A 230,686-nucleotide genomic window follows, 5' to 3' on the forward strand; every position below is an offset into this window, starting at 1 on the left:
AGCGCTGTAAAATAGTGCCCTTCAAGAAAGGAGGGTATTAACAATCTTCTGTTTCTTGATAAAATGAGGAAAGAAAATCAAGAAGTTTGACTTTTTTGTCATGGCTTAGATGTTCTAACATGTTTTGTATTTGTTCATCTAAGCTATTGGCTGTTTGTTCTGCAAACATTAATTGCTTAGGAGTTATAGCTAAGTGAGGTGCTAGGCGTATTGCCCATTCTTTTGTTAATTTTCTATGTCCGCTTTCCAGACGAGAAATTTGTGCTTGGCTAGTTTCTGCTAGCTCAGCTAATTTTTTAGTGCTTAAACCTATTTTTTTTCTGAAAAATTTTAAATTACTCATAATTTTTATCCTATTGGTATCTCTTTGTTTTGCAGGGATAGGCTTTACGGTGCTTCGGGTAACATTATTTTCATCTCCAAATTTTGATATAAGTTGAATGTTATAAATCAGTGTTATAATATAAGTACTATATTGGATGCTTGATTTATGTTGCTTTTTCATTCGTTATCAATTGCTGTCAAATATCATAATATTTGACATATTGTATGAAAAAACGAGTCTATTAACATTCTCCTTGCAATGAAAGGCAAGGCTTTGCAGAATTCTGGGTAAAAATCTCGCATTTTATGCTGATTTGGTAAAAATTAGCTTGCATTTTAATTTCCAATATGGTAAATTTAGTGCATGTTTAAGCTAAAATCATATTTAACAGAAAATAATATTACTTACGCGGAGTTTGCGATGTCTATAGGGGTCTCGCAAGCATCAATAGCACGATACATAAATAGAAAAAGATTTCCTCATCCTAAAATAGTAAAAAAGATAGCAAAGGTTACGGATAATCACATAAGTCCTAACGATTGGTATCAATAAAATCTCCTAACTATGATGTAATGTGCTCATAAGAGTTATACGAAATGTCTCTTAACGTAAATAATGTTTCAAAATACAGCAAATTAATTGAGTTGCTGAGAGCGCTGTAAAGCCTCGCTTTTCAGAGCGAGGAGGATATTAAATTTAATAAAGAAAGGGGGGGCAGTCATGTTAACTAAGTCGTTTTGGTATCGATTTTTCCCATCTGATTGGATTTCTGAGACTACCGGAATGAAATCGTATCAAATATCAACTTACATGATGTTGATGTTGCTCATGTATAAAAAGAGGCAGCCAATTTTTGATAATGCTTGTATATTAGCACGCATTTCTGGTTGTTCGGTAAAGACTTTTAATGAGGCATTAGATTTTTTACTAAGTGATGAGAAAATCATACGTTTAGAAGATGGTCGTTTATGGAGTCTAGAAGTTGAAGAAGAACTCAAAAACTCCGATGAGAACTTAAATAAGTTTTCGGAGAGAGCTTCCAAGGCAGCCAATGCAAGATGGCAAAATCATAAAAAAACAGAAAGTGATAATAAAAATAATGCACATGATGCGAAGCATAAAAATGCTAAGCATGCTAAAAATGCTAAGCATGTTATGCATACTAAAAACGCTCAAAGTGATGCTTGTGATGACAAGCAGAATGATGCTAAAAAACATTCGAATGATGATGCTAACAAGCATTCAGAGCGAGCATCTAGAGCAGCTAAGGAAAGATGGAAAAATCACGAAAAATCAGATAGTTGTATAAATTTATTAACAGGAAATGTTAGTAAAAATAATGCTAAAAATGCTAAACATGATGCTTGCGATGCTAATAACATAACAATACATAACATAACATATAATAAAAAAATAACTCTATCGAGTTATCAAAAAAAGATCAGGAAACGGATGCTAAATTGGACGTTTCTGAATTTTTAGAAAATCAGATTCAGGAGCTAGAACCTTCATCAGCAAGTAATCAATCAAAACTAGCAAAAAGCAAACGAGGATGTCGCTTGCCAGAAGACTATGAGCCTGATCGAGAAGCTGCTGTTACGCTTGGCTTACCGCCAGAATGCGTTACGTTAGAAATCGCAAAATTCAAAGATTATTGGCTTTCGAAAGCCGGAGCAAATGCTACGAAAGTGGATTGGCATCGGACATGGTGCAATTGGGTGAGAACTGCAATAGAGCAATTGGAAAGGAAGAGAAGCTATGGAAACTCAAATAACTCTCAAAGCGGAGGACAGCGTGGCTGGGGTCATAGCGTTGCACGATACATGTCCACTATCAAGAATTCGTCAGATCTCTACAGCATTTTACGCGATGAGGATGATAAAACCGCCGTTTCTTTGGGCTCGAGGCAAGAAGCCCTCCCTTTCAGAAGCGAAGGCAATTATCTCTTTGGGACATAAGGTTTTGAAAATCCTTGATGAAAAGGCTACGAAAGAAGAATTGAGTACGATGTTTCAGCTGCTTTCTGGTGCTTTGAAACATCAATCTACTGCAGACGCGAAAGCAACAGCAGCGGCTTATCTTCTTTCCCTTGATGGTATAAGTCATTGGGCGCTCAAGACTGCAACTAGGGACATCATGAGAGGGAAGGCAGAGGGTTTATCAAGAACGTTCATGCCTTCTGCTCCAGAGCTTTACGCCTATTGTGACAAACTTGAGAGAGATATTCGAGGGTGTGTTGAATATGTTTTCAAAGCACTGGAAAAACCTGAAGCGGTTTCTTGAGATAATTTTGCAATTTAGCAAAATATTGGGAAATGCTAATAGGTTTTGGATTGGATGATGTTTTAAATCGATATAAAAGCTAACTGAAAGAGATTTGAAAGTTTTTTGATGTTGGGGAGAAGAAATTTTAAAACGCGCTGTGTGAGTCAATTTAAGCCAAATAAAGGTATATGCTAAAAATAGCCTAAAAGCTGCAAATTAGAGAGAAAAAGAGCATGGAAATTGTTAAACGTTTGTTCTCAAAAAACAATAAACCACAAAAGCGGTTTGTTGCAACTGCAATTGGCCATGTTCCTTGGGGTCTTGGCTCTGCTGAATATTTCTATAATCTCTACGAATGTGAAGATGGTACGCGAGAGTTTGAAGCATTTGAAGGCTATCAGTTCTACGACGTACCAAAAAAAGCAGACTTTAGCACTAAAGCACAGGTGAAGGCACGGATGTACGGTGGTAGTATTCCAAAGACCATTCTCAACATTGAGCCACTCATAGAGGAAATCAATAAAGACATTAAAAGGTATTCAGCTGGATGAGGATATCAAATCACTTAGAAAAATTTCTTATTCAGAAATATAAATAATTATAATTATAGTTTTTAATAAAAGATAAAAAGTCACATTTTGTTATAAAAACTACACACAGAAGGCGGGTAGGATGTTAACGTACCATTTTACCGTAAGAGCTTTGTGGCAAAATAGCAAATATTTCCCCAATCCACATAATTTTCACGTTTTTAATAGGTGAGCTATTCCATGAAAGTAGGTCTATTTCTCCACTCATTCTTCTACTAATTTTCTTTATATATCTTTTATTATCATGTGTTAAAACGACGGCTTCTCTTCCAAAAAAAGATTCTATTGTTTTAATTTGACGCCGTCTAACAATAACCATGTCTCCATCTTTGTAAACAGGGAGCATAGAATCTCCTTTAACTTCAAAAGCGATCATGTCATCAGGAAGAGTGAAGGGGATTTCCACTTGTGCAAGGCCTTCTTCGGGAATTTGTTCAAAGCTTGGATCTATCTGTGTTCCTGCTCCGATATAGCCCATAAGAGGCACAAAAGTTATTATATGATTTTCTCCTTTTAGTTCTCTGTATAATTTCAAAATAGCATCACGATTCGAACCTCGTGGGTCTGAAACTTTAAGCCACTTAGATACCGAAGCTTGTGTTACATTCAGTCGTTTGGCTACATCTTCTTGAGTTAGATTAAATTCAGTCAAAATCTTTTTTAAAGTATTTATGATATTCGACTTGTTGCTCATGATTTTGCTTACCTTATTTTTTATCTTTGATAAGAGTAAATCTTTCTTGATTTATTATAACTATAATTATAGTATTTAGTAAAGGAAAGGTTACTATCTTTAAAGCTGAATATTAAAATTTAATACAGAAACTTAACGACTATTTTTACAACGCTAATTATAACATAATTAGCTCATCTATAAAAACAAAAACATGTATAACTTACTGAAAATAATAATTATTTATACATATTTATAAAATATTTTTGCTCGTTTCTGTTGTAAACTTTTATTCAATTTTTTGTTCATTGAGTTGTTGAATATCGAACTTTTTTGTGCGACACTAACTATCTAAAGACTTAGGGGAGTGAATGAAAAGAGAGGCACTGCTTAGAGAGAAGCCTTAGGTTTAGCACTGCGGAGCTATCTTATACGTAATTTACCTTTGCCTACACCACAAAAGTATAAAGGTCTCGTAGCGATAACGGTAGATGCATGGAACGCCCTTAAATTAGCAGTGATAGAAGCTTTTAATGAAGCTGATATCACAAAAACAGAATTGGCTAACCGTCTTGGAAAAAAAGAAACAGAAGCGCGACGTATCCTCGATCCAAACTATCCAACTAAACTTCAAACGCTAGAACAAGCATTAGCTATTCTCGGCAAACAAGTGATTATTTCAATTAAAACTGTATCTGCTTCTATGAGGAAGCCCATTTGAAGGATCTTATCTCCTATGAAATAAGGCAACACACACTCTACGTCACAATCGTCAACCAAATAATGTCGTTTTTATGTTCTAATTTTATATTTTTTAAAAAGCAATTGAATTCTACATTACTTTTTACGTATACTTAGCAAATATGTTTATAGTACAAAGGATTTTTCTATGCCTTCATTAACTGTTACAGCAAAAGGACAAGGCACACTGAAGCGGGATTTACTACAGCATCTTGGGATTAAACCAGGGGAACGGATCAACTTTGATAAGTTGCCTGGTGGTGAACTTCGCATAAAGGCAGCACAACCTGTTGGCACAATTGATAATTTCATCGGACGATTTGCTGGTAAGGTAAAAAAACCACTGACCCTTGAAGAAATGAATGAAATTGCTGCTTCTGGTTGGGCAGGTGAGAAATGAAGATTTCTGTAGATACAAACGTTCTAGTCCGTGCTGTTTTACAAGACGATAAAAAGCAGGGCAAGGTGGCAAGCAAGATCTTAAAAGAAGCTTCGCTAATAGCTATTTCTTTGCCTTGTCTATGTGAACTTGTTTGGATACTACGCCGAGGTGCAAAATTATCAAAAGAAGATGTAGCTGCGATGTTACGTGATCTGCTAACAACCAATAATATCGTAATGAATCGACCCGCTGTTGAAGCAGGAATTGCCATCCTTGAAGCGGGTGGAGATTTTGCTGATGGGATCATGGCCTATGAAGGTAATTGGCTAGGCGGTGAAACTTTTGTTTCATTTGATAAACAAGCGATCGACCTGTTAACGCAAAAAGGGCAGGTTGCAAAACTCCTGTCCTAACGAATAAGCTAAGGCCGCGGCGCTACCATTGGATGGCTTTTGTTTTTCCTTTATGCGGTCCTTAATCAATGGAGCGGCAACAATAGTCAAAAATTGAACTCTAATGATAGAATTAGTATAATAATCCTCTATCTTAATAAAGACAGTATAAGGATGTGTTTGCTATGAATAAAAAACCCCCAAAAAGCTATATGAGCGAGGAAGAACGCGAAAAATTGAGAGCAAGGGGTATCTCTCAAAATAACATTTATGTTTTTGAATCACGAGCAGCCGATAAAGCCAATGACGACAAGACCTCTTGGGAATGGCTAGCTATGGCGGAACTTCCAGCCCCTGCGCTTTTAGGTCTTAAAAAAAGATGTGGTGCACAATTCATTCGTGATATGGGCTTTCCAACCAGAAGGGCTGATGCTGAATATGGACAAGATTGGCTTGATAGAGATATAATTATAGCGAGCGTTCCCTTTTGATTGGAAAATTAGCTAAATTCATAGCCCAAGAATATATGTTAATGGAAGCAAATGCTGAGACTTTCGAAGTCAAAGCGTTACACGAGTTGCGGACTGATTTCTATAATCATGTTTTATCGATTGGGCAGAGTGGCGATTTGTCGTTAATTCTTGAAGCGGAATATAACATTGTTGTAGAGGATTTGAAGCGACATGCTAACAGTCCAGGAATGATTAGTAGCCTGGAAACGGCATTAATTGAGATAAACTCTATCAAAAAGCACATGAAAATTGTTGTAGACCCTGTAAAATATCAGATAATTAATGAAGCTTATGAGTTTTCGAAAAATCGAAAAAAAGGGCTACCTTATGACGAAGCGCGCCAAACACTAGCATCGCATTATACGCGATTAAACAATTTGGATAAGGCTCGTCTGACGATAGAAGAAAAATCTGTTATCGATGCACGCAAAAGAAATATGAAAATAGGTCGTCAGCTCTATGAGCAAATGCAAGCAAAAATTCTTGGTGTAGACCTTCCACATGAAAAAGATGTATCGCTGTAAGAGCGTTTTGAATTAGCAAATGAAATAACAGGCATTTAATTTCTCGTTATATATGGTACTAAAAGATACTATACTATATAGTACTATACTGTACTATTTGGTACTGCGTTCTTATATCATCCCAAGCACAAGAATTTATAAGATGGAGAAGTTTCTTCTGACCTTTTTACCAAAAAGAAGAGAGACCCATTATCTAGGTCAAACATGTCTCGATATGTTCAACAGAATTTTGAATATATTTTATATATGACAAATGAAGAGAATTCTTGCTGCCTTCAAGATAATAAGGCGTTTTAAGTCAGCAACGTTGATAGCTTTGCTAAAACTTCATCCATAATCACAGAGGAGACGGTTTCCATTCTTTTTCCGTTGCGTGTTCCTATATCCAAGGCCCGGGGTTGATCACAGCGTATAATACCCGTTGTACGCAATCCACTTCCCATTAATGAAACAGCAAAACCTGCTGTTCTAGCGAAGTTCCCTCCACTTGTAATCGGTAAAACAATTGGTGTCTTTGTGACATGATTAAACGCCTCAGGTGATACAATCAATACTGGACGCATTCCTTTTCGCTCATAACCAGACGTTGGATCAAGCGAAACAAACCAGATCTCACCTCGTTTCATTACAACAGCTCTCTACCAATAGGCTGAGAATTAAGCCATTGCATCTCTTCATCATCGAAATCCGCTAAAGGATCACATTGAGCTAATAGCTCATCAAGAGTATAATTTGGATGGGTTTGTGGCTGCACAATCAAACGGCCATTATCAATGGCTAAATCTACTTCGGTATTTTCAACCAGGTTGAGGACATCAAGCAATGCAGGCGGTATTGAAAGCATTACTGAGCCTCCAACTTTACGTAACTTTGTTGTATGCATCATCATCTTCCTTTAAATATTATATAATTATATAACATTTAAAATCCCTTAATCAATGTTTTTCAAAATGAGTGGGCTAAGGTCTTAGTATCGCCATTGGATGGCCTCGCCAAGCAGGCAGAAGAATATCTTTTGTGACCATCACATTGAAATTATAGCCTGGGCGAATGATAATCGTCGGCTGAATATTTAAATTGCGACGAGTCATTTCAATTCCAACATCGCCCCATTGTCTACCAAGCTCTGCAGCTAACATTTCTTTTGCTGTTGCTGCATTACTGTTGATATTGCCTGAGGTATTCGTATTCTGTGCTGGAGCTTGAAAAGATGTATTTGAATTGAGTGTCAGAGGAAAAAATGCTCGATCAAATAACAAAAAAATCCTCTAGGTTAACGCAAGCGCGTTTAGCACGTGGTTTTAGAAGTGCTAAAGAAGCTTGCAGAGTATTTTGGATGGAACTACTCCAGTTATATCCAGCATGAACAAGGAGTTAGAGGAATATCACGCGCATTTGCGAAATATGCAAAAGCATTTAAGGTTAGTGAAGGATGGTTATTAACTATAGCCCCTCCTTCCCAATTTCTACTGTTGAACAAACTATTGATGAGAAGATTATTGATCTTTTAAAAAAACAAATCGGCTAGATAAAGAAATAATTCTTCTTCTTTTAAATCACTTACATCTTGAAAATAAAAAATAAAATCTTTCTTCTGCTCATCGCTAAATGTAGAAATTAACCGCATTATTCTACTGTCTAATTCTGTATCGCTCTTATTTTTATGCATAACTATTTTTTTCTCCCCTCTGCTAAAAATAGCTAATTGATATTCCTTTCACTCTGAAGGATAAGGTTTTGCAGTGATCTGAATATAGCTGATCAAAATTCGGCTTAGCTTATCCGTTTCACAATAAATCTTGCTATTCAGACAAATAAAATGTCAATTCGTCTAATTTTAAAAATTTTCTCATTGATTCATTCAAAATTTCAATCAACGGCGCGTTTTTTCCTCTAAAAAAGAGTAACATAAAGGGTGGGGCTATCAGTATGTTTAATAAAGTCATTTTAATTGGTTACCTTGGTGCTGATCCAGAAAGTAGAAGAATGGCTTCTGGGGCCGAGGTGGTCAATTTTCGTATCGCTACCTCACAGAGTTATACCGATAAAACGACCAATCAGCGAGTAGATAAAACTGAATGGCATTCCGTTGTGATTTTCAATCCGCACCTTGCAAAAATTGCCCTTCAATATCTTATTAAAGGAAGTAAAGTTTACATCGAAGGACAACTCCAAACACGGAAATGGCAAGATAAAAATGGTGGGGAGCATTACACGACAGAGGTGATTTTGCCGCAGTTTAAGGGAGAGTTGTATCTCCTGGATTCAAAGAAGAATTTTGTCAGTGATGGTCCATCTTCACAGTCTAATACGCTGTCACAAAATTATGCCATAGCTTCAGGATCCGCTAATCTCGATGACAGTATTCCATTCTAATCAAAAATTGGGATATGGCGAAGTCAAAAAGAAAAAAGCGTACGAAACGTGCAAGATGCGGGCGTCCGCGGATTGAGGGATGTATGAGAGAACCCAATGGCCGTATTTCGCGAGCAAGGAAATCTCGTGAACCAATTGATCAGTTAGCTATTCAAATGCGTATGAAGCACCTGGAGCTCACATATGAAGAGGCAAAAAATCCACTGTCTGGTTCCTATATTGGACGGCTTTATTTGTTGGGAGGGAAAGACGGTCTCAGTCAAGAGCAATATGATGTTGCACAGCAGTATCTTCGAGTAAGAAATAATTACTTTTGTGCTAAAGGTTTTTCTAGCGGATGTTATGACGATGCGATGACTACTCCAGATCAAGAGGGTCTTGAAGAATGGGTTACAGCAGCAACAGAACAGTTTTTAGCAGTGAAAGAGATTATTGAGGACATGCAAGGTTTGTATCATCAACATAACCTTTATGCTGCATTGCAATATCTTGTTGTAGAAGATCAAAGCTTGCCGCATCTCGTTGGTTCATTGCGTATTGTTCTTAATGCGCTTCATCGATATTTTGAATGTTGCAGTATAAGATTTATCTCAAAGAGTAAAAATTAATAATGAACGAAACGCCACCACCACGTTTAAAACCACGATTAAAATCAGCTCCACGTATTCGGCAAATTTTTTGGTGTAACTTCCCAAAAGATGCTCAATTACCAGAATTTTGGAAACAACGTCCTGTGTTAGTCGTTTCTAAGACTTCTAAACTCAATGGGTGTGTAACGGTTTTACCTATAACATCCAAATCACAGCCTGATAACCACGCTGCCTATTTAATAAAATTGCTTCCAAGTATGCAAGCATCATGGGTTATATGTGATTATTTGACCACAATTGCAGTGAGCCGATTAAGTGCAACTGACCGCATTTGTAGGCTTTCACAAGAAGAGTTTAATAGGGTCATTAGCCTAATGTGGGAATATTTACCGCATCCCAATCATTGACAATTGTGGATAAAAAAAGTATACTTCTTCCTAATTACGGCGCTGAACTGGAAACGGTTGGTGACCGCTCCTCCGTTAGGGGGGTCAGGTGCGAGGGGGTGGTTTACTGCCTCTTTCGCTTTTTAAGCTTTGCTTAATCCTTTTTCTCTCTTTTAAATTTTCTGCATAAAAGCTTTCTTCTTTTCATTACTGCAAATCCAAATTTGACTCCACATTATTGAGTTAATACGCTCTGCTTTTAATTGGGAAAAGTTTACAGTACTTAGGATAAGAGATTTCTTCATTAACGTTTCCCAAAATTGGGAAGCGTTACAAAAACAAGATTTGCGGTTCCCAAATTGATCCTACATATGAATAGGCAAAAAATCCGTTGTCTGGTTTCTACATTGGACGGTTTTATGTCGGGAGGAAAAGATGGTCTCAGTCAAGAGCAATATGATGCTGCATTGCAATATCTTGTTGTAGAAGATCAAAGCTTGCCGCATCTTGTTGGTCCATTGCGTATTGTTCTTAACGCACTTCAAAAGCATTTTTATACAAAGCGGCAAAATATATAATATTAAAGATATTGAAATTAATATCGATTATGTAATATTATAATATTAGACAATTAATATTAATTGAAAGATCACAAAATGGCTGATGTGCTTTTTGTTCCAAACAAAAATGTTAAAAAATTAGCTGATGAGGTTAAAAACCTTTATGGCTATAATACCTATACTCAAACAGTTGAAGCAGCTCTGTTAATGTTAAAAGCAGCTAAAAAAAAGAAATTTCTTATCATGAAAAGGCTTTAGAATTTCAGCAGCGGACACGAAAATTTTTAGGAAGGGGCTATAAACCTCGTACAGAAGAAGAACGTAAGGCGTTTTTTGATGATTTGAGCGGAGGTTTTTAAATGTTTCTTGATGCCTCAGCTATCCTTGCCATTCTTTTAGGTGAGGAAGAAGCGCCTGTTTTTATTGAAAAAATGGAAAAAGCTAAAGAAAATTGCACGTCAGCAATTGCGGTTTGGGAGGCTGTAGCAGGTCTTTGTTTTGAAAAAACGACAAAAGGGAAAACAGTTGCACGATCAACAGTTGTAGAAGCTAAGGCTTTAGTTGATGATTTTATAGACTTTTATAGTGTTAAATTTGTTTCCATTGATAGTTGTGAATATCAAACTGCTCTTCATGCCTATATGCATTTTGGTAAAGGTACAGGCAGTAAGGCACGGCTTAATATGGGAGACTGTTTTGCTTATGCTTGTAGCCAGAATTATAAATTGTCACTATTATTTAAAGGAAATGATTTTATTTACACAGATATTGAACAAGCTTGATATTTTTTCTCTGAAGGGAAGAGGTTTACGGTACTCAGGATAAAGGATTCCCTTATTAATTAACGTTCGCCAATTTTGGCGAACGTTATAAGATTTGCGCTCCCCAAAATCGGGGAGCACAAAAGCTAGAAAAAAGTCAATCCAAATTTGGATGCATCTATTTATAAGCAGGACAAAGCTAAAAGCAGAATAGACCAAGGGCTTAAAAATGACAAAAGAGACGTTTCACCCTATCTACATAGATGATAGCCATATTCATATAAGCGCTATTTGTCAAAGGTGGTGGCGCGATGAATATTTTAAGGGTGGACACGCCCGGTTCGCCTGTGAAGTAAGAGATACAGTAATGTCGCCAGCAGTAGGAACTCACCGAAGCGATTTAGGGTTGGCTTAATGCTAAGCTTAAACGCAGTAGAAATCCTCGTTTTTCAAGGCGAGGAGAATGTTAATTTTCTCTAGTTATATGTAACAAAAAAGAGTCCTATGTTAGTGTATGAAAAAGGATACCAGTTATGGGATACCTCACTGTGGAAAATATAAATTTACAAGAGTTTCAACAGAATGAAGATGCTCTACGCAAAGTGGGGTTACATCCAGTGCAAATTTGAGTACAAGATACCCAACGCCCAGGCTTTGAAGAAGAATGTCGCCGCCAGTGCGAACTTATTAAGCAAGCAGATATGGAATACGGTGATTTGCAACAATTCATGGATGAGGCGCTAAAAGACATAGACAGTTGGACAGTATGAGGCGAAGAGATCTTGTGACTGTTTCTATGCTATTTAGACGTTTCTTGGCATTACCAAGTAATTTGATCCTGAGCACTGTAAAAACATGGTCTTTTAGGGCGGGGATGATGTTAAAGAGATCAGGATAATTGTTGAATAAAATCAACGCCTTATGAGTTTTACTAAAAATCTAGTAAAACCTAAGGGGGCACTTTCTCAAGTATAAAATGTCATTTCACTAAAAGCATCTAGAGAATATTTAACGACCTCAAATTTGAGGTGGTTAATTTTAGTGGTTATCCTAAGTTCTATAAAATCCTGTTCTTTAGGGGAGAGGATATTAATTTTATGGGTATGAAGCAATCGGTGAAGTTTAGAGTTTAGAAGAAATATATCTATTTAAGCTTACACCATTTTCAGCAGCCTGAATTGCTAATTGCCGGTGGAGTTCTGGCGGTATTCTTAGCTGAAATTTGCCACTATATTCTATATGTGACAAAGGAACAGGAATTTTTTCTCCATTACTCTCCATGTCTGCAACCGCTTCTGAAACGAGGTTCATGATGCCTTTTAATGCATTTTCTGCCTGAGCATCTAACCATGAAAGAGAAGGGAATTCAGTGCATAAGCCGACATATTCTTCATCTTCTTCTGACCACAAAACGCGATATGTGTAATGATTATTGTTCATTTTTCATCCTTTCTATCGCTTTTAAGACTTGTTTTACCTGATATGTTTTTGCTTTGTTTCCAAAATCTTTTTGAATATTCACGCGTGGATCACCTAGCCATGGTGTTTTAAAAACAAAATGACTTGAACCATTGTTTCGTGGCTCCCCAAAGAAATGTATACACATAGCCAATAAATCCGAAAACTTGATGTTTTTAGGTGATGATTCCATCAAGTTTATGATTTGTTCAATTTTCTTGCTCACGACCTTATAATAGTATCATTATTAATACTAGTCAATCTTTTAGATTCTTAGTTTAGATATTGCTTTTTTTGAGATTTTTCTTACCCTGAATAGTAAGAATTTACAGCGCTTAAGATAAGAGGTTTTCTCATTAACGTTCGCCAATTTTGGCGAACGTTAAAAACACAAGATTTGCGATCTCTAAAATTGGGGAGCACAAAATATAGAGCAGGAAAGGGTCTCCCCAAATTTGGGGGCACTTATTTTAAATTTCGTTTTAATGATTGAATTTTGGTCTGTAGTTGCCTACACGATACCTCCACAAGCCTGACAATGGACCTCTTAAGGTTTTCCAGCAGTACGTACATTCTCAAGAGAAGCGATATTTTCATCTAAGAAATCGAGAATGCGTCGTGCTTCTTTTTTATCGCATTTCTTTAAAAAACTGAGAGCCTGCTTTTCATATTTAATCGTTCAAGCCAAGCTCTTTCCTTACTTTCTCAGAGCTATAAAAAGTAGCGTCTTCTTTTTGGATACGCTCTCTGACTTGAGAAGCCAGATAATAATCCTCTGCTTCCTCGATCCCACGTTCGATGATTTCACGCAAATAAAAAGATTTTGTCCGTCCTGTTTTGTCTGCTAGATTTTTTAAACGTGTCTCAAGATCGCTTGGCAACCGAATGGATGTCGTCATAGTAAGCCTCTTGTAATTTGTATTCACTGTAATACAAGTATAATGCATTGTATAGAAAAATGTTTCACCCGACATTTGCTTTGTTTTTCAAGGCAAGAAGGATATTGAATAGTTTTCCCCCAAATTGGTGAAAACCTCCAAGATAAGAAATATCATCTTGTAGAGATATCTCCATATTTAGATACTCGAGATAGAATTCAAAACAATGTCTTAAATATCTGCTTGAAGGGCAAGGTTTTATAACGATTTGGGATAAGGAATAGGACTAATCAAATTTGATTGCACCTAATCTAAACAAGCAGAAGAAATGCCAGTCCAAATTTGGACCTACATATTGAGTTGATTGAAATTTAGATTTAATAAGTACTTATTTACAATAAAATCAAGACTTTATAGGTTTTACTCAAAAAAGAGTAACACCTAAAGGTGGTCGTTCAAGCATGGAGTTATCATTCGTTTCCATAAAAAATTGAAAGCAAATAATATCTTGTTTCATACTTTTCTCTTGACAATATTGTTTCAATATGAAACTCTCGAGTCAGGTGCTTGAAAAACACCTTAGATCCACAAGCGGATAGATTGCCCGAAACAATCGTTTCCCGCACATTAAAAACTTTGACTCGTGGTATGTTTGTAACATACAATAAGCGCGTCGGGTGTAGCTATGCTATACAATACTCTCACGGGGAAGGCGTAGCGACGGGCTTGTGGCCGTGTTTTTCAGCGCCCGATACCTTTTAGGTGTCAATCAAAAACATCATCAACAAGGAGTTCATCATGAACACTCTCATGGAAACTACAGAAAGCACTGTTAATAATAGTGCAACGGTTCAGACTATGTCTAGCCGTGAGATTGCTGAATTGTGCGGAAAAAGACATCACAATGTTATGCGTGACATTCGGCAAATGCTAGAAGAACTATACCCTGAAGGGGGACTAATCAAATTTGATTACACCTATTTAAATAGGCAAGGCAAACCTCAAAACTGCTATCATTTGCCTAAACGTGAATGTTTAATTCTTGTTTCAGGTTATAGCACCGCTTTACGTGCAAAGATCATTGACCGCTGGCAGGCACTGGAAGCGAAAATAGCCGTACCTCATATCGATTACTCCAATCCTGAGGTGATGCTTGGCTTTGTGACATACCTAAAAAATGAAAATGAACGCAAAGACAATGTCATTGCTGAATTACAACCAAAGGTAAAAGCCCTTGAAAGCTTAAAGCGGATTTCATACTTTTCTCTTGACAATATTGTTTCAATATGAAATTTTCAAGCCAGGTGCCTAGAAAACACCTTAAAACAACAAGCGGATGGATTGCCGAAACAATTTTTCCCCGCACATCAAAGGCTTTGACTCATTGTATACTTGTAACGTACAATGATCTTGTCGGGTGTGGTTGCGCTATACAATACTCTCATGGGGAAAGCGTAACGACGGGCTTGTTGCCGTGTTTTCTAGCACCCGATACTTTTCTAAGGTGTCAATAGAAAACATTTATCAACAAGGAGTTCATCATGAACACTTTCATGGAAACTACAGAATGCACTGTTAATAGTGCAAGGGTTCAGACTATGTCTAGCTATGAGATTGCTGAATTGTGTAGCAAAGAACATAAGAATGTTATGCGCGATATTCGGCAAATATTTAGCGAGCTCAAATTTGAGCCGGCTAATTTTGGCGGTCATTATACAGATAAACAAACTAAAAAACGATCCTGCTATCATCTTCCTAAACGTGAATGTTTAATTCTCGTTTCAGGTTATAGCACTGCTTTACGTGCAAAGATCATTGACCGCTGGCAGGCACTGGAAGCGCAAGTAGCAGCACCTTGTGTTGACTACTCCAGTCCAGAAGCTGTGCTTGGTGTCTTGACGTATCTAAAAAGCGAAAATGAACGCAAGGGTAATGTCATTGCTGAATTACAACCAAAAGCAAAAGCCCTTGAAAGCTTAAAGCGGAGTGATGGTCTATTCGGTATCATTGAAGCAGCAAAGGTATTGGAGATGAGACCAAAGGATTTCATTCACTATTTGTGGAGTCATAATTGGGTTTATAGACGTGTTCCAGGTGCTCCGTTATTACCGTATCAGGATAAAATCAAGAAAGGTCTGATGGACTGCTCAACTCTGACTATTCACAAACCTGATGGAACAGAAAAAATAGTTTCCTCAGCTAAAATCACAGCTGATGGATTGGCGAGCTTGAGAGAGCAATTCCATGGAGGTGTGCAATGAAGATAGATACCGACTTTTTGTGCGATTTGTGGATGAAGCTGTCTCAGCTTTCTAATCGTGAAGACATTGAAGATGAAGAATGCACAGCCTTGGTTGATCTTATGGATGAGGTAGAAATAGCTTTAATGTTAAAACTTCAGGATGAAGTTCCGAATGCTTTTAAGGTTTTGGCGATTCAGAATTGTCTCCGAGTTTTGATCCTTGGTTGAAGGCTTATAGCCCGGATTTAGACAAGGCACTTTGCCATTAATGAATAAGAAAGAACAAAGGCTGGAATTGAACACCAGCCTTTGTTCATATGAGAGTATAAGACTTATTTTTGACTCCATCCTCGCTCTTAAAAACGGGGTTTGACTGCACTCGAGACCAAAATATCATAAATTATCTGTTTTCAAAAATGGAAATAAATAAGGCCTGTCCATAAGGGAGAGGTTTTTTTTATGGGGAGAAGACATATGCGAAAAATATCCAAAGAAGGACTTGAACTCATTAAAAAATGGGAAGGCTTACGTTTGAATGCTTATCAAGATGTTATTGGGATATGGACAATAGGTTATGGCCATACAGCACAAGCAGGAGAGCCCATTGTACAAGAGGGTATGAAAATCACTGAAAGCCAAGCCGAAACCATTCTGAAACAAGATTTAAAACAATTTGAGAGCACTATTGAGCAGGCTGTTACTGTTCCTTTGACTGATGAGCAATTCGCTACACTTGTGTCGTTTTGCTATAATGTAGGAGCAGAAGCTTTTTGTACCTCTACACTTTTGAAAAAGCTGAACAAAGGTGATTATGAAGCCGTACCCTCTGAATTGCAAAAATGGATTAGGGCAGGTGGTAAACGTTTACGGGGGCTTGCCAATCGTCGGGCAGCAGAAGCTGGGCTCTGGGTTAAAGGGGCTTATGTTTGTTCAAATTATCAAAAAGTAGAAACAAAAGAGCCAACTCATTCTTTTAAAGCAGAAGTTCTAGCATCTATCATTGGTTCTTTATCAGGTTTAACAGGAATTTTGACAGGGCAAGGTCCTGTGCAATGGGCTTTAGCTTCGATTATGGTTTTAGCGGCCTGTATAGGGATTGTCTTTGTTGCCAAACGTTTTCAGGAAAAACGCTTATGACCTGGTTGAAAGAATATTTTCTGGTCATATTAGCAGCTTTGGCTGCTTTTTTTATGGCTTTCATGAAGGCTTTTTACACTGGAAAGGAGACTGAACAGCACAAGCAAACGGAGCATGCATTAAAGATGGCGGTAACACGGATTGAGGTAGAAAATGAGATTAACAGAAAAAGTGATGCTGATGTGCGTGCTGAGCTTTCTCAATGGTTGCGCAAGCAATGAACGGGCTTCTTGTGTTGGTTGGTTACCAATTTATTTAGAGCGCCAAGACCTAGATGTGATCAGTCAGAATTTGGCAAAAGATCTTTTAAAGCACAACAAGCAAGGTGAACGTATGTGTGGTTGGCAACATGGCAAGAAGACAAAGTAACAAAAATGTAGAGCTCACGGAATCAGAGAAAGAGCTTTTGCAAGAGATGATCAGTACTTACCAGGGTGTGAAAATGATGTCTCGTTTAACGAGGTGGATAGTGTTGATCATATTTTTGTTAGTGCTTGATCTTGAGCGTTTGATTAATGCACTTGATACGATCTTCACACATTTGAAGCAATGGCTTGCAAAGAGTTGAAAAGCAGTTATAGAAAAGGCAAATTGGAAAATCCTATTCCCTCACTTTGATTATATTATCCCTCACCTTAAAAAAATATCAATAAAATCAATACCTTAGATGCTGAAAAAAGCGACCTGGTGCCCAGAAGAGGATTCGAACCTCCACACCTTGCGGTACAGGTACCTGAAACCTGCGCGTCTACCTATTCCGCCATCTGGGCAGTAGCAGTCTATCTAAGCTTAGGGCGTACATCTGTCAATGATATTATAAAGAGTGTAAAAAAATTATAAGAGCATTGAAAATATGAAATTAAACAGTCTAGAATCCATGGTAATTTTGATAACCTAACCAGTGATGATTTTTTTGATGAAATTGTGGAGTCTTCGTTTAGTTCGTATACAATGGGAATGCCGGTTGCTAATTCGCGAGATATAATTTCCTCACTGTTCAGCCCCTCGAGTGCCATAATGAGAGCACGCAGGGAGTTGCCATGAGCCACAATCAGAACAGTATTTGAGCGTAGAACGTGTGGTTGGATATGGTAGAAATAGTAAGGCCAGACACGTGCTCCGGTATCGCGTAGGCTTTCTCCATTTGGAGGAGCGATAGTGTAAGAGCGACGCCAGGTTTGTACCTGTTCTTCGCCCCACTGTTGACGAGCGTAATCTTTATTCAATCCTGATAAATCACCATAATCACGCTCGTTTAACGCTGAGTTTTTTATTAGTTTTAGGGAAGATTGTCCCATTTGTTTTAAAATATGTTGGGCAGTTTTTTGTGCACGTTGTAAGGAAGATGTATAAGCTATGTTAAATTTCAATCCTTCTTTTTTAAGGTTTATTCCTGCTGCAATTGCTTCCATACGACCTTTTTCTGTCAAATCTGGATCTCTCCAACCTGTGAAAAGATTTTTGGTATTCCATTCACTTTGTCCATGACGGACCAGTACGAGTGTGCGTCCCATTTGTGCATTTCCTGTAATATTAAGCTTAATTATTGAGCCCTAAGACATCAAGCATTGAGTAAAGGCCATGTTTGTGATTCTTTGCCCATAACGCTGCTTTAAATGCACCGTTAGCAAAAATGGAACGTTCTTGCGCTGAGTGTGAAAAAACAATGCGTTCATTTAAGCCTGCGAAAATTACGCTATGGTCACCAATTACTGTTCCACCTCGGAGACATGCAAAACCGATACTTCCTTTTTTTCGTTTACCTGTATAATTATTGCGGTGAACACTTATTTCGTTGAGTACAGCATTTTGTCCTTTTGCCGCTGCATTGCCAAGAAGGAGGGCTGTTCCAGAAGGGGCATCAATTTTTTGAGAGTGATGCATTTCACAAATTTCAATGTCAAAATCATGGGATTTTAACACATAAGCCGCTTTTTTTATAAAGCTAGCCAAAATGTTAATACCAAGGCTCATATTTTCTGATTTGACAATAGTTGTATGTTGAGCAAAAGATTCAATTTGTGCTTCTTCTTCTTTGCTAAATCCAGTTGTTCCAATAATATGAACAAGGCCTTTTTGAGCGGCATAACGAGCATAAGTGATAGTGGCTTGTGGTTGGGAAAAATCTAAAATACCTTCGGCATTAGAGAAAGCTTCTTCAAGATTATCAGTAATATGTATTCCAAGGGGGGAAGAACCAGTGAGAATACTTGCGTCTTTTCCAACAAAATGGGATCTTTCACGTACGAGAACACCACTTAATTCTACTGCTTTTGTATGTTGAAAAGCCGTAATGAGTTCACGTCCCATTTTTCCATTGGCACCAACAACAGAAAGGCGCATGTCTTTACTCCTTATGAAATGTGCTTTTGCGTATAAGCAAAGTTTTTTCTTCTTTCCAATCAGCTTTTGAGCAATAAAATTAAGTTCTTCTCTTTGTTTAATTGTCTATTTCATAGGTTTTAGCCAGAAAATGCTGACTGCTATTGAAAAACAATAAGCTCTTATACAGGGATAATAAGTGTTTTCAAATCACTAGGTTGAGATATTGCAAAGTTCTTGTTCATATTATCTGTAATATCGAGCGATAGAATTTTACCAACGTAATTGAATTTCACTGGAGAGTATATACAATTCGTGAAATTATTTAGTGTCTAAAAAATCGAGAGTAAGATTTTTAAAATTTTTGATACAAGAAAAGATAGTTGTGTAATAATATCTGCAAATAGACTTTTTTAAAAATCAAGATCGGTATAGTGAGAACTTGGTGTAATGCCTCTAACACGGTCAGCTAGAAGAGAACGGAAAGAAGGACGTGATTTGATTCGTGTATACCACTCTCGAACAGCAGGGAACTTTTCCCAGTCGATTTCTCCTAGAAAATCAAGAACAGATATGGAGGCTGCGGCTGCTAGATCTGCATAGGACAGTCTGGAACCAGCTAGCCAATCACGGGAGACACAGAGCCAATTTAGATAGTTCATATGTGGTGGAATATTGGCTCGTGCAGTACGTAGAATTTGAGAGTTAGGTGCACCACCACCGATATCTATTGGCATCTCACGTTTGTGGATTCGTTCTCGGACAATATAACGCGTTGCTTCACTATCCAATTTGTTTAAAAACCAGCAATTGAGACGGCGTACTTCGGAACGCTCTAGAGGATTCTCAGGGAAAAAACGTTTTTCTCGCCTTAAACTACCATATATCTCATCCAGGTATTCATAAATAACAGTAGCACCTGATAATGGTACTTCTCGTTCGTCCAAGAGAACAGGCAAATCTCCGGCTGGATTAAGAGCAAGAAATTCAGGTCTTCTCGCCCATTCATATTCTTCAATAAGATGAGTGGCGATTCCGAATTCTTCTAAAATAAGACGAATAAAGCGAGATGGAACAGATAGAGGATGATGAAACAGTGTTAGCATGTTTATGAATATGAAAAAAATTCGTAAGCCGTTTAAGGTAAGAGAACCTTATACGAAAGTGCTGTTAAAAGAACAAGATTATTAAAAATAGCTCATAAGTTATACTTAACAATAGGTTAATAAAAAATATTCTACCACATAACTGCTTGTAAGATAGCAGAACGTAGTTCCTCTAGGCCGAGAGATTTTTCTGCAGAAGTTGCAAGCAATTCAGGGTAAGCTGCGGGACGCTTAAGAATACGTATTTTTGAAGTTATCATTAATTTTTCCAACATATTTGGTTTGATTTTATCACTTTTTGTGAGAACAACTTGATAGGAAACAGCTGCTTTATCAAGAAGGTCAAGAACATATTCATCATTCTTTTTAATTCCATGCCGTGAATCGATCAAAATATAAACGCGTTTCAGTGTTGTGCGACCTCGCAAATAACTAAAGGTCAAATTTGTCCAGCTATCAACTAGATTCTTAGGAGCTTTCGCAAAACCATATCCTGGCATGTCGACCAATGCCATAGGAGGGGTATCTCCTTCTTTCTGATTGAAACCATCCGGAACAAAATAATTCAGTTCTTGAGTTCTTCCTGGTGTATTTGAGGTACGTGCGAGGCCCTTTTTCTTGACGAGCGCGTTAATTAAAGAAGATTTCCCAACATTAGAGCGTCCTGCAAAAGCAATTTCTGGTGGTTTTTCAGGAGGTAGAAATTGTATTGCAGGTACACCACGAATAAAAATCCAGTTACGGGAAAAAATTCCAGAAAATGCAGAAGATTGTGTCATTGACGCATGTCTTCTTTAGTTTTTTTCTCAAAAGAATTTTAAGATTGTCAAAAAGCTCAATTTTTATTCCCTGACGTTTCATCATAATACTCTGCTGGATAATCGATAATACGTTGTTCCAGGCCCAATAAATTACAAGACCAGCTGGGAAAGATGCTAGCATAAAAGTAAAAATAACTGGCATCCACATAAAGAGCGCAGCTTGAATTGGATCTGGAGAGGTTGGATTCATGCGCATTTGCAAAAACATTGTTATACCCATGATTAGAGGCCATGCTCCAAGCATCAGGAATGATGGTACCGAGTAGGGCAGTAAACCAAATAAGTTGAAAATAGACGTCGGATCTGGTGCTGCCAAGTCCTTAATCCAACCAAAAAAGGGAGCATGCCTCATTTCAATGGTAATATAAAGGACCTTATAAAGCGCAAAAAATATTGGAAATTGAATAAAAAGCGGCAAACATCCCGCAAGAGGGTTAATTTTTCTAGTTTTGTACAATTCTATCATTTCTTGCTGTTGTCGAGCTTTATCATCGGCATATTTTTCTTTGATTTCTTGCATAATTGGCTGCAAAAGTTTTATTTTTGCCATAGACGTGTAAGACTTGTTTGCAAGGGGAAACATTACAACCTTTAGGAGAACTGTAATTAAAAGGATAGCCACTCCAAAGTTACCTGTTTGTTGGTAGAGCATGTGTATAAGAGAAAACATTGGTTTTGTAATGAAATCAAACCAACCCCAATCAATTAAGAGAGCAAACTTTTTAATACCTAATTCGTTTTGATAACGATTGATGATGCCAACTTCTTTAGCACCTGCAAAGAAACGATTCACAATTTTTTTTGTTTCATTTGGTTGAATAGTTAAGGGTGCACTTTGCAGATCTGATTGATAATGGGTGCTCAGTCGATCAAAATAGACAAAACGGCTTGTATATTCCTCATTTTGTGGGGGGATAACTGCTGCAGCCCAGTATTTGTCAGTTATACCAATCCATCCCCCTGTAATTTTAGAGAAGACAATACTTTTTTGGTTATTGTTAGGGTTAGGATTCAATTCTGATAAAGCTTTATATGTTTCTGTTTTTAGTGAATCACCTGCAATGGCAATCATACCTTCATGAAGCAAAAAAGTTGCATTGGTGTGTTCTGGCGGAGCTGCACGTGTAACTCGAGCATAAGACGAAAGCCTTACAGGATTACTGCTTTTATTACTAACAGAGTCCTCGATCGTGAACATGTAATGTTCATCAACAAAAAGGGTGCGACGAAAAATTTGTCCTCGTCCATTATCATAGACCAAAGTAACAGGTGTTGAAGGGGTTAAAACTGTATTATCACTTTCTATTTGCCATTGTGTATCTGATTGTGGCAAGGAATTTTGCGGTAAAGACGAACTTGTAAAACCAAATTCAGCAAGATAAGTTTCCGTAAATCCGTGAGGGTTAAGTAAGGTAACTTGCGGTGATGTTTCATAAACCGTGAGATAATATTTTTTCAGCAATAGATCGTCAAATTGTGCGCCAACGAGGTTAATAGAACCATCAAGTTTGTTGGTTTTAATCATAACACGATTTGTTTTTGCCAACTTCTTTTGACGATTTTCCGGTGTCATTGTATGGCTATGAGGAGATTCTGATTTATTCATCAGCGTATTATCAGAAGAATCTGTCTGAGAAGCTGGAATTTCTGAATTTTTCTGTGACAGTTGCTGAGCAACCATTCGCGCCTGTTGTATTTTTTGCTGTTGGGGAACGACGTATAAAAAATGCCATGCAATGAAAACAATAAAGGATAATCCAATGGCGATAAAGAAGTTACGATTATATTCCATTTGTACTACCTTCTGTCATCTTTTTTGCTTTTAATTTTACTAACCGGCCGAGTTCGCTGATCAGGAGCGTGAAAGGTGCATAAAGCACACCAGTGCGAGCTACAATAACATAGTCAGTTCCCGCTTCCATATTATCTGCCACTCCAATCCGAACCGCTTCGCGTAGACGCCTTTTAATACGATTGCGTTTAACAGCATTGCCATTTTTTCGTGTTACAGTAAACCCTACGCGCGCACCAAGAAAGTTAGGAACGTTTTTTTCTGTTTCACAGGATTTAACTTCAAGTTCGCGGGATTTAACTTCAAGCAAGAATAAAGGACTACGTCGTTTTTCTCCTGTACGAACGGCCAAAAAGTCAGCTCTTTTTCGAATTCTACAGGTTTTTTTCTTCATGAAAGATGCTTCATTGCTTCACCAAACTTGGGACAACAGATCGCAGATAACCAAAGCTTTGCAGCAAGGATCCTGTAGACAAGAAAATAGACAACATTAGATCTGTTGCTAAAACTCAAAAATTCAAGCAGACAGCCTTTTACGCCCACGAAGGCGTCTAGCTGCAATGATTTTACGACCGCTAGCCGTTGCCATACGGGCACGAAATCCATGGCGACGCTTACGGACAAGTCTGGAGGGTTGGTAAGTACGTTTCATTGTGCGGGCCCTTCTTGGTTCTACGGTACAAAATGCACCAGATGAACAATTCTCATTTAACTGAAGATCTAAGAATTCACCACTCTATCAAGAAAAACATAAAAAAGTCAATCTTAGATTAGCCGTTTGCTCTTCGAATGTGAATTGTTTTTAAATATCAAATTTTTAGTGATAGTAGACTAAATAATAAAAGCTTTTTAGCTGTGTTGCATTCTGAAACTCTCATTTTATGTTTGAGTAATTTGGAAAGAAGATTCTCAAATAGCAGTAAAATTTTAGGATAAATGTGCAAGAGTACTATAGAGCACTATTAAGTGGTTATTATATTGTCATTTCAATAATTAAATAAAAGCAATTATTGCAGGAATGTGTTAAGTATCTCAATAAAATTATAGTGCGGTGAGATTTGCGTAAACTTATGTTTTTGAAACTGACTTTTGAGAAAAGAAGAGAAGCATTAAGAATTATTGATCTCAGTTATTTCGGCTTGTATCGCTCTATTTTGGGAAATTTTTGTGTCAAAGAGAGGAAATGAGAGTGGGCTCTATCACAGCTGAGATCATCCGCGAAAGGCTGCGTCAAGTCAAAGGGCCAGATTGTGACAGCGATATTGTATCGCTGGGGCTTCTTTCAGATATATTTATTGCTGATGGCAAGGTTTTCTTTTCTATCACAATTCCTAATGGACGTGCGCAAGAATTTGAACCATTACGCTGTGCTGCTGAAAAAGCAGTTAATGACTTAGAGGGAATTAGAGCGGTTGTTGTAACGTTAACGGCAGAAAAGGAACCTAAAGTATCTTCTCAAGGGCATAAAGGTGCATTTGTCTCTAAGCCAGGGCGCAGAGGTGTCTTACCCACGAAAATGCCGATAGATGGCGTACGTCATGTGATCGCCGTTGCTTCTGGGAAAGGTGGTGTTGGTAAATCGACAACAGCAATTAACATTGCCTTAGCACTACAAGATGCTGGTTTTAGGACGGGGTTGATGGATGCAGATATTTATGGTCCGTCTTTGCCGCGTTTGACAGGGCTTGTTAATAGAAAAGTGCAACAAATTGAGGGTAAAAAAATTCAACCTCTTAACAAGTTTGGCCTCCAATTAATGTCTATGGGTTTTTTGGTTGATGAAGAAAAGCCAATGGTATGGCGTGGTCCTATGGTGATGGCAGCTGTTACTCAATTTTTGAGAGATGTTGTATGGGGTCCTCTTGATATTTTAGTGATCGATCTACCCCCAGGGACAGGAGATGTACAATTAACGCTTTCTCAACAAGTTCAATTAACAGGAGCCTTAATTGTTTCTACGCCACAAGATCTCTCTTTGGTTGATGTACGCAAAGCGGTGGAGATGTTTATGAAAGTCGATATTCCTATTTTAGGTTTTATTGAAAATATGAGCTATTTCATTGCACCTGATACAGGAAAACGCTACGACATTTTTGGTTATGGTGGTGTACGTATGGAAGCAGAAAATCGTGGAATCCCTCTTTTGGCAGAGATTCCACTTGATGCTTCTTTACGGACCTCTTCAGATGAAGGTTTGCCAATTTTTATTGCTGATTTTGAGGGGAAAAATGCTGGACTCTACCGCTCAATTGTTCATAAAATCAGGGATAAATTTTTTTAATACGCATTTTGTAAAGAGAAGTAGTCTTAAATTATTATGAGGTATTTAAATGGTACCGGCGATGAATGATCGTCTCATTGTTGGGTTGGATGTTACAAGTGTTCAACAAGCAGAAAGATTGGTTTTACAATTAGGTGATTGCGTTCATATTTACAAAATAGGCTATCAGTTTGTTTTTTCCGGAGGGATGGGGTTCGTTCAAGAACTTATCCAGGCACGAAAAAAAGTATTCTTTGATATGAAATTGTTGGATATTGATCATACCATTGCAAAAGCCGTAGAAAATATTGCAAAATTGGGTGTTTCAATGTTGACCATTCATGCTTATCCAACAGCAATGCAAGCGGCTGTTTCCGCTGCTAAGGGGAGTGATCTATGCTTGCTAGGTGTAACTGTGTTGACGTCTATGGATCAAGTTGATTTGTACAATGCTGGTTATAGAGAGAGTCCGAAAAATTTGGTTTTGAGAAGAGCTGAGCAAGCGCGTGAAATCGGAATGGGAGGTATCATTTCTTCTGCTCTTGAAGCGGAAGCCTTGAGGAAAATTATTGGGACAGATATGGCGTTGGTTACACCGGGAATTCGTCCTATTGGGAGTGATAGAGGGGACCAAAAACGGATTATGACTCCAAAAGAAGCACTAAGTGCAGGTGCGAGCCATCTTGTGGTGGCGCGTCCAATCATTCAAGCAGATGATCCATTAGCTGCGACGAAGGAAATTTTAAAAGATATGGCAAGTTTTTCTGAATAATGATAAGAGAAAAGTGAGTAAAAAGGGTGTTTTATATAAAGGAAATGCATGAGTGAGAAAGCGTATTTTATAGGTGCTCATGCTTACTCTACTCCGGTTGTAGAACCAGGGCTGTATCTGGTATCAACACCTATTGGTAATCTTTCTGATATCACAATCCGTGCTTTGCAAGTTCTTGCAGGGGCCGATATATTGGCTTGTGAAGATACACGAATAACACGTATTTTGTTGACACATTACGGAATTCAGAGAAGAATTTTTGTTTATCATGAATATAACGCTCAAAAGATGATTTCGAAGTTATTGGCGGCTTTAGCAAATCATCAATCCGTAGCTCTCGTGTCGGACGCAGGAACACCACTGATCTCAGATCCGGGGTTTCGATTGGTGGAGGAAGCGCGCAAAGAGGGGCATAGAGTTATTCCTATTCCTGGTGCTTCGGCTCTTTTAGCTTCCGTTGTTACCACAGGGCTTCCGACAGATAGTTTTTTCTTTGCAGGTTTTTTAAGTGCAAAGAAAAAGCAACGTCAAAAGCGATTGGAGCAATTGAAATCGATTCCTTCAACGTTGCTCTTCTATGAATCACCCCACCGTCTTGTAGAAAGTTTGCAGGATATGGTTGCTGTTTTCACAGCTAATCGGTCTGCTGCGGTTTGTCGCGAATTAACAAAGAAATTTGAGACAATAAATGTTTCTAATTTAGGAGATTTGCTTGAATATTATAGCAAACAGGAGCGCATACGTGGGGAGATTGTTGTTGTGATTGGAGGGGAAGCAACGGCTTCTTTGGATCCTATATGCTTTCAAGAAATTGATGATATGTTGCAGGAATTGGTTGCTAAGTATCCTGCAGCAAAAGCAGCTGCTTTAGCTGCAAAAAAAACAGATTTAAAAAAGCAGGAATTATTTCAAAGATTAATGTTTTTAAAAGGAAATAAAGTTTGATGAAGGAAGGGACGTGATACAAAAAAAAGATAAGCAAAAGTTTTTTTATCGAGGTATCCGTTCAGAAAAATGGGCAGCTTGGTGGTTACGTTTGAAGGGGTTTCACATTGTTGCAAGGCGTTTTAAAACAAAAAGTGGCGAAATTGATTTAATTGCTCGACGTGGCAATCTTGTTTTGATTGTTGAAGTTAAAGCACGTTCTACACTATCTGAAGCAATGATGGCCGTTAGCCGAATGAATGAGAGACGTATTAAGGCTGCGGCAGATGTTTGGTTAGCACAGCAAAAAGATTACGCTGCTTTATGTGTGCGCTTCGATTTCATTGCAATTTTGCCGTGGCGTTTACCATATCATGTTTCAGGTTTCTTTGAGTCTCGTTAAGTTAGAACTTTTATGTTTCTTGAAAAAGAGAGAGATCGGAGAGCATCTCAATTTTATTTGCTAATAGAAAAAAGAAGTTTTTTGTGGATCTGATAGCGTGAGTAATAGTCAAAAGTTCACAGCACATTACTGACCATTTAGGAAGTATTTATTAGAGTTAATGTTGTGGTAGCGGACTGTGTATTTGTGAGAAATTTACCACTTTAATCATGTAGACTTGTAATCAACTGTGCAGTCGTACAAGAGATGAGAATAGCATGATGATTGAGAGCAAAACCCGCATTATATCATGATATTTGGTTAATTTATTCCAGAAGATTTTGTCATTATCTGCGGCATTTTCAGATATTGGGACAGTATTCACAAAAGTAGTTTTTTGAAGAAAAATAGTAGCAGGAATTCTTTTTATTTGTAGAGTTTGTTATTTAGGACTTTTGAGTTTTAAGTACAGTTAGATTGAAGTCTTTTTGTTTAAAGTAATGCAAGCGAGGATTAAAAGTGAAAATTGGTTTTTTGGGAACAGGGACTATTAGTGCTGCTATGGTAGATGGTTTAATGGCAAGCACTTTTGATGTTTCTTCGATTATTATTTCACCACGCAATGCGGGTATAGCAGAGCGTCTTTCTCGTAATTACGATAAAGTTGTCATTGCTGAAAACAACCAAACGTTATTGGATGAAAGTGATTGTATTTTTATCTGTTTGCGCAATCAAAGTGCAGAAGATATCTTACGTTCATTGCAGTTTCGTTCACAGCATTTTGTGGTTTCTGTATTAGCAATGTCAAGGGCAGCAGAAGTTGAAGGATGGATAAATCATAAGGTCTATCGCGCTGTTCCGCTTCCTTTTGTTGCAGAAAGAAAAAATTTAACACCAATTTATCCAGATCACCCTTTTTTACGGGGCCTGTTTGATTCGTTAGGGGGCACAATAGTTTTGGAAAAGGAAGATGATTTTAATCTTTTTATGACAGCTGGTTCACTTATGGGGGTTTATTTTAATTTTATAGAAACAGCACACCAGTGGTTGATAATGCAAGGCTTAGACAAGCAGCAATCTGCTCATTTTCTTACTATGATGTTTAGTAATCTTACAGATACAATGCGCAAAATAGTGAAAGATAGATCTTCACCTGGTATTAATTTTGCACTTCTCGAGAAAGAATTCTCGACTAAAGGAGGAACGAATGAGCTTTTATCAGACTGTTTCTCTCAGCAAGGGGGATCAGCCGCTTTAACGGAAGCATTAAAGATTGTTTTACAAAAAATGAGCATTGCACGTACAACTCGAAAAGATAGTTGACATATTTTCTATTTTTGATACAAATGTGTCAATAATAGGTTATTATTTAACAGACATGACGTCGCTCTATTGTTAGCTGCAATCGCAGCATGTCCCTCTTTATTTTTTCGTTATAGGGACGAGATTATGGCTTCTAGTATATTAACTAACAGATCTGCTATGACTGCTTTGCAGACACTTCGTGGTATTGACAACAATTTAGACAGATCCAAAGATCGTATTTCAACAGGTTTACGTATTGGTAATGCTTCTGATAATGCTGCTTATTGGTCTATTTCATCAATGATGAAACATGACAGTAACACAATGAGTGCTGTTGTTGATGCTATGAATTTAGGGAAAGAACAGGTGAGCATTGCTGCTACAGCTGTTGATGTAACCAAACAATCACTCGATGATATTCAGAAATCAATGGTTTCTGCCCGTGAAAAATCGAATGATGATATTACAAAAATTCAGGATTCTATTAAGGGAAATATGCAAAATATTTCTAATGCAATTCAGTCTGCTGCTTTCGGAGGAAAGAATGTTCTTTCTAATGGTGGTCAGAAGGTTGGTATTGCTGCTGGTTACCGTCGTGAAGGTTCAGCTGTTTATGTTGACATGATCGAAGTTGGTGGAGCTGAATTAAATTTCGGTGTTATGAAACCTGATGGTACCATTGATCTTACTGGGGGAATTCTACAAAACGTTTTCGGTACATCTGAAAAAGGTCTTGAAGATGGTCTTAAGGTTTTCAATGAAGCTGCTGAAAAGCAAAAGGGTTTAGAAGATGCTCTGGCTAAAGCAGAAGCTGACTATGCTGCTAACGCTAGTGAAGAAAATAAAACGGCGCTTGATGAAGCAAAGAAAGCTGTAGAAGACAATAAGGAAGACTGGACGAAAGCACAGAGTGACTTTAAAGTAATCGCTGATGCAATTACTTTGGCAGATTTTGTTGGGTTAGAAGGCATTGCTGATCTTCCTTCAGTTGCTCAAGAAATGATCTTTAGTGGAGTTCAGAAAACAATACGTCGTGCGGTTGATTTAACATTAACTGCAGGATCTAAGATTGGTTCTGCCGTTAACATGGTAGACAACCAGTTGAACTTTGTTAAAAAATTGCTAGACAATATTGATGCAGGTGTTGGTGCGCTTATTGATGCTGATATGAATGCAGAATCTGCAAAATTGTCAGCCTTGCAAGTTCAGCAGCAGCTTGGTATTCAGGCTCTTTCTATCGCAAATCAGGGCAGCCAGAACATCTTGGCTCTTTTCCGTAACTAATACGGTTTTCTTCAGATCTAAGAAAGGCCACGCTTCGCGTGGCCTTGCCTTTCTTTTAGGTTTTGAAAAAAGCAATATGAAATAAGATAAGGCGTATTCAAAAGTTGTGATAATACACTTAGTTAAAAATTTCAGATATACAATTGGTATCGCAAACATCATGGAAGTCACGACAAAAGAGTATTCAGGAATTTCTCTTTGTTTTCAGTAGAATTTTTGTGAGATATCAATATTTAAAAAGTAGGGGCGGTAATCACATATTTGGGTAAAGAGGACCTCCATTCCCTTGTGGACAAACCCAGTTAATATTCTGATTAGGATCTTTAATGTCGCATGTTTTGCAGTGTATGCAGTTTGAGGCATTGATGACATAAGTTTTTTGATTATCTTTCTCAAGCCATTCATAAACACCTGCAGGGCAATAACGTGCAGAAGGCCCTCCATAGATTTCATATTCAGAATTTTTCTGCTTTTCTGACGAGATTATTTCTAAATGGCATGGTTGATTATTTTCATGATGGGTATTTGAAAGTGCAACGCTTGAAAGGCGGTCAAAAGTCACGATTCCGTCTGGTTTTGGGTATGTAATAGGTTGTGATTTTTCTATAGGGTCAAGACAAGCATAATCGGGTTTTCCATGGGAAAGCGTTCCAAATAAGGAAAAACCAAAGAGTTGTTGCCACCATAGATCAAAGCCGACAATCTTCATTCCATATTTTGTACCATATTTTGCCCAAAGTGGTTTACTATTACGTACTTTATAAAGATCTTTTCCAATAGGACTTTTACGCCACTGTTCTTCGATTTCTGTAACTTCATCATGGGCTCGACCGTTTTTAAGAGCTGAAGCAATGTAATTAGCAGCTAGCATACCGGACAATATAGCATTGTGCGAACCCTTAATACGTGGAACATTGACAAAACCTGCGGCACATCCAATGAGTGCACCACCAGGAAAAACAAGCTTAGGGACAGATTGCCATCCTCCTTCATTTATGGCGCGTGCACCATAGGCAAGACGCTTTGCTCCTTTAAAAATTTCATATAATTCGGGATGTGTTTTGAAGCGCTGAAATTCTTCAAAAGGAGATAGATAGGGATTTTTGTAATCCAGATGAACGACGAAACCAACAGAAAGCAAATTGTCTGCTTGATGATAAATAAATCCCCCACCGTTTGTTTTATCATCTAATGGCCATCCTGTGAAATGCTGAACAAGGCCGCGGCTATGTTTTTGAGGGTTAATTTCCCAAAGCTCTTTTAAGCCAAGACCAAATTTTTGTGGTTCGTGGTTTTGGCCAAGATTAAATTTTTGCATTAATTTTTTTGTAACAGAGCCACGAGCTCCTTCTGCAATTAAGGTGTATTTTGCCTGTAAAATCATGCCAGGGGTGTAATTTTTTCCATAAGTTCCATCTTTTTCAATACCAAGATCACCTGTAAGAACACCAGTAACAGTGCCGTTATCACCATAAAGAACATCTGATACGGCAAAACCAGGGTAAATTTCAACACCGAGCATTTCAGCTTTTTTACTTAACCAGCGGCAAATTTCTCCAAGAGAAATAATATAGCAACCATTATTAGATAATATTCTTGGAAGCAAAATATTGGGTAATACTGAGGCATATTGAGGTTTCAGGAGAAAAAATTGCTCCCTAGTGACAGGTGCTTGAAAGGGATGATCTTGCTCGGTACGCCACTCTGGCAAAAGTGCATCAATACCGATTGGATCCATAATTGCACCAGACAAGATATGTGCACCCACTTCAGCGCTTTTTTCAAGAATGATGACAGAAAGTGCTGGGTCAATTTGCTTGAGACGAATTGCCGCAGAAAGACCTGCGGGGCCAGCTCCTACGATGACTACATCACATTCTATGCTTTCACGTTCGTAACGTACATTAGCACTCATGGTTTATGAGTCTCCTCAAATTCATAGAGCCTTTTCTAATTCAGGGATAATCTGGTGCAAATCGCCGACGAGAGCATAGTCTGCAATACGCATGATGGGAGCTTCCTCATCTTTGTTAATAGCAACAATAACTTTCGCGTTCATTATACCAGCTAAATGCTGGGTAGCGCCGGAGATTCCGATAGCAATATATAGTTCAGGGGAAACAATTTTTCCTGTTTGTCCAATTTGCCAATCATTGGGAGCATAATCAGCGTCAACCGCTGCTCTGCTGGCACCTATAGCAGCATTTAGTTTATTTGCCAGTGGTAAAAGAAGTTTCATAAATTGTTCTTGTGAACCAAGTCCACGTCCACCTGATATAATGACCTGTGCTGAAGATAAGTTAGGGCGGTCGCTTTGGGTAGTTTCTTCTTTTACGAAAAAGGAAAGATTAGGGTTTGGAGCGGGTGTAATTGTGTTTATGGGAGCAGAATTTCCCCGGGGCGCTGGAGTAAAAGAGGCTGTACGTACTGTTATGATTTTTTGTCTGTCACTTGTGCGTACAGTTTCAATAACGTTACCTGCATAAGTCGGTCGTTTGAAAGTATCAGGTGCGACAATCTCGATAATATCTGAAATTTGCATAAGATCGAGAAGAGCGGCTACACGCGGCATAATATTTTTTCCAATGCTGGTAGAAGCTGCCATGATAACATCATAATTTTTGGCAAGTGCGATGATTGTTGCAGTTATAGGTTCAGCTAATTGGTGAGTTAAATAATCTGCTTCAGCAACAAGAATTTGTCGTATATTAGCCAATGAAGCAGCTTCTTCAGCAACGGCTCGAATCATTGTTCCACAGACCAATATGTCAATATCGTTACCGATCTGTTGAGCTGCAGTAAGTGCTTTTGCAGTTTCTATTAATAGGGAATGATTGTTATGTTCAGCCAATAGAAGAATTGCCATTGGTATTACCCTTTTCTGTACTGTTGCTTTTACCTGTTTTTGCGCTGTGTATCGAAGATAATTTATCTTTCAGGATATAGGCAAGTTCTGTAACACTATTTACAGTAATTCCAGCTTGGCGTGGTTGAGGTTCCTCAACCTGTAGAATTGCTAAACGTGCTTGTGTATTGATATTGAGATCAGCTATTTTCCTTCGCTCTATGGTTTTCTTTTTTGCCTTCATAATATTAGGGAGAGAAGTATAACGTGGCTCGTTTAAACGAAGGTCAGCAGTTACGACGATAGGAAGAGGAAGACGAATTGTTTGCGTTCCACCGTCTATTTCCCGGGTAACTGTTGCTTGTTTGTTATCTATGTCGACGTGTGAGGCGAAAGTTGCTTGCCCCCATCCAAGAAGTGCTGCAAGCATTTGGCCCGTCTGATTGCTATCATCGTCAATGGCTTGTTTCCCAAGAAACACAATATCAGGCTTCTCTTCAAGAACAAGGGCTTTAAGTGTTTTGGCTATTGCTAGGGGTTCAAGAGATTTTTCAGTTTCGACAAGGATAGCACGATCAGCGCCCATTGCAAGTCCTGTTCTTAAAATTTCTTGAGCTGCTTCTGAACTAATTGAGACAAGAATGATTTCTGAAATTTTTCCTGCTTCTTTTTGACGCACAGCTTCTTCTACAGCAATCTCATCAAAGGGATTCATAGACATTTTAACATGAGATAAATCAACACCCGTGCCATCAGCTTTAACACGTATTTTGATATTATGGTCCACGACACGTTTAACAGCGACAATCACCTTCATAACGATCCCTTTGATTTATATGATCATGGGTATAATGTACCAGTTCTAGAAAACCAAATCATCCAAAATTAAATTTCTACCATAATCCGTTTCTGGTTATACCATTGTTTGCTAAGCTATATGTTTCATATAGCTAGGTTGTATCTTAGCAAATTATTTATTTAATCTTTTTACAGATTTTAAAAATTTATTTACCAAAATAGATTAAACTTCCCCAGTCGATATGATTTTTGGAGCCGTGTAATTAGGGGACAGCATCCGTGAATACAGAGTATCGTGTTGCAAATTTAGCTACAGATGATAAATCTTCAACTGTTGGTCTTCAGCGTGGGCGGGATGTGCAGAGCCCTGCGGAGATGACAATATCGAATGTTTCTGCAAGATTGCGCTTCATTTATGCGCAGATGCAGAAAAAGCAGATGCAGAAAAAAAGGGAACGATTCGTGTAGCTGTGCGCAGTTTTTCAGATAGTGAAGTTAAGTCTTATTTGGATGATATTAGTCGTGCAATTCTAGCTGAGCATCGTGCGCGTGAGAAAGCACAGGAGCAAACTCTTGAATATTTAAATGCCATAAAAATTCTCATTCAATCGTTTCGTCACGAAAAAAATTTTTAAGAATTTAGATAATTTATGTACAGTGTGATAGTCTGCACTTTGTACACAATCTCCTGCTTCTATCGTAGAGTACTTCGTCTATAGTTGTGTCAGGAAGCGCAGGTATGGTCTTTATGTTGAGGAAAAAGATTTTAAATTCAATATAAATATGATCGATAATTATCGTAATACGTGAGGACTATTCCGCAACGGGTTCTGTGAATTTTGTAAGGGGTAGTTTTATGCAAGGGAGAAGTTCTAGAACATAATTACTTAATCATTGAAGCAAGGGCGTTTTTGTATGCAGAGGGGGTTATTTTGGGCGTCATTTTGGGGATGAAAAGTTAGGAAATTGATATCATTGCAGAGATATGTTTAATGCCACTTTAGATGCAGGGTATCGCAAATGCTTTCTTTTTAGGCTGAAAAAAAAGAAATATTAGAGGAGTTTTATCTTTTACGGAAGATACGCAAAAAGAAAAAAATAGGTACGACAATTACTGCACCTGTTGCAATTAGGTGAGCGATGTTTACAAAAGTTATTAAGCCCGCGTCCCACAAATCTTCAAAATATATGACTAGTTGTTCAATGAGGCTTGTAAATGTCCATCCAAAAAGATTCATTACGATTCCGACGAGTAATGAAATAATGAGAATTTTAACAAAAACGCGTCCTGGTGTTCCACCAAGAAATGAATGAAGAGAGTTAGACAAATTTTTTCTCCTGTATATCATAACGGGTTTTTAACATAATTCATTGCATGCTGTAGGGCAATGCTGTTTATTGTAACGTAAAAGAGTAGGAAATTTTTTACCGTCTGGCATGGGTATGGTAATCGTATCGCCTCAGCGTTTGATGAAGTTTTTGTAGGTAAGTTTAAGGCTCCTCCTGTTATTTTGAGCCATCAAGTGCTTTCCTATATACTTTGTCTCAAATTATGGTTTCAAAGGAATGTGTTTATGGATATCATTTATTTTAGTTAACGGTATTTTTGTTTGAAAATTTGGGCTAAATATTCTAATTTTTAAGCGAATTGGAAATATGGTAGATCTGTTTACTGAAAAAATAGTAGCAACGAACGTTGCAGAATTTAGTGTTTCTGAAATATCTGGTGCCTTAAAACGTGTTGTGGAAGGCAATTTTGGTTACGTGCGGGTGCGTGGGGAAATATCAGGTTATAGAGGCGCTCATGCTTCAGGACATGCTTACTTTGCTTTAAAAGATGATAAGGCTCGGTTAGAAGCTGTAATCTGGCTTAGCACTATGAAAAGGCTTTCTTTTCCTCCTGAAGAGGGAATGGAGGTGATCGCTGTTGGTAAACTTACCACTTATCCTGGATCATCAAAATATCAAATAGTAATTGATTCTCTTGAGCCAACAGGCATTGGTGCCTTGATGACTCTTTTAGAAAATCGCAAGAAAAAGCTTGCAGAAGAAGGATTATTTGATGAATCCAAAAAGAAGGTTTTGCCTTATATGCCTCAGATTATAGGGGTTGTAACATCACCAACAGGGGCTGTCATTCGTGATATTATTCACCGGATATTAGATCGTTTTCCATTGCATATTTTGGTTTGGCCTGTGCGGGTTCAAGGAGAGTCAAGTGGTCAAGAAGTTTCTTCTGCCATCAGAGGGTTTAATAATCTTGTGGGGGATGGGCCTGTGCCAAAGCCTGATATCATCATTGTTGCACGTGGAGGTGGAAGCTTAGAAGATTTATGGGGATTTAATGATGAGGAAGTTGTTCGTGCTGTTCATGATTCAGCCATTCCAGTCATTTCTGCGGTTGGACATGAAACGGATTGGACTCTCATCGATTATGTTGCCGATTGGCGAGCTCCAACTCCCACTGCCGCAGCGGAAAGGGCTGTTCCTGTTAAGATTGATCTTGAGGCACATTTAGCATCACTTAATGTGCGTTTCCGTGTCAGTTTTTCCCGTTATTTTGAATTTCATCGACAAAGATTACGTGCTCTTTCACGGGGGATGCTTACAGCTGATCAGTTATTTGCTTTACCGCGTCGTGGTGTCGACGAACTTTCGAGTCGGTTACAGCGTGTTCTTTGTGTGAGCCGTGAAAAAAGACAGTTTCACTACTATGCTCTTAGTTTGCGGTTTTCTTCACGTTTGCTCAACACAGAAAGAGCGCGGCGTGCTGTAGGAGAATATACTGGACGTTTTTACCGCGCATTTTTACGAAATGTTGAAAAACAACGCACTCAAGTAGAAGTAGCGTTCAGGATTTTGAGAAGCACCTCGTATCAAAATGTTTTGGAACGTGGTTTTGTTTTGGCTTTAGGAAAGGACGATAAGCCGATTAAACGTTTCGCCCATTTGCCTGAGGATGGCCGGATAAATTTGCGCTTTTTTGACGGGGATGTGAGTATTTTAACACAGCACCGTCCTTTTAGGAAAGCCTCTAAAAATGAACAAAAAAAGTTATCAGAAGATGAGCAGGGATCCCTTTTTTGAGATAGAAAAGCCAGTTGGTGATAATGGGCTTCTTATGGGAGTAGATGGGAAGCTGCGTTGTTCATGGGTAGGAAGTGACCCACTTTATTGTGCATATCACGATAATGAATGGGGAAAAGTTATCTTTGATGATCGCCTTTTGTTTGAAAAGATATGTCTTGAAGGTTTTCAAGCAGGGCTCTCTTGGTTAACTATTTTGAAAAAAATTCTTCATTTTCGTAATGCATTTGATCATTTCGATCTGGAAAAGATTGTTTGTTATGACGAGGAAAAAATCAAAAAGTTACTTCAGGATCGAGGGATTGTGCGTCACCAAGGAAAAATAAGATCGGTGATTAATAATGCTTTTAAAGCACAAACTATCATAGCAGAATGGGGCAGTCTTTTTCGTTATTTTTGGTCTTTTCAGGCACTGAAACATGGGTCTTTTGAAAAAGAAAGTCTCCAAATAAAGCAAGGAAATTCTGCAACATTCGCATCTATTCATCTTGCCAAAGATTTGAAAAAGCGTGGCTGGACGTTTGTCGGTCCAGAAATATGTCACTCTTTTATGCAGGCTGTTGGGATCATAAACGGTCATCTTGACGGATGTTTTTGTCGACAAGAGAGTAAAGGTTTTTGTTATGAAGTATTATCTTAAAGCATTTTTTATTCTTAAAAGTAAAAATTAAATGCTATAGGGGTTCATCTCCATTATTAATACTGTTATTTATTGTATATTTTTGATGTATTTAAAATATTAATAGTATGAATCATGAAAAATTATCTGTATTTATTTAATAAATATTATTTAATCTTTATTAAGATAAAAGTAATAATGTAAAAAAACTCATAATATTTGCATTCAGCATTTTTTAGTGTAAAGTTACTAGCTTTGTCGTGTGTGATGATCAAGTTTTTAGAGAATTTTTGGGGAGTGGTGTTACTATGAGTGTGAAAAAAAATATGTTTAAGATGAGTTCTTCTTTTGTATCCTTATTTGTTGCGATGGGGTTATTGTCACAACAAATCTTAGCGAAAACACCTGCAGATACACTTGTGATGGCTTGGAATATTGATGGAATCAATACATTTGATCCAGCTCAGCTAAATGATGTTTATAGCAATGAAATTATGATGAACATTTGTGATAGCTTGGTCGATTCTTCTCCAGATGACGCTACTAAAATGCTTCCTAGTTTGGCAAAAAATTGGGATATTTCAGGAGATGCTAATACGGTAATTACTTTTCATTTACGTGATGATCTCAAATTCTTTGATGGCCGGCCTGCTCGTGCTCATGACCTTGTTTGGAGTATGAAGCGAATTGTTAAGTTAAAGATGGCTGGTGCGGCGGCATTTAATGAGTATGGCATCACGGAGCAAACGGTTGATGATGCTATTCAGAAGATAGATGATACAACTATTGTCATGAAATTTGACAAGCATTATCCGGGAGAACTTATCTTGAGTAGTATTGCTGCTAGTCGTGCTGCAATGCTTCTTGATCGTGAAACAATCATGAAACACGAAAAAGATGGCGATATGGGAAACAAGTATTTGGCAACTCATGCGGCGTGTGTTGGAGATTATGATTTAGCTCGTTGGCTTCCTGGAGAATTAATTTTATTGCGTGCTAATTCCAATTACTGGGGGGAAGCTCCTAAGCTTAAACAAATTTTGATTCGCCATGTTCCTGAATCTGAGACACAGCGTTTATTGTTGCAAAAAGGTGATGTAGATGTAGCGCGCAATTTAACACCTGAGGCTTCAGAAAGCCTAAGGAAAGAAGGGCATGCTGATGTAAAAAAAATATTGCAACCAGCTATGTTTTATTGGGGTTTAAATATGACAAATCCCATTTTTGCTAATGAAAAAGTCCGTTTAGCTATGCGCTACCTCATTGATTATGACGGCTTAGGAGAAACTGTCCTTAAAGATGTAGGTATTCCTCGTTCTAGTTTTATTCCAATTGGCACTTTAGCTGCTTTGGATGAAAAAGAGGGAAATTACTTTGAGCTCAATTTGGAAAAAGCAAAGCAGCTTTTAAATGAAGCAGGTTATCCCGATGGATTTGAGGCAAATTTTCTTACTGGAAATACTGCATATTCCTTATTAATTGCCCAATCTATTCAGGACAATGCAGCGAAGGTAGGGGTCCGTATTAAGATTGAGCGTATAGGAGGAGCTCAATTATTTTCAAAAGTTGCATCGCGTTCTTTTGATACGGTTCTTTTAGGATGGAACAGTGAGTCTGTTGATCCTCATGCGATGTCTTCACGGGTTATTTATAATCCTGATAATAGATTTGAAGCTAAGAATACGGCGTACCCCAGTTGGCAACATGGATATTTTGATGAAGAAATGAACCGTAAAGTTGAGGACGCCTTATTCGAAGGTGATTTAGAGAAAAGGGTGCAGAAGTACGTTGATTTGCAACATGAATTTATGGAAAAAGGGCCATATGTTTTTATTTTTCAGAAATATAATATTGTTGCCACTGCGCCCTCCATTAAAAAGTGGTTCTGGAATGATATGTCACGCATTTATTACAATTTAATTGAAAAATAAGCATATTTCAGCGGTACCAAATACTAAAATAAGTTGGCAGTGCGGCTAGTGAAAAGGGGTATTGTGTTGCATTTATATTTCAGGGTGTAAGAGATTGAAGTGAGATCTCTTTTACCTTGGATAGTACTAGTGTGTGCATGAAATGCTGAATATGTGGTAAGTAGTGCATGAGATGCAGTTATTTTAGTATTATTGTTATTAGTTGATTACTGCAGTAGTAAATTAAGAATTTAAAATATTATTTACCCTCAATGAGATGTTGATGTTTGTCTTATGATCTTTTAAGGACAGTGGAGAGGGTTTAAAGGAGATTATGGAAAGATACATAAGGTCGTATGATGGGAGTATAAAAAATGTCTAAGTACCGTTATATTTTATCATGCTTGATGGTTTTTTGTAGTGGGTTATCGTCAACAGCACAGGGGGTATCATCTAAAGATACGTTGGTAATGGCATGGAATATTGATGCTATTAGTCATTTCGATCCTGCGCAGTCTGTTGAAGTTGTAACGAGTGAATTGTTGAGCAATATGTGTAGTTCATTGGTACAGTATGATCAGTATGATCCTATGAAGATTCGTCCTGCCATGGCTCGATCTTGGGATGTCTCAGATGATGGAAAGGTGATTACATTTCACCTTCGTGATGATTTAAAATTTTATGATGGAAGGGGTGCAACTGCACAAGATCTTGCCTGGTCTATGCACCGGCTGGTTAAACTAGGGGCTGGTTATGCCCAATCTTTGATGGACTATGGGTTTACGAAAAATAATGTTGAGAAGGATATTAGAGCTCTTGATGATAGAACTTTACAAATAACGTTTAATAAGTCATATCCCACGTATCTTGTGTTGAGCGCTATTGCGCAATCTTATGCTTCAGCATTACTTGATAGAAAAACACTTGAAGAAAATGCTATTGATGGTGATATGGGAAACAAGTATTTGGCGACACGTTCGGCTTGTGTTGGCCCTTATAGGTTAGAGCGTTGGTACCCAGGAGAACGGGTCGTTCTGAAGGCAACAGAGCATTATTGGGGGAGTGCCCCAAAAATTAAACAAATTGTCGTTGTGCATGTTGCAACGTCTGAGAGCCAAAGACTCCTCCTGGAAAAGGGTGATGTTGATGTGGCACGTGATCTTTCATCCGAAGATGTCTTAGGCTTGGAAAAACAGAATGGATTGGTTAAAATTAACCGTGTTTTGCGGCCACAAAGTATTTATTTGTCATTGAATAATAAGAAGACAGTTTTTTCTCACGAAAAGGTGCGTTTGGCTCTTCGTTATTTGATAGACTATGATGCTCTTGAAAAAACTATTTTGAAGGGAATTGCGATTTCCCGTGCAAGTTATATGCCATTAGGGGTAATGGGTGCTTTGAATAAGGAAGAAGGGGTACCATTTACATTAGATTTAAGAAAAGCAAAAGAGTTGATGAGCGATGCGGGGTATTCTGGTGGATTTAAGGCTGATCTTCTTGTTGGAAGTCTTTCTTACGCATCATATGTTGCTCAGTCTATACAAGAGAATGCAAAAAAAATTGGTATTGAGCTTAAAATTGAAAAGATGGCACAAGCCCAGTTGCTAAGTCGTGTTCGTAGTGGAAATTACGATATGGCAATTATGGGGTGGAATGTCGTTGATGTAGATGGGCATGTTGCATCTTTGCGTCACGTCTTTAATCCTGATCCGACATTTACGAAAAAGTATAGCATGTATCTGGCTTGGCGTTCTGGTTACTATGACGCAAAAGCAAATGAGATGGTAATGAATGCTCTGTTTGAAAAAGATCAAGAAAAACGCCTTAAGCAGTATCGCAATCTGCAGCGTCATATGCTCTATCATGGGCCTATGGTCTATCTATGTCAGACATACAACATTGTTGGGACAGGGCCTATGGTAAAAGAATGGGTTTGGAATAGCTTTTCAATTTACTACAGTAAAATAGAAAAATATGAGAATTCCTTATAAATATTGGTTATTTTAGGAAAAAATATTTAAATTTTTATGGGGGGAGAAGAAGGTATTGCCGTACGTACACTTTAGATCATGTAGGAAAAACTGTAATGACCTCATTGTTTTTACAAGCCAATGTAGCAACTTTTAAAAAGATGAGAGCATTGCGGATGTATGTGTTTTTTTTCAAATTACTTAAGCTGTGTACCTCCGTTTTTGTTACATTGCTTGGCTTGGTAACAATTACCTTTTTTATTGGGCGTTTTTTGCCCATAGATCCTGTTCTTTCCGTTCTTGGTGATAATATTAGTCAAGAAGCGTATGATGTGATGTTCCACAAGTTAGGCCTTGATCGACCATTAGCTGTTCAATATTGGTATTATCTGCAGAATGTTTTCTCATTTGATTTTGGAGATTCTTTAATTTCTGGGCGTGCTGTTTTATCTGATATTGCACGTGTATTTCCTGCAACATTAGAGCTTGCAACAGTCGCTATCATAATTAGTACAAGTTTTGGTATTCCACTTGGTGTTTTTGCAGCTATGTATCGCGATTCATGGATTGATTATTTTGTGCGTATTTTCTCATTAATTAGTTATTCAACACCGACTTTTTGGTTAGGATTGATGGCACTATTGGTGTTTTATGCTCATCTTGGCTGGATTGGTGGTCCAGGGCGTATTGATTTTTTGTATGAATATTCTTTTGAATCCAAAACAGGCTTTTTTCTCGTTGACACTGCTATGCAGGAACAGTGGGAAGCTTTCGGTAATGTTTTTAGCCATATCATTATGCCGGCTTTAATTTTAGCATCTAGTGGGATGGCTTATATTAGTCGTATGGTTCGTGGTTTTATGATTGAACAGCTCAATCAGGAGTATATTGTCACTGCACGTGTTAAAGGGTTATCGTGGGGACGAACAGTTTGGAGCCATGCATTTCGTAATGCAGCCGTTCAAATTATTACAGTTGTTGGCCTTTCTTATGCTTTTCTATTGGAGGGAGCTGTTTTAACGGAAACGGTTTTTGCTTGGCCTGGTTTTGGACGTTATTTAACAAACGCGCTTTTGGCGGGAGATATGAATGCAGTTTTAGGCTGCACACTGCTTGTAGGGTGTATTTTTATCGCAATTAATTTACTTTCTGATTTACTCTACCGAATTTTCGATCCAAGGACACGTTGAATATGAGAATAGCTAATGATAATGAACCGAGAGCGTCATCTTCTCCGGATTGGTTGGATGGAGCTGTTCCACAGTCAGTGATGCAAGCAAATACACAAAAATTGTATTATTTTCTGGTTCGATTTTTGGGCAACTTCTCGGCTGTATTTGGTTTAGTTATCCTTTTTGTTATAGTTATTTGTGCAATTTTTGCGCCTTTGATTTCTACTCATGATATTGTGGGAAGTAATCTTTCTGATCGATTGCAACCACCTTCTGTGCAACATTATTTTGGAACAGATGAATTGGGGCGGGATGTTTTTAGTAGACTGATTTTTGGTACGCGCATTACCCTTTATATTGTTTTTCTTACTACGGTTATTGTGGGCCCAATAGGTTTGATTGTAGGGACTGCCTCTGGTTATATAGGTGGGTGGGTTGATATGGTTTTTATGCGTGTTGTTGATATTTTTTTCGCTTTTCCAGGTTTAATGTTGGCTCTTGCTTTTGCTGCAGCTTTAGGTCCAGGTATTGAAAACGCTGCGATTGCAATATCAATTGTATCATGGCCATCGATAGCGCGTCTAGCGCGCGCAGAAACGCTGACCGTGCGTGCATCTGATTATGTTTCGGCAGTTGCTTTGCAGGGAGCATCTTCGTGGCGGATTATCTTGTTTCACATTGTACCAATGTGTCTTCCTTCGGTAATTGTGCGGTTAACATTAAATATGTCTGCGGTCATTTTGACTGCTGCAGGTCTTGGCTTTTTGGGATTAGGTGCTCAACCACCAATGCCTGAATGGGGAGTAATGCTATCAACTGGTCGTGAATTTATGATGACAAGTTGGTGGTTAGCGGCGGTTCCTGGTTGTGCGATACTTTTTGCAAGCCTTGCTTTTAACCTTTTAGGTGATGGGCTTCGTGATGTATTGGATCCACGCAATGGATAAAAAATTATTAGAGATAGAGGATCTACGCATTTCATTTCCTGTTGTGGGTGGTATTTCGGACGTTGTGCGTGGTGTTAGCTTTTCGTTGAGGAAAGAAAAAATAGGAATTGTTGGTGAATCTGGGTCTGGTAAGTCAATGACCGGGCGTGCAATTTTGAAGTTAAATCCGAAATCTGCAATTGTCACTGCGAAAAAGATGCATTTTAACGGTATAAATTTACTAAATGCACGTGAAAAGCAAATGCGAAGTATTCGTGGAAGACATATTTCAATGATTTTGCAAGATCCCAAATACTCGCTTAATCCATTGATCCGAATTGGAGATCAGATTATGGAGGCTTATTGTGTTCATTATCGTGTCTCGAAAATGGAGGCGCGAGAAAGGACAGCATCTATGTTAGAATCTGTCCATATCCGTAATCCTGAGCATGTTATGCGATTATTTCCTCATGAAATATCGGGTGGAATGGGACAGCGGGTTATGATTGCTATGATGCTGATTCCTAATCCTGATTTGATCATTGCAGATGAGCCGACATCTGCACTTGATGTTACGGTAAGATCTCAGATTTTAACAATATTGGATGAGCTTGTCACACAATCTGGAACTGGACTTATTTTTATCAGTCATGATTTGAATTTAATTGCTGATTTTTGTGATCGTGTTTTAGTGATGTATGCCGGTCGTGTATTAGAAGAATTGCGTGCATGTGATTTATCTCGGGCATGTCATCCTTATACAAGGGCTTTATTAGCGAGTTTACCACGGCTTGATAATCCGGTTGATATGCTGTCTGTTCCTGAACGAAATTCTGATTGGTTGTATGGTCCAACAATCATCAATGGTGTTGAGAAGGAGTCACCATGACCGATTGTAAAAATATCATTGATATTTCTAATTTGTCTGTAACGTTTAAGAATGGATATGAAGAAGTAGAAGTTGTTAAGGATGTTAGTTTTTACATCAAGAGTGGTGAGTCCTATGGATTAATCGGTGAGTCAGGGTGTGGAAAATCAACGATTTTAAATTCGTTAATTGGGCGTATTTCCCATTATAGTGGGCGCCTCGCTTTTAGCGGGAAAGAAATTCCTAAAAAAAGAAATAAAGCTTTTTTACGTCGTGTCCAAATGGTTTTTCAGGATCCGTATGCTTCGCTTCATCCAAGAAAAATGGTTCACACTGTTCTTTCAGAGTCTCTCGCGATTCATGATATGGATAATAGAAGGGAGCGAGTGCACGATATTTTAAATTCTGTGGGGTTAGCTCCTTCGTTTCTTTACCGTTATCCACATGAATTGTCAGGAGGGCAGCGTCAACGTGTTGCTCTTGCGCGTGCTTTGATCATTGAGCCAGAAATTTTGTTACTTGATGAACCTACATCTGCCTTGGACGTGTCTGTTCAGGCTGAAATTTTGAATTTGCTAAAGTCACTGCGAGAGGAAAGAAAGCTAACCTATTTGATGGTATCCCATGATCTTGCTGTTGTTTCTCACATATGTGAGCGTATTGGTATTATGCATAAAGGGAGTGTTCTCGAAGAACTAAGTAATGAAGATTTGCGTCGTTTATGTGCAAAAAACGATTACACAAAAATGTTTTTTAGAGCTAGTACTAAAGCTGTTTCCCGTGGGGAATAAGCGTTGAAAGCTAGTGAAAATAACGCGGCTTTTAAAAAAGCAAAAAACTTTTCAGAAATTGCCACGAAAAAATGGTAGCGGAGGAGGGATTTGAACCCCCGACACAAGGATTATGATTCCTCTGCTCTAACCTACTGAGCTACTCCGCCAACTAATGTAGCACAAGCACCATGAAGCGACTTCACTGTGATATAAGAGTTGGAATAGTGAGATGTCAAGCATCGTTTTAAAGCTTTTCTCTTGTCATTCCGTTCCATCCTCGATATGAAATGGGTTGAAAATGTCATTTTCGTATAATTTACAGGGTAAGGTGTAGGGTATGGCACCACGTATTGCAGTTTTGGGATGTGGTCATTGGGGGAAAAACCATATACGAACTCTCCATGGTCTCGGGCTTTTGAAGGCTGTTTCGGATATTGATTTTGATCGTGCTGTAGATTTGGCACGTATTTATGGTGTTGAGTCTGTTACACCTGATGATCTTTTTGCCAATGCTGATATTGATGCGCTAATTTTAGCATTGCCCCCGCAATTTCATACAGAGAATGTTGTACGAGCTGTTAAAAATGGTAAGGACGTTTTAGTTGAAAAGCCAATTGCCTTAAATATGGTTGATGCAGAATATCAAGTCCGGATTTCCCGTGAGTATGGACGCATTTTGATGGTTGGTCACATTTTGCGTTTTCATCCTGCTTTTGAGAAAATATGCGAACTAGTAGAGAGCGGGGAATTAGGGGATGTGCGTTATATTTATTCTCACCGACTGGGTTTTGGGAAATTTCATACGCATAGTGATGCTTTATGGGATCTTGCACCTCATGATCTTTCAATGATTCTAGCTTTAACGAAATGCGAGCCTTCTAAAGTTCGTGGAGAAGGGACGACTGTGGTTGGATGCCTTTCTGATTTCGCACATATTCACATGGAATTTTCCAATGGCATATGCAGTCACCTGTTTACTTCACGTCTTTCCCCTTATTGCGAGAGGCGTTTAACGGTCATTGGCACAAAGGCAATGCTTGTCTTTGATGATATGGAACCGTGGGATCGCAAGTTGGCATACCGCCATTTTTCTGTTTGGCAGGAGGGGGATAATTTTTGTTCAAATGCGAGTGAGCCTAACTACATTAATCTTAATGAGGATTTACCACTTACTCGTGAATTATTGCATTTTCGTCATTGTATAGAGACGCGTCAGTCGCCTCGTACGAGCGCTTATGATGCTCTCGTCATTTTGCGAATTTTGGCTACCGCTGGTGTTAGTTCGCGTGAGTAAAATAGGGCTTTCAAATTATTTTGACGATTATATGGAGTGAATATGCAATTTATCAATCTCAGAGTACAACGCGCACGGATTGAAGGCAAAATTAATGCTGCAATTGCGTGTGTAGTAGCTAGTGATAAGTATATTTTGGGAAAACAGGTAACAGAATTTGAGGAAAAGCTTGCGGACTATCTTGGTGTTAGGAATGTTATTGCATGTGCAAATGGGACAGATGCTTTGATGATGCCTCTTATGGCAAAGAATATTGGTCCAGGTGATGCTGTTTTTTGTCCTAGCTTTACATTTTGTGCGACGGCTGAGGTTATTGCTTTAGTAGGAGCGGAACCAGTTTTTGTAGATGTTATGCCTGATACATTTAACATGGATGTTAGTAAATTAAGCTCAGCTATTGAAATGATTAAACGAGAAGGGCGTTTTAAACCGAAGGCTGTCATTGCCGTTGATTTATTTGGACTTTCTGCAGACTATACTCAAATTTCTAAAGTAGCTGAAAAGGAAAATCTCTTTGTTATTGAAGATGCAGCTCAAGCGATAGGTGGTAAAGTTGGGAATATCATGTGTGGGGGATTTGGTGATGTTGCTGCAACCAGTTTTTATCCAGCAAAACCACTAGGTTGTTATGGTGATGGAGGAGCTATGATGACCAATGATGATGATCTTGCTAAGATTTTGCGTTCAATTTTGTTTCATGGTAAAGGAGAAACACAATACGATAATGTACGCATTGGTTTGAATTCACGTTTAGATACAATTCAGGCTGCGATCTTGCTAGAAAAGCTTGCTATTTTTGAAGATGAGATGGAAAGACGTACGGTAATTGCTCAACGTTATTTTCATGGTCTAAGAGATGTTGTGACTGTTCCACACATAGAGGCAGGTACCCGTTGTGCTTATGCACAATATACAATTAAGGCAGATCAGCGTGATGAGCTGCAATCTTACCTACGAAAAAATAATATTCCTACAATGATTTATTATAAAACTCCCTTGCATTTGCAGAAGGCTTATAAGGATTTTTCTTGGGTACATGCTTCACTTTCTATATCCGAATCTTTAGGGAACACCGTTCTTAGCTTACCTATGCATCCTTATTTATTGCAGAGTGATCAGGATATGATAATTCAGAAAATAAGGGATTTTTACAATTCTTAAAGAAGTTCCTCTGCAGAGAAGCTTCTTTTACAAGCTTCTTTTAACACATGAACAATCTTAGGGTATTTGTGTGTGGTTATTATGAGCTTTTAAACAAATTATAATCACTGTACGGGAAAGAATATCTAACAAAGATGATTTTGTTTTGGATAATTATAATTCTTTTGTACAAGACAATTTATTCAAAATCTTTTTTGTGTAGGAGCCATTTTTTTCGTATATGAGATGCAAGATCATCTTTACTCTTAGAGCTTTGAATAAGTAGATGCAAAGGTGAGTTGCAATCTTTTTGTAGGATTATTTGAGCAGCCAATGTTGCTGCAAGATCTTTAGTTTCTTCACGTAATTCATTGTAGAGTTGATTATTAGAGGTTGTATCTATATTCGTTTGGATTTCTTGTAGGCGTTGCTGATAGTGTGCTATTTTTTCGTGCATAGACTTCGTTTCCGTTACAAAGATATTATCTTCAAAAAGGCACACTTATACAATAGACTCTATTTTGGGAAAACAAATAAGACATTATATAACGTATCTTCGGTTATCTATATTACAAAGAATCTCTTTCTTATTTATTTGTAGTATACTGGATGCAAGAATCCACTGTACAGAGAAAAAATATTTCATTTAGTAGGAAGGCATGCAAGAACAAGCAGCCAAGGGGCCACAATTAAGAATGAAAAAGATTGATTAAACATTGATGTATCGTTTTTAGTAAGAATTTTTAGAATGGATTCCATGTTGGCATGGGTGTTAATTTTAAATAGCCCATATTTATGCCAATACGAGCTCCAATACCCGTACGTATTGGGATTAGGAGGATGTCGTTGTATTTTAAAACGTGGAAACCAACACCTGCAATTAAATAAGCTGAACCTGAGAGACCACCGTAGCGTCCCCACAAGTTTTTTATATCATCGAGATTATAGACCAAAATCATTAAGCGCGAACCTTGACCACCGAAGTCCCATCCTACAGATGGTCCTTGCCAAAATACTTTGCGCTTATCATAATTTTTAGAAAAAACGTATCCCTCACCATAAGTTAGTCCAGCGAAAAAAGCGCCAGAAGCTTCTTCTCCTAAAATATAAGCACTTGGAAGGCCATATTGTGAGAATATTTTTTCAACGACAGTTGCTATATTTCCAGTCATTTTGCCAAAAAAAACATGACCGGAAGTGATAATTTCATTCATCGAGTAATTTCGATCATCTTCTACTCCTTTATGTTGAGTATGTTGAGCGTTCGCAATACATAAAGTCGTTGACGAGTTTATAGTAACACAGAATATTAAAAGTACAATTTTGTACCAACGTGATAAAAAAGAGAGAGACATAGGATTTTTCTTTTGTTAATTGTGGGTGAAGTAGTGATTTTATCCAATTTTTGTAACCAAGTTATCAAAATCTTTAAATATTTTTAAAGTGGATTTCTAGCATAATTGTTAAATTTTTGTATATATATTTAGTATTAAGAGCTCTGTTTTAAAATGAATTTTGTTTTCAGAGTTGAGGAGTTTTGAGTTTATGATGTTAGCTGCTTCTTTGAAGTCTGTGGATTTTGCCAATCTGCTTTGTAGCCGTATTTGTCATGATTTAGTTTCGCCTATTAGTGCTATTCAGAACGCGATGGAGCTTTATGACGAGGGGGGAGTTAACGATGATGCTTTAGAATTAATACGATTTTCTGTAGCAAAGGCTTCTGCTCATTTACAATTTGCACGATTAGCTTTTGGTGCTGCAGGTTCTGTAGATTGCCAAATAGATACGAATTCTGTCCGGCATGTCGTTGAGCAATATATGGCTGAAGAGAAAGCTGTTTTGCGGTGGCAGGTTCCCTCTTTACTTCTACCAAAAGATGAAGTTAAACTTTTACTTAATTTATTATTGGTTGCAAATATGGTTATTCCCCGCGCTGGTGAGATAATTGTAACGGTAATACAAGATGCAGCCATACGCTCTCTTTTCTTTGAGATTCATGGGAAGATACTACGGGTTCCTTCCTATTTTGTTGATTTATATAGTGGCAGAGTTCCGAGAGAACCCGTTGATGCTCGTACGGTCCAATTTTACTACACAGTCCATCTGGCTGAGATATCAGCAATGAAGATAAGCACTTATGAATCAGGGGACCACATTATTTTGGAAAGTAGAAAAGAGTTGTAAAAATGAAACTCCTTTTGAACCACATAAACAAAACCCCGAACGAATGAAAGAAGACTCTTAAGCCTCTACTTTCGTTTACAAGTGATCTTCATTTTAAGCTGTTTTGCGTATATTTTCTGATACCGGATCACGCAACACGTAGCCACGTCCCCAAACTGTATCAATATAATTTACACCAGAAGAGATGGCATCTAGTTTTTTTCGCAATTTACAAATAAAAACATCAATAATCTTAAGTTCTGGTTCATCCATTCCACCATAGAGATGATTAAGGAACATCTCTTTTGTGAGAGTTGTCCCTTTACGAAGGGAAAGAAGTTCTAGCATTTGATACTCTTTACCAGTTAAATGAACAGGACGGCCTGCAATTTCAACTGTTTTAGCATCAAGATTTACAGTAAGATCGCCTGTAACAATCACTGATTGCGCGTGACCTTTAGAACGACGTACAACAGCATGAATACGCGCGATTAATTCATCTTTATGAAATGGCTTCGTCATGTAATCGTCAGCGCCAAACCCAAAACCACGTACCTTATCCTCAACACCTCCCATACCAGAAAGAATAAGAACAGGAGTTTTTATTTTAGCCAATCGTAGGTTTTTTAAGACATCATAACCTGACATATCAGGAAGATTTAGATCGAGAAGAATGATATCGTAATCATAAATCTTCCCTAAATCGACGCCCTCCTCACCTAAATCTGTAACGTAAACATTAAAGTTCCCTGATCTTAACATCAGCTCGATACTTTGGCTCGTCGTTTTATCATCTTCAATTAACAATACGCGCATCTCAATCCCTCATTTTGCCGTTCCCGAATCAAATTGCCGTTCCCGAATCAAATTGGGGAACTTAATTTACTAAACAAATGGTAAAACCATTTCACAAAGTAAAAATAAAATCAAACGGTTATCATTGAAGTGCCTGCAGATAGCCTATAACCACACACAATGAACCGTGACTGTCTCCCCCTACTATCACGGATAGTGGTTAACAAAAGGTTTTTATTTTGGGAAGAGGTTAACTAAATTATTTTGATGAGGAGCGATATTTTTCTGATTTTATGAGAAAATAAGTTGTGTATTTCGTTAATTTTTTGCTTTTATAACTTGGTACAGTAAAAACATGATAGAATTTTTTAAATTTGTTTACGGATATTTAAGTTCCTCTATCTTACAGATGTGAATAAATGGTTGGCACTTTGATTTTGCCATACTTTGTTTATATGAGCCTCAAAAAAGGCGTAAAATGGTTCTACTCCGCTTATGTAAGGTGAAGTAGGTGACTGCTGTGTTATGGGTATATATCCAGGATGTGTGCGGTGGTTGTGAATGTGAGTTTCTGTTGCGCGGTTAAGGAGTGATTAGTATGAAACCACGTGAAAGTGTAGTGCGGTTAAAAATGTTTCAGGTGCGTGAAAGACGTCGTGAGATTGCCCAGCTTGATATGGTGATTACAGAATTCGAGCGTATGATGTCAGAATTGGAAGCACAGATCGTTGATGAAGAGCGCCAGTCTGGAAATAGTGATGTTTGTCATTTTGCTTATTCAACTTTTGCTCACTCGGCTCGGAAAAGGTATGATAATCTTAAGAAATCGATCCGTGATTTGCAGCTTCAGAAGGAAAACGCTGAGGCTGTTTTGAAAGATATTGAAATGGAATTACAGCATGTGCAGGTTTCTGATCCACAGGAGGGGCAAGCTGCACTAGGTGGGGGCCGTGTTTCTGTTTAATTATGGTTTGGTAGTTCAGTTGCAAAATTTTAGATAGAGGAAGATCTCCTGCTTTGGGGATGGGCTGTGCTCAGTCTTAGTTGTGATGGCTTCAGATGTTTGAGTAAGCTGTTTGTGATAGTCAATTTCTATATTTTTGAATTCTAGTTGTACGTAACCCGGCGATACCATGTTCATCGATAGAGCTTTGCCACGAAAGGAATTCTTCAACGGTTAAACTGTAGCGCTGGCATGCCTCGTCAAGACTTAACAATCCACCCTTGACAGCCGCAACAACTTCAGCTTTGCGGCGTATAACCCAGCGTCTTGTTTTAGGTGAGGGCAAGTCGGTGATCGTGAGCGGACTTCCATCTGGTCCTACAACGTATTTTATTCGTGTTTTTACTAAGTCGTTCATTGTGCTTTCTACTTTGATATTTAGATTTCAAGTGCACCTATAAAGTATGAAATTTAAAAAAGAACTAAATTTATTGAAAAAAAAGGTTAATAATTTTTTTCAAATATGAGGGGAGGTGTTACAATATCTTTCGATGTGCTAGGTGATCTTTTAGACGATAACGTGTGAGAAGTATTCTTACTCTTCCAAAGTTGAATATCTTGAAGTGTAAGGAGAATGGAATAGTATAAAGTTACCGCAGGCGTAGCCATATGTGTAGGGGTAGTGACTGTGTTGTGCGGTTGAATTGATTAGTGATTTATGTCTGAATAGAGTGAGTATATGTCTTTGAATAGCCTTGATTTACCTGGATCACCCAAGGATTTTCGTGTTGTTGTTGCAATGTCTGGAGGAGTTGATTCATCGGTTGTTGCGGGTATTTTGAAGAAAGAGGGTTATGATGTAGTTGGTATTACGTTGCAACTCTATGATCATGGCGCTTCGGTGCATCATGTAGGGGCATGTTGTGCTGGACGGGACATTGAAGATGCACGTCGTGTAGCGGAGACCTTAGGAATCCCTCATTATGTTCTTGATTATGAAACTCGATTTCGTGAAGCTGTAATTAACCCTTTTGCAGAAAGTTATGTACGTGGAGAAACTCCTGTTCCTTGTATAGCGTGTAATCAGACCGTTAAATTCGCGGATTTGTTAGCAACTTCTCGTGAGTTAGGGGCAGATGCTTTGGCGACAGGTCACTATATTCGTAGTCGTGTTCATGGTATGCAGCGTGCGTTGTTTCGTTCTCTTGATGCACAACGCGATCAAAGCTATTTTCTTTTTGCTACGACACAGGAGCAGATTAATTATTTGCGTTTTCCGCTAGGTGATCTTCCTAAAGTGCGTGTGCGTGAAATAGCTGCAGAGATGGGCTTTTCTATTGCTGATAAACATGACAGTCAGGATATCTGTTTTGTTCCACAAGGAAAATATTCTGATATTATTACGAAGTTGCGTCCAGAAGCAGTTAAATCTGGTGATATTGTCCATGTTAATGGTAAAATTTTGGGAAGACATTCAGGAATTGTTAATTATACTGTTGGTCAACGTCGTGGAATTGGTGTTGCAACCGGTGAAGCGCTTTACGTTGTTTATCTTGATGTAGAAAATGCGCGTGTTATTGTTGGTCCCCGCGAAATGTTGCAAACGCGTAAGATTTTTTTGCGTGATGTCAATTGGCTAGGTGATGAGCCTCTCAATACTTTTTCTCCTGATGGAATTAATCTTGTTGCAAAAATTCGTTCGACACGTCCTCCATGCTCTGCTCGCTTGTACTACAAAGACGGAATTTTTTCTGTCGACTTACTGGAAGGTGAAAGCGGGGTTTCTCCTGGTCAGGCGTGTGTTTTTTATGACAATGACAGCAATGAAGCACGTGTTCTTGGAGGTGGGTTCATTACACATTCAGAGTATGCTTCCGATTCTGAAGAAATGTTAAAGCGAATCTTACATGTTTCATAGACGAGGAAAAAACTCCTTCATTGAGAGAATACTCTTCACACGAGTAGTGCGCCTATTGGGAATGTTTTTTTGTTTAATTAAGTTTGTCAAAATCAGCAAAATGTGCCAAGGCCAGGCTTGATGTTGTGGTGACGTCGAGGGTATCGAAATCGTAAGCTGTAGGGATACGCAAAGATTCCGATTTTTGTAAAATATGAGCTGAAAGATTATTGTCTTTTGCGCTAAAAATAAGAGCCATATGTTTCATTATCTTGGCTTCTTTGAGATAATATGGAGCAGAGGGAGAAAGCGTATAAAGATGAAAATTTGCATCGCTTAAAGTGTCAATGATGCTGTCAATACCATCACCTTGTGTGTAGGGTAATTTAAGAGTTTCGCCGGCAGAGCTCCTAATAGCTTTCCTATCAAGTGGATCAGATGAATCTTTATCAACAACAACGCCGTAACTCGCGAAAGCTGCGGCATTACGGAAAATTTCTCCGACAGCCTTATGACAAGAAATACCACACAAAACAGGAATCAAAACCTTTTCTGGGAGATCTTGTAAAAATTCTTGTAATGATGGCAGTGTTTTACGTTCACCAATACCGAGCATGCCATGATGGACATGAAATCCAGTAATATCATCCATAATTCTTTGTGGGACACAGTAAATAGGACATGTCGGTTTTGTCTCTTTTAAAATGGGCATAATCTCGAGGAGACGCGCTGCAACAATCAGCAATGACACAGTAGCAAAACTCTTCGAATGTAGCAAAGAGGATAGCACGACTTTACCTTCAGCAATAAACTGATGCTCTCGTCTAATGAGGTCATTCTCACGAATATTACGATAAGGCTCCAGACAAGGATTATCAGTATCGTGAACTGTGGTGATGTTAAAAGTCATGCTGAGATTCTAGCATTATTTTTTATAAATCACCAGATATTGAGTACTATATTTGTCATGTGAATAATAAAAATTATTTTTAAAATCTAAAGTAGAAAAAATATTGACAAAATACAACCTTTAGTTTACACAAGTTGCATCTAAACATGGTGCAATATAATGTTTCCGCGTTGGATACACGGTCTTAGGTCCCCGCTATTCCTAAGTCCGTATTTCCCTTTTCGTTAAGGGAGGAGAATCTGGGCCCCCAATTCCCAGATTCTTTTTTGCGCGTGCCGATGTGGTGCCTTTTTTTCGTGAGTACAATCTATAAATTTTCCAAGCAATAAGTTGAAAGTAGCGTATTGCAAAATGTAGTTTTTTTCATTTTTAAGCTGTATATGTAGAAGGCATCATTTTTTCGAGGTATTGAGGTATTATTGATGCAAAGCTTCTTCATGTTATTGGTATAGAGTTATAAAAAAGATAGAAAATGGTACAGAAGGCAGCTGATAATTAAGTCAGTGTATTTGGGCAATATAAAAAAATTTTGTATTTTTTATGAATGTGAGATTATAATTTTCTCAGTTATGTTATGGTGTTAATAGCAGGGTGGCTAACCTACTTTTTTGAAGTTATTAGGACATTGAGAGGAGTAGAAAGTACGTCTTTCCTTTGTCGTCGCTTGGGGCATGGTGATTGAATGTGTTTGCGGTTTATTTTCGAAGAATGATGTATAGCTATGCGTACAAAAATAAAGATACAAAAATTGACTCTGTGGTCCATTTTAGTGGCTTGCGTTGTTTGTGGATTAAAATATATAGCTTATCATATTACAGGTTCAGTCGCCCTTTATTCTGATGCGTTAGAATCAATTGTAAATGTAATTGCAGCATTTGTAGCGTGGTGGGCTGTAAAAATAAGTATGAAGCCAGCGGACCAAGAGCATCCTTTTGGACACCACAAGGCGGAATATTTTTCTGCTGTTTTTGAAGGTGTATTAGTTATCCTTGCGGCAATCATCATCCTAAGGGAAGCATGGCTCTCTTTCAAGACCGTTGAATTATTGCAAGAACCTGGAATATGGATGGTGATTAATATTGCTGCCAGTATTTTAAATTATTGTTGGAGTTTAGTTCTTATTCAACAGGGGAAAATTCATCATTCACCTGCGCTTCAGGCTGATGGAGCGCATTTGATGACAGATGTGGTGACTTCATTTGCTATTTTAGCAGGATTAGTTACAGCTTTTGTGAGTGGATGGACTATCCTAGATCCGATTTTGGCAATAATCGTTGCTGTTCATATTCTTTGGCAAGGATGGAAAGTAATTAACAATTCTATTCAAGGGTTAATGGATGCTGGAGTTAGTTTGAATGAGATAATGAGAATTTATGATCTTATTTTAGCCAATGCATGTACTGCGCTTGAAGTACATGATTTGCGTACACGTATTGCTGGGAGAGCTATATTTATAGAATTCCATTTAGTTGTGCCGGCCGTGATGCAAGTAGAGCAAGCACATCATGTTTGCAACAAAATTGAAAAAGCGCTTGAGGCAGAATTTGAGAATGCACATATTGTTGTTCATATAGAGCCTGAAAGTGAAGCTAAATTTTCCTCAGGTTCAACAGTTGTCCCATTCATATAACAGTTTAAAGAGGATAAAAACTACTCAAAGAATGCTCATTAAGGGTAGTAGTTATTATGGAGGTTAATTCATTATTCTATGAAGGAAGATGAATAGGATTTCCAGCATGTTTTTAAGTAATGTAGCAATTAAATATTAGTGATAGTAGGCTGTTATATCGTTTATGTGTGAAGATTGAGCACAACAAACCAACATGTAAGTGGGTTAGAAAAGGAGCATACATTCCTTGGGATTTATGACTTCACCGGAAAATGCTCTACGAGCTTTCATTATCATAAGATTTTTTACTGCTTTAGAGGTGTGTTATAGAGTCCCTTCATTATTTTCGTTTTATAGCTCCGCTATTTCTGTACATGCTATTGTGTTGTTGCTGTCAATGATACTGTGGCGTTGCAGTTGGCAATGCCATTGTTCCTGATAGCGTTCAATAGCAAACAAGTTGAAGTTAGCAGGTGGTTTTTCTCCTCCAAATGCCTGTGATGCAGAGGCAACACCGACAATGGGGATTTTTCTCATTTTTCCTTCCACTATTTTCAGTGTGGGAAGATGGGTGTGACCATGGAGAACAAGTTCACAGCCGCAGCTTTTGACGACATTCAAAAAACGCTCTATACCCCATAATTTTTTATGCCAAGAAGTCGCACAGTGATAGGGAGGGTGATGAATGATTACAACGCGAAAGAGATTACGTTTTGCAGCATAGTCTAAAAGGTAAGATAAGTTTCGTGCCTGCACTCTTCCAAAATAACCTGAGGCTTGGAAAGGTGGAGTAGCAATGGCTGAGGAAGCTCCTATGATAGCCACATTATCACGAACACGTATATAAGGAAAAATATTTTTCTGTGATATATCACTTTTAATCCAAGGTTGAAAAATGTTGCAAGCTTTCTTCAAAGCTCCACGAACATAAGCATCATGATTTCCGAAGGTCAAAGAAATGTCTTCAGGGGTTCCGTGCGTTAGTAACCAATTTCGTGCTCGTTCAAACTCTTCATTCAAAGAAAGGTTAACAAGGTCACCAGAAATTATTAGATGATTAGGATTTTTTTCGCTTATAGTATGCATTAAGGTTTCTAATGTACCTGTTACCATTTGATTTTTGCGTTTTTTGTTCCAGTTGAGATAGCCAGTAAGGCGTTTCCCAACAAGTTCACCAAAAGAGGGTTGCGGTAAAGGTGAGAGATGTACATCTGATATATGAGTAAGATAAAACATGGACTTAGCATAATGCTGAAAAGAATTTAGGCAATAAAAAAGTCAATATATCATTAAAGATAATTTTGTCATAAAACGGTAGAGGAGCTTTTAGACGTTTACGTTACTGAAAAAGAATGCTAGGGGCAAGGAGCCATAAAATGTGTAAAGAGATAAATAGCACTGGATTGAAATTTTTAAATCAGAATAATTCACTTTTTCATTTACATGTCAATTTTTTCTGAGTCATGTATCCATGATGAGTGAGACTTTGAATTCCCAACTTTTTATTTCTCCTGTTGAAAAAAGCAGTGATAAGGTAACTTATTGGTCCGAAGCGAATGAACATATTGTTCAAATTGAGCAAATAAACCGAGCTGTTTTTGGTCCTGGTCGTTTTGTTCGCGCAAGCTATTTATTACGGGAGAGTGGAGAGCATGACCGTCGTTTCTCTTTTGTTGCCTGTCTTGAAAATTATGTCATTGGTTCAGTGAGAATGACTTCTGTACAAATTGGGATTCAAAGTGCGTATTTATTAGGACCTCTTGTTGTTCGTCCCGGTTACGAAAATTCTGGTATTGGTAGTAGGTTAATGCAGACTGTTTTGCAAGCAGTGAAGGATTACAATATTGGTTTGATAATTTTAGTTGGAAATAAGGAATATTATGGTCGTTTTGGATTCAAGAATGTTAAGTATAAACAAATACACATGCCTGCACCAGTAGAGCCACAGAGACTATTGGCATTAGAGTTGCAAGAAGGTATATTAAAAGCGGTGCGAGGTAGGGTTCGTTATCGTTTATGTGATTAATGTACACTAACATTTACAGCACATGACAGTTGTTTAAAAAGATTTGCAAAATCTTCAGATTTTTTAGAGGTTTTCACGGTACCATGCACTGCCAAGCGAGAAGATACAAGCGAGAAGGGCTAGGATTCCAGAAAAGACTGGAAATTTAGCAATATCAATTAAGCGAGTCTCCGTAGACTCTTTTAAGATAATTGACTGAGAAGGAAAAGAGGAAGCTGCAGTTTGCTTCTGAATTACCTTGATAGGGGGGAGGTAAATACCATCTTTTTTTGAGTTGTGTAAGCGTGTTGTATGACCGCCGGTATATTGGCTGATAGGAGCTAATTTATTTTCTGTTGAAACCAAGTCAAGGGATTCGATATTGTCAAGCGCTCCTATGTAAGAAAAGACTGTTTGATCACCATTATGAATCGTAAAAATTCCCTTTTCATCAGTTTTTAAAATTCCTGTAAACACACCTTCTTGCTCTTTCACTAAGGTAATATTTTCTTTCTTACCAGAGGGAAAGATGACGTTAACAAGTTCTGGTTGGTCTCTGAGTGTCTGTCGGCGAATTGTTAAATGATGGTGATCACTTATAGCGCTTAATTTTTCTTCTTCCAGTTCAGGCTCTTTCATGAGCCAGTGGGTGATGCGGCGATAAAGAGCTGCATAAGGTCCTCCGCCATCAAAATTTCTAGCCCATAGCCAACTTTCGTCAGAGAGTAACATACCTACACGGCCTTCGTTGATACGGGAAAGAAGCAGAAGTGGTTGCTCATCAGCTCCTTTTAGAATAGCTAAGCCTTGGTATGTTTTTTTGATAGGGATTTGTCTGAACCATCTTCCCCATTGATGGGATGGGTGAGCAGGTGTTGCAAGGTTTCGTGTAACGGGGTGGCGTTCACCTTCTTTTGTTAATTTCGGGCGAAAAGGTTTTTCGATAATCGTTCCCTCAGACAGCGCTGGGAGAACGCTTATTAAAGGTGTTTTTTCCAGTGAATTGTCACGAACAAATTCGGGTCCTGTTACTATTAGTAATGCACCGCCTTTTTGAACATATTGGGTAATATGGTCATAATAAATAAGGGGCAGTGCACTGGAATGTTGGTAACCATCAAGAATAATAAGGTCAAAATTATTGATCTCTTCAACAAATAGTTTAGTCGTAGGAAAAACAATGAGTGATAACTGGTTTGCAGGCGTATTGTCAGCTTTTTCAGGAGGACGTAAGATAGTAAAATGAACGAGGTCAATGCTAGAATCGCTCTTCAAAAGGTCTCGCCATGTTCGTTCTCCGTTATAAGGTGCACCTGAAATAAGAAGGACTCTCAGGTTTTCTCTGATCCCTTCAATTACGGCAATGGTTTGATTGTTATTCAGGCTTAATTCGTCATCATATGCATCTGTTGAAACTTTAATGATATTTTTTTCTGTATGAGGAAGTGTAATCTCTGCCTGAAAAATGATACCAGGAGTTACAGAATAATGCCCAACTTCTTGGTTATTAACACTCACAGTAATGTTTGCCTGAGCTGGCATTGATTTTTTAGGTATTCCTTTATCTTCGACAAGAATAGAGAGAATTTGTGGCTTATTAATAAGGGAAAAGCGAGGGGGAGAAATCAACTTAATTTGGCGATCAAATTCGTTTTCTCTACCTGTTATGAGGGCGTTTATTGGTGCTTGATGGTTAAGCTGCGATAATTGAGGAATATCATGCACTTGTCCATCAGTGATCAAAATTGTTCCAGCATAGCGAGATGGTGAGATATCGAATACAGCTTGTGTTAGAGCGCTAAATAAGTTTGTAGATGGTGCATAATGGTTGTCAGTGGATTTTCCAGCTTCTATAAAGCGTGGCTCAAATTGTGGATAGTGAGCTAGTTCATTAATGAGTTTTGTAAGTGCGGTATCACTATCATCAGTACGTGTGCCAAGAGTTTGGCTTTCACTCCGGTCAATTACAATTCCTACGGTGCTTTTCATAGGTTCATGCTGTTCTCGTATGATAATAGGGTTAGATAAGGCAAGCATAAGAGATATAAGTGCTATGAGACGTGATATAGCCCCACGACGCCTTGTAATGAGACTTATGAGTACAAAAAAAACAGGTAAAATTCCTAAAAGGAGAATCCAAAAAATAGGTAAAAAAGGCTGAAAAGTAAGAGATGCTATCATTTTTTTTCCTTGTTAAAGCGCTCTAATAGTGCAGGAACATGGATCTGATCGGCCTTATAATTTCCTGTGAGTGTGTACATAACAATATTTAATCCCGCACGAAATGCCCATAATCGTTGCATATAGTCATTGGGAATAAGTGGATATTTCCACATTTCTTTTTCGTTTAACGCCCAAGCACCAGCGAAGTCGTTGGCAGTGATAAAGAGGGAGCTGACATTGTCACCTGTGGTGATGGAGTTTGAATTTTTTTTATTTATTGATGAAGATTCAACCCATAAAGGGGAATTGCGGTAACGTCCTGGAAAGTCAGGCATAATATAAAAAGAACGGGAGACAACGTGATCGATAGTTGCGGGTTCAATAGCTAGAATATTGAGTTTTCTCAATATGGTTCGCAATTTTTGTGTAGCTGGATTAGCTGTTTCTTCGAGGGTGAGGTTTGTGTTCATCTGATCGCGCGTATCAAATAAAACTGCCCCTCCATGTTTCATGAAGGCATTTATTTTTTCAAGATTTTTTTGCGTTGGTAAAGGGCTATCAGGATCAATAGGCCAATAAATTAAAGGATAAAAAGCGAGTTCATCTTTATCAAGATCAAGAGCTACTACGGGTCCGGGTGAAAGCATCGTATGCTCTGAGATGAATTGGCTCAGTGCTTTTAAGCCACTTCTGCTTGTTGCATCAATTTCATTGTTGTTAGTTATAACGTAGGCAAGGTGCGGTGTTCCAGCTGTTTGCACCGTAGCTGTATCGTATTTTCTGCAGTTTGCGCCTGGAGACTGGAATCGTATAGCGTCAAGATAATACAATTTCCTACCAGAAAAATAAAAAAATACTTTTATTTTTCGGTTAGAAAGAAGGAATTTTTCTCTCCATAAAACCAAAAAAATATCAAGAGTGAATAATAGCATTGCTAATCCTAAAATGGGACCAGTGAGATGGTATTCTTGTATATCGTCGTAGGATAGGCTTTTCTCAGAAGAAATTCGCTGGTGCTCTTGTTCAATAAGGTTAGACGAAGAATTGAGTACATTAAGTGCATAAAAGTTATTTTTAGAACCGTAGAGACCGGGTGGAGTACTGTAAGATGGAAAAGGTAATTTCTGTTTGTCAATAATAAGTGGGGCAATAAAAGAAGGAGGTATTTGTAATTGGCCATCAGCATTGAGTATTCGCCAGGGAGTCTGTGGTGTTTTTATTGTATGCAGTACAGGGCTATGATCATACGTATTTACTGTGATAAGTTTTTGCAACATTTGTGCAAAAAATCCAGAAAGTGGAAGATTTGACCACGTTGAATCGGGTGAAACATGAATAAAGACAAGTGTTCCTTTACCTCGTTGTGTCGCTGTAACAAGGGGGGATCCGTCGGCAAGATTGAGCCATGTTTTTTCAAAAAGGTTTGAATTCGGTTCTGCTAAAATCTGGCGAAAAATCATTATGTCTTCTGGAAAAGGAAGATCAGAAAAAACACTATTTTTTGTAAAAGGTGCCAATTTTTGAGGTTGAGTCCATGACATGGTGCCTCCAAGCCGGCGCTCACCAGGGCGTAGTGGTACAGGAAGTAAGCTATCGTAGTATTCTGTTGAAGCAATTTTTTCTCCTGCAAAACGAATGAGAGTTCCTCCTTCATTAATGAAATCAGAAAGTTTTTTTTCTGCTTCTGCTGATAGATTGACAATGTCACCCATGATTAAGACAGATGGGTTTTGTTTAAGTAAGTAATCAATATTAACAGAAAGTTCACCCCTTCCTGTTGTTATGAGTTCTGTATGGCCTTGCAAGGCTTTAATAACGTAATAAAGCGGGGAGAGCAGAGGTTGCGTCATTTCGTTAACGCTTGGTGATAAAATAGCAACACGATTTATTTTTTTATAGCTATCAACTAAAAAAGTCGCTGCTGCATGAGTATGGTTATTAATTTTAATCCATGCAATTTCATTACGTAATTCTAGTGGTAAATTAAAGGGAAGGAGAATTTCTTTTTCTCCTTCATGGAATTGTGCTGTAGAATGTGACAGAAGCTGGTTTTTTAAATTATATAGGTTTAGAGTGACAGCAATTTTGCCATGGGGGACAGCACGAATGACACGTGCTGTTATTTTTCCATCATTATGATTGATCTCTTTTATACCGATTAAGTCAGAAATATTGGTTGAGTACCATAAAAGTGTTTTAGGGTTTAATTTTTCAATAAGATCAAATGCTTGTGTGTCTTCATCTGTTTGTAAGCCATCGCTTAGATAAGCAACATCAATAGGTTTGTTGTGAACCTTTTTTATCAATTGCTTTAACGCGTCTACACGATTAGTAGGTAGGGGGTGAGGGTATAAATGTAGGAGGTTCTTTTTTACGACTTCTGCGGGCAAAGGATCAATTTCTTCCGAGGTATTTCCGGCTGTTGCAATCAAATAGACGCTTTTTTGAAGTTTTGCAGCTTGATTGAGAAGAGATTCAGCAACTGTTATACGTTTTTTCCATTCTTTGGCAGAAGCCCAGCCGTTATCAATGATGAGTGCAAGTGGTTGAGATCCGGAAAGAAGAGTTTGATTTTGATACCAAGAAGGACGTGCGAGGGCGATGATGATAAGTGTTGCGATGGTTAGGCGTAAAAATAATAACCACAATGGTATACGATCAGCTTTTGCGTTTTGGTCCATTTGTTTTACTAAGAGTCGTAAAGGGGGAAAAATTTCCTTACGGACATTAGAAGGCGTTGTCCGCAGAATCCACCAAATGAATGGTAGGGCTAAAAATCCTAATAAAACTAAGGGAGCTGCAAAATTCACTGTACTTTCCTTGTGTGAGGAGAAGGGATGCTCACTTGATATGCGAGTTGTCTAATGGTTTCTGTTAAAGGCTGATCAGTTTTACTTACCTGGTAAGTCCATCCTTGACGTGAACAGAAATGCATAAGTTTTTGTCGTCGTTCTTGGTAAAGTTTGCAATAAGATTTGCTAAGATTTTCTGCTTTTCCGAAGATAGTTTTTTCTTTTGTTTCAGGGTCAATAAATTCTGTGCGTCCTGTGAAGGGGAAATATTCTTCTGCTGGATCAGAAGTTTCAATTAAATAGGCATTGACTTTTTTCATGGTTAAAAGTTTTAGATTTTCGATAATCGTCTCAATAGGATCAAGAAAGTCACTAATTATTATGATTTGTGAAGAATTTGTGATAGCTGAAAAATTTGGAAGCGGGCTTTCACCTTTATAATGAATGAGGGCCAAGGCCATGTGTTCGGCAATATTAGATATCATTGTAGGAGGCATCAAGTCAGGAATAGCAACATGTTCACCACTTCGTGTCAGCAATGTTGCCAATGCAAGAGAAAGAATGAGGGCATGATTACCTTTGGAAATTTTAGAGAAACGTGAGCAATAATGCATGGACGCACTTTGGTCAGGCCAAATCCAAATGGTCTGTGCTGTTTCCCATTCATATTCACGTAAATAGATGTGTTTATCACGTGCTGAGCGGCGCCAATCGATGCGTGTAATAGGTTCTCCTTCAACATATGGACGAAATTGCCAGAAATTCTCTCCGCTACCACATTTACGTCGACCGTGCCATCCGGCCATCAACGTACTAGCAATAAGGCGCGCTTGTAGAAGGCAAAGAGACATATTGGCTATATCTTTGTTTAGCCTTACTACCAGCGATTCCGCAGATTCCTTAGTAACTTTTTTGCCAATAGACATTCAGAGAGCATCTTTCACGAGAGTGGCAATGATATTTTTTGTAGTGATATTTTCAGTACGTGCAGCAAAATTAAGAGCTATACGGTGTTGTAGGACAGGATAGGCTAGTGCTTCGATATCATCAAGAGAGGGCGATAAACGTCCATGATAAAGTGCACGAGCACGGGCACAAAGTGAGAGTGCTTGTGATGCTCGAGGGCCAGGTCCCCAGGTAATATAAGCGTGAGCCGTGGAATTTTCTTTACAAGGACGTGCTGAACGCACCAGCTTCAAAATAGCTTCAACGATATTTTGAGAAATAGGTATTTTTCGGACAATTTTCTGAATTTTTAGCAATTTTTTAGGCGACAGAACCGGCTTTATACTTTGGCTTTTATCTCCGGTTGTTTCTAAAATAATACGCCGTTCCGTTGCAAGATCAGGATAATCAATGTCGATTTGCATTAAAAAACGGTCTAGTTGTGCTTCAGGAAGTTGATAAGTTCCTTCTTGTTCAAGAGGATTTTGGGTTGCAAGTACATGAAAAGGTTGCGGCAGACTATAATCAATTCCAGCAACGGTAACATGATATTCTTGCATAGCTTGTAGAAGAGCTGATTGTGTGCGGGGGGAAGCACGGTTGATTTCATCGGCCATGAGCAATTGAGTAAAAATGGGGCCTTGAATATAGCGGAAAGAGCGTTTTCCATTTTCGTCTAAATCCATAATTTCAGAACCAATGATGTCGGATGGCATTAAATCTGGTGTAAATTGGATACGTTTTCCGTGGAGGCCGAGTGCAGTTCCTAATGTTTCAACAAGACGTGTTTTAGCAAGTCCTGGGGCTCCAATAAGAAGGGCATGTCCGCCAGCTAAAATGGCAGTTAAAGTGCACTCAATTACATAATTTTGGCCAAAAATAACCTTACCAATAACCTGTCGAAGATTGTCTAATTCTTCATGTGCTTTATCAATGTCGTGAATAACTAGCTCTGCATCGTTACTTATATTTTCTTCTTTAATGGAATTGGATAGTGTACTTCTGTGGCTCATATTTCTTCCTTAAGACATCCGTGGAAAAATGATAATAATTTGTGTGGTCACAAAATATTTGACAATTTGTACCAGAAAATGAAGAGAAAAGAAGTGTGATGGGGCATTTTTTTGGTACTCGTACACAGGTAAGGAAGCACTTTTATTGAGAAGATTTTATGACATGGTAGAAGTGTAGTGCAATTGTAGTGTTGTGATGTCGTCTCCTAAGACACATTATGGTAAGTCGTTTAAAAGGTTAGATAATTGAGTGCGGAACAAAATTTTAGGCAAGTTGACTGGTTACAGCATAAAAATCTTCAGACGCTTCTTCATTTTTTATCGTTGGGTAATGAAGAGGCCCGTATTGTCGGTGGTGCAGTCCGCAATCAACTCTTAGGGCAGCCCATTACTGATATTGATATTGCGACAACATGTCTGCCTCAACAGGTTATAGAACGCGTAAGAAAAAGTGGGTTTAAAGCTATTCCTACTGGTATTGATTTTGGAACAGTGACGGTAGTTATTGAGTCAAACTCCTACGAGGTTACAACGCTTCGTTGTGATACTGAAACAGATGGTCGTCATGCAAAAGTTTCTTTTAGTCGTGATTGGAAAAAGGATGCTGAACGACGAGATTTTACGATAAATGCACTCTATTGTGATGCTTTTGGCAAACTTTATGATGATGTTGGAGGTTTAAAGGATATTGCAAGCAAGACAGTACGTTTCATAGGTGCAGCAGAGAATCGTATTCGTGAAGATTATTTGCGAATTTTGCGATTTTTTCGTTTTTTTGCTTGGTATGGGGCAGGACGACCCGATGCACAAGGTTTGAAAGCGTGTGCTTCTTTAAAAGAAGGTTTGCAACAACTTTCATCAGAACGTATTTGGGGAGAGATAAAAAAACTTCTGTCTGCACCAGATCCAATACGGGCACTTTTGTGGATGCGTCAAAGTGGTATTTTAACGCTAATTTTACCTGAAACAGAGAAGTGGGGTATTGATGCAATTCATTCACTCATAACAACAGAGCGTTCTTTTGGTTGGATAACAGATCCATTATTACGGTTACAGAGTCTTATTCCACCTGATCCTATGCGTCTTCATGAGATGGCTCATCGTTTGCACTTATCCAATAAAGAAGTGATACGTTTGAAAAAGTGGGCCACGTTGGAAAAAATTGGTTTAGATTGTTCAGAAAATTCTTTGAAAAGAATGATTTATGTTCATGGTCAACAACCAGTTTTAGATCAATTATCTCTAGATTTAGCTGCTATATACAGTGGTTTTTTAAAACAGGATGAGCTTTTCAAAAAAGAAGAGTATTTAAAGAATCTTTATCAATTGGCTCAAAATTGGAAAATTCCGGTTTTTCCTATTAAGGGTAGTGATTTGATAAAAAAAGGTTTTTTTGAAGGGCGTCTTTTAGGACAAAAGCTCAAGGAATTAGAAACAATGTGGATTGAGAGTGGGTTTTTAATGGATCGTGATGCATTGCTCAAAACGCTTGAAATACAAGGGTGATCCTTAAGTCTTTGATGATATATGTATTAGTTGTTGAAGAATTTGTAATATAGGTAGGGAATATCATTATTTTTTACTAAAAATTTGGGATAAAATTGTAATTATAGTTTAGAATTGCAATTTAATGAGAGTGGCGTTGAATTTTCACGTAACATCATAAAAATGATAATATGAAGAATAGTCCATCATGCTATGATTAATTACAAGAGATGACAATCAGTCTAGTAGAAAAATTATAGTTTTTTAACAGTAAGATGCTTAATCACATAATTAAGAAATGATTTTAGAGTAGCTATTCGAACGTCAATTATGGAAAAAACTAAGAAATTCAATAAAGAAATGTATCTATTTTCTCATAAAATTTTTTCTACGGTATTGTAATGACCAATTTGACGTAGAGCTTCACCTGTTGATATGGCCACACTCATTGCAAGATTTAAAGAGCGTGCATGTTGCCGCATAGGGATTTTTAATATGTAATCAACAGATTCAGAAACATAAGCTGGAACTCCTGCTGATTCACGACCAAAGAGCAAAACATCATTTTTTTGATAAATTATGTCCGTGTAGTGCGTCGTTGCATGTGTGCTAAAAAGCAAGAGACGATGGTTAGAGTTTTTCATAGCTGTTATAAAATCTTGCCAATCAGTATGGCGTTGTAAGGAGGCACGTTCAAGATAATCCATGCCAGCTCTTTTTAGGTTGCGATCTGATAGATCAAAACCTGCAGGTTCGATAATATGGACATGCACACCGAAGCATGCTCCAAGCCGCAAAATCGTTCCTGTGTTTCCAGCAATGTCTGGTTGAAAAAGAGCGATTTGTAGCATCATACTTCACTCGTTGTGTTGCATCTTTTGTTTATTTGCGAAAAAACTCCATACCCAAACCTAAAACAAAGTAAAGAAGATTGGTTAATATCGTCTCATTGCTAAGGAGACTAGCATTTTCTTTAAATTTTTAAAGGGGCTATGAAATTAAAAATTAGGTATTATGCTTAAACAGTATGATGTCGCCATCTTGTACGACATACTCTTTCCCTTCGTCACGAGCTTTGCCCGCTTCTTTTGCTCCGTTTTCCCCTCCCAAAGCCACATAATCTTCATAACTAATTGTCTGAGCGCGAATAAATCCACGCTCAAAATCTGAGTGAATGACTCTTGCAGCTTGGGGTGCTTTGGTTCCACGAACAATAGTCCACGCTCGTGTTTCCTTTGGTCCACACGTAAAATAAGTTATCAAGTCAAGCAAACTATAGCCAGTGCGAATAAGCTTATTCAAACCTGGTTCAGATAATTTTATCGCGCTCAAATATTCCATTGCCTCATCATCAGGAAGCTGAGAAATTTCAGATTCAATGGCAGCAGAAATGATGATGCTATGTGCATTTTGTTCTGTTGCCATTTTTTCAACAGCTTTAGTTGCAGCATTACCTTCAGCTGCGTCATCTTCATTTACGTTGCAGATATAAAGCACAGGTTTTGCAGTTAAAAGATTTAGATTATTAAGGATGCGTCGTTCGTCGGCAGTAAGATTTTTAAGCAATAATCGGACGGGATTTCCTTTTTGCAATAATTCTAGTGCTGTTTCCATAACAGGCAATACTATAAGAGCTTCCTTGTCTTTTATTGCAGCGCTTTTTCGGATTTGTATGATTCGTCGTTCGAGGCTTTCAAGATCTGAGAGCATGAGTTCTGTTTCAACAATTGTTGCGTCAAAAACAGGATCAATTCTTCCCTCTACATGAGTAATATTTTCATCATTGAAGCACCGAAGTACGTGAATAATAGCATCAACTTCACGAATATTAGCCAAAAACTTATTGCCCAGGCCTTCACCCTTTGAAGCACCACGAACGAGTCCTGCAATGTCAACAAAACTGATGCGTGTAGGAATGATCTCTTTTGAGCCAGCAATGGAAGCAATGATTTTCATCCGTGAATCTGGAACAGCAACTTCACCGGTATTTGGCTCAATTGTGCAAAACGGATAATTGGCAGCTTGCGCTGCGGCTGTTTTTGTTAATGCATTAAAAAGAGTTGATTTGCCAACATTAGGCAGTCCGACAATGCCGCATTTAAAACCCATAGGCGCTCTCTATATTGGTTTTTTTATTCATTAACATAATGTTTCTTTTCTATAACATGTTCTAAAAGGAGTTCTACCCTTTAATTCGTGTCTATTATGTAAAAAATATGTTAAATAGTCTATTGGGTATTCAGTTATTAGTTGTTTAATAACCCTTTTGTTGTTTGTGCTAATAGAAGGGTACTAAATGCCACACTTGTTTTTATTTAGAACTGTAATGATTAATAATCATGACAATAGGAAATGATTAAGGAAATATGTAATTGTTGTCTCGTCGCACTTTTTTGATTGCAGCTCCGTTAACGTTGGTTGGTTGTTTCGTTCGTCGACCAGAGAGGTTGCCTGTTTCTTCCCAACAATTTTGGAGTATTCCAGAGGAAGTGCAGGCCTTGTACGGGCCTGTAACTGATGAACCTTATTTTTTGCCTGCAATTGATCTTTCAACCATTGAGCCAAAGTTTTGGCGTCAGCAGGTAGATTATGATGCAGCTTATCCGCCTGGTACACTGGTTATAGATACTCAGGCATGTTTTCTTTTTCTTGTTGGTGAAAATGGTAAAGCCATGCGTTATGGTATTGGTGTTGGTAGAGAAGGTTTAGCTTTTCAAGGCACTGGAGTTATACAATATAAGCGGCGATGGCCGTCTTGGGCTCCAACTGCAGCAATGATGGATCGTGAACCAGAACGTTATGGACATTTAGGGAAAGGTATGCCACAAGGACCAGATAATCCACTTGGTGCGAGAGCCTTATATCTTTTTAAAGATGGGCGGGATACATTGTTCCGTATTCATGGTTCGCATGAATCATGGTCAATTGGTCGAGCTATGTCGAGTGGATGTATTCGTTTATTAAATCAGGATATCATTGATCTTTATGATCGTGTTCCTGAAGGTTCGCATGTAGTGGTTCTGGAGAATGATAAGAGTTCTTTAAGGGACTACTCGGTTGGGCTTTTTTAATCTTATTGAAATTCACGAATTTTAGAAAGGCGTTTTAGCCAGCTTAATATTTTTCTGTTTTTATTAGTGTATTTCAGCTTTTTTAGCTAATAATTAGGATTTATCTAACAGCAAGGGACATATATTTTATGAACTAAAATTTTACAGTACTCTGCTTTTAAAGCAGATCATGCTTTGTTGTTTTTTCTCATTGCTAATACAATTTCATTCATAAAGCGACTATCATTTCCCTTTATGAGGAAGGTGATGCTGTTTGCGATTGCATCAAGCAGGGGCGATAGCCATTCTTGATCAGATTGCATAAAGTTTCCTAGAACATGCTGTTGGACTAATTCTTTAGCGTTTGGACGTCCAATTCCCAAACGCACATGCTGGTAATTGTTACCGCAATGGTTGTCTATTGACTTTATACCATTATGTCCATTACCTCCCCCACCGATTTTTGTGCGGATTGTTCCAGGTTGTAGATCTAACTCATCATAAAAAACAATTAAGTGATTGATACTGAGCTTGTAGAATCTTAAAGCTTCTCCGACGGATTGACCAGATGAATTCATAAATGTTTGAGGTTTTATTAGAAGAGTTTTTTCATCATCTATGAAGCCATTAGATATCTCAGCTTGAAATTTCTTTGACCATGGTGGGAAGGAAAAGGATTTCTGAAGAGCATCAACAGCCATAAAACCAATATTATGGCGGTTATTTTTGTAGTGTAAACCAGGATTACCAAGACCGGCAACGATTAACATATGCGCTTTCATTTAAGAATAGTGAATGATACATTGAAAACAAAGGCGAGAATGACTTCTCGCCTGCAAAAAGGCTATTATTTTTTTGTATTTTCGCTATTTTCTTCTTCTGAAGCAGCGCTTGCACTTGTTGGTGCCGTAATTGTTGCGATGGTAAAATCCCTATCCTGAATGACGGGGGTGATCCCCGCAGGCAATTTTACTGCTGAAATATGAATAGAGTCACCGATAGAATAGTCAAAAAGATCTATATCAATCGATTCAGGTATGGCGTTTGCCGAAACAGTGCATTCAATTTCATGACGAATAACATTTAAAATACCACCACGCTTAAGGTCCGGAGCTGTATCTTCATTTAGGAAACGCACAGGAATATTGACATGCACAATTGATTTTGCTGAAACACGCAGAAAGTCAACATGTATAGGAAAGTCTCTCACCGGATCAAGTTGGTAATCTTTAGGCAGAACTTGGATCCGTTGTTTGTCAATTTCAATAGTAGCGACAGTGGTGCGAAACGCACCCGCATGAATTTTTTGAAAGATCTCTTTATAAGAGATCGAAATTGGTAAGGGAGGCTGTTTGTCACCATAGATGACAGCCGGAATAAGACCACTGCGACGAAGTTCACGAGAGGACCCCTTACCAACCCGTTTGCGCATCTCGGCCTTAATAATATAGCTTTTGCTCATAATTTAAGTCCTTATTGTGTAATTGGAGATTCATTAAAAAAACCACAAGGGTCATTCCATGAACATGAAGACACTTACTGTGAGACAGTGGCTGCTTCATCCTGCGTTGCCTCCAAGGGTGTCTACGCAGAGGTCTATCCTATAATTCAAACTCTCCAGAGATGCAAGAGGCGCAGAAAAATCTCATTTTTATCGATGATCAGGAAGGATTATAGCGAGTATGGAGCAAACTTGCCATGTGGTAATTAGGCAGTGAAAATATAGGGGAAAGAGTGCATAGGAGGTATTCAAAACACGAAACGAGAAAAGGAGATCGAATGATACCGGTAAGCATCAATACTGAAAGACAGTGTGAGGACGTTTGTTTGGCATGAATTGAAAAGAATAGATTTTTCCTAAATTATTTCCGCAGACAACCCACAATTTCTCCAGCATCAATAGGTCATCGTCTTTTTCTGTTAAGAAATTGAGGGAAAACCTTTAATCAAACAAACTTGAGACTGATTGTTCTGTCGCTATTCTTGAAATGGCTTCTCCAATCAGATCAGCAATTGTTAGGACGCGGATATTGTGAGCTTGTTTAACAGCTGTTGTTGGCATAATCGAATCGGTAATTACCAATTCTTTCATTTCCGAAAGTATGATCCGTTCAATAGCTTTTCCAGAGAGGACACCATGCGTTATATAGGATGTAACACTATTTGCACCATGTTGAAGGAGAACGGTTGCTGCGTTGCATAAAGTTCCTCCTGAATCTATGATGTCATCCAGTAAAAAACAATCCTTTCCAGCGACATTTCCAATAATATTCATAACCTCTGATTCTCCAGGGCGTTCACGGCGTTTGTCGACAATAGCGAGAAGACTGTTTAGACGTTTTGCTAAAGCGCGTGCACGCACCACACCTCCAACATCGGGTGACACGACGATGGCATTTTCAACAGAATAGCGCGCCTTAATATCACGGGAGATGACGGGAATAGCATAAAGGTTATCTGTTGGAATATCAAAAAAACCTTGAATTTGTCCTGCGTGAAGGTCCAATGTGAGGACTCGATGAGCACCTGCTTGGGTGATGAGGTTGGCAACAAGTTTTGCGGAGATAGGAGTGCGCGGTCCAGGCTTACGATCCTGACGAGCATATCCAAAATAAGGTATGACAGCCGTAATACGACGTGCTGAAGAGCGTCGAAGGGCATCTATCATAATGAGAAGTTCCATCAAATGGTCATTAGCTGGATAGGATGATGATTGTAAAACAAACACATCTTTTCCACGCACATTTTCGTGTATTTCTACGAAGATTTCTTGATCAGCGAAACGTTTTACAGTCGCCTTTCCTAAAGGAATTCTTAAATAATCCGCAACGTCTTTAGCAAGGTGTGGGTTAGAGTTGCCACAAAAAAGTTTCATGATAATGTGCCTCGGGATAACTAAAATAAGATCTCACCTGATTTTTAGCTGTTTATAATAAGATTGCAATAGGGTATGAGGAAACGAATTATAACACTACCAGTTGTGAATGGAGGTAGTTTTTTTAAAAATATTCATTTTTTTGAATTAGTGAATTGTAGATAAAATTTTATTGAAGATATCTCAGTTAATAGGCTTTCTGTCATTAGATTTTATTAAAGGGTATTTTGTTGAAATTAATCAATATTGCGTGAATATTCACGCTTATTCTCTAATTAGAAGTTCGAATTTATCAGTAATTGAAATAATGCAGTATTTTTTATAAGCTATCATGTTTATAATTTTCAAACATGGTATTTAGGTGAGAGAGGTCCTAATTCCGGGACTAAAGAGTTTCAATATGAAGGGGTTATTTGATCTGATTTATTAGAGGATGGCTTTTGCATTTTTTATAAGGCTAAATGTTACTTATGGTTGAAGCATGATAGCAGATATTTGCCGTCCATAATCAGCTTCATTACGATGTATCGCACGGCGATAAGAAAAGAAATTTTGTTCGTTTTTGTAAGTGCATAACTGTAGACAGGAAGCTTTAATGCCTTCCTGGGTTAATTGGTCTATGATGAATGACCATAAATTAAAGCGAAAATGGTTTTTCTTATCTATTTGAGAGAAGTAGCTTTGAAATTGGCTTTTACAATTAACAAATTGGTCGTAGAATTCACCTGTTACTTCGTAGTGGCATGGTCCGATACAAGGCCCAAGGGCTGCTATTATTGATGAGCGTTTGGCTCCTTGTTCCTCCATTACAGAAATAGTGTTTTCCAGAATACCATTTAGGCTGCCTCGCCAACCAGCATGTGCAGCACCAATAACACCCGCTTGAGAATCAGCAAAAAGAACAGGTCCACAGTCAGCTGTGAGAATGCCGATGGCTAAGCCTTTTGTTGTTGTAACAAGAGAATCAGCGTTTGGAGGTTCATTGACGAAGGCGCGATCAATGACAACAACTTTACAGGAGTGTACTTGATTGGTGGTGATAAGATTTCTAGTATCAATGTCGAAATAACGTGCAATAGAGGTTCTGTTTTGCATGACATGTTCAGGATCATCATTTGAACTGTGACCGACATTAAGGCTACTGTAAAGGTTTTTTGAAATACCTCCCTGACGTGTAAAAAATCCGTGTTTCACTCCATGTGTTTTTAAAGAAACAAGATTGTTTGCAAGAATAGGCTTGAGGGTGGGGTTCATATGAAATTCCGTTATTATTTAGGTAGAAATGATGTACAAGGTGATGGTACACGTGCTGATCCATTTTATTATTGATGGTAATCTAAAAATGAGAATAGCGGTATATTTTTGTCACTTACGCATAAAACTTTAAAAAGTCTGCCCATCTGATCTGGACTTGTTAAACGTTCAATGTCTTGCTGGATTTTATTTTGGATTCTAATATCCTTGTTGTAACTAAGTTTCTTTGCGCGCTCAAGAATGCCCATTTTTAAAAGAAAGTCTCTTTGTTCTAAGACCATCGAAAAACAACCTTGTTGAGAAGCAATTTTTTTTAAAAAGAAAAAATCAACATGTGATGTCAAATCATGCTTACCGGGCGCGGAAAAAACATCACTAAATTTGTGTTTTGAGATTGCTTGTAGCGTATCTCCAAATGCACGTTCTGCGGAGCCATAATCAATGAGTAAGGCAGAACCACCAGCTTTCATTAGGTGATTACTTATCTGTTTCATTAATTTATTTCGTGCAGGAGAATATTCCCAAATATTTCCGTCTGGTATTTTAGGGGAGTCCATTAAGAAATTGGAAGGAGAAATACTGCGCGCACTAATAGTAAAGGTAAAATTACCATTGGTATCAAGTGCAATGTGGCGCTCCCTCCATTCTCCATTAATCTTGATATATTGGTGGATAGGAAGTGCATCGAAAAGTTCATTAGCAATAAGAATTAGAGGATCTAGAGGTATCTGCTCAAAATTTTTAACATTATAGATTTGTTTTTGGTGAGGACCAAGAAGCTTTTTTTGTTCTTGAGCAAGGTGTTGGCTTATTTCGACAAGAAAAATTTTAGCAGCATTGAATGCTGTTACGCAGATTTTACGCATGGTACGTAAAACATCATTCATCAAGGTTCCGCGTCCTGGACCGATTTCAGCTAAAATAAAGGGTTGTGGACACCCTTGTTCTTTCCAATTTGCTACGACCCAAATACCAATCATTTCTCCAAATAGCTGGCTTATTTCTGGTGCAGTGATAAAATCACCATTATGACCAAAGGGTATTTGCGTTTGGTAATAACCAAATTGCGGATCTGTGAGGGCAAGAGTCATGTAATCATTAACGGTTATCGGACCATTGACAGCAATGATTTTTTGGATTTTTTGCTTTAAGGACGTCATTATCACCTTACAAGATGGTTTCTAGTGGCTTGAAGCAGTATATAAGAACCAAAAAGGATCATAGGAAAGGATAAAACCATGCCATAAGTTAGTCCCGTAGCATGAAAGAGTGTAGAAAACCACGCAGGATCTTCTTGTGGGGCACGAAAAGCCTCTGTAACAGTCCGTGCTAGTCCATAACCTACCAAAAATGTTCCCGCGACGATACCGGAATATTTTAATGCCTTGAAAAGAAAAATAATAAGGTAAAGTACGATAAAAAGAAAAAATCCCTCTATTAATGCTTCATAAAGTTGACTTGGATGACGTGGTAAATATTGAGGGTCTCGAGAAAAGCATACAGCCCAAGAGACTGTAGTAACATTTCCCCATAACTCCTGATTAATAAAGTTACATATACGTACAATGCCTATGCCAACAGGAACGCCTGCAGCAGTTATATCAAACATTGTCCAGAGATTGATGCTATTTTTACGAGCAAATAAAAACATTGCAATGATAGTTCCAACTAAGCCACCATGGAAGGACATTCCTCCATCCCACACCGCAATAATGGCACTTGGATGTTCAAAATAATATGCAAAATCCCATATTAAGACTTGTCCTAAACGGCCTCCAATAATCACACCAAGAGTTGCCCACACAATGAAATCACTTATTTTATTTCGATCTGTGGGAGGGGTGCATGCATTCCACAAAAAACTTTTATCCAGTAGTTTTTGTGCATACCACCAGGCAAAGAGAATTCCGATGACGTAACCAAGTCCATACCAATGTAGTGCTATAGGACCCAAACGAATAATGACAGGGTCAAGAAAAGCAGGAAAATCAATAGAAGGACAAAGAAGGAAATCATTCATGAAAGAAAACTCTATATTTTTCGTAATATAGCCTTAAAGTATGGCAGGTGTGCATAAAATGGTCAAGCTAGGTGTGAAGTGTGTGTTTTTGAATGACGGTATAGGTTAAAATATATAATACTCACATGTTTAAAAGTGCGCTATGAAGATGACATTAAAAATTGGTAATTTAAGTTAGGGAAAAGTTTTATGCGTAATGGATCAAATCGTGTTCTTGATGAATTGGCCAAATTAATGACGGATGCAGCGGGTGTTGTACAAGATGTGCGGTGTGAAGCGGAAACAATTTTTCATACTCAGGTTGAAAAAATTATTAATAAACTTGATCTCGTTTCACGCGAAGAGTTTGAAGTTGTGAAGGAAATGGTGTCGAAGCTGTATGCAGAAAATGCAGATTTAAAAAATAGTCTTAATAATCTAGAAAAACAGAGTTACAAGAGACCTAAAGCGGCTTCAACAAAATCACGATCTTCTCAGAAAAAATAATCCCCAATTTTTCAGCATTAGGTATGAATCTGAAAAATGCTTAATCTTGAGTCTGTTAGGAGAGGTCACTGATTTTTTTGGTAAAAAATCGTCTTTATTTTTGCTTGGGGGGCTGGTGCTGTGAGATTGTATCAATACACTGAAGAAGCTTGGCGATTCGTTTTATCGTTATCAAGCCTGTTTGTTGTGGAAGGCATGGTTAGTTTTGTTTCCAGGTGTTGTGTTTAGTGTGCGTTTGTTTGGTGTAGGCGTTGTGGTTTTATGGTAAATGTTACTACACCGGTAGTTGTTACGTTCTGTATTGATAATATTGTCACTATTTTTGAGGGTTAATGATGAGGCTATCTTTTAGCGCTGCGGAGAGGAATGAGCATCCGGTCGATTTTATTGAGCAGATTGCTTACAGGCATGATTGGTCTTTTGAGAGACACGCACAAGATGAGATTAATGTATGTGTAGAAGGAGAACGGGCCAATTATCGTCTTGCTTTTTCATGGATGGAGGAGCAGGAAGCTCTTCATTTAGCTTGTGCATTTGATTTTTCTGCCGAGAATGCTCGAATAGCGGAAATGCAGAGGTTATTGTTGGCAATCAATGAAAAGTTGCTGTTAGGGCATTTTGATTATTGGCAAGAGAATAATCTGGTTATTTATCGTCAAGGGCTGTTGCTTGCTGGTGGAGTGCATCCATCTCATATTCAAGTGGAAGCACTGCTAATACATGCACTGAAAATTTGTGAAAGTCATTATGCCGCATTTCAAATGGTTGCATGGGGAGGTACAAATGCCTGCGACGCATTACAGTATGCTTTATTTGAGACTGTAGGTAACGCGTAAGGCACAAAATATGCTTTTGTCATTATTTTTGTAAAAAGATTTTGTTATTTATACAGGAATATCAACAATAGCTCGTAACCCTCCTAATGGGCTGTCGTCTAGCTGGATGTTTCCTCCATGACTACGGGCGATATCTTTAGCGATAGAAAGGCCAAGACCTGTTCCTCGTGCATCTTGATTTCGTGCTTTATCGAGTCTGAAAAAGGGTTTAAACACTTCTGTGCGCATATCTTTGTGAATTCCTGGGCCATTATCGTCAATGATTACGATAAAAGATTCTTTTTGGGTTGTAGCTGTTAATTGGACGGTATCTGCATAACAGAATGCATTTGAAACGAGATTGCTAATTAAGCGTGTAAAGGCATGCGGGCGTACTTGTACTTGCGTAGGGCCTTCAATTTTATAAGAAAATTTGCGTTTATGGAGGCGAGCACTGGTTAAAAATTTTTTCATAAGGGTTTTTAAATCAAAGCTTTTAACGTTTTCGCTGCCTTCACCACGAGCAAAAGCAAGATAGTCTTCCAGTATGTTTTGCATGTCACTGATATCTTGCTCAAGTAGGTTAATATTGGGGTCTGTATTTGCTACTAAAGCGAGTTGAAGTTTAAAACGTGTAAGAATAGTTCTTAGATCATGACTAACACCTGAAAGCATCATGGTGCGTTGTTCAATTTGGCGTTCAATACGTTCACGCATGCGCAAAAATGCAATTCCGGCGCGACGCACTTCTTCAGCACCTTTTGGTTGAAAATCTTGAGGTAATGGGCGGCCAAGGCCAAAGCTTTCAGCTGCTTCAGCAAGTTGCTGGATCGGTTTGATTTGATTGCGCAAAAAATAAATAGCTATCAAGAGCAAAACAAGAGCTGTTCCAACCATCCAGCTTAGAAAAATACCGGTATTTGATGCATATGCTTGGCTACGCATAGCAAACACACGTAAAATGCTGTTATCAAGACGGATTCGAATTTCAACAAGATTAGAATCTCCTACTGTATCAATCCAGAAAGGGCGGTTGATTTGGCGGGTAATTTCTTCGCTGAGAAAATAGTCAAGAATTGCAAAAAATAATTTAGGCCCTGGGGGAGGAAGAGGGTCAGGAGGTAAGATAGAAATATTGAGTCCCATACGTTTCTGAGCGATATATTTTATTTCTTCGTAGTTGTGTTGTTTGGGAGAAGACTCAATGATATCAATGATAGCAGCAATGTCACGGATCACAGAGGTAGAAAGACGTTCAGTTACCATTTGCCAGTGACGTTCCATGAAGATATAGGCAATTACCGTTTGCAGAAGTACCATAGGAGCAATGATGATGATCAAGGAACGTGCATAAAGCCGTTTGGGCATTTGCCTCGTTAACCATTGAGCAAATTGTTTTGCGGGTTTGATCATTACAGAAGCCTATTCGATAGAAAGTTTATAACCAATCCCCCGTACAGTTTGAAGCCATGTAGGGTTTGTCGGATCTTTTTCTATTTTGCGGCGTAATCTATTAATTTGTACATCAATAGAGCGTTCGCTTATATTGCTTTCATTTGTTGCGAATTTACAACGTGGAATTGTATCACCCGCATGTTCAGCAAAAACAACCATCATTTCTTGCTCTTTATCTGTTAGCTTAACTATCTCTGTTCCTTTTTTAAGTTCCCTTTGTAAAATTGAGAATACGTAGGGTCCAAAAACAATTTGTTCTATTTTGGGCTGGTTTGACAAAGTTCCACGTCGTAAAATAGCATTGATACGGAGCAAAAGTTCACGAGGATCGAATGGTTTTGTAAGATAGTCATCAGCTCCTACTTCTAAGCCTTGGATGCGGTCATTTGTTTCAGATAAAGCTGTCAGAATAAGGATTGGAACATTTTTCGTTTTTCGTAATGAATAGGTAAGGTCTATACCATTCTCACCAGGCATCATGACATCAACAATGAGAAGATCAAAGTTTAAGTTTACGAGTAGTCGTTTAGCTTCGTCAGCATTAGCAGAAACAGAAACGCGAAATCCATTCTTGATAAGAAATTGAGATAGAAGATTACGAATACGAGTATCATCGTCAACGACAAGCAAGTGAGCCGCATCGTCACATAAGACCCGAGAAAGACCGGTCATTATTCAAAACCTTGATAAAAATTTAATTTACACCGGAATGCAATTTACATAAGTTACACTAAGCTGTCGAGCAGGTAATCTTTTATTTCTGAAGAAATGAAAGATGCTATTTACGGACAAAGAGGACATTTAGTTCCTGAAAGAGGTATCATGAGAAATCTTAACACACATATCATTCCGGTTACATCTTTTCAACAAAACTGTACTTTAATTTCGGACTGCAGGAGTAAGAGAGGTGTTTTAGTCGATCCTGGTGGTGATTGGTTTAAGATTCAGGAGGCTATTCGGAAAACAGGTGTTATTGTTGAGGCTATTTGGATAACGCATGGCCATGTTGATCATGTAGGGGCAGCAATGCAAGCTAAAGAGGCTTTAGGGGTTAGCATCATTGGTTCACATTATGATGATAAACCGGTGATGGATGATGTGGTTGAAAGAGCAAAAAACTACGGCATGCCTGATGTGTGTACTTGCATTCCAGATCAATGGTTAAAAGATGGCGACAGTGTTGATTGCGGTGGACACATGTTTTCTGTTTTTCATACACCGGGACATGCTCCTGGGCATGTTATTTACTTTAATGAGGAAGAACGTTTTGCTGTATTGGGAGACGTTCTGTTTCATGGATCCGTTGGTCGTACTGACTTTCCATTCTGTTCCCATGAGCAATTAATGCGATCCATTAAAGAAAAAGTTTTACCTCTAGGGGATGACGTTAATTTCATTTGTGGGCATGGACCTGGGAGCCAAATAGGTCGTGAACGCAAGTATAATCCTTTTTTACAAGGGATTTAGTTTTGCAAATTCGTAAAATAACACGAGGATTCTAGTTACCGTTTGCGTATAACAAATACAATACAAAAAAAATCCCCAAACAAGGAACTTCCTTTTTGAGGATCGAGAGGGATAACACCTTCCTGAATAATAGTTGGGTAAAGCAACAATCTGAGACAATTGAGGATGCTACCACATCAGCGCCAACTGCCTCTCAGAGAGATATATTTACCTCAAAGTACTACTCAAATAAATGGTCTATGATTACTTTGCTGGAGCACGACAAACATGACGCAGACCATCCTTGCCAAGGAATGTTCCTGTTTGAGGATCGAAAGAACGATATTTTTTTGTACAATATTTAAGCCAGGAATCTACTTGAGATTGCTGAACAGGTCGGTATATCGGCGTCGATTGCTGTATTTGATGAGGTGCACTATTTTGTAGCACTGTCTGATAAACAACTTGCGACTGCACAGGCTGCGCAGGTTTTGTTAAAAGCGCTTTAACAAGAAGGCCTGCAGAAATACCCAAAATTCCCATTGCTAAGGCACCCCCCACGTTACCATGGCTAGTGTATCCGCGAGTGCGACTTTTTGTGTGCTGAACCTGATATTTGTGCTGAGTTTGATAGTAACCATGCTGCGTTACATACTCATTATGAACACCGCGAGATCTTTGAACAGTCGTTACATCTCGACGGATGTTTTGGTGGTATTCTTGGGCGAATACTGTAGTCAGTGGTGTCGAAAAAGCTATTGTTGATACTGTTGCCAACGTGATTAATTTTTTCATTAATTTATTCCTCATAAAATTAACATCACTCACAAAATTGCAGTCTAAAATTACTAAACAGAACATAATTTAAATAATTTTGAGGCACTATTGTGACAATGCGATTAGGGTTTTTAAAATCTGAATTTCAGGCAAAACGGTTTTCAAAAAAAATACTAGCATTACTGATTGGCATAATTAATGAAAGGAATTTCAAATTGAAATAATTGCCTGTTATGATTTTAACAGTCTAATTGTCTGGATAAAGGTTTCTTGATGTGCAATGTACAAGGTATTTTTTGTGTACTTGGTATTCATAACCCCTCCTAAAATTTTCTTAATTCGGCAATGCTTCAGAGAAAATTCTATCAGATTTACATTCAGTTTGCTGTTACTCTTATTGAATTTAAAAAATGATCACATTTACCCTTGAAGATATCATTTAACTACATGAGAGAGGACCATCAACAACTGCAAGCTCTATCTGCTGCAATCGTCTGATTTCATCACGTATTTGTGCTGCTTTTTCAAAATTAAGATCAGCTGCCGCTTCACGCATTGACTCCCCAAGATGCTGAATGTGATCAGCTATATTGATAGCGATTTTATTATTTTGTGCAAGAAAATTAGCAACATTTTCTTGAACATTTTCCTTTTTATCAACAGAGTTGAGAATATTATTGATATTCTTTTTAATGCTAATAGGTGTGATGTGGTGCTCTTGGTTATAAGCTATCTGTCTTTGTTGGCGTCTTTTCGTTTCTTGTAAGGCTTTTTTTATAGAATTGGTCACTGTATCGGCATAAAGAATGACACGACCATCTACGTTCCGTGCAGCACGTCCGATTGTCTGAATAAGTGAAGTTTCTGAACGTAAAAATCCTTCTTTATCAGCATCTAAAATAGCAACAAAACCGCATTCTGGAATATCTAATCCTTCTCGAAGAAGATTGATCCCTACTAAAACGTCAAAAGTGCCGAGTCGTAAATCATGAAGAATTTCAACGCGTTCTAATGTATCAATATCAGAGTGCATATAGCGTACACGAATGCCATTTTCATGAATATATTCTGTTAAACTTTCAGCCATGCGTTTGGTCAAAACGGTTACTAGCGTGCGATATCCTTTCTTGATTGTTACACGAATTTCGTGCACAACATCATCGACTTGGTTATGTGCTGGACGTATTTCTGTATGCGGGTCAACGAGTCCTGTTGGACGAATAACTTGTTCTACGAAAATGCCGCATGCTTGTTCTATTTCCCAGCGTCCAGGTGTTGCAGAAACGGCGATAGTTTGCGGGCGCATTGCATCCCATTCTTCGAAGCGTAGAGGGCGATTGTCCATGCAGGAAGGTAAGCGAAATCCATACTCTGCTAAAGTAGCTTTTCGCTTGAAATCACCTCGGTACATTCCCCCAATTTGGGGGATGGTTACATGGCTTTCATCAATAAAAACAATAGCATTATCTGGAATATACTCAAAAAGAGTTGGAGGTGGTTCACCAGGTTTTCGACCTGTTAGATAACGTGAGTAATTTTCAATTCCAGAGCAAGATCCTGTAGTCTCTAACATTTCTATATCGAACATTGTTCTCTTCTCTAAACGCTGTGCTTCTACAAGGAGATTTGCTGAATTTAATTCATCAAGGCGTGCAATTAATTCTGTTTTAATTGATTTTATTGCCTGATTGAGTGTGGGTTTTGGTGTTACGTAATGTGAATTTGCATAAATTTTAATAAATTGGAGACTGTCTGTTTTTTGTCCCGTTAATGGGTCAAATTCAGTAATCATTTCGATTTCGTTACCAAATAATGAAATGCGCCAAGCGCGATCTTCAAGATGAGCAGGAAAGATTTCGATTATATCTCCTCGCACACGGAAGGAACCACGAACAAAATTGATATCTTGTCTGCTGTAGTGCAGAGAAACTAGATCAGCTAATAATTTTCGTTGATTAATCGTGTCACCTATCTGTATTTTGAGGGTCATGGCCGTGTAAGTTTCTACGGAACCAATTCCATAGATGCAAGATACAGATGCGATGATAATGACATCATCGCGTTCAAGTATGGCACGTGTTGCAGCGTGTCTCATGCGATCAATCTGTTCATTTATAGAGCTTTCTTTCTCGATATAGGTATCAGAACGTGCAACATAGGCTTCGGGTTGATAGTAGTCGTAATAAGAAACGAAATACTCGACAGCATTATGAGGAAAAAAATTCTTAAACTCTCCGTAAAGCTGTGCGGCGAGAGTTTTATTTGGTGCTAGGATAAGAGCAGGGCGTTGTGTCTTTTCGATGATTTTAGCCATCGTGTAGGTTTTACCTGAGCCAGTAATTCCTAAAAGTACCTGAGTGCGCTCATTTTTCTCAATGCCTTCAACGAGTGCTTTAATAGCAGTTGGTTGATCGCCTGCAGGTTCAAAGGAAGTTTGAATTTGAAATGGGATACCACCCTCGAGTTTATAAGGATAAATAGGGCGATGGGGAGCCCACAATGCACCATTTTTAAGCAAAGGGGTTTCTGAAAAAATGATTTTAGATAAGTTTTCAACGGTGGCTGTAGTATTTTTTTTCATAATAAATTTTTTGGATGTGAGGCATCTTTATATCCACGAAAGATACCTGATATCGTAGTTAAGTGGTTTTAGGTCGTAGATTTTGTATAACATTCTGTTTTTTTAGAGATATTGGGTCAATCTTTCATGAAGTTAGAAATTTTTGGTATGGTACTATAGGGTATAGTCTATAGAATTATTATGGTATAACAAGAATAAAGATAGAAGAAAAATTTATACTATAATTTGTAAAAGTTACCATTTTGTACAATGTTATTCGTTCAAACTACGGTAGCTAATTACCTTTATTATTAATACGTAAAGATAATTTTCGTTATTGGGAAAAGTTTATTATTAATATATTTTATGTAAAATATATTAATAAGTAATATTTAAGTATAGAGTAACAGTTATTATTATTTCTGTTATAGTATAATATTTTTTGAGGAGTAAGGTTGTACGCATATAATAAAGGTTATTTATATTATTTTTACAAAAAATAATGAGGTAAATATTTAGTGTATTTATGAATCATAAAAATTTGCGCTAATAACTTTAACGAAATTATACGAAGAATAACTTATTTAAGAATTAAAATACAAAGAGGGTATTTAGGATTTTGTCTTTGACCTAAAAGTTAAAACGTTGTGTTATGGTAGCAATTTTTTGATTAATACATAGTTGTTGCTGAGAATAAAGACTCTAATTAAAATGCGTGAGATTCTTATTTTTTCTGTAATTTCTCGTGCACTGCAGTAATTTTATATTTTAGATACATCCTCACTTTGATCATAATATTAAATTATGGCAAAGTAATATTGTTTTGACCACATTATAATTAGCGAGGGTGAGTAAGTGTTGAATTAATTTTTGGAATATTGGGTGAAGTATAAAAATATTCAGAGAGTGTCTGTATTTATTATTTATTTATAGAAAATAAGGTTATTGTCCTGTATAATCGCGCAGCGACTATGTGCTTATGGCCCCAAAGTATCTTTGGGGGGGTGCTTTTTGTTTTTTAATAAGGCCTTCCGCGTGAGAGAAAGGAACAGATCATGGAAAAAGTGCCTATGACTACGACTGGTTTTGAAAAACTCAAAGAAGAGTTGTGTTGGCGTCAACAGCAAGAACGTCCGCGGATTATTGAAGCAATTTCCGAAGCGCGTGCACATGGTGATTTATCAGAAAATGCAGAGTATCACGCTGCCAAAGAGGCGCAGAGCTATAATGAAGGGCGTATAAATGAGCTTGAGGATTATATTGCGCGAGCAGAAGTTATTGATGTTTCAAGGCTCTCAGGTAATAAAATTAAGTTTGGGGCGACTATTGAGCTTTTAAATGAAGATACTGAAGAGAAAAAGGTTTATCAAATTGTTGGCGATCAAGAGGCTGATGTAAGAACAGGGAAGATTTCTATTTCTTCGCCTATTGCGCGTGCTCTTATTGGAAAACAAGAAGGTGATGAGATTGAGGTAAATGCGCCAGGTGGTGCGCATAATTATGCAATTATTAAAATTGAGTATATTTGATCGTTATGCATATATCTGCAGAAGAAACGGATATCATTGTTCCTCATTTTAAGAGGCGATTATCGGGGGTGATGTCAACAGTTATTCACCTCATTCCGTTGCAACGAAGAAAGGGACTGTCTATATCTATTTTGGGGGTTGGTTTACCGAAGAGTTTGCCACATCTCACTTTTAAGGACCTTTTTGAGCTTTGGAAACTGCCAAAGGGAAGACCGTTTCGTATCTGGCATGCACGGCGTAATGTTGAGATGATTGTGGGTGTTATTTTACGAGATGTTTTGCGGATGAAGCTTAAGCTTGTTTTTACATCAGCTTCTCAGCGTTATCATAAGTTTTTCACAAAATGGCTTCTTCATCGTATGGACAAAATTATAGCCGTCAGTCCAGGTACCGGAACTTATTTAGATGTCCCTTATCAAGTTGTTAAGCATGGTGTGAATCTTGAGTACTTTTTCCCCTCTGAAACTGTCAGTGATTGTTTTGCAGCAACTGGTCTCCTAGGTAAATACATAGTAGGGTGTTTTGGGCGCATTCGTTATTTAAAAGGTGTTGACCTTTTTGTTGATGCAATGCTGGAATTGCTACCAGTTTATCCAGACTGGACGGCGATCATTGCCGGTCGCACCACAATGCAACATTATTTTTTTGAGCAACAATTGCGTAAAAAAATTTCTCGTGCCGGTTTAAGTGACCGCATTATTATGCTTGGTGAAGTGTTAGATACACCTTCGTTGTATCGTTGTTTGTCGCTCTATGTAGCACCTTCTCGTTTAGAAGGTTTCGGTTTAACTCCATTAGAGGCAATGGCATCACAGGTTGCAGTGGTAACAAGTGATGCTGGAATTTATGAAGAATTAGTTGTTGAGGGAGCTGGGACTGTTGTTAAAAAAGGAGATGGAGTAGCTTTGACGAAGGCGATAGAATCTTATTTTTCTGATCTAAATAAAACAGTTGCAGAAGGGAAAAGAGCACTTGAACATGTACGTACTCATTTTCCATTAGAAAAAGAGGCTTCTGAAATTGGGGAGATTTACGAAAAGATGTTTTCTGAAAAAGTAGGCTAAGAATAATTAACTAAAGTATGTCGTTCACGCACGAGAAAAAAACTAATCTTTTTTGGGAGATTGGCTTATATTCAAGTGAAAGAGAGTTTATTTTTGTGCAGCTAGAAATATTCGTATTTTCAGATTTATGAAAAGTAAGTTGCTGCTTTTTTGTGTAGGCGCATGGCGCTTTTGCAATGATTAGTTAAGTTTTGTCTACTGTATAGCGGAGATGTTTTTTCTTACTTACTTTCTGTGACATGCTTTAGGTGTACTCGTGTTAAAGTTATTCAGACCAGAATGCTGCAGTAAAGAACACGAATATAGTCACGATTTCAAGACGACCTACCAGCATCAAGAAGCTTAGGACCCACAAGGCGTTGTCATGAATTGTTGAAAAATTACCGGTTGGACCAATAATGTTTCCAAAACCTGGCCCAACATTTGAAAGTGCTGTTAAGACACCCGTAAAAGCAGAAGTAAAATCAAGACCAGTAGCTAGCAAGAGTGCTGTGCCAATGAGAAGACAGAACATATAGAGACACACAAAAAGTAGGACTGTTTGAGCGATGTCACTAGATATATTAGAATGATCGTAGCGAACTTTGACGATTGTATTAGGAGAAAAAAGTCTCACCATGTTTGCCTGTGCAATACGCCATAAAATAATCAAGCGGTTAATTTTTATACCTCCGGAAGTGGAGCCCGCACATCCGCCTATAAATGAAATAATAAAAAAAACTCCAAATGCAAAGGATCCCCAAAGTTGATAGTCCTGAGCGCTGTAACCCGTCGTGCTAATGATCGATACGATATGAAAAATCGTATCAAGGAAAATTTGGTGGAAGGTCAAAGAGGTATTAAATTGCAACCAGATTGCTAAGGTAAAGCTGGAGAGAAAAACAATATTGAAAAAAACAACGATTTGTGGGTCGATAAAACGTTTTGAGTGGCTTGGAAATACAAGTTTGATATATAAAACAAATGGTAAGGAGGACAGAAACATGAAAATTGTTGAAACAACAAGGATTGTTGGTTTTTCAGAAAAATAACCAAAAGAGGTGTCATGAGTTGAAAAACCGGCTGTCGCCACTGTGCTCATAGCGTGATTAATTGCATCAAACAAGGTCATGCCTGCAGCAAAATAAGATAGCATGCAAGAGAATGTTAGTCCAATGTACGCGATGATAATTCCATTAGCAATTTGGTTGATGCGGGGGAGTATTTTTTCAGATTTATCTGATGATTCCATATGAAAAAGTTGCACTCCTCCAACACGGAGTGAAGGTAGGAGTAGCAGAGCTAGGCCGATAAAACCGATTCCTCCGATCCAGCATATGAGAGACCGCCACAGTAGGAGACTCTGCGGTAAATGATCAAGGCCTGCAATTACTGTGGATCCCGTTGTTGTAATTCCGGAAACAGATTCAAAAATTGCTTTTGCCAGCGAAATTTTGAGAGGAGAGAGGTAAAGTGGGAGAGCTCCCACGATGCTTCCTGTTAGCCATAGACAAACTGTTAAGGTAAAACCAAGACGTGCCGAAAAACGATAGGTGGCTCCTCGAGTTGCTAAAAAAACAAGTGTTGCTAATACAGTAGTTATAGCGCAAGGATAAAGAAAAGTTTCCCAATCGCGATTGTTATAGCGCAAATCGGCAAGAACAGGCAGCAACATAGCTGCTCCCATGACAAATGCAAAACGCGCACAAATATTAACGATAAACTGAAAAATAGTAGTTTCCTTCCTTTTTATTAACTTCTGTTTGTTAGTATTACAATTACCAAGGAAAATTATGTTGAAAAAGCTATTGTGGATTAACAATAAGCTTCTTAACAAACCTTGAAAAAAACACAAGTGCACCGTAACTTGTAATATATAGGAAATTTTAAGGGGGCGTGTTTTTGTGTTTTGCGGGCACGAAGATTCAAAAAGAAGTAATTTTATGACATATTCGCATATTCGCGTTCTTGTTATTGGTTCGGGTCCAGCCGGTTATACAGCTGCGATTTATGCAGCTAGGGCGATGCTTGAGCCAGTCTTAGTCACTGGTGTGCAGCAAGGTGGACAGTTGATGATCACTACAAATGTTGAAAATTATCCGGGTTTTTCTGATCCTGTACAGGGGCCATGGTTAATGGAGCAAATGGAAAAACAAGCTGAATGTGCTGGTGCGAATGTTGTTTGTGACACTATTATAGAGGCTGATTTATCAAAACGTCCTTTTGTTTTACGTGGGGATTCAGGAACGCAATATTGTTGTGATACTTTGATTATTGCGACAGGTGCGCAGGCTCGCTGGCTTGGCTTGAAAAGTGAAAAGATTTTTATGGGAGCCGGTGTTTCCGCATGTGCTACTTGCGATGGTTTTTTTTATCGAAATAAAGATGTTGTTGTTGTCGGCGGTGGAAATACGGCTGTTGAAGAAGCACTTTATTTGTCACACCTAGCGAAGAAGGTTACTGTAGTCCATAGGAGAGACTGTTTTAAGGCAGAAAAAATACTACAAGATAGGTTATCTTCGCGTGGTAATGTGCATGTCATTTGGGAGCATACAGTGGAAGAGATTATTGGTTCTCAGGCAAGTCCGTCAGCAGGGGCTGTAGTGACAGGAGTATGTCTCAGGCATGTTCATACTGGTCAAGAATTGAAGATAGATACGGATGGGGTGTTTATTGCTATCGGGCATGATCCCGCGGTTTCTCTATTTGAGGGACAGCTGAAGCAAAAATCAGGGGGGTATTTGTGGACGAAGCCGGATTCGACAGCAACAAGTATTCCAGGTGTTTTTGCTGCGGGGGATGTAGCAGATGATGTATTTCGTCAAGCTGTAACTGCTGCGGGGAGAGGATGTATGGCAGCACTAGAAGCAGAGCGATTTTTAGAATTTACGAAAGCGTAGATGTTGTTAATTAGTATAAAATTATGAGATGATCGTGGCTGCACCGCTAGACTGGGATAAATTAAGAGTTTTTCATGCTGCCGCAGAGGCAGGTTCTTTCACGCATGCAGCCCAAAGGCTTCATTTATCTCAATCAGCTATTTCACGACAAGTCTCATCTTTAGAGCAGGATGTCGGTGTTCCTTTATTTCAGCGTCATGCACGTGGTTTGATTTTAACAGAGCAAGGTGAAATTCTCTACCGTACAGCGCATGATGTTTTGATAAAACTTGAAAATGCGCGCTCGTTGTTAAACGAGAATACCGAAAAACCAGCAGGACGGTTACGTGTTACATCGACTTTTGGAATGGGGGCAAAATGGATTGCAGAGTGTCTGCCTGAATTTTTGGCTTTATATCCTAATGTGCAACTTCAGCTGTTACTTGATGATAAAGAACTTGATTTAACGATGCGTTGTGCAGATTGTGCCGTTCGCTTATGTCAACCTCAGCATCCTGATCTTATTCAAAGGAAATTATTTACGGTTCATATGCACGTTTATGCTTCAGAAGGTTATATTGCATGCTATGGGAAACCAGAAAAGTTATCTGAGCTTGATAAGCATCGTATCATTTCATTTGGAGAATTCGTTCCACTTTATCTATCTGGTTTAAATTGGCTAGAAAGGGCTGGGAGAAGTGATGGTTCTTTACGCACTCCAGCATTACAAATTAACAATATCATATCTATTAAAAAGGCACTTATGAATGATCTTGGTATTGCTATTCTTCCCGACTACATCATTAATAATGACGAGAAGGTTGTGCGTCTTTTTCCTGATATGATGGATATACCGTCTTTTGATACTTTCTTTTGTTATCCAGCTTCTTTAAAAAATTCTGCTAAGCTGAACGCTTTCCGAGATTATATTTTTTTAAAAGCGCGTACATGGTCCTTTTGATTCGGTTTGCAGTTTAATGCACAAGTTACTTATCACTTGAAAGGCTAAAATTTTGTGAAGTCATTCGCCACTATGCTGATGTAGAGTGGTTTATGAATATTGAAGATGAGAAGCTATATGCTGGATATGATTAGCGTTTTCATTTTGTAGATCTACAGGGGCTGCCATATTTCCTTGTTACAGGATTCCATATTTCAGATATTTTAAAAATTAACTAAACACATACCCCCACCATTAGCAATGTGGTCATTTATTTTGTTATCAATAAATCACATGCCAGATAGTAGTGTGCAATTCTTACAACAAGCTTGCGCAAAATCTCTGGATACGTAAACAAGCTTCTTGGAGAATTGTCTCTGATGTTGCATAAGAAATGCGGAATGCAGGTCCTAATCCAAAGGCAGATCCGTGCACAACAGCAACAGATTCAGCTTCTAGTAGCTCTGTTACGAAATCCTCATCGTTAGCAATAATTTTTCCTGTAGGCGTCTTTTTGCCAATCAAATTTGCACAAGAAGGATAAACATAAAAGGCTCCTTCAGGTGTTGGACAGCTAAGTCCAGGAGATTGATTAAGCATAGATACAACAAGATCACGACGTTTTTGAAAAATATTTTTATTTTTGGTAATAAAATCTTGCGGACCATTAAGTGCTTCAACAGCTGCCCATTGTGAAATGGAACTCGTTCCAGATGTTTGTTGACCTTGGATTATGTCCATGGCTTTGATCAATTCCTGGGGACCACCTGCATAACCGATTCTCCATCCGGTCATCGCATAAGCTTTCGAAACACCATTCATTGTTAGGGTACGATCGTAAAGTTTTTGTTCTACTTGAGCAGGCGTAACAAAAGTGAAGCCTTCATACGTTAAGTGTTCATATATATCGTCTGCAAGGATGTAAATATGGGGGTATTTAATTAGAACATCTGTCAATTTTTTTAGTTCATCATGTGTGTATGTAGCACCCGATGGATTGGAAGGAGAATTGAAAATAAACCATTTGGTTCTTGGGGTAATTGCTGCTTCTAGATCTTGAGGTTGCAATTTATAAGAAAATTCAGCTTTACTTTCTACAAAGATAGGGGTGCCTTCGTTTATAATTACCATTTCAGGATAACTAACCCAATAAGGTGATGGGATGATGACCTCATCACCTTTATTAAGAGTTGCCATCAATGCATTGAAGAGAACCTGTTTACCACCAGTTCCAACAATAATTTGTTCTGGCTTGTAATCTAAATCATTTTCTCGTTTAAATTTTGCAGAAATCGCTTGGCGTAATTCTGGTATACCAGATATGGGAGTGTATTTTGTTTCACCACGTCGAATAGCTTCAACTGCAGCATTTTTTACATTATCAGGTGTGTCAAAATCAGGTTCTCCGGCGCTTAATGATAAGATATCACGTCCTAAAGATTTCAAATTACGTGCCTTCTGAGCAACGGCAATAGTTGCAGAGGGTTTAATAAGGGAGAGTCTATGGGCAATAAAAGCCATTGTTTATTCCTTACGCTATTGACAAAGAGGCCGAACATAAGAAGCAGTTGAAGCCATTCATAGGAAATTTATGTCGTAAATTATAGAAAACTGCAAGAAAACTCTTAAAAAATTTTATTTTTTGGCAGAAAGTATTATAGGATTGTTTTCCAAAGTTTTTAGAAATGGCATAACGTGTAAAATTAAAAGGATTGTACCAGCTAAGTAAATTTGAAATGATTTTTTTTAGCGTACTACAATACATGCTACATATGGAATTTGTAAAAACTGTTTTTAGAGTTTCTTACGTTTATAAAAAGCAAAAAAACCTCACCTGTACAGGTAAGGTTTTAAAAGGCAAGTCGATAAAATCTTAAAGTGCTGCGAGATTTCCAGCAGAAAATTTACCGGAATGGTGATCTTTAAGTACATCGTAAGAAATCTTTTGACCTTCGTTAAGACTATTCAAGCCAGAGCGTTCAACAGCAGAAATATGCACAAAAACATCTGCGCTACCATCATTAGGCTGGATAAACCCAAAACCTTTTGTTGCATTGAACCATTTGACTATTCCTGTAGACATAGGAAACTCCTTGTATATTATTTACCGTACGTTGAAGCCAGAAGCCATCAACAAAATTATAGATCGAAATCAGGCGGGAGAAGTTTTGTCAGAAGTGCATGTCGCACAGGAAAAAAAGTCGCATAACCGAAAGTCCGATATGGGAGGACTATAGAAAATTTTGAAACAAAAAGCAAGCACAATAGATCTTGTTTTTTCTATAGAGAAGGTTCTGAAATAGAAAAAAATTTCTCATCTTGTTGTAAATTAGGAATATTTATTAAAATAACTTTGCAGTGAACGAACTTCAAGACTGCTTTTAGCCAATACCTTGATGGCTTGAGCAGCGGATTCAGCTCCAGCGATTGTTGTATAATAGGGCACTTTTTGCATCAAGGCTGCATGGCGTAGTGACTTGGAATCTGAAATAGTACTGGCAGTATTTGTTGTGTTAAAAATCAATTGAATTTTGCGGTTGCGAATGGCATCCTCAATATGAGGATGGCCTTCTAGTACCTTATTGATTTTTTCGACTTTAATATCATACTTAGAGAGGAATTTCTGTGTTCCACTCGTTGCCAGGATAGAAAATCCAAGCTCTGCTAAAAGCTTTATAGGTTTTAAAATACGTTCTTTATCTTCATCTCTTACAGAAACAAAAATCGTACCCTGTCGTGGAAGTTCAATGCCAGCCCCAAGTTGGGCTTTAGCAAAGGCTAGTGCAAATTCATGATCGAGGCCCATAACTTCGCCTGTTGAGCGCATTTCTGGACCGAGGAGTGTATCTACACCTGGAAAACGTGCAAAAGGAAAGACAGCTTCCTTAACAGCAATATGTGGTTTTTGAGGTATTGATGGTAATCCACCATAAGCGTTGAGTGCACTGGAAAGGCTTTCTCCTGCCATGATGCGTGCAGCAATTTTAGCGATTGGTCGACCAATTGCTTTCGCAATAAATGGGACAGTACGGGATGCACGAGGATTAACTTCTAAGACATAAATTGTGCCATCTTTGATAGCATATTGTACATTCATTAGGCCTCCAATGTGGAGAGCTTGCGCTAAAGCCTTTGTTTTATTTTCTAACTCAGTAACCAATTTGGGTGGAATTGTACGTACTGGTAAGGAGCATGCTGAATCACCAGAGTGTATGCCTGCTTCCTCAATATGTTCCATGATACCGACAACGAGTGTTTCTTTGCCATCGGAAAGACAGTCAACGTCAACTTCGATGGCTTCCGTTAAATAGGTATCAAATAATAGTGGGTTCTTACTGAGCAGAGCATTGGTTTGTTTTGTTTTGTCGTTAGAATAACAGGACTTAACCTCTTCTGGTACCAATTCACGTATTACTTCGAACAAATAGTTTTGCAAGCTTCGTTCATCACGGATAATTTGCATTGCACGTCCACCCAAAACATAAGAAGGGCGTACTATTAACGGAAATCCTAATTCACGAGCGATGAGTTGTGCTTGTTTAATGGAATAGGCAATACCATTTTGGGGTTGTTTTAAATTGAGTTCGCGCAGCAATTTTTGGAAACGATCTCTATCTTCTGCTAAGTCGATAGCATCAGGTGAGGTTCCTAAAATGGGGATATTATTTTTTTCCAGAGCACTCGCTAATTTCAGAGGTGTTTGTCCACCAAACTGAACAATAACACCAACCAATTCTCCTTTTTCCTGTTCCGTTTTCAGGATGGCTAGAACATTTTCTGTTGTTAATGGTTCGAAATAAAGGCGATCAGATGTATCATAATCTGTTGATACAGTTTCAGGATTGCAGTTAATCATGATGGCTTCAAATCCTGCGTCGCGCAGGGCAAAAGCAGCATGGCAGCAACAGTAGTCAAATTCAATTCCTTGACCGATCCGGTTGGGCCCTCCACCTAAAATAGCAATTTTTTTGCGTTCGGATACGTGCGCTTCTGAATATTCTGTGCCAGCTAAGGGAGTTTCGTAAGTTGAATACATATAAGCTGTCGGTGAAGAAAATTCAGCCGCACAGGTGTCAATGCGTTTGAAAGTATGTTTAACGTTAAGGGTTTGTCGCAAGGCTGCAATATCATTTGGTTTTTGTTTTGTTAGGCTAGCTAAACGCTCATCTGAAAAACCCATAGCTTTTAACATGCGTAAATTATGGGTGTCTTGAGGGATACCATGAGTCCGGATACGCTGCTCCATCTCAACAATAGATGCTATCTGTTCTAAAAACCACGGGTCAATTTTGCTTATTTGGTGAATTTCATTGAGAGATAGACCCATTCGCATTGCTTGGGCTACATAGCGCAGACGATCAGGGCTTGGAATCGCAATTGCTGATCGTATAGAATTTTTTTCATCACCTTCTGCATGTTCAGGAAGGGAAATTTCATCAAGACCCGTGAGGCCTGTTTCAAGTCCGCACAGTGCTTTTTGCAAAGATTCTTGAAAGGTACGGCCAATAGCCATCACTTCTCCTACAGATTTCATTGCTGTAGTTAAGATGGGGGATGAGCCAGGAAATTTTTCAAAAGCAAAACGAGGAATTTTTGTTACAACATAATCAATGGAAGGTTCAAACGATGCTGGTGTTGTACCTCCTGTAATATCATTTGTTAACTCATCAAGTGTGTAACCAACGGCTAATTTAGCTGCTATTTTGGCAATGGGAAAACCTGTTGCCTTTGAAGCTAGCGCTGAAGAACGAGAAACGCGCGGATTCATTTCAATAACAACAAGACGGCCATTTTCAGGATTCACGGCAAATTGTACGTTAGCTCCACCAGTTTCAACACCAATTTCACGGAGAACAGAAATTGAGGCATTGCGCATTACTTGGTATTCTTTATCCGTTAAAGTAAGGGCAGGAGCAACGGTAATGGAATCACCGGTGTGAACACCCATAGGGTCAATGTTTTCAATAGAGCATACGATGATACAGTTGTCCTTCTTATCGCGAACAACTTCCATCTCATATTCCTTCCACCCCAACACACTTTCTTCGATCAAAACTTCTGTTGTTGGTGAAGCTTCAAGACCTTGCTCAATAATTTCATAAAATTCAGATCTGTTATACGCGATACCTCCGCCTGTTCCTCCCAATGTAAATGAGGGACGAATGATGGCTGGGAGCCCCACGACATCAAGAACTTGAACCGCCTTTGCTATAGCATATGCAACGTAATGCTGTTTACGGTTTGGTTCTGCACGATGCCAATCATCATCAAGCTCTTTCAGTGCTTTCTCAAGAGCATCACCAGAAAGTTCAGCTTTCAATTTGTCTCGTTTTTGCTCGTAAAGATGTTGTTCTTTTTCTTTAAGTTCAACGGCATTAGCAAGCATAGAACGCGGTGTTTCTAGGCCTATTTTTGCCATTGCTTGACGAAACAAAGCACGGTCTTCAGCTTTATCAATAGCGTGAGCATGAGCACCGATCATTTCAACATTGTAGCGGTCTAAAATCCCCATATTTTTTAAAGATAAAACCGTGTTAAGTGCTGTTTGTCCTCCCATAGTTGGTAAGAGAGCATCAGGGCGTTCATAAGCAATGATTTTCGCGATTATTTCTGGAGTAATAGGTTCAATATAAGTTGCATCAGCTAAATCTGGATCAGTCATAATCGTTGCAGGATTAGAGTTGACCAAAATGATTCGATAACCTTCCTCCTTTAAAGCTTTACAGGCTTGTGTACCGGAGTAATCAAATTCACATGCTTGACCAATGATAATAGGTCCTGCCCCGATGATAAGAATAGATTTTATATCTGTGCGTTTCGGCATGACATGTTCCCATCACAAACATTTTTACGCAAGTTTTGCGAGTAGCATATTAAAATTTTTAGGCTCAGATTAGCTTATAATTTAATAGATGAAGAAAGTAAGCCATAAAATGCTTTTTTATGCAAATGTTGAAGGATAATTTTATTCATTTTAAATTTGTTGCACACCTAGAATGCGAGAGTGTATTTTTAAAGTGAAGAAAAGTAATTTTAAAAAAGTTTGAATGATCGAGTAGTGTAAAGGTTATTTTAGTTAGTTAAATAAACTGCTGTCGATAAATAATACGGTTTTATGGAGTAGAAAGAAGGGGTATTCGAAGATGATTATAAAAAATTCTCTTAAAGGTGGAGTTCAAAATAAAAAGATTTTATAGGTCTCTCAATATATTGATGTTCATAAAACGTACTCAAATCAATCAACTTTGCTAGTGTCTATAGCAGGAGCGCTTGTGTTATCAGCATCAATCGTTTTGGGTATTTATTATTTTCGTCGTTTAATCACGTGTACTTAGTGAATGTTTTTACTAGTTTGTGATTGTTATTTGTCCAGTTGCAAACTGTAATTCTGAATTTTGATGCAACCATGTGTTGGCTCGTTGCATATTCATGAAATTAGACCGTTTCATAAATTGTGATATTTCAAATTAAGAGATTGCACAGAATTATGGGTGATATAATTATCATAAAATTTTGCAAGCTATCAGTCTATGTGCAGGGACAGTATGTTGAGCTTGATAAGCTACGTTCTTTCTAAAGCGATAATTTGTGGTATTGCTTTCAGTTTGCATTTTGCTATGGTCTTATGTTGAGAGGGAGGCATCTATCATGTAGCCATTCTCAATGATTATTGAGGTTTGCAAGAAATTGGGAAGAGCTATGAAAGATCAAAAAGTTAATCCAAGATTTGCTCGTCATGGGCTTATATTAGTTTTTATCATTTTGTTACTTGATATAATTGGTATTGCAATCATTAGTCCTATCTTACCAAGTTATCTTAGTCAGTTGACAGGGGAAGATATTGCTAAAGCTTCTGTTCGCGGAGGAGGGCTACTAGCGGTGTACTCTGTGATGCAATTTTTATTTGCTCCATTCATTGGTAGCCTTTCTGATCGCTATGGTCGTCGTCCTATTTTGCTTATTTCTATTATTAGCTTTTCTATTGATAATTTTATATGCGCTATCGCGTGGAGTTATTCTGTTTTATTTGTTGGGCGTTTATTATCTGGAATAAGTGGTGCAAGTTTTGCGGTTTGTTCAGCCTATTTAGCAGACATTTCAGATGAAAAAACTCGTACGCGGAATTTTGGTTTAATTGGTATGGCGTTTGGGTTAGGATTTGTTTTAGGATCTCTTATTGGTGGTTTTTTAGGTCAATTTGGACCACGTGTCCCGTTTTACTGTGCTGCTGGCTTTTCATCCATTAATTTTATATTTGCATGGGTTATGTTGCCAGAAACTCTTTCTGTACAAAATAGACGCCGATTTGAGATCAAGCGTGCTAACCCTGTGGGAGCACTTTTACAACTTAGAAAGTATCCCACAGTTTTTTGGATTTTACTGGTCTTCTTCCTGTATTGGCTTGCAGAATCTGTATGGCCGAGTGCTTGGGCATTTGTTGCTATAGAACGCTACAACTGGAGTGCATTCTCTATTGGGATTTCTTACAGTGTTTTTGGAATAGGGCAGGTTGTTGTGATAGGTCTTTTCTTGCCGTATCTTTCCAAACATTGGAGCGATTGGCGCATTTCTTTGGTAGGCTTTTCTTTTGCATTAATGGGTATGCTTGGCTACACTTTTGCAACTCAAGGATGGATGGTTTATGCTGTTTTTTCCTGCACGGTGTTTGAATATCTTGTGCATGCCCCTATGCGCTCTATCGCTTCTGCACAAGTCCCGGTAAATGCGCAAGGAGAGTTACAGGGAGCAATGACATCTGTAACTTCATTGAGTGCAGTAATCGGCCCTGTTTTTTACACACTTCTTTTTGAACAATTTACTCACGAAAATACGCCATTTTATTTTTCTGGCGCGCCTTTTGCAGGTAGCTTCTGTGTGTTACTTTTGGCCATTTTGATTTTCGTTTTACGGGTAAAACCATCTATTAAAGTTGGTAGCTAAAGATAATCCGTAAAATAATAGAAGACTCAAATAAAGAGTTCTGTGCATGGAAGAAATAGCAAGAAATCAGCACACAAAAACCCGATGAGGGTAGAATGGTCAAGATATCATAGGGTTGTTAATTTGGAGCTTGTTTTTTAGAACTAACAATTAAATCACGGAAATGCTGAAATAAATAATGGCTATCTTGTGGCCCAGGAGACGCTTCGGGGTGATATTGTACAGAAAAAACCGGTTTCCCAACGATTTGAATACCACAGTTCGAGCCATCGAAGAGCGAAATATGTGTTTCTTCTACATGTTGAGGCAGTGATGCAGAATCTACAGCAAATCCATGATTCATGGATACAATTTCTACTTTCCCAGTGATAAAGTTTTTGACGGGATGGTTCGCACCATGGTGTCCCTGGTGCATTTTTATGGTCTTAGCTCCAACCGCTAAGGCAAGAAGTTGATGACCAAGGCATATACCCAAAATAGGTATATTAGAACTAATAAGCGTTTTTATAGTTGGGACAGCATATTCAGCTGTGGCAGCCGGATCTCCAGGACCATTAGAAAGAAAGACGCCATCAGGATTCATCATCAAAATTTCTTCTGCACTTGTATGAGCCGGTACAACAGTTACACGTGCGCCTTGTGCGGCTATGAGACGAAGAATATTACGCTTAATTCCATAATCAACAGCAATAATGTGAAACTTAAATTCGCTATTAGTGCTGTAGCCTTTGTTCCAGGTCCACGGTTTCTCATTCCATTCTGTAGACTTCTTCGACGTTACCTCTGTTGCGAGATCAAGGCCAGTAAGACCTGACCATTTGCATGCACGCTCTTTCAGAGAGTTGATATCAAAATTTCCATCAGGGTCATGAGCGATAACGGCATTTTGTAATCCTCTTTCACGGATAAGGATAGTTAGTGCACGTGTATCAATACCACAAAGTGCAATGATTTTACGCTTTTTAAGCCATTGATTTAAACTTTCATTGGCACGATAATTGGAGGGTTTAGTATGCGTTTTGAAAATAGCCCCGACAGCACCATAATAGTGAAGAGGTACGAGATCTTCAATATCTTCATCATTGGTTCCCACATTACCTATGTGGGGAAAAGTGAAGTTAACGATCTGTCCAGCATATGATGGATCCGTTAGGATCTCTTCGTAGCCTGTAATGGCAGTATTAAAACACACCTCAGCTTCTACAATGCCAGGAGCGCCTGCACCATCTCCTTCAATGACTGTCCCATCTGCAAGAACCAAAACCGCTGTGGGTTTCTTTATACTCCAAGGGTTAAAAGATGAAGTGATTTGTGCCATAGTACGTACTCACAATTTACGCCATAAAAAACCGCAACCATAACAGATGTTGTGTACCATTATCACAATGTTTGCTTAAGGGTGGAAGTATAAGTACATTCCATCAAGAGGTAAAGGTTTATTTTGTAATTAACGAGATATGTATTTTCTATATCAGCAGAATTTTATGAACTGAGTCAGTGTTTCTTTGATCGGATTTTTCGGCCAATCCATATGAGAGCACAGGCTCCTACAAAACCAAAAACAAGATAGCTAATCCAGCCAGAAATTCTTATACCCAGAAGGCCAAAAAAGAAATTGGATAATGTAGCTCCGACTATGCCTAAGATGATGTTGAGCAACATTCCGGTCTTACTTTTCATGTAATATTGTGCAGCCCAGCCAGCTAAGCCACCAATAAGAATAGCTGAGATCCATCCGATATTTACGTGTTCCATTATAAATTTCCTCCATATCATTGAAATTTTTGTTTTGGTTGGGATAGATTTTATGAGGTTAAAATTTCCATTGATCACTAATAGATGGATCATACAGATTAATGGTATATTGTTTTGTGTATTTCAGCTATGTTTTTTTGTAATGTAGGCTTACAATTAGAGGTTCGAGATTGAATTTTTTGTTAAAGTGAAACTCACGAGCAATGATTTTGCAGTGAATCCCCTTCTTTTAGTAGCAGGACGGATCATAGAGGTTAGAATAGGATTTTTTTAAAGGTTACGTATGGTACAAAAAACTAGAGTTCTTCTGTTTTTAGGTAATTTTCTTTAATGTAAATATTTAAAGTGTTTCAAAATTATGGAGCTGATTTTTTTATACTAGAAGATACGAAATATGAGCATGACATGAAACGAAAACATTCAAGGTAATATGTCTAGCAGTTAAAACAATAGCATAAAAGTAGTGAAGTAGATTGTTTTAGACTGCGTTATTAGTGACTGAAGGAACATAGGCCTAAATAAGGGACAATAAAAGAACAGACAAAAAGTGTGATTGTTGTAGAACTTCATGAAGCCATCACGTATAAGCAATTTAAAGATTATGGCAAATGATGGATTGGACACAACATAGTATAATTCAGCACTTAAGTGCTTCACCATAAGTGCACTTAATTCTGAGTATGAACCAAAGAAGCACCTACAAGAGGGAAGAACACCAGCGGATTATTCATAATTGCTTATTTCTCGCTCAAAATGTGCTTTAATTTGAAAAACTTATATAATAGATCTTCGTTGAGTTTATTTTTTTTCATAGGGATGAATAAAGTTATAACTGCTTGGATTCTGAAAAACCCTTAGACCAAAATCAGGGAGAATAGAGTAAAGGTGATCAAAGATATCAGACTGAATTCTTTCATATTCTAGCCAGACAGTTGTGTTAGTAAAACAATAAATCTCTAAAGGTAAACCGTTTGGTGTTGGGGATAATTGCCTCGTTATGAGGATCATATCTTTTTGAATATTGGGGTTTGCCCTCAAATAGGACAAAATATATGCACGAAAAGTCCCTATATTCGTTAAGCGGCGAGTATTAGCTAGTACGTTATGATTTTTTCCTAATTGAGAATTCCATTTACTTATTTCGGGTAATTTTTGCGCAAAATAGCTTTTTAATAGACTGAACTGTGCAAGATATTCTTGTTCGTCTATTGTGTGAAAGCGAATACTTAATTGGTCAATAAATAAAGATCGTTTAATGCGCCTTCCTCCTGACTCTTGCATACCACGCCAATTTTTAAAAGGGTCAGTAACCAATTTTCGAATGGGAACTGTAGTGATTGTTTTATCAAAGTTTTGCACTTTAACTGTATGTAGTGCAATTTCGATAACATCACCATCTGCACCAAGGTTAGGAATTTCGATCCAATCACCAACACGCACCATGTCGGTAAATGAAATTTGAATACCTGCAATAAGAGAAAGGAGTGTATCCTGAAAAATTAATAACAGAACGGCTGCCATCGCGCCAAGACCGGAGAAAAGAATGAGAGGGGACCGATCTATCAATGTTGATAACATCAAGATGACAGCAATAACAAAAAGCACAATCTTTGCAATTTGAATATAACTTTTTATTGGTTTTAGGCGTGCTGCTGGTTTTTGTTCGTAAAGAATATTAATAACACTGAGAAAAGAAGAAATTATTAAGACAACAAGGAAAATGATGAAGGCATTAGACACATTCTTGATAATGGTTGTGAATATGCGGGGTAAAGTTGGTATAAAGTCAATACAAGTTGAAAAGATAAGGGCTGCAATTATATTTGCCATATTTTTAATAGCAAATTCGATATCAACAGCTATTTTTGGGGGCAGAAATTCAGAAAGTTTTTTTGCTCCGTGATTTAGCAGAGTACGCGCTAAAAGTTTGGTACAAAACGCTACAAGGGTGAGTATAGTGAAAAAACCAACCGTTTTAAGTAGTGAGTATTGAGTAGAAAGTTCAGTTATTTTTTCTATCGTCATTTGTAGATCCTGCCTATAATACAATCTATGATAGAGAATTTAGTGAATGTTTGAAAGAGATCATTGGACTTAATATTCCAAAGTAGTTAAATATGCAGAAGAGAATTTTAAAACTCTGTGAGAGATAATGCGTTTTTTGCCTAGTTTCCTTAACGAGATTCGCGCCAAATTACCAATTTCAACGATCATTGGCCAAAGGGTGACATTCGATCCCCAAAAAAGCAAGCCTTCACGAGGGGATTTTTGGTGTTGCTGCCCATTTCACAGTGAAAAAACACCAAGTTTCCATTGTGATGACCGACAAGGATATTATTATTGTTTTGGTTGTGGTGTAAAGGGTGATATTTTTAATTTTCTTTGTGAGCTTGATGGATTACAGTTTTCCGAAGCTGTAAAGTATTTAGCTAACTTAGCAGGTATGAAACTTCCTGCGCTTGATCCACAAAGTTATAAACGCGAGATGCAGAAGAAAAATCTGTACAGCGTTATGGCGATAGCAACGGATTTTTTTCAATATAGTTTACGAGGTAGGGAAGGGGAACAGGCACGCCTTTATCTTAATGAGCGTGGTGTCACATCAGAACTTATAGAACGGTTTCGAATCGGTTTTGCACCAGCAAGGCGCACAGCTTTAAAGGAAGCTTTGAGTGCGCGCGGTATTTCAGTCAAAAATATGGAAGATTGCGGCCTCCTTGTATCAGGAGAAGGTATTGGCGTTCCTTATGATCGATTCAGAAACCGTATTATATTTCCTATTGATGATTTACAAGGACGTGTTGTAGCGTTTGGGGGAAGATCGTTAGATCAGGATACACAGGTAAAGTATCTGAATAGTTCAGAAACAGCACTTTTCCATAAAGGAGATATGCTATACAACGCTTCTTTTTTTCGTCGAAATTTTACGAAGGAAAAAAAGAAAGATCATCCTGTCCTTGTTGTTGAAGGTTATATGGACGTTATCGCCTTAACAAAGGCAGGTTTTGAAAAAGTAGTTGCTTCTTTGGGAACAGCACTTACAGATGCACAAATAACACTTTTATGGAAAATAGAACCTAATCCAGTTTTATGCTTTGATGGAGATGATGCGGGTTTAAGGGCTGCCTTCCGTGTTGTAGATCGTATATTATCTCTTCTAAAGGTGGGTTTTTCTGTGCGCTTTGTCATACTACCGCAGGGAAAAGATCCTGATGAAATTGTTCGTGCTGGTGGAGGGGATAATTTTGATTCTTATATACAAAAATCAATTTCTTTGATTGAATTTTTATGGCTACGTGCTACTTATGGGAAGAGCTTTGGAGCACCGGAAGCGCGAGCGGCACTAGAAAAAAACTTAAACAAGAAATTTTTTACAATTAAGGATGAAGCTCTACGTCGCTATTATTTGCAGGATATAAAAAAACGACTTTTTGATTTTTTTCATTCTGATTTTTTGAAAAGAAAAAATGGAAGTGGATATGATCGTAAATCTGAAAATGGTGTATCTGTAGGTAAGACTTTTTCTACTTTAGAAAATTCAGATATGGTGCGAAATTTTCCGCAATCCATTCCCTTGCGTGAGGCCGTTATCTTACTCACTTTAGCTCATTATCCTGACCTTTGGCATGAAAATTTTGAAATTCTTTCTGAATTAGAGTTAAAAAATTCTAGAGTGATGAGTTTTCACCAGTCTATGTTAGAAATTTTAGGAAATAAGCATATCCATGTTAATGGGGAAATGGTTATACTTTTAGAGAAGAAAGGACATAAGGCCATTTTAGAGCACATGAAAAATCTTGTGCATCGTATCGGTATGCGTGCTTTTTTCACAAGTGCTCCTATAGAAGATGCACGTTCTGTGTTAAAACAGGCGCTTTACTTGCATCTTCAAGAACACAACCTACATAAGAGGCTACAAGATATTGAAGAACAGTTTATGAATAATCCAAGCAGTGAGGTTTTTAATTTACTGCGTGAAGTAAAGATTGAATTAGAAAAAACACAGGCAACAGAAGCCTTAATTGAGGGGTTTGGGCGTTGGTTGGATAAATGAAGTAGATAAAGTTGGATCAACAGGATAAAATGATTCGCGTTTTTAACGCGAATCAGTCACCAACAGCGTGTTGTAGAGTGGCGGTTGAATTTTAGGAAAAGCGGGAAATTGGTTTTGCTGTATGCTGTGAATTATCTCAGGAAAGCTGAGAGCTATCAGGAGAATTTTTGTTTTCCATATGAAATAGGGATGTACAGAGATAATGAGAGTTTGCTTTAAAGGCATTGGATATTGTTGAGATTCTTAAGTGAGAGTATAAAAGAGCTGATCACTTGAATTATTATAGTGATCAAGTCGGAGTTAACGGCATGGCAACAAAGGTTAGACAGAAAGTTAATACAGAAGCAGTGGATGAGAAGAATTCGGACAGTCCTCCTCTTGATTTTTCTGATGATGCTATCAAGAAAATGGTGAAGCTTGCTCAAAGAAACGGTTATATCACAATGGATGAGCTAAACGCAGTTCTTCCTTCGGATTCTGTTACATCTGAGCAAATTGAAGATATATTGACCATGTTTTCTGAAATGGGAGTCAGTGTTGTTGATGATGAAGATGATATTGAATCTGAGCACTGTGAGGGGGAGATTACTGCAGAAGGGGGGAGTTTAGTAGAATCTGCTGGTCGTGAAGTTGCAACAATATCTAAACGGGAAGTAGCGGATAGAACGGATGATCCGGTGCGAATGTATCTGCGTGAGATGGGTGCTGTTGAACTTCTTTCACGTGAAGGGGAGATTGCCATTGCTAAACGCATTGAAGCAGGACGTGAAACGATGATTGCAGGACTTTGTGAAAGTCCTTTAACGTTTCAAGCTTTAGTTATTTGGCGTGAAGAACTGAAAGAGCAACGTATTCTTCTTCGTGAAATTATTGATCTTGAAATAACATATGCGGGACCAGAAGCTAAGCAAGCTCCCGTTATTGAGCGAGAGCGAATAGATAAAATAAAGGAAGAGATATCATCTTCTGCTCCACATGATAGGGACGGTATTGCAGGAGATGTAGGTGCTGAAGATGATGAGGACGATGAGGTTAATTTATCGTTCGCAGCAATGGAAAGTGAGTTGTGTCCTCAAGTAATGGAAACTTTGGATTTCATTGCGGAAACCTATGTGAAATTGAGGAAATTGCAAGATCAACATGTTGAGAATAGTTTAGCTGACCATAATGATGGGGCTCTTTCGTCTGCTCAAAAAAAGAAATCTGTTCAGTTGAAGGCGGATTTGGTTCAGGCGGTGAAGTCTCTTTCTTTGAATCAGAATCGTATAGAATCTTTGGTTGAGCAGCTTTATAGTATCAATAAGAGGCTTGTTCATAACGAAGGTAAACTAAAACGGATTGCCAGTAATTACGGGATTGGGCATGATAGTTTTTTGAAAGAGTATCAAGGGCGTGAGTTAGATTCAGATTGGATCGATTATATTTCTGCTTTGCCAGAAAATGGTTGGAAGGAGTTTGCACTACGTGAAGCTGAAATGATTCATGATTTGCGTAGCGAAATACAAAATCTTGCACAGGAAACAGCTATTTCTATAGGAGAATTTCGTCGGATTGTTATGCAAGTGCAAAAGGGTGAGCGTGAAGCAACGATTGCCAAGAAAGAAATGGTAGAGGCTAATTTACGCCTTGTGATTTCAATTGCAAAAAAATACACTAGCCGTGGTTTGCAGTTCCTTGATCTTATTCAAGAGGGCAACATCGGTTTAATGAAGGCCGTTGATAAATTTGAATATCGACGTGGCTACAAGTTTTCGACTTATGCTACCTGGTGGATTCGTCAGGCGATTACACGTTCAATTGCCGATCAAGCGCGTACTATTCGTATTCCTGTTCATATGATTGAGACCATTAATAAGATCGTTCGCACATCACGTCAAATTTTACATGAGATTGGGCGTGAGCCTACACCAGAGGAATTGTCAAGCAAGCTTTCGATGCCTTTGGAGAAAGTGCAGAAAGTTTTAAAAATTGCAAAAGAGCCGATTTCTCTCGAAACTCCTGTTGGAGATGAAGACGATTCTCATTTAGGTGATTTTATCGAAGATAGGAATGTGCTACTACCGATTGATGCGGCTATTCAGGCTAATTTACGTGACACAACAACACGTGTTCTTTCTTCGTTAACACCACGTGAAGAACGCGTTTTACGAATGCGTTTTGGTATTGGAATGAATACTGATCATACATTAGAGGAAGTTGGTCAGCAATTTTCAGTAACACGTGAACGTATTCGCCAAATTGAGGCAAAAGCACTTCGTAAATTGAAACATCCTAGTCGTTCGCGTAAATTGCGGAGCTTCCTTGATTCCTGATAAAATAGCATTTTTTGGGGGGCGTGTGTTTAAAAAAGTGCAGGAAAGTTGCAGTTTGTCAGTTAAAATAATTTGTAAAAAATACTTTGGAATTTATGTTCTACCAAAAGGAGAAAAAGTGGTAACTTTAAGAGAGTTATAACAATACGAAATATTATATATTTCGAGTAATTGTGTAATTTTTAACATAAATGTTTGTACAAAAAATACCCTATAAATGTAGATCATTGACTTATTTTTTGCAGTAAATGTTTCGAATTGTTCGTTTATTGTATTACTTTGGTAATCATTGATGCATATGATTTTCTGAAAAAAATCTTCAAAAAGATTGCTAAGAAGTGGATATTATCAAGGTAGATAGCTGGATGATATATGAGTCATTTTTTCGCCGTTTTGTTTAATTGTTTTTTAAAGAGTAGGCTTGTTTTATGAATACAATACTTCCCTTTTGGAAAACTAAAACATTAGAAGAAATGTCCATTTTGGAATGGGAGAGTCTATGTGATGGGTGTGGTCTGTGTTGTTTGCATAAAATAGAAGATGAGGATAGTGGCATTATTTATGAAACTGGTGTTGCGTGTCGCCTTTTAGATAAGGAAACCTGCAGATGTAAGGATTACGTTCACCGTAAATCAGTAGTCCAAAATTGTATAGTTTTGGATATTACGATGGTAAAAGAAGCGTGTTGGTTGCCAAAAACTTGTGCTTACAGGCTTATTTATGAAGGTAAAGATCTTCAGTGGTGGCATCCATTAGTATCAGGGAGTATCCAAACAGTTCACGAAGCACAATCGTCCGCGTGTAAAAAAATTGAGATTTATGAAGATGAGTTATTATCTGAAAGTGACTATGTCAATTATCTCACTGGCCCTCTATATGAGGGCCAATAATCAGGCTATTTTGTAAAGAGAGGTATTATATATCGTCTAATCAATAGAAAATGTCATTGTAACGCTGACGTAATAGTTTAATTCTCCTCCTGAAAAATTTGTATCAGCATCATAACTTGTTGTTTGAGCCCTGCTTATGAGACGTGGCATGGGGTTTTGTCCATTATCATTTTCATAGATCTCAATTATTTTTCCTAATTTTACATTAGCTTCTTGTGCTAAAATTTTTGCTTTTTCAATGGCTTCAGTAACAGCTTTTTTGCGTGCTTCTTTGTAAAATGGTTTAGAGTCAGAATTAGTAAAAGTGATACCATCAACAGAATTAACACCAAGTGCCATTGTTTGATCAAATATTTTTCCAGCCTTGGAAAGGTCACGGATGCGTACCGTCAAGGAATTTGAAACTTGGTAAAGATTTTCGCTGTCCTTTTGTTCTCGGTATTTTTCAGGGTTTATTTGATAAATGGATAAATTTGATGTTTGTAAATCATTTTCTGGAATGCCACTTTCTTTTAGAGTACCAATAACATTATTCATAGATGTGTTGTTGGTTGCCAATGCCTTTTGAGCAGTTTTGTCATATGTGACTACAGCTAAGTTGATAATTGCCATATCTGGTGTGGCTTTGCTTTCACCTGTTGCAGTTACAACGATAATTGAATTGTTCATTGAGCTGTTTTGCGCTTGTGCCACAAGAGAAGTTATAGGAAGAGCTAAAGTTATTAGAAGAATTGTTTTTAGCCAGTAGGTATGTACGGTATGGAAAGTTATCATGTCAGTTCCTCTAGTTGTATCCTTATTTTTTCATTTTCGAAGGTAGTTATTATAAAGTAAGAAAGGTGAAAATGAATTTTTCAAAAAGTTTTAAAAAAGATAAATTATAGTTTATTCAAGATCTTGTGCTGTAAAGCATTTTAGTTTAGAGAGAAGGTGTCTGTGGGGCCTGTAGCTCAATTGGTTAGAGCCAGCGGCTCATAACCGCTTGGTTGGGGGTTCGAGTCCCTCCGGGCCCACCAGTCATCGTCCTCTTCATAGGCCATATTGTCTTCAGAAAGAATTTTTCAAGTATATAGGGCTATTTTTAGGTTGTGGTACTGTTATTGGGCAGTGTCGTTGGGGTTTTGTAGAACAGATATCTCTATCTCTATTGTGAAGACGTTTTGGTCTGTAATTCGTGTAGGGTATTTTCGTCATTTTTTCTTTATGTAAGTTTTTTTAGTATTTTGTGTTGTATAAGGGTTCAGATTGTACATTTTTACGATACTTGTTACTTTATATAAAATTTGGCAATGCTGATTCGGTGAGTGTTTTTAGATTACGATTTTTATAAAAGATAGTGATAGGATCATATTGAATAAGCTATTGGATATTTTCCGGAGGCATTCATTGTATTTCCATAGTTTGAGAGTATGTGTATCAAGCTTAGATTTAACTTAGCCTTAGGTGTATGTAGAGAATAGCATCATCGATGATGTATCATTAAATTGCGACTATTTCTCAAAAGCGATAACGCATTTGCAGTAGGTAAAGAGCTGATAATATTCAGTTATTTGAAATGAACGGCCATGCATTTTCGTACAAAATGTCTGGACATTCTGCTCTAAGATTGAACCCAAAAAATATCATATTCCTCTATTATGATGCGCACCGCACGGGCTACCCTTGTATCCAAATTTGTCACAACTTAAGCTTATTCTTTAAAGGAAGTGTCACTGATTGGCAACAGCTTCTCTGTACGATACACTTCGAATGAGGAGATCAATGAACAAACTGAGAGTATAAGAGCTTGTCATATTCGCTTTTATATTAAGCAGGGAAACAGCAGTCTTTGGATTGAGACCTCCTGAAGTGTCTTGAGTTAAAAAGTGTTGCTGTAGCTTTTTATAAGAATCATCCACGCTTTCTTTGAGTGTATCCGCTTTTTTGCGGAGTACATCAGCGTAATCTCTATCTTTTAGAGTATCTTCAATGATTTCAATTTTTTTAATAAAATAATTCCAATCAAATTCACCTTTGGTGTATTCAGTATCAAACATCTTCCCTTGACCTGTTAAAAGCCAATTAATATTGACCCCATACAATGTCCTATATGCCTGCAATACACTAAGATTGGGCTCTCTTTCTCCACGCTCATAAAAAGCAATAGAGTTCTTTGTCATATTAAAATTCTTTGCTAGTGTTTCGCGTGATGGATCGCCTAAAGCAAGACGAACATAACGCAAACGCTTTCCAAATACGGTTTTTGCTTCAGTTTCAGGACGTGCCACGAGTTGTCTCCCTCAGTAAATCATCATGGTGTGAGCTTTACGCTGACAAAACCACATAACATATTAATATCTCATTACCTAATGTCAATATTGATGGTTTTTAGTTATTTTATTTTTCAAATAATTAATAATTACCGGAGTAGTCTCTAGTTTTTGAAAATTTAGCTCTGGAAAAAATGTGTGATTAGTAAGTGTAAACTCACTAGCATTATTCTTATTTTAGATTTTTAAAAAAACTTCTATATGATTTTTGCGTATGCTATCCTTAGCCGCGATGTATGTAGATCATCGATTCGGAAAAGAAATCGTGGGTATGAATTTTGAGGGAAAATAATGGCCCTGTTAAGTTATTTTAGGTGGGCATTTTTTTCCACAGTCGTTGGTATCTTTCTGGGTGGATTCATTGGTTGGGTAGAGACGGGGAATGTTTCCGGGATCCTGAGGTATTTTTTCATCTGCTGCACTTTAGGAGTTTTAGAAATTTCTTTGTCTTTTGATAACTCTATTATCAATGCGCGTGTTCTTGCAAAGATGAATGAATTGTGGTCTCGCCGCTTTTTGACATGGGGTATTGTAATAGCTGTATTTGGTATGCGGATTATTTTTCCACTATTGATTGTTGCCTTTTCCGCCTGGATTAGTCCAGTTGCAGCAGTGAAATTGGCTATATGGGAACCCAATCGCTATGCTGAAGTTTTAAAAAATTCTCATACGGAGATTGCGGCGTTTGGTGGAACGTTTCTTATGATGGTCAGTTTAAAATACTTTTTTGATCCCACAAAGAAAGTTCATTGGTTAATTTTTGTAGAAAAGCCTGTACAGAAACTTGGTTCACTCGCGGGATTTGACGTTGCTGTTGTTTTGATTTTGATGCTTTTTATTTTAAGTCAGGTTTATATCGAAAATCAATTAACGGTTTTACTATCTATGCTTTATGGGCTTTTAACATTCCTAGCCGTTGGAGTAGTTGGTTCTGTTTTGGACTCCCAAGAAACTACTTTAGCCACAGTTGCCAGAGGTGGTGCAGGTTCGTTCCTTTATTTAGAAGTTTTGGATGCGAGCTTTTCTTTTGATGGAGTTGTTGGTGCTTTTGCTTTTTCGCACAATCTTTTCATTATTGCCATTGGTCTTGGTATTGGTGCATTCTATGTTCGTTCTATGACGATTATGTTGGTTGAAACAGGGGTGTTGTTACATTATCGCTATTTAGAACACGGTGCTTTTTATGCAATTTTGGTGCTTGCCATTATCATGTATGTACAAATTATTATGCCGGTACCTGAATTATTCACGGGACTCATAGGGGTGTGTATCATTGGGATGGCATTTTATTCTTCTCTTCGTTTTACTAGCCATCATTCAAAGGGGCATTGACATCACTTCATAGATGAAATAGTGCGAAACTTTTTTAAGTTATTGTGGTGATTGCAGAAAAAATTTAATAGACCATTAGAAGTTCTACACCTGCTTCATGCATAGCTTTGAGCATTGCATTAAGTGATCCGTTAACATCGATGCCAGCACAAGCATTTAGCACAACGTTTACTTGGAAGCCGCACTGTATAGCGTGAAGTGCAGAAAAACCTACGCAGAAATCTGTCGCTAAGCCACACATTACCAATTTTGTAAAGCCGTGTTCTTTAAGGTAATTCTGCAGGCCTGTTGGTGTTTTTTGATCATTTTCAAAAAAGGCAGAATAGCTATCAATTTTTTTATTATAACCTTTCCGCAGGACAAGTTGCGCCTTATCAACCGCGATAGATTCGTGAAATTTTGCTCCGTGAGTTCCTTGTACACAGTGATCAGGCCAGAGTATTTGTGGTCCATAATCGAGGTTGATTATATCATGAGGTGATTTTTGGGGATAAGAAGAGGCAAAGCTGTGATGACCTTCCGGATGCCAATCTTGAGTTAAGATAATATGGTTAAAGCGATTCATAAGGTCATTTATGGTAGGTAAAATAATATCACCCTGCATTATTGATAAAGCTCCGCCGGGTAAGAAGTCATTTTGAACATCGATAACAATTAAGGCTTTTTTTTCCATGAACTTAACTTTTGCTTGTCGTTCGGTTGTTGTACTTTAAAAGAGGACTTTCCTTCATTTCAAGGCGGTAGAATAGCTTCGACAGCGTTCATGCCATGCTTACACTATTTTAATGATAATGAAATCAAAAAGGGAAAAATAGGTGAATTTATTCGTAGTAATTGTGTGTTGGTGTCTAATTTATAAAAGGGGTTAAGAAATGAAGTCCTGAGGAATGAATAAGGATTGTTTGTAGCTTTATACTGTATCAATAAAAGTGGATACATTTTGCATTTATGGTTTAAGAAATTGTGTTCAATATTCATGTTTAGTACAGTATTAAGTATGTTTTTATGTCGTAAAGTATTTTTTATATTTGCAATAACAGAAAAACTTGTGAGATTGAGTAAAATATATCAGTATGATGCAAATCTGTTAGAGTGTATAACTACCTTTGTTATAAGATTCAAGATCGCTCTAAGCAGTATCCTTAGAGGTTTAAGCATCAATTATTTGTATAATTGTCAAAGGGAAGTTTATGGCACGTCAATTTATTTATAATATGGATGGGATTAATAAGGCTTATGGTAATAAAAAGATTTTAGAGAATATCCATCTTTCTTTTTATCCAGATGCAAAAATTGGTATTTTAGGGCCAAATGGTGCTGGTAAATCAACTATTTTGCGCATTATGGCTGGGTTAGATAAGGAGTACACAGGGGAAGCGTGGCTTGCGGACGGAGCTCGTTGTGGGTATCTTCCACAAGAGCCTGTTCTTGATGAAAATAAAGATGTGTATGGCAATGTGATGGAAGGCGTTGCAGATAAGCAGGCAATTTTAGATCGTTACAACGAACTAATGATGAATTACAGTGATGAAATAGCTGATGAAAGCGCTAAGCTTCAGGATATTATTGATAGCCAGAATCTCTGGGATTTAGAAAGCCAGGTTAAGATGGCTATGGCAGCTCTTTGTTGTCCACCAGCGGATGCAGACGTAACGAAATTGTCAGGTGGTGAGAGGAGGCGTGTTGCTCTTTGTAAATTACTTTTGTCAAAGCCTGATTTATTGCTTTTGGATGAACCAACAAACCATTTAGATGCCGTAACTACGGCTTGGCTTGAAAGACATTTACGTGAATATGCAGGAGCAGTTCTTTTGATTACACATGATCGTTATTTTCTCGATAATGTAACGGGTTGGATTTTGGAGTTGGATCGTGGTAGAGGCATTCCTTACGAAGGTAATTATTCTGCCTATTTAGAGGCTAAAGCTAAGCGTGTAGCACAAGAAGGTCGAGAAGAGGCTGCCCGTCAGCGTGCGTTGTCACGTGAGAAGGAATGGATAGCTTCTAGTCCAAAAGCACGTCAGGCAAAGTCAAAAGCTCGTATTAAAGCTTATGATGAGTTGATCCGAATTGCGCATGAACGTCGTCCCGGTGAGGCACAAATTATCATTCCTGTTAGTGAAAGATTGGGGCAGGTTGTTATTGAGATTGACCAATTATCAAAGGCGTATGGCGATCGTGTTTTGATTAACTCCCTTTCTTTCAAACTTCCTGCAGGTGGAATTGTTGGAGTTATTGGTGCCAACGGTGTAGGAAAGTCTACTTTATTCAAAATGCTGACGGGGCAGGAGAAGCCAGATTCTGGAAGCATACGCGTTGGGGAAACTGTTCAGATGAGTTATGTTGATCAGGGGCGCGATACTTTAGAAGGATCGAAGACTGTTTGGGAAGAAATTTCTGGTGGAAATGATATCATTAAACTGGGAAAATATGAGATGAATAGCCGAGCTTATTGTGGAGCTTTTAACTTTAAAGGATCAGATCAGCAGCAAAAAGTAGCTAATTTGTCTGGAGGGCAACGCAATCGTGTTCATTTGGCTAAGCTTTTAAAAGAGGGAGGAAATGTTCTTCTTCTTGACGAACCAACAAATGACCTTGATACAGAAACACTAGGTGCGTTAGAAGATGCATTAGAAAATTTTGCTGGTTGTGCTGTTATTATTTCGCATGACCGTATGTTTCTTGATCGATTAGCAACACATATTTTGGCTTTTGAGGGTAATGGTCATGTTGAATGGTTTGAAGGTAATTTTGCTGAATATGAAGCTGATAAGATTCGTCGCCTTGGTCCAGATGCACTCAGTTTAAAGCATGTAAATTATAAGCCACTTTCACGTTAATTAGTTTATTAAGGATATTAGTCCAGTTTTGGCGTATTAATTGATTTTTATGGTATTTAGCTTTTAAAAGGCAGGCTCTATCCCGTATTTTATCTATAAAAAGAGCGTATACACCCTGTATAATTCCAAGAACAAGAATAAGATTGTTGAAGTCATGATGCTCGTAGGAAGTTTTTATATTGTCGATTAACGAGATAGAGTTGTGTAATCATAAGATACGAAGCAGGTAAATGAAGCAGGTAAATAAAGATACTTATGGGTTGAGATTAATAATCTTCTTGGGAGGGGGAATTGCTCTATGTTGCTGTAAACAAGGATATTTGAGGTAGATGTTAGCGCGTAAATTGTGCTTGATTTTTGTAGGTCTGTGTATGTTGCAACACGTACAATATATGAAGGGTAAAATTTGTCTTTTATAGGTGCAAGCCAAGTGTGTGCTGTGTTACATTTCATGATTGAAGGACGGCTTCAAGCTACAGAAAAAAACAAGGACTGATTCTGTTGTAAAAGGGTTTTGTTTAAGCGCAATGTTGGCGAAGTTATATGATTTTTGTAAATAATTTTGACTGTATTTTCGGCGTTTGTTTGCAAGTTACCTGTAACAGAAATCCAGCTTCTTGTTTTTTTGTATTAGAACATAAAAAATTACAAGAGAGGTTTTTACATAAATTTGTATGACAATAAAATATTGTCGACATATTTGAGATAAAGATGCTTCAAATTGGACCAATTTTAGTATTTTTTGTCTAAATTTTTTCATTTTTACAACATTTATAACAATTTTTTCTTTTTTCTGCCATGTAATGACAAGAAGTTCTTGTTGTTTGAAATATTTTATCATAGCAACAAATATTGTGCTGGCCCTTTGTTGTCAGCATGAGGACGGTCAGGGAGCCTCTCCCCTCCCCCCCCCCGCGTGGATCCCTTAGATCGTCTGGCCCGGCTGATTTATTTCAGTCGGGTTTTGTTTTTTAAGGATTGCTGTTAACTTTTGGCCACAATAATGTACCGCGAATATGGAATAAATATTCCAATATAAATAATTGGTGTCGTATGAATAAGGGATAGAGGAATTTTCCCGTGTTCCGTGTTCATTAAGTTGTTTTGCTAAGAGTGATTTGAGCAGTACGTTCAATTATTTTTATAAATTATAGTGGGTTATTCATTTAAGATATCTTTGGCAGAGTGGTGATTTTTTGCTACAAAATGAAATTTTCAGGTCATATATCACGTGGTAGAATAACCAATCTTGTTCATGAAACTATTGAGTTTACTTTTATACTAAATTCCATTGCAGTAATGGGTTATTTGATACGTACGAGATATTTTAGGGTTTCTATTTTCACGTGATGAAAAATATTTTATAAGTAACAAATCAGTCGGTCGGGCAACCGCGCTTATCTTGTTAAGTTTAAAGTGATAGGTGAGGAAAGTCCGGGCTCCACGAAAAGACGGTGCCGGGTAATACCCGGCGGGGGTGACCCTAGGGAAAGTGCCACAGAAAGTAGACCGCCTATTTTTATAGGTAAGGGTGAAAGGGTGAGGTAAGAGCTCACCGCGTATTCAGTAATGGGTGCGGCAAGGTAAACCCCACCGGGAGCAAGACCAAATAGAAATGACGTGCAAGATTTTTTTGCAGCCAGTTTTCAGGTGAGTCATTTGGGTAGGTTGCATGAGGCAGGTGGTAACATCTGTCCTAGATGAATGGTTGCCACGTAAAGTATAAGCTTTACCATACAGAACCCGGCTTATAGGCCGACTGATTTTTTTGTCATGCTATTTACAACATAGGTTGTTTGGAAACCTTTCACGTAATTTTATTTAGACTTCTCGGAGTGATTTTTTACTTATAATATTTTTTTAAGTAAAATAAGCTAATGATCCTCACTGATCGACTTTGGCCTCATAATTATTGTGGGGCAATATTGAGAGTTAAGGTTTTGATTATTGGTAGCATTATTTACCATTAAGTGGCTGTTGATCTGAAGATATAAATAAAGATGAGGTACTGTGACAAAACAGGATAACGGAACTGAATGCCATATTCCAGTATTGCTACAGCAGGTTTTGGCTGGTCTTGCGCCGTTGCGTGGTGCAAAGGTGGTTGATGGCACGTTTGGTGCTGGTGGTTACACGCGTGCTTTTTTGAATTTGGGTGCAACTGTTATTGCTCTTGATCGTGATCCTCATGCAGTTCGTGGAGGACAGGCTCTTGTTGATGAATTTTTTCCACGTCTTCGCTTACTTCAGATGGAATTTTCTCAGTTAGATCGTGTAATCGAAGAAAAGGTAGATGCAGTCATTCTTGATGTAGGTGTTTCTTCAATGCAGCTTGATGAAGCTGAACGAGGATTTTCTTTTCAACGGGATGGTCGATTAGATATGCGGATGGCTCAAACTGGTTTTACTGCAAGTGATGTAGTTAATCATTTTAAGGTGGATGATTTAATTCAGATATTTAGAATCCTAGGAGAAGAACGTCATTCAAATAGGATCGCAAAAATGATTGTAGAGCGCCGTCGTGTCTGTCCTTTTTTCCGGACACGTGATCTTGCCCGTGCAATTGAAGATCTTGTTGGGCGTAAACCGGGTGATCATATTCATCCTGCGACGCGTGTTTTTCAAGCAATTCGCATTTATGTTAATGATGAGCTTGGGGAACTTGCACGTGGTTTATTAGCTGCTGAAAAAATTTTGAAAGTAGGAGGACGTTTAGGTGTTGTAAGTTTTCATTCTCTTGAGGATCGTATGGTGAAAAGATTCTTTGCTGCCCGCTCAGGGAAGCACAAGGGATCACGTCATCTTCCTGAAATGAAAGCCACACCAGCAACCTTTATTTCGTTGTTCAAAGGAGGAATAACTGCGACTGAGGAAGAGTTGCAACGCAATCCACGTGCGCGCTCTGCAAGGTTACGTATAGGTGTCCGTACTCAGGCTGATATCATGCAAACGGATGTAGAACTATTAGGTTTAGAAAAGATCGCTCGTTCTGAAGGCAGCAAGCAATGGTAGTTTTTCGTACGTTGGATATCATTCTTGTTACAATCATGATTTGTATAGCAGCTTTTACTTACAAGGTGAAATATGATTCCCAGAAACAAATTAATGAATTACACCGTATTGAGCATGAAATTGCAGAAGAGAAAAACGCACTAAAACTGCTTCGCGCTGAATGGGCCATGATAACAAATCCTGCGCGAATGGCAAAGCTTGCAGAGCGTTACCAGCAAGAGTTAGGGTTAGAGATGATAAAGCCCCGTCAAATTGTTGAATTGGAGGATATTCCAATTCGTTCATATGATAGCATTGAAGAATTAATCAAAAAATATGATTTTGAAGATGATATGCTCTCAGGAGGAGTTAATCACGATTCTTCAAAGAATCATGTTATTCGAAAGAGTAGGCAATGATGAAGTTCTTTCGCGTATTTTCTCGAAAAAGAAAGTGTTTAGAAAAAAAATCAGATAGCTTCGATTTTTCTGTGCGTTATCCTTCTTTTTGTCGTCAAAGATTAGTTTTTTCTTTGTTCTGTGTTGTTATTCTTTATGCAATCATGGGAAAGTATCTTATTTCCTATGGGTTTCAAGATGAAAAAATTGAAGAAACTAAAGGGCCAGTAACTCCACCACTAGCAACTCGTCCTGATATTATCGATCGCAATGGGCGTTTGCTGGCAACGGATATAGCAACTTACTCGCTTTTTTCCGAACCACGACGCATCATTGATGTAGATGAAACAATTGAACTTATCTCAACTGTTTTACCAAAGCTTAATTTTCAGGAAATTTATAATCGCTTGAAAAAAAAGTCAGGTTTTTCCTGGATTCAGCGTGGATTAACTCCAGTACAAAAGAAGAAAATTATGGATCTTGGTATTCCGGGAATTGGCTTTCGTACTGAGATACGCCGTTTTTATCCGGGTGGTTCTGTCGCGTCGCATATCCTTGGTATGGTTAATGTTGATAATCAAGGCATAGCAGGCATGGAAAAATATATTGACGATGCTGGTTTAAGTATTCTTCGTGCCACTGGTCTTGCTGATGAATCACCATTAAAGCCCATTCAACTTTCAATAGATGTGCGTGTTCAAGAAATTGTGAGAGACGAAGTTATAAAAGGGATGGAGCGTTATAAAGCAATTGCAGCAGGAGCTGTTATTTTGAACATTCATACAGGTGAAATTTTGGCTATGGTATCTGTTCCTGATTTTGATCCTGGCAATCCTGTTGATGCTCTTAAAAATGATCGCTTAAACCGAATAACCGCTGGAACTTTTGAAATGGGATCGATCATAAAGAGTTTTACAACTGCAATGGCGCTCGATTCAGGTCTTTTTAACTTAAACAGTGTCATTGATGCTTCCAAGCCACTTCAAGCGAGTCGGGGCTATTTTATTCATGATTTTCACGGAAAAAATCGTCCTCTAAAGTTATGGGAAGTTTTTGTCTATTCTTCTAATATAGGTTCTGCTAAGGAAGCGTTAGCGGTAGGAATTGATAAACATCAAGATTTTTTAAAACGATTTGGTTTATTTGATCGTTTGACAACGGAATTGCCTGAGACTGCTCGTCCCATTTTGCCGCGTCATTGGAGCGAGATCAGTTCTATGACGATTTCTTTTGGACATGGCATGGCGATAACACCGCTACAAACAGCAGTAGGTGCAGCAGCTTTAATGAATGGTGGTTGGTTGATTGAACCAACCTTTTTGAAGCGTGCTAAAGAGAAGGCTATGAAAAATGCCCAAAAAGTACTTCATGTTCAAACAAGTGAGAAGATGCGTTACCTTTATGAATTGAATAGCATGATAGGTTCTGGACGTAGTGCAAAGGTAGAAGGTTATCGTGTTGGTGGCAAGACAGGAACAGCTGAGAAAATTGAAAATGGCAAATATTCTAAAACGAAGAATTTTAATAGTTTTCTTGCTGCTTTTCCTATTGATAATCCTGCTTATGTTGTTTTAACAATCATTGATGAACCGCAACCTGAAGATGGAAAACGTTCAGTCACAGCTGGGATGAATGCAGGGCCGATGCTTGCTAATATTGTTCGTCGTTCGGCCAGTTTTCTTGGAGTAAAGTCAGATTTTAAAAAAGAACATGAAATGGTCTTGATGCATAAATAGCAGTTTTTGATTGCTAGAAACAATAGTAAAAGGAGTTCGGAGGTAAGGGGTCATGTTACTTGGCGCATTATTTACAGAATGTATGGAAGGTGACAGCCTTTCTCTGATTAAAGTTGCAGGGATAAGCGTGGATTCTCGACAGGTACTTCCTGGTTATGTTTTTGTTGCTCTTCGAGGAAACAAAGGTGATGGTAGGAACTATATAAGTGATGCTGTAAAACGTGGTGCATGTGCAATTGTCACGGACTGCGATTTTATGTTTAGTGATTTACCTATCCCAGTTATCTGTGTTCCTGATGTGCGGCACAGTTTGGCCATAGCGGCTGCGCGTTTTTATCGTAAGCAACCTAAGGTTGCTGTTGCCGTTACGGGTACGAGTGGTAAAACATCGGTTGTTTCGTTTGTTCGGCAGATTTGGCAGCATGTGGGATTATGTGCCGCTAGTATTGGGACAGTGGGGCTTGTTTCTCCTAAACGTAATGATTACAGTTCTTTAACAACACCTGATCCAGTTGTTTTGCATCGTCTTTTACGTGAAATTTCAGATGAAGGTGTTACACATGTTGCACTGGAAGCATCTTCACATGGTCTTGATCAAAGTCGGCTTGATGGAGTGCATTTATCTGCTGGTGCTTTCACCAATTTGGGTCGTGATCACATGGATTATCATACATGCATGGAAGATTATTTGCATGCTAAAATGAGATTGTTTGATACACTTTTGCCACAAGATGCACCTGCACTCATTGCAGCAGACGATGTTTATTCACAAAGGGTTATTGATCATGTCACACAGATCGGTCGCCGCGTATTAACAGTGGGGCGTAAAGGGAAATTTATTACGCTTAATCGTGTTGAGCATCAACGTGCAAAACAATATGTTGAATGTCGTATAGAGAATAATATTTATGCATTTGATTTGCCGTTTGTAGGAAATTTTCATGTTTTTAATGCGCTTATAGCTGCCGGTTTAGCCATTACGACGGGCGCTTCTGCAGATAAAGTATTTTCTTCTCTTAAAAAACTGAAAGGAGCTCCTGGTAGGTTAGAGCTTGTTGGAAAAACGGAAAATAATGCGTGTGTTTATGTGGATTATGCTCATAAACCAGAAGCTTTAGAGCAAGTATTACTTTCTGTCCGTCCCTTTACTCTTGGGCGTTTGATTCTTGTTTTTGGTTGTGGCGGTGATCGTGATCAGGGGAAAAGGCCTTTGATGGGAGAAATTGCAGTTAATAAGGCTGATATCGTTATTATTACTGATGATAATCCTCGTACTGAGGAACCAGAAAAAATCCGCAAGGATATCTTACAGGCAGCACCAGGTGCTTTGGAGATAGCGAATCGAAGTGATGCAATTTATCATGCAGTGGAGATGCTTGAGGCAGGTGACACATTGATTATTGCAGGAAAAGGTCATGAAAATGGTCAAATTATAGGACAAAAAGTGTATCCTTTTTCAGATCGTTCAGAAGTAATTGCTGCTTTGGAGAAAAGGAAAAAATAATGGTTTTATGGGATAGAAAGACACTTCTTTCTGTGATGAATGGTGTTGCGATTGGATATTTACCTGAAGTTTTTTCCGGAGTATCCATTGATAGTCGCACTCTTGTAAGTGGCGATATTTTTTTCTGTATTAAAGGTAATCATTTAGATGGGCATGACTTTGCTGCACACGCTCATGCAAAAGGTGCGGGGGTTCTCATAGTCGAGAAAAATCGTTTAGACGAGATGAAAAAAATAGCAGCTCCACTTATTGTTGTTTCTGATGTTTTACAGGCGTTAGAAAGACTTGCACAAGCGGCAAGGGAACGCTCGAAAGCTAGAATAATAGCCATAACGGGTTCTGTTGGCAAAACGACAACAAAAGAAGCTCTTAAATTGGCACTTGAAACGGTAGGAAAGGTTCATGCCAATCTTGCTTCTCTAAATAATTGTTGGGGTGTGCCGTTGACTTTGGCACGGATGCCTATGGAGAGTGATTACGGTATATTTGAGATTGGTATGAATCATAGGGATGAAATTCGCCCTCTAGTAAAGTTGGTTCGTCCGCATGTAGCTGTGATTACCCATATTGCTGCTGGGCATATGGGTTTTTTTAAAAATCTTGAAGAAATTGCAGATGCAAAAGCTGAAATTTTTGAAGGATTAGATGATGAAGGTGTTGCGTTACTCAATGCAGATAGTGATTTTTTTTCCTATTTGACTCAAAAAGCAGAACGGTGTGGTGTAAAAAAGATTGTGAGTTTTGGAGAAGCGCATCATGCCGATTATCAGGCAAAAAAAATTTGTTTTCTAGATGATTTTTCTCGTGTGGTGATGTTCTTTTGGGGTAGAGAGTTAATAATTGAGATTGGCGCTTCTGGTCGACATAGTGTGCATAATAGTCTTGCTGTTGTGGCTGCATGTGATATTGTTGGTGCTGATTTGGAGCGTGCTGCACTTGCATTGAGAAGTTTTTCTCTTCCAAAAGGCCGAGGTCTTTGTTACCAACTGTCATTACCAGATGGTGGAGAGTTCCATTTAATTGATGAAAGTTATAATGCTAATCCTGCGTCTATGTGTGCTGCCCTTGATCTTCTTGCCACAGGGCCGATAGGTCCAGGTGGTCGACGTATTGCAATTTTAGGGGATATGCTTGAATTGGGAATTTATAGTGAAAAATTTCATCGTGATTTGGTAAAGCCTGTGCGTGCTTGTGGGGCTAATCCTGTTTTTTTATTTGGTAAAGAAATGAAGTCTCTAGCCATTGACCTTTCTGCTGGGGCTGATATTGAAGTTCGCTACGCTGAGCGTGTAGAAGATATTGTACCACCCATTATTTCTGAAATTACAAGGGGAGATCTTGTCATGATCAAATCATCCCATGGTGTTCGTTCATCACATATTGTAACTGCTCTTCTTGATCATTATAAATTGATAAAGTAACGATTCCTATCGTTCTTTACAGGGTTTTTGCGTTATGATGCTACTTTTATCTTTGTTTCACGATTTAGTTCCAGGTGTAAATGTTTTTCGTTATATTACTTTTCGCACTGTGGCAGCTATTCTGACTTCAGGTTTAATAGTTTTTTTGTTCGGTTCTAGCATGATTGCTTCTCTTAAAATGCGTCAAGGGAAAGGGCAGCCTATCCGAGCAGATGGTCCACAGACGCATTTCAAAAAAGCTGGAACACCCACTATGGGTGGACTTATGATTTTAAGTGGTGTCATTGTTTCAACGCTTTTATGGTGTAGCTTGTCGAACGTTTATATCTGGGTATCTCTATTGGTTATGCTCTCTTTTGGGGGGATAGGTCTGTATGATGATTATCTTAAAGTTACAAAGCAAACACACAAGGGGTTTTCCGGTAGGGCGCGGTTAAGTTTAGAATTTTTAATTGCGTCGGTTGCTTCTATCATCATTGTAAAAGCTGGTTCACCGGGATTAGCTCTGCCTTTTGTAAAAGAGTACTTTATCAATTTAGGCTGGTTTTTTATTCCATTTACCGCCTGTGTTATCGTGGGGGTTGGTAATGCGGTGAACTTGACAGATGGTCTTGACGGTCTTGCGATCGTTCCCGTGATGGTTGCAGCGTTGTCTTTTGCATTGATTGCTTATCTTTCTGGTAATGTAAATTTTGCTGATTATTTACAAATTCATTATGTTCCAGGAGTTGGTGAATTAGCTGTTTTATTGGGAGCTGTTGTTGGTGCTGGTCTTGGATTTTTGTGGTTTAACGCGCCTCCTGCAGCTATTTTTATGGGTGATACTGGTTCATTGGCGCTTGGTGGGTTATTGGGTGTTGTTTCTGTTGCCACGAAACATGAAATTGTTTTAGCTGTAATAGGAGGGTTGTTTGTTTTAGAGACATTATCAGTCATCATTCAAGTTGGCTGGTTTAAATTGACAGGAAGACGTATATTCCTTATGGCGCCAATTCATCATCATTTTGAAAAGAAGGGTTGGACTGAAAGTCAAATTGTTGTGCGGTTTTGGATTATTTCCATTGTATTGGCATTAATTGGTCTTTCAACACTTAAGTTGAGATAGGGCTGTGATTGCTGTTGAGTGCTATAAAAATCAAAAAATTGCTTTGTTTGGATTAGGGCGGTCGGGTTTATCTGCAGTGCAAGCTCTCCTTTTGGGTGGAGCAGAGGTTGTTGCGTGGGATGATGACCCTATTCGTGTGGAAGAAGCTCGAAAAAAAAATATTGTAACACGGGATCTTCGTTACGAAGATTGGTCGAAGTTTGTTGCATTGGTTTTGGCACCAGGAGTACCCTTAGTGTATCCAGAACCTCATTGGGTTGTTTGTAAAGCACGCCAAAAAAATATAGAAATTATTGGTGATATTGAACTTTTTGTTCGTGCACGGAATTATTTTTTGCGGCAGCATGGTTTTTGTGATCAGGATATTCCATTCATTGCTATCACTGGTACAAATGGTAAATCGACAACAACTTCTTTACTTGCTCATCTTATAAAACAAATTGGTCATGATGTGCAGGTAGGAGGAAATATTGGAACAGCCGTACTCATGCTGGAGCCATTTGTTGCAAAGCGTATTTATGTTATTGAGTGTTCGTCATTCCAAATTGACTTGGCACCATCTCTTCAGCCAACTGTTGGTATTTTATTGAATTTGACACCCGATCATATTGACCGTCACGGTAGTTTTGCCCATTATATACAAGCAAAAAGGTCTCTTGTCTCTCAAGCTTCTTGTGCAGTTATTTCAGTTGATGATGAGTCTTGTAGGGTTTTGTATGAAGAGCTTGTGAATGAGGGATGCCAAGTTCAAGCAGTTTCTAAAGAGAATTTTATCGAAAATGGTTTTTATGCAGAAGGAACAAAGCTATTTTTTGTATGCCATGGGCAACGTTATATGCTCGCTGATCTTGTTCGTGCTACCTCACTGCGTGGTAGTCACAATGCACAAAATGCTTTGATGGCTTTGGCAGCATTGCAGATATTAAAAATTAAGGATGCCCACATCGAAGAACATTTAACAAGTTATGCAGGACTTGCGCATCGCATGCAGCAAGTACGGAAAATAGGATCAGTTTTATTTATCAATGACAGTAAAGCTACTAATGCTGCTGCGTCTTCTGTTGCACTTGCTGCTTTTAATAATATTTTTTGGATTCTTGGAGGGCAGGCAAAAGAAGGTGGAATTGACATCCTCAAACCATTTTTTCATAAAATTAGGAAGGCTTATCTAATTGGCACTGCAGCGAAAGATTTTTCTGGTGTCATTGGTTCTTCATTCCCTTTTTCAATGAGTTTAACTTTAGAAAATGCAGTTGCTGAAGCTGCTATTGATGCGGCCTGTTATGACGAAAAAGAGACAGTTGTTTTGTTTTCGCCAGCTTGTGCAAGCTATGATCAGTTTAAGAATTATGAGATACGTGGGGAAGCGTTTATTTCTTCTGTTCTGCGATTAAAGTGATAATAATTGTGAAATTATAGTTACGTTAAGAATCCAGAATCCTTTTCAGTGTAACTATATTTGAATTTTTTAAAAGGAGATCAGAAAATTACGTCTCTTTAGAGCTGAATGGTGGATAAGGATCAAGAAAAATGGTGATTACGCGTGCAGATCGAGACCCAATCTCTAATTGGTGGTGGACAATTGATCGCTCTATTCTCTCTGCCTGTTTAATTTTAATGGGGATTGGCATTATGCTATCTTTTGCAGCTAGTCCTGCTATTGCAACGAGAATAGGGATCAGTAACAATTTTTATTTTGTTCGCTGGCATATTATTTTTTGCATACCCGCTTTTTTTATTTTGATGACGATTTCTTTTTTTTCACCACGGAACATTCGTCGTTTATGCAGTCTTTTGCTGATTATAGTACTTATTCTGATGGTAGCGACTTTATTGTTTGGGATCGAGGTAAAGGGAGCACGGCGCTGGGTTTCTGTGTTTGGTTTTTCTTTACAAGCATCAGAATTTATGAAGCCAGCTTTTGTTATTATATCTGCTTGGCTTTTTTCAGATCAAATGCGACATCATAGAAATCTTAGTTGTATACTGGCTGTCGCGCTTTGTGCCATTTGTTGTACTCTTCTTGTTTTACAGCCTGATATTGGTCAAACACTTTTAATTGGTGCAACGTGGGGTGGTCTGTTTTTTGTAGCTGGAGTATCTCTCATTATCGTACTTCTATTTCTTGTTTTGGCTATATTAGGGGGAGTTTTAGCTTACTTCTTTATCCATCATGTACACGAGCGTATCAATGGCTTTTTGACAGGTAAGGGGGATACATTTCAAGTTGATATGGGACGTGAAGCGATTTTGAATGGTGGATGGTTTGGTCGAGGGCCAGGTGAAGGAGAAATTAAGCGTATCATTCCTGATGGTCATACAGATTTTATTTTTTCTGTTGCTGCTGAGGAATATGGTATCATCTTCTGCTTGTTGATTATGGCGCTTTTTGCTTTTATCGTTATACGTTCGCTTTATATAGCATTGAATACACATGATTCATTTACGCGTTTAGGCATTACTGGTATAGCGATGATTATTGGGTTGCAATCAGGAATTAATATGGCTGTTAATCTGCATTTGATACCTCCAAAGGGTATGACGTTGCCGTTTATTTCTTATGGTGGCTCATCTTTGTTGGCGATTGCTTTTTCGATGGGTATTTTACTTAGCTTAACGCGTCGTTGGCCAGAAACACGGTTTTCATTTTTTCAATCATCTCCTGTTTCGGATATTGTCCATGACAGATAAAAGAGTTATTGTTTTAGCTGCAGGTGGTACAGGTGGGCATCTTTTTCCTGCAGAAGCTCTTGCTGCTGAATTAAGGTGTCGTGGATATGATGTTCATTTGGCAACAGATGAAAGAGCTAGACGTTTTGTACGTCATTTTGATAAAGAACATGTGCACATCATTTCATCTGCAACATTTGTACGCCGTCATCCTTTTGCAATCGTAAAGACATTTTGGCGTCTCTTGAAAGGAGCTGTGCAGTCGTGGCTTCTATTTCGTAAATTACGTCCTGTTCTTGTTGGTGGATTTGGCGGTTATCCTTCTGTTCCTCCTATCCTGATTGCAGCTTTAACCAGGCATATAACGTTTATTCATGAGCAAAATGCTGTAATGGGACGTGCCAATAGGTTTTTAGCAAGTCGTGTTAGTGCAATAGCAGGTGGTTTATTATTGGATAGAGGACAGTATGCTCATAAGACATTTTTGACAGGGAACCCTGTTCGTGAAGATGTTCTTGAAGCTGCAAAGATCCCTTATTGTATTTCTGCTGATCAGAAACCATTTCGTTTTTTAGTATTTGGTGGGAGTCAAGGAGCTTCTTTTTTTTCACGGGTTGTTCCTGAAGCTGTTTCTTTACTGGATCATGATATACGCCAGCGTTTACACATAGTTCAGCAAGCTCATAGTAAATCAACAAATTTAGCGACAATTTATGATGAAATGGGGGTACAGGCAGAAATTGCGCCTTTTTTTGATAACATGGCTGAACACATTGCACGGTCTCACTTTATTATGTCACGTTCCGGTGCCTCAACAGTTTGTGAAATTGCTGTGATTGGTCGTCCGGCTTTGCTCGTTCCATATCCACATGCTCTGGATCATGATCAGGCAGCGAATGCAGCTAAGCTTTCTTCAGCAGGAGGAGCAGAAATTATAGCGGAAAAAGATTTAAGTGCACAAAAACTTTCTTCTCTTTTGACGAGGATTTGCTGTGAAGAAGATATGTTGAAAAAACAGGCGTTTGCTGCAAAAAAGGTTGGCAAACCTTATGCAACCAGTATCCTTGCAGATATGGTGGAAGCACTGATCTCAGGAAAGTCATTATCAGATATTAAAATGGAGTTTTTTAATGAAGATGCCTCTTGATATAGGTTTGATCCATTTCATAGGTATCGGTGGTATTGGAATGAGTGGGATCGCTGAGGTTTTTCATAATCTTGGATATAAGGTTCAGGGATCTGATCAGACTACAAGTGCAAATGTTGAGCGTTTACAAAGAAAAGGAATCAACGTTTATATTGGTCATAAAGCTGAAAATTTAGGAGATGCAAAGGTTATTGTTGTTTCCACAGCTATTAAAAAAACAAACCTTGAATATATTGCAGCAAAAGCAAGGCATTTACCAATCGTGAAGCGTGCGGAGATGTTAGCGGAATTAATGCGTTTCCGGAGAGCAATAGCTGTTGGTGGAACGCATGGTAAAACAACAACTACATCAATGGTAGCTGCACTTCTTGATTCAGGTAATTTAGATCCAATGGTTATTAATGGCGGTATTATTAATGATTATGGAACCAATGCTCGTATGGGTGATGGTGATTGGATGGTGGTTGAAGCTGATGAAAGCGATGGTACATTTTTAAGACTACCAGCCGATATTGTAGTTGTTACAAACATTGATTCTGAACATTTAGATCATTATAAAAGTTTTGATGCTGTACGAGATGCTTTTCAGAAATTTTTAGAGAATGTGCCGTTTTATGGTTTTGCAGTTATGTGTCTTGATCATCCAGAAGTTCAGAGGTTAGCAAGCCGCATTGATGATCGCTGGGTAATTACGTATGGTAGTAATCCGCAAGCTGATGTTCGGTTTTCAAATTTTTCCATGGAAGGCAAAAAAGCACATTTTGATATTTTTATTCAATCTCGAAAAAAAGGCACACAAACTGAATTACGAAATTTAGTGCTACCTATGTCTGGGCGGCACAATGTTTCTAATGCTACAGCTGCGATTACCATCGCTCATGAACTTGGAATCTCGGATGAAGCCATAAGGAAAGGGTTAGCAGAATTCGGTGGAGTAAAACGGCGTTTTACACAAGTAGGTAGTTGGCGTGGTATCTATATATTTGACGATTATGGACATCATCCAGTTGAGATAAAAGCTGTTTTACATGCAGCCCGCGAGAGCACAAAAAGACGCGTCATTGCTATTGCACAACCACATCGTTATTCGCGCTTGTATCATTTGTTTGATGATTTTTCCACTTGTTTTCATGATGCTGATACTGTTATGGTCACGCCAGTTTATGCTGCAGGAGAAGAGCCGATTGCTGGTTTTGATTCTAAGCAATTGGTAGAACGCATTCAAATGGCCAATCATCGTGATGCACGTTTGGTTGATACATTAGAGGATGTTGTTACGGTTGTAGCTCAAGTTGCGCAGCCTGGCGATTATGTGGTTTTTCTTGGTGCTGGTAATATCACACAATGGGCTTATGCATTATCTGGTCGATTGGCAGAGCTTGGTTAGAATATGATGAATTTTCAAATCATTGATGGTGAAGCATTGTTGGCGCGGTTGCAGCCGTTATTAAATGGTGTAAAGGGGAAACTGAAGCCTAATGTTGAAATGCGCAAAATTACGTGGTTTCGCACAGGTGGTTTGGCTGAGCTTTTTTATCAGCCTGCTGATGAAGGTGATTTATCTCTTTTTTTAAAATTATTGCCAGAATGTATTCCTGTTACAATTATAGGGATAGGATCAAACCTTCTGGTGCGTGATGGAGGTGTTCCTGGTGTTGTTATCCGTCTTTCTTCAAAAGGATTTGGGCAGATAAAGCAAGTTTCTCCGACGCGATTTTTGGTTGGTGCGGCTACAGCGGATAAGCATTTGGCAATGGTAGCTTTGGAAGCAGAGCTTGCAGGGTTTCATTTTTATTACGGTATTCCAGGTAATGTAGGAGGGGCATTAAAGATGAATGCTGGTGCTAATGGCATTGAAACAGCCGCGCGAGTTATTGAAGTTTATGCATTGAACCGCAAGGGAGAACACCATACTTTTAGTGTAAATGATATGCATTACGCTTATCGTCATTGTGAAATTCCAGAAAGCTTTATTTTTACCGCAGCCTTGTTGGAAGGAAAGCCAGGAAAAAAAGGTGATATTCGTTCTGCTATGGATGAAGTTGTTTCACATCGAGAGGCTGTACAGCCCATTCGTGAAAAGACAGGTGGGTCCACTTTTCGTAATCTTGAAAATATTTCTGCATGGCGTCTCATTGACGAAGCAGGGTGTCGTGGTTTGCAAATTGGTGGCGCCCAGATGAGTGAAATGCACTGTAATTTTATGATCAATACAGGTCAAGCTACAGGATATGATCTCGAAAAATTAGGGGAGACGGTACGCGCTCGTGTTTTTTCTCATTCTGGTTGTCATTTGGAGTGGGAAATAAAACGTATTGGCCAATTTGAGCAAGATCGTACGGTTTCTTTTTTTGATTAGTCATGTTGTTAATTTTTTAGACTATAAAAAAATTGAGTCATTTCAAAGAGATAAGAAAAATTTTCCATTAAGAATCAATAAATTAACAGAAAAGTTCTTGCGTCAAGCGTGTGATTCTGATTCATTAGCGGAGACGTTAGATTGTTGATTCGCAATCATAAATCTCGTTTTTCTAATATATAGTACAGTGTTGGTTTCTTAGATGTATATCTAGTATGTAAGAATGGGGTGAGCTGTTATGAAAGGTAAGCATGTAGCCGTATTGATGGGAGGATTTTCATCTGAACGCTCTGTAAGCTTATCTTCAGGTACTGCCTGTGCCGATGCTTTGGAATCGCAGGGTTTTAATGTGAGCCGTTTGGATGTCAATGAGCATATTGCTTCTGTTCTTGAAGAGTTGCAGCCAGCTGTTGCTTTTAATGCATTACATGGTTTATTTGGTGAAGATGGTTGTATTCAAGGTATTCTTGAGTATTTGAAGATTCCATATACTCATTCTGGGGTTATGGCGTCAGCGTTGGCAATGGATAAGGGGAGAGCAAAGATTGTTGCTTCTAGTGCTGGTGTTTCTGTTGCACCTTCTCGCGTAATGAGCCGCTTTGATATAGGGCCAGAGCATCTTATGGAGCTGCCATATGTGATTAAACCTGTCCACGAGGGGTCAAGTTTTGGTGTTATCATCGTGAAGGATGATGATCCCGTTCCATTGCAAGATGTGGTAAGTCCCAAGTGGGTCTATGATGATGAAGTCATTGTTGAAAGATACATTCCAGGGCGTGAGCTAACTTGTGCTGTTTTGGGAGGTGAAGCTCTGGAAGTTTGCGAGATTGTGCCCAATCAGAATTTTACGTTTTATGATTATGATGCCAAATATAAATTGGATGGTTCTTTTCATATTTGTCCTGCAAAACTTTCACCAAATATTTACCAAAAAGTGCAAAGAATGTCTTTGATAGCGCATAAAGCAATTGGTTGCCGAGGTGTTAGTCGTTCTGATTTTCGTTATGACGATAAGACGGAAGAGTTGATTTGGCTTGAAATTAATACACAGCCCGGAATGACTTTAACTTCTCTTGTTCCCGATATTGCAAAGGCAAGTGGTCGCACTTATGAGGATGTGGTTAAGTGGATAGTGGAGGATGCATCATGTATGCGTTAAGTGTTGATAAAGCGCGTTTTTTGGTGTCTTCAGGGTCTTTTTTTCGGCGGCTATATCGTCGTTTATTAGGATTTTTATTTAAGTTTGTTGTCGATATTAATGTACCTCGTCATTTAGGTTCTTACGCTGTCATAAGTATCTTTTCTATTTCATTACTTTATGGAATGGAAGCAGGAGGGCATCTGAGACTTCTAGTGAAAAGTATTGTATCAAATTTTGGCTTTGTTATCACTCATGTTGGTCTTAGTGGCAACAAGCACATGACAGAAGGAGATATTTTAAGAATTTTGAAGCTTAATTCACGTCCACCAATTATTAGTTTTGACGTTAAAGAGGCACGTTCTTCTTTAGAAAAAGAAGTTTGGATACGATCAGCAAATATTCAAAAAATCTATCCTAATCAGGTTCGCATTGCAATTACAGAGCGTGAGCCTTATGCAATTTGGCAGCATGATGGTATGATAGATATCATTGATGAGACGGGGTATGTAATCGCACCGTTGCAGGAAAATCTAGTTAGAAATTTGCCTCTTGTTGTTGGTCAAGGTGCGCAAAATGCAGCTAAATCATTTATCCAGCTTCTTTCAGCGTATCCTGAATTGCAAGGGCGTGTTGGTGCCTATATTCGTGTGGGTGATCGGCGTTGGGATGTTATTTTAGATAACGGAACGCGTATTATGTTGCCCGAAAAAGGTACTTTTGAGAGGATCTCGCATTTTGTGAAACAGGGGGTGATGAAGGATCTTTTGTCGCGTGATGTCTTGAGTATAGATTTGCGTCTTTCTGATCGCATAACAGTTGCCTTATCGGATGAAGCGTTGGCACAGCATCATGCAACTGTTGCAAAACAAGAGCGTCTTCTAAAGTCGTTAAAAACAGGGAGTGTGTGAATGTTTCGTGATCTTCATAACAAAGGGCGACGTAAGACACGTTTTCTAACAGTTCTTGATGTTGGTTCAAGCAAGATTGTCTGCTTCATCGCTTGTTTGCGTCCTTTGGGGCGTGTGCACCATTTATATGGTCGTACACATTCCGTAGAAATTTTAGGTTTTGGTGTACAGCGTTCGCGCGGCATTAAGTCTGGAATTGTGACAGATATGATGGCAGCAGAGCAGTCTGTACGTTTAGCTGTCGATGCTGCGGAAAAGATGGCTGGTGTAGTTGTAGATTCAGTGATTGTAAATTTTTCTTCAAGTAAGCTGAAAAGCAATTCTGTTAGCAGTGTTGTACGATTAAACAGTCAAGAGGTAACTACCCGTGATATTCGCACAGTATTGGCGAATATTTTTCATAAGTCTTTTGATAAAGAACGTCATATTTTGCATTTGGTTCCAATATCATATTCGTTGGATGGCAATAAGGGTATTTGTGATCCTATGGGAATGGTGGGTGAGTTATTTGGTGCAGATGTTCATGTTGTAGTGGCAGAAACTGCCTCTTTGCGTAATCTAGAAACTTGTATCAATCGTTCTCATTTAAGTGTTGAAGCAATGGTTATTGCTCCCTTTGCAAGTGGTCTTTCAGTTTTGGTCAATGATGAGGCGCATTTAGGAGCTGCATGTATTGATTTTGGTGCAGGTACAACAAGTTTTTCAGTATTTTCTGGAGGGAAATTTGTTTATTCCGGTGCGCTTGCGATTGGAGGAAATCACATTACTCTTGATATTGCACGTGGTTTTTCGGTATCTGTTGAGGAAGCAGAGCGTTTAAAAGTTGTATATGGTTCAACGCTTTTGGCGAATGCAGATGATCGTAATATGATCAATGTATCAGAAATTGGTAATAAGCATCGTAAAACAGAGTATCCACGTTCTGTTCTTGGACGTATCATTCGCGCGCGTGTCGAAGAAATATTGGAAATGGTACGTGATTATTTAAATCATTCCGGGTTTGGAAATATTATTGGTAAGCGCGTTATTTTGACTGGAGGAGCTAGTCAATTAGCGGGTTTGCCAGAGGTAGCTTCCAGTATATTAGGAAGGAATGTTCGTATGGGACGTCCTCTTGGAATTTCTAGGCTTCCTTCTTTTGCAAAGGGAGCAGCCTTTTCATCTTCTGTTGGATTGCTGATTTATCCACAATTAGCAGGATTTGAAGAAAAAACGGTTCAAAGTACAGTAAAGTATTTATCAACAGGCACAGGTGGTGGGTATTTTCAGCGTGTTGGTCAGTGGTTGTATGAGAGTTTTTAAATAAATGTAAACATATTTGGGTAACATTAAGTTTCATCGCTTTGGCTTGCGGTGTTTTATAGGAGAAGGAAAAAGAAAATGACAATTAATCTGCACCGGCCAGATATTGCGGAATTGAAGCCGCGTATTACCGTTTTTGGTGTTGGTGGTGGAGGGGGGAATGCTGTCAATAATATGATTAATGCAGGGCTTCAGGGAGTTGATTTCGTTGTTGCCAACACAGATGCGCAAGCTTTAGCTATGTCGAAGGCAGAACGTGTTATTCAACTTGGCACAGCAGTAACAGAAGGTTTAGGAGCTGGTGCTTTACCAGAAGTTGGACAGGCTGCTGCTGACGAATGTATCGATGAGATCATCGATCATCTTGCGGATTCTCACATGGTTTTTATTACTGCGGGTATGGGGGGCGGTACTGGAACTGGAGCGGCACCTGTTGTTGCTCGTGCAGCTCGTGAAAAGGGTATTTTAACTGTTGGTGTTGTTACAAAACCATTCCAGTTTGAAGGTGCGCGCCGTATGAAAACTGCAGAAGCTGGTATAGAGGAATTACAGAAGTCTGTTGATACATTAATTGTTATTCCTAATCAGAATCTTTTTCGTATTGCGAATGAAAAAACAACATTTGCTGATGCTTTTGCTATGGCTGATCAGGTGTTGTATTCAGGTGTTGCTTCTATTACGGATTTAATGATAAAAGAGGGGCTGATTAACCTTGATTTTGCTGATGTTCGTTCTGTTATGCATGAAATGGGACGAGCTATGATGGGAACAGGTGAAGCTTCTGGTGAAGGGCGTGCTTTAGCTGCTGCTGAGGCTGCTATTGCAAATCCTCTGTTAGATGAAACTTCTATGTGTGGAGCTCGTGGCCTTTTGATTTCCATTACGGGTGGTCGTGATATGACTTTGTTCGAAGTGGACGAAGCAGCCAATCGTATTCGTGAAGAAGTTGATGCTGATGCAAATGTTATTTTTGGTGCTATTGATGATGATTCACTTGAGGGTGTTATCCGTGTTTCTGTTGTTGCAACAGGTATTGATCGTGCGGTCAGTGATGTGGTTCAGTCTTCTTATCCTAAATTTCAGAAGCCTGTATCTTCAGTCCGTGAAGATAGTTCTGGGCCACTTCAGGCAGCTTCTTATCCTCAATCATCTTCATCACGCTCTGAAACAGTGGTAGAAAATGTGGAAAAAATTAAAGAGGATATAAATCCAGCAGTTGAGGAATTATTCCGTCCAAAAAGTCAAATTTTTACTAAACCTTTGGACGTGAATACTTCTCCGAGTGATAATCTTTCTTCTTATAGGAAAAATGATTTTCATGGAAAAGCGTCAACTACGCCACGCATGCAGGTTAATCGCTCTTCTCAGCAGCAATCTTTGGCCTCTGTGGTTAGTATGGAAGCAACAGCGCATGCTTTAGACGAAGTAGCTGATGATAAAGTAGCGGCTATTGCAGCGCAAAAGGAAATGAAAGTGCAGATGCAACCTCGTTTGGCCTCAGCGCGGATTCCTGAATTAAAAGATTTTTCTCCGGTTGCTTATGGTCAGAGTGCTCATTCTGCTGTTTTTGACCAGGGACCACGTAGTCTTTGGCAACGTTTGAAACAAAGCTTAACCTATCGTGAAGATGCAGAAATAGAAGCTCGGTTAGAGCCTTCTACGAGATCCTATCAAAATGAGGAAGCAAATGTTTTGAATAGAAGTTCTCAGGTATCTTCTCAAGATTTGTCTACATATGCTCCATATCGTCCTACTGAGCAAAGGTTATCTACATTAAAAGATCAGCATGCTTTTGTCAGTGAGGAGGATCAGCTTGAAATACCTGCATTTTTACGTCGTCAGGTGCATAAGTAAATACGAAAGGTGAAGAGAGATAAGAGAGTTTCTACATATGGTAAAATTCAAACCATCCATTGGTGTATGTCACCAAGTTTTTGAAAGGATTTTTAATTTTTTTGTAAGCTTCTTGCTAAAAGAGGTGGGTATCATTTGTTATGAATATGATGCATTTAAAGAGTGTATAAGAAGCTCGTAAAAATGATTAAAATCCAGAAAAGCGATGGAGTAAGGGGGTTAAAAAAATATCAGTCTACCTTAAAAAAATCAGTTGTTTTAGAAGGGCATGGTGTCCATAGCGGTTGTTCATCTGTAGTGAAGATTCATCCAGCGGATGTTGGGTGTGGTGTTTCTTTTAAGCGTTTTGGAGTGGATGGTAGAGAACATATTTTGCGGGCACATGCATCTCAGGTAGGAGAGACTGAGTTATCTACAGTTCTTGGATACGGAGATTTAAAGGTTAGAACGATCGAGCATTTAATGGCAGCGATTATCGCTTATGATTTAGATAATCTTGTCATTGAAGTTTCTGGTGATGAAGTCCCTATTTTGGATGGTTCATCATGGCAATATTGTCAACTTTTTGAGCAAGTTGGTATTGTACAGCAAGCTGCATTGCGCACTTATTTTATCATAAAGAAAGCAATACGTGTTGAGATAGAAAATAGTTTTGCGGAGTTTTTACCGTTTCATGGGCGTCGTTTTGACGTTACAATAGATTTTTCGTCACCTGCTATTGGTAAGCAGCAATTCGATCTTGATCTTACGTCTCACAATTTTCGAGACAATTTATCGCGTGCACGTACTTTTGGTTTTATTAAAGATGTGGAAAAACTGTGGATTTCCAAAAAAGGATTAGGGGCCTCTTTAGACAATTCTCTTATCATTGGGCTCGATCACAAAATTCTAAATCCAGAAGGTGTTCACTTTGAGGATGAGTTCGTTAGGCATAAAATGCTCGATGCAGTTGGTGATACTGCTTTGTTAGGTTCTCCTTTTATTGGGTTATTTCGCTCATATTGTAGTGGACATTCACTCAATGTGCGGTTGGTCAAAGCTGTGTTGGAAGATGCACTGTGTTATGAAGAAGGTACATTCTAAAAAAATAAGGCAAGTTTAGGAATTTTTTCTTTTGCTTATTTGATTTTGAGAGAATAGTTGACCTTGTGTTACAAAATCCGCTAGGATTTTTAGAGTAATAGCACAGAGCCGTTTTAATGCAGATTCTTGTTATTGAGGTGATGTTTTCGCGAGGTCAGAAAGATAATGATAAAGTCTGATATGTATATCATAGATGTAGTGCGCAAGAAATCCAGTATTGTGCGCAAGATTTTGATTGGAATTTGTGGGGGCGGAATCTGTTTATTGGCGGGATGTTTATTCGAAAAAAGAAGTGCTGTTGATCCGGCTGCATATGTTTTAAAAACAGATCCTCCTGATGTGATATATAGTCAGGCGCTTACCCATCTAAATGGGGGAAGGATTAACGAAGCGTTAAAAAAGTTTTCTACAGTTGAAAAACAATATGCCTATACTGAATGGGGGCAAAAGTCTTTACTTATGGGTGCTTCTGCAAACTATAAGCTTGCTAAGTATGACGATGCTATTAGTATGGCACAGCGCTATGTGACTCTTTATCCAGCTGCGGAGGATGTTCCTTATGCGTACTATCTGATTGGTCTTGCTTCTTTTTATCAAATTTCTGATGTTATGCATGACCAACAGGATACTAAACGTGCTATTGCTGCCATGCAATTTCTTGTAGAACGCTATCCGCAATCCAAGTATGTTCAGGATGCTAAATCCAAAATACGTTTTGGTCGAGAGCAATTGGCTGGTAAAGAAATGCAGGTTGGTCGTTATTATGAAAAGGGGCAAAAATATTTAGCAGCAAGCCGAAGATTCCATGTAGTGATCACAGAGTATTCGGATACTAATCAGGTAGAGGAAGCGCTGTTTCGATTGACGGAAGTGAATGTTGCTCTTGGTTTGATTAAAGAAGCGCAAACAGCGGCAGCTATCTTAGGGCGTGATTACCCCAAAAGTAAGTGGTATCGGTTTGCTTATGATTTGTTACAAAAGAATAATGTGTTTCCGCAAGAGCATAGATCTTCTTTAATTTCTAATGCTTTGAGTGGTGATAAAAATAGAGTGCGTTGATTTCATATGCTGGTTCAGCTTTCGATTCACAATATTGTTTTGATCGAAAAGCTCGATGTTCATTTTTCTGCGGGTTTGTCAGTTTTGACTGGGGAGACTGGTGCTGGGAAATCTATTCTACTTGACGCTCTTTCTTTGGCTTTGGGGGGGCGTGGAGATGCTTCTCTTGTGCGTCATGGTGCTTTGCAGGGGCAAGTAACAGCTGTTTTTAGCCTTCCGACATCACACCCTGTGCGTCATTTAATACGTGAAAATGGTTTTGATGATGAGGGTGATATTATTTTACGAAGAGTGCAATCAAGTGATGGCCGTAGTCGTGCTTTCATCAATGATCAGGTAGTGAGTATTGCGTTGATGCGCAGTGTTGGTCGTATGTTGGTTGAAATCCATGGCCAGCATGATGATCGTGCGCTTGTCGACGTTCATACACATCGCCAGCTACTTGATTCTTTTGCTGAGCTTGATACTGATGTTGATAATTTGCGTCAATGCTATCGAGTATGGTGTGAGCTGGAAGAATGTCTTAAAAAACAGCGTATTAAAGTAGAAAATGCAGTACGTGAATCTGAATATCTTCGTGCATCCATAAAAGAATTAGATGAGTTCAATTTAAAAATAGATGAAGAAAATGAGTTATCTTTGCGTCGCTCAGATATGCTTAAGTTAGAAAAGATAGCAGCAGATATTAAGGAAGCTGATAGTTTTTTTAATGGTTCTCAATCGCCAATATCTGTCCTTTCTAATTTTGTGCGGCGTTTGGAACGAAAAGTATCTGAGGTAGAATCTTTAATTACCCCTATTATAAAACCCATTGATGATGCGTTATGTGCGCTTACAATAGCACAAGAGGGTATTAAGGCTGCAGTGCAAGCATTAAATTTTGATACTAATGAGCTGGAGCAGATAGAAGAACGTCTTTTTGCTCTTCGAGGGTTAGCACGTAAACATAACGTTTTTACGAATGAGTTGCTGCAATTGCACGATAAAATGAAGTCTGAACTTTCTCATTGTGATACTGCTCAAATTGCATTGAAGAAGTTGGAAATAGAAGTTCAGGAAGCACGAGAGAGTTATGATAGGTTAGCAAAAGCTCTTTCCGTAAAACGTCAAGAGGCAGCGCATCATTTAGCTAAAAATGTCATGGTTGAGTTACCAGCATTGAAATTAGAAAAAGCAGAATTTATTGTTGAAATGCAAAGTGATGCTGAAAAGCGTAGCACGGAAGGTATAGATCGTGTTGAATATTGGGTGAAAACAAATCCTGGAACACGAGCGGGACCGATGTTAGATGTTGCATCTGGTGGTGAATTATCTCGTTTTTTGCTGGCACTAAAGGTTGTATTAGCTGGTCATTGTTCAGCTCCTACACTGATTTTTGATGAAATAGACACAGGTGTTGGTGGAGCTGTCGCTGCGGCGATTGGGCAGCGGTTATTGCGTCTGTCAAACAATGTTCAAGTTTTTGCTGTTACGCACGCACCGCAAGTGGCTTCGAAGGCCCATAACCATTTTCTTATTTCAAAGCTTGAAAATGGTAATGGAGGGCATTTGGTTGCTCATATTCATAAAATAGAAAATGACGAGCGTGTAGAAGAAATTGCACGTATGTTAGCAGGAGAACAAATTACTGAAGAGGCTCGTGCAGCTGCTCAAAAGCTTTTAGCATAGTGTAATAATGCTTATAAGTTGTTGAGATTCTGTAAGGATTTAAGGTTTTTTGTTTGGATGTTATTTCAGAAAATATAAAGAATTTATATGATGATGGTGTATGATTTGGAAGATATTTAATGAGTAATAAAAATTCATTTCAGAATTTGACTGCTCTGGAAGCGAGGCGTGAGTTAGAGTGGTTAGCAAAAGAAATAGCGCGTCATGATAGCCTCTATAATAATAATGATCAGCCTGAAATTTCTGATGCAGAATATGATGCTCTTCGTCGTCGTAATACAGAGATTGAAGCTCTTTTTCCAGAGTTAATACGCCCAGATTCTCCTTCATATAAAGTTGGCTCTCCGATTCTTGATAAATTTGAGAAGTCTATTCATGTGCAGGCAATGCTCTCTCTTGAGAATGCATTTAATTCTGAGGATGTGAATGAATTTATTAAACGGATTCGTCGTTTTTTAAGATTTTCAGAAACGAAAACATTGGAATTAACGGCTGAGCCTAAAATTGATGGTTTGTCTTTGTCTTTACGCTATGAAAAAGGAAAGCTTATCTGTGCATCAACACGTGGTGATGGGTATGTTGGTGAGAATGTTACTGAGAATGCACGAACACTTTCTGATATTCCAAAGATTTTGAGAGGAGACTGCCCCGATATTCTTGAGGTTCGTGGTGAGGTTTACATGGGGCATAGTGATTTTCAATCACTCAATATGGATCAAAAGGAGAGAGGGAAGTTAATTTTTGCAAATCCTAGAAATGCAGCAGCTGGTTCTTTACGCCAGCTTGACTCACAGATAACTGCTAGTAGAAAGCTTAAATTTTTTGCTTATTCTTGGGGTGAAGTAAGTGAGATGCCAGCTGATACTCAAATGGGTATGATGAAAAAATTCAAGGAATATGGATTTATTATCAATCCATTGACAAAAATTTTTGATAAAGTGGATGATCTTATCTCGTATTATTGTTTTATCGAAGAATGTCGTCGTGATTTAAATTATGATATTGATGGGGTTGTTTATAAAGTTAATGACTTGGCGTTACAAAGGCGTTTGGGTTGTGTATCTCGTTCGCCGCGTTGGGCTATAGCCCATAAATTTTCAGCAGAAAAAGCAAGAACTCTTTTGGAAGCTATTGATATTCAAGTAGGAAGAACTGGAGCGCTCACTCCTGTTGCGCGTCTTACACCTATAACTGTTGGAGGGGTTATGATTACTCATGCAAGCTTACATAATGAGAATTATATCAGAGGAATTGGTCATAAGGGAGAGAAAATCCGTGAGGGGCGTGATATTCGTGTAGGTGATACGGTGATTGTGCAGCGTGCAGGAGATGTTATTCCCCAAATTGTTGATGTTATTATTGAAAAGCGTCCTGAAAATACTCCATATTTTGTTTTTCCTGATTCATGTCCTGCTTGTGGAAGTTATGCTGTTCGTGAAGAAGGAGAAGCGGTATGTCGGTGTACAGGTGGGCTCATCTGTCCAGCACAAGCAATTGAGCGTATTCGTCATTTCGTTTCACGTAATGCTTTTGATATTGAAGGAATTGGTAAAAAGCAGGTGGAGTTTTTCTTTTATGTTCGAGATGAAATGATGTACATTCGTTCTCCAGTTGATATTTTTACTTTAAAACGACGTCAAGAAAGTGCGTTGACTCGCCTGGAAAGTATGGAAGGTTTTGGAAGCCTCTCAGTCCGTAAGCTTTATGATGCTATTGATGCTCGCCGAGAGATTCCTTTGAGCCGTTTTTTGTTTGCATTGGGTATTCGTCATGTTGGGGAGGTAAATGCACGACGTCTTGCGCGTATTTATCAAAATTACACTGCTTTTGAAACCGCTGTGGTAGCTGCCGTCCCACAGTGTGATGAGACAAGTAAAGGTAATGAAGCATGGATGGAATTGATCAGTATTGAAGGTATTGGAACTCGTGTTGGGAAAGCAATTGTTGATTTTTATCGTGAAGCGCGGAACCGTGACGTGATATCTCTGTTACTCAAAGAGGTAACTCCTCTTCCTGAAAAATCTATCATAACAAATCATTCGTTAATTTCAGGAAAGGTGGTTGTTTTTACAGGAACTTTAGAACATATGTCGCGTGATGAAGCAAAAGCACTGGCAGAACGATTAGGCGCTAAAACATCGAGTACTATTTCTAAAAATACTAATTTTCTTATTGTAGGAACTGGGGTAGGATCAAAATTAATTAAGGCAAAGGAATTAGGAGTTAAGATTATAGATGAAGAAAATTGGCTTCAATTAGTTAAGGAGCATAGCGTTTAAGTTTTTCTTCGTTCCCTTTTTCCTGTTTCTTATTTTAAGAGGAAGTGCAACTGATTTTTTCTATTCTATGGGTTTTTCCTAAAGAAAGAGGCTTTTTTCTGAGGAAGTGATAATAGGTACATTATTTAGATGGGTTTTGTTGCTTTTTCTATCCACTTTTTATCTTCTGCATTGAGGTACGGTACATTGGTTTGGTAAACACGAGTATGGTATTCGTTAATCCATTGTCGTTCTTGCGTTGTTAAGAGTTCTGGCAAGACTAAGCGTTGATCAATAGGACAATTTGTTAGTGTTTCGAAAGAAAGCATATCAATGTCACCGAGGGCAATTTTTTGAGCTGGTTTTACAATCATCAAATTTTCGAGGCGAATACCAAAGGAACCCTCACGGTAATATCCAGGTTCATTGGAAATAATCATACCTGGAATGAGTTCTTGGCTTCCATAGCGTGAGAAACTTTGAGGCCCTTCATGAACAGAAAGATAAGATCCAACCCCATGGCCAGTGCCATGCGCATAATCAAAGCCAGCTTTCCATAGTGCGATACGTGCAAGAACGTCGATATCTTGTCCACGTGTTCCTTTTGGAAAACGTGCAGTTGAGATGGCGATCATACCTTTTAGAACAAGAGTGAAACAACGTTTTTTTTCACTTTCTACCTCACCAATAGCTATCGTGCGCGTAACATCTGTTGTTCCATCGCAATATTGTCCTCCTGAATCAATGAGATAGAGGTCACCAGTATTAAGCATTTTATTTGTTTCAGTGGTTACACGATAATGAATAATTGCGCCGTTTGCACCTGTTGCTGAAATTGTATCAAAGGACAGATCCTCAAGTTTTACCTCCATTTCTTTTGCTGTTACTACGCGTAACTTTTCTAATTTTTGAGCAGCAAGAATTTCGCTGATTGTTCCTGGTTTTTGCTTATCTAGCCAAGAAAAAAAACGAATAAGCGCAAGACCATCACGTAAATGTGCTTTACGTGCTCCATCAAGTTCTATGTCATTTTTGGTAGCTCGTGGTAAGACAGCTGGGTCAGAAAGTGCAATGAAAGGACAACCATTTTCTTCAACGATGAGACGTAATTTTTCACATGTTAGCTTTGGATCTAAAGCAAATCTCATCTGTTTTTGGACGTGTTCTTGGATTGTTGGTATGAAGTTTTTTGGTTCAGATAATTTTGTATAACGTTCTAGATATTTTTTTTGTTGTTCATCAAGTTTTTTATTATCAATGAATAAAGTGGGTTTTCCTTGAGCAGGAATAAGTGCAAAGCAAAGAGAAATAGGCGTTTTAGAGACATCATTACCTCGTATATTGAACGTCCATGCAATAGAGGATGGATCTGTAAAAATAAAAAAATTCGCTCCAGTTTTTCGTATAGTTTTGCAAATAAGGTTCAATTTTTCGTCAGTATCACGTCCTGCATATTTGAGAGGATGAATTGAGAGGGGAGATTGTGGCAATGGTGGTTGGTCGTGCCAGATAAGATCAATGAGATTAGTTTGAGTTGCTACGAGTTTCCCATTTGCTTCATGTTCTAATGCTTTTCTTAATTTTTCTGTAGTTGCAATGGTATGAAGCCATGGGTCAAAACCGATAGAAAGGTTTTTTCCATTTTTTTCAAACCATTGTGATGGTGAGCAAGTTGTTAGATTTTCATAGTCAAAGATGTGAGGATCTGTTTGTTGACGCACTTGGAGTGTATAACGTCCATCTGTGAATATGATGGCTTTATTTTTTAAAATTAACGCTATGCCAGATGATCCAGTAAAACCAGTTAACCAACCAAGACGTTGGGCATGCAGAGGAACGTATTCTCCTTGGTGTTCATCTGTATGCGGGACTAAAAGTCCGTCAAGCTTTAAGTAATCAAGCTGCGCACGAAGGGCAGAAATACGCTCTCTAGCGTGGGATGGATTTGTTATTGCCTCAAAAGATTGGTACATAACAAAATCCTTTTTATTTGAGATGCAAAGTAACCCATCCACTACGATGGTATGTTTCGATATGTTTTAGACCTTGTTGCATATAAGCGTCTAAAATTTGATCTCTTTGTTCTTCAAGAATTCCAGATAATATTATGGATCCATTTTTTTGCAATGCGTGCGCGATGTTTTGCGCAAATTCAATAAGAGGATTAGCAAGGATATTTGCTACTATAAGATCAAAAGGACCACGTAATATATTTTCTTGATTGTGATCAAAACCCACTGCTGTGATAGCAGTTACGTATTTTTCTACACCATTAAGCCTAATGTTGCACTGTGCAACTTGAGTTGCAATTGGATCTATATCAGATGCCAGAACGGGAATATGTTTAAGCATCGCGATAGCAATAGCCAATATGCCGCTTCCGGTGCCAAGATCAAGAGCATTTTTGGGATTTTCACTAGACATAATTTTAGCGATCATTTCTAAACAACCAGATGTTGTTCCATGATGACCTGTTCCAAAGGCTTGGTTAGCCTCTATTTCGATGGGTAACACATTGGGAGGAATATTGTCTCTGTCATGGCTTCCATGAATAAAAAAGAAACTTGCATTTACGGGCTTTAGTTCTTCAAGGCTTTTCTTAACCCAATCAATATTGGGTAAAATTTCTATGCTGATACTATCTTTTTCCAAGGAAAGGATATCTGCTAAGCGTTGATGAATATTTTCTTGATCATCTGCACTGACATAAAGTGAAATCTCATAAACAGCATTTTTTTCATCTATTTCGGCAAGAGATATAGGGTATCCTTCTTCATCAAAAGATCTCTCTATAAAATCGTAACACCGTTCCGCTTCATTTTTCGAAGTGACGTAATATAGGCGAACTTGCTGTGACATATTCTCTTTTCATAATGCACATAAATAATTTATTCTGATACAAGTTTTTTAAGCTGCGTGATAGCAATTTTATCTTCTGTTTCGCTTTCTTCAGCAGAGTAGAGAATTTTTCCAGCTAGTTTACCACCTTTTTTAAGAAGAAGTACAGCAGATGTATGATCATAGGTATAATTATCATCACTCGTACCGGGTATTTTTTGGGCAACAATATTGAAGGAGCTTATCATTTTTTTGACGTCTTCAGCATTTCCACTGATACCAACTATTTTACTTTTGAAATTACTCAGATATTCATGAAGTACCTCTGGTGTATCATATTCAGGATCGATGGTTACAAACCATACACCTAATTTCTCAGCATCTGGGCCAATTTCTGAAAGCCATCTGTCAAGGTTAGCAGACGTTGTGGGACATACTTCAGGACACGTTGTGTAACCAAAAAAGATAGCAGCAGGCTTGCTTCGGATATCAGCTTCCGTAATAGTCTCTCCATCAGAAGAGAGGAGTACAAAGCTATCTCCCAAAGGCTTATTAACAACCTTATCATAAGTAATAACACCCGCGATAAACAGAACACTTAAGCTCAGAATATATACAACGCTTCTCATAATCTGGTTTCCTTAAAGACTATAGAAAGTTAACATTAACAGAGTAAATTTGCAATCTCTGTTTTTATATTGATGACTCATACACCCATACGTTTATATAAAAAGGACACATCATAAATGATCAAAAATGCACATAATTTTAAAATGTGGTAAACTCTGATATATTTTATAAGGAGTTTTATTTTAATATATATTGTCGGAGTGATGTAGTTTTAGTTATTTCAAGAGTAAGCCTGCTTATAAACGCCAAACGTTTTTATGTTCATGACTTTTCAATAAAATTCTTATGTTTTTTAAAGACGGTGCCTTTTTGAAAAAGGTGGGTACTGCTTGCTACACTAAGCCTTAGTTACAAAATTTTCGAGGACGCGCTTTTCTCCGGCTTTATCGAAGAGGATGGTTAATTTATTTTCGTCTATCGTTAAAATATGCCCATAACCGAATTTTATATGGAAAATTCGATCACCAATTGAAAAAATAGATTTTGGATCAGATGTTGATCGAGAGTTTGTTTTTATTTGGCTATTTTTTTCTTTATGAGGAAAAGGAAAATTGAGCCTTGAAGGACTATCATCGTAATCAATTTGTTTTGCATGAATAGCTGACCTTTTACCCCAGTTATTGCGCGTTGCTTCTGTTTGGTTTTTTTGTGCACGTTGCCATCCTGGCGTTGAATAATTATTGTAGAAAGGATCTTGGTGTTTAGAGCTTAGTTGGCTATAACCACCATAAAATGTTTCTGCTTTTTCTACCTCTACATGCTCTTCAGGAAGTTCATTAATAAAACGGGAGGGGAGTGTGGATTGCCAAAGTCCGTGAACGCGTCTATTTGACACAAACCATATATATAAATGTTTTTTTGCTCTTGTAATACCCACATAAGCAAGACGCCGTTCTTCTTCTAATCCTAAACGTCCTCCTTCATCTAATGAACGCTGATGAGGGAAGAGTCCTTCCTCCCAACCAGGAAGAAAGACTGTATCGAATTCAAGCCCTTTTGCTGAATGGAGAGTCATAATATTAATAGCATCTACGTTTTCGTTATTATCTGTTTCCATAACCAACGAAACATGTTCTAGAAAATTTTGAAGACTTTCAAATCGTTCCATAGAACGAACCATTTCTTTTAAGTTTTCCAATCGTGCTGGTGTTTCCGGAGAGCGATCTTTTTGCAACATTGCAATATATCCGGATTCATCAAGAATAGTTTCAACAAGTTCTGTATGTGGCACGCGTTGTAGCATGTCTTTCCAGCGGCTAAAATTTTCAATAAGCTTTTGTAAAGCATCACGTGCTTTGGGTTTTATTTTATCTGTTTTAATTACTTCAACAGCAGCTGAAAAAAGAGGAATGGAGCATGTGAGTGCACTGTCGTAAAGGTGACGTAGTGTAGCATCTCCTAAGCCGCGTTTTGGTGTGTTAAGAATGCGCTCAAAGGCTAGATCATCAGCTGGTTGAACAATAACACGCAGATAAGCCATAGCATCACGTATTTCCATTCGTTCGTAGAAACGTGGTCCACCAATGACACGATAATTAAGACCTAGTGTGACAAAACGATCTTCAAATTCACGCATCTGAAACGATGCTCGTACTAATATGGCTATCTGATTTAATGAATGTCCTATTTTTTGAGCATGTTCAATTTTTCCTCCAATAGCACGAGCTTCCTCTTCTGAATCCCACGCAGTATGAATTTTTACTTTCGTTTCTTCACTTTTAACTTCATCAGCAAAGAGCGTTTTTCCTAATCGCTCTTGATTGTGAGAAATGAGGTGAGAAGCGGTTTTTAAAATATGTGACGTAGAACGATAATTGCGTTCTAAACGAATAAGTTTTGCAGGAGGGAAATCTTTTTCGAAGCGGAGTATATTATCAATTTTAGCGCCGCGCCATCCATAAATAGACTGGTCATCATCACCAACACAACAAAGATTAATTGGTTTTTGAGTATGTTGAGCTAAAAGACGAAGCCAGAGATATTGTGCAGTATTAGTGTCTTGATATTCATCAACAAGAATGTAACGAAATGTATTATGATATTGGTGAAGAATATCTTTATTGTGTTGAAGAATATGAATAGAGTGTAGTAGAAGGTCACCAAAATCACAAGCATTGAGACTTTTTAGCCTATTTTGATAATCGTAATATAATTTTCGTCCCATACCACTTCCAAAGGAATGAGAATCGCTTTCTGAAATATGTTCTGGTGAAAGCCCTTGGTTTTTCCAAGAATCGATCATTGCCGCTAAACTACGCGCTGGCCAACGTTTATCGTCTAACCCTCCAGCTTGAATGATTTGCTTTAAAAGACGGATGGTGTCATCATTATCAAGAATTGTAAAATTACTTTTTAAGTTGACGAGTTCTGCATGACGGCGCAAAATTTTTGCGCAAGTAGAATGGAATGTTCCAAGCCAAGGCATACCTTCGACAGTTTCCCCAACAAGTTCACCAATACGGATTTTTATCTCACGTGCGGCTTTGTTGGTAAAAGTAACGGCTAATATTTGTCTGGGATGGGCCAATCCTAAATGCAAGATATAAGCAATACGAGTTGTGAGAACACGTGTCTTTCCAGTACCTGCGCCCGCGAGGACTAAAATAGGTCCCTCTGTATTCATGACAGCTTGTCGCTGTTCTGTGTTAAGTATTTTCAAATAGTCGGGTTCGGGGCGAATTTTATCTTCTTTTGTTGAGATACAAGTTATCAATTTTGAACAACTTTCAAGTTTATGAAGCGGTGCTTCATCTTCAAAAAATGGTATATGATCAGAAACGTCACTCATTACATTCTTGTGTATTATTTTTTTAACTTAAACGCTAGGCTTAAAAATTTTCAATTATTTGAGGGTGATGTGTAAAAAACAAAGACACAAAATTCGCTCAAAAATAGGAACGGCAAAGATATATGCGATATATGCTAAAATTGCTGTGTAAGAATGCTATGAAGTGCATAAAGACGCAAAGAAGCTGAGAGGGAGATAGTTTGTGGTTTTTTGTTGTCGATGTCCGTGATCATCAGAGCTAGAGATTGTCCTTTTTTTTGGGCAACTGCTTTAAGAATATCTAAGAATGGTTGTTCCAGAGATACGCTAGTAAAATGTCCATTAACTCGAACAGATACTTTTTTAGGGACTATGTTTGACCAATCTATAGGACTATCGAGAGTCATTTTCATTCTCATCCATTTTTACCAGGCAATTTTGTTCAAGAAATCTCTGGGCTTTTAAAGATTCTTTTTTATTGAAAAGTTTCTGAACTTTAGTTTGTCCATAACGAAAGCGATTTTCTTCTGCGTGAATAGCCTTCTCAGTACGTGTTTTTTGCTTACGAAATTGGCGCAAGTTAATCAATTTAGTCATGAGCATAGCCTATTATTTTTTTCGAAAAGAATCCAAAGAGACAATATCAGCACTTTGTTTAGTAGTACTATTTGAAGAATTTTTCTCTGTATGATTTTTTTCTTTAGCAGACAGCTTGTCTTGTGTTTGTTCACTGGAAAGTGTAGTGGGTGTATGAGATATGGTTACATTTTCTTCAAGAACAGAAGGAGATGGCAAGTCGAATGCGGCCTCAAATGCAGCTACAGGGTCATAAAAAACTTGAATAGAGGAGAATGGAATAATCAGCCTTTCGGAAATTTCTCCAAAAAACAGCGTTACCTCAAAAGAAGTTTCCGATACGCTTAGATCTTTGAACTGATGTTGCAATACAATTGTCATTTGATCAGGATAACGTTCTTTAAGTCGCGTAGAGATTTGTACTTCTGGCGCATTCGTTAAAAAGGTGATGAAAAAGTGGTGATCACCTGGAGGACCAGCTTTAGAAGTTTCTAGCAAAACTTTGCGTATAACTTCACGAAGAGCGTCCTGGACGAGAACATCGTAGCGGATTTGATCTTGAACCATTGAAAATTTAATCCCTTCTAACGTACGTAGTGACTAAGTGCATATAACACATGAAATATCTACTTAAGCCAGAACCTTTTTTCACTATGCATCATATTAATCAAGAGGAAGATGAGTTTTATGCCAAATAATGTTAACGTGTTGAGGTGAGCACCCATGAAGAAGTGAAGGCTTCTGTTGCCAGGCGCCTCCGGGCCCCGCTTAACCTTGCGACAGGTTAAGACTCAGACTTGAAGCATTCGCACCTTTAAGCGGCGAGACGTGCCTCCGCATAGTTGTCATTTGCAACTACTCATTTAGTCCGATAACGGTGGTACAATGCCGAGTAAAAGAGCAATCTTTACACTCTTGTCGATCCTATTTCGCCCCCACCAAAATATAATCTTCTTGAATTATATTTTGGTGGAGGCGCCGGGTACCGCCCCCGGGTCCAATGAGCTTATTTCATTGTCTGTTTATTACCATAGCTGAGAAGACAGCTATTGGAGTATAAATGAATAATAATTTTTGGGAAAGGGGGTTGTTAATATTTTTAACTACCTAAATATCTACAAACTATGCAAAACGCTGGCATGATGCAGCTATTGCAATAATTGGAGGGTTTTAAAATAATGGATAGTCTAGAAGATATAAAATCATATGATCCTAAGCCGGATGAAGACGCGATAAAGCGTCTTGAACGTCGTCTAGCTTTAGCTATGAGAGATCGTGATGCATCATTGGTTTCTGTATCAGATCAAAAAGAGTTGAGACGTGTTGAAAAATGGACTCAAAACACATTGGATGTGAGTGAAGAAAATGCGAAAGAAGCCGTTTCAAAAGTTTCTGAAATGATGTCTGGAAGCAACAGAAAAAACCGCGTGACATTTTACTATATGGTAGCAAAAGAATTGAACGCTTTAGGAAAAGTTTAAACTTTTTCTTTTCATCAGAGAACGATAAAAAAGCCCAAATTCCTTGGGCTTTTTATTTTACGCCGTTGATTAGTGAATATCATCTCCTTGAAGATATCCTTCTTTTCGAGCATCAGGCATCAAGGCAATCGCAGTAAATGCAACGATCATAACAGCAATAACATAGAGAAAGAAGATAGATTCATATCCCATATTTTTTAATCCAAGGGCTACAGACTCAGCAGAACCACCAAAAATTGCATTCGCAACGGCATAGGAAAATCCAACACCTATTGCTCGTACAGAAGAAGGAAACATTTCTGCCTTTACGATTCCAGCAATGGATGTGTAAAAGCTCATGACACACAGCATTCCAATGATGGCTAACAAAGCAACCCATGTACTGTCGGTATTTCCAATGATTTTGAGGCTAGGAATCGTCAATATAATGGACAAAACACTCCAAATAAGCAGAGAAGTTTTGGTTCCAATTTTGTCAGCTAAGGCGCCAAATGCAGGCTGAACCAGCATGAAAAAGAAGAGCGCAATAGTCATCAAGGTTGTTGCTGTATGCTTATCAAAACCAGTAGTGGTAATGAGATATTTTTGCATATAGGTTGTATAGGTATAAAATGATAAGGATCCTCCAATTGTAAACCCAACGACCAAAAAGAAAGATTTTCGATGGTCACGAAAAAGCCCTCGAAGACTTCCTGCCTGCGCTTTAGAGCGGCTTTCTTTTGTTGCAGTTTCATGAAGTGAGCGTCGCAGATAAATTGCGACAATTGCTGCTAGGCCACCAATAGCAAATGGGATACGCCAACCCCACGCTTTCAATTGATCTTCCGTAAGGTAAACCGCCAAAATAAATATGACGAGACTGGCAAGAAGTTGTCCTCCAATTAATGTTGTGTATTGGAAAGAGCCAAAAAATCCACGATGATTTTTAAGAGCAACCTCACTCATATAAGTTGCTGTTGTGCCATATTCACCACCAACAGATAGCCCCTGAATCATTCGAAGTAAAAGGAGAAGAAAAGCAGCTGTTACACCAATGGTTTCGTAAGTTGGAAGTATAGCAATTAAAAACGAACCGCCACACATCATAAAGACGGAAATAAGCATTGAGCGCTTACGACCATAGCGATCGGCAATATAGCCGAACATCCATCCCCCAAGTGGACGCATGAGAAAACCGACAAAAAAGACACCAGCAGCCTTTAAGAGTTGAGTAACTACATCCCCATCTGAGGGAAAAAATTGCGAGGCAAAGTAAATTGATGCGAAGGAATAGACATAAAAGTCATACCATTCTACAAGATTACCCGATGCGCTCGCCATAATAGCAAAGACACGCTTTTTTACATCATGTGGTACTAAAGTTTCTGTATTCTCCATGAAGTCATCCTTGTTATATTATTTTTCATCTTCTTAACTACACTTAGCGATTTTTACAACTTTGTTTTGTTTACGCCATCAAAATTTAAGATATTCAAACATAAGAGTTAAGATATTTAAACATAAGAGCGGTAATTTTTTGTGAAAAATGTTTTCATTGGTCCTTTATAAACAGCATTTTTACCTATTTTAAAGATTTTATTTTTTATAATAAGTGGAATCAGGCATAATTTTTCGCATGAAGGTTTATCTTGATCTGTTATCTCATGTGTTTAATAACGGCGTTGATCGTCCAGATCGAACGGGTGTCGGTGTGAGGTCTGTCTTTGGCTATCAAATGCGGTTTAATTTACGAAATGGATTTCCTCTTTTAACGACAAAAAAATTACATTTACGATCGATTATTTATGAGCTTTTGTGGTTCCTTAAAGGGGATACAAATATTGGGTGGTTAAAGGAAAATGGTGTGTCCATCTGGGATGAGTGGGCTGATGAGAATGGGGATCTTGGTCCCATCTATGGTTATCAGTGGCGTTCCTGGCCTGCGGTTGATGGGCATCATTGTATTGATCAAATTAGCACTCTTTTGTCCATGATCAATGAGAATCCAAATTCGCGTCGTTTGATTGTAACGGCGTGGAATCCCGCGTTGCTAGAAAAAATGGCTTTGCCACCTTGCCATTGTCTTTTCCAGTTTTTTATTTCCGATGGTAAATTATCTTGTCAGCTTTACCAGCGTTCGGCAGATATTTTTTTAGGTCTTCCTTTCAACATCGCTTCTTACGCCTTATTAACGATGATGGTTGCTCAAGTCAGCGGTTTAGAAGTAGGAGATTTTGTTCATACTCTTGGGGATGCTCACCTCTACTCCAATCATTTTGAACAAGCAAGACAGCAGTTGTTGCGTACGCCTGGATCTTTGCCGTCAATTTCCATAAATCCATCAGTAATGGATCTTTTTTCTTTTAAATTTGAGGATTTTAAATTACTTAATTACGAGGCGCAGCCGCATATTAAGGCTCCGGTAGCGGTATGAGTTTTCCAGTTTATTTGGTCGCAGCTGTTTCGCAAAATAGTGTGATTGGTCGTGAAGGTGGAATGCCTTGGCATTTGCCAACAGATTTGAAGCGTTTCAGGGATTTGACTTTGGGAAGGCCTATCATTATGGGGCGCAAAACTTGGGATTCTTTAGGACGTCCTTTGCCAGGACGAGCTAACATCGTTATTACCCGCAATCACTCATTTACGGCCGAAGGTGCAATGATTGCACATTCTTTTCTTCAGGCTCATAATTTTGCTCAAGAGATGGCATATCAATCCGGTGCAGATTCAGTTTTTGTCATTGGTGGCAGTGAGATTTTCCGAGAAGGGCTAGCTATTGCACAAAAAATATTTCTAACAGAAATTTTATCATTTATTGAGGGTGATAGTTTTTCCCTTTTTGATAAAGAAAACTGGACTATTATTGAAACACGGTGTATTCCGAAAAGCGATCAAGATAGCCATCCAATACGCTTTGTAACTTATGAGCGGCGGTGATCGTTTAGAGTTAGTGTGGGTTTGATTGGTTGTATTTAGAGAAAATGGTAAATACTTTAAGATAAGGATCAGCAATAGAAGTTGTAAAGTTGGTCTTTGAGATGAAGGTACTAACTTAAAGAGGTGGTAATGCCTTGGACAAATCAAAATGGCAGTGGTCCGTGGAGCGGTGGTAAGAACAAGCTCGGTGGTGATAAAAATGTACCACCAAGGGGTTCTTTTGGTTCTAATGGTGGTGGTAAAGGTCCTGATATTGACGATATTTTGCGTAAAGGGCAGCATCAGATTAAACAATTTGGGGGTGGTAGCATTTTTCCTTTGCTGTTTTTATGTGCAGTTGTATTTTGGATTTTTCAATCTGTTTATGTTGTCCAGCAAAATGAGCAAGCAGTAGAGTTGCGCTTTGGTGTACCTAAACAAGGGATTATAGGCGATGGTTTGCATTTCCATTTTTGGCCTATTGAAACCTACATGAAGGTTCCTTTAACAGAAAGAACGATTTCAGTTGGCAGTGCATCTGGTCAGGTACAACAAAGTGAAGGTTTGATGCTTTCAAGTGACCAGAATATTGTAAACGTTAGTTTTTCTGTGTACTATAGGATTTCGAATCCAGGTCATTTTTTGTTCAATGTTAATGATCAAGAAGGAACAGTCCGCCAAGTTGCAGAAAGCGCAATGCGTGAGGTTATAGGTTCGCGGCCTGTCGATGATGTTTTACGTGATCGAAAAGAAGAGGTTGCAAGTGATGTCCAAAAGATTATTCAATTAACGGTTAATAAATACCAGCTTGGTGTTGATATCAACCGTGTATCGATTAGCGAAGCAGCACCTCCTACAAAAGTTGCTGCTGCATTTAATTTTGTCCAGCAAGCAGAACAAGAGCGTGGGCGGATGATTGAAGAGGGTAATCGTGTACGTTTTACAAAAATTGGTTTAGCGAATGGTGAATCGTCTCGCACGCGAGAAGTTGCAATTGGTCAAAAAACCCAAATGATCGAAGATGCAACAGGTCGTGCTGAGCGTTTTCAAGCTATTGTACGTGAGGCGGCGATTGCACCGGATGCTGCTCGTTATAGCATTTATATGAGAACGATGGGGAACATTCTTGCTTCATCCAATAAGTTGGTTTTAGACCAGCCAGGTTCTTCAGCGGTACCCTATCTTCCACTGAACGAGTTGTTACGCAGTCCACCAGGAATTGGAATGGCACCATCTGAGCGTCCTGCATCGCTGTCAGGTTCTAAGATTTCTAAGGGGCATTGATTATGAAACAGTCTCATTTCTTTTTTATTTTTGGTGCCGTCGCGTGTGCTATACTTACTTTATGGGCGTCTATTTTTATCGTTTATCCACGTCAACAAGTTGCAGTTAAACGCTTTGGTAAGATTGTTCAAGTAGAGCCTAATCCAGGTATTTATTTCAAGTTTCCTTTTATTGATCAAACAATTATTATTGATAATCGACTGTTGCGTTATGATGTTCCTACACAATCTGTACAAGTTCGTGGTGGTGCTTATTATGAAGTAGATGCTTTTTTCATTTACCGTATTGCAGATCCTCAGTTATTTTTGCAGCGTATCGCGTCTGGGCGGCCTCAAGTTGCTGCACGTGAAAATCTTGCACCACGTTTTATTGATGCCTTGCGTGCTGTTTATGGTAGGCGGGAATTCAAGGCGGCTTTGTCTGATGAGCGTGGAGCAATGATGGCTGAGGTGCAGCGACAATTTTCCGTAGATGCGGGATCGTTGGGGATTTCTATAGTTGATGTGCGTATTCGCAAAACTGATTTAACCGATGCTGTTTTAGAAGATGTGTACCGACAAATGGCTGCTGAACGTGAAGCTGCTGCAGAATATATTCGTGCTCGTGGGCAGCAAGAGAGAGATCGTATCGTTGCGGAGGCTAATCGTGAATATGAGGAGATTGTTGCTGCTGCAAAACGTGATGCCGAGATTACGCGTGGTAAAGGTCAGGCTGAGAGCATTCGTATCTTGCTTAATGCAAGAAAGATGGATCCATCATTTTATGATTTCTGGTTGGCAATGGAGCACTATGATAGTTTAAAAAATACGCCGATGGTGATTTCGCCGCAAGGGGACTTTTTTTCCTATTTCCACCATTTACAGCAGGTTGGTAAGGAATTTAAGCCGGTAGCAACACCTATGCAATAATAAATAATAATTGTGTTGGTTAATTGGGAATAAGCTGTGGAGGCTTGCTTGTTGTTTGAGGCTAGCCTTTAAGTTGTAAAGAAGTGATTTTGTTGTAGTATGGTTCGGTTAGTCGGGTAGTTTCTATTTGAGGGAAGGTGTTTCGGTTAAATGTGGTTGTAGGTGTTTTTATGTTTTTAAAACGCTTCTTTACAATGATTGCGACTTATCTTATTTTGTTTTCATTTACGTTAATAAGTTGGTCCAACGTTGTTTCACAAGAGGGTGCTTATCTATCAATTTCTGATTTAGCAGAAAAGCTTTTAAATACGACTGTAAATATTTCTATAATACGAACGGCTTATGATGCTAAACAGGGCGGAGAAGCTTTGGTTCCTATTATGCCAGAAAGTTCACCGTTACGAGATTATTTTAAAGATGAAAAAAACGGTGAAATTTTTCAAAAAGTGCATTCTTCAGGATCAGGTTTTGTGATTGATGCGCAGGAGGGGTTCATCGTCACTAATTACCATGTTGTTGCGGAAGCTGATGATATTGAGGCTAACTTTACTGATGGTACAAAGTTGAAAGCAAAGTTGGTAGGTATGGACCGTAAGACGGATTTGGCTTTGCTTCAAGTAAATCCGGGAAGTAAAAAATTAACAGCAGTGCGTTTTGGTGATTCAGAAAAGATGCGCGTTGGCGATTTCGTTATGGCCATAGGAAGTCCGTATGGTTTTAGTGGAACTGTAACGGTTGGTATTATTTCTACGCGTAATCGTAATTTTCATGCTGGCCCTTATGATAATTTCATTCAAACAGACGCGGCAATTAATCAAGGTAATTCTGGTGGTCCACTTTTTAATAGAAACGGTGAAGTAATAGGGATTAATACAGCACTTTTTTCTCCTTCCGGTGGATCGAATGGTATTGGTTTTGCTATACCATCTAGCACAGCAATTCCTGTTATTAATCAGTTGCGTGATTCTAAAGCAGTAAAGCGCGGTTGGCTGGCTATTCATATTCAATCTGTGACGAAGGATATTGCGGAAAATATGAGATTAAGCGAAGCTGTTGGGGCACTAGTTGCAGGTAAAATAGAACATCCAGAAGTTGATAATAGTCAGTTGGATGTTGGCGATGTTATTCTTTATTTTGGGAAAGAAAAAATTGAAAATGCACGCAGTTTGTCACGCTTAGTTGCGGAAAGTCCCGTTGGAAAAAGTATAAATGTCACTGTTTTACGTGATGGAAAAGAGAAAGAAATAAGGGTTAAGCTTGGTCGTTTAGTTGAAATACCGTTTGGTAATGATTCAGTAACAAAGTCTAATCAGGGTACATCAAAAAATGCGACAGTGCAATTTATGGGAATGACTTTGTCAGAACTTACGGATGATTTGCGTCGACATCATTCTATTTCTCATAAGTTGAATGGATTAATTATAACTTTTGTTGAAAAAAACAGTGTGGCTGATAAAAAACATTTTCAGGTTGGAGAGATCATTACTGAAGTTGATCAGGAGGCGGTTGTTACAATTAGCGAACTGCAGAAACGCTTTTATAAATTACATAAATCTGGACGCAAAAATGCCTTGTTTATTGTTGCTCGTCCGGATGGAAAATTGAGATTTGTCGCCGTACAGGTGGATTAGTGTTTTGTTAAATAAAACTTACTACGCTTTTCATGTTCTATTCGAAAAGAGAGTGTTATTATCATATTCCACTGTTCATTTTAAATGAGTGAAGTATACTACAGAAGAGCACTCATGTTAGCATATGAATTTTTTGTGTATTTTTTCAAGAATTTTACCGATGATATTGCAGCTATGTACTCGATAAATGGCATTCATAAACGCTTCATAAGTCGTTTATTTACGAGTGTAGGGAAGGTTTATTCGTGATCCATAAGACGGTTACATTAATAGCTGGCCCAACTGCAAGTGGAAAATCAGAGCTTGCACTCAGAATGGCTCGAGAAAAAGATGCTATCATTATTAATTCAGATTCAATGCAAGTGTACGATGTGCTAAATATTTTGACGGCAAGGCCAACACAGGACGAAATGATGGGTATTCCTCATCATCTTTATGGTCATGTAAGTCCTTCTCTAAGTTATTCTGTAGGGAAGTGGTTACGTGATATAGAGAAGATTTTGAAAGAGTTTTTTACGTTAAAATCTCTTATTTTTGTTGGCGGTACAGGGTTGTATTTTCGAGCACTTTTGGGAGAAATTTCAGAAATTCCTGATGTTCCAGATAGTATACGCCAAAAATGGCGAATACGCCTTTGTGAAGAAGGGGTAGAGACTCTTTATCGTGAATTATTACGAGTTGACACTGTTGTCTCTGAGCGTGTTTCTTCACGAGATAGTCAGCGTATCGTGCGTGCTTTAGAAGTTTATGAAGCAACGGGTAAAAGGCTTAGTTGGTGGCAACAAAAAAAGAGAAAACCATTAATTTTACAAGATTGTGTAGAAAAAATTCTGCTTATTCCGCCGCGTCAATTGTTATATGAACGCATTGATAAGCGATTTGATAAAATGATTGAGAAAGGTGCTTTAGAGGAGGTTATTGCAATGAAGAATCTGAAGCTTTCTCCTTCATTACCAGCGATGAAAGCTATTGGTGTTCCCGAATTTATTTCTTATTTAGATGGAAAAAGTAGCTTTGAAGAATCTTTAGAAATGGCTAAAACTCAAACTAGAAGATATGCAAAAAGACAAATGACATGGTTTCGTCACCAATTTGATGGAAAGTGGCAAGCTGTTTTTTAATAAAGTAAAAAATTTTTAGAAGATTTTAAAAAAGTTTGAAAGATATGAGAGCATTTTAAATAATTTCGTAGTATTTTATTGTTGTTAGTCATGTATTCTGGTGCGTTTTTTTAATTTTTAATGATATTTTTATTAAAGGAAATATTCAAAAGTTTTAGATAGAGATCTAATGTGTACCCAAAAAAAATTAGTATGTTGGATGGTAAATAAGGGGATATGGCAATTACGGTTTAGGAAATTTTTTGAAGCTAATCCTTTTTTGATGATTGTCATTACTTATAGGGTATGAACTCTTTTTATATTGAACTTTATTTTGAGGAATTATGCAGTTTTCATTAGAACAAGATAATGCCTTGAGGGCTGTTTCTGCGTGGCTAAAGGGCAGGAATTCTGCAGTTTTTCGTCTTTTTGGTTATGCAGGAACAGGAAAAACAACACTTGCTCGCCATTTTGCAGAAACAGTGGATGGGTTTGTGCAGTTCGCTGCGTTTACAGGTAAGGCAGCGCAGGTTTTACGTTCTAAAGGAGCAAGTAATGCTCGCACAATTCATTCATTGATTTATTGTCCTCGCGGAGAAGAAGAAGTTTCTGATGAAACAACAGGGAGAACATCTATTGCACCAACATTTGCTCTAAATCGACAAAGTCCGATTGTGCAGGCTAAATTGGTTATTGTTGATGAATGTTCAATGGTGGATGAACGGTTAGCTCGTGATTTAATGAGTTTTGGAGTTCCTCTTCTTGTTCTCGGTGATCCAGGCCAATTACCTCCTATTTCTGGAGGGGGTTTTTTTTCTGAAGGTAAACCAGATTTTCTTTTGTCGGAAATACATCGACAGGCATGCGACAATCCAATTATTCGTTTGGCTATGGATGTTCGCGAAGGACGTGATATTGCTTATGGTGACTATGGAACTGCGCGCGTTATTGCACGCAAAGAAGTTAATCAACAGTTAGTTCTGGATGCCGATCAAATTTTGGTAGGTATTAACAGAACACGTTATCTTTATAATAAACGTTTACGCAAATTAAAAGAATTTACGAGTGATTATCCGCAAGCTGGAGATAAACTCGTGTGCTTACGCAATGATCCTGGTAAAGGTTTGTTGAATGGTTCTTTATGGAAAGTTTTAACTTCGCAAAAAGAAACGGTAAAACCAAGTATCAATCTTGTCGTTAAACCAGAAGAAAGTGAGAGTGGGATGGTAAAAATTAAGCTTTTAAAAGAAGTTTTTCAGGGCCCTGATAGTAGAATTTCGTGGCAATTAAAAAAGCGATATGATGATTTCGACTATGGCTACGCGTTGACTGTTCATAAAGCTCAGGGGTCACAGTGGGATAATGTTGTTTTATTTGATGAGAGTTTTGCATTCCGTGATATGTGTGCACGTTGGCTTTATACAGGAATTACTCGCTCAGCAGAATATTTAACGGTTGTTCGATAATGCGGATTATTTAGTATGTTGTAGTGGTTTCGTCCTTTTTTAATATGTATCACGAAGTTGGATATAAAAATGGCAGTAAAACTTTCTGTGAATCTCAATGCTGTTGCTGTTTTACGTAATCGGCGGAATCTTCCATGGCCTAGTATTATAAATATTGGATATATAGCGCTTTCTGCGGGTGCAAACGGCTTAACAGTTCATCCGCGGCCAGATGAAAGACACATTCGCTTTTCTGATTTATCAGAGATACGTCTTTTAATTAATACACATTTTCCTACAGCTGAGTTTAATATTGAAGGTTATCCCAGTAATGCATTTTTAGATTTTTCAGAAAAATATGCTGATCAGATTACCCTCGTACCGGATGATCCAGACCAGGCAACTTCTGATCATGGTTGGGATTTTGTGAAGCATGCAGAATTTTTGGCTCCTATTGTTCAGCGTTTACAAGAGAAGAAAATTCGTGTTTCGTTATTCTCTGATCCAGTTTTAGATGGACTCGATATAGCCAAAGCCATCGGTGCAGATCGCGTAGAATTTTATACTGGGTATTATGGTGGCGCATTTGAAGATAAGAAAATGCAAGATTATGAGTTAAATAAGCTTTTCTTGGCAGCAAAAAAAGCTAAGGAGTTGCAACTAGGTGTTAATGCAGGACATGATTTGACAATTGCTAACCTTCCTGCTTTTGTTGATAAGATATCTTGCCTTGATGAGGTTTCTATTGGTCACGGGCTTACTGCGGATGCGCTAGAATATGGTATGCAAGAGACGGTTCGGCGTTTCATACGAATATTGTCATGATTCCTAATATATGTTGAATATCTTTTATCGCTACCATATAAGCTGGTTTATATGGTTTTTGTGGCGGATATTTTAAACGTTTTTGGTTTAATTGAACTGTCTTAATAAGATATCGGAATTGTTTTTTTGTATCATTTTTTTTAATTTATAAGAAATACTATAGTTAAATATGATGTTACATTTCATTTTGATGTAAGAGATATTTATATAGGCTCATTTCTTACTTACATGGTTTAACAGTTGGTGTAGTAAGTAGTAGAGCTTCTTTTTTTGTTATTCAGTAAAAGAGTTTTAAGATTTGGGTATAATGGGGTGTTCTTATGCGTGTTTATTATGATTATGATGCTGATGCTAACTTAATCAAAAGAAAAAAAGTAGCTATTATTGGTTATGGTTCGCAGGGGTGTGCGCATGCACTGAATTTGAGAGATTTTGGTGTTAAAGCTATGTGTGTTGCTTTACATTCAGGTTCTAAAGCAATTCAAAAAGCTGAAGCTGATGGTTTTGAAGTGACCAGTGTTATTGAAGCAGTGCGGTGGGCAGATTTTATTGTGGTGGCAGCACCTGATGAATTGCAAGCTGATATTTATCATGAACATATTCATGATTATTTACGTGATGGAGCAACGCTTTCTTTTATTCATGGTTTGAGTATCCATTTTGGCTTAATTAAAGCAAAAGAGACAGTTGATGTGGTGATGGTTGCTCCTAAAGGGCCTGGTTATGCCGTCCGTAACGAATATAAAAAAGGTAAAGGTATTCCTTGTTTATTTGCGGTTGCACAGAATATCTCAGGTAATGCACGTGATGTCGCTTTATCTTATGCTTGTGGCATTGGTGGTGGGCGTGTTGGTATAATTGAAACAAGCTTTAAAGAAGAGTGTGAAGCTGATCTTTTTGGAGAACAAGCGGTCCTTTGTGGAGGGCTTGTAGAGCTTATTCGTGCAGGTTTTGAAACCTTAACAGAAGCAGGTTATGCGCCAGAAATTGCTTATTTTGAGTGTGTACAAGAGGTTAAGTTAATTGCCGACCTTATTTATGAAAAGGGAATTGCAAATATGAATTCTTTGATTTCTAATACGGCAGAATGGGGAGAATATGTATCCGGTTCTCGGATAATTACTTCTGAGACGAGAAAGCAAATGAGGCATATTTTAAAAGATATCCAGACAGGAAAATTTACATTTGACTGGATACAAGAATACAAAAATGGTGCAACACGCTTTAAGGCTGTACAGCAATTGAATAAAAATCACCCGATCGAGCGTACAGGAGAAAAAATTCGCGCCATGACACCCTCAGAAGATAATAAGAACAGTATCTAAGTCTAAACACTAGAACAACAAACTATACGTCCCTGATGTGTACCTTTTTATTTTCTTTGCATGTCAGAGTTTTTCTTTCCAAATATAAAGTAGAGAATTCCCAAGAAAATAAACCATAACGGAGTATATTTTAAAGCTATGAAGGTGTCATGTTCTAGGGCTAATATGAAGATGATGAAAGAAAAAAAGGCTAGGTTAATCCAACACATAATTCTTCCTCCTGGCATTTTATAAATGGAGGCAGTATGTTGTTCGGGGTAATTGCGGCGATAAACAATATAACTGATCAAAATTATAGACCATACAAACATAAATAAAATCGCTGCGATCGTGGTGACGACGGTGAAAGCTTCTATTATTGTCGGAGAAAGTGATGCAATTGCATATCCTAGTAAAATGCATGAACAAGAGAAGAATAGTGCATTTGCAGGGACATGATTACTAGAAAGTTTTCCTAAAAATTTAGGAGCTCCACGCTTAGTGGAAAGTCCATACAGCATGCGGCTGGTAGAGAAAATACCACTATTTGCTGAGGACGCTGCAGATGTTAAGACAACGAAGTTAACTAATCCAGCGGACATAGGAATTCCGATCAGCAAAAACATTTCCACAAACGGGCTTCTGTCTGGGATAATTTGATCCCAAGGCATGATAGACATTATTACAATTAAAGACAGTATGTAAAAAAATACAATTCTTATGGGTATTGAGTTAATTGCTTTTGGCAAAACTTTTTCAGGTTCTTTAACTTCGGCTGCAGTTGTCCCAGCAAGCTCGATTCCAACAAATGAAAAAATTGCAATTTGAAAACCGGCAAGAAAACCTACAAGACCCCGGGGAAATATATTTCCTTCGTTCCACACATGACTGAGGGAAGAAACCGTGCCGTTAGGGGAGAGGAAACCAACAGAAATCATATAAAATCCAGCAAAAATTAATACCAAAATTGCTAAGATTTTTATAAGACCAAACCAAAATTCAAGTTCTCCAAAGAGCTTAACGGCCACAAGATTAAATAATAAGAAAAAAGCGACACAAATAAAAACTGGAGCCCATGGATTCAGCGCAGGCCACCAGAAGTGTGTGTAATTGACGATAGCAATAATATCTGCAGCTCCAGTCACGATCCAGCACAGCCAGTAAGTCCAGCCAATGAAGAAACCAACACATGGTCCTAAAAGATCAGCTGAAAAATCAATAAAAGAGCGATGTTGTGTATTAGAAAGAAGCAATTCTCCCATGGCACGCATCACAAAATATACAGCACAACCAATGATAGCATAAATGAGTATAATTGAAGGTCCAGCTACGCTGATCGTTTTTCCTGAACCCATAAAAAGGCCTGTCCCAATAGCACCACTAATAGCTATAAGCTGTACATGACGATTATCTAGACCGCGTTGCAATTCTCTTTTACGTTCGTCATTGAGATTCTGTTTATGATCCATTGAAGGGGATCCCTTTACTACTTAAAATTTAAATACACTAACAGGAGCACAATTCTATATAAAAGCATGATAAAGATGAGTCGTAAAGGATAAAAACGTTTTGATGTTTGTACTTTCCTTTAAAGAAGTAGCAAAAACGCTTCGGTATTAGGCTAGTATTTTATTAAAATTATAAAGTAGAAATTCTACAAAAAGTTCTTGATATACTACTTCATGATTGCATACAATTGAAGCTTCTATCACTTTTTTTAAGGTTTTTTTGTTGAAACTATGAAGGTAACACAGAAGGTAGAGGTTTGATATTTTCTGTAAGGCTGGTTGTATTTTTTAATTGATTGCTGCTTGTTTTACATCAGTTTAAATCTTGTGAATATCGCAGTTCCATGTTGCTCTCTTTAGAGAGGAGTAATGTCCTATAAAGAAAGTCCCAAGCGTGATTTTTTGAATAGTCTAAAAAATAGATTCTTGATCAATATATTGATTTTTTTTGAATATTTTTTACTTTTGAATCTAGTTTTTCAGCGCATAGGATCCATTTGATACAGAAAGCTATTTTACAGGTAATTCAGATAATTACACTTTGTGAATCTTACGCAAATTTTGTTTTAGCTGATTGACTTCATTGGTGGGTGATGAGGGGATCGAACCCACGACCCGCTGATTAAGAGTCAGCTGCTCTACCGACTGAGCTAATCACCCGCAATCATTTAAAAACGAACTATAAACCGTTCTATAGCGTCCCATAAGATAGATGTCTAGATGATTCTACAGTTTTTCTATGGCGTAACAATTCAAGGTTGTTATTTAGTTTTAGTGGAGATGGTGTACAGGCTTTTAAATATCATAACATCTTGATATTATGTAAAAATAAATTAATTATAGCGAAGTTTGTAGATAAGAACTTTAGTCATTATGTAAGACGTATTTTGGAGAAATGTCTAACATAATGCTCGAGGAAAATTTAGAGAAATCTTCTTGGAGTATTGAGCTATACAGCTTATTGTTTTATTATGTGAGGCTAGAATTCATTGGTTCATATACGAGTTTAAGCAGCATTTCGCAACTGTTTGCTTTATAAGGTGTTCTGTTCGTGTTAGAACATCGCTAATGTGCGCCCGTGGAGGCATTATAAACGTTTTCTGTGAACAATGTATATTTGAATTTTTAAAACTATTTTTAAAGGATGAGCAATGGAATGGATCTTTGATCCACATGCGTGGCTTGGTCTAGTTACTTTGATTTTTCTCGAAATTGTTTTGGGAGTCGATAATCTCGTTTTTATTGCAGTTTTAGCAGAAAAATTGCCATTACATTTACGTGATCGTGCACGCTTAATTGGTTTAACAGTAGCATTGGCAATGCGACTCTTTTTGCTTTCAATGATTGGCTGGATAATAAGTCTTGATGAGGTAATTTTTTCTATCAAGTCTTTCGCTTTTGGTTGGCATCATCTTATTTTGATTAGTGGTGGAGCGTTTTTATTAGCAAAAGGAACGATGGAATTACATGAGAGGTTAGAGGGTGTGCCACGTGAAAAAGAAAGAGATGTTGCGCGCGCTTTTTTTTGGCAGGTAATTGTTCAAATCATTGTACTAGATGCGGTGTTTTCTTTGGATAGCATCATTACGGCAACAGGTATAATTCACAAAGATCAAGCAACTGTCATGTACACAGCAGTTATTGTTGCTATGGGAGTAATGATTTGGGGATCTGGTGCTATTACTCATTTTATTAGTCGTCATCCTACGATTGTTATTCTTTGTCTTGGATTTTTAATGATGATAGGTTTCACCCTTATTGTTGAAGGATTTGGATTTCATATCCCAAAGGGTTACGTGTATGCCGCTATAGGTTTTTCAGTTCTTGTTGAATCTTTCAATCAGATTGGACGTCGTAATCGCGAAAAGATGATTACAACGGATGATTTGCGTGAGCGCACGGCAAATACTGTGTTAAGGCTTTTAGGAGGTGGAACAAAAGATGGTAACCTTGGTGAGACTGTTGATGTTATTGCCGAACAAGCGGCATCTTCAGAAATTTTTAAACCAGAAGAAAAAGAAATGATACGCGGTGTCCTCGATTTAGCCGATCGTCCCGTTCGCTCTATTATGTCACCACGTAATGAAATTGAATGGTTGGATTTGAGTAGTGATGAAAGTGAAATGCGTGAAGAACTACAAAATGTTCGGCATAGTCGCTTGGTCCTTGCACATAAAAAAGTAGATGAATTTGTCGGTGTTGCCCTAACGAAAGATCTCCTTTCTAATTTGATTGAAGGTAAAGAAATTAACTGGAAGAAGGCTATGCGCGAACCGCTTGTTGTGCACGAAAATACAAGTGTTTTACGACTAATGGAGCAATTGCGCTATTCTTCAATCCAGCTTGCTATTATTGTTGATGAACATGGTTCTTTTGAAGGAATTGCGACACCAACAGATATTTTAGAAGCTATCGCTGGTGATTTTCCTGATGATGATGAAGAGCTGGTTGTAGCAGAAAAATTTGAAGATGGAAGTCTTCTCGTTGAAGGATATGCAGATATCCGCCGTTTAAGTGGTTATCTTGACCGCAATCTTGTTGATGAATCAGACCGTTATACTACCCTTGCGGGATTTATGCTTTGGCATTTTGGTTATTTGCCAAATGAAGGAGAAAGTTTTGAATCTGAAGGCTTGTGTTTTAAAGTTGTGCAAATGGATCGTAGGAATATTTCTAAAGTTCTCATTCTACCACTTGCTTCAATTGAAGAGTAAAAAGCTATTAAAAAAAGTCAAAGAAGATAAGTTTTTTGTCGTTTATGGTAATTGCATTGCGTCTGTGTGTACTGATTTTGCAACTATAGAATGTAGATGCGGTTTTCTGTACATCAATATTGATGTGCGATGGGAGATATAGGTGCATTGTAAAAGACGAGTAATTTTGTTCTTGGTATTAGTTATAAGTACGTACAACCCGCACAGTGTTAAATTAATCAAGAATTTAAGTTAAAGTGCCATCTACTCTGTATATATAGCATAGGTAGATAAATGGAGATAAGTCTCATTTATTTTTTTCAGGTAAGGAAACACTTTGTATCTTTTCTCGATATTGTTGGATTTCAAAAATAGCGATAAAAAATAACGAAAGAATAAAAGGTATAATTAAATAGAATATTCTAAATACGATAAGGGCAGCAATAACATCAGTGGGATCTAAGTTAGGCATTCCTGCTATGAATAAAGCTTCAAGAACACCCACTCCTCCAGCTGGAGCATTAGAAAGTAGGGTTACAGTAAAAGACGCAAGAAAAACACCTAGTATAGAAATAAAACAGACATCTGCATTATGTGGTAGAACAGCGTATATAATTCCTGCTGCACCTAAAAGTTCCAGTGGACTAATAAGGAGTTGCTGGATCACAATTTCAAGCTTTGGATAGGAAAATTGAAAATTTTTACCTATGCGCAGAGGTTTCAATTGAAGCCAACTACAAAAAACATAAAGTGCTATAAATGTAAGTAGAACAGTAGCAATAATTGTGGCAAGCCATTCAGGGATACTTTCATGGATAAGTGTGATGATGTTTGGTTGTAGGATTAATACTATTCCCAAAAGCAAAGTCGTTCCGATTGCAAAAGTAAGAGAGCAAAACCCCACTAATATTGCAATTTCTGCTCCACTTAACCCTTTCATTGTGTAAGCTCTGTAACGCACAACAGCACCAGAAAAAATGGAAGCTCCTATATTATGCGAAAATGCATAAGTTGTGAACGAACATATAGTAATAAATAGCCAAGAAATTTTATGACCAAGATGCTGTAAAGCAATACGATCGTATCCAGCAAGAGCAGCATAGGCAACGAGGGAGCAAAAGCAGGCTAAAAACCAGTGGTAGAAACTCAGGTCACCCAAACGACTTACTACATCACTAAAAGAAAGGGCTGAGAGTTTTACATAAAGGATACGCATCGATACTAGCATTGCTAAAATACCGATAGATGGCCATATAAATGTCTTCAATTTCACGCTTCTTTACCCACTTTCTATTTGCACTATAACATTAGTTCGATAGAGATGCATACTGCTTGCAAATTGTTACACATATATACGTAACATTATTACTATTAGCAATTTTTTCATTAGCAGTTGTCACAATACATCTGTTTATATTTATGAGCTATTTTCGCTCTAGGCAGTAATTTTTATAGATAACACAAGAATTATTCAGACTGTGTTTGTTAACCATTAACTCTGTATTCTCGCGTTTTGTATTTATACTGCAGCAACATTTTCAGACACATTATTGACACCGAATGCATTAAGGATTCCTAATTTCATGATATTATATATTATGCAGCAAGCTAATTCTTACTTACTTTTCTGAGTTATCACCACTGCCGCTGCGAGCTTGTCTTCTTTCACCGGAGATAACAAAGTTTTCTATAGATTCTACTATGATTAGTGAGGATTACAAGAGTAATTTTTAGGATAACGAATAGAAATTTTAAATTGCGGCTATTATAACAGGAGCTGTTTATTTTTTTCTTTCAATTTTAAAAAGTTTCCAAGATTTTAATAAGTGGATTCAGAAAGACAAAAAATTATATCGCTAGTGCATGTTTGGGAATTACTTTTCTGTATGTCTTGAGATAAAGTAGTGTTAGTCTGTTAAGAAAAGAAGGAATCTAGTTGCGAAGTAGTTTTCTTTGAATGAGATTATTTCATAACGAGAAAATGATCTAGAGCCGATTGAAGGTAATGGAACGTATCTTTCTACGTGCAGCGAAGGAAAGCTAACTTTTTATGCAGCACGCAACAAGATTAGGTTTCTTAGATTAAAATAAAAATAGCATGCAAATTTGTGAAAATTAGAGTTCATATAATATTGTAACATTTTTTGAAGTATCCCTTTATTTATTTTTATTACTCCATCGTTTTCCCAAGAATAGTAAAATGGGAGCTGCGATAAAGAGAGATGACGATGTTGCAATTATAATTCCAGCAACCATAGGTAATGCAAAATTATGAATAGCACTTCCACCCCATAGAGCCATGGGGAGCATGGCAAAAACCGTTGTAATTGACGTGAAAGTACAACGCACAAGAACCTGATTTATAGAGAGGTCAATGAGTTCACGTAGTGGCATTTTCTTATAAAGACGCATGTTTTCACGCATTCTATCATAGACAACAACTTTATCATTTATAGAATAACCAATGATTGTCAAAAGGGCAGCAATGGCCGTTAGGTTAAAATCGAACTGAAATAGAGCAAAAAAGCCAATCATTTTTGTTGTATCAAGGATGAGTGTGATAATTGCTCCAACCGCGAAAAACCATTCAAAGCGCCACCAAATGTAGAGTGACATAGCAATTGCTGCTAAAATAACAGCAGTTGCACCTGCTGTGGCAAGTTCACTTGAGACTTTTGGACCTACAACTTCTGTCTGATCGAAGAGAACATCCGGGTAGAGATCACTAATAGCCGCTTTTACTGCATCTATAGCGATTGTTTGTTGTTTTTCATCACCATTTTGTTTTTGAATACGGACTAAAATTGTATTTTCATTGTTAATACTCTGCAGTGTTACTTCACCAATATTAAGAGTAGAAAGCCGTGATCGCAATGTTGCAAGATCTGCAGATTTTTGTGTTGTGACACTCATTTGGCTTCCACCAACAAAATCGATTCCTAAATTTAAGCCAGGTTTGAAAAATAGGAAAATCGAGGTAAGTGATAAGACGATTGAAATACCAATGCCGATGAAGCGAGCGTTCATAAAACGGAAGGTCGTATTATGAGGGATCAAATTAAAAAGAGGTTGAATATTGAGTGTTTTGATTTTCCATTTACGTATCACTCCAATCATAAAAACACGTACAAGAGTGATGTCAGTGAACATAGAGATTATAATGCCGAGCAACATTGTGATAGCAAAACCACGGACGGGTCCACTTCCAAATAGGAAAAGCAAAGTGGTTGCAATAATAGCTGTTACATTAGCATCTAAAATTGTCGCAAAAGCCTGTTTAAATCCACGGTCTAAAGCAGCAAAAGCGCTAATACCTTTGCGACTTTCTTCGCGAATACGCTCGTTAATCAAAATGTTAGCATCAACAGCAATACCGATTCCTAAAATAATACCAGCAATTCCTGGAAGTGTGAGTGTAGCACCAATGAGGCTTAATGCTGCAAGTGTTAGGATTGTATGTAGTATTAACGCTACATTTGCAATGATACCCCAGATTCCGTATAAAAAAATGATAAAGATTGCAACAAGAATGAACCCTATTGTTCCTGTATAAAGACCCATCCGAATAGCATCAGCACCAAGATTTGGCCCCACAGTTCTTTCTTCAATGACGGTTAGTGGTGCAGGTAAAGAGCCAGCACGAAGGAGAGCTGCAAGGGTAGATGCCTCTTTGGAATCAAAATTTCCTGTAATTTGCCCTTGTCCATTGGGGATAACGCCAGTAATAATGGGAGCGGTTAGCACCTTACCATCAAGTACAATTGCAAAGGGACGATTAATGTTTTGGCGTGTTATTTCAGCAAATAACTTAGAGCCAATAGAATTCATCGTAAATGAGATTATAGAACGTCCTGGTATTTGTGGATCAAAAGCAGCGCGCGCATCATTAAGGACATCTCCATCTAGAGCAATTTGATCGTAAATAGCATAACGTTGATTTTCATCAGTATATCCTGGAAGAACTGATACATCTGCAGGTGGGTTATTGATATCCACATTGGAGGGAACAAGATGAAAGGTCATCTTTGCAGTAGTTCCCAAGAGATCACGTAATTGCTTTGGGTCTTGTAGTCCAGGTAATTGGACCATCATACGGTCGGTTCCTACTTTCTGGATAGCTGGTTCAGCAACACCAATTTGATCAATACGGCGACGAATAATTTCTAAGCTTTGTTCGAGAGCACCACTGATACGATCTTTTGTACCAGCTTCGGTTAATGTTACATAAACAGTTTCATTTTGAGCACGGACGGAGATATCGTTGTCTGCAACGCCAAAACTACTATAAACGGGTGTTGCTAATGTTTCCAAAGCAGCAATGGCTTCTCTACTTTGCGCAGGATTAGAAATTATTGCAACCACATTGTTTCCGATTATACGGATGCTTTTGGTTTGAATTTTCTTTTCACGTAATTTAGTGCGTACATTTCCTAAAACTGTGCGCAATTGGTCACGCTGCAGTGTTTTAGTATCCACTTCAAGGAGAAGAGAAGATCCTCCTTGGAGGTCAAGTCCGAGTGTTACACGAGTATCTAGCAAGAATTTTGAATTTTCAACTTTCTCCTGTGAAAACAAGTTGGGTAGTGCAATGTAAATGCCGCTTAAGAGGATAAAACAATAAAGTGTAGTTAACCAACTAGGTGTACGCATAATATTTCCAATAAATATTTAAAGTTTTGAAGTTAGATATAAAAAAGACGCAATAACATAATGATTTTGTGAATTAAACAGAAGAGGTAAATCAACTTTAAACATACAATCTTCGAAGAAAGAGAATATGAAAAGATACGCTTGAAAAAACAATAAAACCGAAAAATATCACTACGTTTTTGAAAATATATTTAAGTAAGTTATGATAAGTAGATAATATACACTTTCCTTCCACTCTTTATAGCAATTATTTTACCAGAAATTTCCATATGAACATATGCAATATCATTCATTGCAATGGATAAACAGGCAATAACCGCGAAACTAGCCGACAAAACTACATACCAACAGCACGCAGCTATCAGAATCTTCAAAAAGAGAATAGAAATATTCTAGCAAAATAACGATTATAAATGCAAGGTCCCAATAAAATATACTAGAGAAAACTATTCGTAATATTAATACGTTTTTCGGAATAAATTTTGATTTTCACCAATGAGAAGAGGTTGAGATATTTTCTTAATAATAAAAAGAAAAATTTTTAAGAAATATTCTTCCTCATAAAAAGTAATTAGTGTATCTGTATTTTCTTTTTTAAAATATTTTTAGCCGTTTATTAAAAAATATATACATTTTCTGCTTTATTACTTATTTCCTGATTAGATAAAATGATAATAATACGTAGAAAATTTCAATGTATATGATACTGTTTTTGCAAAAAAAACTTCAAATTATTCTATTATGTTTTTTATCCATGTTCCTGTTTCAGGAATGCTATTCTTTTACAAAAAAATAATTAGTACGACCTCTATTATACCAGGTAATTATACATATTTTTCTACTAATTATTAGATTCATTGGTGCATATGCGACTGAGATGAAAATTACTTCATTTTAAAAGTATCAAGTATCGATAGCCTAATTTAATGTGCTTAATTGAAATTAATATTACAACTTATCAAATTGTCTTATTATTTACTATTTTAAAAATATTAGCTGAATCTTGTTATTGAGCAATTTTTTTGAAGCATAAGTAAAGCGAGAGAGGTAGTCAATCTGTTAAAATTAGAGGTATGTATTTATTTTTTGATTCAAAATTTCTGCTTATCTATTTGATATTATACAAAATTATTGTTTATGATTCATATCAAAATAAATTTTGGAATATTCAAATTTTTATTAGTTTTTGGGGTTTTTAAATCAAGGTTCTTGTAATAACCCTGTTGAATATTGTTTGAATAAGTGATTTTTCCCTGTTTAGATACTTTATTGAATATAGGGAAGGTGGTTTGGTTACAGCTTTTATGGCAAGAAAATTTACTGTATAATAGCAGTAAAATATATTTATTATCAATAAGATATATTTGTTTCTTATAGTAAAATATTTTTATATTGTGTGATGCATAAAACGGGTACAGTTTATAGATTATTTAACAAAGTGAATTGAGGTAAATGTTGAATTATTACTGCTGAGACACATCCCTGCACGATTAATGAAAGGGCATGCATGGTGAATACATCTCTTTGAAGAGTATGTTTTAGGAAAGACTGTTTTTATAGGAAGTTAGTTTTGTATGAAATATTTTACGCTTCTTTTAAGAAAATAAATCTGACGATTTTGAATCTTCGCCGACATATTTTAACAAATTACTCTAAAAATACAGGGTATTACCTCTTGTTTTTTTGTTAGATGAGATTGAAAAAGAGTTTTATTATCAAAGATCAGTTATAAAAGATGTTAAATGTGTTTTAAAAATCTTAGGAAAGATGTTTAATGTTGAGAGATGCAAGTTGTCTTTTCTTTAAGGACAAGGAGATCGAGATTGACTCTCCTTAACCCAAAAGATGAAGAGAAGATCGAAGTACAAAGAAGTAACAACGACTCACACTCTAACATCACCACAGCATTGTTTGATAGTGTTGTAATAAGGTAAAAGTTATTGGGAATATGGTTTATTTTTTTATTTTAACTAATTGAAAAACAAGACATTTACATTACTTGGTGCGGACGGCGGGACTTGAACCCGCAAGGCCTTTGGCCGGCAGATTTTAAGTCTGCTATGTTTACCGATTTCATCACGTCCGCGATGGTCGCCTTTCATAAGCTATATCTTCCATTGAATCAAGAATAATAGCAAAATAAAAACGAAAATTCTTATTACATTGTAAGTTTATAGTGCTCGTTTTCAGTTAAAAATTATCTATCTTTAAAGGAAGATAGATATTGTTTTGAATGAATGTACTTGTTATCATACATGCCATTGAAGCTCTTGCGAAAATGAGAAGTGTAAAAATGAGATTTGTTTATTATTTTGTGTTGATTTTTTTCTTAATAAATACGGGTAAATTAGGTCTTGCAGCGGATGTGACGGCATTGGAAAGAACAAAACTTTCGAATTTAATCGTTGATATTAATGAGGCTGTAAGAGGTGAAAATTTTGCGGTAATTGCTTCTCATATGCCCGCTAGGCTTTATAAAGAAATGGCGCATCGATTGGGCGTAACAGAGGCTTCTTTGCGCAGCGATTTTTTAAAAAAATTGCGTGCTCAGTTTAAAACTATTTTAGCTGGTACTTATCATTTAGATGAAGCCAATGTTGAATATTTTCAAACGCGTGCTGGTACTTTTTACGCGTTTATTCCAACACAATTCGAAACGAAGGATAGTATTGTTCAGTATAAAACATTGGCAATTGTTGATAACAGTCAATGGTATTTGATTTATGGGGGGAAAAAAACTGTACAAAATCCCGTTTTTCTTGAGATTTATAATGATTTAGGTGAAGTAAATTTGACGAAAGAAACGGTAATTAAAAAAAGGGTGAGTAATTAAAAATTGTAACTATAGTTTGCGAGATTCTCTTTTTGCTTATGTCAATAGCGCTGAAACAGGTGGAATTGGTAGGCTTTGTATGTTTCTTCCTTGTTGCTCAGGTAATCTGAGAAACGTGAAGTGTTTGTGTTTTCTCAGTTATTTTAAAAATTAAATAGAAGAGCTCTATTGCGTAGAGCTCTTAATGATGTCATGTAGCTCGTTGTTTGTTTACTACGATTGAATCGAAGAGAGAATTTATTTTGAATATTGAGAAAGAAAATGTTTTTACAGAGTTAGGCTTACAAGATTGTTTAGTTAAAAATTTGCTTATTTCTAATATTAGTGAACCTAAGCCTATCCAAGAACAAGCAATTCCGGTTATGTTAAAGGGACGTGATGTTTTAGGTATTGCGCAGACAGGCTCTGGAAAGACATTGGCATTTTCGTTGCCGATTTTGAGTCAAATTTTGACTATAGGGGATAAGCGGTGTTTTAAGGGGGCACGTGCTTTAATCTTAGTTCCTACACGCGAGCTTGCTGTTCAAATTGAAGCAGCGATTCGCTCTTTTATTAAGGGATTGCACCTTTCAACATGTTTGATTTTGGGAGGAATGTCGCGTCTAAAACAAGCTAAACGTATGGAATCTGGTGTTGATATTCTGATCGCAACACCGGGGCGTTTGATGGATCTAGTTCGTGCACGGCATGTTGATTTATCTCAATCTCGTTTTTTTGTTTTAGATGAAGCAGATCGTATGCTGGATATGGGTTTTATCAATGATGTTCGATGTATTGCAAAATGTTTACACGAGCAGCACCAAACGGCACTATTTTCTGCAACAATGCCAAAAGAAATTACAATGTTGGCTGATAGTTTGCTTAATAATCCTATAAAAATACAAGTTGTTCCTCAGGGTACTGTAGCTGTACAAATTACCCAAAAATTATATTGTGTTCTTACAAGTGAAAAAAAGAGTTTCTTAAATAAGCTTTTAGAAAATCCTGAGTTAATTTCGATCATTGTGTTTACTCGGACTAAACATGGCGCAGATAGTGTTACACGTTGTCTGAAAAAAATGGGACATAGTGTTGCAACAATTCACGGTAACAAGTCGCAAAATGCCCGGCAGAACGCACTCAAAGCTTTTCGCAAAAAAGATGTTAGGATTCTTGTTGCAACTGATATTGCAGCCCGCGGTATTGATGTACCGGGTATCAGTCATGTTATCAATTATGATCTTCCGGATGAGGCGGAAAGTTATGTACATCGTATTGGTCGCACAGGACGCAATGGTGCATCTGGTGATGCGATTACGCTTTTTGACGAAAATACAGAAAAGTCACGTTTGCATGCTATAGAGCGCGTAATCCGTATGAAATTAACTCGTGAAAATATTTCCTTTGATTCTGCACAATTTTCAGAAAATTCTTTTGTAAGAGAAGGTAATAAGAAGGAAAATCATCAAAAAAAATCTTCCTTAAAAAGTGAAGATAAGAAGCGATCTCCTGCGTCTAATGGTAAAATCATACGGTTACACAAAGGAAAATTATCATCCAGATATGAAAAAATGAGAGAAGGGATAAAGCGTTCTAGGTCATTACGGTCTCGTAAATCTAAACAACAGGCTTCCTAAATAAGCAGTGTTTCAGTATGGATTTTTTTGAGAGATTTTATCAACTACTTTTTCCTATTCTCTTTTTTTCCTGGATAATTGTTGCTTATGCGTCATTGTGAAAAACATCTGCCACTAGAACACTGATTGATGAAAGCTGCAGCTGGAAGTCGTCCACTACCTCTTCTATCTTCTCCTTCTCCAGTACAGTTATTTTGAGAAACAAAAAGATTTAAAGGAGGTATGTTTAATTGCCGCATTTGAAAAGTTGAAAATGAGTAGAGAGTATAATCTTCTCTCCTTGAAAGAAGACGGAAGAATATGTCTGGGGTTGTTGTTGGAGTAAGGTGTTGAATAAACTCTTCTCGAGTGAGGTTTGCTGCATTTGTAGGAACTGATACTACTCCTTGATTTGTTCTTATGATGGGTTGGACATGCGCAACGTAACCAATTGAACTTCGAGATGTTTTGTAAATGATTGTAAAGAAACCAATTGTTCCAACCGGAGCATTAAAAAAATCTTGAAACACTAGTCTCATTTCATGTTCTGTCCTCGCAACATTTGAGGGTAACCACAGATATTGTGGTAATAACATTGATGCTATAACACGAGAAACCCTACTTGTTCGCACAGAAAGATCTTCTCCGGGACGTGCTGGCATCGTATTATAAACCTCTGTTGCTTGCAGTCTTGTTGCAATTTCAGGAAATCTTTGACGAAGCGAAACAAAAGGGTCTGTGCCTTGATTTGTATCAAAGAAATATCCCCCTCTTTGTAAGGGGCCGCTTTGATAATATCCTTGTAATTCGGCAAGCATTTGGATGGTGTGCAGTATGCAGGGACCGCAGTAAGCAATGGTTGTTACTTTTTCTGGAAGACTAGTCGTAGCAATTTGCCACAATCGCGTTATCCAATCATCTGTGAGGTTAAATTCAGGGGGCAAAGAACGATTTACTCGTACGTGATTAGTAGAGTTATAGGAGACATTTGCCTTTTTCCCAGGAGCGGGGCAGTATGAAAGTGTATCTCCTAAATTACCATTAACATAACGATTCCATCGGTCAATGTCAGGAGAAAAGGTAAAACTAGATTTAGGGGAATTTTGGGTATCTTGCTCGATATAGCTAGATTTGACTGTGTAAGGAACACCCCAGTTAGCACCAAATTGGGTAACTCTTAATGGATTTCCTTGATAGTCTAGAACAAAACCTTCACTATTATCCAACAGAGAAAGATCCCAATAAAAAGAATCCTTTTTTGAAGATATTTGATCTGTACAATATTTCCATTCTACCCAATTCCAGTTATCTGAGGAGGATTGTTTGGAGCGTATGCAAGAAAATGTTCCGTACACAGGATCATATTGTGCGATGTGACCGTTTTCTGGGTTATAATACAAGGGTAATGGGACTTCAGATAGTGAAGATGAATTATTTTGAATGTAATAGAATTGGAAAGAAGGAGGCGAAATATTAACAAACGGCCATCCCATAAATGTCTTGGAACTGATATTTCCAGGAGGGGCAACCCTTGTAGTCCAAGATTGCATCTGAGAAGCTAATGTATGATTGTAGTAGTTATCTTTGTCTTTTGAAATATAAGCATACCACTTGATATCTTTAACGCGAAATCTTTTATCTGCTGTGTAAAAAGAATTATCTTTAATGATCCAACGTTGATTAGCATCGTTGATAACACAAGGCCTTAATAAGAGATAATCCCAACTAGTTGTTGATTTTCCATCAATTCCTGTGACTGAATTAGGAGCAGTCATACATAACCAGGTGTCTTTTATTTTCCAAGAGACTCTTTGGAAAAGATCGTAACGTCCTGGGATAGCATTTGGAGAACTACAAGCATCGATGTAGACGTAGCCTTCTCCTTTTGTAAATACAGGTGCATAGCAATATTCACTTCCTGTATGCACTTTGATACGAATGGCTTTGTCATGCGGTGTATCAGGAAGTTTTTGTGGTATAGGAGCTGCATAAGAAGTATCAATACTCAGCAATAAGACGGGGAATAATAAAGACACTTTCAATTTCATTGCATTCTCTCAGACATGTTTTCATAGGTTGATTGGACAATCACACTCCAGATATTTTTTATGGGATGAGAACACGGACTATGGTACAGGATTTTCTCTAAAATTCAAAATCACATCTAGCAGAGTCCCTCCCCCCCATTACATCTAATTTGTGTTATTTTTGAGCACAGAACATCCAGAAATACATGAGGTGGAGAAAAATATCTGTAGAAGGCAATAATTTTATTTTTCTAGAGCATGAAGAGAATATTTTCTTTAAATTTTTTTCGGAAAAAAAGATTGTTTTCGTTGTATGTTTTATATGTAAAATACAAAATGAAGCAATACAAACAGTATAACACAAAGAGAGGCTCGCATTTCAACCCTTTGCTTTGAAAAATTAGGACCATCACATAATAGGAACTTAGAGAATATTCCATGATTCAAAGAATTTCAGTGAAAAGAAATATGTAGAAAGAATGGCTCCCCGGGCCGGATTCGAACCAGCGACCAACCGGTTAACAGCCGGTTGCTCTACCGCTGAGCTACCGAGGAATGATACTCAACATTCAGATATGCATGGGCTATAGCAAAGCAATATTGATTTGCAAAGGAAAAAATTTCTTTATCTATATAAAAACATCAAAAATTACATAGAGAGCGGAAAAAAGCTCAGAGGATCTTCTTGCATCTTGACGAATGAGTTACCTTCCCTTATTGACAGTCTCTAACAGGGCCTCGTGGCAGAATGGTTACGCAGAGGACTGCAAATCCTTGTATCCCGGTTCGATTCCGGGCGAGGCCTCCAGTTTTTTTTGAAGTATTGATTCACTTTAGCTTGTGTTATAGTTCCGTTTGGAGCACTTTAGGTTTGCGAAAAGGAGTGTGATTGGAATCTTGTCATTGACTGTGGCGCGCTTTTTTGCCACAACTTCGGAGTTGGGGTATGTTTGTATTTTCCACTTCAATTTTTTAATACGTTGTTGGCTACGCTCTTTAACGTAGGTAAGGAAATCGGCTAGTTATGATTGCAAATTTTACAGAACTCCGTCGTAAAATGGTTGATAACCAAATCCGCACTGTAGATGTAACGGATTTGTCAGTCCTCGAAGCGTTTCTTTCAGTACCGCGTGAAGATTTTGTGCTAGAGGATTCTAAAGGATTGAGCTATTTTGATCTTGATGTCGTTGTTTCTCCAAAACAGAGTGGTGTTTCTGAGCGTTGTTTAATGAAGCCTGCAGCCTTGGCTAAATTATTGCAGCTTTCAGCAGTAAAATCGTCAGACGTCGTGCTGAATATTGGTGCAAACGTTGGCTATTGTGCAGCTTTGCTTTCTAGAATTGCAAAGTCTGTTATTGCGTTGGAGAGTGATAAGTCGCTTTCACAACGAGCCGCCAAGATTTTGCGAGACCATCAATGTAGTAATGTGCTTGTTGTTTGTGGGGCACTAGAAAAAGGTTATACTGTCAAGGCACCCTATGATTTAGTTTTTATTGAAGGTGCAGTCGATTTTATTCCGAAGGATATCTTTGATCAAATGAAAGAAGGTGGACGACTTGTTGTCGTTAAAGGGCATGGTAATGCAGGCGTTGCACAAATTTATGTAAAAGAAGATGCAGGTATCTCAGTTCGCCGAGATTTTAATCTTTCTGTGAAGCCTGTTCCAGGATTTTTGAAAGAGCCTTGTTTTGTATTTTAGTACTTCAGTATGTAAGCGGCAGGTAGGGGATTGTATGATTAGTTTGGAGTTCGTATTATGTTCAAAATAAGCAAGAAATTTCAAATATATCCATTTTTTGTTCTGGGAATTTTGGTGTCTAGTTCAGTTTATGCTGATACATTAGAGGATGCTTTAGCCAAAGCTTATGTGCATAATATCAAATTAAATAATGAGCGTGTGGCTATGCGTATTTCAAGTGATGATGTAGCAATTGCGCGTGCCGGTTTTTTCCCACAGATCGATGGGTTTGGGAGCTATAATCGGGGCAATAACGTTGGAGGCTCTTATAGTAATTCTGGATCCATAGGAATAAGGGTAAATCAAAGATTATTTGATGGTTTTGTTACACAAAATTTGTTTCTTTCAGCTCAGATTAAGCTGAAGGCTCAACGCGAATATTTGCGTAATGCTGAGCAAAATTTATTTTTAGATGTTGTAACAGCTTATACTAACGTGTATCAGGCACGTCGTGTTGCTGAGTTGCGCAAGGAGAATTTGGCTTCTCTTGAAGAACTTGTTAATTCAACTAAAGCAAAGCTCGATGTTGGAGAGGCTGCTGGGGTTGATTTTGCTCAGGCGCAGGCAGCATACGCTGTTGCTGTTTCTGAGTTTAGTTTGGCGCGTTCTGAAGTAAAGTCAGCAGAAGCTGTTTATCAGCAAGTTGTAGGAACTGAGGCTGCTGATTTGGAGCCGCCTTCGGGGGCAAAAGAACTGCCTAAAAGTCTTGATGTTGGTTACCGGGATAGTATTGCGACACATCCAACAGTTCTTTATGCGAAGTACTTGGCTGATGCGAGTTTGTATAGTGTAAAAGCTCAGGAGGGAGCTCTGCTTCCAAAGATAGATTTTTCTGCAACAACATCTTATAATAGAACCTATACTAGTCCAGAATTAGATCATACATCTCATTCTGTGGGGATTTCTTTGAATGTTCCGATTTTTGAAGGTGGGCGTACATCCGCGCAAATTCGCCAATCAAAAGCAAGATTTGAACAAGCTAGCCTTCAGCTTGAATTAGCAAAAAGCAATATAAAACAAGCAATTACATCTGCTTGGTTTCAGCTGGAGAGTGCGCGTGCATCTGCTGAAGCATATCGCAAAAGTGTTCATGCTGCTGAAATTGCTTTTAAGGGACGTATACAAGAAAATTATGTAGGGCAGGCGACTTTGTTAGATGTTTTAAATTCTCGGACACATTTGATTGGTGCGCAAATTTCCTTGGCAAATGCGGAGAAAAATGTCGTCATTGCAGGTTATAATCTTCAATCTTTTGTTGGTAAGTTGACTGCAAGTTATTTGGGTTTAGAAAATACTCAGCCTGCTCAATAGGGGGGTAGAGGTTATGGATAGGATAAAATACGATTTAGGGATTATGTTTTGTTATTGAAAGGAAGAAAGTTGTGCGTGTTTTCTTATTAGAGACAAGGAGACATGTTCATTGTTTGGTTCTTTTGCTACAGTCATATGACGATTTGCGTTTTTGAGAGGTTTTTAGATATGGTACAAAGTTCAGGTGCGTTACGTGAGCCAAGCATGGATGAGATTTTGACATCTATTCGTGAAATAATTGAAGAAAATACTGTTCAATCTGATCAGGCTTCGGGTGCGGAAAATGTTCTGAGCGATGTTACCGAAAAAGGTTCTTTCGGATCTTATTTTGAAGATGGTATTTATGAGACCAGTTTGTCGGTTGATGATGCAATGAAAACTTTAGCTGATCGAATTGGCCTTCCTTCTGACATGGAAGATTTATCTTTCATGCAGGTAGAAGATAAGGCAGAAATAGAAAATGATATGGGGGCAGAGGGCAGTATGAGGGAGCTAAATGAAAAGAAAATGGAGTCCTCTCCTAAAGAGAAAAGTTCCGTTCATAAAGTGGGGATGTATAGTAATGAGGTCAATGTGTTACAACAGGAAGATATAATTTCTCACGATGTGGAGTTGTCTAAGCATCTTGTTTCTTCTGCAGAAAAGGTTGCGGAGGACATATTACGTCCAGCTGTGTCTGAATGGTTACAAGATCAACTTCCTATTCTTCTTGAGAAAATTTTACGTGAAGAAATTTTAAAAAAAGTTAGAAATTTATCTTAATTTCTTTTTGTTTAGTGAAAAAGTCATTTGAGGTTTTGAACTGCTTAAAGCAGATAGAATTGTAAGTCACATGAATATTGTGGAGATATTTGGTGTGTTTTTCAGCGGTATTGTGAATTAGGTGGGTTATGGGCATGCTAGAAAAGACCTATGATGCCTCTTCTGTAGAGTTGCGTATTGCGAAGCGGTGGGAAGAACGTAATGCTTTTAAAGCATGGGTGAGTTCAGGCAAAAATGAAAAAGCATATTCTGTGATGCTACCACCGCCAAATGTGACGGGTTCACTCCATATGGGGCATGCGTTAAATGCAACTATTCAGGATATTATGGTGCGTTTTCATAGGATGCGCGGGAAAAATGTTTTATGGCAACCTGGTATGGATCATGCAGGAATCGCGACGCAAATGGTTGTCGAGCGTCAGCTTGCAGTACAGCAAGGATCCACGCGTCAAGAAATGGGGCGAGAAAAGTTTATTGAGCGTATTTGGGAATGGCGTCATAAAACGGGTGGCGTTATTGCGAGTCAGTTGAGATGTCTTGGTGTTTCGTGTGATTGGTCGCGTGAGCGATTTACAATGGATGAAGGGTTTTCAGAAGCTGTTCGTGAAGTTTTTGTTACACTTTACAAGCAAGGGTTAATATATAAGGACAAACGTTTGGTAAATTGGGATCCGAAGTTGTTAACGGCTATTTCGGATCTTGAAGTTGAACCAAGGGAGACTAAAGGTCATTTATGGCATTTTAGATATCCACTTGAGGGGAAAATTTTTAATCCCAATGACCCTACAACTTTTATAACAGTTGCAACGACGCGTCCTGAAACGATGTTGGGTGATACAGGAATTGCAGTTAATCCTGAAGATAGCCGCTATAAGAATCTTGTAGGGCAGTATGCTATTTTACCGTTTGTCAGTCGGAGATTACTAATTGTCGCTGATTCTTACGCCAATCCCGAAGAGGGAAGTGGTGCTGTCAAAATTACACCTGCACATGACTTTAATGATTTTGAAGTTGGACAAAGGCATGATTTACCTTTAATTAATATTTTTACGAAAAACGCAGAAATCTTTTTGCGTGATAATGAAGCATTTTTTGAAGGCTTAGTTCCATCTGATGAGCTTAAAAAAATAGTAGAAATCTTGGATAAATCTGATCGCTTTGTAGCTCGAGAAGCACTTGTTTCTTTCATGAAAGAGGGAGGATATTTAGTAGCTGTTGATGATCATTTACATGCTGTTCCTCATGGTGATCGCAGTGGAGTACCTATTGAACCTTTTTTGACGGATCAATGGTACGTCAACACTTCAGAATTGGCAAAGCCAGCTATAGAAGCTGTGCGTGGTGGAAAAGCAAGGTTTGTTCCAGATAGTTGGAAGAAGACTTATTTCAATTGGATAGAAAATATTCAACCGTGGTGTATTTCTCGTCAGTTGTGGTGGGGACATCAAATACCTGCTTGGTATGGTCCTGATGGTACAGTTTTTGTTGAAAAAAATGAAAAAGAAGCTTTTACTTCAGCGTTATCTCATTACGGTGAGGAAGTACAGTTGGTACGGGACCAAGATGTTTTAGATACTTGGTTTTCATCAGCACTTTGGCCTTTTGCAACTTTAGGTTGGCCTCATAAGACGGCTGAACTAGCGACTTTTTACCCCACATCTTTATTAGTAACTGGGTTTGATATTATTTTTTTCTGGGTTGCTCGTATGATGATGATGGGTATTCATTTTATGGGTGAAGTTCCTTTTCAGGTTGTTTATGTGCATGCTCTCGTCAGAGATAAAAAAGGCGCAAAAATGTCAAAATCAAAAGGGAATGTTATTGATCCGTTAGAGCTCATTGACCAATATGGTGCGGATGCATTGCGTTTTACTTTGGCTATTATGGCAGCACAAGGTCGTGATGTAAAACTGGATCCTTCTCGTATAGCTGGTTACCGTAATTTTGCTACGAAATTATGGAACGCAGCGCGATTTGCAGAGATGAATAATGTTAGGCACGATTTATCTTTTAAACCGGAGAAGGCAAAACTTGCATTTAATCGTTGGATTTTAACAGAATTGTCGACGACAGCTTCGATGGTGACGGAACATATTGAGAATCACAAATTTAATGAAGCTGCAGGTATACTCTATAAATTTATTTGGAATGCATTGTGTGATTGGTATCTTGAGTTTCTTAAACCAGTCTTTCAAGAAGGAGACAAAGATTCCAAAGAGGAAGCGCAAGCGTGTACTGCTTGGGTTCTTGACGCAGTATACAAGCTTCTTCATCCTTTTATGCCGCATATAACAGAAGAGTTATGGTCGTTAACGGCAACGAGTGATGCAGGACGTGAAGATGTCTTAGCATTGACAGAGTGGCCTCAGATAACATTCGTAGATGAATGTGCTTTAACTGATATTAATTGGCTTATTAGTGTGATTAGTACTATTCGTTCTGTTCGTTCTGAAATGAATGTTCCAGCGGCTGCGTTTGCACCTCTTGTGATTGTAAAAGGGAAAAAAGAGACGCAAATGCGTGTACAGCTTTATGAAGCTGTTTTAAAGAGATTGGCACGTATTAAGACGATAGGTTTTGCTGACGAAATACCAGCTGAGTCAGCTCAGATAATTTTTGAAGAAGATGTTTTTTGTCTACCATTAGGAGAGCTTGTTGATTTAAATGCTGAGCGTGCACGTTTAGCAAAAGACATCCGTATAATCGAACAAGACATTGAAAAAATATCAATTAAACTAAGCAATAAAAAGTTCATAGAGAATGCAAAGCCAGAGGTTGTTGAAGGCGAACGTAGGAGAATTACGGAACTACATGCTTCAAAAGAAAAGTTTTCTTCTGCTTTGAAGCGTTTAGCCTAGCATTTTTGTTATTATTTTTTATAGCCTGTATTCTTGCATTAAATCTAAATTTTGTATCTTTGTTACAAGGTAAAGATACTGTAGTTATGTGCAGTGGTAGTTCATAGAAACTGAAAGCCTATAAAACTAAGAAGTCTATCTTTGAATGCGTTCAAGTTGATAAAAACCATGTCATGCGTTGTACAAAAGACCTTACAATGCATTTGAATATGGTTTTCAACGTTACAGAGGAAGCTAAAATAAATTGTAGAGATATTTAGTCGTCTGAGTTTTATTCATTCTATTATTTCCCATTAGTTATAAATAATAAGCTATAATATTTTCAAAAAAATATGTTAAAAAACACGAAAAAATTTCAGGATATGTTTGGATATCCGTTTTGATCAATTTTAAGTATAAGGCTTACATAAAGGGAGGCTAAAATTTTACTCATTAATGATTGAAGATTTTTGATAAAAATTCTTGAGCTCGTGGGGTTCTTGCTTGTGGATTGGAGAAAAATTCTTCAGATGGACAATCTTCAAGAATTGCGCCTTGATCCATAAAAATAACGCGCTTTGATACTCTTTGCGCAAAACCCATTTCATGAGTTACACAAATCATCGTCATGCCTTCTTCTGCTAAGCTAGTCATAACATCTAGCACTTCACTTACCATTTCAGGATCTAAAGCTGAAGTAGGTTCATCAAAAAGCATAACTAATGGATCCATTGTTAGGGCACGAGCAATGGCAACACGTTGCTGTTGACCTCCAGAAAGTTGACCAGGGTACTTATCTTTGTGTTCAATGAGACCAACTCGTTCAAGATAGAACATGCCACGATCAAGAGCTTCTTTTTTGCTACGTTTTAGAACTTTGGTCTGTGCAATTGTTAGATTTTTTGTAACAGATAAATGGGGAAAAAGTTCAAAATGCTGAAACACCATTCCTACATGACTGCGTAATTTAGGCAAATTTGTTTTTTTTGAATGAACAGGTATTCCATCAATCCAAATTTCACCTTGTTGAAAAGGTACTAATGCGTTGATAGTTTTAATAAAAGTTGATTTTCCTGATCCAGAAGGACCACAAACTACAACGACTTCTCCTTTGCTGATATTGGTTGTACAGTTCTTGAGAATATTAATTTCTCCATACCAGTTGGAGACATTTTTTATTTGGATCATATGAGTAGACATTTTTTTCCTATACTATCGAACAATGGATATTTTTTTCTGCAGATACAAGACAATTTGCGATAATGTGAAGCAGATAACAAAGTAGAAAGTGGCTGCCAATATATAAGCTTCTGGCTTCACGCCAAAATTGTTAGAAACAATATCAAAGCCATTGAGTAGGCTATCACCACTAATTGCATAAACGAGAGTTGTATCTTGAAAGAGAATGATAATTTGCGTCAGAAAGACAGGGAGCATATTTCTGAATGCTTGAGGAAGGACTACAATACACATTTTTTGCCAATATGTCATCCCGAGTGCTTGCCCTGCGTGTTTTTGTCCCAGCGAAATTGATTGTATGCCAGCACGCATAATTTCTGAAAAATAAGCTGCTTCAAACGCAGAAAACGTAATCAATGCTGATTTATTTGTGCCGATTGATGTACCGATCAAAAAGGGAAGGAGTACAAAAAACAGTAAAATAACCATAATCAGCGGTATTGAACGCATGGTAGTTACATAGAACGTAGCGCACCAGGCAAGTACTTTAATGGAAGAAAGCCGCATCATTGCTAATAATACACCAAAGATGATTCCAAAAAATGTCGCTACAAGAGTTAAAAAGATGCTAAAAAGAAGGCCTGATAGAATGTAGGAGCTAAATACATCAAAAGTAAAAAAGGAAAAATCAAATCCTGAAAAATTGAGAGGAGAGTAAGATAAAAATGAACTCATAAAATTCGTCATATTAAAGCTCCTGCGTTTTAAAACTAGGAATTTTGAGCATTTTATCGATTGTTGTCATTACGATGAATATACATAACGACAAAACAACATAAAGGATTGTAACGAGCATATAATTTTCGTAAACGTGACTTACCTCTTCAATTGTTTGATATTGAAACTGCATTAATTCATGAATAGATACCGCGAATGCCACAGACGAATTTTTTACTATACCCATTGCTTCCGAAGTTAATGGTGGCATGACGGTTCGAATAGCACGTGGTATCATGATATAAAGATATATTTGGTAAGTTTTGAATCCCATAGCCATTGCCGCATGTCGTTGCCCGGAAGGAATGGATTCAATCCCTGAGCGTACTTGTTCTGCTACGCGTGCGGATGTAAAGAATCCTAGAGCACAGGTTACTAATATAATTGGCGGAAGATTCATTGCTGGTGGGTAAATACTGGGAACTACAAAGTACCACAAGAATATTTGCACCAGAAGGGGAATGTTGCGCATAACTTCTACCCATATCCTTCCAATAGCGCGACATATGCGATTAATTATGGAAGTATTAGGTAAAGTGCGCATTGTTCCTATGATAATACCAACAAATACAGCCAACATCAGTGAAGTTATAGATAGTACAGCCGTGTTTTTAAAACTATCAAGCAATGTGTCCAGATAAGTATGACTTACACCAGGGATTCCAAAGCACCCAATTACCGGCATTTGAGTGAGATCATCCGTGCAAAGGAAAGAAAAGTTCATTAATAGATATTCCCTGAAATCAACCAACCATCAAATCTTTGCTACATGGGTTGGTTATAATTGCAATTAAGTTTACTAAAAGAAACAATCTCACTCTATTTTTTAAAAAGAGAGAGATTGCACCTTGCATAGAAGCTTATAACTATAGGTTATTTTCGTAAAATTCTTTAGGGTTATTGTTTGGTTTTTCCCAAGCATCCCGCGTTATTTTGGATAAAGGGAGGGAAAGAACGGTGTTTGTAGGAGGAATTGGTTCCATAAACCATTTGTTGTAAAGTTGTTCTAGAGATCCTTCTTTAATTTGATGCACAATACTGTCGTTTATCGCTTGTTCAAGATCTGTATCATTTAACCGAAGCATGCACGCAATAGGTTCAACCGAGAGTACAGAATCAAGGATTATGTAATCAGATGGAACCCTCGATCGAGCAATATTTGCAGCGAGAATTGAAACATCCATAACGAAAGCATCAGCACGACCAGATTGCAATAGCAAAAAACTATCAGCATGATCTTTACCGTTAATAACTCTAAAATTAATGTTGTCAGAACGTCCGTGCTGGCGAAGGAGTTGAATGGCGGTTGTCCCAGTGGTAGTTGCAACTGTTTTGCCATTTAAATCTTTGATGGATTTGATACCAGAATCTTTTTTTACTGCGATTCGAACTTCTTCAACATAGGTTGTATAAGCAAACGCTGCTGCTCGTTGTCGAGCAGAATCGTTTGTCGTGGAACCACATTCGAAATCATAAGTCCCATTTTGGAGGAGAGGAATTCTATTCTGAGAGGTAATAGGCAAATAGCGAATTTTTAGGGATTTCCCAATTTTTTTTGAGATATCACTAATGATACGCTTTGCCATTTCCGTATGAAATCCTGTATATTGGCCGTTACCAAGAGCATAAGCTAGGCCTGACGATTCGCGGACGCCTAGAGTGATTCTTCCTGTTTCTTTGATTCTTGCGAGAGTGTCGGTTTGAGCGTATGCGATGCTTGTTATAAGTCCAATTATGGTCGTTGCAACTAATGCTAATAACGATCTTTTCATTACGTCCTCCACTTCTAATTTGGCGATATGCTTTCACGCACAACGTAGCATGTTTTTATGTGAGGTGGGATATTTTTTTGTTACCTCGATGAAACAAGTATCATCTGTGAAAATAAGAATTGAGTTCGATCCAAATGGGAACATGGTCTGATGGTTTCTGGCAACCTCTGATTTCTTTTTGGCTGCAAGCGTAAGAAAGCTGATCAATAGCTTCGGGTGATAGCAATAAATAATCGATACGAATACCATTATTTTTAGGCCATGCACCAGCTTGAAAATCCCAAAAGCTGAATGAAGAATTGTCTGTAACATTGCGGATAGCATCGTAAAAACCTAAATGGAGAATGCGTCGGAATGCTTGTCTTGTTTGCAAAAGAAAGAGAGCATCATCATTCCATTCTTGAAGATTTTTTGCATCTAGTGAGGTTAATATGACATTGAAATCACCTGCTAAAATAAGAGGTTCTTCATGTGCAAGTAGTGATTGTGCATGCGCATATAGTCTTTCCATCCACTCCATTTTATAAAGGTATTTTTCACTGTTTATAGGGTTTCCATTTGGAAGGTAGATAGAAGCAACACGCATAGCACCCTTATCTGTAGAATAAACAGCCTCAATGTAGCGCGCCTGCATATCTTCGGAGCTACCTGGTAAACGGTAGATAACTTCATCAGGTTTTTTTTTGGAGAGAAGAGCAACACCATTAAAACTTTTCTGACCACATGTTTCTATATGGTAGCCAAGTTCGTCTATTTCGTTACGTGGGAATTGTTCATCGACAGTTTTAGTTTCTTGAAGACAAACTATGTCAGGTTTGTTTTTTTCGAGCCATTCGCAAAGCGTCTCATATCGTGCTTTTATTCCAGCGATATTCCATGTTGCAATTTTCATGATGCTGATTGTATCACTATGGGTGTAGTTAGCAAGGTGTTTTAATTGATTGCGGCATGACTTAAATTTTAAGCTTGAACATGTGTAGTTGTTACAATGTAGATGTAACAGTGATTATGTTCTTGAAACAAAACTTCAGTATGATGCGGTTTTATTTGCATTTTAATTAACTTTCTCGTGTTTGGTACTTGACGAATGTTTGGGTTCTCGCTATTAGGATCTATCGGCAGTCGACGCGAGGATGTTGACCGGGGTTTGGCTTGGGTTTTCTTCGAGGTAGGGATCGTCGTTAAGATTAAAAGCAAGTGCTGATGCAAGAGGTCTTTACCTCCTCTGCTTGTGATCGGGTAAGCTGGTGGTTCAGTCGTGCCCGTTTTTATGTGTTAAGATGTTTGTTCTGTTTTAGGATAGGCGAAAATAGCCCAAATTGGGTGAGATGAATGCAGATTGTTTTAAAGAGGAAGGTTATATGCCTACCGTAAATCAGTTAATTCGTAAGCCGCGTGTTGCGCCGGTTAAACGTAACAAAGTTCCTGCCCTTCAGCAGAATCCGCAGAAGCGTGGTGTGTGTACTCGTGTGTATACGACGACACCCAAAAAACCGAATTCCGCTCTTCGTAAGGTTGCCAAGGTTCGTTTAACAAATGGATTTGAGGTGATTGGTTATATCCCTGGTGAGGGGCATAATTTGCAGGAACACTCTGTTGTTATGATTCGGGGTGGTCGTGTGAAGGATTTGCCAGGGGTTCGTTATCATATTGTTCGCGGTTTGCTTGATACACAAGGTGTAAAAAATCGTAAGCAGCGTCGTTCGAAGTATGGTGCAAAGCGTCCAAAGTAGTTTGAAAGATAGAGTCTAATGTCCCGTCGTCATAGAGCTGAGAAACGTGAAATTAATCCAGATCCTAAGTTTGGTGATTTGGTTATAGCGAAGTTTATGAATGTTATCATGTTTGATGGCAAGAAGTCTGTTGCAGAGCGTATTGTTTATGGTGCGCTTGATTTAGTAAAAGAAAAAGTGAAAACGGACCCTGTTGTTTTGTTTCATCAGGCTTTAGAGAATGTTTCTCCTCATATTGAGGTTCGTTCTCGTCGTGTTGGTGGTGCGACTTATCAGGTTCCAATAGATGTGCGTCCGGATCGTCGTCAGTCTCTTGCTATTCGCTGGTTAATTGCAGCGGCGCGTGGGCGTAATGAAACGACGATGATTGCTCGTCTCTCGGGTGAGTTGGTTGATGCGGCTAATAATCGTGGTGCTGCAGTGAAAAAGCGTGAAGATGTCCATCGTATGGCTGAGGCTAACCGTGCGTTTTCTCATTATCGCTGGTGACTGTGTTCAGGGAATTTAAGGCAAGTAGAATGGCTCGCGAATATAAAATCGAAGATTATAGAAATTTTGGTATTATGGCACACATTGATGCCGGTAAAACCACGATGACTGAGCGTATTTTGTTTTATACGGGTAAAAATCATAAGATTGGTGAAACCCATGACGGTGCTTCTACGATGGATTGGATGGAGCAAGAGCAAGAGCGAGGCATTACTATTACGTCTGCTGCAACAACGACTTTTTGGCAAGGTCCTGATGGTCGGAAGAGACGTTTTAATATTATTGATACACCTGGACACGTTGATTTTACGATTGAAGTTGAGCGTTCTTTGCGTGTTCTTGATGGGGCTATTGCATTGTTAGATGCTAACGCTGGTGTAGAGCCTCAAACGGAAACTGTTTGGCGGCAGGCTGAAAAATACCACGTTCCACGTATGGTTTTTGTTAATAAAATGGATAAAATCGGAGCCGATTTTTATCGTAGTGTGGAGATGGTTGGTTCGAGATTAGGAGCCAAGGCGCTTGTTGTTCAATTGCCTATAGGTTCTGAAAATGATTTTGAGGGCGTTGTTGATCTCATCGAAATGAAAGCTTTGGTTTGGGATGGTTCTATCGGCTCTCCGGCTAAAGTGTGTGATATTCCTGCTGAATTGGAAGAAAAGGCACGCGAGTATCGCGAGAAGTTGATTGAGATGGCTGTTGAGGTTGATGAAGCTGCTACAGAGGCTTATTTGGAGGGTGTTATGCCAACCAATGAGCAGCTTGTAGCTCTTATTCGTAAAGGGACAATAGAAGTTCAGTTTCATCCAGTTCTTTGTGGCACGGCTTTTAAAAACAAGGGAGTTCAGCCTCTTTTGGATGCGGTTGTTTCTTATCTTCCTTCTCCTGTTGATGTTCCAGCTATTAATGGTGTTGATGTTAAAACTGAAGCGGAGACTGTCCGCGAATCTTCAGATGATGCTCCACTCTCGATGCTTGCTTTTAAGATTATGAACGATCCATTTGTTGGTTCATTGACATTTTGTCGTATCTATTCCGGTAAGGTTCAGAAAGGTATTTCTCTTGAGAATACTGTAAAGGGGAAAAGGGAGCGTTTGGGTCGTATGCTTCAGATGCATTCAAATTCTCGTGAAGATATCGAGGAAGCTTTTGCCGGAGATATCGTTGCTCTTGCTGGTCTCAAAGAAACAACAACAGGTGATACTCTTTGTGATCCTTTGAAGCCTATCATCTTGGAGCGTATGGAGTTTCCTGAGCCCGTTATAGAAATTGCAATTGAACCGAAGACGAAAGCAGATCAAGAAAAAATGGGTATTGCGCTTAGTCGTTTGGCAGCAGAAGATCCCTCTTTTCGTGTTAAGTCGGATGAGGAATCTGGTCAAACAATTATTGCCGGGATGGGTGAACTTCATCTTGATATTATCGTCGATCGTATGCGGCGTGAATTTAAAGTTGAGGCCAATGTTGGGCAGCCACAGGTTGCTTATCGTGAAACGGTTACGAAGCTTGCTGAAATTGATTATACTCATAAAAAACAATCTGGTGGTGCCGGTCAGTTTGCTCGTGTTAAGATTATCTTTGAACCTCATGATGGTGATGATTTTATATTTGAATCAAAGATTGTTGGTGGTGCTGTCCCAAAAGAGTATATTCCAGGGGTTCAAAAAGGTATAGAGAGTGTTATGGGTTCAGGTCCTCTTGCGGGGTTCCCTATGCTTGGTGTGAAGGCTACCTTAGTTGATGGTGCTTATCACGATGTTGACTCTTCTGTATTGGCTTTTGAAATTGCTGCGCGTGCGGCTTTCAGGGAAGGGGCAAAAAAAGCTGGTGCACAGCTTCTTGAACCTATTATGAAGGTCGAAGTTGTAACGCCTGAGGATTATGTTGGTGACGTTATTGGTGATTTGAATTCTCGTAGAGGTCAAATTTCAGGGACAGAGGCTCGAGGTATTGCAACGGTAGTCAATGCAATGGTTCCTTTAGCAAATATGTTTGGTTATGTGAATGCGCTTCGCTCCATGAGTCAGGGGCGTGCTCAATATACGATGCAGTTTAATAATTATGAACCCGCTCCTTTAGCAGTTGCTCAGGAGATACAGAAAAAATATGCGTGATTTTGGTCGCGTATCGATTATAACTTAAGTTCTTTGTTTGGACAAAAATATGGAGAGCTCAATGGCGAAGAGCAAATTTGAACGTACGAAGCCGCATGTTAATATTGGAACGATTGGTCACGTTGATCATGGTAAGACCTCGTTGACTGCAGCGATTACGAAGTATTTTGGTGAGTTCAAAGCGTATGATCAGATTGATGCTGCGCCTGAAGAGCGGGCTCGTGGCATAACTATTTCAACTGCGCACGTTGAATATGAAACGGAGCAACGCCATTATGCGCATGTGGATTGTCCTGGTCATGCTGATTATGTAAAGAACATGATCACGGGTGCAGCTCAAATGGATGGTGCTATATTGGTTGTTTCTGCAGCGGATGGTCCGATGCCTCAGACACGTGAACATATTTTGTTGGCGCGTCAGGTGGGTGTTCCTGCGATTGTTGTTTTTTTGAATAAAGTTGATCAGGTTGATGATGCGGAGCTTTTGGAGCTTGTTGAGCTTGAAGTTCGAGAACTTCTTTCGAAGTATGATTTTCCAGGTGATGATATACCTGTTGTTAAAGGCTCCGCTTTGGCGGCTCTTGAAGATTCCAACAAGAGTATAGGAGAGGATGCTGTTCGCCTTTTAATGAGTGAGGTTGATAAGTATATACCGACGCCAGAACGTCCAATTGATCAGCCTTTTTTGATGCCTATTGAGGATGTTTTTTCGATTTCGGGTCGTGGAACGGTTGTTACAGGTCGTGTTGAGCGTGGTGTTATTAAAGTTGGTGAAGAAATTGAGATTATAGGGATTCGTCCTACGTCGAAGACAACAGTTACGGGCGTTGAAATGTTTCGTAAGCTTTTGGATCAAGGTCAGGCGGGTGATAATATTGGTGCCTTGCTTCGTGGTGTTGATCGTGAAGGGATTGAGCGTGGGCAAGTTTTGGCGAAGCCTGGTTCTGTTACACCTCATACTAAGTTTAAAGCCGAAGCTTACATTTTAACGAAAGATGAGGGGGGTCGTCATACGCCTTTCTTTACAAATTATCGTCCACAGTTTTATTTTCGTACTACGGATGTGACGGGGATTGTTACTCTTCCTGAAGGTACGGAGATGGTTATGCCCGGTGATAATGTTGCGATGGATATTTCTCTGATTGTTCCAATTGCAATGGAGGAAAAGTTGCGTTTTGCGATCCGTGAAGGTGGCCGCACCGTCGGAGCAGGTATCGTCTCTAAAATTGTTGAATAAAATGTATATTAAGGAGCGCCTTATTATTAAGGCGTTCTATGTAAGCAGGGAAATAGAGAGCATGAGTAGTCAAAATATCCGCATTCGTCTAAAAGCGTTTGATCATCGGATTCTTGATGTGTCGACGCGTGAGATTGTGTCGACTGCCAAGCGTACTGGTGCGAATATTCGTGGTCCAATTCCGCTTCCAACGCGGATTGAGAAATTTACGGTTAATCGTGGACCACATATAGATAAGAAGAGTCGCGAGCAATTTGAAATGCGCACGCACAAGCGTCTTCTTGACATTGTTGATCCAACGCCACAAACAGTAGATGCGCTTATGAAGCTCGATCTTGCTGCTGGTGTGGATGTTGAAATCAAGCTCTGAGGTTTGAGAACGGAAGGAACAAACCCAATGCGTTCAGGTGTAATAGCACAAAAATTGGGCATGACTCGTGTTTATAGTGATTCTGGTGAGCATGTGCCAGTAACGGTACTTCGTCTAGATAACTGTCAAGTTGTTGCTCAGCGTACAATTGAAAAAAATGGTTATACTGCTGTTCAGTTAGGTGTAGGATTTACGAAAATTAAAAACACTTCGAAGGCTCTTCGTGGTCATTTTAGTCGTGCTTCAGTAGAGCCTAAGGCTAAAATTGCAGAATTTCGTGTTACACCGGATAATTTACTTGATGTTGGAACTGAAATTACGGCAGAACATTTCATTCCTGGGCAGAAAGTTGATGTAACAGGTGTGAGTATAGGTAAGGGTTTTGCTGGGGTTATGAAGCGTCACAATTTTGGTGGGCATAGGGCTTCGCATGGTAACTCAATTACGCATCGCGCGCATGGTTCAACAGGTCAGTGTCAGGATCCAGGCAAAGTATTTAAAGGTAAGAAAATGGCCGGCCATATGGGGCAGGTGCGTGTGACAACACAAAACATAGAAGTTGTTTCTACGGATGTTGATCGTGGCTTGATCTTGGTACGCGGTTCGGTTTCTGGTTCTAAAGGAGGTTGGGTTTTGGTAAGAGATGCCATAAAAAAGCCTCTTCCTGATGGTGTTCCGAAACCTGCTGCTGTTTGTTGTTTTGCGAAAGAAAAGGTGGTAGATTCAGCTCTTCCAGTAGCAGAGATTTCTGAGGGTGAGGGAGTTGAATGATGGATGTAATTGTTAGAACTCTCGATGGAAAAGAGGCTGGGAAGTTGAGTATTTCTGAGCACATTTTTGATCTTGTTCCTCGTGAGGATATTCTGCAGCGTGTTGTTCGTTGGCAGTTTGCGCGTCGTCAGCAAGGAACGCATAAGGTGCAAGGGCGCTCTGATGTGTCTCGGACAGGAGCAAAAATGTTTAAACAGAAGGGTACTGGACGTGCACGGCGTTCGTCTGCTTCTGCTCCGCAGTTTCGTGGTGGTGGGAAAGCGCATGGTCCGGTATTGCGGAGTCATGCTCATGATCTCCCAAAAAAAGTTCGTGCTCTTGGGTTACGTTTTGCTTTATCTGCGAAGTTTAAGGCAAGTAATTTGATTGTTGTGGATAAATTGGATATTTCAAGTCCTAAAACGAAAGTGCTAGCTGAAAGTTTTGCTAAACTGGATTTTGATAATGCTCTTCTCGTTGGTTCTAAGGAAATTAATGTAAATTTTTTGCGTGCGGCATCTAATATTCCTAATGTTGATGTTTTGCCTGTTCAAGGAGTCAATGTTTACGATATTTTGCGTCGTAACAAGCTTGTATTATCAAAAGAGGCCGTGGAAGTTCTTGAGGAGCGTTTCAAATGATGGATCTTCGTCATTATGATGTGATTGTTAGTCCTGTTATTAGCGAGAAGTCGACGGTGATTTCTGAATACAATCAAGTCGTTTTTAATGTTGCATTAAAGGCAACTAAGCCAGAGATTAAGGCAGCTGTTGAGGCGCTTTTTGGTGTTAAAGTTAAAGCTGTTAATACGGCCTTACGTAAGGGAAAAGTGAAACGCTTTAAGGGTGTTGTTGGTCGACAAAGTAATATAAAGAAGGCGATCGTTACTTTAACTAAAGGTCATTCAATTGACCTTTCTACAGGTCTTTAAGGGAACTCGGAGATATGGCACTTAAGAACTTTAATCCAATAACGCCTGGACAACGACAGCTCGTGATTGTAGATCGTTCTGGTCTTCATAAAGGGGGACCTGTTAAGGCTTTAACCGTAGGGATTTCATCGAAAGGTGGTCGTAATAATTACGGTAGGATTACAGCCCGTTTTCAAGGTGGGGGGCATAAACGTAGTTACCGGCTAATTGATTTTAAGCGTTTTAGGCATGACATGTCCGCGAGGGTTGAGCGGTTGGAGTATGATCCTAATCGTACTGCGTTTATCGCTTTAATTCGCTATGAAGATGGGCAGTTGAGCTATATTCTTGCACCGCAGCGTCTTGATGTTGGGGATTCAGTAATTGCAGGTCTAAATGTTGATGTGAAACCTGGTAATGCTATGCCTCTTGGTAATATGCCTGTGGGTACTATTATTCATAATGTTGAGATGAAGCCTGGAAAGGGAGGGCAAATTGCACGTTCAGCTGGAGCTTATGCTCAATTGGTTGGGCGAGATCAGGGAATGGCAATTCTTAGGCTCAATTCTGGTGAGCAGCGTTTAGTTTCGAGTAGTTGTTTTGCGACTGTTGGTGCTGTTTCTAATCCTGATCATGGAAATATTAACGATGGTAAAGCTGGTCGATCTCGTTGGCGTGGTAAGCGTCCGCATGTTCGTGGTGTTGCTATGAATCCAATTGATCACCCGCATGGTGGTGGTGAAGGTCGTACGTCGGGTGGTCGTCATCCCGTATCTCCTTGGGGTAAGCCTACAAAAGGTAAGCGTACGCGCTCCAACAAAGCCACTGATAAGTTTATTATGCGTTCGCGTCATCAGCGCAAGAAATGAGAAAGGTAGTTTAAGGTGGTTCGTTCAGTTTGGAAAGGTCCGTTTGTTGACGGCTATCTTCTTGGGAAAGCAGAAAAAGTTCGTGCGAGTGGACGTAATGAAGTTATTAAGATTTGGAGTCGTCGTTCTACTATTTTGCCACAATTTGTTGGTTTGACCTTTGGTGTTTATAATGGCAATAAGCATATTCCGGTTTCTGTGTCAGAAGAGATGGTGGGGCATAAATTTGGAGAATTTTCTCCTACTCGAACTTATTATGGGCACGGTGCAGATAAGAAAGCGAAAAGGAAATAATAGTAATGGGTAAGGCTAAACTTTTGCGCCAGCTTAAAGATAATGAGGCGAAGGCTGTTACTCGGACTATTCGTGTTAGTCCGCAGAAGCTCAATCTGGTTGCGGCGATGATTCGTGGTAAAAAGGTTAGTGTGGCGCTAGCTGATTTAACGTTTTCGCGCAAGCGTATTGCTCAAACAGTCAGAAAAACTCTTGAGTCTGCAATTGCTAATGCAGAAAATAATCATGATCTTGATATTGACTTGTTAGTTGTTGCAGAAGCGTATATTGGAAGGTCGGTTGTGATGAAGCGCTTTCATGTTCGTGGGCGTGGACGTTCTAGTCGTGTTGAGCATCCATTTTCGCACCTTACTATTGTTGTTCGTGAAGTTACTGAAAGAGGGAAGGCTGCATAATGGGTCAGAAGATCAATCCAATAGGATTTCGTCTTGGAGTTAACCGGACTTGGGATTCGCGCTGGTATGCTAATAGTGGTGAATATGGGCGTCTTTTGCATGAAGACTTAAAGATTCGGTTATATGTTACGGAAGAGTTAAAGCAGGCGGCTATATCTAAGGTTGTTATTGAGCGTCCTCATAAAAAGTGTCGTGTAACAATCCATTCAGCGCGGCCTGGCCTTATTATTGGTAAGAAAGGTGCTGATATTGAAAAGCTTCGTCGTAAACTTTCTGATATGACAAGTGCAGAGACTTCGCTTAATATCGTCGAGATTCGTAAACCTGAGGTTGATGCTATAATTATCGCGCAGTCAATTGCTCAACAACTTGAACGTCGAGTTTCTTTTCGTCGGGCCATGAAGCGTGCGATGCAGTCAGCTATGCGTCTTGGGGCGGAAGGCATTCGTATCAATTGTTCGGGTCGTTTGGGTGGTGCTGAAATTGCTCGCATGGAGTGGTATCGTGAAGGTCGTGTTCCACTTCATACTTTACGTGCTGATGTTGATTACGGTACGGCAGAAGCTAAAACGGCTTATGGTATTTGTGGCGTTAAGGTTTGGGTTTTTAAAGGAGAGATCCTTGAACATGATCCGATGGCTTCGGAGAGTCGTTCTATGGAAAGTGACAATTCCGGGACTTCATCGAATCGTAGACGTGAAAGTGCTTAGTTTTTGATTAGATTAGGGTGTGGAGTAAGAGATAATGTTGCAGCCAAAGCGTACAAAGTTTCGTAAGCAGTTCAAAGGGCGCATTCATGGGGCTTCAAAAGGTGGTACGGATTTGAATTTTGGTTCTTATGGTTTAAAGGCCGTTGAGCCTGAGCGTATTACTGCTCGTCAAATTGAGGCTGCACGTCGTGCTATTACCCGTTGTATGAAACGTTCTGGACGTGTGTGGATTCGTATTTTCCCGGATTTACCGGTTACCTCTAAACCGACAGAGGTTCGTATGGGTAAGGGTAAGGGTAGTGTTGATTACTGGGCAGCACGTGTTGCACCCGGGCGTGTTATGTTTGAGCTTGGCGGTGTTTCTGAGGATGTGGCGCGTGAAGCGCTAAGGTTGGGTGCTGCAAAGTTACCTATTAAAACTCGTTTCGTACAGCGTATTGCTGAATAAAGAGGTTAAGTGATGAAAGCTGCAGAATTAAGAGTACAGACAATCGATCAAATGAAAGATGGGTTAGCTAATTTAAAAAAAGAGCAGTTTAATTTACGGTTTCAAAAAGCCACAGGTCAATTAGAGAAAACTGCGCGTATTAGGAGTGTTCGCCGTGATATTGCGCGTATTAAGACTTTTCTTCGTCAGAAGATGAGTGAGAACAAAATTTAAGGAAGGTGAAAGATGCCTAAACGCATTTTACAGGGGGTTGTCATTAGCGATAAGAGTGACAAGACTGTCGTTGTTAAGGTGGAGAGGCGTTATTCTCATCCACTTCTTCAAAAAACTGTTAGGCAGTCTAAAAAATATAAGGCGCATGACGAAAGTAATCAGTTTAAGATTGGGGATAGGATTTTTATTCAGGAATCTAAGCCCATCTCGAAGGATAAGCGTTGGATTGTTGTTAAAGACAGTGTGGCGTATTGAGTCGAGCTAATTGTTTTGAATTTGACTTTTTTTCATTGTTGAGTTTAAGAAGGTAGCTTTATTATTATTTTGGCAGGCAAGTTTGGACATGCTTAAGGTGTGGTCAGACATAAGGATTTAGGAAAAGGTGGCCAGTCATGATTCAGATGCAAACAAACCTCGACGTTGCTGATAATTCTGGCGCTCGTCGTGTCATGTGCATCAAGGTACTGGGCGGCTCCAAGCGGAGATATGCTTCAGTTGGTGACATTATTGTTGTTTCGGTTAAGGATGTTATTCCTCGCGGTCGCGTGAAAAAGGGTGACGTGATGAAAGCTGTAGTGGTTCGCACTGCCAAGGATATTCGTCGTGCAGATGGTAGTGTAATTCGTTTTGATAGGAATGCTGCCGTTCTTGTTGACAATAAAAAAGAGCCCATAGGTACGCGTATCTTTGGACCGGTTCCCCGCGAGCTTCGTAGTAGGAATCATATGAAGATTATTTCATTGGCTCCTGAAGTTTTGTAAAGGGGAGGGTGTTATGCAAAAGGTTCGAAAGGGTGATAAGGTTGTTGTCTTGTCTGGTAAAGATAAGGGGCGGAGTGGAGAAGTTATCAAGGTTAAGCCGAGGGAAGATGTTGCTCTTGTCCGTGGTATTAATATGGTTAAGCGTCATCAACGCCAAACGCAAAAGCAGGAAGCTGGAATTGTTTCTAAGGAAGCTTTCATTCATTTGTCTAATTTGGCAATTGCTGATCCTAAGGATGGTAAGCCCACACGTGTAGGCTTTGGTGTGGATGCAGGTGGTAATAAAGTTCGTGTTGCCAAGCGTTCAGGAGAGTTGATCAATGGCTGAAGAAAAACAAAGGCCGCGCATGAAAGTGCATTATCTTAAGGTTGTTCGCAAAACGCTTCAAGAGAAGTTTGGCTATAAGAATGAAATGCAGACTCCGTGCATTGATAAAGTTGTGATTAATATGGGGATTGGCGAGGCAACGGCTGATTCGAAGAAACCGTCTATTGCCGCTGGGGATTTGTCGCTAATAGTGGGTCAAAAAGCTGTTATTACCCGTGCACGTAATTCTATTGCAGGATTTAAAGTGCGTGAAGGAATGCCGCTCGGAGCTAAAGTTACCTTACGTAAAGATCGGATGTTTGAGTTTTTGGATCGTCTTGTAACAATTGCTCTTCCACGCGTTCGTGATTTTCGTGGTTTAAATCCGAAAAGTTTTGATGGTCATGGAAATTTTGCTATGGGCATTAAAGAGCACATTGTGTTCCCAGAAGTTAACTATGATAAAGTTGATCAAATTTGGGGTATGGATATTATCGTTTGTACGACAGCAAAGACGGATGATGAAGCACGTGAGTTATTGCGTGCTTTTAATTTTCCCTTTCGTTCGTAACGGCAAATGTAGTGAGGTAAGATTATGGCCAAAGAGAGTGCCGTTGAAAAGAATAAACGTCGTGAAGTATTGGTAAGGCGTTATGCGGCGCGCCGTGCGCGTTTAAAGGCTGTTGTAATGGATCAGAAAGTTTCTCTTGAGGAACGGTTTAAAGCTTCCATTCGGTTGGCACAGTTGCCACGCAATTCTGCGAGAGTGCGTGTTCGTAATCGTTGTGAGGTTTCGGGTCGTCCGCGAGCTTATTATCGTAAATTAAGGATGTCGCGGATAGCTTTGCGCGAGCTTAGTTCTTTAGGGCGTATTCCCGGCGTTGTTAAGTCTAGTTGGTAGGGGGCGAAAATGTCTATGTCAGATCCTCTTGGTGATATGTTGACCCGTATTCGTAATGCAATTGGTCGCAAAAAGGGTAAAGTTGTTACGCCTGCTTCTAAGCTTCGTGCGCGGGTTCTTGATGTGCTTAAATCTGAAGGTTATATTCGAGGGTATAACTGTATTGATTTAGGTAATGGGAAGTCTGAAATCGAAATTGAGTTGAAGTATTTTGAAACTTCTACGGTTATTCGTGAGATTTCTCGTGTTTCAAAACCCGGTCGTCGTGTATATGTTTCTGCTAAATCCATTCCTCAGGTGGCCAATGGTCTTGGTATTTCAATTTTATCAACACCTAAGGGAGTGATGGCAGATCATGAGGCGCGTGAACAAAACGTTGGTGGGGAACTTCTCTGTCGCGTATTTTGATTTACTATATTACATAAAAACGAAAAAGCAGGTTAAAGCAAAATGTCTCGTATTGGAAAAAAGCCCATTTCGGTCCCGTCTGGAGTTACCGCTGCTGTTGAGGGCCAGTTGGTTAAGGCGAAAGGTCCAAAGGGTGAGTTAAGTTACCTTGTTAATGATGAAGTTTTGGTCAAACTTGAAGGTGATGTTGTGTTAGTTTCTCCACGCGATCAATCGAGAGGTGCTCGTTCTAAATGGGGTATGTCTCGATCTATGGTTGAGAACATTTTTCGTGGTGTAAAGGATGGTTTTGAAAAACGGCTTGAGATAAATGGTATTGGTTATCGTGCTGCTTTACAGGGGAAGGATATTCAGTTATCCCTAGGCTTTTCACACGATGTTGTTTATAAGGTACCGTGTGGTGTTGTTGTAACGGTTCCTAAACCAACGGAGATTGTTGTTTCTGGAATTAACAAGCAACAAGTTGGGCAAGTTGCTGCAGAGATTCGTGAATATCGTGGGCCTGATCCTTATAAAGGTAAAGGTATTAAGTATGCAGATGAACGTATAGTCCGCAAAGAAGGTAAGAAGAAGTAAGGATTTTGCATTATGGTTTCATCTAGGGAAGTTGTTCGACATCGTGCACAGCGAGTTCGTCGCCAGATTAGGGCTGCTGCTAACGGTCGTCCGCGTCTTAGTGTTTATCGTTCAAATCAGAATATTTATGCTCAAGTAATTGACGATGCTCGTGGCTGCACTCTTGTTTCTGCATGTACTCTTGAGGAAAATTTAAAAAAATCTTTAAGTAGTGGCTCTGATAAAAAGGCTGCTTCCGCTGTTGGAAAGTTAATTGCAGAACGTGCTAAAAAAGCTGGTATTAGTGAAGTTATTTTTGATCGTGGGGCTTATGTTTACCACGGCAGGGTTAAGGCTTTGGCTGAAGCTGCTCGTGAAGGTGGTTTAAATTTTTAGGTAAGAATGTTTTAGGGTGTTTCGTGTGAGTTTCTTTGATTTTTTTTGAGACTCTGTTGACGTGCTTCCGGAAAAGAAAGAGGAATGAGGAATGGCACAAAAAGAGCGCAGTGGTCATAGTGATCGTGATGAGCGTCGTGGTGAAAATAGTAGTGAGTTGGTCGATAGACTTGTCCATATCAATCGTGTCGCTACGGTTGTGAAGGGGGGGCGGCGTTTTGGTTTTGCTGCTCTTGTTGTTGTTGGAGATCAAAAAGGACGTGTTGGTTTTGGTCATGGTAAGGCCCGTGAGGTTCCTGAAGCTGTTCGCAAGGCTACAGAGTCTGCCAAGCGCGAAATGATTTACGTTCCGCTTCGGTCTGGACGTACGTTACACCATGACGTTGGAGGACGCCACGGAGCGGGTCGTGTATTGCTACGTTCAGCTTCAGCAGGTACTGGTATTATTGCTGGTGGTCCGATGCGTGCGATTTTTGAGGCGCTTGGTGTTCAAGATGTTGTTGCGAAGTCATTAGGGGCATCAAATCCCTACAATATGGTGCGTGCAACTTTTGACGCTTTAAAACACCAGGTACATCCTAGGGATATTGCGATGCAGCGTGGCATTAAATATTCAGTTTTACAAGCACGCCGTCAGTATATTGTTGGTGTTGAGGAATAATTTCCGATATTTAGCTTAGAAAAGGAATTAGGAAGTGATTCAAAAGAAATCTAAAGTTTGCAAAACTATAACGGTGGAGCAGATTGCGAGTCCAATTCGGAAGCCACAGGTTCAGCGTGCGATGTTAAGAGGGCTCGGTTTAAGTAGGCTGCATCATCGTCGCACTTTAGAAGATACGCTCTGTGTACGGGGTATGATTTCTAAGCTTCGGCATCTTGTTCGCATTGTAGATGAATCTTAAAGTTGCAGGAGTATAGAGCATGAAACTCAATGAGCTACGTGATTATGAAGGTGCAATAAAAAAGCGTAAGCGTGTTGGGCGCGGTATTGGTTCGGGTAAAGGTAAGACTGGTGGTTGTGGTGTTAAAGGACAGAAATCACGCTCCGGTGTATCTTTGAATGGTTTTGAGGGTGGGCAGATGCCCATATATCGTCGTTTGCCGAAGCGCGGGTTCAAGAATTTGTTCACCAAGGTTTATAATGAGGTTTCATTGGGTCGTATTCAGCTTGCTGTTGATTCAGGAAAGCTTGATGCTGGAGAGTTGGTTGATGCAGCTTCTTTGAAAAAGGCTGGTATAATTCGTCGTGTGAAGGGTGGAGTTCGTCTTCTTTCTGGAGGTGGTTTAAAAGTTAAGGTAGCTTTTAGTGTCTCTGGTGCTTCTAAGGTTGCTAAAGCCAAGGTTGCAGAAGTTGGTGGTCGTGTTAATATTATTGGGTCTTCCGAATAAATTATTTTATAGATAGTTGTTTAAAGGGAAGTATAAAAATTTCTTTTGGAGTTTTTGCGTTTTAGGGGTGGTGGTTTAAAATTTTCATTTTTATGTGTTGTATAATTTTAAAAGCTACGGTTTTTGTGGACAAAAGTTTGAAGTGTAAACTGGAGAAATTTTATGGCATCAGCTGCAGAGCAACTTGCTTCCAATATAAATTTTGGTACTTTTTCGCGTGCAACTGAGCTAAAGAGGCGTATTTGGTTTACTTTAGCCGCACTGTTTGTTTACCGTTTTGGTACGTATGTTTCTTTGCCTGGTATAGATATTGATGTTTTGCGCCGGACATTTGAGCAACATGAGTCTGGTGTTCTTGGTTTGGTTAATATGTTTGCAGGGGGAGCCGTTGGGCGTATGGCAATTTTTGCATTAGGCATAATGCCCTATATATCAGCGTCGATTATTGTGCAGTTACTTACGTCGATTATCCCGTCGTTAGAATCTCTCAAAAAAGAGGGTGAATTAGGTCGTAGGGTTATCAATCAGTATACGCGTTATGTAACTGTTGTTTTGGCTCTTTTACAAGCTTTTGGTGTTGCTGTTGCGCTTGAAACAGGAATAGGGACAGGGCTTCAAGTTGTCATGGAACCGGGTATAGTGTTCCGCGCCTCTGCTGTTATTACACTTGTTGGTGGAACGATGTTTTTGATGTGGCTTGGCGAACAAATTACATCACGTGGTGTTGGTAATGGGGTTTCTCTTATAATTTTTACTGGAATCGTAGCAAATTTCCCCTCTACTTTTGCTCAGCTTTTGACTGCTCACAGTCAAGCTGACTTATCAACTTTCCTATTTGTAATGATCATTTTTATTGCGGTTTTTGTAGTTGGGGTAATTGTTTTTGTAGAGCGTGCGCAGCGGAGAATTCTTATTCAGTATCCAAAGCGTCAGGTTGGCAACCAGATGTTTCAGGGTGATGTGTCTCATCTTCCTTTAAAATTGAATACGGCTGGTGTTATTCCGCCAATTTTTGCATCGTCGCTGTTATTATTGCCTGCAACTATTAATAATTTTTCGGATGCAATGCCGCAGTGGATTCAAAAAGTTTCCTTTTCTCTTAGTCATGGGCAACCACTTTACATGGTTGTTTATGCAGTCTTAATGGCATTTTTTTGCTTTTTTTACACGGCTATTGTGTTTAATCCTAATGATACAGCAGATCAGTTAAAGAGACATTCTGGCTTTATCCCAGGAATTCGTCCAGGGGAGCGTACAGCTGAGTATATTGACTATGTTTTAACGCGTATTACCGTTGTGGGAGCGGTTTACATCATCTTGGTTTGTTTATTGCCCGAGTTTATGATATCAGCGCTGCATATTCCTTTTTATCTTGGTGGTACATCTTTGCTTATTGTCGTTACTGTCACTCTTGATACGGTTGCCCAGATTCAGGGCCATCTTGTAGCCCATCAATACGAAGGTTTAATGAAAAAATCAAAGCTTCGCGGAGGTAGGAGAGGACGATGAGGGTTGTTCTTTTAGGAGCTCCTGGGGCTGGTAAGGGTACTCAAGCCAGAATGTTGATGGAGAGGTATGGTATTCCTCAATTATCAACGGGTGATATGCTTCGTAAAGCTATTTCAGAGGGAACAGAGGTTGGTAAAAAGGCTAAAGTTATTGTAGAATCTGGGGCTTTGGTTTCTGATGATATCGTTAACAAGATTATATCAGATCGAATCGATGAGAGCGATTGTATGAGTGGTTTTGTTTTAGATGGCTATCCACGTACTGTGGCACAGGCTGAAGCTTTACAAAGTACTTTGCAATCAAAAAATATGAAGCTTGATGCTGTGATTGAGCTGGTTGTTGATGAAGGTGCATTATTAGAGCGTATGGAGAGGCGTGTTCAAGAAACATTGGCTTCTGGCGGGCAAATTCGCTCAGATGACAATATTGATTCCTTTGCAAAGCGATTAGTTGAGTATCGTGAAAAGACATTTCCATTGTCGCAATTTTATTTGAAGATGGGCTTGTTAAGGACAGTTAATGGAATGGATGATGTCCTGGATGTTTCGCGTGTAATTAATGATTTTTTGTAAAAATGGGTGATAAGGAGTTGACTTTTTCAGTGAAATACATCAAAAATTGTCCCTGATTTATCTCTATAAACGGCATTATAATCCGGAGGCTTTGGATCTTTTTCTATTTGTCTCTGCTTTTTTGTTTTGTGCTTTATAGTCGATTGTTGATTTAATCTAAGGAGAACAGGCGTGGCTCGTATTGCTGGCGTCAATATTCCAACAGGTAAGCGTGTGGTGATTGCACTTCAGTATATCTACGGGATTGGACGAAAATTTGCTCAAGAAATTGTGGAAAAAGTTGGAATTCCAGAGGATCGTCGTGTAAGTGATCTTTCGGATGCAGAGGTTTTACAGATTCGCGAGACGATAGATAGGGACTATAAGGTCGAAGGGGATCTTCGTCGTGAAGTTGTAATGAGCGTGAAGCGTTTGATGGATCTCGGCTGTTATCGTGGGTTGCGCCATCGTCGTTCTTTACCTGTTCGTGGTCAGCGTACGCATACAAATGCGCGGACTCGTAAGGGGCCTGCCAGGGCAATTGCTGGTAAGAAAAAATAATCTGCCTTTGACTGTTGAGTTTTAGGTTTTGTTATGGGTTGCTTGTTGGTTGTTTAATTAAACAAGCTTAGGTGGAGCTGCCAGTGTTATGGCAGCGTTGGGATCGTTGAAAGGAAAGATATGGCTAAGGAAGCCGTGCGTGTTCGCCGTCGTGAACGTAAAAATATTTCGTCGGGACTTGTGCACATTAATTCTACATTCAATAACACGATGATCACTATCACAGACGTTCAAGGAAATACGATAGTTTGGTCGTCTGCAGGGGCTCAGGGCTTTAAGGGTTCGCGTAAATCCACGCCATTTGCTGCCCAAGTTGCGGCAGAAGATTGTGCAAAAAAGGCGCAAGAGCACGGTATGCGTTCGTTGGAGGTTGAGGTTTGTGGTCCTGGGTCAGGGCGCGAGTCTGCTTTGCGTGCATTGCAATCTGCGGGTTTTATAATCACTTCTATTCGTGATGTGACCCCAATTCCTCATAATGGATGCCGTCTGAGAAAAAGACGGCGTGTTTAGTCGGGTATTTTGTTTTACTATCAGGAATCCGATGTTCATGTAAGCCGTTGCGATTGAATGGTAGCGGGAATAAGGAACAGGAATAAAATTATGATCCAGAAAAACTGGCAAGAATTGATTAAACCTAGTAAGGTTGATTTTCATACACATAGCAATCCTAATGTTTTGAGTGTCATTGCAGAGCCTCTAGAGAGAGGTTTTGGTTTGACGTTGGGTAACGCACTTCGTCGGGTTCTTCTCTCTTCACTTCGAGGTGCTGCAGTTACTGCGGTGCAGATTGATGGTGTGTTACACGAATTTTCTTCTATCCCAGGTGTTCGTGAAGATGTTACAGATATTATTTTAAACATCAAAGAGATTGCGATCCGTATGGAAGAGGAGGGACCAAAACGTGTTGTTGTCTGTAAGGAAGGGCCTTGTATTGTAAAGGCTGGAGATATACGTACTGTTGGGGATATGGAAATTCTTAATCCTGATCATGTTATTTGTACGCTTGATGAGGGTGCGGAAATTCGCATGGAGTTTGTTATCAACACAGGGAAGGGATATGTTCCATCCGATAGGAATTGTGTTGATGATGCGCCAATAGGTCTTATCCCAGTCGACAGCCTCTATTCACCTGTTCGTAGGGTTTCATATAAGGTAGAAAATACGCGTGAAGGACAAGTTCTAGATTACGATAAGTTAACGTTGACTATTGAAACAAATGGTGCTGTTAATTGTGAAGATGCTGTTGCTTTTGCAGCACGTATTCTTCAGGATCAATTATCAGTTTTTGTTAATTTCAAAGAACCTCAGAAAGAGCTTGTTGAAGAACCAGTTTCTGAGCTTTCATTTAATCCTGCCTTGCTTAAAAAGGTAGATGAGTTGGAGCTTTCAGTGCGTTCAGCAAATTGCCTTAAAAATGATAATATAGTTTATATAGGTGATCTCATTCAGAAAACAGAGTCTGAAATGCTTCGAACACCAAATTTTGGGCGAAAGTCGCTAAATGAAATTAAAGAGGTTCTTGCATGTATGGGGCTTCATCTTGGTATGGAGATTCCTGCGTGGCCACCTGAAAATATAGATGATCTTGCTAAGCGCTATGAAGATCAATACTAGAATTAAGATTTAAAGGAGAGATTCTATGCGCCACGGTAAGTCAGGTCGTAAGTTGAATCGGACCGCTAGTCATCGTAAAGCAATGTTTGCCAATATGGCTGCTTCGCTTATTGAGCATGAGCAGATTGTAACAACTCTTCCTAAGGCTAAGGAAATTCGTCCTATTGTTGAGAAGCTAGTTACGCTGGGAAAGAGAGGTACTTTGTGTGCACGTCGACAAGCGATAGCTGCAATTCGTGATGTTAAAAAAGTTGCAAAGTTGTTTGATGCAATTGCACCGCGTTACGTGTCACGTCAGGGCGGTTACCTGCGAATTGTGAAAGCAGGTTTTCGTGCGGGTGATAGTGCGCCTATGGCTGTTATAGAGTTTATTGATCGTGATATTGATGCGAAGGGTTCTGCAGATCGTGCGCTTATGGATGCTAGAACAGGTGAACAACAGAATTCATAAAAAGATTAGTAAGTTTTTAATCTGAGGAAGCCGCCTTTTAGAGGCGGTTTTTTTGTCTTTTAAGGTAAATTATCATTTGCCTGATTAAATAAATAAAACTGTACGATTACTAAATGACACAACTTAAAAGATCATATTGTCTAGATAATTTTTTTAAATAAATGATAAATACAAGTAAGGATTATTGATTGGCAAAATTAGTAAGTAATTTTTTACTGGAGAAAATATGAAATATTTTATTATATGGAGAATTTTTTTTGCTATTGCGATAATAGTGTCGTTTCGTCATGCTAATGCTCAGCTTCCACGTACACAGTCAGAGATGGTGCTGTCGTTTTCCCCTTTAGTAAAAAAAGCTGTTCTATCTGTTGTGAATATCTATGCAGCTCGGCAAATCAAAGCGCGTTCACCTTTTGAAGGAGATCCATTTTTTGAGCAATTTTTTGGTCGCCATCGAGATAACCAGCCATTACGTACACAATCGTCATTAGGTTCTGGAGTTATTGTAGATGGGCGCGGCTTAATTGTTACTAATTATCATGTAATTAAAGATGCTGATGAAATTAAGGTTGCTCTTTCTGATGGAAAAGAATTTGAAAGTAAGGTTGTCCTGAAGGATGAAGCGATTGATATTGCAATACTTGAAATTGTTTCAAAAGATATTCAATTTCCTTTTCTTTCATTGGGAAATTCTGATGAAGTTGAAGTAGGTGATCTTGTCCTTGCCATTGGCAACCCTTTCGGTGTTGGTCAAACTGTTACGAGTGGTATTGTTTCAGCTCAGGCGCGTAGGCATGTTGGTATTTCTGATTTTGATTTTTTTATTCAAACGGATGCGGCTATTAATCCAGGTAATTCTGGAGGCGCTTTAATTGATATGAAGGGCCGACTGATAGGTATAAACACTGCTATTTATTCGCGTTCAGGCGGTTCTATAGGAATTGGTTTTGCTATTCCAGCAAATCTTATCAAAGTAGTTCTTGAGGCCGTTAAGCGTGGTGAAAAATTTTTTGTGCCACCTTACATAGGTGGATCATTTCAGAGTGTTACACCTGAAGTTGCATTGAGTTTAGGGTTAGAATCTCCCCATGGTGTTCTTATTGTTGAGGTGATTCAAGGGAGCCCCGCTGAGAAAGCAGGCTTAAAAGTAGGTGATGTCATTTTAAGTCTACAAGGTGTACGTGTTGATGATCCAGATAGTTTTAGTTACCGTTTAATGACCTCTACTGTTGGAAGTATCTTTACTCTGGATTATTTACGAAATGGAAAAATTGTAAAAACGAAAATAACTTTATCACAAACATCTGATTCTCTAGCTATGAAAACTGAGAAAATTACCGGTAACAGTCCTCTTTCTGGTGCTGAAGTTTTGGATTTAACACCGCAAAATAGCCGGCGCTTTCGTCTTCCCATGACCACTGAGGGGGTTGCAGTGGTTGGTGTTGAGAGAGGAAGCCGTGCTATGCGAATTTTTCGTTCAGGAGATATCTTGCGTTTTGTTAACGGTTACAAAATTCAAACTGTGAAGAAATTAAAGGAGGCAATTGTACAAGAAAATCCACCTATTTGGCAATTAGAATATGAGCGTAACGGTATGCATATTCGCCAATTTGTTCATTGAGGGGTTTTACCTTGAGTAAAGATCTGTTTACAGTATCTCTTGATTGTTCTGTTAATCAAAAAAAGCCACTTGCGGAAAGGCTGCGGCCTCGTTTTCTCAGTGAAGTGACAGGGCAAGATCATCTAATTGGTACAAATGGTTTCTTATCACGTATAATTTCTGCTGGTTCATTGGGCTCAATGATTTTTTGGGGGCCTCCTGGTTCTGGCAAAACAACAATTGCGCGTTTATTAGCAGATGAAACAAATTTTGTTTTTGAACAGGCTTCCGCCATTTTTACGGGTATTGCAGAATTGAAAAAAATTTTTGAAGCTGCACATATTCGTTTTATGTCTGGCACAGGGACGCTTTTGTTTATTGATGAAATTCATCGATTTAATCGAACTCAGCAAGATGTTTTTTTGCCCTTTATGGAAAATGGTACGATAATTCTCATTGGGGCAACGACTGAGAATCCTTCGTTTGCACTGAATGCTGCACTTCTTTCACGTGCGCGTGTTTTGACATTTTGTTCACATGACTATGAAAGTTTGAGCGCACTTTTGAGACGTGCTGAAGTAGTAGAAGGTAAGACACTTCCTTTGGATGATTGTGCTAAAGATGCTTTAATTGAGATGTCTGATGGTGATGCACGTGTAATGTTGACGTTGGCAGAGGAGGTTTGGAGTATTGTACGATCTGGAGAGGTTCTTAGTGCTAAATCTTTACAAGAAGTTATTCAGCGTCGGGTTCCAATTTATGATAAGGGACGTGATAATCACTATAATCTCATTTCAGCATTGCATAAATCAATTCGTGGATCTGATCCTGATGCCGCCCTTTATTATCTTGCGCGTATGCTTGGTGCAGGTGAAGATCCTCTTTATATCGGACGGAGATTGGTTCGGATCGCTGTTGAGGATATTGGTTTGGCAGATCCACAAGCTCTTGTTATTTGCAATGCTGCGAAAGATGCCTACGATTATCTAGGATCACCTGAAGGAGAACTTGCTCTTGTGCAAGCATGCCTTTATCTTGCAACTGCACCAAAATCGAATGCTGCATACCTTGCTTATAAAGCAGCAGTGCATGATTCACATAAATATGGTTCGTTACCTCCTCCCAAGTATATCATCAATGCTTCCACAAAATTTATGGAAGAAGAGGGATATGGAAATGGTTATCGCTATGATCATGATGAACCAGATGCTTTTTCGGGACAAGAATATTTTCCTGAAAATCTTGGACACAAGATTTATTATAGGCCACAGGAACGCGGCTTTGAACGCGAAATTACGAAGCGTCTTGAATGGTGGAAAAAACTACGAAAAAAAAGAGAATGTTAAATAAAGTTTGACGTAAGATTTGTTACTTTTTGAATATTATTAAGAATTACTTGTTTTAGTTTGTAAAAAAATGCAATTTTTTACAAATTAAGGGGCTACTCTTCAAATTAAGGTTAAAGACGGAAAAAACGGTAAGTGTGCATTGTATTGAGTAGCAAATGATTTTCCACACACATTATTCATAAGATACTTATTGAGCGCTAATTGATGGATGATAGGTGTTTTTTTGATTAAAAGTAAATATACATAGAGCAATTAAAATTTAAAAATGTTAAAAGCATTTATACCCAATTATATTAGTTTCTGTTTTTAAGATTAAGGTTCTTTTTGAAGAAAGCATTTTATGTTAGTAGGGTGCGTGTTGGGTGTTTCTTGTGTACTGTGGGTATATAGGTTGAAATAGTCTGTGAAAATCTAAATTCGAGACTTTCATCGAGGTATTAGAAGAGACTATATTACGCAGGAATTGTAATGTTTTACTAAGGATATAGTTGTGGATAAAACAAAAGCTCTGGATGCCGCTTTGTCACAGATTGAACGTTCTTTTGGAAAAGGCTCGATTATGCGTCTCGGGCAGAAGGAGCAGGTTGTTGAAATTGAAACAATATCAACGGGATCATTGTCTTTAGATATAGCCTTAGGTGTAGGTGGGTTGCCAAAAGGGCGCATTATTGAAATTTATGGACCAGAAAGTTCAGGTAAAACTACATTAGCTCTTCATTCTATTGCAGAGGCACAAAAAAATGGAGGGGTTTGTGCTTTCATTGATGCAGAGCATGCTCTTGATCCCATTTATGCGCGTAAATTGGGTGTTGATTTAGAGAATTTGTTTATTTCTCAGCCAGATACTGGTGAACAGGCTTTAGAAATTACAGAAACACTGGTTCGTTCTGGTGCTGTTGATGTGCTCGTTGTTGATTCCGTAGCAGCTTTAACACCGCGCGCGGAAATTGATGGTGAAATGAGTGATACACTTCCTGGATTACAAGCTCGGTTAATGAGTAAGGCGTTGCGGAAATTAACAGCATCAATTTTTCGTTCGAATTGTATGGTTATCTTTATCAACCAAATTCGTATGAAAATAGGTGTAATGTTTGGTTCTCCTGAAACCACAACAGGTGGAAATGCTTTAAAATTTTATGCTTCTGTTCGTTTAGATATTCGTCGTATTGGGGCAATTAAAGACCGCGATTTGGTAATTGGTAATCAAACTAGAGTTAAAGTTGTCAAAAATAAATTGGCGCCTCCATTTAAGCAAGTTGAGTTTGATATCATTTATGGTGAAGGCATTTCTAAATTAGGGGAATTGATTGATTTGGGTGTTAAAGTTGGCATTGTAGAAAAATCTGGAGCATGGTTTTCTTATAATTCTCAGCGCTTGGGTCAAGGACGTGAAAATGCAAAACAGTTTTTGCGTGAACATCCAGAAATGGCGACGGAGATTGAATCGGCTTTGCGTCAAAATGCTGGTTTACTTGCAATTGAGTTGTTAGAGAATGTAGGCACAGATGGTATAGGAAGTGATGAGGAACTTTAATAAAAATCCGTTTTAGTGCGTAAGTATAAAAATCTTTATGAAATTAGATTTTTTGCAAAATATTCTTCAATTGAACTACCCTAAAAGTCGTTAAGATACTGTTGAATTAAAAATGAGTTTTATTTTGCGGTTTTATGCCGCTTTTTGCGGGTGTTAATATGAATAGCGTTAATAGTATCCGATCCACTTTTTTAGATTATTTTCGTCTAAATGGACATGAGGTTCTTTCTTCCAGTCCTCTTGTTCCCCGCAATGATCCTACATTGATGTTTACAAATGCAGGAATGGTGCAGTTTAAAAATGTTTTTACTGGACTTGAAAAGCGATCTTGTAGTCGAGCTACGACTGCACAAAAATGCGTTCGTGCAGGTGGAAAACACAACGATCTTGATAATGTTGGCTATACGGCACGTCATCATACTTTTTTTGAAATGTTAGGCAATTTCTCTTTTAGTGATTATTTTAAAGAGGAAGCCATCTTTTTTGCATGGGATCTGTTAACTAAAGAGTTTTGTCTTTCTAAGGATAAATTGTTGGTTACAGTTTATCATGATGATGATGTATCTGCAAAATTGTGGCGTAAAATCTCAGGTTTGCCAGAGGAAAAAATCATTCGCATTGCAACAACTGATAATTTTTGGATGATGGGAGATACAGGGCCTTGTGGTCCTTGTTCAGAAATTTTTTATGATCATGGTGAAAATATCTTAGGTGGTCCTCCTGGAAGTGCTGACGAAAACGGTGATCGCTTTATTGAAATTTGGAATCTTGTTTTCATGCAATATGAACAAGTTAGTAAGGAAAAGAGGATAGAATTGCCTCATCCTTCTATTGATACGGGTATGGGATTAGAGCGTATTTCTGCTGTTTTACAGGGGGTCCATGATAATTATGATACAGACCTTTTCCGAACTTTGATTCGCGCTTTGCAAGAAGTTACAGGGGATGAAAAAGTTGGAGATTTTGCCGCTAGTTATCGTGTCATCGCGGATCATTTACGTTCATCTGCATTTTTGATTGCAGATGGTGTTTTGCCTTCCAATGAAGGGCGGGGTTATGTTTTACGTCGCATCATGCGTCGTGCCATGCGCCATGCTCATTTATTAGGGACTGAAGATTTGTTGATGTGGCGTCTTGTGCCTTCTTTGGTTCGTGAAATGGGGCAAGCCTATCCTGAGTTAGTACGTGCTGAATCTTTAATTGCAGAAATTTTAAAATTAGAGGAAGAACGTTTTCGTAAAACTCTTGAACGTGGCCTTGGTCTATTAAATGAAGCGAGTATTCATCTCAAAGAAGGTGATTATTTAAATGGTGAAGTTGCTTTTAAACTTTACGATACGTATGGTTTTCCACTTGATTTGACGCAGGACGCCCTTCGGCGTCGTGGGATATCTGTTGATGTTAATGCTTTTGATAAAGCAATGGAACGCCAAAAAGAGGAAGCTCGGTTTCATTGGTCTGGTTCTGGTGAAGTCGCAACGGAAGAAGTTTGGTTTTCTGTTCGTGAGCAAGTAGGTGTTACAGAATTTTTGGGTTATGAAACAGAAAAGGCTGAAGGGGTTGTTACGGCTCTCATCTGTGAAGGAAAAGTTGTTGATTATATTGATTTTCAACAGAAGGGTATGCTTGTGGTTAACCAGACGCCCTTTTACGCTGAATCTGGAGGGCAGGTTGGGGATAGTGGTATAATTTCAGGTGAGCATTTTATTTTTGATGTGCATGATACTCAAAAAAGAGGAAATGGCGTTTTTGTTCATATCGGTATAGTAAAAAGCGGCCAGGTAAAAAAGAGTGATCATGTCGTATTAGCTGTTGATTCTGCTCGTCGTAAAAAAATTCGCGCAAATCATTCTGCAACGCATTTATTACATGAATCTTTGCGTCAAGTATTAGGACCTCATGTTGTTCAAAAAGGATCTTTTGTATCAGCAGATCGACTGCGTTTTGATTTTTCTCATCCGAAAGTGATTTCATCGGAAGAGCTTCAAAGGGTGGAGGATTTAGCGAATAATATCGTATTGCAAAATAGTGAGGTGATAACGCGTCTTATGGCAGTAGATGATGCTATCTCTGAGGGAGCAATGGCGCTATTTGGTGAAAAATATGATGATGAAGTTCGTGTTGTTTCTATGGGAAAGATAACAGAACAAGGTGGATTGAAAAATTGTTGGTCAGTTGAACTTTGCGGTGGAACGCACGTTTACAGGACAGGAGATATTGGTTTGATACATATCGTTTCTGAAAGCTCTGTTGCAGCGGGAGTACGCCGTATAGAGGCGCTCACAGCGGAGGCTGCACGACTTTATCTTACTGCTCAAAATAAAAAAGTTTGTGAAGTTGCTAATCTTTTAAAAACTTCTACAGATGATATAGAAAAGCGTTTACATATTCTACTCGATGAGCGCCGTAAGCTTAAAAAAGAGTTAAATGATTTACATAAAAATGCAGCTCTTAAAGTTGGATCTTCTACAGATAACGATAAAGACGTCCAGGTAATTAATGGCATCTCTTTTATGGGATGCATCCTTAAAAATATCGCTCCAAGAGATCTTAAGGTACTCGTAGATTCAGAAAAGAAGAAAATTGAAACCGGGATTATTGCGCTTATTAGTGTTTCAGAAGATGGTAAAGGAAGTGTTGTTATCGGTATTACCCATAATTTGCTCAATAAGTTAAATGCTATTGATTTAGTTCATATTGTTGCAGCTGTTCTTGGTGGTCAGGGTGGCGGTGGGCGTCCTGATATGGCTCAAGCTGGTGGTCCTGAGGGAAGCAAAGCAAGTGAAGCTCTTGCTGCACTAGAAAATTTCTTAAAAAGCAACATTTAATCTTTTTATTTTAGCTACCACCTAGTTCTATTATTTTGAAAATAAAAAAGGTGGTAGGATTTCTACTTAAGCATTTGATATCATTCATTTCATGATGCAATAGCTTTGTGTAATGAAAAAATTACGTTGCTGTCTTTCTTTTTCATGTCCATTTGATTAATTAAACCGCTACTTTCCAGCAGTTTATAAAATCGTCCTTTTTTATTAATTAATTCTTGGAAACTTCCTTTTTCTACTAAGTGACCATGATCTAAAAAGATTACAATATCAGCATGTTGGATTGTTGAAAGACGGTGAGCTATAATAAAAGTTGTACGGTCTCTACTTATTTTCTTTATAGAGTTTTTAACGTATGTTTCTGTTTCAACATCGAGGGCGCTCGTTGCTTCATCCAAAATAAGGATAGGTGCGTTTTTCAAAACAGCACGCGCAATTGCTAAACGTTGTTTTTCCCCACCCGATAACTGAGAACCTCTTTCACCGACCATTGTGTTATATTGGTTGCTTTTTTTCAAAATAAAATCATGAGCAGAAGCTATTTTAGAGGCGGCATAAATTTCTTCATTTGTTGCAGTTGTTTTTCCTATACTGATGTTATCCTTGATACTTCTGTCAAAAAGACTGGCATCTTGAAAGACTGTTGCTATAGTTTTGCGTAAAGATTCACGATTGATGGAACGTATGTCCGTTTTATCAATTTTGATAGAGCCAATAGTAGGGTCATAAACACGTTGTAACAAATTAATTAATGTTGTTTTTCCTGCACCTGTTGGTCCTACAATTGCAATGGTTTGTCCTGCTTTAACTTCAAACGAGATATCGAAGACACCTTGAGAAGAGTTTGGAAATTTGTAAGTAACGTGATCAAATTGAATTGAACCTTTAGCATTTTTGAGATCAGGAAGATTTTTAGGTTCATTGATTTGAGCGGTTGAGTTTTCCATATCGAAAAAATCTTGTAATTTTGCTTGAGAGGAGACAGCTAAATTAATAAAACCACTAATTTGATCAAGGCGGCTAATCATTAATTGGGAAAATCCGACAAAAGAAACTACTTCACCAACGCGTAACTGGCCTTTTATTACAAAAAAAGCACCAAGAAGAAGAACACAAACTATGGAAATAGTTGAAGCCATTCGGTTTAGACCGCTTGCAAGTGCCCACCAGTTCAAAACGGGATTTTGTGCCTTGAGAAGGTTATTTGTATGCTTGTGAAGTGTTAAAGTCTCTTCAGTTATTCGATTATAACTTTGTATAATAGAAACATTAGAAATTGAATCACTAATATGTTTAAAAAGGTTGTGATGATGCTGTTCTACAGCGGTTTGGCCATCTTTCGTCTTTTGCATAACTAAACGTGCGGTCAATACATAAATGACAGCAAGAAGCAGAAGAACTATTGAAAGACGCCAATTCATGCGAAAACTTGTAGGAACGAGGATAAGCAATGCAACAAAGGTTGAGAGATGTTGGCGCATAAATTCAAGCCATATGGCTGACATGGAATCTGCAGCACGCAATAATGTATGCAGGGCATTAGAGGTTCCCCGTTTTTGATGCCAGGTTAGTGGCATTGTAATAATACGTTCAAAGGATTCAGAGAGAACAGTTATACGGCACCTGTGTGCCAAACGATCAGCACTGCGTGCAACAAGAACGTAAGCAATAATATTAAAAACACCAAAGCATACCCATATAGCGAGGGTAAAAAAGATATCTTCTTTGCCTGCAATGGCATCAATGACACGTCCAAATAAAATAGGTTCTGCGATCGTAATAATAGCCAATATTGCATTAAAGGAACAAATTGAAAGAAATGTAGCTCTTTCTTTGTTAAGATATGAAAGAACGCGAGCATAAGTTTTAAATAAAGGCAAGAATAATTATCTCCAAAACAAACATGATTGTGCATTTGAGCTAACAAAATTGGTATGGTAAGAGAACGAAATTTTGGATACGAGCTGTAATATGACGTGATAGGACTATATTTCTATAAATGGGATAATGGCTGTTTGTATTTACTAGAGAATTAGAACTATTAGAGTTAGCAAATAAAGAGTTTGGATGATACGGTAATCATTATGGTAAGTGTGAGCACAAAAAATGTGACAGAAGATGAAAATGGGATGCGCTTGGACCGCTGGTTTAAGGTTCATTATCCAGGACTTGGATTTGGATGTTTGCAGAAGCTTTTACGCTCAGGTCAAGTACGAGTTGATGGTGGGCGCATTAAGGCTAATGTGCGTCTTGTGGTCGGGCAATCCATCCGTGTGCCCCCTCTACTTGTTGAGCAAAAGAAAAATTTTTCTATAACCAGTAAATCCGTACGTCAGCAAGATGACGGAGATATTTTAAAAAAAATGCTTCTCTATGAGGATTCAAAGGTTTTTATTTTTAATAAACCTGCTGGTATAGCTGTGCAAGGTGGCTCTGGTTTGACACGCCATGTTGATAGTATGCTTGAGGCATGGCGCAATCAAAAGGGTGAAAAACCTCGGTTAGTTCACCGTCTTGATCGAGAAACATCTGGTTTACTCATTGTCGCTCGGTCAAGGGGAGCTGCACAGGCTTTAACTGCTGCGTTCAGGGCACGGGAAATGAAAAAAACTTATTGGGCATTGGTTCGAGGTGTTCCTAAAAAGAAGCAGGAAAAAATTTCAACATGGATGGTAAAAGAGACAACTTTACAAGGTGATAGAATGCGTGTTTGTGAGCATGGGGAAGCAGAATCTAGTCATGCGGTCTCTTATTATCGTGTTTTGGAAACTCGTGGACGAACGCTTTCTTGGCTTGAAATGGAACCTCATACAGGAAGAACTCATCAATTACGTGTTCACGCTTCTTACATAGGAAATCCGATCATTGGCGATTCTAAATATTTTTTTTCTGATAATAATTGGGAACTGCCGAGTGGTATTCAAAATCGTCTTCATCTTCATGCACGTCGTATTCGTATTCCTCATCCTTCAGGAGGTATTTTAGATATCACTGCACCTTTACCACCTCATATGGTGCAAAGTTTTAACCTTTTAGCTTTTAATGAAAACGATGGTAATGTTGAGTAAGTAGCTTACTTAATTTTGTTTATTGTAAGTTCTTTTTACTATTCATTATCACTTAAGAATATTTATGATCTGTTTATTTTAGAATTTTCTTTGATTTTTTAAATGTACTGTTTAAGTTTTTTTCAGGAAAAGTGATAAATTAATAAGAATGTAGCTTTATATCCCACTTTTAGTGATTTTTTTATCAGAAAAATACTCAATTATTGTTCAAAAATTAACTTTGAAGTAATTTGTTTGGGAGCTCATAGAAACCAGTATAAGGGGGTACAGGGAAGTATAACCTTGTTAAAATTTACACTGATCTGTGTCGGTATCGCATCTAATGGCTGCTACACTTGTTTAACTATAGATATAATAGAAAGAATGGCATGCACAAAATTTTAGATTATGTTGATATCTTATCAGAAGGAGAGGATCCTATTTATAAGGCACAAAAATGTTCGCGTTTGCCACTGATAAAGAGATTTTATGAAAAGGTAACTATTGTGCATGAAGAGGAAGGATTTTCTATATTATTGGATGAACGTCCGATTAAGACACCTGCTCAACGACATTGTTTTGTGCCAACAGAAGCACTAGCTGGATTAGTCGCTCAGGAATTTAAAAAGCAGGAAGAGGTGATTGATCCAGCAGGGATGCCTGTTTTACGCCTTGTAAATACTGTTATCGATGGCGTAGTAGATAATATGCAAATTATTTTTGAGGATATACTGCGTTTTGTCGCATGTGATATGATTTTTTATCGTGCACAAACACCAAAGGCACTATTAGAGCTGCAACATAAACACTGGGACTTTTTATTAAATTGGGCTGAAGAAAGATTGGGAGCACATTTTAATATAGCTGAAGGGATCATGCATGTTGAGCAACCGTGGGAAGCTATTCAAGCAGTAAGCAACTATTTACGTAAGGTAGAATCTCCTTATATACTTGCTGGAATTCATACGATAACGACTTTAACAGGTTCAGCACTTATTGCCTTTGCTATTCTTGAAAAGAAAATTGATTCAAATTATGCTTGGTTAATTGCAAATCTAGACGAAGATTGGACGATGGAACAGTGGGGAAAAGATGAAGAGGCAATGAAGCGTCGAGCACATAAGAAAGATGAGTTTGATGCAGCAGTTGCAATGGTTGCTGCTGTACATCAATAACTTTTTTTATGTCTTCCTCCTTACGCTATCATACTTCCTTTGAAGTTGGTCTTATTTGCTCTATTCTTGTTGCTGCGATGTTTAGAAACAGCTCCATGAGCAGCACTAAAGGTTTCTTAGTTGTTGCCATAAACAAGATAGCACTGATTATTTTTGAATAAAGAAATAGCTTTAGTTTGAGTATAGCATTTTTTCTATTTTGTAATGTCTTTGATTACTGTAGCGTATAACCATTTTTAGCCGTTAGTTTACCAATAATTTGAAAAGACACAGATTCAAAAAGGTATTGTTTTCTAGAAGCTCCTCTTTGTGAGAAGGAACTGTTATTTTTTTATATGTCAGGAGTACTCATATATTTCTATTGAATTTTTATTAAAAAAATCTTGAAAGATACGCTAAGCTCTATGGATTTTTGACATTGAGGGATTTGATAATTGGTTTGAATAAATTAAGTTTGGTTGAGTAAAAGAGAGATATATCAATGAAAAGAGACTATGTTTTTAGGTAAAAAAGTACCCTGTGAAAAAGAAGTTTTCTTTTCATTTCTTACCTGTAGAAAAAAGTATCACTCAAACTGAGTAATACATGTCAAATTCCACAGGGTGAGGGGTCATTTCATAGCGTAGGACCTCTTGCATTTTTAGCTCAATGAAAGAATCGATTTGGTCATCATCAAAGACATTTCCAGCTTTAAGAAATTCACGATCTTTTTTAAGAGATTCAAGCGCTTCACGTAGGCTACTTGAAACTGTTGAGATTTTTTTGAGATCTTTTGGTGGTAAATCATAAAGATCCTTATCTGTAGGTTGCCCAGGATGAATTTTATTTTTTATGCCATCAAGGCCAGCCATTAAAAGCGCTGCAAATGCTAAATATGGATTTGCTGTTGGGTCTGGAAAACGAATTTCTACACGTTTTGAATTTGGAGATGAAGCATATGGAATACGACAAGATGCAGAGCGATTACGTGCAGAATAGGCGAGAAGAACAGGAGCCTCATAACCTGGAACTAGACGTTTATAAGAATTAGTTGATGGATTTGTGAAAGCATTAACTGCTTTTGCATGTTTAATGATACCACCAATGAAGAATAAACAAATTTCTGACAATCCCGCATATTCATTACCTGCAAATATTGGCTTTCCATCTTTCCAAATTGACATATGAACATGCATACCTGAACCATTATCGTTGAAAACAGGTTTGGGCATGAAAGTCGCTGTTTTTCCATAACTATTAGCGATTTGATGTACAACGTACTTAAAAATCTGCATTTTATCAGCTTCTCGAACTAATGTATCGAAGCGAATGCCTAATTCATGTTGTGCCGAAGCTACTTCATGGTGATGTTTCTCTACACGTACCCCAATCTCTTTAAGTGCAGAGAGCATTTCAGAACGCATATCTTGGCAAGAGTCGATAGGAGGAACTGGAGAATAACCGCTTTTCATACGAGGACGATGACCTAGATTACCCATCTCATATTCCGTATTGTTATTTGACGGTAATTCTCCTGAATCGAGCTTAAAATTTGTATCATATGGATCAGTTTGATAGCGCACGTCATCGAAGATGAAAAATTCTGCTTCAGGACCCACATTTATTGTATCACCGATGCCTAAAAATTTCATATATTTTTCAGCTCTTTTTGCAGTAGAACGTGGATCTCTTCTGTATAATTCTCCAGAAAAAGGGTCAAGTACATCACAAATGATTACTAAGGTGGAGTGAGCAAAAAATGGATCCATATGAGCTGTTTCTAGATCTGGCATTAGAAGCATGTCAGATTCGTTAATTGCTTTCCATCCAGTTATTGAGGAACCGTCAAACATAATACCATCAGTAAGTGTTTTTTCATCAATTTCAGCAACATCGACAGTGATGTGATGCCATTTTCCTCGCGGATCAGTGAAACGAAAATCAACAAAACGCACGTCATTGTCTGTGATCCGTTTAGAAATATCTGGTATGGTTGTCATATTCAGTTTCCTTATTAAGTGGGGGTAAGCAAAGAAGACGAAAAGTTCTTTGAGTATTGGAGGGTATAAGTACTAATTTTTTTACGGACATGGGTATCGATCATCAGTCGATGAAACAGATATTTCTCCATTATGGATATGTTTTTTTGAATTAGAAATTTTATCATTTTAATAGCATATTTTGAAAACTTACCAGCAATAGAGACACTTTCTTCAACAAAAAGATGGATAGCATATATAATTGAGGTGTAAAATTTTATATATTTATCTTTGAAGAGCCCCATAGCGGCCTCCGTCCTTCTCATGCCAAAATTGTCTCCGATGCTATTCTCTTTTTCAATCTATATTTACACTTGAAAAAGATATTGACAAATGCTTTTTACATCAAAAAATTAAAAATTGACACAATAAAGATCAAAAATTGACACAATAACGTACTAAAATGAAAAATATTGCCAATTTTGAGATGAAAATTTTATAAAACAAGAGCAAATAATTATAGTAAGAATTTTGTTATGTTTTGTGATTTTCTTAAGTACGGCATGATTCTTTTAAGAATGTTTATTGTATAATGGACGACGTAAAAAAAGCTCTTTTAAAAATTTCCCAGTATAAGAGTTTTGAGCTTTGATGATATCTTCAGGGCGACCAGTTGCAACGACTTCACCTCCGTCATCTCCTCCTTCTGGTCCTAAGTCTATAATCCAATCAGCTGTTTTAATAACTTCAAGGTTATGTTCAATAACTACAACAGTATTGCCTTGCTCAACGAGTTCGTGCAACACTTCAAGGAGTTTAGCAATATCATGAAAATGTAGACCCGTTGTTGGCTCATCCAAAATGTAAAATGTGCGACCTGTTGCTTTACGTGAAAGTTCTTTAGCAAGTTTTATACGCTGAGATTCCCCACCAGAAAGTGTCGTAGCTTGTTGTCCAACTTTGATATAATCAAGGCCGACTCTAACGAGGGTTTCTATTTTATTGTGGATTGCAGGAATAGAGCGAAAAAATTCCTCTGCTTTTTCAACTGTCATGTCAAGCACATCAGAAATAGATTTTCCTTTAAATTTTATTTCCAGTGTTTCTCTGTTATAACGCTTTCCTTGGCAAACATCGCAGGTAACGTAAACATCTGGCAAAAAGTGCATTTCAATTTTAATAACGCCATCACCTTGACAGGCTTCACAGCGTCCCCCTTTGACATTAAATGAAAATCGTCCTGTTTTGTAGCCACGAGCTTTTGATTCTGGAAGTTCAGAAAACCAATCACGAATTGGGGTAAAAGCTCCAGTGTAAGTTGCGGGATTAGAGCGTGGAGTTCGTCCAATAGGTGATTGGTTTATACTAATAACTTTATCTAAAAATTCTAATCCTTCAATTCTGTCATAATTTGCAGGATCTTGCTGATTTTTCATGATGTGATGTGATACTGCCTTAAAAACTGTTTCAATAAGAAATGTTGATTTTCCTCCTCCAGAAACACCTGTGATACAGGTAAAGGTTCCGAGAGGGATGTTAACATCGATATTTTTAAGATTATTTCCTCGGGCACCAATTATTTTGAGCATTTTGGATTTTAATATTTTACGTTGTTGTATGAAAGGTGTAATTGCTATTTTTCCTGAAAGGTACTTACCCGTGAGTGATGATGTATTGTTCATAATTTCTTGTGGTGTGCCTTGAGCAACGATTTGTCCACCATGAACGCCCGCAGCAGGACCAATGTCAACTACGTAGTCTGCAGAAAGGATAGCATCTTCATCATGCTCAACTACAATAACCGTATTACCGAGGTCACGTAAATGGTTCAACATTTTTAGGAGGCGCTCGTTATCGCGCTGGTGTAGGCCTATGGATGGTTCATCTAGAACATAAAGGACACCTGTTAGACCAGAACCAATCTGGGAAGCTAGTCGGATACGTTGGCTTTCTCCACCTGAAAGTGTTCCTGAGTTACGAGATAAACTAAGATATTCAAGTCCTACATGTTTTAAAAATGTTAAGCGGTCATGAATTTCTTTCAAAATACGCGTGGCAATATTACGTTGTTTTTGGTTAAGACATTGATCGATATTAGTAAACCAATCATGTGCTTTTAAAATAGAAAGCTCTGATATCTGTCCAATGTGCATCCCATTAATTTTAATGGCAAGAGATTCTGGTTTTAAACGATAACCTTGACAGCTTGGACAGGAAGAAAGAGACATATAGTGGTCCATTTCTTCCTGTAATCGAATGGATTCAGATTCTTTACATTGTTGCTCCATATTTGGAATAACACCTTCGAAACACTGAATTGTGCTATGGGGTGGTACGTCATGTTTATGGGCTAAGGGTGCTTTTTTCGTTTTTGTACCATATAGGATAGCTTGTTTTGCTTCGTGTGAAAGTGTGCACCATTTATCTGTTAGTTTGAATCCGTAGCTCTCTCCCAGCGATTGCAGAATTTTGGTATGTTGAGGTGAGAGTGATTTAGACCAAGGAGTAATAGCCCCAAGTTGTAAAGTTAAATTTTCATTTGGCACAATTTTAGAAGGGTCTAAAGTTCTAAGGATACCAAGTCCGTCACATTGAGGGCAAGCTCCAAAAGGATTATTAAATGAAAAGAGGCGTGGTTCGATTTCAGGAATAGAGAATCCAGATATTGGACATGCGAATTTTTCTGAAAAAATAAGGCGTTTATGAGTTTCATTTTTTGATTTATTTATAGATTTATCTTTTATGTCTTGTTTTGTTAAGGGTTGGTCTGCCATTTCAGCGATTGCGGTTCCATTCGCCAGTTGGAGACATGTCCCTATGCTGTCAGCTAAGCGTGAAGAAATGTCGTCACGTACAACTACACGGTCTACCACAACATCAATGTCATGTTTGTACTTTTTATCAAGTAATGGAACATCAGGAATTTCATAGAATTGTCCATCAACTTTAACACGTTGAAATCCTTTTTTCAGAAGTTCTGCTAGTTCTTTTTTATATTCTCCTTTTCTTCCCCTTATTAATGGTGCCATGATAAAAACGCGCGTTCCATCCGGTAAGGCCATAATTTGATCTACCATTTGGCTAATTGTCTGGTTTTCAATGGGAAGACCTGTGACAGGCGAATGAGGTACGCCTATACGTGCAAAGAGGAGGCGCATGTAATCGTAAATTTCGGTAACAGTACCAACGGTTGAACGGGGATTACGGCTCGTTGTCTTTTGTTCAATGGATATTGCAGGAGAAAGACCATCTATTCGGTCAACATTTGGTTTTTGCATCATCTCTAAAAATTGGCGTGCATAAGCGGAAAGGCTTTCAACATAACGGCGCTGACCTTCTGCGTAAATCGTATCAAAAGCCAAGGAAGATTTACCCGAACCAGAAAGTCCTGTTATTACGATTAGCTTATCACGAGGGAGATCTAGGTCAATGTTTTTGAGGTTATGTTCACGTGCACCGCGAATAGATATATATTTTTGATGAGGCATAATAGCTTACCTTTTGCATGGTATGAATAATAATCTCATAGCTACATGTAGGAAAAATTGTTTTGTTTAGGATGGCAACAATTGACATTTTTATGCAGGAGAAGAAAATAAATTATATGAAAAGAAGAATAAATAGCGTCTTTCAATTTTTATGTAATAAAGTAAACTATGTGCTGTTATCATCTCTTGCCGCAATAGGATAGTTTAAAATTTTGGAGTTATGCGATGGCTGGAAGTCTCAATAAAGTAATTTTAATTGGTAATTTGGGTGCAGATCCTGAAATTCGTCGTTTGAATTCTGGCGACCAAGTGGCAAGTTTGCGGATTGCTACCTCAGAAAGTTGGCGTGACCGCACTACAAATGAACGTAAAGAACGTACAGAGTGGCATAGTGTTGTTATTTTTAATGAAAACCTCGTTAAAATTGTAGAGCAGTACTTAAAAAAAGGTAGTAAAATTTATATTGAAGGTCAATTGCAAACACGTAAATGGCAAGACCAAACCGGTAATGATCGCTATACGACAGAGATTGTTTTGCAAAAATATCGCGGTGAATTGCAAATGCTCGACAGTCGTGGGATGGAAAACGAGGAGAGGATGCAAGCTACTAACCAGTTTGGTAGGGGGTATGATAATTCTGGTTATGACAGTAGTGGCTTTGGTGATGGAAATTTGGATCAAAGGGGTGGTTTTGGTAAAAGCAGCACTCAGTCAAAAGAAAATTTTTCAGAACAGCTAGATGATGATATACCTTTTTAATAATTAAGGAATTGTTTTACTGCGGCCATTTTTACGCTACACGATGAGCAAAATAAGATTCTCATTGGATGTTAAAAAAAGGAATGTAGGTGATCTAAAAACTAAGGCAATAGATCAGTTATATGGTGAAAGGGGTTGCGTCTCGAGCCTAGTTTTGAAGGTTGCCTATGAGCTGTGTGTATTATCAATGATTTTTTAGGCAATATGATGGAGCGTTTGATACCTTATATCGTCTTGTTTGAGTAAAATGATACAGTTTTATAGATAATTTGAGACAAAAAGGGATGATAATTGAGGGATGTTAGCGAATTTTCATTAGTGTAAAGATGAAAATTAGCATTTTGGAGTATTTTTGCTATATTTACTAAAATAAATTAATAGTGATTCTTTAATTTGAAAGTATTGGAATTGTGACCGATTTTATTCCACCCTCAGAACAAGACGCACCAACCGGTATTGAGTCAATTAATATTATTGATGAGATGCGGCGATCTTATCTTGATTATGCGATGAGTGTCATTGTATCGCGTGCACTACCTGACGTACGTGATGGTTTGAAGCCGGTTCATCGGCGTATTTTGCACGCGATGAATGAGATGGGCCTTTCTTTCAACAAGTCGTACCGTAAGTCAGCAGGGGTTGTTGGTGAGGTGATGGGGAAATTTCATCCCCATGGTGATGCTTCGATTTATGATGCATTGGTACGTATGGCGCAGGATTTTTCTTTGCGTGATCCATTGATTAATGGGCAGGGGAACTTTGGTTCTGTTGATGGTGATCCTCCGGCGGCTATGCGCTATACAGAATGTCGTTTAGAAAAAGTTTCAGAAGAGCTTTTGGCTGATATTGATAAGGATACGGTTGATTTTCAAGATAATTATGATGGGCGTGAACGTGAACCTGTCGTTTTGCCTGCACGTTTTCCTAACCTTTTAGTGAATGGATCAGGTGGTATTGCTGTTGGGATGGCGACAAATATTCCTCCACACAATTTGGGAGAAGTTGTAGAAGGTTGTATAGCTTTAATTGATAATCCTTACATCACATTAGATGAAATGACTGAGATTATACCTGGTCCTGACTTTCCTACAGGTGGCATTATCCTCGGTCATTCTGGTATTCGTTCAGCTTACGAAACGGGACGTGGTTCGATTATTATGCGTGCTAAGGTTGATATCGAAGAAATTCGTAACCAACGGCAGGCCATCATCGTAAGTGAGATACCTTACCAAGTCAATAAAGCAACAATGATTGAAAAGATTGCTGAATTAGTGCGTGATAAGCGCATTGAAGGAATTTCTGATCTACGTGATGAGTCTGATCGTGATGGATACAGAGTTGTGATTGAACTTAAGAGGGAAGCTGTTGCAGAAGTTGTTTTAAATCAACTATATCGTTATACGCCTCTACAGACTTCCTTTGGTTGCAATATGGTTGCATTAAATGGAGGAAGACCTGAACAAATGACGTTGCTTGATATGCTTCGTGCATTTGTTTCTTTCCGTGAAGAAGTTATAAGTCGGCGAACGAAATATCTTTTATGCAAAGCGCGTGAGCGCGCTCATGTTTTTGTTGGTTTGGCTATTGCCGTTGCTAATATAGATGAAATTATAGAGCTAATTCGTAAGGCATCTGATCCACAAACGGCGCGTACACAATTGATGGAGCGCCGTTGGCCAGCTGAAGATGTTGCATCTTTGATTAAACTGATAGATGATCCTCGTCATGTTATTCATGAGGATAACACATATAATTTGTCCGAAGAGCAAGCTAGGGCCATTTTGGAGTTACGCTTACAAAGGTTAACAGCGCTTGGTCGGAATGAAATTGCTGATGAACTTAACAAAATTGGAAAAGATATCACTGGTTACCTTGATATTTTGGCGTCGCGTTCACGTATCATGGGGATTGTTAAGGATGAGCTCAGTACTCTTCGTGAAGAATTTTCAACTCCCAGACGAACTGTCTTTGGTTTCGGTAGTGTCGAGATGGACAATGAAGATTTGATAGCGCCTGAGGATATGGTTGTTACGGTAAGTCATAGCGGTTATATCAAGCGTGTGCCCTTGAATACCTATCGTGCGCAGCGCCGCGGTGGTAAGGGGCGTTCTAGTATGACTACGAAGGATGAGGATTTCGTAACTCGCTTGTTTGTAGCTAACACACATACACCAGTTCTTTTCTTTTCGTCACGTGGAATTGTTTATAAAGAAAAAGTTTGGCGTTTGCCTATTGGGACTCCTCAATCACGTGGTCGATCTCTCATTAACATGCTTCCTTTGCAACAAGGTGAGCGTATCACAACGATTATGCCATTACCTGAGGATGAGACCAGTTGGAGCGAGCTAGATATTCTTTTTGCAACGACACGTGGAACTGTACGACGTAATAAATTATCGGATTTTGTGCATGTTAATCGCAGTGGTAAAATAGCGATGAAGCTTTACGAAGAAGGAGATGAAATTCTTTCGGTTGATACATGTACAGAACGTGATGATGTTGTTCTGACAACTGCAAACGGGCAATGTATTCGCTTTCCGGTGACTGATGTTCGTGTGTTTTCTGGTCGCAATTCTGTAGGGGTACGCGGCATAGATATGGCCGATGGAGATCGAGTCATTTCGATGACTCTTTTAGAGCATGTTGAGGCCACATCAGCGGAGCGCTCTGCTTATATGAGACGTGCAGTGAGTGAGCGCCGTGCAGTAAGTACAGATGATGAAGATACAGTTTTCATTGAAGAAGAAGAAGTTAGAGAAGAGCTAACAGATGAGCGTTACGAAGAACTTAAAGATCGTGAGCAAATGCTTTTGACAGTTAGTGAATTTGGTTATGGGAAGCGGTCATCTTCTTATGAATTCCGTGTTTCTGGGCGTGGTAGAAAAGGGATTAGAGCAACTGATCCATCAAAAACAGCTGAAATTGGTAAATTGGTAGCGGCTTTTCCAGTAAAACAACGAGATCAAATTATGCTGATTTCTGATGGAGGGCAGCTTATTCGCGTTCCTGTTGATGGTATTCGCATAGCTGGTCGTTCGACTAAGGGGGTAACGATCTTTAATACAGTAAAAGGTGAGAGAGTTGTTTCAGTGGAGAGAGTTTCTGAATCTGAGGAGGATACGAGTCAGTTAGATACGGATTGTGATTCCAATGTAGCTGATATCAGTAAGGGTGAGTAATTTAATATACTGGGATACAATAATGGTAATTGCTCTTTACGCAGGTTCTTTTGATCCCATTACAAATGGTCACCTTAGTGTTTTGAAGAGCAGTTTTCTTTTGGCTGATAGGGTATTTGTAGCCGTAGGTGTACATGGTAATAAACATCCCCTTTTTAGGGTAGAAGAACGTATTGATTTAATCATGTGCGCGGGTAGGGATTTATTGAATGTTTCTCATGATAAGTTACAGGTCATTTCGTTTGATAATCTTCTGATTGATAAAGCACGTGAGATTGGTGCTTCTCTTCTTGTTCGCGGATTACGTGAAGGAACAGATTTTGATTACGAAATGCAAATGGCGGGGATGAATAGAATCATGGCTCCTGAGTTGCAAACCGTATTTTTACCAGCAGATGTTGCCAGCCGCATGATAACTTCTACATTGGTGCGTCAAGTTGCTGCCATGGGTGGTGATGTTACACCTTTTGTTCCTCAAAATGTTGCACATGCTTTGCGTTTGAAATTTAAATTTGAAGAGGATAAAGGTTGTGTATTCTAAGATTTTTTCTATTTTTGCATGTATTTTCTATTTTTTGTCGTTTTCTGTAGCAGCAGACAATCATGATACTCTCGTATTATCCCTTAAAAATGGTGATGTAGTTATTCGTCTTTATCCTGATCTTGCACCAAAACATGTTGCTAGGATTAAGAAATTAACAGAAGAAGGGGCTTATAACGGTGTAGTATTTCATCGTGTAATTCCTGGTTTTATGGCGCAGACTGGTGATGTAAAGTTTGGAAAAAAGAACAGCTCTTATTTTGATCTTAAACATGTTGGAACAGGAGGCTCAGATTACCCCAATTTGCCGGCAGAGTTTTCAGATATGCCATTCAAGCGTGGTACCGTAGGGATGGCGCGTTCTCAGGATTTTCACTCGGCAAATTCACAGTTTTTTATTTGTTTTGATGACGCTTCTTTTTTAAACGGTCAGTACACTGTTATTGGAGAGGTTGTAAGTGGTATGGATGTTGTTGACAAAATAAAAAAAGGAACGGCAAGAGATAATGGATCTGTTGCGAATCCTGATGTTATTGAATCTGCTTATTTTCCAGTTAATCCATAAATTACAAGGAGGGCCACAATGGCTAAAACTAAAAATTCAGAAAATATTCTAATTCTTGATACAACGAAAGGGAGAGTGGTTATAGAGCTTTTTGCTGACTTGGCTCCTAATCATGTTGCACGTATCAAAGAGTTAGCACATGAGGGCGCTTATGATAATGTTGTTTTTCATCGTGTCATAGATGGTTTTATGGCACAAACTGGTGATGTGCAATTTGGGAAAAAAGATAGTAAAGAGTTTAATTTATCACGCGTTGGTACAGGGGGCTCTGATAAACCGAATTTAGTTGCAGAGTTTTCAAACATTGTTCATAAGCGCGGTGTAGTCTCTATGGCTCGTAGTCAGAATCCAAACTCAGCAAATTCACAGTTCTTTATTTGTTTTGCAGATGCGCCTTGGCTTGACCGTCAATATTCTGTATGGGGACAAGTCGTTGAAGGTATGGAGAATATCGATAAAATTAATCGTGGGGAACCACCTAAAGACCAAGATATTATTATTAAAGCAACGATAGCTGTTAGTTCATAGTGACGCAAAGAGAATTGTGAACAATTGCCATTATGGTTATGTTTTACGTTTAAAGATGAAAAGTTTTAAATAGGTTGTTCATCCATTTATGAGGGAGATTTTTTGTTACTTGAAAGAGTCTTTTTATTTTTCATCCGCATAAATTTGGAAATAAGCTGTGGTGTTTGTGAAATTTTTGTAAGAAATTCATTAAAAAATATAAGGGTGTTTCTTAATTTTTACAGTGAAATGAATTTATAGGATTGAAAAGATAAATTTGGTGACAAAGGTATTCCATTATAAAAAAATTGCTCAAGATGGCAATGCGCGTTTAGGTGAAATTATAACGGGTAGAGGCCGCATTCGTACGCCTGCGTTTATGCCAGTTGGAACAGCAGGAAGCGTTAAGGCTATGTATATGGATCAGCTACGCGATCTTGGGACAGATGTTATTTTAGGGAATACTTATCATTTAATGTTACGTCCAGGAGCTGAGCGTGTAGCACGTCTTGGTGGTTTACATGAGTTTGCACGCTGGCCTGAACCTATCTTGACAGATTCTGGTGGTTTTCAGGTTATGTCTCTTTCGGGAATATGTAAAATTACAGAAAAAGGTGCTATTTTTCGTTCCTATATAAGTGGTGCATATTATGAAATGAGTCCAGAGCGTTCTATAGAGATTCAAGGGCTACTTGATTCTGATATTCAGATGCAGCTTGATCAATGTATTGCCTTACCAGCGAAGGAGAAGGAAATAGAAGCGGCTATGGAGCTTTCATTACGTTGGGCACAGCGTTGTAAGACAGCTTTTGGTAATCAAGCAGAGAAAGCTATGTTTGGTATTGTTCAAGGTGGTGATAACATAAGATTACGTGAATACTCTGCTCAGGCATTGAAAGAAATGAATTTAAAAGGTTATGCTATTGGTGGGCTTGCAGTTGGAGAACCACAAAATGTGATGATAGATGTATTAGATGCTACTTGTCCTATTTTACCACAAGATAAACCGCGTTATCTCATGGGAGTAGGGACACCAGATGATATTTTAAAAAGTGTTGCTCGTGGTATTGATATGTTTGATTGTGTTATGCCGACACGTGCAGGACGCCATGGTTTAGCTTTTACCCGCTTTGGTAAAATTAATTTGCGTAATGCACGCTATGCAGAGGATTCACGTCCTCTTGATATACAATCATCTTGCCCTGCCACACGTGACTATAGTCGTGCTTATTTGCATCATTTAATAAAATCGGGTGAATCTCTTGGTGGTATGTTATTGACTTGGAATAACCTCGCTTATTATCAGCAACTAATGCAAGATATTCGTGCTGCTATCGAAGCAAAATATTATGCTTCTTTTTGTGATCAAACAACTTTTTTATGGAAGCATGGCTGTGAGGTTTCTACACAGTAAAGCTATTGTTTTTCCTTCTCAAAGAAATTTATTATTTAGATAGTTAGGATTATTTTTAAATAAAAATTGTTTAAAGCTTTCAGAGAATAATAAAACTGCGCTATCCTAAAAGATGGATGCGCAGTTTTATTAGTTACGTTTTTTTTACAATGAGAAAACTCTTGTAAAGGTCACCACTCCGATACGCACTACCTAATTCGGAGAAAGCAGTTTACTACCTGCTTTTTTAATATTATTTAGAGAAACAACATTAATTATGGGTTAGTAAATGATTAAAGAAGTATGAAAATTGCGGTTTTTATGAGGTAATATGTATTTTTTTACTAAGAATAGGCACAAAAATTTTGGATAACAGAAGAAAATTACAATATGTTTTTGAAAACTACTTAAAAGAAAGTTCCTGAACGACATAAATACATTCTAGTTGAATTTTTATTGTTTAAGAGAGGGGTGTTTTATGATTTTGAGAGCGGTAATTGTCGTGTTTATTTCACTATAACTTAATGATTTTAATATTTGCCTGGTTTTTTTAACATTTTATGAGAGACATAGAAGGAAAATGGCAAACCAAGAAAAAGTATAACTCCTGTAAATATCGTAAAAAGAGCTTTTGCAGCAGAAACTGTTCCTTCTATTCCTCCGGGATTAAATAGGCCAGCAAGATTAGTAATAGCACCTGCTACTGCTGCACCCACAGCTGCAGAGAGTAGTTGTATAGAAGTAAGAGATTCACTTGCACGAAAGACGTCTTTATCTTGAGCGCATTGTAATATACGTGTGAGCAGATGCGGCCACGCTATACCAGCACTAATACCCATGAGAAATAACGATATGCAAATAACAAAAGTAGATTCTGTGTCTGCTATTTTTGTTGGAATGAAGCGTAGCAATATACCCATATTAAAAACAATTAATACGGGAGAGCATATGGTAATTCTACGAATGTTTTTTTTAGTTGCGTTAGCACATAATAAGGAGCCACATGTCCAACCAAGACTTATCAGGGCAGTTATATAAGCAGCGATAAGGGGACCCTTTTTATGAAGTTCTTGAAAAAAAAGTGGCAAATAAAATTCCAACCCATAAGCTACGATATTTACAATGAGTATCAATGAGTAGACAGGAAAAAATTCGGAAGAAAGAGAAAAGGTCTTATGAGGAAACATGGGGTGCTGGCTTGATGATTCAAGTTTTGCTAAGACAAAGAGAAGACCTATACCAGTTATGAAACTAAAAATTATTGTCATTGCATTCATAGTGCTTCCAACAGAAATTACCAGAATCAACAAGGTAAGTACAAGGAGTTGTGTAATAGGAAGAGGGAGCTCTGAGATTAGCATTTTGTTTTTTTTAGGCAAAATTTTAAATACCATGAGTGAAAAAACGATTGCTAAAAATCCAATAATCCAAAAAGCAGCTCTCCATGTACTATATTGTGCAGTAAGGCCACCGATAGCGGGTCCCAGAAGTGCTGATACTCCCCACATTCCAGATATAACACCTAATGCACGTGGCCACAGAGGTGGATTCAAAACAATACGTACTATGGAATATGATAGGGATAATAAGAAACCACCACCAAATCCCTGAATGAGACGTCCTGTTAAAAAAAGAGGCATGTTGTGAGCAAGGCTGCAGATAAATGTGCCGACTGTAAAAGTAAGAATAGCAATAATATAAGCATTACGAGGACCTGTTGCTCCTAATATTTTGGTCGCAATCGAAGTGCTAATTAGTGAGGATACAACAAGAATAGTTGCTGCCCATGAGTAGTATTGTTCACCACCAATATCTTTGATAAGAGAAGGAAGAATAGCCGTAGCAGCGTAAATATTGGTAGCATGTAACGCAACACCACCAGAAAATATCAAAGAGTAGATATTGTTTTTTCTACATAAAAATTTAAAAAACATCGTTTTTTCAGAATTTTATATTTGTAAATTAATGTTAAAACTTAATTAAAAAAATCAAAGCCCTTATTTCAGAGCTTTGAAATATCAAATTATACTAGTTAGTCATTATTTTTTTAGGTTTTGATCAATTTTATCGAGAAAACCCGTTGTCGAAAGCCACTTCTGCTCAGGACCGATTAAAAGAGCAAGATCTTTGGTCATGAAGCCTTCTTCAACAGTATTAATACAAACCGCTTCCAGTGTATTTACAAAATTTTTCAATTTTTCATTATCATCAAGTTTTGCACGATGTGCTAGTCCTCGCGTCCATGCAAAGATAGAAGCAATAGAATTTGTTGAGGTCTCTTCATTTTTCTGGTGCTGGCGATAGTGGCGCGTTACCGTACCATGTGCTGCTTCTGCTTCGACAATTTTTCCATCAGGCGTCATTAAGACAGAAGTCATAAGACCGAGTGATCCAAAGCCCTGGGCAATGATATCTGA

The 230,686-nt window shown here is 38.4% G+C and carries 207 protein-coding genes, 7 tRNA genes, 2 other RNA genes and 6 pseudogenes (1 of these 222 running past the window's edge); 144 read left to right on the plus strand and 78 right to left on the minus strand.

Translation table 11 applies throughout. The annotated features are described in order from the left end of the window. Positions 1–37: 37 nt before the first annotated feature. Positions 38–505, minus strand: a complete 468-nt coding sequence (locus PU02_RS03180) for a helix-turn-helix domain-containing protein (protein WP_236824025.1) — start codon at positions 503–505, stop codon at positions 38–40. Between the two features lie 183 nt (positions 506–688). Between PU02_RS03180 and PU02_RS06565 the strand changes: the two genes are divergently transcribed. From PU02_RS06565 to PU02_RS03200, 5 genes are all read left to right on the plus strand, one after another. Then, entirely contained in the window at positions 689–877 is a 189-nt protein-coding gene (locus PU02_RS06565; protein WP_082311401.1) for a helix-turn-helix domain-containing protein, read from the plus strand. 168 nt (positions 878–1,045) lie between these two features. Further along, positions 1,046–1,807, plus strand: a complete 762-nt coding sequence (locus PU02_RS06685; RefSeq protein WP_082311402.1) for a DUF1376 domain-containing protein — start codon at positions 1,046–1,048, stop codon at positions 1,805–1,807. Next, entirely contained in the window at positions 1,786–2,283 is a 498-nt protein-coding gene (locus PU02_RS03190; protein ID WP_053944045.1) for a hypothetical protein, read from the plus strand. The genes PU02_RS06685 and PU02_RS03190 overlap by 22 nt, the downstream gene beginning before the upstream one ends. Then, entirely contained in the window at positions 2,273–2,608 is a 336-nt protein-coding gene (locus PU02_RS03195; protein ID WP_236824028.1) for a hypothetical protein, read from the plus strand. Before PU02_RS03190 ends, PU02_RS03195 begins: the two co-directional genes overlap by 11 nt. Before the next feature lie 215 nt (positions 2,609–2,823). Continuing rightward, a complete protein-coding gene (locus PU02_RS03200; RefSeq protein WP_053944001.1) occupies positions 2,824–3,141 on the plus strand; it encodes a hypothetical protein in 318 nt (105 codons plus the stop codon). 124 nt (positions 3,142–3,265) lie between these two features. Here PU02_RS03200 and PU02_RS03205 read toward each other — a convergent pair whose 3' ends face one another. Beyond that, complete coding sequence (locus tag PU02_RS03205; RefSeq protein ID WP_053944002.1) at positions 3,266–3,874, minus strand: LexA family transcriptional regulator; 609 nt, start codon at positions 3,872–3,874, stop codon at positions 3,266–3,268. 376 nt (positions 3,875–4,250) lie between these two features. On the opposite strand from PU02_RS03205, the pseudogene PU02_RS03210 reads away from it, so the two are divergent. From PU02_RS03210 to PU02_RS03235, 5 genes and pseudogenes are all read left to right on the plus strand, one after another. Next, positions 4,251–4,574 (plus strand): annotated as a pseudogene (locus PU02_RS03210) (type II toxin-antitoxin system HicB family antitoxin); the annotation flags it as partial. Between the two features lie 168 nt (positions 4,575–4,742). Further along, complete coding sequence (locus tag PU02_RS03215) at positions 4,743–4,994, plus strand: AbrB/MazE/SpoVT family DNA-binding domain-containing protein (RefSeq protein ID WP_053944046.1); 252 nt, start codon at positions 4,743–4,745, stop codon at positions 4,992–4,994. Continuing rightward, complete coding sequence (locus PU02_RS03220) at positions 4,991–5,389, plus strand: type II toxin-antitoxin system VapC family toxin (RefSeq protein ID WP_053944047.1); 399 nt, start codon at positions 4,991–4,993, stop codon at positions 5,387–5,389. The genes PU02_RS03215 and PU02_RS03220 overlap by 4 nt, the downstream gene beginning before the upstream one ends. 164 nt (positions 5,390–5,553) lie before the next feature. Beyond that, the gene (locus tag PU02_RS03225) at positions 5,554–5,859 is read left to right on the plus strand and encodes a hypothetical protein (protein WP_053944048.1); all 306 of its coding nucleotides are present in this window, start codon (positions 5,554–5,556) and stop codon (positions 5,857–5,859) included. A 41-nt stretch (positions 5,860–5,900) separates the two neighbouring features. Beyond that, on the plus strand, positions 5,901–6,404 hold the full coding sequence (locus PU02_RS03235; protein ID WP_200903949.1) for a hypothetical protein: 504 nt from the start codon (positions 5,901–5,903) through the stop codon (positions 6,402–6,404). Between the two features lie 293 nt (positions 6,405–6,697). Here the strand turns inward: PU02_RS03235 and PU02_RS03240 are convergent, their stop codons facing one another. The 3 genes from PU02_RS03240 to PU02_RS03250 all read right to left on the minus strand — a co-directional run bounded on the left by PU02_RS03240 (position 6,698) and on the right by PU02_RS03250 (position 7,663). Beyond that, the gene (locus PU02_RS03240) at positions 6,698–7,030 is read right to left on the minus strand and encodes a type II toxin-antitoxin system PemK/MazF family toxin (protein ID WP_053944049.1); all 333 of its coding nucleotides are present in this window, start codon (positions 7,028–7,030) and stop codon (positions 6,698–6,700) included. Next, positions 7,030–7,290, minus strand: a complete 261-nt coding sequence (locus PU02_RS03245) for an AbrB/MazE/SpoVT family DNA-binding domain-containing protein (protein ID WP_425351710.1) — start codon at positions 7,288–7,290, stop codon at positions 7,030–7,032. Before PU02_RS03245 ends, PU02_RS03240 begins: the two co-directional genes overlap by 1 nt. A gap of 73 nt (positions 7,291–7,363) precedes the next feature. Further along, on the minus strand, positions 7,364–7,663 hold the full coding sequence (locus PU02_RS03250; RefSeq protein ID WP_236823999.1) for a TrbI/VirB10 family protein: 300 nt from the start codon (positions 7,661–7,663) through the stop codon (positions 7,364–7,366). Positions 7,664–8,333: 670 nt separating this feature from the next. On the opposite strand from PU02_RS03250, the gene ssb (PU02_RS03260) reads away from it, so the two are divergent. The 7 genes and pseudogenes from ssb (PU02_RS03260) to PU02_RS06935 form a co-directional block, all read left to right on the plus strand. Next, positions 8,334–8,780, plus strand: a complete 447-nt coding sequence (gene ssb, locus PU02_RS03260) for a single-stranded DNA-binding protein (protein ID WP_053944004.1) — start codon at positions 8,334–8,336, stop codon at positions 8,778–8,780. Positions 8,781–8,794: 14 nt separating this feature from the next. Continuing rightward, positions 8,795–9,388, plus strand: a complete 594-nt coding sequence (locus tag PU02_RS03265) for a hypothetical protein (protein WP_053944051.1) — start codon at positions 8,795–8,797, stop codon at positions 9,386–9,388. A 2-nt stretch (positions 9,389–9,390) separates the two neighbouring features. Continuing rightward, complete coding sequence (locus tag PU02_RS03270; protein WP_053944052.1) at positions 9,391–9,777, plus strand: type II toxin-antitoxin system PemK/MazF family toxin; 387 nt, start codon at positions 9,391–9,393, stop codon at positions 9,775–9,777. Positions 9,778–10,127: 350 nt separating this feature from the next. Beyond that, positions 10,128–10,334: a hypothetical protein gene (locus tag PU02_RS03275; protein WP_144417854.1), complete on the plus strand. Its 207-nt coding sequence runs from the start codon at positions 10,128–10,130 to the stop codon at positions 10,332–10,334. A 78-nt stretch (positions 10,335–10,412) separates the two neighbouring features. Beyond that, entirely contained in the window at positions 10,413–10,574 is a 162-nt protein-coding gene (locus PU02_RS06835) for a hypothetical protein (RefSeq protein WP_158404007.1), read from the plus strand. A gap of 101 nt (positions 10,575–10,675) precedes the next feature. After that, positions 10,676–11,098 carry a type II toxin-antitoxin system VapC family toxin gene (locus PU02_RS03280; protein ID WP_053943603.1) on the plus strand — a complete coding sequence of 141 codons (423 nt, stop codon included), beginning with the start codon at positions 10,676–10,678 and terminating at the stop codon, positions 11,096–11,098. A 620-nt stretch (positions 11,099–11,718) separates the two neighbouring features. Continuing rightward, positions 11,719–11,847, plus strand: a pseudogene (locus PU02_RS06935) (antitoxin MazE-like protein); the annotation flags it as partial. A gap of 352 nt (positions 11,848–12,199) precedes the next feature. Here the strand turns inward: PU02_RS06935 and PU02_RS03285 are convergent. Both PU02_RS03285 and relB read right to left on the minus strand, forming a co-directional pair. Next, positions 12,200–12,517, minus strand: a complete 318-nt coding sequence (locus PU02_RS03285) for a type II toxin-antitoxin system HicB family antitoxin (protein ID WP_053944053.1) — start codon at positions 12,515–12,517, stop codon at positions 12,200–12,202. Positions 12,518–13,206: 689 nt separating this feature from the next. Then, positions 13,207–13,434 carry a type II toxin-antitoxin system RelB family antitoxin gene (gene relB / locus PU02_RS03295; protein WP_053944055.1) on the minus strand — a complete coding sequence of 76 codons (228 nt, stop codon included), beginning with the start codon at positions 13,432–13,434 and terminating at the stop codon, positions 13,207–13,209. Between the two features lie 777 nt (positions 13,435–14,211). On the opposite strand from relB, the pseudogene PU02_RS06585 reads away from it, so the two are divergent. The 6 genes and pseudogenes from PU02_RS06585 to PU02_RS06865 all read left to right on the plus strand — a co-directional run. Further along, positions 14,212–14,664 (plus strand): annotated as a pseudogene (locus PU02_RS06585) (Rha family transcriptional regulator); the annotation flags it as partial. Positions 14,665–14,954: 290 nt separating this feature from the next. Then, entirely contained in the window at positions 14,955–15,674 is a 720-nt protein-coding gene (locus tag PU02_RS03305; protein ID WP_053944056.1) for a phage antirepressor KilAC domain-containing protein, read from the plus strand. Further along, positions 15,671–15,924 (plus strand): annotated as a pseudogene (locus PU02_RS03310) (hypothetical protein). Before PU02_RS03305 ends, PU02_RS03310 begins: the two are co-directional and overlap by 4 nt. A gap of 205 nt (positions 15,925–16,129) precedes the next feature. Further along, positions 16,130–16,792, plus strand: coding sequence for a lysozyme (locus tag PU02_RS03315; RefSeq protein ID WP_053944057.1), 663 nt, complete (start codon positions 16,130–16,132; stop codon positions 16,790–16,792). After that, positions 16,789–17,013: a hypothetical protein gene (locus tag PU02_RS03320; protein WP_053944058.1), complete on the plus strand. Its 225-nt coding sequence runs from the start codon at positions 16,789–16,791 to the stop codon at positions 17,011–17,013. The genes PU02_RS03315 and PU02_RS03320 overlap by 4 nt, the downstream gene beginning before the upstream one ends. A 128-nt stretch (positions 17,014–17,141) precedes the next feature. Next, positions 17,142–17,360 (plus strand): hypothetical protein, encoded by a 219-nt coding sequence (locus PU02_RS06865; RefSeq protein WP_082311405.1) that lies wholly within the window; start codon positions 17,142–17,144, stop codon positions 17,358–17,360. A gap of 117 nt (positions 17,361–17,477) precedes the next feature. Here the strand turns inward: PU02_RS06865 and PU02_RS03330 are convergent. The 8 genes and pseudogenes from PU02_RS03330 to rpmH all read right to left on the minus strand — a co-directional run bounded on the left by PU02_RS03330 (position 17,478) and on the right by rpmH (position 23,485). Continuing rightward, positions 17,478–17,562 (minus strand) — tRNA-Leu (locus PU02_RS03330). Positions 17,563–17,703: 141 nt separating this feature from the next. Next, positions 17,704–18,306, minus strand: a pseudogene (locus PU02_RS03335) (2,3-bisphosphoglycerate-dependent phosphoglycerate mutase); the annotation flags it as partial. A 25-nt stretch (positions 18,307–18,331) separates the two neighbouring features. Next, positions 18,332–19,135: a 4-hydroxy-tetrahydrodipicolinate reductase gene (gene dapB, locus PU02_RS03340; RefSeq protein WP_053944060.1), complete on the minus strand. Its 804-nt coding sequence runs from the start codon at positions 19,133–19,135 to the stop codon at positions 18,332–18,334. A gap of 392 nt (positions 19,136–19,527) precedes the next feature. Then, a complete protein-coding gene (locus tag PU02_RS03345; RefSeq protein ID WP_053944061.1) occupies positions 19,528–20,220 on the minus strand; it encodes a glutathione S-transferase family protein in 693 nt (230 codons plus the stop codon). 131 nt (positions 20,221–20,351) lie between these two features. Next, complete coding sequence (gene yihA, locus PU02_RS03350) at positions 20,352–20,999, minus strand: ribosome biogenesis GTP-binding protein YihA/YsxC (RefSeq protein WP_053944062.1); 648 nt, start codon at positions 20,997–20,999, stop codon at positions 20,352–20,354. After that, complete coding sequence (gene yidC / locus PU02_RS03355) at positions 20,959–22,833, minus strand: membrane protein insertase YidC (RefSeq protein WP_053944063.1); 1,875 nt, start codon at positions 22,831–22,833, stop codon at positions 20,959–20,961. The genes yihA and yidC overlap by 41 nt, the downstream gene beginning before the upstream one ends. Then, a complete protein-coding gene (gene rnpA / locus PU02_RS03360) occupies positions 22,823–23,227 on the minus strand; it encodes a ribonuclease P protein component (RefSeq protein WP_053944064.1) in 405 nt (134 codons plus the stop codon). Before rnpA ends, yidC begins: the two co-directional genes overlap by 11 nt. A 123-nt stretch (positions 23,228–23,350) precedes the next feature. After that, on the minus strand, positions 23,351–23,485 hold the full coding sequence (gene rpmH, locus PU02_RS03365; protein ID WP_053944065.1) for a 50S ribosomal protein L34: 135 nt from the start codon (positions 23,483–23,485) through the stop codon (positions 23,351–23,353). Between the two features lie 537 nt (positions 23,486–24,022). On the opposite strand from rpmH, the gene PU02_RS03370 reads away from it, so the two are divergent. The 6 genes from PU02_RS03370 to PU02_RS03395 all read left to right on the plus strand — a co-directional run bounded on the left by PU02_RS03370 (position 24,023) and on the right by PU02_RS03395 (position 29,760). Beyond that, entirely contained in the window at positions 24,023–25,114 is a 1,092-nt protein-coding gene (locus PU02_RS03370; protein ID WP_053944066.1) for an Mrp/NBP35 family ATP-binding protein, read from the plus strand. Between the two features lie 49 nt (positions 25,115–25,163). Next, positions 25,164–25,865, plus strand: a complete 702-nt coding sequence (gene pyrF, locus PU02_RS03375) for an orotidine-5'-phosphate decarboxylase (RefSeq protein WP_053944067.1) — start codon at positions 25,164–25,166, stop codon at positions 25,863–25,865. Positions 25,866–25,913: 48 nt separating this feature from the next. Next, entirely contained in the window at positions 25,914–26,810 is an 897-nt protein-coding gene (gene rsmI / locus PU02_RS03380; protein ID WP_053944068.1) for a 16S rRNA (cytidine(1402)-2'-O)-methyltransferase, read from the plus strand. A gap of 16 nt (positions 26,811–26,826) precedes the next feature. Further along, positions 26,827–27,192: a YraN family protein gene (locus tag PU02_RS03385; RefSeq protein WP_053944650.1), complete on the plus strand. Its 366-nt coding sequence runs from the start codon at positions 26,827–26,829 to the stop codon at positions 27,190–27,192. A gap of 498 nt (positions 27,193–27,690) precedes the next feature. Beyond that, positions 27,691–28,494 (plus strand): pyrroline-5-carboxylate reductase, encoded by an 804-nt coding sequence (locus tag PU02_RS03390; RefSeq protein WP_053944069.1) that lies wholly within the window; start codon positions 27,691–27,693, stop codon positions 28,492–28,494. A 126-nt stretch (positions 28,495–28,620) separates the two neighbouring features. Beyond that, a complete protein-coding gene (locus tag PU02_RS03395) occupies positions 28,621–29,760 on the plus strand; it encodes a flagellin N-terminal helical domain-containing protein (RefSeq protein ID WP_053944070.1) in 1,140 nt (379 codons plus the stop codon). Between the two features lie 253 nt (positions 29,761–30,013). On the opposite strand, the gene PU02_RS03400 is transcribed toward PU02_RS03395, so the two are convergent. From PU02_RS03400 to PU02_RS03410, 3 genes and pseudogenes are all read right to left on the minus strand, one after another. Then, the gene (locus PU02_RS03400) at positions 30,014–31,675 is read right to left on the minus strand and encodes an electron transfer flavoprotein-ubiquinone oxidoreductase (protein WP_053944071.1); all 1,662 of its coding nucleotides are present in this window, start codon (positions 31,673–31,675) and stop codon (positions 30,014–30,016) included. 21 nt (positions 31,676–31,696) lie between these two features. Continuing rightward, positions 31,697–32,626: an electron transfer flavoprotein subunit alpha/FixB family protein gene (locus PU02_RS03405; RefSeq protein WP_053944072.1), complete on the minus strand. Its 930-nt coding sequence runs from the start codon at positions 32,624–32,626 to the stop codon at positions 31,697–31,699. A gap of 61 nt (positions 32,627–32,687) precedes the next feature. Next, positions 32,688–33,422, minus strand: a pseudogene (locus PU02_RS03410) (electron transfer flavoprotein subunit beta/FixA family protein); the annotation flags it as partial. Between the two features lie 260 nt (positions 33,423–33,682). On the opposite strand from PU02_RS03410, the gene PU02_RS03415 reads away from it, so the two are divergent. After that, positions 33,683–33,871 carry a hypothetical protein gene (locus tag PU02_RS03415; RefSeq protein WP_053944073.1) on the plus strand — a complete coding sequence of 63 codons (189 nt, stop codon included), beginning with the start codon at positions 33,683–33,685 and terminating at the stop codon, positions 33,869–33,871. Between the two features lie 2 nt (positions 33,872–33,873). Beyond that, on the plus strand, positions 33,874–34,038 hold the full coding sequence (locus tag PU02_RS06840) for a hypothetical protein (RefSeq protein WP_158404019.1): 165 nt from the start codon (positions 33,874–33,876) through the stop codon (positions 34,036–34,038). A 429-nt stretch (positions 34,039–34,467) separates the two neighbouring features. On the opposite strand, the gene PU02_RS03420 is transcribed toward PU02_RS06840, so the two are convergent. After that, on the minus strand, positions 34,468–34,731 hold the full coding sequence (locus PU02_RS03420) for a DUF6460 domain-containing protein (protein ID WP_053944074.1): 264 nt from the start codon (positions 34,729–34,731) through the stop codon (positions 34,468–34,470). A 328-nt stretch (positions 34,732–35,059) separates the two neighbouring features. On the opposite strand from PU02_RS03420, the gene xseA reads away from it, so the two are divergent. The 8 genes from xseA (at position 35,060) to PU02_RS03460 (ending at position 44,746) form a co-directional block, all read left to right on the plus strand. Continuing rightward, complete coding sequence (gene xseA, locus PU02_RS03425; RefSeq protein WP_053944075.1) at positions 35,060–36,490, plus strand: exodeoxyribonuclease VII large subunit; 1,431 nt, start codon at positions 35,060–35,062, stop codon at positions 36,488–36,490. Between the two features lie 34 nt (positions 36,491–36,524). After that, positions 36,525–37,130, plus strand: coding sequence for a DNA-3-methyladenine glycosylase I (locus PU02_RS03430; protein ID WP_144417892.1), 606 nt, complete (start codon positions 36,525–36,527; stop codon positions 37,128–37,130). A 287-nt stretch (positions 37,131–37,417) separates the two neighbouring features. Then, entirely contained in the window at positions 37,418–39,040 is a 1,623-nt protein-coding gene (locus PU02_RS03435; protein ID WP_053944651.1) for an ABC transporter substrate-binding protein, read from the plus strand. 353 nt (positions 39,041–39,393) lie between these two features. Further along, positions 39,394–41,010 (plus strand): ABC transporter substrate-binding protein, encoded by a 1,617-nt coding sequence (locus PU02_RS03440; RefSeq protein WP_053944077.1) that lies wholly within the window; start codon positions 39,394–39,396, stop codon positions 41,008–41,010. A gap of 140 nt (positions 41,011–41,150) precedes the next feature. Further along, positions 41,151–42,179 carry an ABC transporter permease gene (locus PU02_RS03445; protein WP_414947441.1) on the plus strand — a complete coding sequence of 343 codons (1,029 nt, stop codon included), beginning with the start codon at positions 41,151–41,153 and terminating at the stop codon, positions 42,177–42,179. A gap of 2 nt (positions 42,180–42,181) precedes the next feature. Next, positions 42,182–43,108: an ABC transporter permease gene (locus PU02_RS03450; RefSeq protein WP_053944079.1), complete on the plus strand. Its 927-nt coding sequence runs from the start codon at positions 42,182–42,184 to the stop codon at positions 43,106–43,108. Beyond that, complete coding sequence (locus tag PU02_RS03455) at positions 43,101–43,976, plus strand: ABC transporter ATP-binding protein (RefSeq protein ID WP_053944080.1); 876 nt, start codon at positions 43,101–43,103, stop codon at positions 43,974–43,976. Before PU02_RS03450 ends, PU02_RS03455 begins: the two co-directional genes overlap by 8 nt. Continuing rightward, on the plus strand, positions 43,973–44,746 hold the full coding sequence (locus tag PU02_RS03460; RefSeq protein ID WP_053944081.1) for an ABC transporter ATP-binding protein: 774 nt from the start codon (positions 43,973–43,975) through the stop codon (positions 44,744–44,746). Before PU02_RS03455 ends, PU02_RS03460 begins: the two co-directional genes overlap by 4 nt. Positions 44,747–44,818: 72 nt before the next feature. Here PU02_RS03460 and PU02_RS03465 read toward each other — a convergent pair. Further along, positions 44,819–44,895: transfer RNA gene (locus tag PU02_RS03465), tRNA-Met, on the minus strand. 170 nt (positions 44,896–45,065) lie between these two features. Here PU02_RS03465 and PU02_RS03470 point away from each other — a divergent pair. Both PU02_RS03470 and PU02_RS03475 read left to right on the plus strand, forming a co-directional pair. After that, positions 45,066–46,022 carry a Gfo/Idh/MocA family protein gene (locus tag PU02_RS03470; RefSeq protein WP_053944082.1) on the plus strand — a complete coding sequence of 319 codons (957 nt, stop codon included), beginning with the start codon at positions 45,066–45,068 and terminating at the stop codon, positions 46,020–46,022. A gap of 42 nt (positions 46,023–46,064) precedes the next feature. Continuing rightward, positions 46,065–47,183 carry a DegT/DnrJ/EryC1/StrS family aminotransferase gene (locus tag PU02_RS03475; protein ID WP_053944083.1) on the plus strand — a complete coding sequence of 373 codons (1,119 nt, stop codon included), beginning with the start codon at positions 46,065–46,067 and terminating at the stop codon, positions 47,181–47,183. 178 nt (positions 47,184–47,361) lie between these two features. Here PU02_RS03475 and PU02_RS03480 read toward each other — a convergent pair whose 3' ends face one another. Both PU02_RS03480 and PU02_RS03485 read right to left on the minus strand, forming a co-directional pair. After that, positions 47,362–47,619 carry a hypothetical protein gene (locus PU02_RS03480; RefSeq protein ID WP_053944652.1) on the minus strand — a complete coding sequence of 86 codons (258 nt, stop codon included), beginning with the start codon at positions 47,617–47,619 and terminating at the stop codon, positions 47,362–47,364. A 286-nt stretch (positions 47,620–47,905) separates the two neighbouring features. Then, complete coding sequence (locus PU02_RS03485; protein WP_053944084.1) at positions 47,906–48,517, minus strand: DUF1134 domain-containing protein; 612 nt, start codon at positions 48,515–48,517, stop codon at positions 47,906–47,908. Between the two features lie 190 nt (positions 48,518–48,707). Between PU02_RS03485 and chpT the strand changes: the two genes are divergently transcribed. Next, complete coding sequence (gene chpT, locus PU02_RS03490) at positions 48,708–49,346, plus strand: histidine phosphotransferase ChpT (RefSeq protein WP_053944085.1); 639 nt, start codon at positions 48,708–48,710, stop codon at positions 49,344–49,346. A gap of 93 nt (positions 49,347–49,439) precedes the next feature. Here the strand turns inward: chpT and ctrA are convergent, their stop codons facing one another. Continuing rightward, a complete protein-coding gene (ctrA, locus tag PU02_RS03495; RefSeq protein WP_053944086.1) occupies positions 49,440–50,141 on the minus strand; it encodes a response regulator transcription factor CtrA in 702 nt (233 codons plus the stop codon). Between the two features lie 577 nt (positions 50,142–50,718). Between ctrA and PU02_RS03500 the strand changes: the two genes are divergently transcribed. After that, complete coding sequence (locus PU02_RS03500; RefSeq protein ID WP_053944087.1) at positions 50,719–51,084, plus strand: hypothetical protein; 366 nt, start codon at positions 50,719–50,721, stop codon at positions 51,082–51,084. 121 nt (positions 51,085–51,205) lie between these two features. Here the strand turns inward: PU02_RS03500 and sciP are convergent, their stop codons facing one another. After that, positions 51,206–51,481 (minus strand): CtrA inhibitor SciP, encoded by a 276-nt coding sequence (gene sciP / locus PU02_RS03505; protein ID WP_053944088.1) that lies wholly within the window; start codon positions 51,479–51,481, stop codon positions 51,206–51,208. A 321-nt stretch (positions 51,482–51,802) separates the two neighbouring features. On the opposite strand from sciP, the gene mnmA reads away from it, so the two are divergent. Next, positions 51,803–52,981: a tRNA 2-thiouridine(34) synthase MnmA gene (gene mnmA / locus PU02_RS03510; RefSeq protein ID WP_053944089.1), complete on the plus strand. Its 1,179-nt coding sequence runs from the start codon at positions 51,803–51,805 to the stop codon at positions 52,979–52,981. Between the two features lie 73 nt (positions 52,982–53,054). Here mnmA and PU02_RS03515 read toward each other — a convergent pair whose 3' ends face one another. Further along, positions 53,055–53,870: a TrmH family RNA methyltransferase gene (locus tag PU02_RS03515; protein WP_053944090.1), complete on the minus strand. Its 816-nt coding sequence runs from the start codon at positions 53,868–53,870 to the stop codon at positions 53,055–53,057. A gap of 721 nt (positions 53,871–54,591) precedes the next feature. Between PU02_RS03515 and PU02_RS03520 the strand changes: the two genes are divergently transcribed. Further along, positions 54,592–55,500: a cation diffusion facilitator family transporter gene (locus tag PU02_RS03520; protein WP_053944091.1), complete on the plus strand. Its 909-nt coding sequence runs from the start codon at positions 54,592–54,594 to the stop codon at positions 55,498–55,500. A 330-nt stretch (positions 55,501–55,830) separates the two neighbouring features. Here PU02_RS03520 and PU02_RS03525 read toward each other — a convergent pair whose 3' ends face one another. Then, the gene (locus PU02_RS03525; protein WP_053944092.1) at positions 55,831–56,715 is read right to left on the minus strand and encodes a metallophosphoesterase family protein; all 885 of its coding nucleotides are present in this window, start codon (positions 56,713–56,715) and stop codon (positions 55,831–55,833) included. 250 nt (positions 56,716–56,965) lie between these two features. On the opposite strand from PU02_RS03525, the gene PU02_RS03530 reads away from it, so the two are divergent. Next, a complete protein-coding gene (locus PU02_RS03530; RefSeq protein WP_236824000.1) occupies positions 56,966–57,505 on the plus strand; it encodes a GNAT family N-acetyltransferase in 540 nt (179 codons plus the stop codon). A 63-nt stretch (positions 57,506–57,568) separates the two neighbouring features. Here PU02_RS03530 and PU02_RS03535 read toward each other — a convergent pair whose 3' ends face one another. The 4 genes from PU02_RS03535 to PU02_RS03550 are packed head-to-tail and all read right to left on the minus strand — an operon-like array spanning position 57,569 to position 64,397. Then, positions 57,569–59,665 carry a hypothetical protein gene (locus tag PU02_RS03535; RefSeq protein ID WP_053944094.1) on the minus strand — a complete coding sequence of 699 codons (2,097 nt, stop codon included), beginning with the start codon at positions 59,663–59,665 and terminating at the stop codon, positions 57,569–57,571. After that, complete coding sequence (locus tag PU02_RS03540; protein ID WP_053944095.1) at positions 59,662–62,457, minus strand: DUF4159 domain-containing protein; 2,796 nt, start codon at positions 62,455–62,457, stop codon at positions 59,662–59,664. Before PU02_RS03540 ends, PU02_RS03535 begins: the two co-directional genes overlap by 4 nt. Continuing rightward, positions 62,454–63,365 (minus strand): DUF58 domain-containing protein, encoded by a 912-nt coding sequence (locus tag PU02_RS03545; protein WP_053944096.1) that lies wholly within the window; start codon positions 63,363–63,365, stop codon positions 62,454–62,456. Before PU02_RS03545 ends, PU02_RS03540 begins: the two co-directional genes overlap by 4 nt. After that, positions 63,366–64,397, minus strand: a complete 1,032-nt coding sequence (locus PU02_RS03550; RefSeq protein ID WP_053944097.1) for an AAA family ATPase — start codon at positions 64,395–64,397, stop codon at positions 63,366–63,368. It abuts the gene before it with no gap. Positions 64,398–64,643: 246 nt separating this feature from the next. Between PU02_RS03550 and PU02_RS03555 the strand changes: the two genes are divergently transcribed. Beyond that, entirely contained in the window at positions 64,644–65,903 is a 1,260-nt protein-coding gene (locus PU02_RS03555; RefSeq protein WP_053944098.1) for a CCA tRNA nucleotidyltransferase, read from the plus strand. A gap of 353 nt (positions 65,904–66,256) precedes the next feature. Here the strand turns inward: PU02_RS03555 and PU02_RS03560 are convergent, their stop codons facing one another. Continuing rightward, a complete protein-coding gene (locus PU02_RS03560; protein ID WP_053944099.1) occupies positions 66,257–66,736 on the minus strand; it encodes a tRNA (cytidine(34)-2'-O)-methyltransferase in 480 nt (159 codons plus the stop codon). Between the two features lie 151 nt (positions 66,737–66,887). Continuing rightward, a complete protein-coding gene (gene ychF / locus PU02_RS03565; protein ID WP_053944100.1) occupies positions 66,888–67,991 on the minus strand; it encodes a redox-regulated ATPase YchF in 1,104 nt (367 codons plus the stop codon). Positions 67,992–68,254: 263 nt separating this feature from the next. On the opposite strand from ychF, the gene PU02_RS03570 reads away from it, so the two are divergent. Beyond that, the gene (locus PU02_RS03570; RefSeq protein WP_053944101.1) at positions 68,255–68,953 is read left to right on the plus strand and encodes a L,D-transpeptidase; all 699 of its coding nucleotides are present in this window, start codon (positions 68,255–68,257) and stop codon (positions 68,951–68,953) included. 167 nt (positions 68,954–69,120) lie between these two features. On the opposite strand, the gene pth is transcribed toward PU02_RS03570, so the two are convergent. The 6 genes from pth to lgt all read right to left on the minus strand — a co-directional run bounded on the left by pth (position 69,121) and on the right by lgt (position 75,081). After that, positions 69,121–69,702, minus strand: a complete 582-nt coding sequence (gene pth, locus PU02_RS03575; RefSeq protein WP_053944102.1) for an aminoacyl-tRNA hydrolase — start codon at positions 69,700–69,702, stop codon at positions 69,121–69,123. Between the two features lie 77 nt (positions 69,703–69,779). Next, positions 69,780–70,394, minus strand: coding sequence for a 50S ribosomal protein L25/general stress protein Ctc (locus tag PU02_RS03580; RefSeq protein WP_053944103.1), 615 nt, complete (start codon positions 70,392–70,394; stop codon positions 69,780–69,782). 480 nt (positions 70,395–70,874) lie between these two features. Continuing rightward, the gene (locus PU02_RS03585) at positions 70,875–71,807 is read right to left on the minus strand and encodes a ribose-phosphate pyrophosphokinase (RefSeq protein WP_053944104.1); all 933 of its coding nucleotides are present in this window, start codon (positions 71,805–71,807) and stop codon (positions 70,875–70,877) included. A gap of 468 nt (positions 71,808–72,275) precedes the next feature. After that, positions 72,276–73,061 carry a peptidoglycan editing factor PgeF gene (pgeF, locus tag PU02_RS03590; RefSeq protein WP_053944105.1) on the minus strand — a complete coding sequence of 262 codons (786 nt, stop codon included), beginning with the start codon at positions 73,059–73,061 and terminating at the stop codon, positions 72,276–72,278. A 68-nt stretch (positions 73,062–73,129) separates the two neighbouring features. Then, positions 73,130–74,221, minus strand: a complete 1,092-nt coding sequence (locus tag PU02_RS03595) for a class I SAM-dependent methyltransferase (protein ID WP_053944106.1) — start codon at positions 74,219–74,221, stop codon at positions 73,130–73,132. Between the two features lie 2 nt (positions 74,222–74,223). Then, on the minus strand, positions 74,224–75,081 hold the full coding sequence (gene lgt, locus PU02_RS03600) for a prolipoprotein diacylglyceryl transferase (protein WP_053944107.1): 858 nt from the start codon (positions 75,079–75,081) through the stop codon (positions 74,224–74,226). A 189-nt stretch (positions 75,082–75,270) separates the two neighbouring features. On the opposite strand from lgt, the gene PU02_RS03605 reads away from it, so the two are divergent. Both PU02_RS03605 and PU02_RS03610 read left to right on the plus strand, forming a co-directional pair. Next, a complete protein-coding gene (locus tag PU02_RS03605) occupies positions 75,271–75,567 on the plus strand; it encodes an accessory factor UbiK family protein (RefSeq protein WP_053944108.1) in 297 nt (98 codons plus the stop codon). A 335-nt stretch (positions 75,568–75,902) separates the two neighbouring features. Further along, on the plus strand, positions 75,903–76,403 hold the full coding sequence (locus PU02_RS03610; protein ID WP_053944109.1) for a type III secretion system chaperone family protein: 501 nt from the start codon (positions 75,903–75,905) through the stop codon (positions 76,401–76,403). 48 nt (positions 76,404–76,451) lie between these two features. Here PU02_RS03610 and PU02_RS03615 read toward each other — a convergent pair whose 3' ends face one another. Both PU02_RS03615 and PU02_RS03620 read right to left on the minus strand, forming a co-directional pair. Then, positions 76,452–77,795, minus strand: a complete 1,344-nt coding sequence (locus tag PU02_RS03615; protein WP_053944110.1) for a sensor histidine kinase — start codon at positions 77,793–77,795, stop codon at positions 76,452–76,454. Positions 77,796–77,804: 9 nt separating this feature from the next. Next, on the minus strand, positions 77,805–78,509 hold the full coding sequence (locus PU02_RS03620; protein ID WP_053944111.1) for a response regulator: 705 nt from the start codon (positions 78,507–78,509) through the stop codon (positions 77,805–77,807). A 150-nt stretch (positions 78,510–78,659) separates the two neighbouring features. Between PU02_RS03620 and PU02_RS03625 the strand changes: the two genes are divergently transcribed. Next, entirely contained in the window at positions 78,660–79,304 is a 645-nt protein-coding gene (locus PU02_RS03625; RefSeq protein WP_053944653.1) for an MBL fold metallo-hydrolase, read from the plus strand. A gap of 243 nt (positions 79,305–79,547) precedes the next feature. Here the strand turns inward: PU02_RS03625 and PU02_RS03630 are convergent, their stop codons facing one another. Both PU02_RS03630 and uvrB read right to left on the minus strand, forming a co-directional pair. Continuing rightward, positions 79,548–80,078: a BA14K family protein gene (locus PU02_RS03630; protein ID WP_053944112.1), complete on the minus strand. Its 531-nt coding sequence runs from the start codon at positions 80,076–80,078 to the stop codon at positions 79,548–79,550. Between the two features lie 421 nt (positions 80,079–80,499). After that, positions 80,500–82,641: an excinuclease ABC subunit UvrB gene (uvrB, locus tag PU02_RS03635; protein WP_053944113.1), complete on the minus strand. Its 2,142-nt coding sequence runs from the start codon at positions 82,639–82,641 to the stop codon at positions 80,500–80,502. Positions 82,642–83,675: 1,034 nt separating this feature from the next. Between uvrB and greA the strand changes: the two genes are divergently transcribed. Together greA and PU02_RS03645 are read left to right on the plus strand one after the other, a co-directional pair. Next, the gene (greA, locus tag PU02_RS03640) at positions 83,676–84,149 is read left to right on the plus strand and encodes a transcription elongation factor GreA (protein ID WP_053944114.1); all 474 of its coding nucleotides are present in this window, start codon (positions 83,676–83,678) and stop codon (positions 84,147–84,149) included. A gap of 5 nt (positions 84,150–84,154) precedes the next feature. Beyond that, on the plus strand, positions 84,155–85,213 hold the full coding sequence (locus tag PU02_RS03645; protein WP_053944654.1) for a glycosyltransferase family 4 protein: 1,059 nt from the start codon (positions 84,155–84,157) through the stop codon (positions 85,211–85,213). Positions 85,214–85,478: 265 nt separating this feature from the next. Here PU02_RS03645 and PU02_RS03650 read toward each other — a convergent pair whose 3' ends face one another. Further along, entirely contained in the window at positions 85,479–86,867 is a 1,389-nt protein-coding gene (locus PU02_RS03650; protein ID WP_053944115.1) for a TrkH family potassium uptake protein, read from the minus strand. A gap of 268 nt (positions 86,868–87,135) precedes the next feature. Between PU02_RS03650 and trxB the strand changes: the two genes are divergently transcribed. Then, complete coding sequence (trxB, locus tag PU02_RS03655) at positions 87,136–88,092, plus strand: thioredoxin-disulfide reductase (RefSeq protein ID WP_053944116.1); 957 nt, start codon at positions 87,136–87,138, stop codon at positions 88,090–88,092. 34 nt (positions 88,093–88,126) lie between these two features. Continuing rightward, on the plus strand, positions 88,127–89,032 hold the full coding sequence (locus PU02_RS03660; protein ID WP_053944655.1) for a LysR family transcriptional regulator: 906 nt from the start codon (positions 88,127–88,129) through the stop codon (positions 89,030–89,032). Between the two features lie 297 nt (positions 89,033–89,329). On the opposite strand, the gene PU02_RS03665 is transcribed toward PU02_RS03660, so the two are convergent. Both PU02_RS03665 and PU02_RS03670 read right to left on the minus strand, forming a co-directional pair. After that, positions 89,330–90,532 (minus strand): pyridoxal phosphate-dependent aminotransferase, encoded by a 1,203-nt coding sequence (locus tag PU02_RS03665; protein ID WP_053944117.1) that lies wholly within the window; start codon positions 90,530–90,532, stop codon positions 89,330–89,332. Positions 90,533–90,884: 352 nt separating this feature from the next. After that, positions 90,885–91,094, minus strand: coding sequence for a cold-shock protein (locus tag PU02_RS03670; RefSeq protein WP_053944118.1), 210 nt, complete (start codon positions 91,092–91,094; stop codon positions 90,885–90,887). A gap of 10 nt (positions 91,095–91,104) precedes the next feature. Here PU02_RS03670 and PU02_RS06845 point away from each other — a divergent pair, with 10 nt between their 5' ends. Next, positions 91,105–91,248 (plus strand): hypothetical protein, encoded by a 144-nt coding sequence (locus PU02_RS06845; RefSeq protein WP_158404020.1) that lies wholly within the window; start codon positions 91,105–91,107, stop codon positions 91,246–91,248. A gap of 92 nt (positions 91,249–91,340) precedes the next feature. On the opposite strand, the gene carB is transcribed toward PU02_RS06845, so the two are convergent. Beyond that, positions 91,341–94,835, minus strand: coding sequence for a carbamoyl-phosphate synthase large subunit (gene carB / locus PU02_RS03675; protein ID WP_053944119.1), 3,495 nt, complete (start codon positions 94,833–94,835; stop codon positions 91,341–91,343). 875 nt (positions 94,836–95,710) lie between these two features. Between carB and PU02_RS03680 the strand changes: the two genes are divergently transcribed. Beyond that, a complete protein-coding gene (locus PU02_RS03680; protein ID WP_053944656.1) occupies positions 95,711–96,952 on the plus strand; it encodes an MFS transporter in 1,242 nt (413 codons plus the stop codon). 118 nt (positions 96,953–97,070) lie between these two features. On the opposite strand, the gene carA is transcribed toward PU02_RS03680, so the two are convergent. The 3 genes from carA to PU02_RS03695 form a co-directional block, all read right to left on the minus strand. After that, the gene (carA, locus tag PU02_RS03685) at positions 97,071–98,270 is read right to left on the minus strand and encodes a glutamine-hydrolyzing carbamoyl-phosphate synthase small subunit (RefSeq protein WP_053944120.1); all 1,200 of its coding nucleotides are present in this window, start codon (positions 98,268–98,270) and stop codon (positions 97,071–97,073) included. 176 nt (positions 98,271–98,446) lie between these two features. Then, entirely contained in the window at positions 98,447–98,707 is a 261-nt protein-coding gene (locus PU02_RS03690) for a GlsB/YeaQ/YmgE family stress response membrane protein (protein WP_053944121.1), read from the minus strand. A gap of 798 nt (positions 98,708–99,505) precedes the next feature. Then, the gene (locus tag PU02_RS03695; RefSeq protein WP_414947463.1) at positions 99,506–100,717 is read right to left on the minus strand and encodes a mechanosensitive ion channel family protein; all 1,212 of its coding nucleotides are present in this window, start codon (positions 100,715–100,717) and stop codon (positions 99,506–99,508) included. Between the two features lie 142 nt (positions 100,718–100,859). Between PU02_RS03695 and dnaG the strand changes: the two genes are divergently transcribed. The 3 genes from dnaG to PU02_RS03710 all read left to right on the plus strand — a co-directional run bounded on the left by dnaG (position 100,860) and on the right by PU02_RS03710 (position 105,963). Then, positions 100,860–102,761, plus strand: coding sequence for a DNA primase (gene dnaG / locus PU02_RS03700; RefSeq protein WP_053944123.1), 1,902 nt, complete (start codon positions 100,860–100,862; stop codon positions 102,759–102,761). A 308-nt stretch (positions 102,762–103,069) separates the two neighbouring features. After that, the gene (gene rpoD, locus PU02_RS03705; RefSeq protein WP_053944124.1) at positions 103,070–105,073 is read left to right on the plus strand and encodes an RNA polymerase sigma factor RpoD; all 2,004 of its coding nucleotides are present in this window, start codon (positions 103,070–103,072) and stop codon (positions 105,071–105,073) included. A gap of 428 nt (positions 105,074–105,501) precedes the next feature. Beyond that, a complete protein-coding gene (locus tag PU02_RS03710; protein WP_053944125.1) occupies positions 105,502–105,963 on the plus strand; it encodes a YcgN family cysteine cluster protein in 462 nt (153 codons plus the stop codon). Positions 105,964–105,999: 36 nt separating this feature from the next. Here the strand turns inward: PU02_RS03710 and PU02_RS03715 are convergent, their stop codons facing one another. Then, complete coding sequence (locus PU02_RS03715) at positions 106,000–106,737, minus strand: SIMPL domain-containing protein (protein ID WP_053944126.1); 738 nt, start codon at positions 106,735–106,737, stop codon at positions 106,000–106,002. Between the two features lie 165 nt (positions 106,738–106,902). On the opposite strand from PU02_RS03715, the gene PU02_RS03720 reads away from it, so the two are divergent. Next, positions 106,903–106,979 (plus strand) — tRNA-Ile (locus tag PU02_RS03720). A 693-nt stretch (positions 106,980–107,672) separates the two neighbouring features. Here PU02_RS03720 and PU02_RS03725 read toward each other — a convergent pair. After that, positions 107,673–108,230: a helix-turn-helix domain-containing protein gene (locus PU02_RS03725; protein WP_053944127.1), complete on the minus strand. Its 558-nt coding sequence runs from the start codon at positions 108,228–108,230 to the stop codon at positions 107,673–107,675. A 333-nt stretch (positions 108,231–108,563) separates the two neighbouring features. Here PU02_RS03725 and PU02_RS03730 point away from each other — a divergent pair, with 333 nt between their 5' ends. Continuing rightward, positions 108,564–109,604: a DUF475 domain-containing protein gene (locus tag PU02_RS03730; protein WP_053944128.1), complete on the plus strand. Its 1,041-nt coding sequence runs from the start codon at positions 108,564–108,566 to the stop codon at positions 109,602–109,604. Between the two features lie 64 nt (positions 109,605–109,668). On the opposite strand, the gene pncA is transcribed toward PU02_RS03730, so the two are convergent. Beyond that, positions 109,669–110,277 (minus strand): bifunctional nicotinamidase/pyrazinamidase, encoded by a 609-nt coding sequence (pncA, locus tag PU02_RS03735; protein ID WP_053944129.1) that lies wholly within the window; start codon positions 110,275–110,277, stop codon positions 109,669–109,671. A 517-nt stretch (positions 110,278–110,794) separates the two neighbouring features. On the opposite strand from pncA, the gene ettA reads away from it, so the two are divergent. The 21 genes from ettA to ligA all read left to right on the plus strand — a co-directional run bounded on the left by ettA (position 110,795) and on the right by ligA (position 139,069). Continuing rightward, positions 110,795–112,444 carry an energy-dependent translational throttle protein EttA gene (gene ettA, locus PU02_RS03740; RefSeq protein WP_053944130.1) on the plus strand — a complete coding sequence of 550 codons (1,650 nt, stop codon included), beginning with the start codon at positions 110,795–110,797 and terminating at the stop codon, positions 112,442–112,444. 1,375 nt (positions 112,445–113,819) lie between these two features. Beyond that, positions 113,820–114,211, plus strand: an RNA gene (gene rnpB, locus PU02_RS06435) — RNase P RNA component class A. A 243-nt stretch (positions 114,212–114,454) separates the two neighbouring features. Beyond that, complete coding sequence (rsmH, locus tag PU02_RS03750; protein WP_053944132.1) at positions 114,455–115,456, plus strand: 16S rRNA (cytosine(1402)-N(4))-methyltransferase RsmH; 1,002 nt, start codon at positions 114,455–114,457, stop codon at positions 115,454–115,456. Next, a complete protein-coding gene (gene ftsL / locus PU02_RS03755; RefSeq protein WP_053944133.1) occupies positions 115,450–115,854 on the plus strand; it encodes a cell division protein FtsL in 405 nt (134 codons plus the stop codon). Before rsmH ends, ftsL begins: the two co-directional genes overlap by 7 nt. Further along, entirely contained in the window at positions 115,854–117,569 is a 1,716-nt protein-coding gene (locus PU02_RS03760) for a peptidoglycan D,D-transpeptidase FtsI family protein (protein ID WP_053944657.1), read from the plus strand. Before ftsL ends, PU02_RS03760 begins: the two co-directional genes overlap by 1 nt. A 52-nt stretch (positions 117,570–117,621) precedes the next feature. Next, the gene (locus PU02_RS03765; RefSeq protein ID WP_053944134.1) at positions 117,622–119,073 is read left to right on the plus strand and encodes a UDP-N-acetylmuramoyl-L-alanyl-D-glutamate--2,6-diaminopimelate ligase; all 1,452 of its coding nucleotides are present in this window, start codon (positions 117,622–117,624) and stop codon (positions 119,071–119,073) included. After that, entirely contained in the window at positions 119,070–120,494 is a 1,425-nt protein-coding gene (locus PU02_RS03770) for a UDP-N-acetylmuramoyl-tripeptide--D-alanyl-D-alanine ligase (protein ID WP_144417873.1), read from the plus strand. The genes PU02_RS03765 and PU02_RS03770 overlap by 4 nt, the downstream gene beginning before the upstream one ends. Before the next feature lie 34 nt (positions 120,495–120,528). Further along, complete coding sequence (gene mraY, locus PU02_RS03775) at positions 120,529–121,599, plus strand: phospho-N-acetylmuramoyl-pentapeptide-transferase (protein WP_053944136.1); 1,071 nt, start codon at positions 120,529–120,531, stop codon at positions 121,597–121,599. Positions 121,600–121,603: 4 nt separating this feature from the next. Continuing rightward, positions 121,604–122,998 carry a UDP-N-acetylmuramoyl-L-alanine--D-glutamate ligase gene (gene murD / locus PU02_RS03780; protein ID WP_053944137.1) on the plus strand — a complete coding sequence of 465 codons (1,395 nt, stop codon included), beginning with the start codon at positions 121,604–121,606 and terminating at the stop codon, positions 122,996–122,998. Positions 122,999–123,129: 131 nt separating this feature from the next. Next, the gene (locus PU02_RS03785) at positions 123,130–124,290 is read left to right on the plus strand and encodes an FtsW/RodA/SpoVE family cell cycle protein (RefSeq protein WP_053944138.1); all 1,161 of its coding nucleotides are present in this window, start codon (positions 123,130–123,132) and stop codon (positions 124,288–124,290) included. After that, entirely contained in the window at positions 124,280–125,416 is a 1,137-nt protein-coding gene (murG, locus tag PU02_RS03790) for an undecaprenyldiphospho-muramoylpentapeptide beta-N-acetylglucosaminyltransferase (protein WP_053944139.1), read from the plus strand. Before PU02_RS03785 ends, murG begins: the two co-directional genes overlap by 11 nt. Beyond that, positions 125,400–126,803, plus strand: a complete 1,404-nt coding sequence (gene murC / locus PU02_RS03795; protein WP_053944140.1) for a UDP-N-acetylmuramate--L-alanine ligase — start codon at positions 125,400–125,402, stop codon at positions 126,801–126,803. Before murG ends, murC begins: the two co-directional genes overlap by 17 nt. Positions 126,804–126,806: 3 nt before the next feature. Continuing rightward, positions 126,807–127,775: a UDP-N-acetylmuramate dehydrogenase gene (murB, locus tag PU02_RS03800; RefSeq protein WP_053944141.1), complete on the plus strand. Its 969-nt coding sequence runs from the start codon at positions 126,807–126,809 to the stop codon at positions 127,773–127,775. Positions 127,776–128,013: 238 nt separating this feature from the next. Beyond that, a complete protein-coding gene (locus tag PU02_RS03805) occupies positions 128,014–128,934 on the plus strand; it encodes a D-alanine--D-alanine ligase (protein ID WP_053944142.1) in 921 nt (306 codons plus the stop codon). Then, entirely contained in the window at positions 128,922–129,824 is a 903-nt protein-coding gene (locus PU02_RS03810; protein ID WP_053944143.1) for a cell division protein FtsQ/DivIB, read from the plus strand. The genes PU02_RS03805 and PU02_RS03810 overlap by 13 nt, the downstream gene beginning before the upstream one ends. Continuing rightward, positions 129,825–131,126 carry a cell division protein FtsA gene (ftsA, locus tag PU02_RS03815; protein ID WP_053944144.1) on the plus strand — a complete coding sequence of 434 codons (1,302 nt, stop codon included), beginning with the start codon at positions 129,825–129,827 and terminating at the stop codon, positions 131,124–131,126. Between the two features lie 78 nt (positions 131,127–131,204). Beyond that, positions 131,205–132,980 (plus strand): cell division protein FtsZ, encoded by a 1,776-nt coding sequence (ftsZ, locus tag PU02_RS03820; protein ID WP_053944145.1) that lies wholly within the window; start codon positions 131,205–131,207, stop codon positions 132,978–132,980. A gap of 183 nt (positions 132,981–133,163) precedes the next feature. After that, entirely contained in the window at positions 133,164–134,063 is a 900-nt protein-coding gene (gene lpxC / locus PU02_RS03825) for a UDP-3-O-acyl-N-acetylglucosamine deacetylase (RefSeq protein WP_053944146.1), read from the plus strand. 165 nt (positions 134,064–134,228) lie between these two features. Further along, on the plus strand, positions 134,229–135,122 hold the full coding sequence (locus tag PU02_RS03830) for an outer membrane protein assembly factor BamD (RefSeq protein ID WP_053944147.1): 894 nt from the start codon (positions 134,229–134,231) through the stop codon (positions 135,120–135,122). Positions 135,123–135,128: 6 nt separating this feature from the next. Beyond that, positions 135,129–136,790: a DNA repair protein RecN gene (gene recN / locus PU02_RS03835; RefSeq protein ID WP_053944148.1), complete on the plus strand. Its 1,662-nt coding sequence runs from the start codon at positions 135,129–135,131 to the stop codon at positions 136,788–136,790. 119 nt (positions 136,791–136,909) lie between these two features. Beyond that, the gene (ligA, locus tag PU02_RS03840) at positions 136,910–139,069 is read left to right on the plus strand and encodes an NAD-dependent DNA ligase LigA (protein WP_053944149.1); all 2,160 of its coding nucleotides are present in this window, start codon (positions 136,910–136,912) and stop codon (positions 139,067–139,069) included. A 125-nt stretch (positions 139,070–139,194) separates the two neighbouring features. Here ligA and PU02_RS03845 read toward each other — a convergent pair whose 3' ends face one another. The 8 genes from PU02_RS03845 to ssrA form a co-directional block, all read right to left on the minus strand. Beyond that, a complete protein-coding gene (locus PU02_RS03845) occupies positions 139,195–141,021 on the minus strand; it encodes an aminopeptidase P family protein (RefSeq protein ID WP_053944150.1) in 1,827 nt (608 codons plus the stop codon). A gap of 13 nt (positions 141,022–141,034) precedes the next feature. After that, complete coding sequence (locus PU02_RS03850) at positions 141,035–141,907, minus strand: 50S ribosomal protein L11 methyltransferase (protein ID WP_053944151.1); 873 nt, start codon at positions 141,905–141,907, stop codon at positions 141,035–141,037. A gap of 29 nt (positions 141,908–141,936) precedes the next feature. Beyond that, positions 141,937–142,515, minus strand: a complete 579-nt coding sequence (locus tag PU02_RS03855) for an SCO family protein (protein ID WP_053944152.1) — start codon at positions 142,513–142,515, stop codon at positions 141,937–141,939. Between the two features lie 338 nt (positions 142,516–142,853). Beyond that, positions 142,854–145,304: an ATP-dependent helicase gene (locus PU02_RS03860; protein ID WP_053944153.1), complete on the minus strand. Its 2,451-nt coding sequence runs from the start codon at positions 145,302–145,304 to the stop codon at positions 142,854–142,856. Positions 145,305–145,438: 134 nt separating this feature from the next. Continuing rightward, entirely contained in the window at positions 145,439–145,690 is a 252-nt protein-coding gene (locus PU02_RS03865; protein ID WP_053944154.1) for a ribbon-helix-helix domain-containing protein, read from the minus strand. Beyond that, complete coding sequence (locus tag PU02_RS03870; RefSeq protein ID WP_053944658.1) at positions 145,677–145,880, minus strand: DUF4169 family protein; 204 nt, start codon at positions 145,878–145,880, stop codon at positions 145,677–145,679. Before PU02_RS03870 ends, PU02_RS03865 begins: the two co-directional genes overlap by 14 nt. 12 nt (positions 145,881–145,892) lie before the next feature. Continuing rightward, positions 145,893–146,426, minus strand: coding sequence for an SspB family protein (locus PU02_RS03875; RefSeq protein WP_053944155.1), 534 nt, complete (start codon positions 146,424–146,426; stop codon positions 145,893–145,895). Positions 146,427–146,589: 163 nt separating this feature from the next. Then, positions 146,590–146,945, minus strand: a transfer-messenger RNA (tmRNA) gene (ssrA, locus tag PU02_RS06595). A gap of 92 nt (positions 146,946–147,037) precedes the next feature. On the opposite strand from ssrA, the gene PU02_RS03880 reads away from it, so the two are divergent. Beyond that, positions 147,038–147,340: a DUF2853 family protein gene (locus PU02_RS03880; protein WP_414947433.1), complete on the plus strand. Its 303-nt coding sequence runs from the start codon at positions 147,038–147,040 to the stop codon at positions 147,338–147,340. 69 nt (positions 147,341–147,409) lie between these two features. Here the strand turns inward: PU02_RS03880 and PU02_RS03885 are convergent, their stop codons facing one another. After that, on the minus strand, positions 147,410–148,717 hold the full coding sequence (locus PU02_RS03885) for an MFS family transporter (RefSeq protein ID WP_053944156.1): 1,308 nt from the start codon (positions 148,715–148,717) through the stop codon (positions 147,410–147,412). A 238-nt stretch (positions 148,718–148,955) separates the two neighbouring features. On the opposite strand from PU02_RS03885, the gene PU02_RS03890 reads away from it, so the two are divergent. The 9 genes from PU02_RS03890 (at position 148,956) to ilvC (ending at position 158,753) form a co-directional block, all read left to right on the plus strand. Beyond that, positions 148,956–149,753 carry a thymidylate synthase gene (locus tag PU02_RS03890; RefSeq protein WP_053944157.1) on the plus strand — a complete coding sequence of 266 codons (798 nt, stop codon included), beginning with the start codon at positions 148,956–148,958 and terminating at the stop codon, positions 149,751–149,753. Continuing rightward, the gene (locus PU02_RS03895; RefSeq protein WP_053944158.1) at positions 149,750–150,256 is read left to right on the plus strand and encodes a dihydrofolate reductase; all 507 of its coding nucleotides are present in this window, start codon (positions 149,750–149,752) and stop codon (positions 150,254–150,256) included. The genes PU02_RS03890 and PU02_RS03895 overlap by 4 nt, the downstream gene beginning before the upstream one ends. 129 nt (positions 150,257–150,385) lie before the next feature. Next, positions 150,386–151,519: an FtsH protease activity modulator HflK gene (gene hflK, locus PU02_RS03900; RefSeq protein WP_053944159.1), complete on the plus strand. Its 1,134-nt coding sequence runs from the start codon at positions 150,386–150,388 to the stop codon at positions 151,517–151,519. 2 nt (positions 151,520–151,521) lie between these two features. Next, positions 151,522–152,427 carry a protease modulator HflC gene (gene hflC, locus PU02_RS03905; protein WP_053944160.1) on the plus strand — a complete coding sequence of 302 codons (906 nt, stop codon included), beginning with the start codon at positions 151,522–151,524 and terminating at the stop codon, positions 152,425–152,427. 170 nt (positions 152,428–152,597) lie between these two features. Then, on the plus strand, positions 152,598–154,058 hold the full coding sequence (locus PU02_RS03910; RefSeq protein WP_053944660.1) for a Do family serine endopeptidase: 1,461 nt from the start codon (positions 152,598–152,600) through the stop codon (positions 154,056–154,058). Positions 154,059–154,303: 245 nt separating this feature from the next. Beyond that, entirely contained in the window at positions 154,304–155,179 is an 876-nt protein-coding gene (gene miaA / locus PU02_RS03915; RefSeq protein ID WP_053944161.1) for a tRNA (adenosine(37)-N6)-dimethylallyltransferase MiaA, read from the plus strand. 323 nt (positions 155,180–155,502) lie between these two features. Further along, positions 155,503–156,624: an ATP-dependent DNA helicase gene (locus PU02_RS03920; protein WP_053944162.1), complete on the plus strand. Its 1,122-nt coding sequence runs from the start codon at positions 155,503–155,505 to the stop codon at positions 156,622–156,624. Between the two features lie 69 nt (positions 156,625–156,693). Then, positions 156,694–157,428, plus strand: coding sequence for a pyridoxine 5'-phosphate synthase (locus PU02_RS03925; protein ID WP_053944163.1), 735 nt, complete (start codon positions 156,694–156,696; stop codon positions 157,426–157,428). Positions 157,429–157,748: 320 nt separating this feature from the next. Beyond that, complete coding sequence (gene ilvC, locus PU02_RS03930; protein WP_053944164.1) at positions 157,749–158,753, plus strand: ketol-acid reductoisomerase; 1,005 nt, start codon at positions 157,749–157,751, stop codon at positions 158,751–158,753. Positions 158,754–158,800: 47 nt separating this feature from the next. Here the strand turns inward: ilvC and PU02_RS03935 are convergent, their stop codons facing one another. Both PU02_RS03935 and PU02_RS03940 read right to left on the minus strand, forming a co-directional pair. Then, the gene (locus PU02_RS03935; protein ID WP_053944165.1) at positions 158,801–160,201 is read right to left on the minus strand and encodes an amino acid permease; all 1,401 of its coding nucleotides are present in this window, start codon (positions 160,199–160,201) and stop codon (positions 158,801–158,803) included. Between the two features lie 623 nt (positions 160,202–160,824). Then, positions 160,825–160,900: transfer RNA gene (locus PU02_RS03940), tRNA-Lys, on the minus strand. Positions 160,901–161,391: 491 nt separating this feature from the next. Here PU02_RS03940 and PU02_RS03945 point away from each other — a divergent pair. Next, a complete protein-coding gene (locus tag PU02_RS03945; RefSeq protein ID WP_053944166.1) occupies positions 161,392–162,954 on the plus strand; it encodes a TerC family protein in 1,563 nt (520 codons plus the stop codon). A 286-nt stretch (positions 162,955–163,240) separates the two neighbouring features. On the opposite strand, the gene PU02_RS03950 is transcribed toward PU02_RS03945, so the two are convergent. The 3 genes from PU02_RS03950 to PU02_RS03960 all read right to left on the minus strand — a co-directional run bounded on the left by PU02_RS03950 (position 163,241) and on the right by PU02_RS03960 (position 169,669). Beyond that, the gene (locus tag PU02_RS03950) at positions 163,241–164,206 is read right to left on the minus strand and encodes a lysylphosphatidylglycerol synthase transmembrane domain-containing protein (RefSeq protein ID WP_053944167.1); all 966 of its coding nucleotides are present in this window, start codon (positions 164,204–164,206) and stop codon (positions 163,241–163,243) included. Positions 164,207–165,090: 884 nt separating this feature from the next. Then, the gene (secD, locus tag PU02_RS03955; protein WP_053944168.1) at positions 165,091–167,583 is read right to left on the minus strand and encodes a protein translocase subunit SecD; all 2,493 of its coding nucleotides are present in this window, start codon (positions 167,581–167,583) and stop codon (positions 165,091–165,093) included. Positions 167,584–169,583: 2,000 nt separating this feature from the next. Further along, a tRNA-Leu gene (locus tag PU02_RS03960) sits at positions 169,584–169,669 on the minus strand. 147 nt (positions 169,670–169,816) lie between these two features. Here PU02_RS03960 and PU02_RS03965 point away from each other — a divergent pair. Both PU02_RS03965 and PU02_RS03970 read left to right on the plus strand, forming a co-directional pair. Beyond that, a complete protein-coding gene (locus PU02_RS03965; protein WP_335337469.1) occupies positions 169,817–170,416 on the plus strand; it encodes a hypothetical protein in 600 nt (199 codons plus the stop codon). Between the two features lie 242 nt (positions 170,417–170,658). Continuing rightward, complete coding sequence (locus tag PU02_RS03970) at positions 170,659–172,032, plus strand: DEAD/DEAH box helicase (RefSeq protein WP_053944169.1); 1,374 nt, start codon at positions 170,659–170,661, stop codon at positions 172,030–172,032. Between the two features lie 92 nt (positions 172,033–172,124). Here PU02_RS03970 and PU02_RS03975 read toward each other — a convergent pair whose 3' ends face one another. Both PU02_RS03975 and PU02_RS03980 read right to left on the minus strand, forming a co-directional pair. Continuing rightward, positions 172,125–174,059, minus strand: coding sequence for a DUF1561 family protein (locus PU02_RS03975; RefSeq protein ID WP_053944170.1), 1,935 nt, complete (start codon positions 174,057–174,059; stop codon positions 172,125–172,127). Between the two features lie 459 nt (positions 174,060–174,518). Then, positions 174,519–174,593, minus strand: a tRNA-Asn gene (locus PU02_RS03980). 179 nt (positions 174,594–174,772) lie between these two features. Here PU02_RS03980 and PU02_RS03985 point away from each other — a divergent pair. The 5 genes from PU02_RS03985 (at position 174,773) to PU02_RS04005 (ending at position 180,707) form a co-directional block, all read left to right on the plus strand. Then, positions 174,773–174,846 (plus strand) — tRNA-Cys (locus PU02_RS03985). Between the two features lie 216 nt (positions 174,847–175,062). Continuing rightward, positions 175,063–175,737 (plus strand): protein-L-isoaspartate O-methyltransferase family protein, encoded by a 675-nt coding sequence (locus PU02_RS03990; protein WP_053944171.1) that lies wholly within the window; start codon positions 175,063–175,065, stop codon positions 175,735–175,737. A 57-nt stretch (positions 175,738–175,794) separates the two neighbouring features. Next, on the plus strand, positions 175,795–177,087 hold the full coding sequence (locus PU02_RS03995; RefSeq protein WP_053944172.1) for a TolC family outer membrane protein: 1,293 nt from the start codon (positions 175,795–175,797) through the stop codon (positions 177,085–177,087). 168 nt (positions 177,088–177,255) lie between these two features. Beyond that, positions 177,256–177,849 carry a DUF2497 domain-containing protein gene (locus tag PU02_RS04000; protein WP_053944662.1) on the plus strand — a complete coding sequence of 198 codons (594 nt, stop codon included), beginning with the start codon at positions 177,256–177,258 and terminating at the stop codon, positions 177,847–177,849. Positions 177,850–177,983: 134 nt separating this feature from the next. After that, positions 177,984–180,707 (plus strand): valine--tRNA ligase, encoded by a 2,724-nt coding sequence (locus tag PU02_RS04005; RefSeq protein WP_053944173.1) that lies wholly within the window; start codon positions 177,984–177,986, stop codon positions 180,705–180,707. Between the two features lie 432 nt (positions 180,708–181,139). Here the strand turns inward: PU02_RS04005 and PU02_RS04010 are convergent, their stop codons facing one another. The 5 genes from PU02_RS04010 to xth all read right to left on the minus strand — a co-directional run bounded on the left by PU02_RS04010 (position 181,140) and on the right by xth (position 185,306). After that, positions 181,140–181,886: an amino acid ABC transporter ATP-binding protein gene (locus tag PU02_RS04010; RefSeq protein WP_053944174.1), complete on the minus strand. Its 747-nt coding sequence runs from the start codon at positions 181,884–181,886 to the stop codon at positions 181,140–181,142. A gap of 12 nt (positions 181,887–181,898) precedes the next feature. Continuing rightward, entirely contained in the window at positions 181,899–182,612 is a 714-nt protein-coding gene (locus PU02_RS04015) for an amino acid ABC transporter permease (protein WP_053944175.1), read from the minus strand. A gap of 1 nt (position 182,613) precedes the next feature. Then, complete coding sequence (locus PU02_RS04020; RefSeq protein WP_053944176.1) at positions 182,614–183,366, minus strand: amino acid ABC transporter permease; 753 nt, start codon at positions 183,364–183,366, stop codon at positions 182,614–182,616. 142 nt (positions 183,367–183,508) lie between these two features. Continuing rightward, positions 183,509–184,414 (minus strand): transporter substrate-binding domain-containing protein, encoded by a 906-nt coding sequence (locus PU02_RS04025; RefSeq protein ID WP_053944177.1) that lies wholly within the window; start codon positions 184,412–184,414, stop codon positions 183,509–183,511. A gap of 100 nt (positions 184,415–184,514) precedes the next feature. After that, entirely contained in the window at positions 184,515–185,306 is a 792-nt protein-coding gene (xth, locus tag PU02_RS04030) for an exodeoxyribonuclease III (protein ID WP_053944178.1), read from the minus strand. A gap of 469 nt (positions 185,307–185,775) precedes the next feature. Here xth and rpsL point away from each other — a divergent pair, with 469 nt between their 5' ends. The 35 genes from rpsL to alaS all read left to right on the plus strand — a co-directional run bounded on the left by rpsL (position 185,776) and on the right by alaS (position 211,660). Then, entirely contained in the window at positions 185,776–186,147 is a 372-nt protein-coding gene (gene rpsL / locus PU02_RS04035; protein WP_053944663.1) for a 30S ribosomal protein S12, read from the plus strand. Positions 186,148–186,165: 18 nt separating this feature from the next. Then, positions 186,166–186,636, plus strand: coding sequence for a 30S ribosomal protein S7 (gene rpsG / locus PU02_RS04040; protein WP_053944179.1), 471 nt, complete (start codon positions 186,166–186,168; stop codon positions 186,634–186,636). 29 nt (positions 186,637–186,665) lie between these two features. After that, a complete protein-coding gene (gene fusA / locus PU02_RS04045; RefSeq protein WP_053944180.1) occupies positions 186,666–188,750 on the plus strand; it encodes an elongation factor G in 2,085 nt (694 codons plus the stop codon). A 61-nt stretch (positions 188,751–188,811) separates the two neighbouring features. Beyond that, positions 188,812–189,987 carry an elongation factor Tu gene (gene tuf, locus PU02_RS04050; protein WP_053944181.1) on the plus strand — a complete coding sequence of 392 codons (1,176 nt, stop codon included), beginning with the start codon at positions 188,812–188,814 and terminating at the stop codon, positions 189,985–189,987. Positions 189,988–190,048: 61 nt separating this feature from the next. Beyond that, a complete protein-coding gene (gene rpsJ / locus PU02_RS04055) occupies positions 190,049–190,357 on the plus strand; it encodes a 30S ribosomal protein S10 (protein WP_053944182.1) in 309 nt (102 codons plus the stop codon). A gap of 27 nt (positions 190,358–190,384) precedes the next feature. Then, entirely contained in the window at positions 190,385–191,128 is a 744-nt protein-coding gene (gene rplC / locus PU02_RS04060; RefSeq protein WP_053944183.1) for a 50S ribosomal protein L3, read from the plus strand. Then, positions 191,128–191,748, plus strand: coding sequence for a 50S ribosomal protein L4 (gene rplD / locus PU02_RS04065; RefSeq protein WP_053944184.1), 621 nt, complete (start codon positions 191,128–191,130; stop codon positions 191,746–191,748). Before rplC ends, rplD begins: the two co-directional genes overlap by 1 nt. Further along, positions 191,745–192,038: a 50S ribosomal protein L23 gene (locus tag PU02_RS04070; protein WP_053944185.1), complete on the plus strand. Its 294-nt coding sequence runs from the start codon at positions 191,745–191,747 to the stop codon at positions 192,036–192,038. The genes rplD and PU02_RS04070 overlap by 4 nt, the downstream gene beginning before the upstream one ends. A gap of 14 nt (positions 192,039–192,052) precedes the next feature. After that, a complete protein-coding gene (gene rplB, locus PU02_RS04075) occupies positions 192,053–192,886 on the plus strand; it encodes a 50S ribosomal protein L2 (protein WP_053944186.1) in 834 nt (277 codons plus the stop codon). A 15-nt stretch (positions 192,887–192,901) separates the two neighbouring features. Next, a complete protein-coding gene (gene rpsS, locus PU02_RS04080; RefSeq protein ID WP_007552546.1) occupies positions 192,902–193,180 on the plus strand; it encodes a 30S ribosomal protein S19 in 279 nt (92 codons plus the stop codon). Between the two features lie 5 nt (positions 193,181–193,185). Next, a complete protein-coding gene (gene rplV / locus PU02_RS04085) occupies positions 193,186–193,575 on the plus strand; it encodes a 50S ribosomal protein L22 (protein ID WP_053944187.1) in 390 nt (129 codons plus the stop codon). After that, positions 193,575–194,285, plus strand: a complete 711-nt coding sequence (rpsC, locus tag PU02_RS04090) for a 30S ribosomal protein S3 (RefSeq protein ID WP_053944188.1) — start codon at positions 193,575–193,577, stop codon at positions 194,283–194,285. The genes rplV and rpsC overlap by 1 nt, the downstream gene beginning before the upstream one ends. Positions 194,286–194,319: 34 nt before the next feature. Next, positions 194,320–194,733, plus strand: coding sequence for a 50S ribosomal protein L16 (gene rplP, locus PU02_RS04095; RefSeq protein WP_053944189.1), 414 nt, complete (start codon positions 194,320–194,322; stop codon positions 194,731–194,733). Positions 194,734–194,745: 12 nt separating this feature from the next. After that, positions 194,746–194,946 (plus strand): 50S ribosomal protein L29, encoded by a 201-nt coding sequence (rpmC, locus tag PU02_RS04100; RefSeq protein ID WP_053944190.1) that lies wholly within the window; start codon positions 194,746–194,748, stop codon positions 194,944–194,946. A gap of 12 nt (positions 194,947–194,958) precedes the next feature. Continuing rightward, a complete protein-coding gene (rpsQ, locus tag PU02_RS04105) occupies positions 194,959–195,201 on the plus strand; it encodes a 30S ribosomal protein S17 (protein ID WP_053944191.1) in 243 nt (80 codons plus the stop codon). A 137-nt stretch (positions 195,202–195,338) separates the two neighbouring features. Beyond that, on the plus strand, positions 195,339–195,707 hold the full coding sequence (rplN, locus tag PU02_RS04110; RefSeq protein ID WP_053944192.1) for a 50S ribosomal protein L14: 369 nt from the start codon (positions 195,339–195,341) through the stop codon (positions 195,705–195,707). 13 nt (positions 195,708–195,720) lie between these two features. Next, on the plus strand, positions 195,721–196,035 hold the full coding sequence (gene rplX, locus PU02_RS04115; RefSeq protein ID WP_053944193.1) for a 50S ribosomal protein L24: 315 nt from the start codon (positions 195,721–195,723) through the stop codon (positions 196,033–196,035). Beyond that, the gene (rplE, locus tag PU02_RS04120) at positions 196,028–196,585 is read left to right on the plus strand and encodes a 50S ribosomal protein L5 (protein WP_053944194.1); all 558 of its coding nucleotides are present in this window, start codon (positions 196,028–196,030) and stop codon (positions 196,583–196,585) included. The genes rplX and rplE overlap by 8 nt, the downstream gene beginning before the upstream one ends. 24 nt (positions 196,586–196,609) lie before the next feature. Next, positions 196,610–196,915: a 30S ribosomal protein S14 gene (gene rpsN, locus PU02_RS04125; protein WP_053944195.1), complete on the plus strand. Its 306-nt coding sequence runs from the start codon at positions 196,610–196,612 to the stop codon at positions 196,913–196,915. Positions 196,916–196,924: 9 nt separating this feature from the next. Continuing rightward, positions 196,925–197,323 (plus strand): 30S ribosomal protein S8, encoded by a 399-nt coding sequence (gene rpsH / locus PU02_RS04130; RefSeq protein WP_053944196.1) that lies wholly within the window; start codon positions 196,925–196,927, stop codon positions 197,321–197,323. A gap of 42 nt (positions 197,324–197,365) precedes the next feature. Further along, a complete protein-coding gene (rplF, locus tag PU02_RS04135) occupies positions 197,366–197,899 on the plus strand; it encodes a 50S ribosomal protein L6 (protein ID WP_053944197.1) in 534 nt (177 codons plus the stop codon). A 12-nt stretch (positions 197,900–197,911) separates the two neighbouring features. Further along, complete coding sequence (gene rplR, locus PU02_RS04140) at positions 197,912–198,274, plus strand: 50S ribosomal protein L18 (protein ID WP_053944198.1); 363 nt, start codon at positions 197,912–197,914, stop codon at positions 198,272–198,274. Positions 198,275–198,365: 91 nt separating this feature from the next. Then, on the plus strand, positions 198,366–198,935 hold the full coding sequence (gene rpsE / locus PU02_RS04145; RefSeq protein ID WP_053944199.1) for a 30S ribosomal protein S5: 570 nt from the start codon (positions 198,366–198,368) through the stop codon (positions 198,933–198,935). 34 nt (positions 198,936–198,969) lie between these two features. Continuing rightward, on the plus strand, positions 198,970–199,176 hold the full coding sequence (rpmD, locus tag PU02_RS04150; protein WP_053944200.1) for a 50S ribosomal protein L30: 207 nt from the start codon (positions 198,970–198,972) through the stop codon (positions 199,174–199,176). 19 nt (positions 199,177–199,195) lie between these two features. After that, on the plus strand, positions 199,196–199,663 hold the full coding sequence (gene rplO, locus PU02_RS04155; RefSeq protein WP_053944201.1) for a 50S ribosomal protein L15: 468 nt from the start codon (positions 199,196–199,198) through the stop codon (positions 199,661–199,663). 162 nt (positions 199,664–199,825) lie between these two features. Further along, on the plus strand, positions 199,826–201,172 hold the full coding sequence (gene secY, locus PU02_RS04160; RefSeq protein WP_053944202.1) for a preprotein translocase subunit SecY: 1,347 nt from the start codon (positions 199,826–199,828) through the stop codon (positions 201,170–201,172). After that, on the plus strand, positions 201,169–201,744 hold the full coding sequence (locus PU02_RS04165; RefSeq protein WP_053944203.1) for an adenylate kinase: 576 nt from the start codon (positions 201,169–201,171) through the stop codon (positions 201,742–201,744). The genes secY and PU02_RS04165 overlap by 4 nt, the downstream gene beginning before the upstream one ends. A 171-nt stretch (positions 201,745–201,915) precedes the next feature. Next, positions 201,916–202,284, plus strand: a complete 369-nt coding sequence (rpsM, locus tag PU02_RS04170) for a 30S ribosomal protein S13 (protein WP_053944204.1) — start codon at positions 201,916–201,918, stop codon at positions 202,282–202,284. A gap of 120 nt (positions 202,285–202,404) precedes the next feature. Next, entirely contained in the window at positions 202,405–202,794 is a 390-nt protein-coding gene (gene rpsK, locus PU02_RS04175; protein ID WP_053944205.1) for a 30S ribosomal protein S11, read from the plus strand. A 90-nt stretch (positions 202,795–202,884) separates the two neighbouring features. Further along, positions 202,885–203,898, plus strand: coding sequence for a DNA-directed RNA polymerase subunit alpha (locus PU02_RS04180; RefSeq protein WP_053944206.1), 1,014 nt, complete (start codon positions 202,885–202,887; stop codon positions 203,896–203,898). A 25-nt stretch (positions 203,899–203,923) separates the two neighbouring features. After that, positions 203,924–204,349: a 50S ribosomal protein L17 gene (gene rplQ / locus PU02_RS04185; protein WP_053944207.1), complete on the plus strand. Its 426-nt coding sequence runs from the start codon at positions 203,924–203,926 to the stop codon at positions 204,347–204,349. Positions 204,350–204,575: 226 nt separating this feature from the next. Continuing rightward, entirely contained in the window at positions 204,576–205,970 is a 1,395-nt protein-coding gene (locus PU02_RS04190; protein WP_053944208.1) for a Do family serine endopeptidase, read from the plus strand. An 11-nt stretch (positions 205,971–205,981) separates the two neighbouring features. Continuing rightward, positions 205,982–207,295, plus strand: a complete 1,314-nt coding sequence (locus tag PU02_RS04195) for a replication-associated recombination protein A (protein WP_053944209.1) — start codon at positions 205,982–205,984, stop codon at positions 207,293–207,295. Between the two features lie 493 nt (positions 207,296–207,788). Continuing rightward, complete coding sequence (recA, locus tag PU02_RS04200; protein ID WP_053944210.1) at positions 207,789–208,832, plus strand: recombinase RecA; 1,044 nt, start codon at positions 207,789–207,791, stop codon at positions 208,830–208,832. Between the two features lie 158 nt (positions 208,833–208,990). Then, positions 208,991–211,660 (plus strand): alanine--tRNA ligase, encoded by a 2,670-nt coding sequence (gene alaS, locus PU02_RS04205; protein WP_053944664.1) that lies wholly within the window; start codon positions 208,991–208,993, stop codon positions 211,658–211,660. 89 nt (positions 211,661–211,749) lie between these two features. On the opposite strand, the gene PU02_RS04210 is transcribed toward alaS, so the two are convergent. Beyond that, positions 211,750–213,537, minus strand: coding sequence for a glucan ABC transporter ATP-binding protein/ permease (locus tag PU02_RS04210; protein ID WP_053944211.1), 1,788 nt, complete (start codon positions 213,535–213,537; stop codon positions 211,750–211,752). A gap of 204 nt (positions 213,538–213,741) precedes the next feature. On the opposite strand from PU02_RS04210, the gene PU02_RS04215 reads away from it, so the two are divergent. Then, the gene (locus tag PU02_RS04215; RefSeq protein WP_053944212.1) at positions 213,742–214,725 is read left to right on the plus strand and encodes an RluA family pseudouridine synthase; all 984 of its coding nucleotides are present in this window, start codon (positions 213,742–213,744) and stop codon (positions 214,723–214,725) included. A gap of 368 nt (positions 214,726–215,093) precedes the next feature. After that, the gene (locus PU02_RS04220; RefSeq protein WP_053944213.1) at positions 215,094–215,879 is read left to right on the plus strand and encodes an ATP12 family chaperone protein; all 786 of its coding nucleotides are present in this window, start codon (positions 215,094–215,096) and stop codon (positions 215,877–215,879) included. Positions 215,880–216,448: 569 nt separating this feature from the next. Here the strand turns inward: PU02_RS04220 and glnA are convergent. Together glnA and uvrA are read right to left on the minus strand one after the other, a co-directional pair. Then, positions 216,449–217,858: a type I glutamate--ammonia ligase gene (glnA, locus tag PU02_RS04225; RefSeq protein ID WP_053944214.1), complete on the minus strand. Its 1,410-nt coding sequence runs from the start codon at positions 217,856–217,858 to the stop codon at positions 216,449–216,451. A gap of 551 nt (positions 217,859–218,409) precedes the next feature. Further along, complete coding sequence (gene uvrA / locus PU02_RS04235) at positions 218,410–221,325, minus strand: excinuclease ABC subunit UvrA (protein ID WP_053944216.1); 2,916 nt, start codon at positions 221,323–221,325, stop codon at positions 218,410–218,412. Positions 221,326–221,550: 225 nt separating this feature from the next. On the opposite strand from uvrA, the gene ssb (PU02_RS04240) reads away from it, so the two are divergent. The 6 genes from ssb (PU02_RS04240) to tgt all read left to right on the plus strand — a co-directional run bounded on the left by ssb (PU02_RS04240) (position 221,551) and on the right by tgt (position 228,290). Then, on the plus strand, positions 221,551–222,084 hold the full coding sequence (gene ssb, locus PU02_RS04240; RefSeq protein ID WP_053944217.1) for a single-stranded DNA-binding protein: 534 nt from the start codon (positions 221,551–221,553) through the stop codon (positions 222,082–222,084). A 410-nt stretch (positions 222,085–222,494) separates the two neighbouring features. Next, positions 222,495–225,263 carry a DNA gyrase subunit A gene (gyrA, locus tag PU02_RS04245; RefSeq protein WP_053944218.1) on the plus strand — a complete coding sequence of 923 codons (2,769 nt, stop codon included), beginning with the start codon at positions 222,495–222,497 and terminating at the stop codon, positions 225,261–225,263. Positions 225,264–225,285: 22 nt separating this feature from the next. After that, entirely contained in the window at positions 225,286–225,804 is a 519-nt protein-coding gene (gene coaD / locus PU02_RS04250) for a pantetheine-phosphate adenylyltransferase (RefSeq protein ID WP_053944219.1), read from the plus strand. Then, a complete protein-coding gene (locus PU02_RS04255; RefSeq protein ID WP_053944220.1) occupies positions 225,794–226,369 on the plus strand; it encodes a peptidylprolyl isomerase in 576 nt (191 codons plus the stop codon). The genes coaD and PU02_RS04255 overlap by 11 nt, the downstream gene beginning before the upstream one ends. 18 nt (positions 226,370–226,387) lie before the next feature. Next, the gene (locus tag PU02_RS04260; protein WP_053944221.1) at positions 226,388–226,897 is read left to right on the plus strand and encodes a peptidylprolyl isomerase; all 510 of its coding nucleotides are present in this window, start codon (positions 226,388–226,390) and stop codon (positions 226,895–226,897) included. Between the two features lie 259 nt (positions 226,898–227,156). Then, entirely contained in the window at positions 227,157–228,290 is a 1,134-nt protein-coding gene (gene tgt / locus PU02_RS04265) for a tRNA guanosine(34) transglycosylase Tgt (RefSeq protein WP_053944222.1), read from the plus strand. Between the two features lie 509 nt (positions 228,291–228,799). Here tgt and PU02_RS04270 read toward each other — a convergent pair. Beyond that, a complete protein-coding gene (locus PU02_RS04270; RefSeq protein ID WP_053944223.1) occupies positions 228,800–230,203 on the minus strand; it encodes an MFS transporter in 1,404 nt (467 codons plus the stop codon). A 105-nt stretch (positions 230,204–230,308) separates the two neighbouring features. After that, a protein-coding gene (locus PU02_RS04275; RefSeq protein WP_053944224.1) for an NADP-dependent isocitrate dehydrogenase crosses the window boundary here: on the minus strand, positions 230,309–230,686 show its 3' portion. The gene runs 825 nt beyond the window's last position; only the last 378 of its 1,203 coding nucleotides appear in the window; its start codon lies off the right edge, out of view — the gene reads right to left on this strand; the stop codon is at positions 230,309–230,311.

This window comes from Bartonella ancashensis (assembly GCF_001281405.1).
Classification (GTDB): Bacteria; Pseudomonadota; Alphaproteobacteria; order Rhizobiales; family Rhizobiaceae; genus Bartonella; species Bartonella ancashensis.

Bases quoted from the DNA above. Each gene is read 5' to 3' on its own strand.
- PU02_RS03625 (WP_053944653.1), top strand. From the start codon at position 78,660: ATGAGAAATCTTAACACACATATCATTCCGGTTACATCTTTTCAACAA.
- PU02_RS03200 (WP_053944001.1), top strand. From the start codon at position 2,824: ATGGAAATTGTTAAACGTTTGTTCTCAAAAAACAATAAACCACAAAAG.
- PU02_RS03875 (WP_053944155.1), bottom strand. From the start codon at position 146,426: ATGGTTCAAGATCAAATCCGCTACGATGTTCTCGTCCAGGACGCTCTT.
- rplX (WP_053944193.1), top strand. From the start codon at position 195,721: ATGCAAAAGGTTCGAAAGGGTGATAAGGTTGTTGTCTTGTCTGGTAAA.
- PU02_RS04190 (WP_053944208.1), top strand. From the start codon at position 204,576: ATGAAATATTTTATTATATGGAGAATTTTTTTTGCTATTGCGATAATA.
- rpmC (WP_053944190.1), top strand. From the start codon at position 194,746: ATGAAAGCTGCAGAATTAAGAGTACAGACAATCGATCAAATGAAAGAT.
- rpsK (WP_053944205.1), top strand. From the start codon at position 202,405: ATGGCTAAGGAAGCCGTGCGTGTTCGCCGTCGTGAACGTAAAAATATT.
- PU02_RS03870 (WP_053944658.1), bottom strand. From the start codon at position 145,880: ATGACTAAATTGATTAACTTGCGCCAATTTCGTAAGCAAAAAACACGT.
- PU02_RS04020 (WP_053944176.1), bottom strand. From the start codon at position 183,366: ATGAACTTTTCTTTCCTTTGCACGGATGATCTCACTCAAATGCCGGTA.
- PU02_RS03895 (WP_053944158.1), top strand. From the start codon at position 149,750: ATGAGTTTTCCAGTTTATTTGGTCGCAGCTGTTTCGCAAAATAGTGTG.
- PU02_RS03240 (WP_053944049.1), bottom strand. From the start codon at position 7,030: ATGAAACGAGGTGAGATCTGGTTTGTTTCGCTTGATCCAACGTCTGGT.
- PU02_RS03605 (WP_053944108.1), top strand. From the start codon at position 75,271: ATGCGTAATGGATCAAATCGTGTTCTTGATGAATTGGCCAAATTAATG.
- PU02_RS03215 (WP_053944046.1), top strand. From the start codon at position 4,743: ATGCCTTCATTAACTGTTACAGCAAAAGGACAAGGCACACTGAAGCGG.
- glnA (WP_053944214.1), bottom strand. From the start codon at position 217,858: ATGACAACCATACCAGATATTTCTAAACGGATCACAGACAATGACGTG.
- PU02_RS03285 (WP_053944053.1), bottom strand. From the start codon at position 12,517: ATGAACAATAATCATTACACATATCGCGTTTTGTGGTCAGAAGAAGAT.
- PU02_RS03760 (WP_053944657.1), top strand. From the start codon at position 115,854: ATGAAGTTCTTTCGCGTATTTTCTCGAAAAAGAAAGTGTTTAGAAAAA.
- PU02_RS03830 (WP_053944147.1), top strand. From the start codon at position 134,229: ATGATAAAGTCTGATATGTATATCATAGATGTAGTGCGCAAGAAATCC.
- PU02_RS03460 (WP_053944081.1), top strand. From the start codon at position 43,973: ATGACCGATTGTAAAAATATCATTGATATTTCTAATTTGTCTGTAACG.
- rsmI (WP_053944068.1), top strand. From the start codon at position 25,914: ATGAGTGAGAAAGCGTATTTTATAGGTGCTCATGCTTACTCTACTCCG.
- rpsJ (WP_053944182.1), top strand. From the start codon at position 190,049: ATGAGTAGTCAAAATATCCGCATTCGTCTAAAAGCGTTTGATCATCGG.
- secD (WP_053944168.1), bottom strand. From the start codon at position 167,583: ATGCGTACACCTAGTTGGTTAACTACACTTTATTGTTTTATCCTCTTA.
- lgt (WP_053944107.1), bottom strand. From the start codon at position 75,081: ATGAATGATTTCCTTCTTTGTCCTTCTATTGATTTTCCTGCTTTTCTT.
- PU02_RS03650 (WP_053944115.1), bottom strand. From the start codon at position 86,867: ATGTTGCTGCCTGTTCTTGCCGATTTGCGCTATAACAATCGCGATTGG.
- PU02_RS03430 (WP_144417892.1), top strand. From the start codon at position 36,525: ATGGGAGTAGATGGGAAGCTGCGTTGTTCATGGGTAGGAAGTGACCCA.
- PU02_RS03845 (WP_053944150.1), bottom strand. From the start codon at position 141,021: ATGTACCAATCTTTTGAGGCAATAACAAATCCATCCCACGCTAGAGAG.
- PU02_RS03860 (WP_053944153.1), bottom strand. From the start codon at position 145,304: ATGAGTGACGTTTCTGATCATATACCATTTTTTGAAGATGAAGCACCG.
- rplQ (WP_053944207.1), top strand. From the start codon at position 203,924: ATGCGCCACGGTAAGTCAGGTCGTAAGTTGAATCGGACCGCTAGTCAT.
- rnpA (WP_053944064.1), bottom strand. From the start codon at position 23,227: ATGAAGAAAAAAACCTGTAGAATTCGAAAAAGAGCTGACTTTTTGGCC.
- PU02_RS03315 (WP_053944057.1), top strand. From the start codon at position 16,130: ATGCGAAAAATATCCAAAGAAGGACTTGAACTCATTAAAAAATGGGAA.
- PU02_RS03885 (WP_053944156.1), bottom strand. From the start codon at position 148,717: ATGGAGAATACAGAAACTTTAGTACCACATGATGTAAAAAAGCGTGTC.
- chpT (WP_053944085.1), top strand. From the start codon at position 48,708: ATGATGTTAGCTGCTTCTTTGAAGTCTGTGGATTTTGCCAATCTGCTT.
- trxB (WP_053944116.1), top strand. From the start codon at position 87,136: ATGACATATTCGCATATTCGCGTTCTTGTTATTGGTTCGGGTCCAGCC.
- PU02_RS03610 (WP_053944109.1), top strand. From the start codon at position 75,903: ATGAGGCTATCTTTTAGCGCTGCGGAGAGGAATGAGCATCCGGTCGAT.
- ftsA (WP_053944144.1), top strand. From the start codon at position 129,825: ATGTTTCGTGATCTTCATAACAAAGGGCGACGTAAGACACGTTTTCTA.
- PU02_RS04010 (WP_053944174.1), bottom strand. From the start codon at position 181,886: ATGTCTACTCATATGATCCAAATAAAAAATGTCTCCAACTGGTATGGA.
- pncA (WP_053944129.1), bottom strand. From the start codon at position 110,277: ATGGAAAAAAAAGCCTTAATTGTTATCGATGTTCAAAATGACTTCTTA.
- rpsQ (WP_053944191.1), top strand. From the start codon at position 194,959: ATGCCTAAACGCATTTTACAGGGGGTTGTCATTAGCGATAAGAGTGAC.
- PU02_RS06685 (WP_082311402.1), top strand. From the start codon at position 1,046: ATGTTAACTAAGTCGTTTTGGTATCGATTTTTCCCATCTGATTGGATT.
- uvrB (WP_053944113.1), bottom strand. From the start codon at position 82,641: ATGAAAAAAAATACTACAGCCACCGTTGAAAACTTATCTAAAATCATT.
- ettA (WP_053944130.1), top strand. From the start codon at position 110,795: ATGGCACGTCAATTTATTTATAATATGGATGGGATTAATAAGGCTTAT.
- rplV (WP_053944187.1), top strand. From the start codon at position 193,186: ATGGGTAAGGCTAAACTTTTGCGCCAGCTTAAAGATAATGAGGCGAAG.
- PU02_RS03580 (WP_053944103.1), bottom strand. From the start codon at position 70,394: ATGAGCAAAAGCTATATTATTAAGGCCGAGATGCGCAAACGGGTTGGT.
- PU02_RS03435 (WP_053944651.1), top strand. From the start codon at position 37,418: ATGAGTGTGAAAAAAAATATGTTTAAGATGAGTTCTTCTTTTGTATCC.
- ilvC (WP_053944164.1), top strand. From the start codon at position 157,749: ATGCGTGTTTATTATGATTATGATGCTGATGCTAACTTAATCAAAAGA.
- PU02_RS03475 (WP_053944083.1), top strand. From the start codon at position 46,065: ATGCAATTTATCAATCTCAGAGTACAACGCGCACGGATTGAAGGCAAA.
- rpsE (WP_053944199.1), top strand. From the start codon at position 198,366: ATGGCACAAAAAGAGCGCAGTGGTCATAGTGATCGTGATGAGCGTCGT.
- ychF (WP_053944100.1), bottom strand. From the start codon at position 67,991: ATGGGTTTTAAATGCGGCATTGTCGGACTGCCTAATGTTGGCAAATCA.
- rplR (WP_053944198.1), top strand. From the start codon at position 197,912: ATGGTTTCATCTAGGGAAGTTGTTCGACATCGTGCACAGCGAGTTCGT.
- PU02_RS03710 (WP_053944125.1), top strand. From the start codon at position 105,502: ATGAATACAATACTTCCCTTTTGGAAAACTAAAACATTAGAAGAAATG.
- PU02_RS06865 (WP_082311405.1), top strand. From the start codon at position 17,142: ATGGCAAGAAGACAAAGTAACAAAAATGTAGAGCTCACGGAATCAGAG.
- PU02_RS03690 (WP_053944121.1), bottom strand. From the start codon at position 98,707: ATGGAACACGTAAATATCGGATGGATCTCAGCTATTCTTATTGGTGGC.
- uvrA (WP_053944216.1), bottom strand. From the start codon at position 221,325: ATGCCTCATCAAAAATATATATCTATTCGCGGTGCACGTGAACATAAC.
- PU02_RS03520 (WP_053944091.1), top strand. From the start codon at position 54,592: ATGCGTACAAAAATAAAGATACAAAAATTGACTCTGTGGTCCATTTTA.
- PU02_RS04000 (WP_053944662.1), top strand. From the start codon at position 177,256: ATGGTACAAAGTTCAGGTGCGTTACGTGAGCCAAGCATGGATGAGATT.
- greA (WP_053944114.1), top strand. From the start codon at position 83,676: ATGGAAAAAGTGCCTATGACTACGACTGGTTTTGAAAAACTCAAAGAA.
- PU02_RS03400 (WP_053944071.1), bottom strand. From the start codon at position 31,675: ATGAGTGCTAATGTACGTTACGAACGTGAAAGCATAGAATGTGATGTA.
- mnmA (WP_053944089.1), top strand. From the start codon at position 51,803: ATGTCTTTGAATAGCCTTGATTTACCTGGATCACCCAAGGATTTTCGT.
- PU02_RS03965 (WP_335337469.1), top strand. From the start codon at position 169,817: ATGAATGTACTTGTTATCATACATGCCATTGAAGCTCTTGCGAAAATG.
- rpsC (WP_053944188.1), top strand. From the start codon at position 193,575: ATGGGTCAGAAGATCAATCCAATAGGATTTCGTCTTGGAGTTAACCGG.
- PU02_RS03855 (WP_053944152.1), bottom strand. From the start codon at position 142,515: ATGAGAAGCGTTGTATATATTCTGAGCTTAAGTGTTCTGTTTATCGCG.
- PU02_RS03865 (WP_053944154.1), bottom strand. From the start codon at position 145,690: ATGACTCTCGATAGTCCTATAGATTGGTCAAACATAGTCCCTAAAAAA.
- PU02_RS03645 (WP_053944654.1), top strand. From the start codon at position 84,155: ATGCATATATCTGCAGAAGAAACGGATATCATTGTTCCTCATTTTAAG.
- hflC (WP_053944160.1), top strand. From the start codon at position 151,522: ATGAAACAGTCTCATTTCTTTTTTATTTTTGGTGCCGTCGCGTGTGCT.
- PU02_RS03220 (WP_053944047.1), top strand. From the start codon at position 4,991: ATGAAGATTTCTGTAGATACAAACGTTCTAGTCCGTGCTGTTTTACAA.
- PU02_RS04215 (WP_053944212.1), top strand. From the start codon at position 213,742: ATGGTAAGTGTGAGCACAAAAAATGTGACAGAAGATGAAAATGGGATG.
- rplO (WP_053944201.1), top strand. From the start codon at position 199,196: ATGAAACTCAATGAGCTACGTGATTATGAAGGTGCAATAAAAAAGCGT.
- PU02_RS03515 (WP_053944090.1), bottom strand. From the start codon at position 53,870: ATGACTTTTAACATCACCACAGTTCACGATACTGATAATCCTTGTCTG.
- PU02_RS03545 (WP_053944096.1), bottom strand. From the start codon at position 63,365: ATGTCTATTGGCAAAAAAGTTACTAAGGAATCTGCGGAATCGCTGGTA.
- PU02_RS03500 (WP_053944087.1), top strand. From the start codon at position 50,719: ATGAAACCACGTGAAAGTGTAGTGCGGTTAAAAATGTTTCAGGTGCGT.
- rplD (WP_053944184.1), top strand. From the start codon at position 191,128: ATGGATGTAATTGTTAGAACTCTCGATGGAAAAGAGGCTGGGAAGTTG.
- PU02_RS03990 (WP_053944171.1), top strand. From the start codon at position 175,063: ATGATTGCAAATTTTACAGAACTCCGTCGTAAAATGGTTGATAACCAA.
- pgeF (WP_053944105.1), bottom strand. From the start codon at position 73,061: ATGAACCCCACCCTCAAGCCTATTCTTGCAAACAATCTTGTTTCTTTA.
- PU02_RS03345 (WP_053944061.1), bottom strand. From the start codon at position 20,220: ATGCTAACACTGTTTCATCATCCTCTATCTGTTCCATCTCGCTTTATT.
- PU02_RS03450 (WP_053944079.1), top strand. From the start codon at position 42,182: ATGAGAATAGCTAATGATAATGAACCGAGAGCGTCATCTTCTCCGGAT.
- lpxC (WP_053944146.1), top strand. From the start codon at position 133,164: ATGATTAAAATCCAGAAAAGCGATGGAGTAAGGGGGTTAAAAAAATAT.
- PU02_RS03975 (WP_053944170.1), bottom strand. From the start codon at position 174,059: ATGAAATTGAAAGTGTCTTTATTATTCCCCGTCTTATTGCTGAGTATT.
- PU02_RS03630 (WP_053944112.1), bottom strand. From the start codon at position 80,078: ATGAAAAAATTAATCACGTTGGCAACAGTATCAACAATAGCTTTTTCG.
- PU02_RS03925 (WP_053944163.1), top strand. From the start codon at position 156,694: ATGGCAGTAAAACTTTCTGTGAATCTCAATGCTGTTGCTGTTTTACGT.
- PU02_RS04165 (WP_053944203.1), top strand. From the start codon at position 201,169: ATGAGGGTTGTTCTTTTAGGAGCTCCTGGGGCTGGTAAGGGTACTCAA.
- rpsN (WP_053944195.1), top strand. From the start codon at position 196,610: ATGGCCAAAGAGAGTGCCGTTGAAAAGAATAAACGTCGTGAAGTATTG.
- PU02_RS03405 (WP_053944072.1), bottom strand. From the start codon at position 32,626: ATGGCAATTCTTCTATTGGCTGAACATAACAATCATTCCCTATTAATA.
- PU02_RS03910 (WP_053944660.1), top strand. From the start codon at position 152,598: ATGTTTTTAAAACGCTTCTTTACAATGATTGCGACTTATCTTATTTTG.
- PU02_RS03470 (WP_053944082.1), top strand. From the start codon at position 45,066: ATGGCACCACGTATTGCAGTTTTGGGATGTGGTCATTGGGGGAAAAAC.
- PU02_RS04005 (WP_053944173.1), top strand. From the start codon at position 177,984: ATGCTAGAAAAGACCTATGATGCCTCTTCTGTAGAGTTGCGTATTGCG.
- dnaG (WP_053944123.1), top strand. From the start codon at position 100,860: ATGCGTTTTTTGCCTAGTTTCCTTAACGAGATTCGCGCCAAATTACCA.
- murC (WP_053944140.1), top strand. From the start codon at position 125,400: ATGAAGATGCCTCTTGATATAGGTTTGATCCATTTCATAGGTATCGGT.
- PU02_RS03560 (WP_053944099.1), bottom strand. From the start codon at position 66,736: ATGATGCTACAAATCGCTCTTTTTCAACCAGACATTGCTGGAAACACA.
- PU02_RS04260 (WP_053944221.1), top strand. From the start codon at position 226,388: ATGGCTAAAACTAAAAATTCAGAAAATATTCTAATTCTTGATACAACG.
- PU02_RS06565 (WP_082311401.1), top strand. From the start codon at position 689: ATGTTTAAGCTAAAATCATATTTAACAGAAAATAATATTACTTACGCG.
- ssb (WP_053944217.1), top strand. From the start codon at position 221,551: ATGGCTGGAAGTCTCAATAAAGTAATTTTAATTGGTAATTTGGGTGCA.
- ftsL (WP_053944133.1), top strand. From the start codon at position 115,450: ATGGTAGTTTTTCGTACGTTGGATATCATTCTTGTTACAATCATGATT.
- relB (WP_053944055.1), bottom strand. From the start codon at position 13,434: ATGACGACATCCATTCGGTTGCCAAGCGATCTTGAGACACGTTTAAAA.
- PU02_RS03445 (WP_414947441.1), top strand. From the start codon at position 41,151: ATGAGAGCATTGCGGATGTATGTGTTTTTTTTCAAATTACTTAAGCTG.
- PU02_RS04180 (WP_053944206.1), top strand. From the start codon at position 202,885: ATGATCCAGAAAAACTGGCAAGAATTGATTAAACCTAGTAAGGTTGAT.
- PU02_RS04270 (WP_053944223.1), bottom strand. From the start codon at position 230,203: ATGTTTTTTAAATTTTTATGTAGAAAAAACAATATCTACTCTTTGATA.
- PU02_RS03785 (WP_053944138.1), top strand. From the start codon at position 123,130: ATGGTGATTACGCGTGCAGATCGAGACCCAATCTCTAATTGGTGGTGG.
- PU02_RS03275 (WP_144417854.1), top strand. From the start codon at position 10,128: ATGAATAGGCAAAAAATCCGTTGTCTGGTTTCTACATTGGACGGTTTT.
- PU02_RS03995 (WP_053944172.1), top strand. From the start codon at position 175,795: ATGTTCAAAATAAGCAAGAAATTTCAAATATATCCATTTTTTGTTCTG.
- coaD (WP_053944219.1), top strand. From the start codon at position 225,286: ATGGTAATTGCTCTTTACGCAGGTTCTTTTGATCCCATTACAAATGGT.
- rplN (WP_053944192.1), top strand. From the start codon at position 195,339: ATGATTCAGATGCAAACAAACCTCGACGTTGCTGATAATTCTGGCGCT.
- PU02_RS06835 (WP_158404007.1), top strand. From the start codon at position 10,413: ATGGCTGATGTGCTTTTTGTTCCAAACAAAAATGTTAAAAAATTAGCT.
- PU02_RS03225 (WP_053944048.1), top strand. From the start codon at position 5,554: ATGAATAAAAAACCCCCAAAAAGCTATATGAGCGAGGAAGAACGCGAA.
- ctrA (WP_053944086.1), bottom strand. From the start codon at position 50,141: ATGCGCGTATTGTTAATTGAAGATGATAAAACGACGAGCCAAAGTATC.
- PU02_RS03305 (WP_053944056.1), top strand. From the start codon at position 14,955: ATGAACACTTTCATGGAAACTACAGAATGCACTGTTAATAGTGCAAGG.
- yihA (WP_053944062.1), bottom strand. From the start codon at position 20,999: ATGACACAATCTTCTGCATTTTCTGGAATTTTTTCCCGTAACTGGATT.
- carA (WP_053944120.1), bottom strand. From the start codon at position 98,270: ATGGCACAAATCACTTCATCTTTTAACCCTTGGAGTATAAAGAAACCC.
- PU02_RS03805 (WP_053944142.1), top strand. From the start codon at position 128,014: ATGAAAGGTAAGCATGTAGCCGTATTGATGGGAGGATTTTCATCTGAA.
- PU02_RS03395 (WP_053944070.1), top strand. From the start codon at position 28,621: ATGGCTTCTAGTATATTAACTAACAGATCTGCTATGACTGCTTTGCAG.
- PU02_RS03715 (WP_053944126.1), bottom strand. From the start codon at position 106,737: ATGATAACTTTCCATACCGTACATACCTACTGGCTAAAAACAATTCTT.
- PU02_RS03585 (WP_053944104.1), bottom strand. From the start codon at position 71,807: ATGAAACTTTTTTGTGGCAACTCTAACCCACACCTTGCTAAAGACGTT.
- PU02_RS03920 (WP_053944162.1), top strand. From the start codon at position 155,503: ATGCAGTTTTCATTAGAACAAGATAATGCCTTGAGGGCTGTTTCTGCG.
- PU02_RS03180 (WP_236824025.1), bottom strand. From the start codon at position 505: ATGAAAAAGCAACATAAATCAAGCATCCAATATAGTACTTATATTATA.
- mraY (WP_053944136.1), top strand. From the start codon at position 120,529: ATGATGCTACTTTTATCTTTGTTTCACGATTTAGTTCCAGGTGTAAAT.
- rplP (WP_053944189.1), top strand. From the start codon at position 194,320: ATGTTGCAGCCAAAGCGTACAAAGTTTCGTAAGCAGTTCAAAGGGCGC.
- PU02_RS03945 (WP_053944166.1), top strand. From the start codon at position 161,392: ATGGAATGGATCTTTGATCCACATGCGTGGCTTGGTCTAGTTACTTTG.
- rplB (WP_053944186.1), top strand. From the start codon at position 192,053: ATGGCACTTAAGAACTTTAATCCAATAACGCCTGGACAACGACAGCTC.
- PU02_RS03850 (WP_053944151.1), bottom strand. From the start codon at position 141,907: ATGTCACAGCAAGTTCGCCTATATTACGTCACTTCGAAAAATGAAGCG.
- ftsZ (WP_053944145.1), top strand. From the start codon at position 131,205: ATGACAATTAATCTGCACCGGCCAGATATTGCGGAATTGAAGCCGCGT.
- PU02_RS04015 (WP_053944175.1), bottom strand. From the start codon at position 182,612: ATGACGAATTTTATGAGTTCATTTTTATCTTACTCTCCTCTCAATTTT.
- PU02_RS03235 (WP_200903949.1), top strand. From the start codon at position 5,901: ATGGAAGCAAATGCTGAGACTTTCGAAGTCAAAGCGTTACACGAGTTG.
- rpmH (WP_053944065.1), bottom strand. From the start codon at position 23,485: ATGAAACGTACTTACCAACCCTCCAGACTTGTCCGTAAGCGTCGCCAT.
- PU02_RS03670 (WP_053944118.1), bottom strand. From the start codon at position 91,094: ATGTCTACAGGAATAGTCAAATGGTTCAATGCAACAAAAGGTTTTGGG.
- PU02_RS03550 (WP_053944097.1), bottom strand. From the start codon at position 64,397: ATGAGCCACAGAAGTACACTATCCAATTCCATTAAAGAAGAAAATATA.
- PU02_RS03485 (WP_053944084.1), bottom strand. From the start codon at position 48,517: ATGTCTCTCTCTTTTTTATCACGTTGGTACAAAATTGTACTTTTAATA.
- PU02_RS03890 (WP_053944157.1), top strand. From the start codon at position 148,956: ATGAAGGTTTATCTTGATCTGTTATCTCATGTGTTTAATAACGGCGTT.
- alaS (WP_053944664.1), top strand. From the start codon at position 208,991: ATGAATAGCGTTAATAGTATCCGATCCACTTTTTTAGATTATTTTCGT.
- rpsL (WP_053944663.1), top strand. From the start codon at position 185,776: ATGCCTACCGTAAATCAGTTAATTCGTAAGCCGCGTGTTGCGCCGGTT.
- PU02_RS03245 (WP_425351710.1), bottom strand. From the start codon at position 7,290: ATGATGCATACAACAAAGTTACGTAAAGTTGGAGGCTCAGTAATGCTT.
- PU02_RS03265 (WP_053944051.1), top strand. From the start codon at position 8,795: ATGGCGAAGTCAAAAAGAAAAAAGCGTACGAAACGTGCAAGATGCGGG.
- PU02_RS03620 (WP_053944111.1), bottom strand. From the start codon at position 78,509: ATGACCGGTCTTTCTCGGGTCTTATGTGACGATGCGGCTCACTTGCTT.
- PU02_RS03440 (WP_053944077.1), top strand. From the start codon at position 39,394: ATGTCTAAGTACCGTTATATTTTATCATGCTTGATGGTTTTTTGTAGT.
- PU02_RS03320 (WP_053944058.1), top strand. From the start codon at position 16,789: ATGACCTGGTTGAAAGAATATTTTCTGGTCATATTAGCAGCTTTGGCT.
- rpsH (WP_053944196.1), top strand. From the start codon at position 196,925: ATGTCTATGTCAGATCCTCTTGGTGATATGTTGACCCGTATTCGTAAT.
- PU02_RS03280 (WP_053943603.1), top strand. From the start codon at position 10,676: ATGTTTCTTGATGCCTCAGCTATCCTTGCCATTCTTTTAGGTGAGGAA.
- hflK (WP_053944159.1), top strand. From the start codon at position 150,386: ATGCCTTGGACAAATCAAAATGGCAGTGGTCCGTGGAGCGGTGGTAAG.
- PU02_RS04220 (WP_053944213.1), top strand. From the start codon at position 215,094: ATGCACAAAATTTTAGATTATGTTGATATCTTATCAGAAGGAGAGGAT.
- rplF (WP_053944197.1), top strand. From the start codon at position 197,366: ATGTCTCGTATTGGAAAAAAGCCCATTTCGGTCCCGTCTGGAGTTACC.
- murB (WP_053944141.1), top strand. From the start codon at position 126,807: ATGATGAATTTTCAAATCATTGATGGTGAAGCATTGTTGGCGCGGTTG.
- PU02_RS03595 (WP_053944106.1), bottom strand. From the start codon at position 74,221: ATGACGTCCTTAAAGCAAAAAATCCAAAAAATCATTGCTGTCAATGGT.
- dapB (WP_053944060.1), bottom strand. From the start codon at position 19,135: ATGCGCCTTTCTGTTGTTGGTGCCAATGGAAAAATGGGACGTGAACTC.
- PU02_RS03680 (WP_053944656.1), top strand. From the start codon at position 95,711: ATGAAAGATCAAAAAGTTAATCCAAGATTTGCTCGTCATGGGCTTATA.
- carB (WP_053944119.1), bottom strand. From the start codon at position 94,835: ATGCCGAAACGCACAGATATAAAATCTATTCTTATCATCGGGGCAGGA.
- PU02_RS04070 (WP_053944185.1), top strand. From the start codon at position 191,745: ATGATGGATCTTCGTCATTATGATGTGATTGTTAGTCCTGTTATTAGC.
- pth (WP_053944102.1), bottom strand. From the start codon at position 69,702: ATGTTAATCGTTGCCGGTCTTGGTAATCCTGGTTTACACTACAAAAAT.
- ssb (WP_053944004.1), top strand. From the start codon at position 8,334: ATGTTTAATAAAGTCATTTTAATTGGTTACCTTGGTGCTGATCCAGAA.
- rpsG (WP_053944179.1), top strand. From the start codon at position 186,166: ATGTCCCGTCGTCATAGAGCTGAGAAACGTGAAATTAATCCAGATCCT.
- ligA (WP_053944149.1), top strand. From the start codon at position 136,910: ATGAGTAATAAAAATTCATTTCAGAATTTGACTGCTCTGGAAGCGAGG.
- PU02_RS03615 (WP_053944110.1), bottom strand. From the start codon at position 77,795: ATGATCAAACCCGCAAAACAATTTGCTCAATGGTTAACGAGGCAAATG.
- PU02_RS04025 (WP_053944177.1), bottom strand. From the start codon at position 184,414: ATGAAAAGATCGTTATTAGCATTAGTTGCAACGACCATAATTGGACTT.
- rplC (WP_053944183.1), top strand. From the start codon at position 190,385: ATGCGTTCAGGTGTAATAGCACAAAAATTGGGCATGACTCGTGTTTAT.
- PU02_RS03455 (WP_053944080.1), top strand. From the start codon at position 43,101: ATGGATAAAAAATTATTAGAGATAGAGGATCTACGCATTTCATTTCCT.
- PU02_RS03935 (WP_053944165.1), bottom strand. From the start codon at position 160,201: ATGGATCATAAACAGAATCTCAATGACGAACGTAAAAGAGAATTGCAA.
- recN (WP_053944148.1), top strand. From the start codon at position 135,129: ATGCTGGTTCAGCTTTCGATTCACAATATTGTTTTGATCGAAAAGCTC.
- PU02_RS03270 (WP_053944052.1), top strand. From the start codon at position 9,391: ATGAACGAAACGCCACCACCACGTTTAAAACCACGATTAAAATCAGCT.
- PU02_RS03880 (WP_414947433.1), top strand. From the start codon at position 147,038: ATGGATAGTCTAGAAGATATAAAATCATATGATCCTAAGCCGGATGAA.
- PU02_RS03765 (WP_053944134.1), top strand. From the start codon at position 117,622: ATGTTACTTGGCGCATTATTTACAGAATGTATGGAAGGTGACAGCCTT.
- murG (WP_053944139.1), top strand. From the start codon at position 124,280: ATGACAGATAAAAGAGTTATTGTTTTAGCTGCAGGTGGTACAGGTGGG.
- pyrF (WP_053944067.1), top strand. From the start codon at position 25,164: ATGGTACCGGCGATGAATGATCGTCTCATTGTTGGGTTGGATGTTACA.
- rpoD (WP_053944124.1), top strand. From the start codon at position 103,070: ATGGCAACAAAGGTTAGACAGAAAGTTAATACAGAAGCAGTGGATGAG.
- fusA (WP_053944180.1), top strand. From the start codon at position 186,666: ATGGCTCGCGAATATAAAATCGAAGATTATAGAAATTTTGGTATTATG.
- PU02_RS03525 (WP_053944092.1), bottom strand. From the start codon at position 56,715: ATGTTTTATCTTACTCATATATCAGATGTACATCTCTCACCTTTACCG.
- PU02_RS03205 (WP_053944002.1), bottom strand. From the start codon at position 3,874: ATGAGCAACAAGTCGAATATCATAAATACTTTAAAAAAGATTTTGACT.
- PU02_RS03480 (WP_053944652.1), bottom strand. From the start codon at position 47,619: ATGCACGAAAAAATAGCACACTATCAGCAACGCCTACAAGAAATCCAA.
- PU02_RS03810 (WP_053944143.1), top strand. From the start codon at position 128,922: ATGTATGCGTTAAGTGTTGATAAAGCGCGTTTTTTGGTGTCTTCAGGG.
- secY (WP_053944202.1), top strand. From the start codon at position 199,826: ATGGCATCAGCTGCAGAGCAACTTGCTTCCAATATAAATTTTGGTACT.
- rplE (WP_053944194.1), top strand. From the start codon at position 196,028: ATGGCTGAAGAAAAACAAAGGCCGCGCATGAAAGTGCATTATCTTAAG.
- tuf (WP_053944181.1), top strand. From the start codon at position 188,812: ATGGCGAAGAGCAAATTTGAACGTACGAAGCCGCATGTTAATATTGGA.
- xseA (WP_053944075.1), top strand. From the start codon at position 35,060: ATGGTAGATCTGTTTACTGAAAAAATAGTAGCAACGAACGTTGCAGAA.
- PU02_RS03730 (WP_053944128.1), top strand. From the start codon at position 108,564: ATGGCCCTGTTAAGTTATTTTAGGTGGGCATTTTTTTCCACAGTCGTT.
- sciP (WP_053944088.1), bottom strand. From the start codon at position 51,481: ATGAACGACTTAGTAAAAACACGAATAAAATACGTTGTAGGACCAGAT.
- PU02_RS03535 (WP_053944094.1), bottom strand. From the start codon at position 59,665: ATGATAGCATCTCTTACTTTTCAGCCTTTTTTACCTATTTTTTGGATT.
- xth (WP_053944178.1), bottom strand. From the start codon at position 185,306: ATGAAAATTGCAACATGGAATATCGCTGGAATAAAAGCACGATATGAG.
- yidC (WP_053944063.1), bottom strand. From the start codon at position 22,833: ATGGAATATAATCGTAACTTCTTTATCGCCATTGGATTATCCTTTATT.
- PU02_RS03665 (WP_053944117.1), bottom strand. From the start codon at position 90,532: ATGGCTTTTATTGCCCATAGACTCTCCCTTATTAAACCCTCTGCAACT.